Consider the following 168222-nt stretch of genomic DNA (forward strand, 5'->3'; position numbering starts at 1 on the left):
CACGAGGGGACTCCTTCCAATCTGCACCTTCCGAAAGCAAAGGCTCACATTTGGACTTTGTTCTGGAATAAACACTGACAGGGTATCCCGCCTTCATTATATTCAATGCCATACTTTTACCCATTACACCAATACCGATAAAACCAATATGTAAATTCATCATAACGCTCCCTCCTATACCTCTATAATAGCAAAAAAAATCAACTGGAAAACCAGTTGATTAAGAAAGGGGGGTCACTAAAAGCATGTTGCTGTTTTGTGTCCACCTTTAATGTACCCCTCCGTTCAAATAAATAAACCTGTATATCTATTTTTATTGAAACTATTTTTGAGCTGTAGCTTTTTTAACCATTTCAACAATCTCTGCTGATGTTTGCATTTGTATAGCTTTTTCAGCCAAGTCTTGCATTTCGGTTCTAGTAAGTGTTTTAATTTGGGAACGTGCACGCAGAACAGATGTTGCGCTCATTGAAAACTCATCCAACCCTAATCCAACAAGCAACGGAATCGCCAGTTCATCCCCAGCCATTTCTCCACACATTCCAGCCCATTTGCCTTCTTTATGTGCAGCTTCAATCACCATTTTTACTAAACGTAAAATAGCTGGATTATATGGTTGGTACAAGTAAGATACACGTTCGTTCATTCTATCTGCAGCCATTGTATATTGAATCAAGTCATTCGTACCAATGCTGAAGAAATCTACTTCCTTAGCAAATTGATCTGCGATTACCGCAGTTGAAGGGATTTCCACCATGATTCCCAATTGAATAGAATCTGATACTTCAATACCTTCTTCAATTAATTTCGCCTTTTCTTCTTCAAGAACCTTTTTGGCGGATCTGAATTCATCTAAAGTGGCAATCATCGGGAACATAATTCTTAAATTCCCATACACACTTGCCCGTAAAAGTGCTCTAAGCTGCGTTCTGAAAATCGGTAGTTCCTCAAGGCATAATCGAATAGCACGGAATCCAAGGAATGGATTCATTTCTTTCGGTAGATCTAGATAAGGAAGCTCCTTATCTCCACCAATATCCAATGTGCGTACCACAACCGGCTTACCTTCCATACCTTCAAGTACAGCTTTATAGGATTCAAACTGTTCTTCTTCTCCAGGAAGATTATCTCTTCCCATATACAAGAACTCTGTTCTATATAAGCCTACAGCCTCAGCACCATTTGCTTTAACACCTTCAAGATCTTTAGGAGTGCCGATGTTCGCTGCTAATTCTATGTGATGGCCATCTGCTGTTACCGTTTTTTCGTTAACAAGCTTAGCCCATTCAAGTTTCTGCTGTGCATAAGCATCAGCAGCTTTTTTGTATTCTTCAATCAATTCAGGTGTCGGATTAATATGTACTTCACCTTTAAGCCCATCAAGTATAATCATATCGCCGTTTTGAATAGTTTCAGTTGCCTGTTTAGTCCCAACAACTGCTGGAATTTCAAGCGAGCGTGCCATAATTGCGGAGTGAGAAGTACGCCCTCCAATATCAGTTGTAAAGCCTTTAACAAATTCTCTGTTTAATTGAGCTGTATCTGAAGGAGTTAAATCCTCGGACACAACAATCACTTCTTCAGCAATCATACTTGGATTTGGTATTTGTACCCCAAGAAGATGACTGATAACCCGTTTTGTTACATCACGAATATCAGCTGCTCTTTCTTTCATATATTCATTATCCATTTGTTCAAACATAGTGATGAACATATCAGCAATTTCGCGCATAGCAAATTCAGAGTTGATTTTTTCAGACTTAACTTTCTCCTGTACAGCACCAAGCAATTCAGGGTCATTCAAAACAAGTATGTGAGCATCAAAAATGGCTGCTTTATCTTCACCTTGTTCTGTTTTGACTTTTTCACGAATTGTTTCCAATTCGGTCTGAGCCTTATTAACCGCCTCTTGAAGACGAGTTAATTCGGTATCCACTTCATTAATCGTGCTTTTTGTTACAGTTAAGTCAGGCTCCATTAAACGATAAGCTTTTGCTATGACAATTCCATTAGATGCCGCTATCCCGTTTAACATCGTTGTCATTACTTAGCCAATCCTTCTTTTGTTAATGTTTCCTCAATGGCATTTAATGCATCTTGTTCGTCATTTCCTTCAGCGATAATTGTAATATCTGAACCACTGCCGATTCCTAAAGACATAACGCCCATAATTGATTTAAGATTAACTTTCTTTTCTTTATATTCGAGGTTGATATCAGAGTTGAATTTACCTGCTGCTTGTACAAGCAATGTTGCTGGACGAGCATGAATTCCTGTTTCTGCAGTTACATGAAAAGTTTTTTGTACCATAAGTAATCGAGCTCCTTTATTAATAATTATTTTGTTTTAGCTATACGAATTCTAGCTGCTTACATCTTATGATTTTACCCAGTTTCAACCGGTCCTATGTATAAAAGGATGAACAGTCGAAATTATGTAGCTTTTCTCACAATATAGAGTAAAACCCTATAAGAGAAATGTACCTGAAAAATTAAAATTGTTCAACTGCTTTTATAAATTAAGAACCATAAATATATCTCACCTGTAAGATTGATTGAAACATAGTCTTTCAATAAATATAAGATTCATTTCTAATATATACCAGAATCCTATATACAATGAATTTATTCAGTAAAGTGTTTGCACACAGATAAGCAATTCTACAACTAAATTTCACATAGCTTGGAGAAATATCTATATATTGTATTTCCTATCGATTTTACAACAAAGGTATTTCTAATGACAAATTTGAAGAACCTTTCTATTCTGTTTTTTATTCATATTTTCAATCTTCATAAATCATTTTCCTTGTCATTCCACCATCAATAACCAGATTCTCTCCATTAATAAAATCGTTCTCTGGATCACTTAGGAATAAACATGCTTTTGCTATATCTATTGGCTTACCTACCCTACCCGAAAAATGCTGGGCGTGATCTATCTCACGTAAACCAGTGTAATCAGTCGTTTGAATCCAGCCAGGGCTAATACTGTTAACTCGAATACCTTTTTTGGCTAATGATGCGCCAAGAGCGTGCGTTAGAGCTAGGATTCCACCTTTGGATGCAGCATAAGCTTCAGAATTCGGTTCAGATTGTATGGCTCGGGTTGATGCTATATTAATGATAGAACCACCCGTTCCAGTCATCAGCTTAGCTCCTTCTCTTGCCAAAATAAATACACTTCGTAAATTGGTATTGATAATGCGATTCCAATTCTCTGTTGTCATTTCAAATAATGGAGTAAATTCACTTATGCCTGCATTATTTACTATAATATTTAACCTACCCCATTCACCTCTAATTATTTCCATTATATGAAGGCAATCATCCTCTTTGCTGAGATCGGCCTCAGCAAATAAAGCAACTTTTCCCATTGCCAATAGTTCAGCTTCAATTTTCTTTCCAGCTTCCACATCTATATCGGTTAAAACAACTTTCGCGCCTTTATTTGCATATTGTATTGCGATTTCTTTACCAATCCCATTTGCAGCACCTGTTACTAACACAACTTGATCCTGAAAATTCATTGTATCCAATCCTCTCTTTTAAATTAAATGGTTAGATTTTGTTATAGGAATCCATATTTTTTAAAATAATGATTATTTTAATAGAATTTATCCTCATTTTTCGCTAAAAACTCAACAAATTTTCAAATTTGCTTTTTTTACAGAAAGAATCTTTAAGCGTACTTTAAAGGTACCCGGGAATATAGAGGTCGCTCCTCATAGGGCAGGATTACGAGTATGGAAGACTTCGAATCATTAGTTAACCAATATAATCCATTAATACATCATATTATGAGAAAGCTTAATATTATTTGTGAAAAGGATGAATTTTACCAAATAGGATTAATTGCACTTTGGGAGGCCAGCCAAAATTTTAACCCTGAAAAAGGACAGTTCCTTTCCTATGCCTATAAGTCCATACAAGGTAAAATGCTTATACAGCTTTGCAAGTCCACTAAAATAAATGGGAGAGAATTAAAAAAATCACCTGAGTATTGGGATTTATTAAAGGTTGAAGAAGATGTTTCCTTCCTTGAATGGTACTTCCCTAAACCTTTTCTAACTTCCTTAACAAACAACCAATATATTTGGTTGGCTGAATACATTCAATTTGGTAAAACCATCACAGATATCGCATACGAATACCATACAACGTATGCAACGGTGAAATCTTGGAAACGGATGGCGCTAAAAAAACTAAAGCATTACCTTGAAATACATCCAGATGTGTTTATCAAATAAGGACAATACTGATTAAAATGTTAACAAACCCAATTACTTTATAATTGGGTTTGTTGATTTCTATTCAGCTTCTAGGCTCCTCTAAATAATGATAGGTCACACCCCCGCCTATATGAGCAGTTCCCCGAAAATGTTTAAAATCTTCCCTTTCTACAAGCACAGATCGAAACGCCATGAAATCCTGCTTTGCAACTTCAAGTTTATCTATTTCTCCATTTTTTAATTGATCAAATATGGATTGGATCTCTTCTTTATTCATTCGTAAAACCTCCTATATATACAAAACATGATACTCTCAAACCCCTACATTAAACAAGTATTCCATAGGAGCGAAAATATAAAGACTATTTATTCTTTTAACATTCCAATTAATCACAATTTATACTATAATTACAATATTATTCTGCATAAGCTAAATAGTAGGGATAATTTCTTTATAAGCGGACTTACGAATCCCGAAATTGCAAGGATATTAGTTTACTAATCAAGATCTGTTGATAACTTTAATAAACTGAAAAGGTGTGAACATGATGAAAAAGGCTGATGTAGGCAATATAATTGAATTCCGCGATGGATTGCGTGGGATTGTAGAAAAAGTAAATGAAAACTCAGTGATTGTTGATTTAACTTTAATGGAGAACTTTCATGATCTTGAATTAGAAGAAAAGACAGTCGTTAACCATAAAAATTATAAAATCATATATGAATAATTCGAGAACGGGGCTACTTGCCTCGTTCTCTTCTTGTCCCATTAATTTCCCTTACTTTAAATTTGTAAAAAACTTAGATATAATAGTGAGAATCGATTCCATCTGGAACCTTTCCACTAAACTTTTTATACTAATGAAGAGCATTACAGAAAGCAGGTTTAGTATCATGATTGTAAAAAACGAAAAAGATTTAGAAGGATTAAAAGCAGTAGGTGCAGTTGTTTCACGTGTCAGGGAAGCAATGAAATTAGCTACCGTTCCCGGTATTACAACACTGGAGCTTGATTTAATCGCAAAGAAAATATTTGAGGAAACCGGAGCTGTTTCTGCACCTAAAAATGAGTATGATTTTCCCGGGTTTACATGTATCAGTGTAAACGAAGAAGTTGCTCATGGAATACCAGGAAAACGTATAATTAACGAAGGCGATATGGTAAATATCGACGTCTCTGCAGTATTAAATGGATATTATGGGGATACAGGAATTTCGTTCCCGGTTGGCACTACAACTAGTGAAAAAGAAAAATTATGCCAATGCGCAGTTGATGCTTTTTATCAGGGAATCAGCAAAGCTAAAGCAGGCTCCAAGAAAAACCAAATTGGTAAAGCTGTCTTCAATACAGCAAAACAAAATGGATTCACTGTCATCAAAAATTTAACCGGCCATGGAATAGGTAGAAGTCTGCATGAAAAACCAGATCATATTTTAAACTATTTTGACCCATGGGATTCAGAGCTTCTTCATGAAGGTACAGTATTGGCCGTTGAACCGTTTATTTCTACAAAAGCAACCATGGTTACAGAAGCCGGTGATGGATGGACATTTATCACGAGTGACAAAAGCTTGGTTGCACAATGTGAACATACTATCATAGTGACAAAGAATGAGCCGATTATATTAACATTATAATGTGCCTACGGCATTGACCTTATAAAGAGAGGGGACTATCCCTTCTCTTTCTTTTTGTCATTTTTATAAATCTTTCTAGAAACAGCATAAATCGTAGCTGACACTTACTTTTTGACAGTTATTAACAGCAAAAAGATTAAACTAATATATCCAAAAATCGGATACAATATAGAGATCAAAGGACCATATTCAATTTGGCCAATTATTAAACTTATGGCAAAAATCCCAACATATAGCGACCAGGAAGGCAGTTCCGTTGCTTTTTTTAGTTGCCTTTCGAGTCCAAAGGCATTTCCAATTAAGGTTGAAAAAATTTCTCCAAAAATAATGAATAAATAGAGCCCATATAAAAAAGGTGCTATTTGTTTCATTACATAGGCAGTAGGAATGTTAATCTGTTCAATTCCTGGTATGGAGGATAAGGAAATATGGCAGCTTACCAAAACAACGGATAAAATAAATCCTCCTAAATTTGCACCTTTTCGAATAATATCTTCATCCTTTATTTCGGCAGCCAATGGAACCAAAACAGCCTGTGTCAAAGCAAGGTTAAATGCCGTATAGGAGAAGGGCGATAAGACCATCTTCCAGCTTACTTCATCAGGAATGGTTAGCAGATTTTGAACAGGATTCATATGGAATAATGAAGCAAACATCAGGATTAAATTAAACATAATCATTGCAGGTACCACAAAGGTGTTAATAGATAATAAACCTTTAGTCCCCCAGCTCATGACAACAATTGATAGAAATGTAGTAAAAAGCATGCCCCCTATTTTAGAAAATCCCAATTGCTCTTCAAATAGACCGCCAACTCCTGACATCATAACACCTGTAACCCCAAACAACATGCCCATAGAGATGATATTAACAAAAAAGGATATACGTTTACCAAATAACCAATCATTAAATTCCATATAATTTTTAATATTTCTATGTAATGCTACAATCATTATTTTTCTGCCAATCCGAATAAAAATAAATCCCGAAAGAAGAATCCCTAATAGGCCATAAAGTCCATATTGGGTAAAAAATTCATATATTTCCTTTCCAGTTGCAAAACCCGCTCCAATAACCGTTCCAACATAAACAGCTGCAACTTGAAAAATATTTACATATTGACGATTCACCCTTGTCCCTCCCCGCTTACTACTCACTGTATGCGGGCTGATTGTCTTTATGACAAATTATTATTCTGGAGAATACCGGTTGCTTCTTACCACCTTGTTTCATTAATGAACGAGTGACATCTTATTTCCTCCTCAGCTTTTAGACAAAAAAATAACTGCCGGTTAACGACAGCCAGTCCATCTTATTCTTCTATTTCATTTTATTCATTAATATATAGGTATTAATGGATTATTTAGTTAACGGTACGGATTTACCAATTCTTTTCAGAAGCTCAATCACCGTTTCCTTCTCTTCGACTGTTAACCCATCCATTAAATGCTCAATTCGTTCCTGATGCTCCGGGAATATCCCTTCCAGGAACTTCTTTCCCTTTTCCGTAATTTGCGCATATGTTACTCTTCGATCATTGGGACATGCAATCCTTTTTAATAATTGCTTTTTTTCCAGCTTATCTACTACATACGTGATACTTCCACTGGCAAGCAGGATTTTATCCCCTATATGCTGCAATGGTTGATCACCTTTATGGTAGAGTAGCTCAAGGACAGCAAATTCGGTTGGATTTACACCTGAGGCTTGGATATATTTGTTGGTATAGTCACTGATAGCTCGAAAAGCCCTCGACAGAACTATAAATACTTTTAAAGATTGATTTTGTTCTTCCATATTTAATCACCCACAATTAACGGATAAAATTCACTATTATCATCCGCGTAATTATACTTCTTTCCTATTAAAAAGTAAAACTTTATAATCATCCTGATAGTAGTAATAACCTAGTATTTAACCTTTATTTATTTTTCACTTTACAATTCTTTTGCAGAACATCCTAATATTTTGAGCACTAATCCTTTATTGATGATGTATAACCTTATGCAAACGAGGAGATTATTTTTCCTAAGGTACAAAATGAATCTTCTAATGTCTTCTAATAGGTATTGCTCTATATAAATAGACATCATATAAGGAATATCCTCTGGATGCAAACAATCATTTCATCTATTCGTAGGATGAGATTCAGTCATCCAAATCGTGCTGTATTGATGGATTTTTTAAGTATGAGCTTTTCAATTCCCAGAAAAAGTACTGCGCACTTAACCTGAAAAAATAGGATTTATAACGAATATGGAGAAGGTCTCGCCTGAGGATAGGTGACGGAAGTGTATGGTATACCTATTCCTTCCACTGTGATCATTTAGAAAAGGGGTTATTCATGCATTCATAAATATGGCCTAAAATCGCGTATACTAAAGGAGTATATAAATCGACCTGGGCTAAAATGTACTTGCCGACCAGGTAGAGATATCTTTTTCAGAACTGATTATACCTATCCTAGTATTAAATTGTTACTTTGCTTTTATCCACAAACCATATGTAAATAGTAAATGGTAAATACGTTTTATGTCATAAAATCCTAGTTTTCACCTTTACGCATTCCTTGTTTATTTAATAATTAGTTATTGAGTATTTCATCCTAATATGTTCAAGAATTAACTGGTCAAGCTGCCGACTCAGATTTAATGTACCTTCATCTAGAAGGCCATTGTTCTTAGCATGGCTAATCATTTGTTCTCTTTTATTTCTTATGGCAGTTTCCAGCCAATCTTTTTGATTCTGCAAGAAAAGCTCCTCCTTCTTATTCACTAAAAAAATAACATTAAGTGGTATTATGTCAGAATTTTAAAATAATGTAAATACAATCGCAAAAAAAGACAAAAAATAATAATTATTTCATCTTCTTATTAAAGAATCTGTCTAACACTTCCAGCAAACAAAAATAAGAAACCCTTATAAATCAGAAGAGTTTCCATTTTACCATCCTATTCTAATTTTTTCTCTCAAGTGAACTCATGATTAATAGGCAGATAGATTTGAAACAGGGTTCCTTTCTCTTCTTCACTGGCAACTTCAATCCAACCGGCGTGCTCTTCAATGATTTTGTAGGTAACCATCAAACCTAGACCCGTCCCCTTTTCTTTTGTTGTATAGAATGGTTCTCCCAATTTATCAAGAACAGTCTCAGGGATTCCGGTTCCATAATCCTGTATCGATATTAATACATGGCTATCAAAAAATAATTCTGTTGTGATATCAATAAACCCTCCTGTAGGCATAGCCTCTATAGCGTTTTTGATTAAATTTATAAAAACTTGTTTAAGTTGGTTACTCTCACAATGGATGGGTGGTATTTTAGAAAAATGTGTGTGGAATTGAATATTATGCATAGATGCCTGCGCACTTAGCAGATCCAACGTATTTTCGATTGTGTTATTTACCTGTTTAATTTGATAGGAAACTGCCTGTGGTTTTGCAAGAATTAAAAAATCTGTAATGATTGTCTCGATTCTTTGTAATTCTGAAGAAATAACCTGGAAATAGGTTGAAAATTCGCCATTCAAGCTGCCTTCCAGTAATTGAATAAAACCTTTCAAAGCTGTCATAGGATTCCTGATTTCATGAGCAATACCAGCTGCCAGCTCACCCACAACATTCAACGTATCTGATTTTTTTAATTGTTCCTCCATTCGAATCTTATCTGTTACATCTCTAAAAATGGTTAGATTCTTACCCGGTATAACATCCAGTCTGGAGGAAAAATCCAGCTGTTTATTTTGCCCATCCCTGCAAGTAAGCTCACACACAAAATGATGATGCTTATTTTTATTGATCAAGGAAATATGCCTTTGTAAATGTTTCATCTGATGTTCAGTCAGTTCGAATATTTCATGGAAGTTTTTGTTTTGGATATGATCAATAGAAGCCCCTATAATTGCAGCACCAGGTTCATTAATATCATATATTTCCCCGTCTGCTCCCCAAATCATAATTCCATCAAAGGTACCGTCAAAAATTTTCTTGAATTTATTTTCCGAGATAAGAAGTTCCTGCTCCATCACCCACTTTTCACTAATATCTTTACAACTTAAAAGAGTATAAGGACTACTGCTAATCTGACTTTTTGTTAATTCTATAATCTTCTTTTTCCCACTCGATGAACTGAAAATAAGCTCATAACTCTCTTGTTCTTCCAAGATAAAAAGCGTATTTATCTTTTCGCCCGTAATTTTCTCTATATTCGTATTAATTAATTCCACCTGCGTTTTCTCAAACAATATGCAGGCTTGCTCATTAGCCTGTACGATGATTCCTTTAGAGTCCAGCATGATTATTCCATCCACGGATTGACAAAAGACATTTTGAATTCCTTCTATTAAATAGTGATTTTGCTCTGATTCTTCAAAACAATCGTAAATAATTGTATAGTACAAACCACTGTAAAAATTAAATTGTGTAGTATATTGATATGTAATCTCTTTTGAATCAAGACAAAGCTGAAATAAATTAAAACGGGAATTTCCGGATGATAGATGCTTGATAACAGTATCAAATTTATCTTTATCGGCGGCAGTAATAAATTGATAAATACTTTTGCCTAGAATTTTCGATCTCTCAATTTTGACCAACCCACAAAAGGCTTTATTACCATCCACGATGATTCCTTCTTTAGTATGGATAACAATATAGCACTTTAAATCATTAATAATATCTACATATAAATTATCCTTTTTTACATGATCCCTTGTACTCTCTGTTTTTAATGGGATTAACACATAGATAATTTTTTTTGAATATGAATCCAAAAGTCCATTAAGTTCAAGCTCAACTGAGCAGGTGTCATCAGAATTCCTTACTGAATATATATAATTTGAAAAACCATGCTGTTTCACGTTTCTGAGTTGATCATCAACCACCTCTTTTGAAACAGAGATATAAAAGTCCCGAAGATTTCCTGGTTTACCCTCTCGCCCTAACTGATGGTATAACTTGATTGCCTGTTCATTCTGAGATATGATTTCCATTTCCAAATCAGTAACAATAATTGCTTTTGTAAATGAGTTTAAAAAATGCTCCCATGTCTCGTAATCAGTTTTCAAGGCCGTATTTTTTTCTATAATCTTTACTTCCTTATCATTCAAATCCATATCAGCCAAGGGGATCCTCCTAATACCTGTGACATAATAAGATACTTATTCTACAAAATTATGGAAAAACCTTTTTAAACAATCAGAATCAGACTAAATACCTCCTTATGGTATAGATTAAAATATAAAAAAACCTGAAGAGATATCTTATAGAATCTCTTCAGGCTTTTAAAATACTATTAAAGGGATGGATTTTCATGCTTAGCCAGCAATCGGTTCCATCTTCTATCCACTTCTTGTTCAAATTCCTCAAGCATACCTGCATTTTCTTCCTGCAGCAGATGCTTTGTTTTCCCCATATATGTTAACCATTCAGATAGTTGAATACGTTTTTTCCTCGTTTCCGGATTATAAGTAATGGTAGTTTCACCATTCTCAACTTCGTATAGAGGGAAGAAACATGAGTTTACTGCCGCTTCCATAATCTTAGCACCATAACGTTCCTCTGCCTTCCAATTCAAAGGACAGGTGATTAATATTTTGCCATAAACGGTACCTACATTCTGCGCATACCATTGTGCCTTCACCGCTTTCTTAATTAAATCCTGCGGGAAAGCTTCCGATCCTGTAAATACATATGGTATTCCAGTGGCAGCCATGATTTGAGCTGTATCCTTATGATGAAAAGCTTTTCCTTTTTGTGCTCTTCCTACACCTGTTGTACTTGTCATATGACCAAGCGGAGTAGAGTAGGACATTTGCGAGCCTGTATTCATATATCCCTCATTATCATACTCAAGCATAATGAGTTTGTGATTGCGCAGTGCAGTTCCAATAGCTGAACCCATCCCTATATCCATGCCACCATCACCGGTGATCATAACGAAGGTCGCATCATCACTGATAGAGATTTCACCACGGCGTTTTTTCTCCAAAAATGCTTCAAGTGTACCTGATAAAGTTGCCGGCCCGTTTTGGAATAAGTTGTGAATCATCGTTTGTTTGTGAGAGCTATATGGATATGCCGTTGTTACCACATAGGCACAGCCTGTTTGGAACAGAACAACAACATCCCCCTCGATTCCTTTAAAGAACAGCTCCAATGCTGGAAAAATTCCGCATCCTGGACATGCTCCATGACCGGAAGCCAAACGTTTTGGTTTGCTCATTAATGAGCGTAAAGGAGGTATACGTACCTTTAATTTTCCACTCTCCTCATCAGGAGTTACCTGAATAAGCCCTGTCTTATATAAATCTTCGTTATTCGGCTTTAAAAGTGGCTGTGGTTGGGCTTCAGGCAATCCCGGATTGACACCGTAATAATCAAATACTTTTTCAATTTGGCCATTATTTAATGTTTGCAATGCCATATCAAAAAATGCCCTTGCATCCTCCGGATAAAAATCCTTTCCTCCTAAACCAAACACACGGCTTAACACAGCAGTATGATTATCCTGATCTTCCTGTAAGGCAGATTTCACTTCATGTGTAAGGTTGGGACCATTGGCACCATAGGAATCTGCTCTCTCGCCAACCAACAGTACTTTAACATTCTTCAGAGCCTTTCTGATTTCTTCTGCCGGGAACGGACGAATTATGTTAGGACTGATCACGCCAGCTTTAATTCCTTGTTTTCTTAAATCATCGACCGTATCTTTAGCTGTCTCGGCAGCTGAATTTAACAGGAATAAGGCAACTTCCGCGTCCTCCATCTTATATAGATCCAATACTCCATATTGGCGACCTGACAGTTCAGCATATTCACAAGCTACCTGAGTAAAAACCTCTCCGGCTTTATACATCGCTTCAGACTGCTGATAGTGATTATTGATCAAATCATCCCCATTCATATGTGCACCAATCGTTACCGGGTTGTGAATATCTACGTGCGGAAAATGAGTTGGCATTTCACCAATAAATTTTTGCACAATCTCTCTATCTTTAAAGTAGTTTACTTTTCTCTTTTGATGGGATGTAAAGAATCCATCATAAGCGACTATAACAGGTAAACGTACATCGGAATGCTCCGAGATTTTCAACGCCATTATATTCATATCGTAAACAGCTTGAGGTGTTCTGGCTGTCAAAATGATCCAACCTGTATTTAAGGCAAAATATAAATCAGAATGGTCGCCCCGAATGTCGAGCGGACCACTGATTGATCTAGTAACAAGATTCATAACCATTGGAAATCTTGTACCTGATTGAACAGGTAGCTGCTCTAGCATATACATAAGTCCATTTGCGCTTGTGGCATTAAAAACCCTGGCTCCTGTCACGGCAGCACCATAACAAATACCTGCCGAACCATGTTCTCCATCAGCCGCAATTAATTGAATATCATGTTCTCCTCTGGATTTCATAATATCTAAATACTGAGCTATTTCAGTTGATGGGGTAATTGGAAAATACCCCATTAAGTGATAATTGATTTGTGCTGCAGCCATTGCGGCCATTTCATTACCTGATTCAAAGGTAGTCACTTGTTCAGCCATTGTATCCTTTACCAATTCAGTTAGTTCTACTTCTGATATCGCCATTATTTCATCCCTCCTGCTACATAAGGATTACGTTGTTTCACTGTATTTTCCTCAGCAAAACCTAAGATTTCCCGCATTTCCCGAAGGGCGCTAGTCGGACACGCTTCAATACATTTCAAGCAGCCTTTACAGTATTGATAATCAATCCCTGTTAAAAACATTTGCTTGCGTCCACGCTTATCTTCTCCCTCTTCCCAGACAAAACAAAAATCCGGACAAGCTGTATCACAGGCAGCACAATGTATACATTTTTCAGCATCCCATTCAGGTAAAAAACCCTGTCTGGAACCGGACAAGTCTTTAAGTATACTGTTACCCTGAGCAATGATCGTGCCGCCAATAACTTGGGTTTCGTATCCCAATAAAGGTAATGCTCTTTTAAAACTTTTGCCCTCTGCATCTTGAGGTACCTCAAAATGTTTAAACGTCACTTCATGATAGCCACGTTCAAACGTACGGATATTTGGCTCAACTAAATGTGGATATTTCTTTTCGAATGTTTTTCTAATTACGTCTTTCATGGACTCGGGATTGAGGAAATCACATATACGGAACAAAGCTCCAAGCATAGCTGTGTTCACTTTTGTTTTTTCTTCTACTGCAATACCAAGTGCATCGACGATTGCAAGCGTTCCATACTGAAGATTTAAGTCATTTTTTATTTCATCGAACTGACGAGTTGAATTAACAAGAACGATACCATCCGGACGTAAACCACTCACCACATCAACCATTTTATAAAGTGCTTCATGAAAAACACCAATAACATGAGGCTCTTCAATTGGACTATGATCACGTATTTCAGTTTCGGCATCGCAGAAACGAACAAAGCTCTTTACAGGAGATCCCTTTTTTTCCGAACCATAGGAGGAAAAATTGGATCCATTTAAACCATGCCCCAGAACACCTGATTCAGCCAGCATTTTTCCGGCTAGATTTGCCCCTAGTCCTCCGATTGACTCTAGGCGAATTTCATAAAAACCTTGCTCATTCTTTTTCGGAAGAATTGTCATTATTTTCCCTCCCTATTTCATAACGAAAAAGTTTGTTTAGTTTATCTTTAAATATTATTTAAATACTGATGTATACAGTTTTAATTGGAATTATTTATATATTGAAACCAATAGCTATTCTGCATTTAAACTATATATAACAGATATCTATATTCTTATAGTACAGATACATAGATTATAGTACGGAAATACACGATTATCACATTGTTAATAATGGTTCAAATGGATGGTTTTACTAATTCATCTCTCAATTGTTTGATTACCATTATAAAGGGGAATAATAGAAAGAATTTTTCCGGGAATAATAGGAGGCAGCTATGAGACAGAGGGAAAGTTATTTTGACAACGCAAAAGTCATATTAATGTTTTTTGTTGTCTTTGGTCATATTTTACGAACATATATTGATCAAAATGAAACGATTTATGCTTTATACACTACAATCTATACCTTCCATATGCCTGCTTTTATACTGTTATCAGGCTTTTTTGCAAAAGGCTTTAACAAAAAAGGCTATATAAAAAAGCTAAGTACTAAACTGATTCTTCCCTATTTACTTTTTCAGGTTATCTATACGATTTATTATTATTACCTATTTGATAAATCAACACTTAAGTTCGAAGCATTGGAACCCAATTGGTCCTTATGGTTTCTGTTAAGTCTATTCTTTTGGAATTTAATGCTTTTCGTCTTTACAAAATTCAAACCTTTAGTAGGGATTGGATTAGCAATAGCGCTTGCTTTACTTGTGGGATATATTGATACAATCTCTACTTATCTGAGTTTATCCCGAACATTTGTCTTCTTTCCATTTTTCCTGATTGGTTATCACAGTCAGAAGGAACATTTTCAAAAAATAACAACAGTGAAAAGTAAATTTTACGCTTTGGCATCCTTTGGTGTAATTTTTATATGGTTTTCATTTTTCCCGGAAATAGACTCCCAGTGGCTGCTCGGTTCAAAGCCTTATTCGGAAATTGAGACAGTATCGTTCCTTTCTATGTTTAAGCGCCTTGGATTTTTCATCGTTAATTCTCTTATGATCGTCAGCTTTATGGCCCTTGTACCTAGGGGTAGCTATTTCTTTACTAGATGGGGCACTCAAACCCTTTATGTATATTTATTGCATGGCTTTTTTGTCCGGACCTTTAGATTTACAAGTTTAAATGAATATTTCACTACTGCAGAACACTATATACTATTAGCAGCAATTTCATTGATTATTACAATCATCCTGTCGAGTACATTAGTCAAGTCAATTACACAGCCAATGATTGAGTTTAACACCCGTCATACTAAAATGATGTTCTATAAATTAAAAGGCTTATTACATTTTTATAAACAAAAATATGATTTATCTAAATCCATGAATCGCAGTCCTTCGGAATAATGAATATTCCGAAGGACTTTTTTGTACCGCTATATTTCCCAAAACCTTTTACCCATACACTCCATTATTCCCTTGGTCATCTCTCATTTTTAACTACTGAAAATTAAACCGTACCATCTTAGAACCCATGTAAAATATCGCCAATACTGTAAACCCATACTCAAATATGATAATATGAATTGTTAGCAAACGGTGAAAGGAAGTATGACAAATACATGAGAATTATTGGAACTACTTTAAATGCCAAATATATTCATACCAATTTAGCCCTTCGTTATTTAAAAGCGTATGCAGCACCCGAGTACAATGTAGAAATTATTGAATACACCATTAAAGATCCGGTTATGAACATCGTTACAGATTTGTATAACCAAAAGCCAGATGTAATCGGCTTTAGCTGTTATATATGGAATATGGAAGAAATTAAAAAAGTCATTACCATACTCAAAAAAATCAATCCGGACATCTATATTGTTCTTGGAGGTCCAGAGGTAACATACGATCCATTTTTCTGGCTCAAAGATATCCCAGGCGCTGATTTCATCGTAATAGGTGAAGGAGAAGCCACATTTAAAAATCTTATAGCTGAAATAGATGGCAATAAAGACTTTCACACTGTTCAGGGAATTGCGTATCTTGAAGGTGAAAAACCTATCCTGACACCTGCCGCTCCAAAGGTAGATTTAAAGTCTATTCCATCACCATTTAGATTTGAAGAAGATATCCCTAACTTGTCGAAGAGAATCACGTATATTGAAACAAGCCGCGGTTGTCCTTTTAACTGTCAATTCTGTCTCTCATCCATCGAAACCGGCGTACGTTTCTTTAATAGAGAAGATATTAAAGAAGATATCCGTTTCTTGATGAAAAATGGAGCAAAAACAATTAAATTTATGGACCGTACTTTTAATATCAGTCGTAGCTATGCTCTCGACATATTTGAATTTTTAATTAAAGAGCATGAACCAGGTTGCGTTTTTCAATTTGAGATTACAGCAGATATTATGAAGCCTGAAGTAATTGAATACTTAAACAAAGAAGCTCCTCCCGGCCTATTTCGCTTCGAGATAGGAGTCCAATCAACCAATGATTATACTAATGAACTAGTCAAAAGAAAACAGAACTTCGATAAATTAAAGCGTACAGTCACCATGATTAAGGATGGCGGGAAAGTGGATCAGCATCTTGATCTTATTGCAGGACTTCCCGAAGAAAATTATAGCTCCTTCCGAAAAACATTTGATGATGTGTTTGAAATGCGGCCAGAGGAACTTCAATTGGGCTTCTTAAAAATGCTTCGCGGCACAGGCTTGAGAACTCAGGCTAAACAATGGGATTATCAATATATGGATCAAGCCCCATACGAAATTGTCAGCAATAATGTAATGCCGTTTTCCGATATTATTAAAATTAAGCAGGTTGAGGATGTACTGGAAAAGTATTGGAATGATCACCGAATGGATCTTGGAATGGAGTATATAGTAGGCACTGTTTATAGCTCCCCTTTTGATTTCTTCCAAGAATTCGGAAGTTATTGGGAAGAAAAAAAATGGTCACGCATTGGACATCAGCCTGAGGATCTATTTAAGCGCCTCGTCGAATTTATCGGTGTAACGAATCCCGATAGCCTTAAAACACTGATTGCCTTACTAAAAGTGGATTATTTATCACAACTTACCTTTAAACCACGTAAACCATGGTGGGAATATTCCATGACAAAAAATGAGAAATCTCCAATCTATCAGGCCGTTTTGGCTAATCCTCATCTGGTTGGTGAGAAATTTAAGGCACTGAATTTAAACGAAAAAGAACTGTACAAGCATGTTCTGATTGATGAACTATCTATTGATATGAATCATTATTTAGAAACTGGCGAAATAATAACGGCTCCGACCTTGTTGATTGCATACTTCCACCCAAAGCATGGTGGGTCCAAGCTGTTTTATGTACCTTCAGCAGTATTTTCATAAGAAATAGAGCTCGACTAACGTCGAGTCTCTATTTTTTTATTCTCCCTGTTTACCACGCTTAGAATTACGGTTAGCGCCCTTCATTGGGTTCTCACCATGTGTAAATTCCGCAGAAAACTCAGTTTCCTGTAGATTTTTTTTAGGGGTTTTACTCAGTTTATTAACCGCATTCATTTCTGCCTTACGTTTCATTTTACACACTCCTTTATGCGGTTAGTATTTGTTCAGGAATCTATTTCATGCAATATTTCATACTTTATCAAAAGGGAAACCATGCCTATTCCTCCATACTTTAAACTGCATTAGATCATGTTTTTCATCCATATTAATGGTGTGGAGGAATCAAAAATCCACAGTATATGTAGTGAGGTGAATGAAATGTCCAGCAGTAATAAATTATTGGTACCAGGTGTACAGCAAATGCTTGATCAATATAAATATGAAATAGCCGCTGAATTCGGCGTTACGTTAGGGTCAGATACGGTCTCACGAGCGAACGGATCAGTAGGAGGAGAAATAACCAAACAGCTCGTTAAACATGCACAAGCGCAAATGAGTGGAAAAACTAAATAACCTTATATGGCAAAGAAAATGTCCGGTATTTTACCGGACATTTTCTGATTAGTTATGTAAATGACTGAATTTATTGATACATTCCTTTTCTTTTCTGATTCTGATTACGTTCATCTTGCTTCCCTCTTTGATGCTGCGGTTTCCGGACATCACGCTTGTCCACCTGATCTTGTTTCCGGACATCTCGCTTGTCCACCTGATCTTGTTTCCGACTTTTATAAGGTTGCTTATTTGGTTTATTTCGCTTATCTACTTGTTGTTTGTTTCGGTCAGTATCTCTTTTATTTTGATTGGTTTTCCTTTCTTTCTGGATGGTATCCTTTCTTACCTCTTTGTTTATAGGCTGGTCTTTAGAGGGTGGCCTCTGCTTTGAATTGTTATCCTTATGTTGTTGTTTTACAGCCTTCTCTTCTGTAGTATGTATAGCTTTAGCATCTTTTGTAACGGTGCCCGCCTTTTTAGGCACTTCAACAGATCCTTGCTTATTTTCCTGAATGACTGCAGACTTATTCGGAATTTGGGTTCGGTCACTACTGTTACTGGTTTGCTGTTTTATTTCAACTTTTTCCACACTTGAGCTTTTATGATTGCTTTTTTCTTCTGTTACTTTAATTTTATCATTTTTCTTTACTCCAGTTGAAGGCTGATTCTTGGTTTTCTTATTGGTTTGCTCTAGGTATGTACCCGTAGAAATCCCTTTATCTGTTGCTTCCTGTCTATCTTTAACAGAGGCCTTTTTCATTTCAATGTTCACGGAATTATCAATTTGCGGGATATCCTGAGTATCAGTTAATTTTTTCTGTAAGGAATATTCAAAATTTCGATTATCCTTTTCAATCATTACGGTGGAGAACAAGATATTGGAATTGGTTTTAAGATGCCCGGCACTGCGATTTAAAGTAACCATTTCACTGATAACATCGTCCATATCTCTGCCCTTCCATTCCTTAAGTCTTGCTATAATTTCTTTCCCTTCTTCGTTAATTCCCTTTACTTCAACCACTTTTAGTTCGTCTGTTATACCAAGTTCGATACTTGATTTAACATCCATACTGACATAAGCTGATACCTTTGAATTAGTTAAAAACGCAGGAAAGAAACAAACTATTAAAAAAACAGCTGCTGCTAATGCTGGAACCAGTATTTTTAATTTCCATCCATTCTTCTTGCTGAATATTGGTTTTGAGTTTGTAACATCAATCCTGACTTCTTCACCGATTTGATAGTCTTTGCGTTCTTTATTCAATTTAATGAAATCGCCTTCAGGGGTCAATACAGTAATTTCCGTTGATGATATTTGCATAATGATTCCACACTTCAATTTGAAAGAACCCCCTTCAAGTAATCCTTTAAGAACAAATAATCTCCCGTTAAAATCAAAACCATAGCTATTATATAAATGCGGTTGCGTTCAATTGTCTTTCTTGAAACCTCAACTTTTTCTTCCATCATTTTGATAGGCAGTTTTTTCTTGTCTATGACATATTGAAGCATCAAAGGCTCATCTGCTATTGTTTTAGCGATTTTTATGGCATTATTCCTTGCATCCACATGCTTTGGTGTATGTTTGACTAATTGGTCAAAGGTTATATGAAAGATTTTTAATAATTCAGTATATCGAATAATCTCATCCTTTAAATTTTCGGAGTTTAATTGTCTCTGATGGTTTTCAATTGATTTTTCTATATCTAATGGACTTTGTATGTATTCATCTTCTGAAACATGTTGGATTTCAAAAGACAGTTCATTCATTTTTTTTGATTGTGACCTTATATAATCTATAACTCTTCTTCGGATTACCGTATCTGCAAATGGCAATAAGCCATTTCCTTTATCAGGTGAAAACTTATCTATTGCATCGTTAAAAGCAATTAGACCAATACTAAATTCATCATCTGTTTCTCGGATATAACGCCGGCATACAGATGAAACAGATTTTTTAATAAAGGGTTTGTATTTTTTAAGCAAATTATTTCTTAATTCCAGATCCCCTTCTTGTATTAAGAGTACGGTTTCTGTTAAATCCTGCTTTTTTCTCAGAATCGGAAAAAGCATACCAAGCATTATGTTCACCTCATCCCTGCACAAATTATACCATATGTTGCAATGTATGGTCTTTGTGGGATGTTTTCACTCTTCATTTGTTATAAATAATGCTTGGTCGGTTTATTTATTATGCTATATCATACGTACACAAATTTCCGTATATAGGGGTTATAACCAAATTTTATCCAAGTGGTTGCAAAAATAAAAAAACCGGAACGCACATAATCATGCATCCCGGGTCTTCACTTAATCTATTAATTTATATCTTTGTAATTTTACATTTCCTGGTCAATTTGATTTTTAGCTTTCAAATCTTTACCTGATACGAGGTATCCAATAACCACAATCGATACTAAGACACCCCAGAATATGATTTTCCAAGTTGTAGACTCTGGGAAATGATGGTCAAGAATTCCAACACCTGGATGTGCTAATGTCATGACAGCCAGCTTAACCCCCACCCAGCCGACAATTAGAAAAGCAGCTGTTTCCAGAGATGGTCGCTTGTTCAATAGTACAACAAATTGTGTTGCAGCAAACCTCATAATAACTAATCCAATAAATCCTCCAAGGAACATAACAATAAATTGCCCACCATTGATACCGCCGATATTAAACGACCCTACCGCCGGTAGAGTTACAGCTAAAGCAACAGCTGCAAGCATGGAATCTACTGCAAATGCCAAGTCTGCTACCTCGACCTTTAGAACAGTCATCCAGAAACCGGATTTCTTTTTTTCCTTGACCGCTTCATCTTCAGATTTCAAGAAATAGTGTTTCACTAAATAATTAATCATAATGTAGAGCAAATATACAGCTCCAATTGCTTGTATTTGCCATAAATCTACAAGTAATGAAATCAGGAACAGGGAACCGATCCTAAAGACGAACGCACCAATTAGTCCATAAAACAAAGCTTTTTTCTGTTGTTCCTTCGGAAGATGTTTAACCATTACAGCCATTACGACTGCGTTATCGGCTGCAAGAATTCCTTCAAGTCCAATTAACACCAATAATACCCAGGCGTACTCTAAAATTATTGCCCAATCCATAAGTAAACCTCCTTTTATTTTCCAAACCAACAAAAAAGACCCATGCCAAAAAAGTAATTCTTTTTTGACAAAGGTCTTGCTAGACATTGTAAAAATGCCAACAAAGCCGATGGTAAAAACCACGTACTGACGACTTTGTTTTAGGTTTCCCTAACGCTACTCCCCTTTGAAAGGTTTGTATGAAGTTTGTATACCTATTATATTGGCTTCTGGATACAAGCGCAAGTATTAACTCATAGATAGTATTTATTTTGATAGTTTTATTAATTTCAGATATTCCTTGATTACCTTCATCATCGATTTCCTTTTGCCAAAGTAGGCTGTTAACAGTGCATGGAAATGTTCATATTTCCCTTCATAAGGATACCACTGAATCTCCGATTTTTTGAGGCCCATATCTTCCATTACTGCTTTTTCATGACAAAATATACGAAGACCCTGATCCCCATGATACCTGCCTATTCCGCTTTCTTTAACTCCGCCAAATGGAAGATTATTATTGGCAACTGTTATTAAAACATCATTAATTAACACAGCACCTGACAAAAGCTTCTTAGCTGTCAGCCGTCCTTTTTCCTTATTTGTTGTCCAAACACTTGCATTTAATCCGTATTTGGAATGATTAGCGGCTCGTATAGCTTCATCTTCTGTTTCAACAGTCAGTATAGGCAGAACCGGACCAAATGTTTCCTCCTGCATCACAAGCATATCCTCTGAAACATTTGTTAAAACAATCGGCTTAATAAACATGGAATTTTCATTCCATTCAGAAGGCGGATCACCAGTCAGGAGAGTGGCGCCTTTTAATAGGGCATCTTCAATATGCTCTCTTACAATAGATATTTGCTGTATTGAGGTCATAGAACCGATATCTGATTCTTTTCCATTTCCTTGCTTTAATTGATTAACAATTGGAAGTAACTCCTGTAAGAATGGCTCAAGCGCCTCTCTTTGGATAATCAATCTCTCTACACTCATACAAACTTGACCGCTATTTGTAAATGCTCCCCAAACAGCCCCCTTTGCTGCACGCTTATAATCAGCATCACTAAACACAATCATTGGATCCTTTCCACCGAGCTCAAGAGTGGTTGGGATAAGATCTCGTGCTGCTATTTCCTGAATAATACGTCCCGTACCTACAGACCCTGTAAAAAAGATATAATCAGGCTTTTGCTTCGTAAGACTGGCACCAAGTTCCTTACCGCCATGGGCTACTTGAAAAACATGATCAGGAAATCCAGCTTCTTTAAACAATGTTTCAATTAACTTACCCACTGCCGGAGTAACTTCTGATGGTTTCAAAATAACCGTATTACCGCCTGCAAGCGCGGATACAACAGGAACCATAGCCAAAAGGAATGGATAATTCCATGGTGAGATAACAAGCACAGAGCCTCTTGGCATATAATGAATACTCGATTTATGACCCATTAACAAAAAAGGTGTACGAACCTTTTGTGCCTTAAATGTTTTTTTCGCATGTTTTTCAATATGACTAATAGCATCGAGGGCAGGCATGATATCAGCCACTAATGCATCTGTTTTGACTTTCCCTGTATCCTTTGAAATGAGCTCAGCAATTTCATCAAGTCTATTCACAATCGTATGCCGCAACTGCTTTAGATAGCGTAAACGTTCGTCTATATCTAATTGTGACCACGAAAGAAAAGCCCCTTTGGATTTATTCATTATTTCACCAGCTTGACTAGCCGGCATCTCCTCATACTGCATAATCAGTTCTCCCGTTGCAGGAGCATATACATTTACCATTTCTTTCAAGGCTTCCAACTTTGTTCCTCCTCTAATTATGTAATCTCTATATGAAACGCCCGATTGTTCTTATTGGCTCTATAATATTCAACCATTGGCACTACACCTTCCTTAAAATCAGGACATACAATGCCTCCTTCAGCTAAATCAGCCTGTGCCTGTACACAATCAAATTCTCCTTTCCAGGTGAAATAATCAAGTGATTCAACTTCCACACCCAGAAACTTTCTTATTGGCTTGATTGATAAAGCCATTTTCGTCAGCCCGAACGGCAAATACCCAATTGGTCGTTTTCCATTATACCCTTTCAAAAACAACTTATAAATATCTGTAACCGTATATGGATTAGGATCCGTTAAATGATATGTTTTTCCAGCACCTTTAGGGCTTAAAGTTAAATAAGCTGTTGCTTTTATTATATAGTCAACAGGAACCAAATTGATCACACAGGTTGACTTAGTTATATTAGGGATAATTGGAAGGTATCTGATTCTGTCGAGGAAATTTAATATAAAATATGGGCCGTCAAATTTAATGGTTTCTCCAGTTAGGGTATTTCCTTTTACGATACCCGGCCGAATGACTGTAACAGGAACATGATCCATAATCTTTCGAACAAGGACTTCTGCTTCATATTTGGTTTCTTCATAATAATTTTTAAATTTATCTGGTTTAATTAATTCATGCTCATACAGCTTTCCTTCACGTCTTCCAGCTACATAAGCTGTACTAAAATAGGTATACCTCAATAGGTTAGGAAGGGTCAATACATAATCATTTACATTGTGTGTTCCATCGACATTCACCAAATAGGCTATATTTTTTGGAACAGCTAAATCATAAATCGCAGCTAAGTGAAAAAAATGGGTAATTTCTCCCTTTTTGAAACCGCTTTCTTTTTTACTGATGTTTAAACCGGGTTTGGTGATGTCTCCTTCAATAAGGATAAACTGATTTTCATCTAAATTGAACTCGTTTATAATTTTTAATCTTTCACTGACAGCCTTATGCCACACAGACGGCAGTACAATAGCAATCACTTTATTAAATAACTGATCCTGTTTTTTTAGCTCTCTTATTAGTTGATTTGAAATAAAACCTGGAAACCCGGTAAAAAAATAGACATGTTTCATTGTTTCACTCTCCTAATCTTCTTTCCACTATTGTAAGAATATTTAGAAAAATATGTCAACGGTTAATTGTTATATAACAGAAAAAAGCAGGATTTAACCCTATATAGGCTAAATCCTGCTTAAATTTAGTTAACGTTCGTGCTGATCCATTGGATTATATAGTTCTATAGAAGGATTTTTTTCCTGGAACCAACGCAGTGCAAAGTCATTTTCGAATAAGAAAGCATATTGATCATAGCGATCGCGTACCAAAAGACTTCTTGAACTTGAAAGCTTTTCATCGATTTTTTCATTCGTTGTCCAACGGGCAATCTTGTCACCCATTCTTTCCATGATAACTTCTGTATTATACTCATTTTTCATACGGTGCTCAAATACCTCAAACTGTAACTGTCCGACTGCTCCAAGAATATAGGATTCAATCCCAACTGTTTTAAATAATTGAATGGCACCTTCCTGTACAAGCTGATTAATTCCCTTGTGAAAATGCTTTTGTTTTAATACATTTTTAGCGCTGACACGTACAAACATTTCAGGTGTAAATTGTGGCAGACGTTCGAAAGAAAATGCTTCTTTTCCTGAAGTTAGCGTATCACCAATCTGATAGGTTCCTGTATCATATAATCCGATAATATCTCCTGCTACTGCTTCAGCAATATTGTTTCTTTCCTCTGCAAGAAATTGTGTTGAATTATTAAGTTTCATAGGCTTGCCTGTTCGGCTTAATTGAACAGTCATCCCACGTTCAAACTTACCTGAGCAAATGCGCAAAAAGGCAATTCGGTCACGGTGCATCGGATTCATATTTGCTTGGATTTTAAATATAAATCCTGAAAAAGTATCCTGAACGGGTTCAACCGGCCCCACGGATGATGGTCTTGGCTGAGGCTTTGGCGCAAACTCTAAATACGTATCCAAAAATGTCTGAACGCCAAAATTAGTAAGGGCACTTCCAAAGAATACAGGAATTAATTCACCATTTCTGACTTTTTCACGCGAAAATTCATTTCCTGCTTCATTTAACAATAACACTTCTTCCAATGTTTGCTCATATAAAGGAGACTCAACAATAGAGTGATTTTCATCTTCTACTTCGCCTTCTTCATTCAATTTTAAGTATCTCTCTTCATCTTCAGCCTTAAACATTTCAATTCGGTTATAATAACGGTCATAAATACCGAAGAAGTCTTTACCCATCCCGATTGGCCAGTTCATTGGATAGGATTCTATTCCAAGCACTTCCTCCAACTCAGCCAATAGCTCAAGCGGCAATTTACCTTGGCGATCCATTTTATTAATAAATGTGAAAATAGGAATTCCTCTCATGCGACAAACCTTAAATAATTTCAATGTTTGTGCTTCAATCCCTTTGGCAGCATCAATAATCATAACTGCGCTATCAACAGCCATTAATGTACGGTACGTATCTTCACTGAAATCTTGGTGTCCAGGTGTGTCGAGGATATTAACACGGGTCCCATTATAGTCAAACTGCATAACACTAGAGGTTACGGAAATTCCACGCTGCTTCTCAATTTCCATCCAGTCGCTTGTCGCATATTTACCGGTTTTACGTCCTTTTACAGTTCCAGCGTCACGGATTGCGCCACCAAATAAGAGCAACTTTTCTGTTAACGTCGTTTTACCTGCGTCAGGGTGAGAAATAATTGCAAAGGTTCTTCTTGATTCTATCTGTTCTTTTAAATTTGTCATGTAAGCCATCCTTTTATATATAGTAAAACTTCATAAATCTATTCATCTTGGATCTACATCTCCAATGATACTTTGATGTTGTAAAAAGAAAATAACCACTTTAACAATTCTTATTAAAATCAAAATCCATCTTATCAAATATACCATGTAAAAAAATAATATGTGAATAGGCGAATCATAAGTTTTAATCAAACAGTCATATTTTCTCATATGTAGTGAATTACAGTCAATTAGTGTCCGTTTAAGTATTTCGCAATTCTTTGGGGCAAGGTAAGATAACATAAAAAAAACGAGCATTATTGCCCGTCCTTTAAGCTACTTTTTTCTTATTGGTTAATTTTTTTGTAATATAGCTGATCACGAAAGGTGCAGCTGCTGCAATAACTCTTTTTAAGATTTTACTTTTCAAGATAATCACCATCCTTATACTTACCTTACCCGTATTCGGTGGAAGATAATCACAAGATTTACGCAAGTTTACCTTATTTGAATAAAAGAGGCTATCAGAAAAGTGAATAATTTCACAAGCTTATTGATTAATTATAGAAGTCATAGTAGTTTATTTAGTAGACGTTTTTTCAGCATAGGAGGAATTTAACATCATGGAAGAACAAGGATTACAGTATTTAGTTGCCCTTGCAAAGAAAAAGAAAAGGCTGTTAGACCATTTTCCTCTTCATTATTTCTTAAGAGCGATGATGGCAGGAATATTTGTAGGGTTTGTAATCATTACCTGCTTTAGAACAGGAGAATATTTCAGGGTAGCCGACTCACCTTTTGCATACCTATTCCCGGCACTTTTCTTTGGTATCGCATTAATACTCATTATTTACGGTGGGGCAGAGCTATTTACCGGTAATACCGCTTATTTCACTGTCGCTTATATGCGTAATGAGGTAACTCTCAGAGATTTAGGCCGAAACTGGGGCGCTTGTTATCTTGGCAATGCTGTTGGGGCAATCTTCTTTGCCATTTTATTTTACCTTACAGGCATATTCAGCCACATTCCAAACGAGCATTTAATGCACGAAATTGTTTCTTATAAAATGCATGGATCTGTTTCAGCTTTATTCTTTAAAGGAATCCTTTGTAACTGGCTTGTTTGTTTAGCTTGTTACTTGCCTAGCCAAGTAAAAGGTGACGGAGCTAAAATGGCAATGATGATTGCAGTTGTATTTTTATTCTTCTCATCAGGCTTTGAACATAGCATTGCAAACTTATCATTATTCTCAATTGCATTAGTATCACCACATCCTGATACCATTACAATCGGAAATGCCATCTACAATTTGATTCCTGTTACTTTGGGTAATATTGTCGGTGGAGCAATATTTGTAGGAATGTTATATCAGTTCTTAAGTAAATCAAGCACAAAGCTTCAATTACAGGACAACATGAATAAAATCTCTGAAATCACTGAGAAAGAAAATACAAAATAATAAAGTGAACCAAGAAAAAGAAGACCAATTCATAAAGTTTGAATTGGTCTTCTTTTAATTTCAGCTCATGACGGCCTCTTTATGAATGTGAATCAATTGATACTCCTCATGCGACAATGTTTCCTCCAACAAATCCAATAAATGATAATGATGAGTGAAAAAGATAACTTGAGTTTTTTTCGATAATTCTTTTAAGATAGATAACGTAATTTTTGAACGTTCATTATCAAAGTGAACAAGAATATCATCGACAATAAATGGAATAGGTTCATTTTCCTCACAATATTTTTCTATGCTTGCAACTCTTAAGGATAAATACAATTGATCTTTTGTTCCATCACTCATCGCGTCTATTCCAATTTTCTCGTTATTTCTTAAACCCAGTAGTACTTCTTCATCCTTTTCATTATAATCAACAGTCAATCCTTCAAAGGAGTTCAGTGTTAATTTTGCAAACAGTTTTGATGCTTTTGTTAAAATCGGATTTTGATTTTCGGAACGGAAATATTCTATTCCCTTCTGTAATACAAATGTAGCTAATTTTTTTTGGACATATTGATCGGTCAATTCTGCGAGCTCAGCCAGGATACTTTCTCTTTCTTCTGCGGCCTGAACAGCTGCATATGAATTTCCCTTAATCTTTTCTTCATATTCTTTTCTGCATACACCAAAGATTTGGTTCTGTTCCGTTCTTTTCTCTTCCAAATCTGCAAGCTCTGCCTTTAATTCTGCCATTTCACTTTCCATAAAATCTAAATCAAGCTTGTCTATTTCATCCTTCATTTCTTGAATCGATAAGCCATTGCCAATCTCAAGTAACACCTTCTCCAGATTGATCAGTTCTGCAGACAGCTTTTGCTTTTGTCGATATTTATCTTCAATAATTTGCATTTCCTCGATGGTCTTTACACTTGCTGTCTGTAACAATTCATCAAGACGATTAAGCGCCATCTCTTTCTTATCCTTCGCTAACCGATATTCTTTTTTCCGTTTATCCAATTGTCCTTGCCATTCGAGTTGATTTTGCTTACACTTTTTCTGCTCCTGCAACTGATTCGTTAAATCATAGATAAAGGATTGGATATTTATTGGTTCAGGTAACTGTAACGTGTTAGCTACAATTCTGATATGATCTACATAATCCTGTACAAATAACATGCCAGCTTTTGCTTTGCTATTGATATCTGCCCATTCATCATACGTAGTAGTCAATTCATTGTACTTATCAAGCCTTTCCATTGTGTAATCAATCGGAGCCTGACTTTCAACTTGCAAGGGTTTAGTAGCATCCTCCCATGCTTCTCTCCAATTGACTAATTCACTTTGCTTGCTCGCCAGCTCCTGCTCGATTTGTTTAAGATCAGCAGCCTTGCTCTTCCACTCTTTTTCCAATGAATTCTTCTCATTGAAACGCTCTGTTGCTAAATGGACTACTCTATTTGCTTCTCTTATTAAGTCTGTGAGTGTCCATTCTGACACTTGAGTATCTAGATCATCGATTACTTCTGACAGGGCAAGGTATAAACGGCTTTTGATAGCCAATCGTTTTTCTGTCAGCTCATCCCAAAGTTTCTGTTTCTTTTTATATTCGCCTTGATTCTGCTTAATAACCGTGTATTTTCTTACCCATTCTTTCATTTCAGTTGGCGATAATGGCTCAATACCGAACGGCTGCCATAGCTCATTCCACTGTTGAAAAAACAGATTCATCTCATCTTTAAGGAACTGCAGCTGTGTCTCTGCAGCTGCAATTTTGGTTTCAGATCTCTTTATATCCTGCAACGACTTATTCTTCATGCCCACCTTTGCAGATTCTTTCCACATAGTATCTGAAAGTTCATCCGTTGTTTTTAAATCATGCTCAAATTTTTCTTCTACCTCTTGCTGACTGCAGTATTCCTTAATTGCTTCACGATCAATGTCTTCACCTTTAAGTTTATTCTTAATTAAGCTCCAACCATGGTCGCGAATCTGACGGGTTCTCTCTAAATCATCTTCTGTAGGAATAACAGACAAAGCTTCTAATTCAGCAATCGATTTCTCCGCTTCCAAAATAATCGTTTTTTCAACCTTAATACTGCGCTCTAAATTTGTTTTATCTTCATTAAATCTTTCAAGTTGCCCGATGTACTGATTAATAGTTTCTTCTAAAATGGAAATGTAAAAGGAATCAAACTCCTCTACCGAACCATCCCATAGTGGTAAATAGTTTAGCTCTTCCATTGATTTGTCTTTAAGATCCTTCATTTCCTCTGATAAAACATCTATGGTTTTTTCAATATTTCCTTCTATCTGGGCATGGTCAAGCACAAGTTTAAGCTTGGCAATATTCTTTACTTCTCCAAAACCTTCCCATTCCGCACGCTTTAAAGCAACAGTTTCCTTTAGACTTTCATGTCGTTTATTTATTTCTTTTATCGTTTCATGTAAAATCCCATATTGCTTATAAAGCATACGGATTTTTTCTTTGCGAGAAATGGCAATTCTAAAATCCTCAATATTGACACTATCTACCCTACTATAGCCCAGCTTAAGGAGAATATCGTTCATCCGATTGAGTGCCTGCTCAGCCTTTGCCTCATTTACATGTAAGTCTTTATTCTCTTTCTCGTATGCACCAACTTGGCTGAAAAGAGATTGAATCCTAGACTCACATGTTAAAAGTTTTTCATCGATATCCAGTTTGGCTAACTTCTCTTCAAGCGCCATTATTTCTGTATTGGATATTTTGGCATTTTCATCAGCATGTTTTAATTCATTTAATACATTTTCTCTTTGTAAATTAAAATCGTTGGGTAAATCCGGAATTTCAGTGAAGCTCTTTTGTTGCTCTATTAATCTGTCTCTTTCAATAAGAATAGGAGCAGCTTGGTTTAACTTCGATAATTTTTTTAGAGTTGCGTCTACCTGGAGGTAATGCTCTCTTAATTCATCCAGCTGTTTCTTACCATGAAGATAATCATCCTCCAGCTGCATCCATTGTCTGGCGAGCATTTGCGAATCATTAAGTCGGCGAGTTAACTCTTTTTCTTTCTTTAATAATTCGTTTATTTTTGGTTTTGAACCACCTGATTTATATAATTCTTTACTTGCCGAATCAAATTCCTGCATAATTTTCTTTACTGTATTTATCCCTGAAGCTGCAGCAAATAAGCTCTCTCCGACGCTTCCATTTGACTCAAGCAAAGCTTCTCCGCCTTCTCGCAAAGTTTCATGATTGAGTGCAAACATATTTCGGAATGTTTCCTCTGACAGCACATTTATATACGGTAATAAAACATTATCTGGTAATGCTTCTCCCGCCTCATTAAGAATGGTCTTTGACTTTCCTTTCCTTCGTATGAAGGACAGAGTATTACCCGATGAATTGGATAGGCTGGCCTTTATACGTAAATTGGAATTGGGATGTAAAAATGAATCCTTAGAATTATGCGGAATGCCATACAAGAGTTGAGTAATAGAACGCAGCATAGTACTCTTTCCAGCTTCATTATTTCCATACACTACGTGTAAAGATTGATTTGGCTGAAAGTTAACCGGGTAATCAGTAAAATGACCAAACGCAGTCAGATTTAACTCTTCAAAACGCATGCCTTATTTACCTCCTTCCATTTGTAACTCAAGGCTCACCAGTTGTTTAACTTCCTCCAGTTTTTCTTCCAGCATGGCAACTGAATCAGGAATAACCATATTCTCTCCTCTTTTTAAATCGGTCGGTAATACGTTAGTAATCGCAGAAAACTCTTTTCTTACATCTTCGAGCAATTCATCCATATCACTTTTCTCAAGCCAGTTAAAAATGGAGGTCACTGGGTTATTTTCATCAGAGAAATGATTGGACTCTAACGGTGGAGCCGTTTTATTCTTTATTTTCTCTATCCATATTTGCCCATGTCCAACGGCAAAAGCTGCAGATCTAATGTCATTTAATACTTTTTCTTTATTTTTCATAAGCTCCTGATATAAAGAAGTATTGCCACTGACGACTACTCTGGCTGCGAGCATTCTACCATCTGCAGTATCTAGGTAATTTTCCAGCTGCACTTCGATTTTCTGGAGAAATTGATCGTAATCACCAAGGGGGGTCGCATCTATCTCAATGATCTCCCAGCGTAATACATCCAGTGATATATGATTTAATTCCTGTATCTGACCATCGCTAACTTTAACCAAGGAACATCCTTTTGGACCTGTCTCTTTGCTGTGCCGGCTTTGAATATTGCCTGGAAAGAGAATGACTGGGTTTTTCTCACATAAAAACTCCCGTTTATGAATATGCCCAAGAGCCCAATAGTCATATTCTTTCCCCTTCATGTCCTCTATGGAACAGGGGGCATAATTCTCATGTCCTTCCCGGCCTACTGCCGATGTATGCAAAATCCCAATATTGAAATATCCATCTTCCTTTTGCGGATAGCTTTTAGCAAGATTATCTGTTACAGCACGTGTTGAAAATCCTTGACCATGTAGGGCCACTCCAAGTTCATCTATAAACATACTTTTGCATTTTTTATCATCAAAAATATAAACATTATCAGGAAGTTTTATTTCTTTAGTAATGATACTTGCTGCATCATGATTCCCTTTAATCATATAAACAGGGATTTGATGCATTTTTAGCCTTGCCATTTCGTTTGCAAAAAAGAGACCTGTATTGTAATCCTTCCAATCCCCATCATATAAATCACCTGCAATAATGATGAAATGCACTTTTTCTTTAATAGCAAAATCAATCATATTTTTAAATGCATCTCTGGTAGCACTGCGCAACTTTTCGACTGGTGCTCCTTCATATCTTGATAAACCTTTTAATGGACTATCTAAATGGATATCAGCAGCATGGATAAATGTAAAGTTCACAAAGTCTCCCCCTTTCCTCATCCTCATAATCATAGAATAGCATAAAATGGTATACACTTGAGCCCTGAACCTAACACTCCCAAATATTCACAGCTATATACAACACCTACCAAAAAAAGAACAAATGTTCTTATTTTTATTATATAAAATCCATTTGTATTTGTCTCTACTATTTCTATGTAAAAATCAGGATATTCCTTGAAACCTTTGATATAGTTAATCGTAGATACATATATGATAAATAAAAGGAGAGGTAAATAAATGAATTCATATACGGAAACCAATAAATATCACATTCCAGCCGTTATCAGAACTTTCGCTTTATCATTAGCTATTTCTTTAATTGGCTTTATTGTAGGTAATTTTGTTCCTCCATCCTTGTTCTTGCCACTGATGATTATAGAATTCGGTATGCTTATTGCGGCGTTTTTTGTGAGAAGAAGGAAAATTCTCTCATATAGTTTCTTATATGCGTTTACTTTTATATCAGGCATCACCTTATATCCTGTAATCGCAAACTATTTAGTAACAATAGGACCGCAGCCCATTATCATGAGCTTGGCTGCTACAGTAGTTGTATTTGGCGGACTCTCTCTCTACGCCGCGACAACAAAGCGGGATTTAACATTTTTAAGCGGATTTCTGTTAGCCGCATTGCTCGCCATCCTGGTTATTGGGATTTTCAATATTTTTTCACCTTTATCTTCTACTGCCATGCTTGTCTATTCATTTATAGGTATACTCGTATTCAGCGGATACGTATTATATGATGTGAACCGTATGAAACAGTACGGAGTACCTGAAGATGAAATCCCATTGGCTGCACTCAATTTATATCTTGATTTTGTTAACCTGTTCCTTTTTATCCTTAGATTTATTGGTATTTTATCTTCGGATGATTAGGCAAAAAAGAACTGTGAATAACCTTCACAGTTCTTTTGTATATATATTCCAATCCATTTATGATAAGCATTTAAAAACACTTAATGTACATAATTTCTCATCCTGTGTGGCAAAGTAATTGCATAGAACTGCTTAGAGAGATGAGGGAATTAAATGAGTTCACAAACGGATACCGATAAAATTAGTTTTTGGTGTTTGGCCAGTATAGCAGCAGTGCCACTAATAATGACATTAGGTAATTCAATGCTTATCCCTGTTCTACCTATTTTAGAAAAGAGAGTTGGAATCTCCTCTTTCCAATCCAGTTTGATTATTACAAGCTATTCAATCGCCTCCATCCTTTTAATACCGATTGCAGGATATTTATCCGACCGTTTTGGGAGGAAAATGATCTTACTGCCTAGTTTAGTTTTAGCTTTTATCGGCGGGCTAGTATCAGGCTTTGCCTCTTGGAAAATGGAAAATCCATTTATGGTCATTATAATAGGACGGATCATTCAAGGAATAGGATCATCTGGTGCTTTTCCAATCATATTACCCTTAGTTGGCGATCTTTTTAAAGACGATGATAAAGCAAGCTCTGTTCTGGGAATTGTGGAAACATCCAATACCTTTGGAAAAGTTTTAAGTCCCGTACTTGGAGCTGCATTAGCCATTTCTCTATGGTTTCTTCCTTTCTTTGCTATCTCTTTTTTAAGTTTAGTCACATTTTTTATGATTCTTTTTTGTATAAAGTTGCCAAAGAAAACAGAAGAACCTCCTACACTAAAAGAATTTTTAAAGGATACCAAAAAAATATTTAAGAAGGATGGGTCATGGTTATACAGTGTATTCCTGACAGGGGCATTCGTCATGTTAATATTGTTTGCCATCCAGTTTTATTTATCTTCCATACTTGAATCCAAGTATGATATTCATCAAATTAAAAAGGGACTTGTGCTTGCTGTTCCCCTATTTTTCTTGTGTGTTGCTTCATTTATCACCGGAAAAAAAATAAAAGATAATATTAAATTAATGAAAATCCTAATTCTGGCTTCTATCATTGTTAGCGCGATTGCCATCACCTTTACAACTTATTTCGATAATATCTATATATTAATCGGAGTATTATCGATTTTTGGTGCCGGCCTTGGGACGATTTTACCGTCACTGGATGCAATTATTACTGAAAACATCGATAAAAAACAAAGAGGAACAATCACATCTTTTTACAGCTCGGCACGATTTTTTGGTGTAGCAGCAGGTCCTCCACTCATGTCTTATTTTATGAAGCATAATCAATCTTATCTTTTTTATAGCTTTGGTGCTATTTCATTGATTTTATTCTTTATTGTTCTCAAATTTATAAAGAGTGATGAAAAAGCAGCTACCTAAAAAACATGTCCCACGCCTATATAGGCAACTGGGACATGTTTTTTAATGTTATAATTATATCGGAAATTATCTTCATAAAAGGAGTGATTTGCTTTGTCACAATCAGGATGTTTAAATGTGGAAGCCTTGATGCCAGCCAAAAAGAAGTTTCTATGACAGGAACCGGTCTGTCAAAAATGTTTGATATTCAAAATAATCAATTTCTCGTAGTTTAATGCAATCATTGTGGCTATTCGGAGTTTTATAATAAAAAGTCCTCTGCTAGCAGCAATGTTTTAGACATTTTCTTTAGAGGATGATCATCCCTCCCTTCTCCTCCGTCTTACTTATGGCAGTAATCCATACCTTCCTCAAAATTAGATAACTCAATCCTCCATTTATAAGATAAAAACTCAATTAATCCTCTTAGGATAAATTTCCTGTTTTTTATTCATTACACGTTAAAAACGGTTACCTTCTTTTGTACAGGGAATGAACATAATAAGGATTTCCAAAGCCTTAATTACCAGTCAAGGAGGAATTATATGCAAAATACCAAGATGAAAGCAATAGTAATAGAAGAGTATGGCGGACAGAATGCTTTAAAAGAAAAAGTAGTTGAAAAGCCGCCTCTATTAGATAATCAGGTCTTAATCGAAGTAAAAGCTGCATCCGTCAATCCAATTGATTGGAAATTAAGAGAAGGCCATCTTGCTGATCAATATGCATTCGAATTCCCTATTATATTAGGCTTGGACGTTGCAGGAATTGTTAAAGAGGTTGGTAAACACGTCGTTGATTTTACAAATGGAGACAGGGTATTTGCACGTCCCGATACAACTCGTTATGGAGCCTATGCTGAATACACAGCTGTTGATGAATTACTAATTGCGAAAATCCCTGATAATTTATCTTTTAAGGAGGCTGCATCCGTCCCATTGGCTGGAATGACGGCATATCAGTGTTTATTTGATGCATTGGAAATTATGGAAGGACAGAAAATTCTTATTCATGGTGGTGCAGGAGGTGTTGGTTCGTACGCAATCCAATTAGCTAAACTTAAAGGAGCCTATGTAGCCACCACAGCCAGCAAAAAAAACCATGGATTTTTAAGGGAATTAGGAGCCGATCTATGCATTGACTACCATACCGAAAATATAGAAGATAAATTGACAGAATACGATGCTGTTTTAGATACAATTGGGACATCCGTTCAAACTGCCAGCATGAAAATCCTACGTCGAGGCGGCAGATTGGTATCCATTGTAGATCCGCCAAACGAAGAATTAGCCAATCGCTACGGCATTACAGAAGAATTTGTATGGTTAAATCCAAATGGTAACCAGCTAAAAGAATTGGCTAAGCTTCTTGATGAGGGAAGATTGAAACCAGTAGTTGGTGAAACCTTCCCTTTAAATGAAAAAGGTGTTAAAAATGCACACGAATTAAGTGAATCCTCTCATGCGAGAGGAAAAATAATCTTAGTAGTTGATTAATATTTAGTTATTTCTTGGGAAATGATAAATAAAGCAGGCAGAGGAGTCACGTGTACGTACCTTTGCCTGTCTTTTTCATTGGCTCAATTGCATGTAAAAAGAGGCCGCTGTAAGTCATTAAATAACCTACGAACAGCCCCTTCCCTAATTTATGCTTGACCTAAAAGAGGTCATACCACTATTTTATAGTATCTAAACCCGTATTAGATTTAACCAAAATTTCATCGAACTTCGCTTCATCTTCCTTCTTACGAGATAATAATGTCCCTACAAATCCAGCCAGAAACCCTAGCGGAATGGATACCAGACCAGGTGTTGACAAAGGAAATAAAGGGTCACCAACCAGTATCGCCGCTCCAGCTTCCGGATTAAACACGTTAGGGCTGACTAAAACAAGTCCAACTGAAGTGATTAAACCTACTACCATTGCACTGATAGCACCAGTAGTGTTAAATTTCTTCCAGTAGATTGTATAAATAATTACAGGTAAATTTGCACTGGCAGCCACGGCAAAGGCTAATGATACAAGAAAGGCGACATTTAAATTTTGTGCTACTAAAGCCAAAAGAATCGATAAGACGGAAACACCAACAGATGCATATCTTGCCATCTTAACCTGCTCTTTTTCAGTTGCCTTTCCTTTTCTCAATATCTCATTATAAAAATCATGGGCAAACGCAGATGCCCCAGTTAATACAAGACCAGCAACAACGGCCAATATTGTCGCAAATGCAACTGCCGAGATAAAAGCAAACAATATATCCCCACCAATAGCCTTGGCTAGTAATGGTGCTGCCATATTCCCTGCTGCATTCGCGTTTACTATATCAGCATTACCCACAAAAGCTGCTGCTCCAAATCCAAGGAAAATGGTCATGACATAAAAAATCCCAATGATCCAGGTAGCATATACAACTGAGCTTCGCGCTGTTTTAGCATCCTTTACCGTAAAGAATCGTACAAGGATATGTGGCAAACCAGCGGTTCCAAGAACAAGTCCCATTGTTAGCGATAATGTATCTAGGCCATCAGTGTATTTTACCCCCGGATTCAGGAACGCCTCCTTTAATGGAGTAGCTGTACTCATCTGTTCAAACATACTTGCAATATTAAAATTAAATTTGGCAAAAACGATGAATGAAATGATAAAGGTCCCTGCCATCAGTAATACAGCTTTGACAATTTGAACCCAGCTAGTAGCATGCATGCCACCAAAAATAACGTATATGGTCATGAGAGCTCCAACAATTAAAACGGAGGTGGCATATTCTAAGCCCAGCAATAATTTAATCAGTGCTCCTGCCCCTACCAACTGAGCAATCATATAAAATATAGAAATAGACATCGTATTAAAAGCAGCTACACCACGTATTTTTTTTGCATCAAACCTTGCTGCCAGCATGTCTGCCAATGTATATTTGCCCAGATTTCTAAGTGGCTCAGCCACCAAATAAAGTACAACCAAGTAAGCGACCAAAAAACCTATACTATAAAAGAAGCCATCAAAACCTGTTAAAGCGACTGCACCGGCTATTCCCAAAAACGAAGCTGCAGACATATAATCACCCGCTATTGCTAAGCCATTTTGCCAACCGGTCAGACCACCTCCTGCTGTGTAAAACTCACTCGCATTGTTTGTTCTTTTAGAAGCCCAATAAGTAATGAGCAAAGTAACAAATACAATAGCGAGAAACATAAAAAAAGCCGTATAATTCATCTACTGTTTACCCCCTATTTTCAACACCTTATCACTTAAGCGGTCAAATCTGGTTGCTCTTTTAGAATAGATCATACATAACGTCCACGTCATAATAAACTGTGCAAATGCAAATACCCACGCCCAAGTGATATGTCCATAGAAAGAATTATTCAGCACCGATGAATAGGATGTCATTATGGGAAGTGCAAAATAAAAGATTAGGAAAAACAAGGTTAAGGGTATTATAAATTTTTTCTTTTCATTTAAAAGTTGTTGAAACTCTGGACTTTTTACAATAGCCGAATAATCCCTTTTCCCCTTTTGTTCCTCCTTGGATAACATTTTTTCTTCCATCTTAATCCCCTTTCTAATATTTAATTGAAACGCTTACAAAATATTCTAAATATTCTAAACACTATTAGTATACTTCATTCAGAGCCTTTGGTAAATCAATATTTAGGCTTATTTTTATACAAGTTAAAATGAGGTTTGAATATGGGAGACCGTTTATTGAAAAAGGATTTACATACAGCAATTCCAGTCAACTAAACACTACAAAAAAGAGTTATTTAAGTAAGGATGTTGCTAATAGCATATAAAAAAGAGATAGCTTTTTGCTATCTCAGTGGTTGAAAGAAGTATTTACCTTTTATCCAGATGATTCTTTAGAATTTTATAAATGAGAATACCAGCTAAAATCCCCACCAATGAAAAAATAATCCCTTTAAGGATGTCTTGTGGTTCATTTAAGTCTTGTTTAAATTCATATTCTTCTCTTCTATCTGCTTTCACATATTGACCATCGGATTCTTGTACGGCTAACGCTTCCTCTGTACTAACCTCTTTAATAGTAAAGTATTTAGTACCTTTCGGATAAGCATTAGAAAAATTACCCGATTGCGGTTCCATATCCGAATACTTTGTTACTTGTCCAATTTCATCCCCAATTTCGGTCACAGATTCTTCACTTACCTCATAGACATACCCGCCCCAAACCACAAACGGATATAACCATTTAGTTGCCATTGCTTTTGCTGGTAAAAATGAAGTAAGTAAAACAAATAAGACTGTAATCAAAAGCAGATATTGTTTTTTCAACTACATTCCCCCTTTTTCGGGATTATTACTCATTATTCAAGTTTCATTGATAGTCTTGTTGAAATAGCCTACCTCAATCTTTAGTAAAATATCATTATTTTTATAATACCACAAAATGGATATTCGTTTTTTATTTAAGAGCACAAAAAAAGAGACCTAAAATGGCCTCCTTTAAAATCAATTTATATAATCCGTAGGATTTATAGCATTGGCTTTACTTTGTGTCCAAGGTCCTTTATGAAGCTCAAAGTGTAAATGCTGACCCGTTGAACGTCCAGTATTCCCCATCAAACCGATTTGTTGACCCTTGCTGACAGTTTGTCCAGTACTTACTCTCATACTATTGTCTCTCATATGCGCATACACAGTTGTGTATTGTTGTCCATTAATATAGTGAGTGATAAATACTACATTACCATAACTGGAAGATTTGTAAGCTCTAGATACAACACCGCTTGCAGCTGCCACGATTGGAACAGTACCAGATGTTGCAATATCAACTCCGCCATGTGATTTTCCCCATCTTGGACCATATCCAGAAGTATAATACCCTGCAGATGGTTTCATGAACATGCCAGATGAGCTGCTTGAAGCTGGTGCACTGTATGTTGGTTCACTGACTTTTGGTGCACTAGATTTTTTAACAGATGAACTTCCTGTAGATGCACTAGAAGAGGATTCACTCTTTTTAGCTTCCTCTGCTCTTTGTGCTGCAAGTTCAGCCTGACGTTTTTTTTCTGCAGCCGCCTCAGCCGCTTTTTGTCTGGCAACTATAGCCTGACGTTCTTTTTCCTGCGCAATCGCTTTGCTTAAAGCTGTTTCTTGGGCAGCTAAGATAGAAGATTCTTCTTCCATACTTAATTTATGCTCTTCCAAGTGTTTCTCTTCAAGTTTAAGCTTTTTCATTAGTTTATTTTTTTCTTGCTTCTGATTTTCTTGTTTTGCCTTCAAATCTGTTAATTCTTTTTTCATAGATTCTAAACTTTGAAGCTTAGTTTCTACTTCTTGCTTTTTCTTCTCTAAATCCTTTTTATCTTTTTCTTGTTCAGCGATTAGATCATTATCAGCTTCCATTATTGTAGATACGGCATTCACCCGTTCAACAAAGTCGCCAAAGCTGCTCGCTCCCACTACAACTTCCAGATAATTCATCTTACCGCCTGTAACCTGATAGGATCTAGCACGTTCTTTTAATAATTCTGTTCTTGCTTCAATCTTCTCTTCAAGTACTACGATATCTTTTCTTAATTGTTCAATATCCTTTTTTGTGTTATCAATTTTTGTATTTATCTTGTCAATTTTTGAATTCGTTTCAGTAATCTCTGATTCCAGCTTTTTAAGTTGTGCTGTTAAATCAGTTTGCTGATCTACTACATGACCGATAGATTCGTTTGTTTGATTAATATCTTGATTTACTTTCTCTTTTTCGCCTCTAATTTGATTCTCTTTTTTCTCTAATTCTGATAAGGATGCAGCCGTAGCATATCCTCCTGATAATAATGACCCTGCACCAACTGCTAAAGCAATGTTAAACGCAATAAATGACTTCTTCAAGCAATGATCCCCTTTCAATGTCTCACATGTTAGTTTGTATCTTGCTTCTCTCTATATAAGTGACTATTAAAAATTCATATATATAATTGCCAATCAAACCAATGATTGGTACTGCCTTATTATATCAATCTGACAATTTTTTTCTACCATTCAAACATTACATTTATATTTCGCGGAATTTCGATCTTGTAATATATTTAATAAAGTCCATTTTTCTAGTAATTTCGACATACTTTTTGCTAATAAAACTACAATTCGCTATTAAAAATGAATCTTTTCACCCATAGAAATAAACCTGGTCTTTCAAAAGGAAAACAAAAGTTTATATTTTCTGAATTATTGGATAATAATAAAAAGCCTGTTTCTTTACAGAAACGGCTTCTAAAACAAGCTTATCTATTCAAAATAAATCAGGAAGTCTCTTTTTTCCTGCGTGGGGCTCTTTTTCTGGCTGGCTTTGTTGCTGGTTTTGTTTGGTCAATAGATGCCTGGAGTGCTGCCATAAGATCAACAACATTTGATGCTGTTTTCTTTCCAGCTGTAGGTGTGACCGTATCGGATTGTTTTTTCTGCTCAATCAATTCAAGTAAAGCTGTCCGGTATTCATCATGATATTTAGATGGATCAAATGTGGTAGTCAACTGATCGATTAATAAAATAGCTGTATCCAATTCCTTCTGTACAATTTCTTCAACAGCGGGGATATTGGGTACATCTGCAGCTTTTCTTACCTCATCAGGAAAATGAATGGTCTCCATTAGTAAAGTATTTTCTAAGATTCTGACCACAGCAAGCGACTCCTTTGCACGGATCGTAATTTTCGCCAGCCCAACTTTTCCTGATTCCTCCAACGCCTTCCTCAACAGGGAATAAGCTTTTGTACCGCCCTCATTTGGTGACATATAATAACTCTTATCAAAATAAATAGGATCGATTTCATCTATTTTGATAAAATCGATAATTTCAACTGCCTTGTCCTCTTGCTCTTTCTTCAATTTTTCCAGTTCTTCATCATCGAGCACAACATATTTTCCTTTCACGTACTCATAGGCTTTAACAATATCCTCTTGGCTCACCTCTTCTCCGCAAACTGAACATACTTTCGAATATTTGATAGGCGCATGGCATTTATTATGTAAGGTGCGCAGGGATATATCTTTATTCTCCGTTGCCGCATGAAGCTTTATTGGTATACTGACAAGACCAAAACTAATGGTTCCCTTCCAAATTGTATGCATAAATACACCTTCCTTTTTTTGTATATTATATCCAAACTAATTAATTTTAAAATGATTATTCAAGGTGATGTTATGGTTTATGTTCTTTTTTAATGAAGTCTATGATTTTTTTCATTTGGTTCGATTGATCAACTGTAAAGTAATTTTCAAACGGATTCATTCCCTTTACTAATCTATCCTTAACAGTTTTCATTGAGTAATGCTCTGTCTGCAACCCGCTCTTTACTTCATCCCAAAACAATGGCGCTGCAATAGAGGGGAAGGCTGTTTCCCTCGGTGAATACGGACAGATAATCGTCTTGTCTTTGTCATGTTGAATATAGTCTATATAGAGACGATTTGCTCTATTTTTTTTCATCCGTTCTATTGTAAAATTGTCCGGAAAACGATTAATTAGATAGAGAGCAATGAATTCGGTAAATATACGTGTTTCCGCATAACTGATTGTAGCTCCCTTCAATGGAAGATGAATTTGAATCCCCTTTCTGCCTGATAACTTCACGAAAGCCGTTAACTGAAATTGATCGAGTATTTGTTTCATTTCCAGTGCAGCTTTTACAGCCAAGCGTAAATCGCCTAGTTCAGGTGGATCAAGATCAAACACGATTTCTGCCGGATTTTGTTTTTTAATATCATTAAAGGGAATATGAAATTCAATGGCTGCCTGATTCCCGAGCCATAAAAGAGTTTCGATATTATTACATACGGTATAGTTAATATCATGGTTCATATCCGTTTTTACAAAATCAGGTGCATAGTCAGGTGTTGCTTTTTGATAGAATCCCTGAGAATCGACACCTTCTGGATATCTTTTAACTGTTAAGTGCCTGTCCTTTAAAAAGGGCAGCATAAAGTCTGCGACAGTAAGAAGGTATTCCAAATACATTTCTTTGGTCACTGATTGCTCTGTCCAGATGATTTTCCATGGATTCGTAATGGCTACCTGTTCATATTGGGACAGTACTAATTTCGTCCATGTACAGGCTGTCCAATTCTCAGTCACCGCCAGGCTTATATAGACCGGAGAATTTAATTTATAATTTGTTACTGCCTTGTATGCCACTTGAATGCAAATACCAGGAGGGACCTTATAAATTTGGTTTTGCTGTGCTTTCCCAGTTTGATGTAAAATACCTAAAATTGCCTCGCGCTCTTCATCAGTAAAAGCTTCTTTTACTTCAGCAACCTCAATGATTTTTTCTTCATGAAGAACTGCCACTGTACAGACTTTATTTTCACTATCATATTTAGTTAAAAAACATAGACCTGTATATCTCATATCTCAAGCTCCAATAAACATTCCTTTGGATTACGGTCGACAAATGATTCTAATAAAGGCTGCCTTAATGTCATAGATTCTGTCCATTCCAGATAAGAGACCTTCACTGTATAAATGGGTTGTATCCAGTGATACTGCTTTGTATTTCCCACTTTTGAGGTGAAAGGATTTTCAGTTTGTAAGGCTTTTTCCATAAATTCTTTAATCACCTTCCACTCATCCAGCTTATAGCGTCCTTTTCCTGCACGACCAATATACTTGAGTCCTCCCGAGGAGTCATACAATCCCAGTACTAAGGATTGCAGTTCACTCCCCTTTGTCACATATCCCCCAACTATAGCAATGAGGTCTTTATAAAATTTCACCTTCTGCCACCGACCGTCTTTCCCATTCAAGCTATAGGGTTTACGCAAATCCTTTGCAACGATACCCTCTAATCCCTGCTCCTTGATGGCCTCGTATAATGCCTCTCCATTCGAAAAGCTTTCTACAACCTGTACATTCTCTGTTGGCGTAATTATAGATGACAATAATCTTTGACGTTCTGCAAGTTCGTCATCAATAACCCATTTTCCATCCAGGTAAAGAATATCAAAAATCATATAGATGACAGGTCGTTCCTTTATGGAAAGATGAATCAATTCTGATCGGTTCATCCGGTCCCGCTTCATTACCTCATGAAAAGATGGCTTTCCATCTTGCATAGCGATAATTTCGCCATCCAAAATTACAGAGGATGCAGAACAATAGCTGCCTAAATCCGTAAACTCCGGATATTGCTTTGTTCTATTATTTAAATTACGATTAACCAGCTCTACTTCATCATCTATTTTGTAAACTAACATCCGCACACCATCCCATTTAACCTGGAAGATCCATTCCTCCCCTATTGGTATAACTTCAGCGGAAATCGGCTCAAAGGGTTTTATAGGGTCCATATTTTCACCTTCCATCTAATAGTGCAACAGCATTCGACATTTCATATTTATAGTATGGGAATAAAAACAAAGAATATGTCAGAGAGTGAATGAATTCCGCCGGAATCGTTGTCATTATTTTATGAGGCAGTAGTATCATTAGAGGATTATAAAACCTCCAACGAACTAAGTAACTTGGCTTCAAAAATTTTGGAGGCATCTGAAGAGACAAAACATATGATCCATTACGGTGTTTAAAAGAAATCCTTGCTAAAGATACAAAAAAGATAGCCATTGCCTTGGCTACCTTTTGAGTGCTATCTATTAAATGATGATTACTATAATTACAGAATCTTTTATCAAATAACCGTATCTTATTTACTGGATGTAAATTAATCTACAATAAACTCACTTACAGTAATGATTCAGTTCCATCGACATATATTTCGGTACCGGAAACATGACTTGATTCGTCAGATGCAAGGAAGTATACCAAATTCGCTACCTGTTCAGCTGACCCCGGACCATCTGCCAATGGCTGCATTCCCTCAGGATATTCGATTGGTATTTCGATTTCCTTTAAACTTTCAGACTTAGTTGTGCTGCTATCTATATTTGTTTCAATTGCACCAGGACAAATAGCATTAACCCGAATTTTATATCTGGCCAACTCTAAGGCTGCCATCTTCATAAATCCAATTTGTCCGGCTTTTGAAGTACTATAGGCTGCCATACCAAAACCAGCGAACCGTCTATTTCCATTGATTGAGCTTGTGATTATCATGCTGCCACCTTGCTCTTTCATATAAGGAATGCAGTATTTAACAAACAAGAATGTGCTTCTAAGGTTCGTTTCAATTACTTCATTCCAATCCGAAATTTCAAATTCTTCAATAGAAGATAAGGTCCCGTTTATACCAGCGTTACTGAAAAGAATATCAAGCCTTTCCCACTTATTCATGACCTGTGAAATTCCTTCACGAATTTGGGCTTCATCACGGATATCAACCTGATAAACACAGGCTTCTCCTCCTGCATTTGTGATTTCTTCCTTTACTTTCTCTGCATTATCAAGATCTATGTCCATAATACAGACACGAATGCCATTGTCCGCAAACTTCTTAGCTGTGGCTGCGCCAATCCCAGAACCTCCACCAGTAACGATTGCAACTTTACCCTTTGATTTTTCAGATAACGCCATACGTTTCATCTCCCATGCACATTTCTATTTATCTACTTATTTATCCATTAAGCACAATATTGAAACGTATGCCCGAACAGTTTATACATATATTCATAGAACATTCCCTATATTCCACCAATTTTTTAAAAATTATTTTCAAACCCTCTTATAAACCGTACTACTAACAGATATAATTAACATATCAAGCATACGGTGCTGCCGAAAGGAGAAACAACAGGTTTATGTTTTCACTCAACCAATTTATAAAAAGCAGAGGGTTCGTCCGTTTTCTCACCATCTTATTTTTGATAGGGATTTTCTATGCCCTTAGAGGTATGATGAATTTAGTTCTATTCACTTTTATTTTTATTTTCTTAATGGGCGGTTTGGAGAGAATCATTTCATCGTCCCTATCAAAATTCAGCCCAATACGAGTTAAACCACAAATAATAATTTTCCTGCTCTACACAGTCATAATTTCCTCTTTGGTTATGATCGTATATAAATACATACCTATTATTACAATGCAAATAACCGACCTTGTAAAAGTAATTATTGATTTTTATAAACACCCGCCTGATAACACAGCAATCGATGTTGTGATCAGTGCAATGCAGAAATTTGTATCACCTTCTGAAATTGAGGAAAATGCAGTGGCACTGTACAGTTATGCTGCGAATATCGGTAAATTAAGCCTGCAGTTATTTTTAGCTCTGCTGCTAAGTTTATTCTTTCTTTTGGAAAAGGAAAAAATCAAACGATTTACCGGTTCATTCAAGAAAAGCAAACTGGGCGTTTTATTCACTGAATTAGAGTATTTAGGTAATATCTTTGTAAATTCATTTGGTAAAGTTATTGAAGTTCAATTTTTAATTGCATTTGTTAATGCTATATTATCGACTATTATTCTATATTTCTTAGGATTTCCACAGCTATTAGGGCTCGCATTTATGATTTTCCTATTGGGACTTATTCCTGTTGCGGGTGTTATTATTTCCTTAATTCCTCTTTGTACAATTGCCTATAATATTGGCGGAGGAGTGCATGTTTTATATATAGTTATCCTAATAGCAGCCATACATGCTTTGGAAAGTTATGTACTAAATCCTAAATTCATGTCGGCCAAAACTCATTTACCTACGTTTTTCACATTCCTGGTATTGGTGTTCGGTGAACATTTCCTTGGAATATGGGGCTTGATTTTAGGTATTCCTATTTTTATCTTCTTATTAAATATGCTTGATGTTCCAGATGCTGAAGTGACTGAACCTAAGAATATATAATGGATCGTAAAATAGGCATGAGTTTCGGAATCTTTCGAACTCATGCCTATTGTTATTCTTAAATATAATTCAACCGTACGTCTTACAGAGCACGGCTGCAGTCCACCCTTTTATATTCGTTGTCTGTACAAGGTTGATAGCTCTTTCGTAAAACCATCAATATCAGAAAAATCATTTTCAAGTGATTGAGCCAGCTGCCCCTTTTCAATGAATAACACCCGGTCGGCAAGTTCTGCGGCAACATCCATCATATGAGTAGAGAAAATCGTAATCGTGCCTGCTTCTTTAAGCTTTTTAATCATTTCTATAAATTCATTAATCCAGTAAGGATCGAGCCCATTGGTCGGCTCGTCCATAATTAAAAGTCTTGGTTCAGCTAAAATCGATTGGCCGAATAACAACCTTTGTCTCATTCCTTTAGAAAGATTTTTTACGAGCTCTTTCCGCTTGTCGGTTAATCCCAAACGATTAATCACCTCTCTCACTCGTTCATTGGAAATCTCTCGGATAGCTGCATAAAAAGACATAAACTCTCCCACATTCATGTCGCCCTGAGCATAAAATTCATCAGGCATATAACCGATCAATGATACATATTCTTTATTTTGTGCAGTCATATTGACCCCATCCAACAGAACGGTTCCGGCTGAGGGGGAAGAGATACTGGCCAAAATATTCAGGATAGTACTTTTTCCAGCACCATTCCCTCCGCATAAAGAAACACATTGCCCTTCCTTCACTGCCAACGAAAATGGCTGCAACGCTGTATTGGTTTTATAGTGTTTTGAGATATCAGTCACTTCTAACCCTGTCATTGTGCTCTTCTCCTTTTTAAATACCAAATTGCAATAAAGCCTAACGCAGCAATAAATACAAACGCATATAAGAATAGTACACCCCATACAATTCCTTCATTAAATAGCGGAACCAATCCATCATAGGCTTGGCCGAAGATAGAACCGCCGTCCAATCTAATCACCAAGAAAAAGCGTAAGAATTCTGCTGGATTTATGATCATCGCAATTTTCATAAGCACTCCTATCATTGAATAAGGTAAAGCACCTAAAATAGCAATTAACGCAGTCGGCCATATCATAATAAGAAGAAACCAGACTGCAACAGATAGAGTAAGTGCCTGCCATTTCGTGCTTACAAATGATCCTATAAAAAGGCCAAGTGTCAGGAAAAACAAGATTAACAGCATACTAAATAGAAAAAGCACAAGCATCCAAGTTAACGAAATATCAATCCCAGTCAGCAACCCAATTACCATACTCAACCAATACGCCAGTGAAAAACACACTGCCTGGGCAGTAAACTGGCCTCCAAGTTTACCAAAGAAGTAGGAGACGATATCTAATGGATACGTACATAATAATCTCCATTGGCCATTTTCCATTTCATTAGCTATTGAAAAAGAGCCAAAAATCAACATAAATAATGGCAATATATATAACATAATATTAACGACTGTTCCCGTAATATTTGTATATCCTGAGATTGCTCCATTTGTCCGCTCCAATGCCAATAAAAGAGAAATGACAACAATCCATAGAATGGCGATTGAATAATACGAACGGCCCCGTGATGTCATTCTCCATTCAGAGCTCCATATGTTCCACATTCTTCTTACCTCCCGTGACGACATCTAAATAAAAGGCAACCATGCCGGCTGCCTTGTTTTTTTCACCTGTTAACTATGGCTATGACTGTCCGTTTCCTTATGATTCATCTCTTTATGCTGTTTCCAATCATGTTTTTGTAAATCTTCATAGGATAATAAACTTCCCCCTGATTCTTCAGCAAATTCTTCAGCACTTGATTGGTCTTCAAAAGAAATTACATTGTATGACATTGGCGTCTTGATTTCTTCTCCATATACGAAATAGGATTTTTCAAATTCTATCCATTCTTTAGAATGATAATCACGTACAAAGGTCTTCTCAATTTCCTTATTCTCGTTTTCATCTGTCCAATTAAACATGCAACCGATATCATCAAAAACAAATGTTTTACCATCAGTTAAGATAATTTCTGTTGCATGCTGATTATCCGCAACCGACATATTACAGTTTGCGCATGTGTCAGTCTTCGAATCAATTTCCACTGGCTCAGTCGATTCATTACCGCAAGCAGACATAAGCATAACTGCAATTCCGATTAACGCAATTTTCCATAATGATTGTTTCATCGTTGTTTCCTCCCTTTTATGAATAGAAATAAACTGCCTATATACAATAATCCGCTGACTATCCATACTGGCAGATCAGCTTGATTGTTTTGATTGTTTGATTGGATAGGGTCCATTAAGGGACCTGAGTCCGTTAATAGCTCTTCATCGGTACTTTTCAGCATTTTTTGCAGAATTGTCATGCCCGGTGCCTGAAAAAAGAGTTGATACTCAGGAACTTCCTCTGTCAAAGCCAGAAAATAAGGATCGGCTCGGTAGATTAAATTACTTATACCATCTCCGTCTGAATCTATTTTCGCTGATGCGTCCCAGTAGTTCCCATCCAATTGATTCCCTTCACTTTCAATAGCCTGAGCGTCATTTACATTACCCAGAAAATCATTTTGATAGATTCGATTATTCTCTGATTCTTTAAACTGAATACCTACAAAATTTGATTGCAGCCTGTTATCCTTAACGGTATTCACATTGGCCTTTTCAATAAATATGCCAATCCGGTTATTGTGAATCTCATTTGTTTCAACAGTAACATTCCTAGAGTCATATAGTAACAAACCCTGAGAATTCACATTTTCATTATTTTCGGTGAATGTATTCTTACGTACCATTGCATCTTCAGCCCCCATAATCATGGCGCCGGTAAAGTTATTGAATGATTCATTTTCTTCAATCAAACAGGAATTGGAATACATTAAATGCACCCCATAATGGGCATCCCAAATTTTATTATTTTTAAATGTATTATGGTGGCTGTATTCTACATAAAATCCATCCTGAACATTCCGTATTGAATTTTTACCGAACGTGTTGTAATTTGACTCCCACAGATTAATAGCATGGCCTTCAGATGTCCCTGTAAATGAACTTTCTAGCACACTTACATGATTCGCCTTATCCAGTTTAATACCAGTCCCAGCTGACTTGATTGTGAGATTGTTAAGTTTATGATAATTTCCAGCCAGCACAATTGCAGATTCCTCAATTGGTAGGCGTGTTGCCTCTATTTCAATATTTGATATTTGTACACCCTCACCAGAAATGTTTATAAAGGATCCCTCTCCTGTATAACTCAGCACTGTATTTTCTGTTCCTTTAATGGTCATTGGCTTATTAATGGAAACCGGATCTTCATAGGTACCGCTTTTAACAATCAATGTTCCTCCAATGGGCGTTTGGTCAATTTGCTGCTGCAGAGTTGATTCTGCGAAACTACTCGGTTCATATATAATCAATAACGCTACAAACACTAAAAAGATGCGTAACCTTTTCATCATTAACCCACCTTTTTCTATCAATCGTTTGCTCCACTTTAAGCAGTTGATGGTATGATCATATTCATTATAATTTATATAATTATTTTACTTGAAAAATAATTATATTTTCCAGCATAAAGGTATCAAGCCCATCATCATATTGTATTAGGAGCTATTTTATGGAGAATTTTATATGTTTCAGCATAGAAGTTTAATAGGTTAAATTTACAGGCAACTATTATTGCAGAAGATTATTCTTGTGCAGGGGAAGTAACCAGGGAGATATTAGAGGGATAGGAAGAGTTCTTGCGAAGCAATGACCGAATAGGGTAAGTAAACTAACCGAAAATCTTAATAGACATTTGAATGCCAGATATGAATGGATTGGAACATAAAATAAAAGCCCACTACCATCTGTCAACATTATTATCACCACTGTGTCCTAACGACATTGTATATTTAGGTGAAGCGTTTACAAACGTTAACCTAAATCTTTGAAACAAATGGAAAAAGGAACTGAATGAACAGCCACACATAATTTCAATGTACAGTTCCATTATCATTTAGCAATGTTTCTTTAACCTCAACAGCCCTTTTATAATAAATAGATTTCGGCATATTCTTTATTAAATCACATGTTTTGTTAATTTGCTCCAGGGCTTCATCCTTGTGGCCCTGTTGATTTAAACAAAGAGCAATATAGATTCCTGCAGACTGTACCATTCCTACATCGATTGGATGCACCAACGCACCGGATAGATGACATTTAAGCAGATTTTCCAAAGCTCGATCAATTTCTCCCAGACCATATAGTGCTTTCCCATATTCCAGATAATAAAGTTCGTCTATCTTTTCCGGATTTATCGCAAATTCTTCTAGGTAGTGAATAGCTTTTTTGTAGTCTTTTGTTATTTCATTATGATAAACCGCATATAAAAGTGGAAACATCATCAATGCAATCTTATTTTCCGAAAAAATCGCATATTGACGAGATTTACTGATTAATCTAAGAAACTCCTTATCATCCTTCATCACAAGCGGATAATTGGAAGCAATCCTGTATATATCATCCATACGATAATAGACATTCGTCTCTTTGGACAATGCGATGGCTTCCTGCATTCTTGTATGGGATTCTTTATATTCTTCCAACGCTAATAAGACGATTCCTTCATCCAATAAAAGCTTTAATTGAAATACCGTATTTTCTTCAAGTCCATTACCAGAGTAGAATTTTCTAATTTCATTCAAAATGGATAAAGATTCATCCCAATTTCCATGAGACAAACGATACTGATGATAAATCCATAATGTTTCAGCACTGTCTAAGAATAAAGAATTCATCTTAAAATAGGAGGCTGCCAATTCGATATATTTCTTCATGTTTGGTTTATCTAAATAAAGGCCTGCTTCCGCATAAAGGCTGTATAACTTCGCCTCCATTACTCCCTGAGGCATATTTTCAGAAACCACATGGGATAATTTATCGTAAATAGCTGAATAATTCTCTTGTTTTTTATCATTCTTTATCTCATTTAATAAAGGTAGATAATCCTCTTTCTCATTCAGAAGATCACTAGGTTCACAACCAAGCTGTTGAGCAAGATATTCAAGTGTGCTCATCGATGGGGTTGCTTTACTGTTTTCAATTTGGCTCAGCATTCCTTTTGTCAATCGATTTCCAGCCAACTCGGATTGGGTCATCCCTAAAGCTTTCCGTAACGTTTTAATTTTATTGCCCAGCATGGTTATCCCCTCCTTATGGAAAGTATACGGTAAATAATTCTGATCCACAAATTAAAGTTTAATTATTTTAAACTTTTTGTTGACTTCCAAAAATTAGTATTTATATAATAAGTTTAATGACATTAAACTTTTAAACTAAAGGAGAAAAGCCCATGAGTGTACGTTATACCGAAGCAGAACAAGAGAGATTAAGCGCAAGGAATATTTTATTGTTTTTTATTGGAAAATTTATTTCATTATTTGGTGCAAGCATCTATTCATTCGCCATCGGATTATACATTTTAAAAATTACCGGTTCGGGTACAAGTTTTGCACTTGCTCTTGTGTTTGCCTCTGTTCCCAGAATTATTTTTGGACCAATTGCCGGAACCCTTGCAGATCGCTTTAACCGCAAAACAATCATTATATTGACGGAAATTCTTAGCGGAATACTCATGTTTTTTATGATTGCCTATTCTCACTTTTCGGGGCTCTCACTTGCATTGTTATATACATCAGAAGTACTGCTAGGGATTTTTTCTACTTTCTTTTCTGTGACTGCATCTTCAACCATTCCCTCAATGGCTGGGGATAAATCTATACAAAAGGCTGGCTCTTTAAATCAATCCGCATCATCGCTTGCCGGTATACTCGGTCCAATCATAGCTGGTATTTTATACGGGTTCTTAGCAATTGAGGAAATCATTCTGCTAACTGGAATCACCTTTATACTTGCCGGTATAATTGAATTATTTATTATTTTCAACCTGTACACTGAGAAAGCGGCACAACAGGAAAAGACGCAATTCATGAAAAGTTTGGCTGAAGGCTTCTCCTATTTAAAAGAAAACGATTTTTTATTCTCCCTGCTCAAAGTATCACTTTGGATTAACTTCTTCTTTGCGGGTATAAATGTTGCAATCCCCTACATCCTGAACACATCACTGAATTTTTCTTCTCAATCATACGGAATTGCTGCTTCGATGGTATCTGTTGGAGCACTTATCACATCATTGATCATTTCACAACGTCCTGAAATGAAAGATAAATTAAAGAAAATTAGATTGGGCTTAATTGGTTTAGCAATACTTGTCATTATGATTGGCTTGCCTCCTATGCTCCAAATGACTTCTGTGATTGCCAATGTCAGTTACTACATCATCGTCCTTGGAATGATAGGTTCCATCGTCATGGTTGTAAATATTCCTATTCATGTATTAATACAGCGTACAACCCCGAGCCACTATCTTGGTCGTATTTTCGGATTAGTTGAAACGATTGCATCTGCAATCTCACCGCTTGGGATGATTCTTTTCGGTGTCTTGCTTGACTACATACCAGCTTTTTATATACCTCTCATCACTGGATTTTCACTGCTCTTAATTAGCTTTCTTGCCATGTCAAAAGTAAAAGAACCAAAGGAATCTGAATTGGCAAGTTAATGATAAAGAAGTATCGCCCGGCTTGGGTTATATCCAGCCGGGCATTTTTATACTCCCCTAATTGTTTTTACTCGATTATAGGCGTATCTTGCAGATTCCTCTATAATGAATTGATTCTGATTGAATTTCTAGCTGGTTACTGTCTGTATCGACTTCGATTCGAGCCGAATCGGGCTAGATTCCGGCCGATTCACTGCTTTAATACAGCCGATTCCTCTTCGAATCCAGCCAATCTGAGCTTGAATCCGGCCGATCGCCCCTTGAATCCAGCCAAGCTCTAAATCAAGCATGACACAAACCGTCTCAGCAATTCAAAAAAGCCCCTTTATGCGATAATCTAAACTATCGCATAAAGGGAGCTCCAACTCTCATTTACTATTATTTTTCTTTAGGAAATGCCTTAGAATACAAATTATATCCGCCATCAAGGTTCTTAACTTTAATGCCGTTTCCTTCAAGTATTCTGGTAGCTAAGTAACCCCTCATACCTACCTGGCATGTAAGATATAAATCTTTATCAGTCGGTATCTCTGATAATCGCTCTCTCAGTTCATCAACAGGAATATTGACCGAGCCGGCAATTGCTCCTTTAGCAACCTCAGCAGGTGAGCGGACATCAATTAAATAACCTCCGTTTTCCACAATCTCATCAATTTCATGCCATTGCACTGTGCTGACCATTCCCTCAATAATATTGGTTGCTGCGTAACCAGCCATATTTACAGGATCTTTAGCTGAGGAATATGGAGGAGCATAGGCAATCTCGATATCCGGAAGATCCAATACAGTTAAGCCACCTTTGATAGCTGTCGCGATAACATCAATACGTTTATCTACCCCATCCTTTCCAACTGCCTGCGCTCCGTATATTTTCCCCGTTTCCTTATCGAAGATCAGTTTCAAATGCAATTGGGAAGCACCTGGATAATAGCCAGCATGGCTGCTTGGTGCAACATGAACAACCTCATATGGTATACCTAAACGCTTCAGCATCTTTTCATTGCTTCCTGTTGAAGCAACGGTCAATTCAAACACCTTGGCTATGGAAGTGCCCAATGTACCGTTATAAACACTTTCTTTCCCGTGAATATGATCCGCTACTAAACGCCCTTGACGATTGGCAGGCCAAGCGAGCGGCACATAAGTATCCGTTCCGTTAATATAATCCTTTACTTCAATGACATCACCGACCGCATAAATAGATGGGTCTGATGTTTGCAGATGCTCATTGACTTTTATCGCATTCCGAACCCCAAGCTCGAGGCCGGCATCTTTCGCAATGGTACTTTCAGGTTGAACACCAATCGCTAAAAGTATCATATCCGTTTCTACTTCTTTGCCGCTTTTCAAGCGAATGATACGACCATTCTTCTCAAAAGATGATACACCATCCTCAAGTATTAAATGAACTCCATTGTCCCGCAAATGTGTGTGGACCATTTGAGCCATCTCCAAATCAATTGGCGCCATCACCTGATTTCCCATCTCAATAACTGTTACATCTATGCCGCGCTCCCGTAAATTTTCAGCCATTTCAATCCCAATAAACCCGCCGCCAATGATAACAGCCTTCTCAGGTTTATCCTGATCTACCTTTTCTTTGATACGGTCCGTATCAGGAACATTCCGAAGCGTATAAACAGATTTAGCCTCATCGATTCCCGGAATGGCTGGCCTAACCGGTTTTGAACCCGGAGATAGGATTAGCACATCGTAGGATTCCTCATATTCCTCGCCTGTCATTGCTTTTCTGGCTATGACAGTCTTCTGCTCCCGATTGATTTTGATAATTTCTGTCCAATTACGTATATCTAAATTATAGCGTTGCCCCATTCCTTCAACTGTTTGAACAAGCAGTTTAGTACGGTTTTGGATAACTTCTCCTATATAATATGGAAGACCACAATTCGCAAATGAAATATATTCACCTTTTTCAAACATGATGATTTCATCTTTTTCGCTTAGACGGCGCAGTCTTGCCGCAGCAGATGCTCCGCCTGCCACACCGCCAACAATTAAAATCTTCATTTTAATAGACCTCCATTAGTTCATCGATTAGTCTAATCGTAATATACCCTATTGGGTATGTCAATTTATCAAACTCACATGATTACACTCTATCATTGCTCCCGATAACAGTTTTCATAACACCGTTTTACTTTTAAATAATACCAAAAAAAGCAAACCCACTTTTAACAATGGGTTTGCTTCTTATTACAGTTAAAAAGATTTTTTCAAATAATAGTTCTCGTGTTGTTTAACTTCCTCCATATTTTTAGGCAGTAAACGATAGAATAGGATTCCGCTTGCCAGAAGGATAACACCGAAAATAAATGTTTTTAAATCAGCCGTTCCTTTGATGATCACCCAAATGGAATATGCCGTCGCCAATATGGCTATGGTACCATCAATAATTCGTGAACGCATTTCATCAGATTTATATGTCTCGCCAGTCCAAACTAATTTCAGTTGGAATGAGGAGGAAATTAAATATGGCACTAAATAAGAAAGTGTCGCGATATAAATAATAAAGTCAAATGCATGAGCAATTGAATTTGAAATAGTTGAGAAAATAAATAATTGACCTAAACCATTTGAAACAATCATAGAGAAATTAGGAATCCCACGCTTATTGACCTGTAAAAACTTAGGGATAAATAAACCTTGTTTTGCTGCCTGATACGGGATTTCAGCGCTTAACAAGATCCAGCCAATTGTTGAACCAAATAAACTGATCAATCCAATGACCGCCAATGCTTTCCCACCAACAGGTCCCAGCACCGTTTCAATTGCATCGATTAATGGTTTTTCTGAATGGATAAGTGCATCCTGTGTTAATAATCCCATAACAAGTGTACTGATTCCCATATAGATAGCCAGGGCAATCAATAGCCCTAAAATGGTCGCTCTCTTTACATCTGCCTTTCTCTTCGCCCTTGATGCGAATACAACAGCAGATTCAACCCCTACAAAAGCCCATAAGGTTGAGACGGCAGCAAAATTTACCTGGCTGAGTAATCCCCGACTCTCACCATCAATTATACGAGTTTCCGCAAACGGTACAATATTAGATTGTTCAAAGGCAAATAGCCCAATTACAATGAATAATCCAAATCCAAGTACTTTTGCCGCAGTCGCCACAAAGTTTAATTTACCAGCATTCTCTATGCCTCGCATAATAAAGAAATGAACGCCCCAGAGCATGATTGTGCAGACAAGGAATGTTAAAGCATTGCCAACTTTTAGACTAAAATTCCCTATACTGAACAATTCAGCCGTACTAGTCAAACTTGGGAAGAAGGTAGATAAATACCCTGCAAACGTAGTGATGATGGCAATATTACCTGCAAAATTACCAATCCAGTATCCCCATGTAGACATAAACCCGGATAATCTTGAGGCTAAAGAATTTTCCTTGAACAATTCCTTAGCATAAATCTGAGGGCCACCTGTTAAATGTGGCTTACGAACAGCCAGATTCCCAAAAACCAGCGCAATAGTTAGTACACCCAATCCTGTTAATCCCCATGCCATAATTACTCCGGCAGGACTAGCTACTTCTGCCAGCGTACGCGGCAACATAAAAATACCAGACCCAACCATATTGCCGACTACAAATGCCGTTAAAATCCAAAAACCCAGTTGCTTCTTATTGTGCACGATAATTCCCCTTCCAAAGCTGTCATGTTACTCTCTATTTTTGAATTATCCATTTCTGTGTAAATAAACTAAATAAAAAACACACCTTATTGTTAAGGTGTGCAACATTTTATGATTAGCCACACCAGACAATAAATGGATAGTTCTCCATGGAATATATACATATCGCGATGTATATATTCCATGACAGTCCTGCACCTATTCGGATACAGTCCCAGCTGCTCTCTTCGGAAAAAAAGAGCGCTTCGGCAGATTTTCCTTTCAACTAAAGTCAGCAAGCTTTCCGGCTCTCTTTTTAGTTTACTAATAAAATCCGCGACCTCTACCTCATCTTTTAGTCCGATGAGGATTTGTATTAAATTAAATTATTCCTGTATAAAGGATACAGTGAAAACGCGAATGCTGTCAATATTATTCGACAATGTTATTTTCAAATCAACTTATTTATGATTAATCCATTTGTTTTGGAAAGCTGCTATACTGCTATATTCAGTCTCCAATTTTCTGTATATATTGATGTAAATTGGCAGTAATTCCTCGTATCTTTCTACATTTGCTTTAACCGGCGTATGGACATGTGTAGTTCCCACATAATTTGATACAACGGATAGGTCTTCAATTTCACCGAGTGCATATCTGCCGAGTACAACTGCTCCTAAACAAGAGCTTTCAAAGCTTTCTGGCACATCTACTTCCTGATTAAAAATATCCGCAAGCATTTGCCTCCATAACTCCGAGCGCGCAAATCCCCCCGTTGCCCTGATTTTACTTGGCACACCTATCAATTCCTGCAAAGCTAATAAGACTGTATAGAGATTAAAAATGACTCCTTCAAGCACCGCTCTGACCATATGTTCCTTTTTATGATGAAGTCCCAAGCCAAAGAACGATCCTCTGGCATCAGGGTTCCAAATGGGCGCTCTCTCTCCAGCTAAATATGGGTGGAATAGTAGTCCATCTGCCCCCGGCGCTACTTTTGATGCTATCTTGGTGAGTACTTCATATGAGTCAATTCCGAGGCGTTTAGCTGTTTCTACTTCCGCTGAAGCCAGCTCATCTCTTAGCCATCTAAAAGTCATACCTCCATTATTAACTGGTCCGCCAATCACCCAATGCTTATCCGTCAATGCATAACAAAAAATTCGGCCCTTTTCATCCGTAATCGGCCTATCTGTTACCGTACGAATGGCTCCGCTCGTTCCAATCGTGACTGCTACAATCCCTGGATCAATCGCATTGACACCCAGATTGGAGAGAACGCCATCACTGGCTCCTATTACAAATGGAGTATCCGGCAACAGCCCCATATCCGCAGCATAGGCGGAGTCCATGCCAGATAAATAATATGTAGTTGGTACTGGTTTAGACAAATGGGTCTCTGTAATACCCGCGATTGCCAATGCCTCAGAATCCCATTCTAAATTTTTAAGATGAAACATTCCTGTTGCTGAAGCAACCGAATAATCAATCACATATTGCCCAAATAATTTATAGAAAACATATTCTTTAATGGAAATGAATTTATATGTCCTACTCACTAATTCGGGATAATCATTCACCAACCAAGTGATTTTTGTTAGAGGAGACATCGGATGGATTGGCGTTCCAGTTCTCCGATAAATGTTTTGTCCATTCCTCTCATTTTTAATATAGTCGGACCACTTCTTTGAACGGCTGTCAGCCCATGTAATGCATTGAGTTAATGGATTCCCATTTTCCTCAACCGCAATTACGCTGTGCATAGCCGAGCTAAAGGATACTAACGACAGTTCATCAGGATTTATTTGGCTTTGGACCATTACTCCTCTTATTGCATTAAGTACAGCATGAAAGATCTCATCCGGATTCTGCTCTGCTGTAAGTGGAGTCGGGCTATATAATGGGTACTCTACATGATAGCTGCTGAGCACAGATGCGTCTCCCGAAAATAATACAGCCTTTGTACTCGTGGTTCCTATATCAACTCCTATATAAAACATCTATCTTCCCTCACTTCCCTAAAAGCTCAATACTAGATTCTTACCTTTATTCATATTTTTATAAACAACTTAACACAATTTGACGCCTATTGATTATTTTTTTCACGACTGGCAAATACTTTCTATTAAATAAAAACGGACATCAGGAGGCCTCATCCATATTGAAGAATAAAACAATTGCCATTCTTGCTCCATTCTTTTTATTTATATTTTTATTTATTTACACGCAGACACAAAAAGAGCCTATTACAGAGGAATCTATACCTGTTTTGACTCAAACAGGAATTAAGGAAGGTCAATCTGCACCTGATTTCGAATTAAAAACTCCGGACGGAAAAACCATAAAATTATCTGATTATCGCGGTCAAAAAGTTTTATTAAACTTTTGGGCAAGCTGGTGCCCTCCCTGCAAATTAGAGATACCAGATCTCAATGAATTTTATAGTGAACATAAAATGGGGAAGATCACTGTATTAAGCGTGAATATGACCTATTCAGAAAAAAACAAGCAAGCCGTTCAAACCTTCCAAGATATGTATAAGATCAAGTATCCTGTATTACTGGACCAAACGGGTACTATTGCTAAATTATATAAAATTATAACGATCCCAACCAGTTATTTCATTGACTCTAACGGCATCATTCAAAAGCGAATGATCGGACCCTTGCAAAAAGAAACGATAGAAAATCTGATAGAAACAATTGATTGAGGAGCGACCCAAAGTATACCCAATAAAAAATAACAAAAAAAGACAAAATTATACTTTTTTTATTTTATACCTAAACCATAGTAAAATAAAATCTATGAAAAAGATCAATTACAAATCAAGGGGTGTTGATTCACGAATGAAAGCATACAATATTTTAATTACATTAATGCTTGTGTTAATCAGCGTGTTGTCTATTAAAAATTTATATGCAGGCCATTGGGATTTGCAATACTCCCTATTAAACGGCGGAATGGCTATTATTGTATTAGGTATCTTTACGGCTTATACACAGTCTTTAAAAGAACAATCCAATTAAATAACAGCTGGTTTGGGAGAATCCAAACCAGCTATTTTTGTATCATTCATGATTTCTTGCAATCGCTTGAACACAAACGGGTTTCGAAAGAGAAATCGTATTCCCTGTAAAGGTTGGAATACCTTCTTTATTAATTTCAAATAAAACTAATGAATCACTTTGCTCATTTGCTGCAATGAGTACTTTTTCTTCGTCTATTAACTCGAAATTTCTCGGTCCCTGTCCTTCCGTATGTGTAAATGCGATAATTTCCGGTATACCTGATTCTGCCACTTTGTACGTTGCAATACTGTCATGCCCTCTATTTGAGGCATATAAGAATTGGCCATCCTCTGAAATATGCAAATCGGCTGCTGTATTTTCCTCTTTGTAATCATCCGGCAATGTAGTAACCACCCCTAGAAGAGAATCCGGTATATGTTGGTCATTTAATTCAAATACTGCGATTGTATTGCTTAATTCCTGGATGACATACATGATTGGCAATGTAGGGTGAAAGGCAAAATGTCTTGGACCCGATCCAGGAATAGTAGACATTTTAGCCAAATTGGCAAAATCCTTATCATCGTATACATAAATTTTATCAGTACCTAAATCTGCTGCAACTACAACGGAGGAATTCGGTACCGGTACGATTGAGTGAGCATGCGGTGCATCCTGTCTGTCTGCCCAAACCCCTGATCCAACATGTTCATTTGTTGTCGTATGTTCTCCAAGTGTTCCGTCCTCTTGTAGTTCTATCCTAGTTACCGTGCCACCATAATTACTAATGTATAAACAAGATTCATTTTCACTAAGACTGACATAGCAAGGTGCCATCCCATTCGTAGATTTGCGATTTAACTCTCTAATCTGTTCGGATTGCCGATTGATTGCATAAGAGACAACCATCCCATACTCAACTTCACTTACCGCGTATAAATGGGTCTGAGCTTTATTTATAACAAGAAAGGAAGGATTTTCAATACCCGTATATTTCTCAACTAAGTCAAGTTTTTTTTCTTTCACGTTCAATTTGAATAGATGAATACCCGTACTTGTTGCTTCTGCATAAGATCCGGTATAAATCATCCATTCATTTTTCTTATTTCCTTGAATTTCATTCATCTTGACTGCCCCCATCCCGTGTTAAATAAACTAATAGTTTCTGTTTCATTTCTATTCCCCTTTTTAAAGATATTGAATCTTAAAAAAAAACCCACAACCTATATTTCAAGGAAGTGGGGTCATTTATCCGTATTTATATTAATTCGTAACCAGCTCGGATTGTGGATACGCAGCATCATGCAATTCAGTTTCAAGCTCTTTAGTATACATTTCTGTTTGCTGTTCAGTCCAATGCAGTACTTTTTTCATATACGAAATCACTTGATCTTTGTATTCATGAACATGCTTAATATCAAATAGGACCATGCCAGTTCTGCGATTAAAGAAATCAAGCGGCGTATAAGCCAATTCATATTCAATTGCATAGCCCAATTTAGCCAATACTGGTAATGGCAGCCCTATTTCGCTCGCTTTTTCTTTGTTTTTTCGGGCTATTTCAAACAGAAGCGGAGCATTGGATCCATATGTTGAAATAATCTCTCTTGCTTCTGTATCTGATAACCCGGTTCCGATTGCTTTTTCTTTAGTTTTGCTTATATATGAACTAAATTTCGTTGAGCCTCCAACACGGCCGCCGGATATCGGCATTTTTTCAGTATAGCAGCTACCGAAATGTTTATATCCTTCATCTCTGAATTGTTTAGCTACTAAATCCAAAACGGTTTCAGCCATTTTACGATATCCTGTCAATTTTCCGCCTGCAATCGTAATTAACCCAGAATCAGATACCCATGTTTCATCTTTCCTGGATATCTCAGAAGCACCTTTCCCCTCCTGGCTGATTAATGGGCGCACTCCAGCCCAACTGGATTCCACATCCTCTTTAGTAACGTTTACTGAAGGGAACATATAGTTAATAGCATCCAATATATAATCTCTGTCTTGATCAGTCATTTTTGGATTGATTGGATCTTGACCATAGAATGTATCTGTTGTCCCAACATAGGCTTTCCCTTCACGCGGAATCGCGAATACCATTCTTCCATCAGGGGTATCAAAATAAACCGCTTGTTTCAAAGGGAAACGGGATTGGTCAATCACTATGTGTGCACCTTTAGTAAGCTGAAGCACTTTACCTTTTTTAGAATTGTCTTTTTCACGTATAAAGTCTACCCATGGACCCGTTGCATTTATAATCTTCCTAGCTTTAATTTGGAAGGAATCCTCATCCAATATATCCTTAACATTTACACCTACTATTTTTCCATTTTCATAGATTAAATCCTCGACCTTGGCATAATTCAGTAAGCTTGCTCCTTGTTCAAACGCTTCTTTCATGACTTCCATCGTCAGGCGGGCATCATCGGTTCTGTATTCAACATAGTAGCCCCCACCCTTTAAGCCATCTTTTCTAACCAATGGAGCTTTTTCAATTGTTTCATCTACTGTAAGCATAGTGCGGCGTTCTTCCTTTTTCACTCCAGCAAGAAAATCATACATCTGTAAGCCAATGGAAGTAGTAAATTTACCAAATGTACCGCCTTCATGGAAGGGTAATAACATCCATTCAGGTGTTGTAACATGAGGACCATTTTCGTAAACAATAGCCCTTTCTTTCCCAACCTCTGCAACTACTCCTACTTGCAATTGCTTTAGATAGCGCAATCCACCGTGAACCAGCTTGGTTGAACGGCTTGATGTACCGGCTGCAAAATCCTGCATTTCAACTAGGCCCACCTTCATCCCTCTTGTAGCTGCATCTAAAGCAATCCCTGCTCCGGTAATTCCTCCACCAATGACAAGCACATCGAAATGTGTGTTTTGTAATTTATTTTTATATTCATGTCTATTTAAACTATTTAAACCCATCCTCTTGTTCCTCCTCTGTTGATAAGTGCTATTGAGATAATAAAAAGAGACCACAAAATACATTACCCTTATTTAAAGGAATGTACTCGCGGTCTCTTAAAATCTCTAACCTTATATTAACTTATTTTCATTATATCATTTTTTGAGAAAAACTCATACAAAATTGAATTATCATTTAAAGGTTCTGGTACTTGCAACCGCTCTTTCCCAACCATCAACCAATTCATTACGTTTCTCTTGTTCCATAGTCGGTTCATATGATTTATCAATGATCCATTGCGCAGCAATTTCATCCTGGCTTTCCCAGAATCCAACAGCCAGCCCAGCTAAATAAGCAGCTCCAAGGGCAGTCGTTTCATTAATTTTTGGTATTTCAACCGGCACGTTTAAGATATCACTCTGGAATTCCATCAAGAATGAATTCTTAACAGCACCGCCATCGGCACGCAATGTTTTCAATTCAATTCCGGATTCCTCTTCCATTGCATCAATAACAGCTTTTGTTTGGTAGGCTAAAGATTCAACGGTTGCTCTGATAAAGTGATCCTTTGTAGTCCCTCTTGTCAGACCGAAGACCGCTCCTCTTGCATCACTATCCCAATATGGAGTACCGAGACCTACGAAGGCTGGAACGACATACACGCCATCCGTAGAGTCCACTGCCCGGCAATATGTTTCACTATCAGCAGCATCCTTAAGCATCCTTAATCCGTCTCGGAGCCATTGAACAGCAGAACCCGCTACAAAGATACTACCTTCCAATGCATATTCAACTTTACCGTTTAATCCCCAGGCTAAAGTGGTCAATAATCCTTTTTCAGATTTAACCGGTTTTTCACCTGTATTCATGAGCATAAAGCAGCCTGTTCCATATGTGTTTTTAGCCATTCCTTTTTCAAAACATGCCTGGCCAAACAATGCTGCCTGTTGGTCACCAGCAATACCTGCAATAGGTATACTCTTACCAAAGAAGTGATAATCAATCGTTTGTGCATATACCTCAGAGGACGGACGCACTTCTGGAAGCATGGATTTCGGAACATCCAATATCTCCAATAATTCATCATCCCACTCAAGGTCATAAATATTGTACATCATTGTTCTTGAAGCATTGGAATAATCAGTTACGTGAGCTTTACCGCCGGATAGCTTCCAGATTAGCCATGTATCAATTGTCCCGAATAACAATTTTCCTTCATTGGCTAAATCACGTGCACCTTCTACATTATCAAGGATCCACTTAACTTTTGTGCCAGAAAAATAGGCATCTATTAACAAACCGGTTTTAGAATGAAAAAGATCATTATGGCCAGCGCTTTTCAATTCCTCACATATATCTCTTGTCTGGCGGGATTGCCAAACTATCGCATTATAAATAGGTTGACCTGTTTCTTTATTCCAAACCACCGCTGTTTCACGCTGATTTGTAATTCCGATTCCTTCAATATCCGTTGCCTCTATACCTGATTCTGAAAGACAGCCCGCAATAACAGCAAGCACTGAACCCCAAATTTCGTTGGCATTATGCTCCACCCAGCCCGGCTTTGGAAAGTACTGTGTAAATTCCTTTTGAGCACTATGTACAATTTCCCCTTTTTTATTGAATAAAATAGCTCTGGAACTAGTAGTCCCCTGATCAATTGATAAAATATATTTCTCCATTTTTTTCATCTCCCATCTACTAATTTTTATATTATAATCGATTTCTTTAAAGTTAGTAACTTATAACCTTGCTTTTACTGGATCATTAGCTTGTCGTAGTGCTTGTTCTGAATCTTTATTAGTCATAAAATAAGCGATTACCAAGATAACTACAGTACCAGCTAATACTGCCCAGAAAGCGCCTGTCAGCGTATTATTGAAGACCGCTTTATGGAACAATGCCCCCAAGGATCCGCCAAGAATGGGTCCTACAACCGGAATCCAAGCATATCCCCAATTAGATGGGCCTTTCCCTGCTATCGGAAGAATCGCATGTGCAATACGCGGACCTAAATCACGTGCCGGATTAATGGCATAACCAGTTGTTCCCCCAAGAGCCATACCGATTCCTACAATTAAAAGACCGACTGCGAATGGATTTAAGCCTTCCGTAAAATCATTTGCTCCAATGAATTGCAGACCTAGCAATAAAATAAATGTTCCTATAATTTCACTAAGTAAATTTGAAAATGTATGAGGAATAGCTGGACCAGTTGCGAAAACTCCTAATTTTGTCCCTGAATCTTCAGTCGCTTTCCAATGCGGTAAGTATTGTAAATAAATAAGAGTAGCCCCAATCATTACTCCAATCATTTGCGCCAAAATATATCCTGGTACATCTGCCCAAGCAAAATCTCCGCTAAACGCAAGACCAAATGTAACAGCAGGATTTAAATGAGCACCGCTAATACCGCCGACTGCAAAAACGCCTAATGTAACACCAAGCCCCCAGGCAATGGTAATAACAATCCATCCAGCATCCTTTGCATAAGATTTAGTTAAGTTGGCTCCGGCACACGCTCCAGCTCCGAAAACTATCAAAATCATCGTACCTACTAATTCACCCCAAAATGGTGTCATTCCTTCCATCTCCCTATCATATAAAATCAAAAAAAATGGAGAAACAAGCACTAAAGCATTCCTACTTATTAAGGAATACTGCCACCTGTGTCTCCATGTCTTTTCACATACTTATTAACTTAAACACAGTGTAAAACTATTTGTAAACGCTGTCCAATAAAAAGAAATAAATAGGGAATTCGACTCATTCCCCTGCAAAATACTGCCAAAGTTCTCGTTTAGAAGAGGTTATCGAGACAGCGCCAGCTTCAATTGCTTCTTTCGCTTCTTCAACTGTTCGAATTAAACCACCCGCAAAGATCGGCAGCTGAATTTCCCCTGCAACTTCCTTAATCATATTAGGAAGTGCGCCCGGTAGTACTTCAATATAATCAGGCTGTGATTTTTTGACCATCTTATAGCTGCGTTCGAGCGCATGGCTATCAATCATAAAGATTCGCTGCACAGCTATTGCCTGATGTTTTTTTGCTTCTTGGATAACCGCTGATTTTGTGGATATGACACCAAACGGTTTAAACTCCTGACAAAGATATTGAGTACCATATTCATCATTCTTTAGACCATTGATTAAATCCACATGAAAGAACAACTGTTTATCTGCCATTTTGGCCATTTGAGTAATATGTTTGATTTGTCCCAGATGAGTTTCTAAAATAACACCTGTTTTAAATCCTGAATGTAAAAACCTTTCAAAGTCCTTCATATTTGAAGCTGCCGGTAATATTTTCTGTTCCAATCTAATCTCTCCCATTCAGACCCCTTATTCATAAGGAAAAATCCCTTTCAATATAGAATACATATAATCTATGTATTCTTCTACTAAAAGGGATTTATATGATTATGATTAACGTACTATTTCTGCATCCCCTGCTGATTCATTCTTCTTGAAAAAGGATAATCCAACAGATAGTCCAGCAAACAGAACCAGGAAGACAACTAGTATCATTGCATTTGCAAACATCATACCGAAGTCATCCAGAGATACCAATGCACGGAATCCCGCAATCGAATAAGTCATCGGTAGGACAGTGCTTAGATCACGTAAATATTCAGGCAGCATATCGATTGGCAATGCAGATCCGGTAGTAGAAAGCTGCATAATCAAAAGTGCCACACCTATAAACAAACCAATGTTGCCGGCAAGCATAGTCAAGAAGAACACAATTGACATAAATGAAATACTCGCCAATACAGCAAACAAGATGAGCAAAAGACTATTCGCAAATCCTGAATTAACAAAGAATATGGTAAATCCAGAAAGAAGAATCGCCTGACCAGCTACCAATAAAGCGAGTAAACCAAATCTTTTGGAATACCATGCGAAGTTTGAGATAGCTGCATCCATTGGTTTTCTAACCCCAACAACCAACATCATTAATAAAACACCCACAAATAATGCTAACGATAATACATATGGAGCATTTGCATAACGATAATACGAATAACTATTAATTTTCGAATCGATCAGCTCAACCGGCGAGGAGAACATGCTAATCGTTTCATCAGTAGCATTTATACCTGCCGTTTTTTCTGCTCCGTCACCTAAGCCGTTGGATAATTCAAGTGTACCGTCTTTGATTTGACCGACACCTTTATCAATTTCAGTCACGCCTTCCTTCATCGTACCCCAGCCAGTATTAACTGTTGCGTTACCATCAGCTACTTGCTTTGAACCGTCAAATAGTTGCTTAGATCCATCAACAGCTGTTTTCCAGCCTGCATTCACTGTGGCATTACCACCAGCCACTTCAGCAGCACCATTTTTCAACGTATTCAAAGATGTTGACAATGTACCCCATGCACTATTTACTGTTGCTGTTCCGTCTGCCACTTGCTTGGAACCATCATAAAGCTGTTTAGAACCTGCTACTGCGGTTTTCCAGCCATCGTTAACCGTAGCATTACCGTCTGCCACTTGCACAGCACCTTTATTTAGCGTATTTAACGATGTTGTTAACGTACCCCATGCAGTGTTAACTGACCCTGTGCCTGCTGCTACTTGTTTAGACCCGTCATAAAGACGTTTGGATCCGTCTACTGCGGTTTTCCAGCCTTCGTTAACTGATTGATTTCCGGCAGCTACTGTGGTAAGGCCACCATTAATTTCACCTACACCATTAGTGATTACTCCCCAATTTGTACTTACGGAATCCGTACCAGATTTTATTTGTTCTGCACCTACTGTTAATTCTGATGCTCCTTGAACAATACCCTTTTGACCCGGTATGATTTGATTTTCAAATGCAGCATTTAACTCTTCTACACCTGGTTTAAGCTTTTTAGAAATACCTGAAGCCAATGAAGCTGCACCAGCATTGAGACCGTTTTCCGCTATTATCCCCTGATTTACTTCACTCATCCCTGCGGCTACTTCTTTAGCCCCTGCTAATAACAATTGATAATCAGGGGAAAGTTCTATACCAGGGATTTTTTTAGCCAATTCTTCAATACCGGCGGCTACCCTTGCCGATCCATCTGCTAATTTAGGTGTATTTTCAGCTAATTTATTTAAACCTCCAGAAATTTTAGCACTTCCATTTTCCAATTCAGGCATACTACCATTTAATTGTTTGACTCCTGATTGAGCTGATTGTAAACCAACCAACATATCAGAAGTACCTTTTTTCAACTTTTCAGTCCCATCATATATGGCTGCTCCACCAGCAGCCAACTTTGCAATACTATCTTTATTGCCATTAAGCTGGGAATAAAGATAATCTGATCCATCTTTAAGATCTTTGGATCCTTTTGCAAGTGCTTCAATATCCTTCGCCTTCCCACTAAATGTTCCTGACAATGTCCCTAAACCATCTTCAATTGTCTTTGATCCGTCTGCTAGTTGTTGAATTTCAGCGGCCTTACCGCCCACTGTTGAATAAATTAAACCTGAGCCGTCTCTGAGATCAGCTGCTCCATCAGCAAGCATTGCAATACTAGCTGAACTTCCTGCCATAGTGCCATTCAACTGGCCCAACCCATCCTCAACCTGCTTCGACCCACTTGCAAGTGTATTGATATCGCCGGTCTTACCACTTACGGATGAATAAATAAGGCCTGAACCATCACTAACCTGGGCTGCTCCATTTGCCAATCTTGTGATATCAGCTGATTTTCCAGCCATCGTTCCATTCAATTGACCGAGTCCCTGTTCAAGTTCCTTTGAACCGTCTGCCAGCTTCTGAATATCTCCTGTTTTTGTTGTTAATGAATCCAGTAGGGTTCCAGTACCCTCCTTTAGTTTAACAGAGCCTTCATGAAGCTTTGTTGAACCTTCTTCACCGGATTTAAATCCTTCTGCTACATCACCAAGCTGAGCAAAAACTGTGCTCGTATAGGTAGCGGTGATTGTATCAGCAAGCTGCTCTTTAATTGTTCCTATAGCTGTTTTCGTTGCTGTTGCAGCTATAAAATGCAGACCTTCATTCTGCGTATACTTTAGTTCCGGTTTTTCCGGATTTTCATCCATTACGGTTGCTACCTTTTGGGAAAAGTCTTCAGGAATCTCAATTACCATATAATATTCATTATCATTAAGTCCGCGATTCGCTTGTTCCTTACTGACAAATCTCCATCCCAGGTCATTCCCGTCTTTAAGTTTCGCTACCAAGTCTCTGCCAACATTGACTTCCTTGCCATCTGTTACAGTACCTGAATCATTATTCACAACTGCGACCGGTAAGTTTGAAAGATTATCATATGGTCCCCAACTTGGCGTTAGCATAATTAATCCATAAACTAACGGTACCAGTAAAACAGCAATTAATGAGATCCAAAAACCTCTCCTGCGACCGAGTTCTGACATCCGATTCCCATTACCTAAAGCGTTCATTCATTACCCCCACTAGTCTGATTTATCTATATTAAGGTGGTTATGAAAGCGCAACCACTCGTATACTGATTATATATTCTGAATATTTAGTGAAAGTCCTTCTAGTAATTTAACAAATTTGTAAATTAATTAGATATTTTGTACCTTTTTTTAATTTTTAATAAGAAAATCTTATGACTTAGTTAAAGAAAAACTTATCTTTTGTAGTCTTTTAGACCTTTTATATTACCAAAAGACCCCATAAAAAAACCTCCCTACTCGAAGTGGGAAGTTCTGTACTCTATTATTTTGGTCTTTCCAGTTTAAATTGTTCACCAATCTTCATAAAATTTTGGCCAGCAAGCCGGGAAACAGGCTTGAGTAATTCTGTACGGATTGTACCATCCTTGTAGATGGCTTCATCTATATGATAAAAAACAATATTACCGATTAATAGATCACAACCTGCATCTTCTGCGGTATGGCCTCCAAGCGGTATTACTTTATGTACGGTACATTCCATCCGAATTTTCGCAGGGCTAAGCCCTGGGACTCGTACATGAACACTATCTACTGTTTGAAAGGGAGATCCTTCTAATTCACTTTGGTCCGGAGGCAATTCAGCTGCTGTCCAATTCGCTCCCTCCACGTTTTCTTCATCTGTAATATGTAGGACAAATTCTCCCGAATCGATTGCATTTCTTGCTGTATCCTTTCTTTCGCCATTCCTTCGCTGGATTGATACAGCAATCAGTGGGGGATTTGAACTAACGATCGTAAAATAACTAAAAGGTGCAATGTTCATAATTCCTTCGTTAGAAATGGTTGAGATAATGGCAATCGGTCTAGGAACGATTGCCCCTGTTAAAAAGGTATAATTCTCTCGCTCACTCATTTCGGTTGGATTTAGGGATATCATCTAATCATCTCCAATTTATTTAAATTGCTGAGAAAACCATAATCCTGCAGCCTCTACCTCTGATTGTGTCAGCTGGTGTCCATTTTGTTCCCAATAAACTTCTACTTTGGCTCCGGCAGCCTTCAGCATTTCACTCAGTTCTTTTGTTTCTTCTGGTGAACAAATTGGATCGTTTTTGCCAGCTCCTATAAAGATTGGCAGACGTTCCATTTCTGGCAGCTTTATTCCTCTTAAAGGAACCATAGGATGATGCAAAATAGCTCCTTTTAATACATGTTGGTAGTGAAAAAGCATACTGGCAGCTATATTTGCTCCATTTGAATAACCGATTGCCAACACATTGTTTCGGTCAAACCCATACTTAAATGAGGCTTCGTTTAAATAATCGTTTAGTTCCATTGTACGAAACTTTAAATCTTCAACATCAAAAACACCTTCAGCCAATCTTTTAAAGAACCTTGGCATTCCATTTTCCGAAACGTTGCCTCGGACACTTAAAATGGAGGACTCAGGTGAAATTAATTTAGCAATTGGCAATAAATCATGCTCTGTTCCACCTGTACCATGCAGCATAAAAAGTGTTGGAAGTTTCATATTTGTTCCTTTTATAAAATAGTCTCTCATGCATATTCCCCCAATTTATCGCTTAAAACGTTCCAATTTATCCCTCTAGTTCTTGGGATTCTTATCCCATAAAATTTCAATCCTATTAAGTTTACTTTAAATTTATCTTGAAACTAGTATATTATAGAACTTTATTTATTACAAAATTGAGTAGTAAGCGTATTACTTCTATTAAAATGATCGATTAGGATCATTTTAGTGAATGACCATTAAAAAGTATCGGGATAACCAGCACAAAAAGGTCCTGATCAGTATGGAAAAGCTCTGATCAGGACTATTCATTGGTACCGATAGTATGGTTTATGGTTCCACATTGTAACTTCTAACCTTTCTTTTAATCTTGGTTTTGTCTCTTTTGGTACGAATCACATCTTATTAAGCAGTTAAATATATGCTTGGAGTCTTTCAATAAACTAGAGAATTGAATTCTATTTTTCCCAATATCTCCTTACCATGCATAACTCTTTTTCATATATTGTGCCATCAATCGGGATAATTTCAATTGATTTACCCGTATGCGGTGAATGAAGAAGTTTACCTTGTCCATAATAAATCCCGACATGATGAATGGCTCCTTTTCCATTATCATATGCAAAGAAAAGCAAGTCCCCCCTTTGCACCTCATTCAGGGCAACCGGCGTACCATATTGCGCCTGCTCACTTGCATCACGTGGAATACTATAGCCATTTGCCTTATAAATGGTATAGGTAAATCCTGAGCAATCATACCCATAACTGCTCAGTCCACCCCACAAATAGGGTAAGCCGATAAATTGTTCTCCAGAAATGATGATGTCTGCATCACTTCCTCGCGACCTCTTTTCTTTTTTGTTAAATAAAGCAACATCATCTGTGTGTAAATATCCGATTCCTAAGGGGGTGTCTACAAGTATCCATCCATTTTTTTCACCAAGGTATGATAACTTCGTTTGATAGCTTAGCACTAGGGTTTCTTGTGTTTTCTCCAGTGTAAGCAAAGCCTTCCGACTTTCAATCAAAGCAAAAGTGTCATTGGATGCAAATTCATAATCCTCCAGCTGGCATAGAGGTACCCAGCCTGGATATCCTCTGGAATCTTTCTTTGAAGACTGCTCGATGGCAATGATATGGGCCCATCCATTTTTACATTCAAGCAGCAGAACTCGTTCACCAAATAATAATTGGGTCTGGATTCTATTGGATTCGCATATATCAAGCCGCTCAGCCTCATCCATAAATAGAAGCCATTCCTCCAATCGGACCGGTTGGCTAATGGCTGGACGATCAAGCTCTCTATAAGACTGATTTGTAGTCCAAACGGTCGCTACAGCTACATTTACGGTCATGATTTTGTGAGTAAATCCCACTTTTTGATCCTCCTCTCACTTGAGCTGAATATTCCTTATACCTAAGCCTTCTATTTCGGGTAAAGTAAATTTACTTCCCTTATATTGTATGCCGCCTTCAATCAAGGAGCGGGATAACATGAGAGGGGCATCAAAATCATAGCGGGTAATATTACGTTTACTTGCAGCAAAGTGAGCAGCAGCTGTTAAACCTAAATGTGTTTCAATCATACTGCCCATCATGCATTCCATCCCTGCCGCCTCCGCTAGTTGGTTAATGTACTGGGCATAAAAAATCCCCCCAGTTTTCATCAATTTAATATTAATCATGTCTGCACTTCGTGTACGAATGACCTCTAAGGCTTGCCTTGGGGTAAATACACTTTCATCTGCCATAATAAATGTATTCACCTGATTTGTTACTTGTCTGAGGCCTTCCAAATCATCTGCCTTCACCGGTTGTTCCACCAATTCAATTTGTAAACCCATATCTTCCATACGGCGGATTGCCTGAATCGCTTCCTTCGCTGTCCACCCCTGGTTAGCATCCAGACGAATCGTAATTTCATTCCCCACACACTTTCTAATTTCTTTTACTCTCGCAATATCCTCATTTATATTACCGAGACCTACTTTAACCTTTAAGGTCGTAAAACCGCTCTTTACATATTCCAGCGCCTCCTCCCCCATTATGTGAGGGATATCTACACTTACCGTAAAGTCTGTTTCAAGCTGAGAGCTTCTGCCACCTAAATACTGATAGAGAGGCAGCTTACTATTTTGGGCCAAACAATCATAAATAGCCATATCAATTGCCGCTCTTCCGCTTGAATTCCTTGTCATAATAGCGGATAGGTCATGAAAGATCTCTTCGAAACTCAAAATATCTTTTCCTATTAAATGAGGTTTAAAGAAGTCGTGAATCGCTGTTTCTATTGATTGTAATGTATCACCAGTGATAACAGCAGTTGCGGTTGCTTCTCCCCATCCAACCAGACCATTGTCACATTGAATTTTCACATAAACAGAGTCAGCTGTATTTACGATTCGTAACGCTGTTTTAAATGGTTTAAGTAAAGGAACTTGTATACGATAGGTATCGATATTAATAATCTTCATCTGCAATTCCGCTTTCAATAGTAAGTGTCTTCTCTGCAGTGCTGATTTTGGCTTTCACGCCAAGTGGTATTCCAATATGTGGATTGCAATGGCCAATTTTAAATCCACTCATAGCTGGCTTATTAATCAATTTTGTATAGTGAGTCAATACCTCATCGAGGGTGAGTGTCCGTCTGCTTTTTGGCTGGCAATCAGCAAAATCACCAATGACTAGACCGGCAATATCATTTAACTTTCCAGCCAACCATAAGTGATTTAAGAAGATATCAATATTCCTTGGCTCTTCATAAATATCTTCTATTAGAAGTATCTTTCCCTTCGTATCTATTTCAAATGGAGTACCCAAGGTCGTTGTTATCAAGCTTAGATTGCCTCCTACTAATTCTCCCTCCGCTTCTCCCTCGATAATAGGGTGTAATGGAGAGATATCCTCTGTATAGATCACTTCTTCAGATTGAAACAGCTGTGTAAATGATTCCTTAGAGCGAGGATGTGCATCATCATTACCTAAATCAGATGCAAGCATAGGCCCATGAAAGGTGACCAAGCCCGTCTTTTGTCGAATCGCCGTATGTATAAACGTAATATCTGAGTATCCCCAGAAAATCTTTGGGTTATCTCGGATTACTTCATAATTGATGGCATCCGCAATTCGCGCTGTTCCATATCCTCCACAAGCACAGATAATGGCTTTTACATCCTCGTCTTTAAACATCGCTTCAAGATCTTCCACCCGATCTGCGTCTTCGCCTGCAAGATAACCATATTCCTTATAGATGTGACTGCCCATTTTTACAGTAAGACCTAAATCCTGTTCCAGAAAAGACAGTGCTTTTTGAAGGGCCTCCTTCTTCGGAGGACTGGCAGGAGCAATAACGCCCACTGTATCTCCCTTTTTGATCCGTTTTGGTTTAAGTTGTTCTAACATCTTCTCACTCCCCAATTATGAAATAAAGGATGCTCTATTGAACATCCATAAACTAGCTGAGAACTATAGGTTCATTTCTTTATAGGAATCTTTAATATTAATAACTTCTTTGCGATTCCTACTTAATAAAGAGCCAACTAAAATAAATGTATGTAAAATAAATCAGTCCTATTCAGTTCTATAACTAAAAACATATCCACATGCCCTTACCTATTTTCTAAATTATCAATCAATTAATGCTATAAGAAATCTTAGAAAACCCATTTCTTCAAAAGAATACAAAAAGTACTTTTACTATCCCTTATTCATAATAACAATAACCCCCTTAATTTACATAAGTAAACAACGATTTAGAGGAACGATTTTTTAATATCAACAGGCAAAAAAATATCATAGGTAAGCCACTTGGAGATTGGATTTATGATTGGAGTTGCCGTGAACTGACATTCATTGGATCACCATAACAAGATCCTGAGGCTTATTTATTATTGACTGTTTAACGTAAAGTTTCTCGTTAGTTGATTTTGTATCGAAAAATATCGTATTGCTCCATTTAGCTTTACAGCATCTATGGTTACAATAGTTATAGGAGGTAGTTGTATGTACTCATTAAATTTTTCACATAACCTTGCTAACCTGCGCCGTAAAAAGAAACTCACCCAAAAGGAATTAGCGGATTTTATCGGTGTTACGAAGGCATCCGTATCTAAATGGGAAAATAAACAGAGCTTGCCGGACATCTTACTATTACCCCAGCTCGCATCTTTTCTAGATGTAAGTATAGATGAATTGCTGGGCTATGAAGCACAGTTGAGTCGGGAACAAATCCAAAAGCTATATGTGGAGCTTGCTTCTGACTATACAAGACTGCCCTTTAATGAAGTGATGAATAAATCACGAGAACTGGTTCGCCGCTATTATTCCTGTTATTCCTTTTTACTCCAGATCTGCATCCTTTGGCTGAACCATTTTCCTCTTGCAAAGGACCATGATGAGCAACAAAGAATTTTGCACGAAGCTGTAACACTTTGTGAGCATATAGATGAAAATTGTAAAGTAATAGATATTTGTAATGATGCTATCACTGTGAAAGCTGTATTCAACCTCCAACTCGGTAAAGCTGAAGAAGTCATTGAAGCATTGGAGATGATAGCAGATCCAACTCGCATCTATCACCAAAGTGATTCAATTTTGGCACAGGCCTATCTGACCGTCGGGGATTTAGACAAAGCCAAAAGCTATACACAAATCAATATGTATCTACATGTGATATCGCTGATTACAACTGCGGTCCAATACCTAGCCATTCATATGGATGACCCTGCAGTATGTGAAAAAACGATTAAAAAAACAGAGGGATTGATTCGGCTATATGATTTAAACAACCTGCATCCCAATAGCGCAGCACAATTTTTCTATCAGGCAGCACTTGTCTATATCACACATGGAGAAAAAGAAAAGGCGCTGGGAATGCTAAATCAATATGTTCAGGTAGTTCGAGTGCTTTTTACCCATGAGCACGCGTTGCTCCACGGCGATGCTTATTTTGACAGGCTGGATGAATGGATTAGCAAACTTGACCTAGGAGCATCACCGCCACGAAATATGCGCCTTGTGGCAAAAAGTGTACTGGAGTCTTTTAAGCATCCATTATTGACAGCACTTCAGGACAATCTAGAATTTAAGAGAATACAAAGAGAACTTACGGAAGGAGTGAAATATTATGAATGAAGTTAAAGAATTCTTACCCTTTATTATTCCTTTGGTTATTGCAGAATTTACATTGCTGGGTTATACCATCCATCATATTTTGACACATAATACCTATAAGCGCGGCAGTCGTACCATGTGGCTAGTTATCGTGATAATCGGCATGCAATTCATAGGACCTATTCTGTATTTCCTGCTTGGAAAAGAGGATGAATGATGAATATGTTAACTTTATCTCATGTAAAAAAGCGGTTTGGAGATAAAAAAGTATTAGAGGATGTCACTTTTTCTGTACCGGAGCATACTGTTTTTGGTTTTGTGGGTCAGAATGGCGCTGGGAAAACTACGACTATGAAAATTATTCTTGGCTTGCTGGAGGCAAACAGCGGGGAGATTACTGTTGGCGGAGAAAAGGTTCGCTACGGCGATACTCCCACAAATCGGCTTATTGGATATTTACCTGATGTACCTGAGTTTTATTCTTTTATGGCTCCTAAAGAATATTTGCATTTTTGCGGTGAGCTCACAGGGATGTCATCTTCGAGTATCAAGGCTCGTACAACGGAGCTTCTGGAGCTTGTGGGACTCTCCAATGAGAAACGGCGAATCAAAGGTTTTTCACGCGGCATGAAGCAACGGCTCGGAATTGCACAAGCGCTTTTCAACCGACCTAGACTGTTGATTTGCGATGAACCGACCTCCTCTCTCGATCCTGTTGGAAGAAGGGAAATTCTAGATATTCTTACCGCAGCAAAGGAACATACAACTATTCTCTTTTCCACGCATATTCTTTCCGATGTTGAGCGTATATGTGATGAGGTCGCATTCCTTCACGAAGGCCAAATCGTGTTGCAGGAATCAATGGAAAAGTTAAAAAGAGACTATGCAAGCATCGGGTATGAAATTGAGTTGGAGTATCCAGAAGATACGGCAAAACTACTTGCTGCTTTTCCAAGCATCAAAAAAAGCAATGAGAAACACCTATTGCTGGAGCGAGCTGATCAGGTACAGACAGAAGCCGTATTACGTTTTATATTGGAACATCATATTCCTTTCCGCCGTTTCGAAAAGCAGGAGCTATCGCTGGAATCTCTGTTTATGGAGGTCGTCAGTAAATGAAATCTTTTCTAGCTTTTTTCAAAAAAGAGTGGATGGAATGGAGTCGAACAGGACGATTGCTCATTCTACTGCTAGTATTTGTACTTTTCGGGATTATGAATCCAGCTATAGCAAAGATAACTCCATGGATGATGGAAATGATGGCAGACTCTCTGCAGGGATCAGGCCTTGTCGTTACAGAGGTTACAGTAGATGCCTTGACCTCCTGGACACAATTTTATAAAAACATTCCAATAGCACTGATTATTTTTATACTGATGTGCAGTGGATCCTTTACTTCAGAATATCAAAAAGGAACACTCATCCCTGTTCTGACAAAGGGTCTCTCGCGCTGGAAATTCGTTATCGCAAAGAGCATGATGATATTTATATCGTGGACAGCTTGCTATTGGATTTGCTTTGGTATTACTTATGCTTATAATGCTTTTTATTGGGATAATAGCATCGCCATGTACACTAGCTTTGCAGCAATGTGTTACTGGCTTTTCGGGCTTTGGGTGTTATCATTTATGGTGCTGTTTTCTACACTATCCTCTAGTAATACCACTGTTTTACTCGGAACTGGGGGTACTGTACTGGCAGTTTATCTCATCGGACTTTTCCCAAAGCTAGAATCTCTCACACCGATGAAGCTAACCGAAGCCATGAGTCTCCTGACAGGGCTCAAAGCACCGGGAGAGTATGTCACGCCGATTGCAATATCTGTCGGCATGGTCGGAATATGCCTAGCTGTTGCGGTTACGATTTTCAAAACAAAAAAGATATAAGATATGTTAAAACAGAAGCCGCTGTCAGTTCATCCTAACAGCGGCTTCTGTTTCTCTACATTATAATGAACAATATGTTAAATATTAAGAGCTAACTTTACTTCTCGCAGGAGAGAACCAATTTTTCCATGCAAGTACTACGATGAAAATCAAGAAAAAAATGACCGCAATGAAGCTTAAATACTTGAGACCAATCATATTTCCGAAATAAAATCCAATCGTCATATAAAGGGTTGTCCATAGTAAGCTTGCTAAAAACGCAAGCGAGAAAAATTTTGCATATGGTAATTCACGTGTTCCTGACATATAGGGAGTTAGCTGTCTAAGTCCCGGTAAAAAATATCCTATAACAACCATTTTATTTTCAAATTGATCAAACCTTTTATGCATACTCTGCCAGCGTTTCGGTGTGATTTTCACTAGATTTCCATACTTCTGGATGATGGATGTCCCATGCTTCCTTCCAATCATATAGGTAAAAAGCATACCCACATTAGTTCCCAATAGTGCAGCGCAGATGGCCCAAAGAAAATTGAGGTTTTGTTCAGCAATGACAGCACCGATAAAAATAACAAATGTTTCTTCAGGTGCAGGAATTCCCACAATCCCGCAAAATAAAACTAAGATAATCACCCAGTATCCATACAGCTGTATATAATTTGTAATAGCATCAAGCGTCATGTAGTTTCCTTCCTGTTTTCAAACCAAGATACATATATAACCCTGTTAGCGAGATTTATATTGATTTTCCTGGTTCGCCTGGTCTTTTTGATCTTCAGTATAGTTGTCCACATCAATGGCATAAATCGGCCTTTGTTTAACCTCTTTAAAAATCTTGCCAATGTATTCACCCACTATTCCAATACCAATCAACTGCAGGCCACCAATAATCCACAGAGAAATCATGATGGATGTCCAACCAGATTGTGTATTCCCCAGTGTTTTTTGAATCAGAGCATAGCTGCCTGCGACCACACTGATAAACAGCGTCAAAAAGCCAATGTAAGTAACACAGCGTATCGGCGCAACACTAAAGGAGGTAATCCCATCAAGCGCAAAAGAAATCATTTTCTTCAACGGATATTTAGACTCTCCCGCTTCTCTTTCCTTCCGATCATAAAAGACTTCAGCGGAGGAAAATCCAATCATTGGAATCATACCTCTTAAGAATAAATTCCGTTCCTTATATTTTAAAAGTTCTCCCAATGCACGCTTGCTCATTAATCTAAAATCTGCATGATTAGGAATTAGTTTGATTCCCAATTTGCCCATCATACGATAAAAGCTAAGCGCTGTAGTCCGCTTGAATATAGTATCCTTCTTTCGCTGATCTCGGACTCCATAGACAATATCATATCCCTGATTGTATTTTTCAACCATCTCTTTAATGACCTGTATGTCATCCTGTAAATCAGCATCGATGGAGATGACACAATCGGAATGCTTTTGGGCTGTTGCCAGACCAGCGAGCAATGCATTTTGATGACCTACATTGCCAGCTAATTTTAGCCCCTTGACTAAACTATTCTGTACACTCTCCATTTGTATTAAATCCCAGGTATCATCAACACTGCCATCATCCACAAATAAAATAGCACTCCTTTCTGAGATTACACGGGAGTCCAATAGCTCTTTTAGAATGGATGAAAGCTCTTCAGATGTTTTAGACAATACCTCCTGTTCATTGTAACAAGGCACAACGATTGTTAATACAGGCAGATTCATTATGAGTAACTCCTTTACATGACATGATATAGATAGATCTTCCAAGCTGAATCTTCATGATCAAAAACATCCATCAATTCAAGGTTATTCTCATCTGCATTCACAATAGGTACAGCTGAGATTATATATTGACCGCCCATTTCTTTCAGTACCTTCGTATTCAACTCTAAATTTTTTATTGTTTTGGATGAATTTTTTTCGTAATCATATTTCTTACCAAGCTCATCCACGAAAATATAACAACGCCCGCCCCATTTATCAAAATATTTTTTAAGCTGAGCGTTCTTATCCAGCTCCTTCTCAATAATTTCTCGGAACTGATGCTTGTACGCCAATGGATAGTAATTGTTATACGTATCCAAGGTATAAAAGCCATTATATTGAGCAATAGCAGGATGTAATCCTATACTTACCACTCTGTACGTATCCTGAGGTTTTCCAATATAATCTTTTATCTCAGTAAATTGGTCAACAGCATAAAACTCCCTAAAAGTCGGTGAATCCAGTCTTCCATAATACACTTCCGGATTGTACATAAATAAGACAATCAGCTGAGCGACAATGACTCCTTTTGAAAACTGCCTCCATCCCCCTCCATTTTTCCAAAGAATACGGCAGGACAGGGCAAACAATAAGTACAAAACTAACGGTCTCAGGAAATGAAAACGGGCAAAATTAAAATTATTTAAAAGTGAAATTTGTTCTTTCAAGGATGCCCATCCCTCATAAAACCAAAACGCATACCATGCAGATAAAATAAAATTCAAGATAAACAGCTGAACATAGCGTTTCTCACTTTTCCAAAGCTTATTCCGATAAATAAACCATAAAGCTATAAATGACACAGGCAAAATAATATATTGATGAAGCGTTAATACATGATTATGTCCAATTATGTAATTTTTAAATATCAGACGGACAGATCGCGCAAATCCTAATGCAGAGCTGAAATATTCATCCCGGCTGTTGGGCTCTTCAGGAAATATCAAAGAATAAACCAAGCGATATTCAATCAACAGGTAAATAAAAGTCATTAAAGCAATACTGCCGAAGAATTTCCAATTAGGGTCTTTTTTCTTGATCCAATCATAAAGCCAAAGCAATCCCATAGCCACCAGGAAGAAAAAGAACCCCAGTACAAAGCTCGAATAAAAAGGCAAAAGGATTAGAATGAGCCAATCCGTCCATTTACTATCTCTGCCTCTAATATTTAAAAAGGCATACAAGGCTAATGGCTGCCCCAATGTGGCTAGCATTCCGGATGGCCAAAAAGGTGTCAAAGCAAAGGCCAACGCAACGAATACACGTATAAATCCATGTTCCTCTTTTCTAACAACATGCTTTTTAAGTAAGAGATACATTCCAATAAACGCAAAAATTCTAGTAATCGCCTGACTGATTGAATATGCCGTCATGGATGGTAATAAATAATGGAGCCATTCAATTCCGCTGAATTCAGTTCCAATTGAATTCCTCGGCAAACCATTAATGATTTGTGGAATAGTCTCATTTATCGGTCCAAACAGCATTTGATTATCCTTCAGAACCTTGTACCAAGCGATATTGGAATCTAAGTTATCATGCACCCGTATATGAGAATCTTCACCAAGTATAAACATCGGAGCCAAATAAATGATCAACAACACCATCGCAGCTATCAATAACTTAGTTTCCTCAGTCCATTTGTTTCTTAATTCCCCCACTGCTATACACCGACTTTTCAAGATATATTTAAATCAATCCACCAATAATTGTAAAATTATAATGTACTCATGGTAGCTATTTATATACCCCATGTCAAGGAGCTATTGGGTCAATATGGATATTACAAATCTTCACCCTCAACCTTTTTTAATGTAAACTAGGTAATTTTCAAATATAGGCTTATTGTTGTATGTAAAGGCAAATCATCATTATGAAAACAGTCAAAAATAAAAAACCAATTCAACCTGGGGTACTTAACCCCTTAAGGATGAATTGGTCTCCGCGACACTTCTTGAAATTTCTCTCACAAGATATTCATAATTATATTTCCTTCAGCAATGGTAGTAAATCTGCCAGTTTCTTAATCTCATAGGTAGGCTTCACTTGATCCGTTACTTTATGATGGCGGTTTACCCAAACAGATTTTATTCCTGCACGATTGGCACCGAGAATATCCGTCATCAGATTATCTCCAACCATCAGGACTTCTTTTTTTTCAACCTCTAATAACCCTACAGCATGTTCAAAGAGTTCGGGAGCCGGCTTACCTTGTCCAAAATCCCCTGAAATGACAATATGATCGAAATAGGGAGCTATTTCAGGTGTTATTTCCAGCTTTGTTGTTTGCAATTGTGGGGAGCCATTTGTCAGTAAAAGAAGTTTAACACAACCCTTTAATTGATCCAGCACTTCAAAGGTATCCTCATAAATGAAGGGATGTTTTCTTCTTTCTTCAGGAAACTTTTCTGCTAATTCCTGTCCTAACTCTGCATCCTCTATTCCCAATGCTTTCAACCCATTCGTCCACGCATCCCTGCGATAGAGCGGCATGATTTGAGCCATCTTTTGAAATTGCTCATGTTTGTCCTGAAAATCCCCCCATAATCCCTCAAATGGATTTATCCCAATCATTTGTGTAAAAGTGAATGTTTCATAGGAGCTGTACAGTTTTGTGGCTTCCTTTCTAACTGATTCTTCTAGCTGCACTGGGTCAATCTGATATTTGTCCATAGCCAGCCTGCAGGTTACCCTGAAAGCTTCCTGAACACTTTTTTGATCCCATAACAATGTATCATCGAGGTCAAACATGATTGCCTTTAACATATCGGTTCCTCCGTCCCAGCATCAACCGCTCCGGTTTGATCCTATTAATATAGAAAAGTTTTGTTCTTTGGATGATGGCATTATGAAACATTTCTATAATTGGATTTACCACTTTTCCTTACACGCTTACACTGGTAAAAAATTCATTGTAAAGAGCAGCCACTGCTCGGTTTTCCTGAAGTTCTTTCACACCAAACATCATACTGACTTCAGAAGACCCCTGATTGATCATTTCGATATTAATGCCGGCATTTGCCAAAGCCTTGGATGCCCTCGCAACTGTACCAACATTTGAACGCATTCCCTCTCCCACAATCATAATCAAGGATAAATTGTGTTCAATTTTCACCTCGTCAGCCTCTAATTCATCTATAATCCGGTTCCTAATAATCTCTTCAAGCTCAGAGTCCATTTGATTCTGTCTTAAAATGACAGTCAAATCATCAATTCCCGAAGGAACATGTTCATAGGACAACTTTAAATCTTCAAGGATTTGAAGAAGTTTACGTCCAAAACCTATTTCTCTGTTCATTAAATATTTGCTGACATAAATGCTGCAAAAATCATTGTCACTTGCAATACCGACAACCGGACCATTGGTTAGCTCTTTTTTATTCACAATCATGGTACCAGGTGATAACGGATTATTCGTATTTTTAATATTTACTGGAATCCCTGCTTTAAAGGCGGGAATTAATGCTTCATCATGTAAAACACTAAAGCCTGCATAGGAAAGTTCACGCATTTCCCGATACGTCAATACACTGATTTCCTTAGGTTTATTAATAATCGTTGGATTAACCGAAAATACGGCATCAACATCTGTATAATTTTCGTATAAATCAGCTTTAACTGCATTAGCCAGAATTGCACCTGTAATATCCGAGCCGCTCCGCGGGAACGTCATCACCTTTCCATCCGTTGTATAACCAAAGAATCCTGGAAATATGACAATTCCTTTTTTATTTCTTAAATGATACAGATTGGCATACGATTCTGCTAAAACCTGAGCATTCCCCGGCTCATCACTGACGATTAGTCCTGCCTCACGAGGATTCATGTATTCAGCCTCTACACCTCTGGCTTGGAAAAAAGCAGCTACCAATTTGGCATTATTGTCTTCTCCACTGGCTTTAACGGCATCCATAAACTGACCCTTATCGCTCAGGTCTCCATTAAGAATTTCCATTAAATCAGCTCTAATTCTTTCGACGACAGAGCCTGAAACGGATAAATCCTCTGCTATTAATCGGTATCGATCAATAACCATATCAAATAAATATTGATCACAAGCCCCATTTAACCAGCTTTCTCCACAGGCAATGAGCAAATCTGTCACTTTAGTATCGGATGAAAATCGTTTACCTGGTGCCGATACTACCACTATTTTACGTTGTGGATCTGATACGACAATATCAAAAACTTTATTCAACTGCTCACCGGATGCAAGAGAAGTTCCCCCAAATTTAACTACTTTCATTCTGCATATCCCCTATGTTTAATTTTCAGATAATATTAACTATTATCACTTCTCAGCGCTAAAGTTTCAAGAGAAAATATGAAAAATTTCAAATAATATCCATCGGGACTTCCATTCTTCGGAAGTAAGTCTCATTCACCAAAGAATTAGAATGACAGGATGACTCATGAAGGCGTAAATATTCTAGTTATCGATTAATTTTTGATACCACGGAAATGAATAAATGGTACATTTTAAACTTGTCATTTTTAGACACTAGTCGAAAGTATATTTAAAAAAACAAAAGATCATGAGGAAAAATACGGTAAAATAATTATAAAATATAGTTTGGAGGGTTTACTTATGATGGCAGCATCCTTATTTGGATTAATTTCTATATTGGTATACTTAGGTATTATCGTTTTTATTATTTATGTAGCACTTACTATCTTAAAGTTAATGAAACAAAAAAATGAATATCTAAAGGACATTCATGACGAAATCAAGAAAAGTAATAGTATCAATCAGCTAAATCCATAATTTTGATACAATCTTTGATTCTTTATAACTTGTACCAATAATAATAATAGAAGGGCCGTCACTATGACTGACCCTTCTTTAAATTCTTGATTATGAACTATTATTTTACTTCTTCTTTATTTAATTTACTCCAATTGTACCAACCGAAAATCGCATTGATTGTCCACGAAACATACATGGCAACCATAGACCACTGTCCAAGCATAATGAACATAACCAAGCAAACAAGGTCAATTACAATCCATACGAGCCATTGTTCTCTATATCGTAATACCATGAGGATTTGAGCTACTATTGCCATTACATTAGTAAATGCATCATAGTAAGGCAGAGTATTACCGAGATAATTTTGTCCGATATAACCCAGTGCGATAGTACATATAACAATTAACAAAGCTGTAATGATCATCTGCACTGACTTAAGACTTTTTGCTTTTACTTGCATTGTTTCCTCGGTCATATTCTTCTTCCAAATAAATACACCGAGAATACAAGTTACGAAGTAGAAAATATTTTCGAAGAACTCAAGATACAGCCCCAACCCCCATACGATATACATATAGGTGACAATCTGTATAAAGTTGAAGATATAAGACGACAGTTTGCCTTTCGCTGTCAAAACAACACAGATTACACCTGATACTCCGCAAATCATACCGATAGGAGAATCAGGAACAAAGTAATATACGATGATTTGAAGCAGTACCATACTTATCATAAATATTTTTTCAAAGAGATTATAACCGTTCCAAAATTCGTTTTTAAGATAATTTTTAATTCCTTCCATTTTCAATGATTCTTTTCACATCACTTACAATAGTTTTGAAGTTGTTCCAATAGCCCCCATTTAGAACCGTTACCTTGTCCCAATTTCCTGAACTTTTAATATTGTTGCAAAGTATGTTGAATAACTCATTGCGTTCCTCCATTCCAGAATGAGCCATAAATCGCTCATGGTCATCCACAAACTCGCCACAAGGACATAGTAAATAAATTTTATCCCACCGACATTTTTTTGTGATTTCATCGGCCACTATAGCAACTTTTTCAAATTCTTCCTCTGTTAAGTCACATTGGCTGTCTCTGGAATACCCCTCTGCGTACATTCTTGTTACCATCGAGTCGGAGTCCGCAAAAAAGATTCCTTGATTGGAGGGTGAGTTAATTAATTTTTTATTGAGATTATACTGCCCTTCAAGAAAAGCCATATAGTCCGTCCCGTTTAATTCCCATTCGGCTATATTTCTTTCTTGCATGTAGCCTCTTGCGAACTCATAACTGTATGGCGCATTGAAATATTTGCCCAGGTCGGCGGTTAATACTGATTTTCCTTCCGAAGCAGTACCGCATATAAGAATGTTTGTACTAAAAACTCTACGGAATGGATACGTTATTTTATCCCAATGCTTTATGGGGTTTTCCCTTATCATCGTTGCTGATATTGGAGTTAATGCAAGTCGGTCAACCAAGATTGCGGTTTCATTAAACTTTCCGTTTAAGTCCTCATGGTAATTCCTATCCCCGACATACCAAATTCTATCGGTATCTGTAGGTGTTTCTACCGCCTTGCGATAAATAGTTTCAAACTCTTTAAGCCAACCATTCCAACCATTGGGATAGTTTTCAATACCAATTTCATTTTCATTGATTGCATATACAGCAACCAAATCATCATCCGAAAAAAACTCTCTCACGTAACGATATCGCATTTTATGAGGCATAAGTGGTTCACCTTTATCCCCGTCATATCCACATACAATGACAATGCAACCGCCGTCGTTTTCTTTTTTTGCTTGCATAATTAAATCCAAATGCCCTCGATGAAGCGGAGCGAATGATCCAAATACAATACCAACTTTTTTCCCTTTAAGGGGTTTTTGGTAGGAGTTTAACACTTTTCTTCTCCCTTCTTTTTATCCTTTAAATATAAAATGAAAAGAAACTACGCTCTCGACTGAACCTCTATTTCTCTCATAGTACTACATGTAAATTAGATGGCTCTTTATTTTATTATACTAAAATAACATTATGAAAGAGGTAAGATTTACTGAAGGCGTACAGTTATATCAGAGAAAAAGAAACACCAAAAAAGGAAGATACACATTTTGAGTGAATCCTCCTTTTTTCATTGCTTTCATATAGAATGTTTCTTCTAAGTAAAAAGGTTATATACAGTTAGCTTATTCAACCTATAGAATGAGGTAATTACGATTTAAGGATTGTCTAAATCTAAAGTTTCATCAAGGTGCTGGGCATAATAAGAAATACCACGCTTAAAGTACTGAAGTATTTCATCATTTGTAGTTTCCATTAAATTCATTAAGACAATTTCCATAGCCCTTTTATATTCCCCTGTATTATATAAAGCCATAGAATAAAAGACTTGTAGGGCTCGATGTTCAGGAAATTCAGTCACACCGCGGCGAAGGACGTCAACAGACTCTTTATAATGCCCCAAAATGCGGTAACTGCTTCCTAAACCAAGGAAACATCTTTGTAGATCAGAACCGGATAGACCTTGTTCAATTGCTTTAACATAGTAAGGAATTGCTTTGTTACATAACCCAGAATTATCATAGGCAATCCCAATCTGATAATTTATTTCTGCATTTTCCGGATCATTTTCTGATAGATTTAACAGAAGATTAAGTGCATGATTTAAAATAACCGGATCCTGTTTCTCACGACCATCTTCACGCAGCGCAATAGCATTATCCAGAAGTTCACGTGGATTTTTATTCATTTATTCCCACCTCATTGTTTCTTGTAATTTACAATCAGTCGCATTCCTTGTTCCCTACATTCTACAATATCAAATAAAACCCCTTTCTAGAAAAGTACTATTGGACCCAGATTTCGAGTCACGCAGAACGAAAAGGCAAGAAATATTTTGATGAGATTTTGTTAAGAGTTCTAGCTAACATGTTTACTAAATTACATCCCTCTTTTATTTTTACGGTTGCGCTTCCAAAAACTTAACGGGTACTGTTTTTGTTAACCAAACATGATTTTTCGAACGGTAAAACACATATCCTTGTTTCATCATTTCACCACTTCGTACACGATACACAACCGGTTTCCCATGCCGTTTTCCTACATTGATTGCTGTTTCTTCATCAGATGATAGATGAACATATAAACGACTCTTTGGAATTAGTCCAATACGTTCAATGGATTCAGTATACTTTTCTCCCGTACCATGCCATAAAAACTCTGGTGGATCCACGATTTCCAGCTCTACATCAACCGAAATGGAATGTCCTTGATTGGCTCGAATAAGTGACTTGTCCTCATTAAAAGAGTATCTCTGCTTATCATCGGTTCGCACAATTTCCTCTAGGATGTTCATATCAAAAGGATATTTTTTAGAAATACCCTTAATCAATTCCTCGACATTCGCCCATCCATGCTCATCCAGGGTAATTCCAATAGATTCCGGTTTGTGACGAAGAATCAAACTCATAAACCTGCTCGCTTTAATTAAACTTATTTTTTGGGATCCTCCTTTATAACATAAAAATGAAAAGAGAATAGAAGCTCCATGTTCGAAGCTGATTCTCGATTATTCGAATAGTTTCTTCTATTTTCTCATATAATACATCGATTTTCGCGAAACCAATGATTTAGAATAGCCGATTGGCTCATGGTATAATTATGAATAATTATGTACAGAGGATCTAAAACAGGGGGAAAATATTTTGTCCAAACTACTAACTATGTTAAAAGAATCCCAATATACAGTTGTTTACAGGTGCTGGAATGTCGACTGAAATAGTCCTGTTACACCCGATTTGTAAAAAATAGTCTATTAATGATATAAATATACACTACACAAAGAAATAAAAAGCGGCAGGCTCTACAATGAGTTCTGCCGTCTATTTGTTATTCGGTTTCCTTATAAAATTCCGCACTTCTTTCAAGTAAATTAATCCACTCAAGTGCTAATTTACTTCCATCTCTTTCCTCAACTAACTTAATTTTTTCGTCGATTTCTTCTACAGTTACAGTTCCTTTTTCTTTTAGTAATTCTTCCAATGCTCTCGCTTTTATTTCAAGATCATTAATCTTAATTACGATTGCGTCATAAACGCTATACATGCTTTTTTCCATAACATATCCACCTCCTCCTTATTACCTACATTCGACAATATACCAGAAAATCCCTTTCGATTTGTGTACAATAAATATACAACTTAGAAAGTGGATGTTTCCATGGGAGCTACAGATAAACCAGAGAAAGAAGTAATGAGAAGTAGAATTGAGGAAGTTTTATCTAGACTTATGTCGAAGAAACATGATGCTAACGTTAAGATCAAATTTGTACCGGAAGATGAGAAGAATAAGAAGAAGTAAAAAAAAAAGAAGAGGCCCTGTCGTAGTGACGGAGCCTATTTTAATGTATTTAGGAAGTGATGAACGGACCATCCTCATCCTCGTCTCGAATCAAATAGCACTTATCGCATTTCTTACATATAACAACGTGCTTGCCAACGTCATCAAGATCTTCCCAAATCTCCGTCCAACCAATTTCGCCTATACGCGGCTCGTGTTGACAATGAGGACATTTAATTTTAAACTTCTTTCCGTCATATTTGTTCGCCTCCTATTATGGTCTAGTTGTGAAAAAGATGATTTAAAACAATAATCACTTGTTTGTTAACGTCGTCAACAATGTAGAGGTTTTTATTGTCCCTATAATCCACCAAATTAAAGATGCCCTCAGTGATTTCAAAGGCCGTAAAACCATGAAGCCTCAATCCGTTTTAAATCCAGGTTTTTCCAGTAGGTCCGGTATTGCCAAGAATGGTATACGTATACTCCTTTGCGTTGCCGAATCGGTCGTCCATTATGTGTCTAAGGATTCTGCTAGGCGTCAGTGATGACAAGTTCATTTCTCTCATGTTCTTTTCTCCTTTCAAATTTGAACAAAAATTAAAGAGAGCACCACTTGGGTACTCCCTCATAATATTGCGTGTAATTTTCGCGAAACCAATGATTTAGAATAGCTAATTGGCTCATGGTATAATGATGAAACAAACATGTACAGAGGATCTAAAACAGGGGGAAAATATTTTGTCCAAACTAGCTACTTTATTAAAAAATTCCCAATATACGGTTGTATTTACAGGAGCTGGGATGTCAACTGAAAGCGGGTTACCTGATTTCCGCTCAACTAATAACGGATTGTGGAAGAAGCAAGATCCAGGCACTATTGCCAGTACAGATGCACTTAATCAAAATGTCAAAGAGTTTTTTGAATTTTATCGCCAGCGTGTGGTAGGAGTGAAGGAACACGGCCCACATAAAGGCCATTCTATTCTCGCTAAATGGGAACGTGAAGGTATTATTCAAAGTATTATCACGCAAAATGTGGATGGATTCCACCAGGAAGCCGGCAGCAACCGGGTAGCAGAGTTGCACGGAACCTTACAAAAAGTGCATTGCCAAACATGCGGTAAGGAATATGGCAGTGAAATGTATTTAAATGAATCCTATCAATGTGAGTGTGGCGGCAAGCTTCGTCCATCCGTCATTTTATTTGGTGAAATGTTGCCTGAAAAACCATTCATGATCGCTGAGGCTGAAAGTGAAAAAGCAGACCTGTTTATTGTTCTCGGATCATCGTTATCAGTGACACCTGCTAATCAGTTCCCTTTAATTGCTAAGCAAAATGGTGCGAAACTGGTTATTATTAATTTAGAGCCTACTAATTTTGATTTTTATGCAGACCTCGTGATTAATGACCGTAAAGCCGGCGAGCTTTTAGCTGAAATAGATGCCGAGTTAATTGAAAATTATTAATAGATTCAGGCCAATCTTTGAGAAGGAGATTGGCTTTTTTATATGCAGTTATCTTCCATCTCAGTACCTGAAAGCTGTACAAATTGCAACTAAACAAAAGGCTCTGTTCGTATATATTGCTGATAATGTCTATTAATTAACAAATGCCTGAGTTACTTCATACAATATTTGAAAAAATGGAGTTGTTATTCATGGCGAGATGGATTGACATATCAACATCGAAACATCAATTAAAACTTTTTGATGGAAATAGGCTGATAAAAGCTTACCCAATTGCAGTTGGGAAAATATTATCACCAACACCTACTGGGACATACAAGATAATCAATAAACAACGTAATCCTGGAAGACAATTCGGAGTTCTTTGGATGGGTTTGTCAAAGCCTCATTACGGTATACATGGAACAAATACCCCAGCTTCAATCGGTAAGAATGTCTCACATGGTTGTATTAGGATGTTTAATCATGATGTTCTAGAATTATCATCTAGAGTACCAATTGGTACTAGGGTTGTTATTCATAAATGACTCTGTTAATCTAGCTCCTCTTACTGCATAATTTTGGTCAAATACGACATAAAAGCATCGCTTCTCTTATTCAACTAATCTTCGCCTTAGTTGAATAAGAACGGGAATTCAAAAACGAACATTATCTACAAACAGAGTCAAACAAAAAAACGACCCACTCATGAGCCGTAACGATATCATTCAACTATTATTCATTTAATTTAAGATTTTAGAATATCATGGTCAACATAACGTTCCCCATTCAGAGAACTGATTACATTTATCGCGACTCTTGCTCCGTCCCCTGCTGTTATAATTGTATGCATGCTTACACCAGCAACTGTGCCGGCTGCCCAGACATGATCAAGATAGGTTTTACCGGAATCATCGACATCAATCACTTTTTTAATACGCGGTTCAGTACCGTCCTTTGTTTTGATGCCTGAAGCTTCAGCGAGGTCAACTAACATACCGGAAGCCAAGATCACTTCACTTGCCATATAGTTGGATTCTTCTGTTTGAATCATCACTCCATCATTTTCCACTTCGATTTTTTCAGCGGTTGCAACCTTGAATTCAGCGCCGAATTTCTCTGCCTGTTTTTTACCGATTGCAATAAGGTCAGGTCCAGTGATTTCTTCTACACCATAATGATTTTCAATCCAGGCACGTTTAGTGACACTTTTATCATTATCCAAAACCAACGTTTTTTTACCTGCTTTTGCAGTGAATAATGCAGCACTAGCACCACTTGGACCTGCTCCAATAACTATAACATCATACATTTCCTCAAACCTCCCCAGCCTATTATGAATTCCACCCTTATTATAACGGAAATAATTACCAATTTCTATTGAAGTGATTTTGGATACCTGACCAATCGTTCTAGCGTATTAGCCAATGGCGGGTTAATAATCTGCTTGGATACCTCAACCGTCTTGATTTAAAAGACCATACCTTATATTCCGTTCAGCGTTATATTGAAATCCACATCTGTACTTTATTTATACGTAAGATGTTCGCTTGCAGAAAGTCTAAATCCTCTTTAATAACTCAATTCTTTCACCATTATTCCCCTCAACAAAAACAATTGTCCAGCCATTTTCCAGCCTTATTGGTCCCTCCAAAATAGATACATCGTTTTCATTTAAAATTTGAAAACAATCCGTTTCAAAACAAATATGTGTCTCGTATGAACCTTTTTCATCAATCATTCCATTTTCAATCAATTCAATCCTGAATTGGTCATGCACTAAGAATACGATCTTTTCTCCTTCCAATTCCAAGTATTGTTCAGTGCGAAATCCTAGATATTTTTCAAAAAAGAACCTTGTAAGTTCCAGGCTTCTCACCTCAAAACCGACGTGATGGATATTCAACATTTTCATATAATTAAGTTCACATCTCCAAACTCATGCCACAAATACCCCTTAAGTACGGCTTCCTCATACGTTTTAAAAAGGAAATCCGAATCAATAAAGGCAGTGAGCATATCCAAATGACTCGCCTCAGGTTCATGGAAACCGGTGAGGATACCATCAACTGCTTCCATAGGGTAATCAGATCCGATATACAAATGAGTGCTACCCTTGAGCTCTTCAGTTAGCAGAGCCGTCTCCAAAGCACGAACGACCGTGCTTCCGACAGCAATCACTCTTCTCCCCTCTTTTTTCGCATGCCGAATCATATCCATTGTCTCACTGGGGATTTCATAGATTTCAGGATTGGTTTCCGGTTTTACAGGCCAGTAGTCATCTAGTAAATAGCTCAAGCCTGTGTGAAGCTGAATAAACTGAAGCTTCACTCCCTTTTTTTGAAGATTGAAAAGCATTTCCCAGGTAAAGGCTCGGCCAGCAGATGGCATTTCAACGGAGCCAGGGACTGAGGCATAGACCGTTTGATAGAAGTTTAAATCAAGTGCATGTTTCGTATATTCATACCGAATCGGTTCTCCTTTTTGATATAAATAATGTAAAATACGATCCTCTGATTGAGAAAAACAAACCCTCCACAAAGGGGTAGCTTCTACCCTGCTACTTATCTCTCCTTTCAATTGCCCTTCCGAAAAATTGAGCACATCTCCACTTTCTATATCTTCATGCAGGGCCAGCACTTCCCAGGCATTATTCACAATCTTTTTTGCAAACCTTATTTCTACAGCTTCTGCTATAACGATTCCTTTTCTAGTAATAGTTGCCCTTGCTGAGGCGGGAATTGTTCTGCTATTATTCAAAACCAGAATATCACCTTTCTTTAGATACTGATCGAAATGGAAAAATTGAGTGTGTTCTATTGTTCCAGTCCTTTTGTCTGTTACCATTAGCTTGATTTGGTCCCTTCTCATCCCTCTGAACTCTGGAGGTTCAGACGCATTCAATTCTTGAGGCAGAAAAAAAATTTTCCTGAGAGGCAATGCCATTAAAATCCCTCCTGTTCAAGCTCGAAGTTCTGTGCTTCAAACCGTTTACCGCTAATATGCTGTGATTGATCGGAGGCTAAATAAACAAAGGCCCCCAGTACCTCCTCCGGTTTAGTCAGTTCTTCATTATGATTAGGGTCTGCCAACGCATACATATCCGTATCCATACTGCCGGGGTCAATCATATTGATTCGTATATTCGTTTCCAAAAGCTCATCTGCCCATGTTTCGGTCAGCCCTTCCAGCGCAAACTTCGAAATTCCATAGGCACCCCATCCTGCATATCCTATTTGCCCGGCTTCTGATGTTACATTGATAATCGAGCCTTCATTACGCTGAAGCATTCCAGGAAGAACACGTTTTGTGACCATAAATGGACTTAAGGTGTTTGACTTTATAACATTCATGAAATCAACCTCTGAATAATCCAGTAAGAGTGGCATCGGGCTAGGCCCAAGTACTGCAGCATTATTGATTAAAACATCAATTTGGCCAAATCTGCTTTCTGTCATGGATATAAAAGCTTCAATATCACGCTGATTTGTTACATCCGCTTTTACTGCCAAAACTGTACTGCCCAATTCCTCAGCCAATAATTTCACTTCTTGTAACCGCTCTTCTCCCCGTGCACAAATTGCGAGATTGTATCCTTGTTTTGCAAAGGCTAGGGCTAATGCTCTCCCTAATCCTTTTGATGCTCCTGTAATCACAACTGTTTTCATGATTTATACCTCCTAAAGAATCTTATACTTATAGGGTATTGCAAAAAGACAGCCATGCCCTCGGAGGATGGATGGAGTTTCAGCTACATCTTTAGTAGTACTCCGCTATAAAAAATGTATAATAATAACAAAACATCTTTTAAGGAGACTAAGGTGATCCGTAAAATTTTTCTCTCAGAGATTCATATATTGAAGGAAATCGCTGAAACATTAAATGAAGGCACTGATTTAAACGAGGTTTTGACTAAAGTATTAAAGAAGCTTTTAAAAATAACCTCCTTGGAAACCGGGTGGATCTTTCTTATTGACGAACAAGGAAATTACAAATTAGCTGCTTCTGAGGGACTGCCGCCCGCTTTAAAAATCTCAGACTATGAGCCGATGTGTACGGGTGACTGTTGGTGTGTGAATAAATTTTTAAAGGATAATCTACATAAAGCTTCGAATATTATGGAATGCAAACGGTTGGAAAATGCAAGATTGAATCAATGGGGTGACACCTATGGCCTTGTTTACCATGCGACTGTTCCCTTATCAGCTGGGGATGAAAAATTCGGTGTACTAAACGTAGCCGTAACGAATAAAGAAAGATTTGAAGCAGAAGAGTTGGGTCTCTTAGAATCCGTTGCCTATCAAATCGGAAATGCCTTGAAACGAATCCATTTAACAAAACGGGAGCAGGAACTGAAAGTTACAGAGGAACGAAATCGCTTGGCACGGGACCTGCATGATTCTGTAAATCAATTACTTTACTCTATTAATGTGACATCAAAAGCCGGAATCAATCTATCAAAAGAGGATTCAATAAGACAAATTTTTGCTGATATCGGAAGTATGTCACAGCATGCACAGGCTGAAATGAAGGCATTGATCTGGCAATTACGGCCAGATGGACTAAAGAACGGACTCGTTTGCGCCCTCAAATCATACGCTGGAATACTCGGTTTACAAGTTATAGTTCAGGTGAAAGGGACAGGATCTCTCCCTTCAAAAATCGAAGAAAACTTATGGAGGATTGGGCAGGAAGCCTTCAATAATGCCATTAAATATTCCGGTCAAAAAGAAATCTTACTTTCTCTTGAATACAAACAAAATCATATTATCATGTCGGTTGAAGATGGTGGAGTAGGATTCGATATTTCATCAGCAAAGGGAATGCCGAGTCTTGGGCTAAAGAGTATAGAAGAACGCGTAACAGCCCTGCAAGGGAAATTTAGCATAATTAGCAAAAAGAACTCCGGCACCAGTTTAACGGTTGAATTGCCATACTAAAGGAGAATTTTAATGACGATAAATATTGTTTTAGTGGATGATCACCATGTCGTTAGGAAAGGGCTGGCACTATTATTAAACAGCCATCCAGATATGAGTGTAATTGGAGAAGGAACAAACGGTAAGGAAGCAATTGAACTGGCCAAAAACCTGACTCCCGAGATTATGATAATGGACTTACTAATGCCTGTAATGGACGGAATCGAGGCAACAAAACACATTGTAGAAACCATACCGGATGTGAAAGTTTTAATCCTCACCAGCATGTCAGATCAAGACCATGCCATTCCTGCCTTGGATGCAGGTGCCAGTGGCTATCTATTAAAGGAAAGCGACCCTGAGGAACTAATCTTGGCTATTAAAAAGGCAGTAAACGGAGAAACCTATATTCATTCCAAAATTACGGCAGATTTAATGACAGCTATGCAAACGAATAAATCCAAGCAGACTTCATTAAATTCATTGACTCAAAGAGAAAAGGAAGTTCTCAAGGAAATCACTAACGGCAAAAGCAATAAAGAGATTGCTTCAGCACTTTACATAACCGAAAAAACGGTAAAAACTCATGTATCCAATATCCTGTCTAAGCTAGAGCTGCAGGACCGTACTCAGGCTGCTCTTTTTGCGATACGAAATGGTTTTTAATTGATTTGGATTCGTTGCTATTTTATTGGGGTTTATATCCTCTTCCAATCACATTCATCCGGTAAAAAAAGAGAATAGAAAATCTATATAAAAATCCAGGTGATCAATGACTCACCTGGATTTTTATACGTAATTAAGCAATTAGCGAACTGCTTTCTCACGGGTTATAAGTACGTAAATAACCATCGACATAAATACGGACACAGCCGCTGTCATATAAATGCTGCTGTAGCCAAATGAATGTCCAATCTGTCCGAAAATCATAGCTCCAATCCCTATACCTAAGTCAAAGAACGAGTAAAATGTGGCATTAGCCATTCCTTTACGATTTTGGGGTGCCTGATCAATTGCCCATGCCTGTAGGGCTGGCTGAACGCTTCCAAATCCAAATCCATAAAGGAACGCCGCAAATAACATCATGCTCGTGCTAGGCAGCCAGGATAGTAATAGCATCGCAATAAACACCAACAATGTTCCCGGTATAAATACAGCCTTGTGCCCTTTACGGTCATATAATTGTCCGGCAAACGTTCTTGTCAACATGACCGATAATGCATAGATAACAAAATACCATTGGATTCCATCGATTCCCTTTTGTGCTGTATATAAAGGAAGAAAAGTAGCAATTCCTCCAAAAGTAAATGTGATGAAAAATGCCAGTATAGATGGCTTTAACGAGCTTTTTTCATATAGATCCAATATCTTCTTACCAGTTGGCTGCACAGTCATTTTCTCAGCTTTCTTGAATTTGATCTGCGTTGCTACCAGAAAAGCAATGATACCTAAAACGGCACATATTAAGAAAAACTGATTAAATGGCATCATAACTACCAAAGCAAGACCTAGAGATGGCCCAATAGCCATCGCAATATTTCCGGACAGCCCAAAGTAACCCATTCCTTCACCCCGTCTTGATGCCGGTACCAAGTCTGAGGCAACCGTACCCGTAGCTGTAGTTAATGCTCCCCAGCCTAATCCTTGAATAATCCGCATCATGAACAATAAAGCAATACTTGCCATAAAGCCAAACGACGCGAGGGTAAGGATAAAAACAATTAATCCTCCGAAATAGACAATTCGCCTTCCCTTCGTTTCCAATGCCTTACCGGCAAAGGGCCTAATCAGCAAAGCTGAAAATGTAAATATCCCGACAACTGCCCCTATTAGCTGGTCACTTCCACCGAGATGTTTAACGTACAACGAAATTGTCGGCAAGGTCATTTGAAAACCTAAAAAGATCAGGAAGTTTGCCATACAAATGAAGACAAAATCTCTTGTCCATATCTTTTCCTTCTTTATTTTCTGTTTTACACCTTGTTGTACTTGATCAATCATACTATACCTTCTTTCTGCTCCTTTACATTAATTATCTTACCCGAATACGAAACTATCTTTCTATGGAAATTTAAAAAATACACAAAAAATCCCCTCTTCTGTCGGCAAGGGAGTAATATATTGTTATTCCCATTTGATAGTCTCCTACACCTTTCTGCATTAAAGACTACTGTTAAAATGGATTTATAAATTAACTTCCTTTTATGCTGATAGGTTCCACATCTGATTCTACTAGCATACTATCAAATAATATCATTTTTATTTGAAATGACAGATACTTATGATAGCTCATGCTTGTAAATGTCCAGTGTGTAGTCTTTATTCTATTAATTTATTAATAAATTTTTATTAGGAGGTTGTAAATGAGAAAAATAGGGGCGATTGTATTAATTTTGTTAACTTTTATCGGAATTGGATTAGGCTATATTCAATATAAAAAGTCAACTGTTGAACAACGTGTAATTGAGTATCTGACAACTGAAGAGAACATTTCAAAGAATGACATTATTTCCAGTGAACCATTTATTGCAAATTTACAAGGAAATAAGAATTGGATGGTTAGTATTCGACTAAAAGATGATAATAAAACCTACTTTTATTACAAAAATAAGAATGAAGTAATTTTAGAATCGTATGTAGAAAACGGAGTAGAACACGTTCAATAAAAGGTAGTAAGAGGAAAATCCTTCATAAATAGGATTACCTTTAATTAATTAATTAAGGATAATTAACATTTAAGTTTAACATATCCATAAATAAAAGAGCTCAAATCCATTTGAATTAGAACAGTCGGAGTTGAGCTTCACTATTTATTATTAAAATTATAATGATACTTATCTTAACAAAAGTGATTACCATACTCATTCAATCGGTAATCTATTTTGTTAATTTATGATGGAAAGCATAAATTACTGCTTGGGTACGATCCTGAACTTGAAGTTTACCTAAAATATTGCTTACATGCGTTTTAACCGTTTTAAGTGCAATAAATAATTGATCTGCTATTTCTTGGTTCGTCTTTCCTTCCGCCATTAATAATAAAATTTCCATTTCTCGTGATGTTAAATCTTCGTGCAAATCTCTTTTATTTGCGTTTCTAAATTTAGACATGAGTTTATCCGTCACTTCCGGTACCAGAACGGATTGCCCCTTAGAGGTTTCGCGTATCGAATCTGCTATTTCACTTGCTTTCGAGGTTTTTAACATATAGCTGATCGCTCCTGCTTCAAGAGCCGGGTACACTTTTTCATCATCAACAAAACTCGTTACAATAATTATTTTTGCCTCCGGCCACTCCGCTAGAATCCGCTTGGTTGCCTCAATCCCATCCATTTCAGGCATGACCAAATCCATCAATATTACATCAGGCTTTAAGCTCAATGCCATTTCGACACCCTTTAGTCCATTTTCCGCTTCCCCTATCACTTCAATGTCCGGTAAAGAAGATAAATAGGCAGAAATACCTATACGGACCATTTCATGATCATCTACAAACAATACTCTTATCATGCTTTCTCACCCACATTCACTAATGGTACTCTTACTTCGATTCGCGTGCCTTGCTTTGGTACCGAAACTACCTTTAGAATGCCGCCAATTTCTATCGCCCGCTCTTTCATATTTTGCAACCCGTAAGAGCCAGCCTTCGCTTCATCTGCAGTAAATCCAACACCATCATCAATCACTCTCATAATTAAAGAACGTTCATGCTGAATAATATACACTTCCAATAATTGTGCTTTAGCATGACGTAATGTATTCGAAACGGATTCCTGGAGGATTCTAAATAAATGATCCTCAATCCCTTTCTCCAATTCCAAATCTTCTACCTTCCATTTTACTGTAAAAGGGATTTTTTGTTTGAGTTCACTTAAAAGATTATCTACGCCTTCCTTCAAGCTTTTATCCTTTAAATGTACAGGACGGAGATGTAAAAGTAGGGCTCGCATTTCTAATTGGGACTGTTGAATCATACTTTCAACCATCCTAAGCTGTTTTTTCTCAGTTGTCTCTTCATTCCCACCTGATTCATTGATGGCTGACATAAGCATGGAAGCAGCAAAAAGCTGTTGACTGACAGAATCATGGAGTTCTCGGGCCAATCTATTTCTCTCCTCCTTAACCATCTCCTGAACTCGTTTTTCCTGTTCCACAGAATTTTCAGTAGCCAGAGCCTGAGAACGTTTTGCCTGATCAAGAAGGACTGTCTGGATTTGTTTTACTTTCTCGAGAGATTCAGATAACTCCTTTGTCTTAATCTCTTTTTCCGAAAGGTTTTCCCCAAGGTTTACACTTCGTAATGTATCATTTAACTGATTTATTTCAGATTTATAGAATAGCCCACTTGCAATTCCGAACAAGACACCAAACAACAAGGCAATACTTAGCGCAAATAACAGAAATGGCACATTAAAGATTTTCTTCTCATACAAAGGAGTCCAATCAGAGGAGAAAAAGATTACATAATAACATAAGAATATAGTTAAAAATAGCAGTAAAGAGATTGATATACAGATCAATAGTTGGCGTTTTAGTATACTCATATCCACTTCACCACCAAATTGCCGGCACCGATCGAAGTAACGATCTTTATTTTATAGCTAGCCTCGTTATATCCTTCTGATCTATACATAATTTGCTGATTCCTAAGCTCTTTTTCCTTTTCTTCAAATAAACGTACTTTTCCATATAAACAGGTATGGGATATTTGTACACCCACATCGTACGGAACAAATATTTCAATGTCCCCAATACCATTCCGAATCGAAATGACTGATATTTCCTTCGGTAAGACTGTATTGCTCAAATTGATATGAGTATCTCCGTATACGCTTATCACATTCAGATCATTCCATTCGTATACGTACTCAGGAGTTTGCTGACTTCCAAAAATTCTATTCGTAATTACAGGCTTGGATATTTCACCATTCTGTTTTTCCTGCTGTTCAAACGATTCTTTAGGTTTGATTTGAATAGGTTCACGTCTCTTTTGAAGATGTTGTGAAATATAATAGAGAAGAATAATAAAGAGTAGGAGCCTGACAATGAATAGATTAATTAAGCCTATAAGACCTGATATTATACCAATCCAAAATATCATTTTCCCAAATAGTTTAGAATAACGGGAATAGCCGTAATAAATACAAATTCCCGAAAACAATACGGTATAAAGAATTTCATGAAAGCGAAAAAAGATAATTTCAATTAAAGCAACAATTAAAATAGCAATTAATATTTTTTCTGCCCAATGCCCTTCTTTATATCTCTGCATATTCCTACCCCCCTATCCGTAATTCATCATAGATGAACACCTGCTGATTACTAATCTAAAACAGACGCAGCAAAATACTGCGTCCTACATACTAGAATACCATTTTTTAATTCACTGTTTCCTTCCTTTTTAAATCTTTTTCAATTTCTGCAATACGGGTATCAATCGTTGCTTCATAATAATTAGCTTTCACTCGATTTTCTATTTGCATCATATAATCATCAATTTCTAAGGATTGTTGCCCCTCGCCCTCTACTGCATCTTTACCGGACTCCATTAACTTATCCATTTTATGATGGACCTTTGCAATATTTTCCCGCCCCATCAGCTCAAGTCTCTTTATATGCATATCTTTCAGCTTTTGCTTCATTAAAGTAAACTTCTCTTCAAGCTGTTTTAAATCAAGACCAATTTGCACAAGCAGATGTTCAATTTTGGCTGAACGGTCCTCATAAACCGCCTGTTCCTTAATGGCAAATTCGTATAATTCACTCACATCGCCTGCTTCCTTAGCAATATAAGCCTGATGTTTACGTTTATCGGCCATTTCCTTAGCAACCGCTAATTCACGCTTTATTTCCTCTTTCAATCGATATTGACGTTGTATTAATTGTTGAACCTGTTCAACTTCTCTTTCGGATTGTCTCAAATATTGATTCAATTTTGAAATTGGATTCCTCTCCTCCTGCTTATCGATTAAATCATGAAGATCTGCTTCTACCGAATTTTTCATACGAGTAAATAAATTTGCCATGTTTCCTGCACACTCCTCATTTAAAATTTTTATTTAATTGTTCCCATTCTTTTTCAAAGTTTGTAAATGGATCATCATGACTCACATAGTCCTTTTCCTTCTTATGCTCCTTATATAGATAATAAAGAACATACATAGCCACCAAGCCAATTAACGCAGGTATATTACCAACTGAAGCCAATAATGTAATAACCGCAATTGCTCCCCAAACCACTTTCGACAAATTTATATCCGACTTCATGAATCCTTTCACGGCAAAATACAAAATAGCTAATGTAATGGCCAATGTAATAATGGAACCAATATTACCGATAACGATTAGACCAGCCACCAGCACAATCAAGATCAATCCGAAATTTTTCATTGATATTCCCTCCTTATGTCTTTAGTTTAACTTGGAAGAATATTCTTTATAACGACCCTGAGCTTGATTTCCACCTAGGTCTTGAGGCGTAGCTAAACTAAGACTATTAAAAAGCTCTGCAGTACTGCTTCCAAAAAAATAGCGCAAAAAACATTGAGAGAATCGAGTATTGCACTGGGAGAAGAAAATCCTATACAGCTAGTGCTGAGACGACTGTACAGGCCCGATAAGCATAAGAAGAGGCGCGCCAGGGGCGATTTCTCCTACCGTAGTGGCTATCCTTATGACCTCGAGGGACTAGGAGTCGAAGCCGAATCACACCATATATTAAGTAAAGTAATAATGGAAAATCTAACAGACTATCTAAATAACCATCTGCCCCGGGGAGCATACGTAAGTTTAATAGTTGATTCCCCAGCTGATAAGCTTTATGAGAAATTCGATTTTGAATATAACGCTCCCCAATCTGTCGGGATGTATCGAAATTAATATAGTTTTAAAGAATACATACTCAGAGCCAAAGAACGCTGAGTTTTTGGTTGTCATTCAAGTTTTCTAATAATGTCAATATCTCTTCTTTTTTGCTACTTACCAGTTAAAATGGCCTTGTATACTTAAAAAACACACTTTTCTACTCATCTTCCTTCTGTGTGTTTCTACCCACTCTTCTCTGTTTTTCGAGCATAAACCCCATAATTAGCTAAGCCGTATTTACTATTTTTTGAAAAATCAAAAAATTAAAAAGACTATTTATAATCGTGGTGGTAAATTAATAGTGTGGTAGATAGTAAATTATTTACCTAAACTTTCATTTTCAATTAAGGGGTGATTTTGTAGATTTCAGATATTGACAAATAAAAAGGAGGTTGGAGCTTTGCATTTCAAAAATACTAAGAATGTCGTTTTTGTTTTACTATCACTGGTATTACTATTATCTAACTTATTAATCGGTATAGGTACAGCGAGCGCTAATACATATGAAAACTCTAAACTAAAGCCCTTTAGCAACACAGTAAAAAAGAAACTGGATGTAAGTAAATATGACCCAGATGAAAAGGTGCGCGTTATTGTAGAACTCGAAGGTACTCCTGCAATTGATTACGCCACTAAACAAGGTGTTATGTTTAAAGAACTCTCCAAATCAAAACAATCGGAATTACAAGCAAACGTTAAAGACCAACAATCCGATTTCCTATCATCTATTAATAAAAAACGTGTAAAATTCGACGTTGAAAACTCCTTTACAGTAGTCGCAAATGGGGTCAGTGGTGAAGTAAAGGCTTCAGACATATCAAAAATTGAAAGTATCTCCACTGTTTCATCTGTATATATCGCTAATGAATATAAGCGACCGGAAGTAAAACCTGAAATGGTATCCAGTGGTGATATCGTTGAAGCAGAAGAAACATGGGTCAAAGGATACAATGGTACAGGTACAGTTGTTGGTATTATTGATACTGGAATTGATCCCAGCCATAAAGATATGGTTCTAACTGATGAAAGCAAAGCAAAGTTAACAAAATCGGATGTAGATGCAAGCATTTCTAAAAATAAATTACCAGGAAAATACCATACAGCGAAGGTTCCATACGGATACAACTATTATGATAAGAATCAAGAAATTCTTGATCTTGGCTCTGATGCATCCATGCATGGTATGCATGTTGGTGGAACGGTTGGAGCAAATGGATCCAAAGATGCTGGAGGCATTAAAGGAATTGCTCCTGAAACACAATTATTAGCTTTAAAAGTATTTGGTAATGATTCAGAAATGCCTTCTACATGGGGCGATATTTACGTTAAAGCAATTGATGATGCCATTTTGCTTGGTGCAGATGTGTTGAATATGAGTCTTGGATCAACTGCAGGATTCCAATCTCCTGAAGATCCTGAGCAAAAGGCGATTGAAAGAGCTGTTAATAACGGTGTATTAATGGCCATTTCAGCGGGTAACTCTGCTCAGATCTCTGATGGATACGCAGATCCTTTTGCAACGAACCCTGATATCGGGCTTGTAGGATCACCAAGTGTTTCCAAAGATTCCATCTCAGTTGCTTCTCTTGAAAACACACATGTATTTGTAGATAAATTTGAATTTACGATTGGTGGAACGACATACTCAGCTGGATATAAAACACAATCCTCTCCTCTACCATTAGATGTTTTCAGTACAACTGAAAAAGATGTTGTTTATGTTGGTAATGGTCATCCAGATCAATATCAAGGAAAGGATGTAGCTGGTAAAATAGTTTTTGCTGTCAGAACAGCTGCTACTCCAAACTACGGTGAAATCCAAAAGCAAGCCGAAGCTGCCGGAGCCATCGGTGTTATTATCAGGGGAACTCCTGCACATGGAGATTTTGTCAGCATGGCTCTAAACAGCCCTACTATCCCACTGGTTTCACTGCGAGTAAGCGATGGTACTATGTTTGAAGAAAAAATTAAAGCAGCTGGTGATGTAGGTAAAGTTAAATTCACCGGGGAAATGATACAACTAGAAAACGGTACAGCCGGACAGTTGTCTACCTTCACTTCATGGGGAGTAACACCAAACTTAGATTTTAAACCTGAAATCACAGCACCAGGTGGAAAAATCTATTCAACATTAAATGATGATAAGTATGGAGTTATGAGCGGTACATCCATGGCTGCACCGCATGTAGCAGGCGGATCTGCCCTTGTGTTGGAATATGTAGAGAAAAATTTTCCAAATCTTGAAGGCAAGGATAAAGTCCAACGTGCGAAAACTTTATTAATGAATACATCTGAAACTATTAAAGATCCTCTCGGTACAACCTATTATTCACCACGTCGTCAGGGTGCCGGGGTTATGAAATTAAACTCAGCAATTACTTCCCCAGTTTACGTGGTAAATAAAGGAACGGATGATGGAAAAGTTACATTAAAAGAAATTTCCAACGATAAGTTCTCTTTTACACTGACTGCTACTAACTTCAGTGAGAAAGATGCAACATACACAGTTGATACAACTGTACTATCCGATGCTCTGTACGAAGCAGGTGGATATACGTTCAATGATCTGACACCACAGGAAATCAAAAAAGCAATTGTTACATCCGATAGTGAAATTACTGTTGCAGCTGGTAAATCTAAAGATTTTACAATCACAATTGATTTAAAAAATGCAAAAGCTGATTTAGAAAAAGCGATGAAAAACGGATACTTTGTTGAAGGCTTCGTATTCTTAAAAGCTAAGAATCTCGAAGACTCTCTACCTACTTTATCCATACCATTTGTTGGATTTAAAGGTGACTGGAATAAACCAAACATTATCGATCCAATGAATAATTCCGTCGATTCATTCTATGGATATACAGGTCTTGCCGATTCTAATACCGGTGAATTTTTAGGAGTTAGTCCATTCGATAAGAATCAAATTGTTGATCCATCTAAAATAGCTTTTTCACCAAATGCTGACGGTCATTATGATGCAGTGGCCCCTGCCCTATCATTTTTACGAAACAGCAAAACGGTGGAATACAGTATTACCGATACAGATGGTAAAACATTGCGTAAAATAACTACTGATAAGTACCAAAGAAAGAACTATGCAGCAGACTCTATCGTAACATTCGAGCCATACTTCACTGAATGGGATGGTAAAGTAAATAACAAATCTGTTGAAGAAGGACTGTACTATTACCAAGTCAAGGCAATAATCGATTACGAGGGCAAGGAACCTCAAGTATTTAAAATGCCAATCCTAGTAGATAATACAGAACCAACTGTGTCTGATCTTAAATATGATGATGCAACAAAGACAGTTACATTTAAAGCTGAAGATACAAATTCAGGCGCAGGACTTCAATATATCGAGCTTTCCGTTAACGGTAAAGCACTGAAAGATTATGTAGCACCAAACAGCACCAACACATACAGTGTCAAATTATCCGACCTGAAGTATAGCGATGATACACCAGTAGAAGTGAAAAACGGTGACAATATCAACGTAGTTGCCCATGACTATGCTGGGAACCGCGGTGCTAAATCATTATTGGATAAGACAATTCCTTATATCAGTGTCATAGAACCTGCACCACTTGGAATCTACAATGAACTTGAAGTATTTGTCTTCGGATATATAACTGACGATTCTGAGATAGATTATGTATGGGCTGAATATGAAGGGAAACGCCAGAACCTTATAATTGAGTTGGATGAAGAAACTAAGGAGCCTTATTTCTTTGATATTTTTGAGTTCTCCAAAGAAGGTAAACATGATATTCGATTCTATGGAGCAGATGTAGCCGGTAACAAGATTGATTTCAACAGAGAAATCTTTATTGATACTAAAAAGCCAACAATTGAAGTTGACTACAAGGCATTCTCCACAGGTGATAGCCAAAAAGTTAAGGTCAAAGTTGGTGATAACTACAATGCTCTTCGACTAGTCGTTAATGGAAATGAAGAAATAAACACATTTAATGATTTGGGTGACTTACCTGTTTACGCACCTTACTCTGTAACTCAGGAAATTGAACTTCCATTAGCGGAAGGTGTGAACGAGTATGAATTCGTGCTTGAGGATATAGCAGGGTACCAAGTTAAGAAGAAAATTGAAATTAATAAGGTGCCAATTCCTGTTAAGCCATCCGTAAATGCTGTAACGGATGCCAGCACAAAAATTACGGGAACTGCACCAACCGATTCAAAAGTAACCATTACAGATAAAAAGAACTTAACACTAACAACTACAGCGAATGATGGTAAATTCTCGATAGATTTAAAAACGAAGCTGAAAGCCGGTACTAAATTATACGCTACTGTTACAGATCCGAAAACTGGATTAGTGAGCGAAGTAACAACGATCACAGTAACGGATAAAACAGCTCCTTCCGCTCCTTCTGTCAATGCTGTTTCAGACAAGTCTACAACTGTAACAGGTAAAACGGAAGCTGGTGCAAAAGTAACAGTTAAGGCTGGTTCTAAAACTCTCGGTACAGCTACTGCCAATAGCAATGGAAACTACACTGTAAAAATCAAGAAACAAAAAGCCGGAACTTCCCTTTCTGTAACAGCATCAGACAAAGCAGGTAATATAAGCAAAGCGAAAACAGTTAAAGTGGCAGATAAAACAGCTCCTTCCGCTCCTTCTGTCAATGCTGTTTCAGACAAGTCTACAACTGTAACAGGTAAAACGGAAGCTGGTGCAAAAGTAACAGTTAAGGCTGGTTCTAAAACTCTCGGTACAGCTACTGCTAATAGCAAAGGAAACTATACAGTCAAAATCAAAAAACAAAAAGCTGGCACTTCCCTTTCTGTAACTGCGAAAGATAAAGCTGGCAATACGAGCAAAGCAAAAACAGTAAAGGTAGTAGATAAAACTGCTCCATCTACTCCTTCTGTTAATCCAGTAAAATCAAGTTCTACAAAAGTGACAGGAAAAACAGAAGCCGGGGCTAAAGTAACGGTCAAAGCCGGTTCTAAAACTCTTAGCACTGCTACGGCCAACAGCAAAGGGAACTATACCGTTAAAATCAAAAAGCAAAAAGCCGGTACGACTCTTTCTGTAACTGCCAAAGATAAAGCTGGCAATACGAGCAAAGCAAAAACGGTTAAAGTGAAAAAATAAGTAAAGCAAAAAGGTGCCCTGGCTTGTCGCCCAGGGCACCTTTTATTTTTACCTAATAATCTGTCTTTTAAAGCTTCGATTCATTCTGATAGAAGATGAAACTACTGTTATACCAAGAGGGATTTGTTCATGTTAGATATGTTCTTATATAATTGGCAGGTTAGAGATGAGTGGTTAAATTGGTGTAACAGTACCCAAAGAAGAACTGACAAAAAAACGCATGGGTGGAATGGGTAGTATTCCACATAATTTATATCATGTCATCGATTGCGAACAAATTTGGATTAATATCTCACCAATACATGCCAAAGGAGCTTTAACTCCTGTAGCACCTCTTTGACAGTTCCATAATCAGACCAATTCTCAGGATAACAGCACAGGTCTTTTGCTGCTGAACCAATTACGCTTGCATCAATATAATCACAATTAGTTATTCGTTTTGCCAGATGAGGCATTTTCGCTCCTCTGAAATCTGAAGGGACGTCCTTGCTATTAAGTTTAAAGCCCTTTCTCCAATATAGGCTGATTGAATACTGTCCGCAAAGCTGCTCTAGCATATTTCCGATTTCAGTAGCTTGAAAAGAATCATCAGCCACAAGTGCATCAACATCCTTTTCAAGCGATACTTCCCCGTGTACTTGTGCTTCAATGTAATAATCCAGATTGCGATTAGGTTTTCGTTTCACAAGGTCTGATTGTATATTATATAGGTTGGCCAAATAACTTATTAGCTTAGGTGGTCGTAATTCTGATTCGCCAAGTACAATTTCTCTGGAAAATGACTCTTCTAAAAGCGCTGCCAAAATTAAATCGAATTCTTGATATATCCCTTTTTCCTTTAATTCGAGGTGTGAGTCCATATATGTGTAGGTAGAACGATAGGAGACTTTCGGAGAAAGCAGAAAACAACAGGAACCAAAACGTGGTGCAGGTCCATCAGAATGTAACATAACATTCAATGCCCCATATTTAGGATGTTCTTTATGGCTTGTGCCTTTAAACTGATAAGCTCCTCCAAACATTCTTGTCTCCCAAAGATCACGCTCACCCCCTTGATAGGCAGAGACACTTCCATTTGAAATGAATGTTTCAAATTGACTCTTGTATACACCCTCATTGAATAAAGATTCAGCCACGCTTATCCGGTTGTGAGTGAGCCGATCCGGATGAAAATGCAAGCCAATTCTTGCGTTATTCTTCATATTATTAACCGCTTGCTCAAATACTTCTGTTGATATATTTGACATCGTCAGTACATGATTAAGAGTTCGTTTTGCATTTTGAGTATGCTTCAATATACTGAATCGCCTATCGTTGAAATGCTGTTAACATCTATTCCCCTACTTACCAAAACATAATTAGGAGTGCATTTTGACAAATATTTTGGCTATTTTAACTCCATACTATAAAAACAATGGATAAAATATACTTCACTTGCAAATTATGCATCCAATTGATATATTAAGTTTTTGTGTAAAAGTAACTTTTTTACTATTCTCAGACAGAAAAATACTAACCAGAGGTGACATAATGAATTACTTATGGGGAATGCTCGGGATTATCTGTATTTTAGGAATCGCCTTCCTTCTATCAACCAACAAACGAAATATTAATATTCGAACTGTAGTTGTAGCATTGGCTATTCAAATTTCTTTTGCTTTTATTGTTTTAAAATGGCCACTTGGACGTGCAGCATTTCAGAAAATAACCGATGTTGTGAATAACATAATCGGTTACGCAAATGAAGGAATAAACTTCCTGGTTGGCGGTCTTTATACACCACAATCAGGCATTACAACCGTTTTCTTATTTAATGTTTTAGGAATCATCATTTTCTTCTCTGCTTTAATCTCTGTTTTGTATTATTTGGGGATTATGCAATTTGTCATTAAATATGTAGGTGGCGCTCTTGCAAGACTATTAGGCACAAAAAAAGCCGAGACATTTAATGCAACAGCTAATATATTTGTTGGGTGTACAGAAGCACCTTTGGTTATAAGGCCGTTTATAGATAGATTGACCAATTCCGAATTATTTTCTGTTATGGTCTGTGGGTTGGCTTCAGTATCAGGTAGCGTACTTGTAGGATATTCTTTATTAGGTGTTCCCTTAGAATATTTGCTAGCAGCAAGTATTATGTCTGCACCGGCAGGACTATTACTTTCTAAGATCATGATACCTGAGATGGAACACAGTCAGGAAGATGCGACAGGTTTTGAAATGGAAAAGGATGAAGAGGCAGCCAATGTAATAGATGCAGCTGCTAACGGAGCATCAACTGGGCTTCAATTAGCACTGAATGTTGGAGCCATGCTGCTTGCCTTTATCGCTTTAATTGCTCTGCTGAACGGTCTGTTAAGTTTCGTTGGTGGATGGTTTGGATTTGATCAGTTATCAATTGAATTACTATTAAGCTACATATTTGCTCCATTAGCTTTTGTCATTGGTGTACCTTGGAATGAAGCCTTGACAGCTGGGAACTTCATTGGTCAAAAGCTTGTTATAAATGAATTTGTGGCATATAGTAATTTTGCTCCAATGATTGACTCCTTATCAAATAAAGCCGTTGTCATTATTAGCTTTGCACTCTGTGGATTTGCAAATCTTTCTTCTCTTGGTATCTTACTTGGAGGACTTGGAAAGTTATCTCCAAAGAGGAGACCTGATATCGCACGATTAGGCATTAAAGCGATCATAGCAGGTGCACTGGCATCCTGTTTAAGTGCTGCAATTGCAGGAATGATTATTGGGTAGGAAATAATCCGGATTTTTAAAGCTTAGGATATTAAATACTATGGCCTCAAGTGATTTTAAGACTTGAGGCTTTAATTTTTATGAAGCACTAGCAAACATCATATACCTGTTCTCAAATCTCTTTTTAATTCTATATCCCCGATATTTTCCATATCGCAAGTGAAATACATTATTTTAACAAATTCCCCACATCCAGTATAGATGAAATAGTTACGGAGAATGACAAATATACCAATGATTTTTCATATTGTTTTACCACCTTCTTCCATGTATATTTCTAGTTAATAGTTAAAATCTTTGTTGATACAGCATGTTATACAACCATGATTAATAACCAATAAAAAGGAGGCATTCTAGATTTGAAAAAAAGATGGTTCTCTCTATCTGTACTATGTGGAATTATGTTACTAACTGGAACCTATGTAGGTGCAAAAGGATGGTATGAAACAAAGCCTGTACCAAAAGGAGAAAGACATCAACTTTCTGAAATTATTCCCCCAAAAGCAAAATGGGAAAAAATCGCAAAAGGCGATGAAGGGTTTATTGAAGGAATAAATTTCGACCGCAAAGGAAATATCTGGCTGGTCAGTCCAACAACCGGTGAACTTCTCACTATAAAAAAAAATAAAATAGAAGTAGTAAAACAATTTCCCAGTCCTGTTGGTGCAAAGTTCCATAAGGACGGAAGGTTATTTATAACAGATTTAACCGGGGTTATACATGCCTATAATCCTAATACGAATGAAAGTACAGTCGCAGTAGATTCTTTTAATGGGGAACCTTTAAAAGGGCTGAATGATTTAGTATTTGATGAAGATGGGGGCCTGTATTTCACTGAACCAATGGGTTCTAGTGCAACTCACCCCGTCGGTCGCGTTTTTTATCTTCCTCCAAATAGCAATGAAGCGCAACTGTTTGCCGAAAACATAGCTTATCCGAACGGGATCGCTATCTCCGCAAATCGCCAACGTGTTTATATCTCTGAGTTTAATAAAAACAGAGTACTCTCTGTCCCTTCCAAAAATGCCCTTTCTTCACCTGAAACTGCTTTTATCTTTGGGCAATTTGAGGGCGGAATCGGTCCTGATGGCTTAGCAGTCGATACTGAGGGAAATTTATATATAGCTCATTTTCAAGCCGGTGAAATTGTAGTCCAGGACTCAGATGGATTTAAATACGGGGTTATTCGTCTGCCTGTCGGTGCTGGAACATTTATAACTAATCTAGCCTTTCATGACGGGTACTTGTATATTACTGAATCCTCAAAAAATGAAGTGTGGCGAATTCCTGTAAAAAAAGAGGGATCACAACCATATGGATTACAATAGAAAGTAAGTAGCCCATAGCTGAGCTTTTTAACACACAATTTCAAACCTAGTTCAAATACAAAAAGGAACGCCTTAGATGGGCGTTCCTTAAAAATTTTCTATTGATTATTAATGAACGCGCACAACACGTCCGTTAAATTTTTGTTTCCAGTATCCTGTTTTAAGGCTGGCAATTGCTACACCAGTAGAGCTTTGGGAACCGATGAATTTTCCACCGCCAACATAAATGCCGACGTGACCGTCTTTTTTATACGTATCGAAGAAAACCATATCTCCCGGTTGCATTTGGCTTGTTGGAATCTGTCTTCCAGCATGTTTCAGAGCATCTGTGCTCGCTGGTACAGAATATCCACCTTGTTTAAATGCCCAGCTAACAAAACCGGAGCAATCAAAGCGTCCTGCTGCAATATCAGCTTGAGTTCTTCCACCGCCGAATACATAAACAGAGTTCCCAATATATTTATTGCCTGCAGTAATAACGGTTTGAATATTTTTATTTTGGGTAGAACTATTAGTAGAACTTGGCTTCTTATTAGAAGAGTTTGAATTAGCTGGTTTAGAGCTAGTTTGTTCGTTCTTCGAAGTGCTTACAGCTTCTTCTTTAGAGCTGGAATTCACTTTATTTGTTGTTTCATTCTTAGTTGAAGAGTTTGTTTCTTCTTTTTGAGTATCAGCAATCTTCTCAATTTTCTCTTTTACATTGGAAGATTCTTTTACAACAACTGGCTCCACCACAATGTCGATATTTCTTGCTTTAGCATCTGCTAATTGACGTTGACTTTCTTTTTCCTTAGCTTTAAGCTCTTCCTTTAAGGAATTTGTTTGATCTTGTTGTTGCTTAATATCCTGCTGCATACCAACAAGCTCAGTTTTCATATCCTTTAAACCAGTAAGCTTTTCTTCTACTGTTGCTTGTTTATCCTCAAGTTGGGTCTGATCCTCTTGAATTTCATCAATTAATTGACGGTCCGCTTTAACAATTGTTGATACGGCTCCGATTCGTTCAATAAAATCTCCAAAACTAGTAGATCCAAAAATTACCTCTAAATAGCTGACGTTACCATTTGTTTGTTGGTACGTAATAGCACGCTTCTTTAAAATTTCTTGGCGTTTTTCATTTTTTTCTTCCAGTTCGGTAATTTCATTATCTAAAGTCTCTACTTGTTTTTCCGTTTTGATAATATCATCTTCTGTTTTATTAATCATGTTCTGATTATCTTTAACAGCCTGGTTGATTTGATCAATACGAGTATTCAGAGTAGAAATTTCAACTTGTACCTCATTTAGAGCAGCTTGAGCTTTATCAACCTCAGCTTGCCTAGCCGGGTCTTTTGCAGCACTTGCTGATGGAGTGCCTATGTAACTGCTGAACCCAAGCAATAAAGCCGTACTTAGCGCAATAATTCTTTTATTCATCATTAAAGTATTACCTGCTTCCTAGTTTTTTAATTTATCGGGTCTTTCATACCATTTCTATTTATCTATTTATCTAACATGGATAAGTATATCATGCTAATTTAACAAATAAGTTATAGTAATATTACAATTATATTTCAAAAACATGTTACTAGTTTTTAATTTGTAATAATAGGGCATAAATAACTTCGATTCTATAAAAAAACTTACAAAAAGTAAGTTTTTTAGTAAAATAATTGTAAATTACTTTTAACAGAAGGAGAAAATTAAGCTAAAATCCACTTAAAAATCCCGTGATTATTGGCGAATAAAACATCTAAACTATCTAAGTATTTTCTTTAATCCTCTTATTTCCATATTTCTAATCTATAATTCCCATTCTAATAGCCTTTACAGCTACTTCTGTTCGATTTTTGGCATCCAGCCTTCTCATAATGGTTGAAATATATTCTCTGACCGTATACTCACTTAAATAAAGCTGAACAGCTACCTCTGTTGTAGAAGCTCCTGCAGCCAATAACTTAATAATATCAACTTCATGAGAAGAAAATGATAGTTTACGATTTAAATCATTCTGTGTTACAGAATTTTCAGGGTTCGTAAACCTAAGCAACAGCTCTCCTGCACTTTGCCCAAATTTCATTAATGCGGGATACAAGCTCCTATCTCGCTCAAATTTCCGCCCTGGCCCTTTATCTAGTAAAATGCCGCCAATCATCTTACCTTCTTCCGGAACATAAATAGGGACAATTAACATGGATACGAGATTAAATTGCTTAATAAATTTTTCAGGAAAACCGTATGTGGCATCCTCTATAAAAATAGGCTGAAAATTACGCAGCTCATTTCCTGCTGGTTTTAATTTATTCAAATAATGTGTCAGTGCAGGAATGTTTATGATTTGTTCCTGATTATCTATATGGTGGGCGTATACTCCTATTGCTCAGGTGTAGGTGGTCAGATGGAAGATAGCAGTGAAGAGGAATTAAAGGATATTATTAAGAGTTTACAAGAGGGGACTAAGAAGAAACAAACAAGTCAGAGGAGCAAGATAAAGAAGAAACCAATAAAGAGGAAGAATCGGACAAACCTTCGGGCGATCAGCCTGCAGCTGAACCTGAAACACCGGAAGCTGAGACACCGGCTATCGAACCTGCCCCAGATCCTATGTACCAACTGAACCAGAAGAGGAAGAAGACAGTGAAAATCCGGATGATGGTGTAGAAGAACCTGATCCTCCTGTGGACGATGGCACAGACGAAACTGAAATACCAACTCCGCCACCTGCTTCATAAACTACTTATCTATCTAAAAAGGAGCTGTCGAAATGAATCGACAGCTCCTTTGTCATGACGGTTTAAACGAACTTACATTTGGAAAGAGATAGGGTTGAACGGTCGTATCACTTCTTACAAACAACGGATGCAGAGGATGCCCCTCTCTTGTTGTACCCAGGCAGTTAGGAACATATCCCTTAAACCAATCCGATAATTCCTGATAATCTTTGTGATGGATGGTACAGTTTTCTCCCCAGCCAACGATAATTTCAGAACCGCTGTGTAAGGCATTCTCTAAATAGAAACGGTTCTCAGGACCTGTAGCCTCCTCCAAGGACAGATTCCTGAGATCTCTCCAGTCCCTGCTCCGATAGGCAAATACATTCACCAATTCCACAGAACCGCAATCTAATTTCTTAGCAAACGACACACAACGCATGGTCGTCCGGTCATCCACTCTGTCATCAGCCTCGCTTGGGTGTAAAAGAACAAAGACAGCTTTTCTTAAATTGTAATCATCCCATTCCCTCTTTAGGGAATATCGATAATTTCCTTTTATGATGGCACTCCTCTTCAATCGATTTCCCCCTTTCCGTTCCTATTATTATGTATAAGCTCCTCAGGTGACTTTTATGATAAAACCGGCCAACAATCATTGAGGACAATTTTGTTCCATTATTTTATTTGGAGCTTGACTTGCTGTTTGTGGGTAAGTGGGTAGGTGTCTAATTCAATATTAAGAGGACCCTTAATGATTTCTTCTGGTTTATAGTAGAAGCTTATAGCGTCTAAACCGTCTATTTCCCAGTACTCCGCTTCCCCTGTTGAAATTTCTTTACCTGTTCCATCAGTTATCATTCCACCACTAGAAACAGTATCTTTACTCTTGGGGATTTTCATGAAAATAGACACCTTATTCTCTTCTATCTTTGAAGATTTCACAAATCCATCCGATGGATATTTCAATAGCCTGCCTGTTTTTTCATCAACTTCAATGATTAACTCATCCTTATTTAGAGCATGAATACCATCGAATAGTAGGTACAGCTTCTCGGGTTTCCGAAAATAATTACTTTCTATATAGATTTTACTTTCTTCCTCATTAAAATGACTGCCAGTAGATCCCCATATCTCACCTTTATCATCCATTAGCCTAACATGATTCAAATGAAATATTTTTTTTGTATTATTCGGATCATATTTTACGTCAACCCTGACACTTAGTGGATCAATTTCTACTTTTCCAAACGTAATCCGCTGATTGTCTATGGTCACTGTTTCATCAATGGCCATCTGTTTATGCTGACCTTTATACAAGGAATGATCTATTTTCAAAGGGAACTTAAATGGACCTATTAAGCTAGTGTCAATTTTCAGATGGACTTGAAGTTCTATTTTTTCTCTTTCTTCAAGCTGCTGCACTAGATTAAAATCTAAGGAGCCGAACCCATTTTCATGAGCTGAATAGGATATGGATTGCTCGACACCTTCTCCATCAATCAATAGATCGGGTAATTCTATCTTTACATTATCCCCCGCTCCCTCTATATGATAAAAAACAACCATCCTATGCCTATCAACAATTAAGGATTCCATCGTTACCTTATACCCATCCTTTTCTTGCGTCTGTCCAACTGGCTGTAAAAAATCATTCTCCACAGCAGACATATAGCCTTTATCGTTACGGATTAGATTGATAATTTTTTCTGCGCCCGGTATAGAAGAAAGGGCATTTGCAAAGGACGGTGACACCCGTACCAGACTAATACAAGACAGGAGTACAATAGCAGCCGCTGCTAATCCTGTATATTTTATAAGTCTTTTTCTCTTCTTGTGTTTGGCTTTACTAAAGCCTGACTGAATGGCTGCGGAAACTTTTTCGTTTGGTACAGGCACATATTCCATTTGTTTTTTTAAATCCAATAATTCTTGTCTCTCTTTTTCATACATGGCGGGTACCTCCCGATTCCTTCATTAGTTCCTTGAGCTTCCGAAGGCCTTTGTAAAGTCTTGTTTTAACCGTACTTTGTGGGCATTCACATATATCCGCAATCTCACTTATGGATAGGTCCCGTAAATACTTTAATACGATGATTTCACGTGATGGTTCATCCAGGAACATGAGCGCCTCTTCTATTTCAAGCTGACCATAATCATCCGTATGGACCATTTCCTGTCCAATGAAATGATGGTGTATTTTTTTGGCCTTCAATTCATTTGAACAAACGTTTAATAAAATTCTTACAAGCCATGTAGAGAAATAGGATGGCTCTCGCAGCTTTTTAATTGAACGGTATGCTCGAAAAGTCGTTTCCTGGATAGCTTCCAGAGCTTCTCCTTCATTTTTTAAATAGACAATGGACATTCGATACAGCTGTTCCTTATGAAGATCTAATAAAGTTAAAAATGCTGTATCATCCCCTTTTATAGCCCTTTGTACTAAAGAAGCATCTTCATGCATGCGGCTCCCCCCTGTTTTCTCTCTACTTATTAGACTGTTTATCCTAGAAAAAAGTTTCAATATATTATAAAAAATACCATAATTTTATAGTTTTAAGATTTATAGCATAAATAAAAGACCTCAAAATCAAGAGGTCAATAATTAAGAATCTAATTAGAGGACATAAAGTATAGAAGTGTTATCAATGGAAATATCATAAATACTATATTTAATATCTGAGTGAACCATAGAAACAAAGTCTTTTTTTGGGCGGTTTTATTAATATATAGAAAAGAAGCTGCACCTATAACACAGGGGATCAAGCCTAATAATGGATATCTTTGAGGAGTTGAGTTGATCGATTGGATAAGGGCCATTATACATACCACCAAGCTTACCCCCATTAAAAGCGCTGGAATCCATACTTTGTTTCTTTTCATTCCCAATACCATCCTTTCTGCGGAACAACTAATATTTCATATAAATTGATTCGTTTAATCCCATTTTATGTACTTCACTTTCTAATAAATCCTTCTCACTATAAAACAAAATAAAAAATGATTGGTAAAGTGATTAAGCTAAGTACTGTACTGATGAATGTACAAACCGATACAAATTCCGGCTTTGCATTAAACTGAATGGCATACATCGTCGTATTTGCAGCAGCAGGCATTCCGGCCATAATAATCATTAATTGTTTAAGCAAGGTATCGATTGGCAAAAGGGCTGAAATTCCCCACGCTACAAGCGGTGCCATTGCCAATTTAATGACTAGTGCATACGTAACCTTTTTATATTCAATATTCTTCAGACTGATTTTAGCCAATTGCATACCTAAAACAAGCATGATTGTCGGAATAGCCGCGCTTCCAACTAAATCAATGGTAGTCATTAAGGAGTCGCTTATGGATATACCGGTGTACTGAAATAACAGCCCGAAAATCGCTCCATATGCAACAGGCATACGTAATACAATTGCAAGTGTATCTCTAATCCCTCCGCCTATATCACTTCCTCGCGCGGCTACATACACCCCAATTGTCGCCATCACAATACTTTGGGTGACCATTAAGATGATGGCATAATCAAATCCGGTAGCGCCAAACAATAATAACGCAACAGGTGTTCCATAATTACCATTGTTCATAAAAACCGAACCAAGAATGAGCCCGCAGGTTTCCTTTATGTTGTATTTATTTATAAAAGCGATAAAACATACAAAGACCATAAGTGCTAAGCAAAGCCCAAACGCGTAAATAACAATATAAAGATAATCTAACGTCAGTTCATTAGTATAAAACGTTTGAAACACCAGTAAGGGTGTCATTAAATAAAGGGACATCGTTGAAATCGTTTTTGGATCAAATCCTATCTTCTTCTCGCCTATATAGCCTAAAGCGAATATAACAAATACCGGAATCAAAACATTAAAAAACTCCATCTGCTTACCTTCTCTCTGGTTGAAGCTATCATCTTTCACACACCATTATACCAATTCCTTCCTTTAATACTTCAAAATATTTTAAATTTTATAAATAAATATTCTCTTTTACCTATTCATCTATTAAAATAGAAATTATTGGATTTCACTTAAAGGAATCAGGAGGCATTATGCAGTCTTTTAAAAATTTGTTTAGTCCATATCGAGGCTTACCCAAAGAAATTTATATTATATTTTTTGCTCGAATTATTAATAGTCTGGGAGGGTTTGTACATCCGCTGCTTGTTTTAATCCTCACTCAGAAGATTGGCATGGATAGTGCCCAAGCAGGGCTATATGTAACTTTAGTCAGTGTCATTTCTGCACCAAGTATGATTTTAGGCGGAAAGCTGGCTGATACCTTGGGAAGAAAATTTATTATTGTTGTTTCGCAAGGTCTAGGAGGCATAACCGTTATATCCATAGGTTTAATAGAGCCTTCGATGACCATGGCCTATTTCCTCATGCTATCATCACTCTTCTTTGCTTTGTGCTCACCTGCCTACGATGCATTGTTGGCGGATTTAACTACCCCCGAGAATCGGAAGGGTGCTTATTCATTAACCTATATGGGTTTTAATTTAGGTTTTGCGGTTGGTCCAATCATGGCCGGTCTACTATATAAAAATCATTTAGATCTTGTTTTCATCATTGATGGGATCGCTACGCTCTTAGCTACAACATTAATTTTTATTTTTATAAAAGAGACAAAAACCAAACATATTTCGATAACAGAGAAAACGGAAAGAAACCTTGAGCAACATGTAGAAGGATCTGTTTTTAAAGTGCTGAGGGCAAGACCAATATTAATTATGTTCGCTTTTATTCTATTATGTATCGAATTTGAATACGCGCAATGGGCATTTACCATCCCGCTGCATTTAGAGGAGTTATTTAATGATTCTGGCGCAGCCTATTACGGAACACTTGCCGCATTTAACGGTATATTGGTTATCTCGTTTACGCCGATTATTACGAAACTGACAAATAAAATAAGACCTATAAAAGTGATAGCTACCGGAGCCTTGTGCTATGCTTTTGCCTTTGGTATGCTCGCCTTCACCACGATTCTTCCCTTCTTCTATGTATCTATTTTCATCATGACCATTGGAGAAATCATGATTGCGATCAATGCTTCAACCTTTATCGCTAATCAAACACCAGCTTCGCACAGAGGCAGAGTAAGCAGCATTCTCCCACTGGTAATTGGCGCCGGATATGCAACAAGCCCAATGATTATGGGAAGCTTTATTGCAGCATACTCGATTACATCTGCCTGGATGGTAATTGGATCCCTCGGATTCATTTCAGCAAGTCTCATGTGGCTGCTGCAAAAGAAAGATTTAACCAATCACCCCGACACCGACCATGTGAAGGTTGGTGCTTAATCTAATAGCACAGAGAGGGGCAATCACATTTTCTTTTCATAATGTGATTGCCCCTTTCATGTTCACTTTTTGGTATAGGAATATTAATGGTGTCTTTTACATACCAATATAAATCACATGAAGTCATAATATGTATAAAGATCTTAGTTAAGATTTAGCCAATTGATACATCCTCTTTCGAAACGATTTCCCATCCATTGGCTGTAAGCTTATTTATATAATCATCGAAACTAATTTCCTCTAAATCAATTACCATTGGACTAAGAGATACATAGCATTCATTCTTCGCATAATTAACCGTCACCTTCACAACCTCATATCCGTTGTGAAATCCCTGATCAAATCCAGGATCTTCAATAATATCTCCTATTACCGGACGGAAAGATGACTCAACTGTTTTCATCATCATTTCGCTTCTACTATTTTCTTTATCCTTGGTAGATGTTAAAAAGACGTATAATTTAATTTTCATTTCTTCTCTCCTTCCAAAATTGGTTTAAAAAACTTTATCAATGGTGATTTCATTGCACGTTTGTTTTATTTACAATCACTCCCTACGATTTGTAAATTTAATGATAAACTTGAGTACTGGATGAATCGATTTGTTGCTTACTTACTCTTGCGCGAACTTTTGAGGTCTCAATAATTTTATAATTACCATGTCTGACAACTGTTCTCGTTGTGTTGAGTTTCAACGCGTCTGCATATTCTTTAGAAATTTCCACAATACACGAAGCTTCCCTCAGTATTATAATTTCTCCAAAGATAAATAAATTTCCTCTTTTAAAGACAATCACATCACCAATTTCTCCTTGTACATATTGATCCCTATACTCGAAATCCATTTCACTACTCACCGTCCATGTTTTTATAATCAATCAATTAAAGATATATGTCATTGTTACTATCGACATTTTATTATGTATTTTTACACTTTTTTTATTTCTATAATATGGCTAAAAATATACAATCGTACATATCTTTAATTTATAATAAACATATCGAGTTTTAACAGTTAACGAGGTAGGTGCAAGTATGGATCAGCAACAATTATATTTTTCAAGTACAATTGGCAGTCAAAAGCCTGAAACTATCCGTAATAAAACAGCAGCCTGCCCCTTTTGCCAAAGAGATGAGCTTACCGATATTCTTGAGACAAAGGGAGATATTATTTGGTTGATGAATAAATATCCCACTCTTCTGGATACCTATCAAACGGTCATTATTGAAACCAATCAATGTCACGAAGATATAAGGGGATATGAACAGAAGCATATGCGTGAATTAATTCGCTTCAGTATTGCTAAATGGCTTGAAGTGGAGAAGACTGGTGAGTATGAGTCCGTTATCTTATTTAAGAATCATGGTCCCTTTTCAGGCGGCAGCATTCAGCATGCCCATATGCAAGTGATTGGAATGAAACATGTAGATTACCATAAGAATATGGCAATGATTGATTTTGAAGGCACAGAGGTATACAAGAAATCCGGTATTGAGTTAAATGTATCAAAGTATCCAGTTATCGGTTTTACTGAATTCAATTTAATATTGAACACATTAGATGAGATTGATGATTTTGCTGATAAACTTCAAATCCTGGTCCGTTATATTTTGGATGGTTTCCATAGGGGGTGCACCAGCTATAACCTTTTCTTTTACCATTTTCACGACTTGATTATTTGCAAGGCCATCCCACGCTTTGTTGTTTCACCCCTGTTTGTCGGCTATAAGATTCCACAGGTACTTATGGAGGATCGGCTCGATATCATTAGGAACGATTTATCCAAGTTACTCAGCCAGACATAGGCTTTTCGCAAGTCTCCCTCCCGTCTTATACCGGGAGGTTTTTTGAATTTCAGTATTCAAATAAACCATATTAATAAAATAGTATCTCATCAGGAACAACCAAAATACGACTTAGAAATATGGCTTTTTCATCTCTGAACCTCCCACAGAATTAGTGTTAGATCACGACAAACGCAAAAGCACTCTTCCAGAGCCAACTTCCGTATTTATAACGCATATAATCCAATTTCCACAGCAAATAAGGACGAGTCTCGAGTCTATGACCATCAACAGCGACCAGCCATTGATCATCACCCGTTTTTACCTTATCTATACTATGCATTCCATCCTGCGTATAACCATAAATTCTGATCCATCATTGGCTAGGATAATTTCGATATTTTGGTAGGGTTGGGCAATTATTTTACTTTGCTTTTCCACATAATATACTCAATTAATGCCCGATACTCATCCATTTGTTCTTTATCAATTACGGTTGTCTTTAATTCCTCGATTAGGTTGATTAATTCCTGATTCATATTTTGATTGGTTTCAACACCTTCTTGTACGCGCAATAAATTTTTTAAATCTGCATTTAAAACAAACGCTAGCCTTTTCAATACTTCAATTGAAGGATTTTGATTCACTCCCCTTTCAATATTGCTTAAATAGGATTTAGATATTCCGGCATTTGCAGCTAGCTGGGTCAGTGTCATTCCTTTACGTTTACGTATTTCCTGTATATTTCTTCCTATCATTTTCTCTACCTCTTTAGCTCAGATTATTTACTTCATTAAGACCATCTGCAAACAGTCAATTACTTTTTCCATATCCTCTTCTGCCATGTTGGTACCTTGCTCAAGGCGAACATTAGGTTCAGCTCTTTGGAAAAACCGGTCACGTGCAAAGGTTGTCTATCCATCATTTTTTCTCCTTCTGATCCCCCATTCTTTTAGCAAAGGTTCCCACCACTGTGTATCCTTCCTTCCCATTGGCTCCAGTTACAAAATATAATCCACTCCGCAGCCAAGCATAAGCCTTCATCTTTCCTTCTTTATCTCTTGCTGTTGCCATATAAAGAGTACTTTCAATGCCACGCCGCTCGAGCATTCTCATTCCTGCAATCGCCATAACAAGACATTTACTTTCCCAAAACGTATATCTACTCATCGTCTCCAAACTTTTGGACACTAACTCCAGGATTTCAGTATGGGCTGGCACATAAGTTAATGAGGTCTCTTCCATCTTTCTGCCCAATTTAGGCGCAATTTTAGAAAAGGGCAGACTCTTTTGTATCCGGGCCACTCCCAAGGAACAATAAGCTTCTGCATACATCATGAAGGTTTTACTATCTATGGACAGCAAGGTTCGAGCTTTCTGAATGAGGTTCATAAACATAACTCCTTAGGAAGTAATGGTTTAGTCAATTAATTCTTCTTTTTTCAACATATCCAGGAAATGAACGAACCTGACTTTCACATTCTTCAGGGCTTCCGTCATACTCTTCTGTTAATCGATCCACAAGCTCATTGATACTTAGGTTCATTCATTAGTTCCCAGGTTAAGCCTCCGACTTCACCGAGATTATAATATTTAACATTATGGACGCTTAACATCACTTTCTCCCCATCCATATCACTGACTACATTCCTTTTGGACATAATAAAAGTTGATATATTAAGATTTCTATCCTTCAAGCTAAATTAACTCTGGCAACTTCACTTGTGATTGCAAATCCAAACGCCTGGTACACCATCTGCTTCAATACCTGAATCAACTTCATCACTCCAATTTTAAAAAAAGCCCTATACGATAAATTTGTATAAGGGCTTTTTCCTTCTCTACACAATCAACTTCCTCTGTGACACACCGTTAACTTGCCCACCATCAAAAGTCATTTTCACATGAAGAACCTCAACTCAAGATTCGTTTTTGACATACTTTTTTCTCCTTCACCCCCGATGTATTGTTCTTTATTTAGAACACACGGAGCAAAGCAGGCCCTTTTCATCCTATTATTGTATTGAGTTTATCTATCTTTTATAGATATAATCCTAAACTACAATCAGTTCTCTCAAACTTATAGATATAATTCATAGATCAATAGTCACTAGTTCTCTATAAAGAACTAATGTATACTAAAAATATCATTTTTAGTAAATTATGTCAAACAAATTTATTGAAGATTTTATAATTTTTAGTATGCGCAAAAAGATCCACTGAATGATAAATTTGCTTTCAAAATCGCCAATTATTAGACAGATCTTGGTGATGATTATTACAGACTTTACTCTGAAGAATGTCAGACAGATTCATGAGGACTAAAAAGGCTATGTTCCTTCTCTAATTTAAAGGATCGCTTTGTGTATTTATATAGAAGAAAGATCCTACAACAAAAATTCATCTTGACTTTAACTGACTTACCCTTTATATTAAATATTGTTAATTACATAGTATTCTGATTCCGTAGCTCAGCTGGGAGAGCACCACCTTGACAGGGTGGGGGTCGCTGGTTCGAACCCAGTCGGGATCATATTTTTAGAGAAGGCTTAAGCCCATGTGTATCAAGGGTTTGGGCCTTTTTTCTATTTTCAGTATAAAAGATCTGAAGCAACATACAACCCTACCCGAGCCCACTGTTTCCAAGGGGTTCACCTGTCTCCATTATTTCTATCCGTTTCTGCATTTCCTCATTTGTATGGGAATAGATAGCGAGCGTAATCCCGACTCTAGCATGTCCAAGCCGCTCACTAACCACTATAGGATTCTCTTCCATCCGCATTGATAGCGTTAGTTGCATGAGTTTCCTGAGATTGTGAAAAGGCATATAAGGAACCCCCGCTAGCTTGATTAACCGTCGATATTTTCTCAACAGATTACGCAGTTCTATATATGTCCCGACTGTAGAGACAATGAAGTCTCTTTCAATAATACTCCAATATTTCCCATAGTCGTTCACTTCTGCTATAAAAATAGTAGTACAAACCTTGGTCAGTGCTATTATTGATGGTATGTTAAATACAAACCTATTTTTATAAAAGTATACTATTATATGTCTTTTTATGAGCTCTGGTATAAAGAATTACTTCGGAATCACTTAGCCATTCTAATTTTTTCATATAATAACCTAATTCATCCAAATCAGGCTTGGTTACGGCAATCTCTTTAGTCGCTATTATTTGCTTTCTTCTATCTTCTACAATAAGTGATACTTTAAATTCATTTAAATCTAAGTGAACTAATGGATAAGCTAATTTCCTTTTATCAGGTGACAGCATTCCTTTCCACGCTTGAAAAGTATGTGTTAATTTTTTTTCAAACATTCTTTCTATTGATTGATCAACCTTCTTTATATCCCAATCCTTAGATTCAGCTAAATAAGTCATCCCCCTCTGCAAAGCTAACGTTAATATCTTCTTTTTACCAAAGTCAGTTGCTTTATTATACTTTGATAAGTCTAAAGGTAATTGAACATCATAACTATTTTTAGGGACCAGAACATCGTAGCCTTCTTGTTCTTCTTTAATGACCCGGACATTTTCATAATCACCACAGTGAAAGAAAATGGCTTTACAATCTTCTGTTTTAAATTTCTTACCTAGATACCATAAAAACATTTCAGTTATACATATTGCATCTGTATATATATTTGTTTTATCACTCTCATCTAATAACTGAATATCATTTAAAAACAAGTACATCCACCTCTTTATACAAAAAATAATTTAATTTACATTTTCCCATGGTCTGGAATGCTTAGACATACGCTTGTTTTTACTAGCTTTCTTAACAGCCCTTACTTTTCCTCTTTCCCATTCATAAGTTAAACCTTTAATTGCATTAATTTTGGCTATTTCATTTTTATCTGATGTCATTATATAGCACTCTGATTCATGAGAATTAGTTGCCAGCCAGTCCTCACCTTCTTTAAAAAATGATAAATCTTCAGGTAAGTCAGGGAAAACCCAACCAAATAAAGAATTGGATAGTTCCAAGACTGTTTTTTTTGCATATTCATCTGTGGAAAAATAATATACTTTTGCAGTTTGATTATCTCCTAAAATGTTACTTGCCCATTCAGATTGCTCTTTCATAAGCTTAAATGATGGATCAAACTTTCGTAGAATGGGGGCAAACTTAGTTAAGTCTCCCATATCCTTTCTAAGAACTAAATGCCAATTCAATAAGCTCACGGTATGTATTTCCAGACGGATTCTTTGTAATTTTGAACATAGATATTACCCCTCACTATTTTTTGAAAAGAAGAATATACCTAACCCCTTCTTCCATTTATTTAAACACATATTTACATTAAATTTCACTACTTCTCTATGATACTTAACTAGTTGTTATACACTGGTGATTCTCTCAAAGAATCAGTTTATTAGTAATATTTTGTCTCTATACAAAACGATTAAGCAGAAGGTAAAGTAAATATATAACCTTTCTTTTTTGATACATACTTATAAAACAAATTTACAATATAGCTGCTATCCTATCCAAAACCTACATGAAAGAAGGAATGCAAGATGGAGAAGCTTGAAGTGATAGTGGAAATGAAAGAGGGAAACCTGATTCGTCTCTATGCCAATAAAGTATATGATACTTTAGGAGAGACCTATCACGGGGATATCTTCACGACAAAAAGTGAATTGTTAAAGCATTACCCAGATTGCGAAGTGATGAATGGATATGGGTTAGCAGACCCGCAAACCAGCCTTTTAATCTCCGGAATAAATGATTGGTTTGATACGATTGAAGAAGCGGTGACAACACTCCAAGCATTACATCACAAACAAGAGCTGGACGCTTTATACGAGGCAACAGCAAGCTATTATAACCTGCTCAAATCAAACACTAATTTAGCAAGGATAATAGAAGAACTGGACAATCGTGATACAACATCATTCCCCGAAAAAGTAATTTCATTATATATGATTACAGGGTTCGCAAATGATTGGTTCCCAGATGAAATCGCAGAAGATAAACGGCAAGAGGTCAAGAATGTACTAGATCAAGCTTATATGAAATGCTCAAACATTGTAATGGCACATCAACAAGCAAAGAAAGCTCAAATGATGATCACGGCAACAGAATACCTGGGTCTACGCAGAAAATTTTATTCAAAACATTAAAGAAAGCAACTACAAATTATGATGTAGTTGCTTTTTTTGCGTTAAAACTCATTTAAAACTAAAATATTTATCACTTCTTCTGTTGTTCGATGCTTTTCTAGCATCTACATAAATAGTTTCATTAAATATCCTAAGAAAATACCCACGATCGCGAAATCGGTATCGCCAAATGTTGTACCTTCAAAACCTAAGTCTCCTAAGACCGGTAGTAATAATGCTGGCAAGAAGCTGATCAGAATACCGTTAACAAATGCACCTAACATAGCTCCTCTTCTGCCGCCGGTAGCGTTTCCGAATACACCAGCTGTTGCTCCGCAAAAGAAGTGTGGTACTAGACCAGGAACAATTACTTTCAAGCCAAATAACGGAAGTAAAAACATACTTATAATACCTCCGAGAAAGCTAAAAATAAAACCAATAATGACTGCATTTGGGGCGAAAGGGAACACCACTGGTACATCCAATGCCGGTTTAGCATGAGGAACAACTTTGTCCGCTACCCCTTTGAAGGCAGGAATGATTTCTGCTAATAATAATCGAACACCCGCTAAAACGATATAAACACCTGCAGCGAACGTGATTGCTTGGATAAGGCAAAATACAATAAAGTTTTGACCGCCGCTCAACTCATTTTCAATGTAAGCTGGACCAGCAGCAATCGAAACGATAAAGAACATAACTAACATAGTTAAGGAGATTGCTACGGATGTATCTCTAAGGAATCCTAAACTTCTTGGCACTCGAATATCTTCTGTTGACTTAGCTCTATTCCCTGCTCCTTTACCTACTAATCCAGCAACCCAATATCCGAATGAACCAAAGTGACCGATCGCAATGTCATCATTACCTGTAATCCTTCTAACAAAGGGCTGTAGCAGGGCTGGACTTAAAACCATTAATAATCCTAGAATAATAGACCCAATTATAATTAAAGCTGCTCCATCTAGTCCGCCTGTCGATAATACGACTGCTAACAAACAAGCCATAAACATAATATGGTGTCCTGTTAAGAATATATATTTAAATGGAGTGAAGCGAGCTAAGAGGATATTAATAATCATACCTAACAACATGATTAAAGCTGTTTCAGTACCAAAAGCATTTTGAGCCATCGCAACGATCGCTTCGTTGTTCGGGATAACACCATCTATATCGAAGCCCTTCTCTAACATTTTTCCAAAGAAATAGAGTGAACCCGTAATGACAGTTGCACCAGCACCAATAATCAGGAAGCCCATAATTGTCTTTAATGTTCCAGATACAACCTCAGTAGCTGCTCTTTTCTGCAGCAATAAACCAATCAGAGCGAATAAACCAACCAAAATCGCCGGAGTACTTAATATGTCTACTATCAAATCCATGTTATATATCCTCCAGATGTTTTTCTAAAACAGTTTTGATTTCTTCGACATTGAATAAATTAATGAGCGGAATGACTTTCCTTCCATCTCCCTCTAACTGCTCCATGATTTCAGGTGAACCAATATAGTAATCTACTGTCTCCGCTTTGGCGGATGTTAAATCGGTATGCCCTACTTCTGCCTCCCGATTCATTTCACGCAAAGCTTTCTTTACATTCATTTCTGCAATAAAACTACTTCCTAAACCGTTCCCACATACAACTAATATTTTCATCTTGCTGCCTCCTATTGTATAAATGAAAATAATTGCTCTAAAAAATCATCTTTGGATTTGGAATGGATTAGTTGTTTCACATTCAATTCTTCACCTAAGACAGCTGCCAATTCAGATAGTGCTTCTAGATGTGATTGATTATCCACCGCTGCCAGTACAATAATCAGCTGAACCTTATGGTGGTCCTTATCCGAAAACCATACAGGTTCTTTCATAACTAGAAAGCTTAATCCCATCTGTTTTACACCAAATTCCGGTCTTGCATGAGGCAAAGCAATGTTTGGGCCAAGTACATAATAAGGACCTAGTTCCTTCGTATTACTGATTATTTTATCTACATAAGTCTGTTCAATAGAATCATTTTCTATCAAGGGAGCAGCCGCTAATTGAATAGCTTCTTCCCATGTATTCAATTGATCCTTGAACTGGATTAGCTGTGTATTTAAAATCTGATCTAACAAGACCCACCCTCTCTCTAAACTTTCCTTCATTTATAATTCATTCATATAAATCTACTTGTAGATTTATTCCCTCTATCTTTTTGAAATTTATTTTTAGGACATCATGTTAATACTCCATATAATCATCTACTACCTGAAAATTAACGATAATGCAGACATAAGTTTCATCTTTTTCTTTCAAATGTCTTGGAAAAATAGAGAATGATATTTTTGCTTCATAAATAAAAAAAGCCAGTCTTAGACCGGCTTTTAATTTAATGATATTCATATTATTAATAGTTTACTACTTAGCAAAAATGCTTATTCTACTTCTCCTTCAAAACGAATCAATGGGCAAGTAGTCCAATCATAGTTCTGCACTTCTTCCCACGTTTTAAAATAAGCTTGCAATGATTCTGTGATCATTAAGTTGCAATATTCTTCTTTCTCGTGGAAGACAAAGATGGGTTTACCAATTGAATAAGCTAACCCAATCTCAAACATTGTCCCAGAATCTGTTTCATCATATATCGCGAAAATGAGATCTGCATCTTTTACATGGTCTACATCATTCTTAAAAACTACATCTCGCCAAGGCTGTGTATTATACACATATTCCTTAAATTGATGCTCTCTTGGACTAAATACGTCAAAGCCCATATTTCGCAGAACTTCTTCTGCTTTGGAAAGTCGCTGTGCCTGATTATCGTTAAACCAACCACTTGCTAAATAAATCTTCTTGCCTTTTAAATTCATGTTGTCCTCCGCAAAACTTATTTTTTAACAGAGGAATTATAGTTGAATATGAATCAAATGACAAGCATTGATCAACTACTAATTCATATATATATATTGGAAAAATCACTCTACTATTCATAGATTGTCCTGAAAAAACTTCTAATCGGCACTGGCTTGGTCGAAGATATGATCAGCTAATTGAGTAATAATTACCGTTGTTCAATGAGTTTTTATTTATTAATAGTAAATAAAACTCGCTATAATATAGTAAATATAAAATAAAAAACTAATTGTAATTAAGAATATAGAACAAATATTTATAAAAGTTGAATGTCCTCTCCTTTTAACTGAACGAGAGATAAGATAGAAAAGAACTTGAATCATCAGCTGTGCACAAAATGTTATAGAGATATAAGTTTTTAATAATCCTTCTCCTGGCAATCCAACATCACTCTATCCGGTTGAAACAGTAAAATTTAAGAGTCCTACCACCATTAAGCATATCAAAATATGTAATAATGTGATAAAAAAGCTACCCCTCTCCTTCAATTTAAAACTCCCCTATTCACCATTTAAACAACTTAGTTCATGTTTATACCACTTACCCTTGTAATATTCTCTCTACCACATAGTCCAAAAGACATATTCCGATGGTTCTATTGTTCTTATCCCACTATTGATAAGGTTGGAGTTTTGCATTCTAGAAACATAATAAATTATTTTTTTCACAAATTAGACAAATAACTTGAAATAATTAGAATTATCGGTGATAATCAATTTATTGATAGTGTCACTATCAAAAATGGCAAAGGGGATGATTTTTTGTCTAGTAAAATACCTACTAATTGGGACAAAGAAGTAGATGTAATCGTTTTAGGGACTGGTGGCGCCGCTTTGACAGCTGCTGTGGCCGCTTCTGAAAGCGGTTCCAAGGTTCTTGTGTTAGAAAAGACCCATCAAATCGGTGGAACAACTGCTTTTTCAGGTGGAGTTCCTTGGATTCCACTTAATCATTATATGAAAGAAAAAGGGTATGAAGATAATCGTGAAGATGCTATTAATTTCATAAAACGCTTAGCACTTGGCCGAGCAGAAGATTCTATGATTGAAACTTTTGTAGATAAAGGACATGAAATCATTAAGTTTTTAGATGATCATACTCCTGTCAAATTTGTTTCTCCAAAATCTTATCCAGAATATTATGCACGTATGGATGAGGCATTAAAACATGGGACACGTTCATTAGACCCTGCTCCATTTGATTTAAATGAAATTGGAGAATGGGGTTCATTAGTCCGTCAAAACCCAATTTTCCCTCCTCTGACATTAGAAGAAGGCGGAGCCGTTGGAGGAATTGACTTCCAGTTAGTGGCTGAGCGTATGCAAAATAATATTGTTACTATGGGTCGCTCATTAGTCGCTTCTTTATTTAAAGCATGCTTGGATCGCGGCGTCGAAACCTTAATCGAAACAGCTGGTAAAGAGCTAATTATGGACGAGGATGGACAAGTAGTCGGAATTGTCGCTGAAACAAAAGATGGAGAAATTTTACGTTTCGCTGCACGCAAAGGAGTAATTCTAGCATCAGGCGGATTTGAATGGAATAAACAATTAGTCAAAGCCTTCTTAAAAGCTGAGTTCACTCATCCAGTTACCCCTCCTGGTAATGAAGGAGACGCACTCTTAATGGCTATGAAGGCTGGCGCTGCACTTGAAAATATGAGTGAAGCATGGTGGTATCCAGCAATGGTGGATCCAACATTTGAATATGAAGATAATGTAATGGCGCAGCTAGGTGGTGGCCGTAATGGTCCAAACTCTATCATCGTGAATAAATACGGACGCCGATTCGTCCATGAAGGAACAACCTATAACGATATGCCAAGAGCCTTCTTTAATTATGATCCAGTAAAAGTAGAGTTTCCAAACAAAGGACCAAACTGGATGATTTTTGACCAACAGCTAAAAGATAGCGAACTCATTATTACTATGGCACCTGGTGATCCTGCACCTGAATGGGTAGATCAAGCTGATACTATTCGCGAGCTAGCTGAAAAAATTGGTGTTGATCCAGACGGTTTGGAAATGGAGATTCAAAAATGGAACGAATATTGTGAGCAAGGTGAAGACCCTGATTTCCACCGCGGTACGATACAGTTTGAAGCCTTAACAAATGGCGGCGGAAGTCCTGAGAAAAACCTAGGCAAAATTGAAAAAGGTCCATTTTACGCATTACCTATCTATTTAGGTGCACTCGGTACGAATGGCGGACCAAAAATCAATGAAAATGGACAAGTTGTTAACTTTAATGGTGAACCAATTAAAGGTTTATACGCTGCCGGAAATGCTTCAGGAAATCCACTTGGCCCAATTTATCCAAGTGCCGGCGGAACAATCGGGCCTGCTATGGTATTTGGCTTCTTAGCTGGACAGCACGCAGCCAATTCATAATAAAAAAACAAAGACTTTCTTAGATAATGACTCATTTGCGTCAATAACCATATAAAACAACCATACAGAAACGGGAAGGTGCAGATCATGCCACAAGGAACACATACAGTTGAAGTACCATTAGATATTCAAACAATTTGGGAATTTGTTCATGACATGAACAAATGGGCTCCACTTGTTCCAGGATATATCGACCATGAAATTTTAAGTGAACGCCAATCTACTTGGGCATTCAAGGGTGACTTAGGGTTTATGAAAAAGACAGTTAAGCTCCAAATCGATATTAAAGAATGGAATGAACCATCCGAAGTAATTTTTGATCTAAAAGGTTTGTCTGATAACTTTAATGGCGGAGGCTATTTCCGTGCCGAAGTCATTGACGAAAAGACAACTAAAATGTCAGGACATCTTGATATCACTGCTGGCGGTATGATGGGTGCAATGGTCAATCAAATACTAACCAAATTTGTTCCACAGACAGCACAGGAACTAACAGATGCAATTGTAGATAAATTACTTGAAATTAATACAGTAAAAAAATAATAGAAGCGATCTACCCATATATAAAGTTCTATTTAGGATTGTTTATCATAAAAAGATAGAAAAAAAGACGTGTAAATTACGCGTCTTTTTTTCTTCTTTCATAGTTTGAAACCATGATGACAATATTTATTGTGCAGTATTTTATAAGAAAAACTAATAAATCATACATCTCAAATAACGGAACCCTTATTACTTCCCTTTTTGTAAGTATGATAGAATTATATCCTTTACTATAATTAAATTTTCCTTTTTAGGAGCAGAGATAAAAACATCCTCTGGTATTAAAGAATATAATGAATATTTCTTTACAGCAGTTCCGAACATATTCATGATCGTACTTATAATCACTTCATTGGTTTGTGAAAGCTGTATGCTTCCATCCTTCTTACCTTCATTAATAATTTTTAAAATGATGCCGCTAATTTTCCCGTAGGCCTTATGTATTTCTTCTAGCAATCCAACTTCAATTTGGATAAATGCAATATAAACTTCGAAAGCTTCCAAAAGTTTTGATGATATGCTATTTTCTTCGTTTATATACATAATATAAGCAGTTAGCACGTCATCCATTTTTTCTATACCCGTTTTGTTAGATTCTATAATTTTCTCAAAAATTGGTACCTGTTGTTCTATGACTTCTTTTATAACTTCAATAATTAAATGCTCTTTTTTCGGAAAATAACGAAATAGAGTTGCCACACCTACACCAGATTCATCTGCAATTTTCTGCATGGTTGTTTTTTCAAAACCATGCTCTGCAAATAATTCTTTAGCAGCTTTAACCATCCTCTTGCGTCTCTCCAATTTTTTATCCATTTCATCACCCACCAAACAATATTATACTACTTTTATTAAAAGAAGGCCGTTAGTAGGTTATATACACTCCATAACACTATGCCATAAAGTGTAATAACAACTAGCTTGAAATGTTTAATTAAATGTTGAAACAAGCAGTTCAGAAATAGTCGAAAGTGATGAGCAAAACATCCCCTAACTGAATAACGTATTTTCAGAAGGAGGAATATAGCTTGAAAAAACTGATTCTTTTTGCTGGTCTTGTTGGTCTGTTGGTTGCTTGTGGTGAAGAAGAGGTAGTTAAGCCGAAGGGAGAACCTAAAGAAGAAGTTCCTGCAGCAGTGGAACCTAAAGAGGAAGCTCCCTCAGTAGAAGAGCCTAAAGAAGAGGCACCTGCAATTGAGGAACCTAAAGAAGAAGCTCCCCCAGCCGTGGAGCCTAAAGAGGAAGCCCCTCCCCCAGTACAAAAGGGGTCCATTGACCCTCAAGTCGCTCTGTCAATCCTTCAAGACGCATACCAAGGAATTGCCAAGGTGGAGTACAACGCAGAATTAAAAGCCTTCCTGATTCTGCCGACCGATCCGAACTTTATTGTGGAAATGGAAATGATTTTAACCGGTAAAATGTCGAAGGACGACTGGAACTATCTGGCTGACTCAATAGCTAAACTTAGTGGTGAACTGGGACCAGAATACCTTGTGTTCCTGCTCAACCCTGCAAATCCAGATAATTATATTCTAATGGCAGAGAACGGAGTCATCAAATACGATGCACTTAATGAGGATGTAAAGAGTCAGGATAAAGCCCTTTAACTCTTTAGGACATAGCAACAGATTACTGCATAGTAATTGGTATACAGTGCTTGAAGATATACCGAATATACACACCAGTTAAGAACCTGTTTTTCTGATATTCCACGTTTTATACTGAATTACCGTGAGTAACCGCAACATATAACTTCTGGTTTAAGTTACTTCACAGATCTTACATGATGATACAAGATAGTAGAAGAAGACCTCTCCAAAAAAATGACCCCCAAAAGTTAGAATCCAACTTTAACTTTTGGGGAGATCCATCAAATAGCAATATAATTTCATTTTTATAAATTCTTTATTGTTCTACATTTTAGTTGTTTGATTATACCGTTTATCTCTTCAAGTTTATTCCCCAAAATAATGACGTGCTTTATTTCTACTCCCCCTGCATAATTCGCTGCAGGACCTTATCCTCCAATAACGTTAACTTATTGTCTGTAAATTGTCGCGGTCTAGGTGCATCGACTTTTACATTCATTGATACATAACCATCCTGTATAAGGATTATCCGGTCTGCCAGACGAATTGCTTCTCTTACGTCATGAGTGACGAGTAAAGCATTAAATCCAGTTCGTTGCCAGAGGGTTTCGATTAAATTTTGCATTTCCATCCTTGTAAATGCATCAAGAGCGCTTAATGGTTCATCCAGCATGAGCAAAGATGGTTCATGAATGAGCGCACGCGCTAAAGCGACACGTTGTTTTTGTCCTCCTGATAATGTAGACGGCCATTGATCCTTGAACGATAATAAGCCAACTGCGTCCAACACTTCCTCTGCTTTTGCTTGCCAATTCCCATCAAGACCGAGCCCTACATTATCAACAACGTTTTTCCATGGCAACAATCTTGAATCCTGGTACATCATCGTCACATTGGCAGTTGATTGATTGGATGCTACTCCATTAAATAGCAGTTCTCCGCTTGTTAAAGTCTCTAGTCCTGCGACAAGTCTTAAAAGCGTACTTTTCCCACTTCCACTTTTCCCAATGATGGCTACAAACTCTCCTTTTTCAATGGTTAGCTGTATATTTTTTAATACCTCTTTGTCACCGAATTGCTTGCTAACATCATTGATTTCAATCTGAATCGCCTGATCATTAACTATTTCTTTCTGACTCTCCCACTTTACAGCTGCCAGCTTACTCACTCTTACCACCTCCTCCTTCATTTGTTGTAGCTTACGTTCCACTTCAGCGCTTTTTTCTCACCTAATTGGGCAATGATATCTGCCAGTTTACCCAGTAACGCATAGATTACAATACTTAATATAATGATATCCGTTTGCATAAATTCCCTTGCATTCGTTGCTAAATAGCCAATTCCTACTTGTGTTGGAATTGTTTCAGCAACGATTAAGGTTAACCACATTACACCGAGAGCATATCGTAAACCAACGAAGATGGAAGGAAGTGCACCAGGCAGAAGAATTTCCTTAAATAATCTCCATCCCTTTAATTTATACATTTTCCCCATTTCAACTAGTCCTGGATCCACATTACGAATGCCGTGGAATGTATTAACATAGACAGGGAACAACACACCTAATACAACCAGAAATATTTTTGCACCTTCGTCAATTCCCAACCAAACAATGACGAGCGGCAATAATGCTAAGTGCGGTATATTGCGTAGCATTTGAATGCTCGTATCTGTTAAACGATAGGAGCGATCTGAAAGGCCATTAAATATACCAAGTGCAAAACCGATTAGTCCGCCAATCACCATCCCAACAACAGCGCGCCCTAAGCTTGCCCCAATATGAGTGACCAATTCACCGCTCGCGAGTAACTCCCAACCACTAATTAATACACTGATAGGGGCAGGAAAAAGGGAAGCATTAACAATTTCTAATCTGGCGACGACTTCCCAGACAATCAGGATGATAACTGGAATAATCCAGGGCTCAATATTCCTAACTATTTTATGATTCATTGTCTTCATTCCTTTTTAGTTGATTGGCATATCTTTAGAAACATCGAGTTCTTTCGGTATCAAACCAATTTCAAAATATTTATCAGCTTGTTTTTGCTGTGTATCCACAATCTCCTGAGTTAATTTCGTTGCTCCGAATGTTCGACGATCCAACTGCTTTTTCACGATCTTTTCGTCAATCCCCAATGCCTTGGACATAATCTTGACTACTTCATCTTTATTTTCATTTGCCCATTGGTCTGATTTATCCGTAGTTTCTAAAATAAGATCAACTAAATCTGAATGCTCTTTCGCAAAGTCTGGCGTTGCATAGTAGAACGTACGATTGGGATATTGATAATCCACGTTTTCTGTAAATGTGATCGTATCTAATTCAACTTCAGCAGCAGCAAAGAATGGGTCATAGGATGCCAAAGCATCCACTTTTTTCGTTTCAAAAATGGATCTTCCCTGCGCAGCATCCTCCGGATATACCCACTCCACATCATCAACCGACAGACCGGCCTTTTCAATTGCCAGTACCGCTAAATAATGATGATTACCACCTTTTAAAACCCCTATCTTTTTTCCTTTTAACTGTTCAATCGAAGTAATCCCTGATTCCTTTAAAACCATCAATCCAACACCTTCAGGATTTGGTGTATCTGCCCCTACATATACAAGTGGTTTACCGGAGGCTTGAGCAAAGATTCCGGATCCGTCAGCAGCGTGTCCATAGTCAATGGCACCGGCATATAATCCTTCTAACAATGTTCCGCCATGTGTAAACATTTCCCATTTCACTTTGTACCCTTTTTCTTTCAAGGTATCTTCCAGATAGCCAGATTCTTTTAAAATATGTAGTGTATTCCCTTTTTGATAGCCAATCGTAATCTCTTTATCTCCATTTTTTGAAGCGTTACTTGAACTTTCTTTTCCGCATCCAGTGATGAATAATACACCAACCAGTAATAGAATTCCGATTAAGTAGTTTGATGTACGCTTTTTCATAGGTCCCCACCCTTATCTTCATTTATTTTGAAAATCTATAGATTGCTTTTGAAATTTGGACCTCTTCATCCTGTCCGGCACCGCTAAATTGGACTAAAAATGGCTTTTCTCCTCTTTTATTTAAAATGTCGGATACACGGCCTTCTCCATTCGGGCTAAATAAAACAATATCTCCACCCATTACATGCAGCCTTTTTCCAGTAGCATTCAATGAAGAATCGATAAAGGTTTCTCCTTCCTGCAAATCTAAATATTCAGCCCATTTTTTCGCTGTTTCATCATGCTTTTGAACAGCAAATCCTACGTATGATAAATGAATGTCACCTTTTTCATGCTTTGCGATGACAGATCGATCTTTTAAATCCTGTTTGCGTTCTTCGTCTTTTTGATCCCATTCAATAAAGAATGGTAAATCTAGTTTTGCTCCCTGTTTCCCTGCGTATAATAGCTTCCAGCTGACCACACTTCCATCGGGTCTTTTTCGACTCATCGGGTGCGGCCCATATACATCCAATCCATGTTGACGAAACCTCTCCGCAACACTTTCTAAATCATTGGAACGCAGCGCGATCCTTGATAATCCTTCTACGAATTGATCGTTCTTCAATGTTTCCCTTAAGCTATATTTCATACCAGAGGAGGACACTACTGCCTCTTTGTCATAAACACCGATCAATTCTATGTAACTTAAATCAAAATAACTAAGAGAATTATATGTACCTAAACTCTCATGCTTACCGCCTTCAACAGCGTGTAAGCCAACATCGCGAAACTGCTCTATTGCCTCTACTGGGCTATTAACAAAGTGAACAAGATGGTCAAATTGAAACATAAATCTTCCCCCTAGTCTGTTACTAAATAATGATTAGCTAATTGTAGAAAAATACGGCTTAACTGCAGCAATGCCTTTTCATCAAAATCAAATCGCGGATGATGGTGAGGGAACTGTGTTTCTGCCTGTTCATTATGTGCTCCAACATGGAAGTATGCCCCTGGTCTCTCTTCCAGATAATAAGCAAAATCCTCAGCTCCAAGGACGATGTCTTTTTCAACAAAGGCATCCAAAGAAATCGTTTCTTTTACTAATTTTTCAATTAATAAGGCTTCCTCTTTATGATTGACCAGGACTGGATATCCGTGGATATACTCTAATGAATACTCAATTCTATCAGCAACCTTCATCCCATCCAGAATAGCACGAATTTCGGACTCGATTTGTTGGCGAACATTCGAGTTCATAGCGCGAACAGTTCCTTCCAAAATGGCCGAATCTGCAATAATATTAAAGGCGTTTCCGGCATGGAAGCTTCCAACCGTTACAACAGCCGGTTCAACTGGATCAACACGGCGGCTGACTATCTCCTGCAGATGAGTAACCAACCTGCTCCCAATTGCTACAGTATCAATGGTTTGATGCGGTCTTGCACCATGTCCTCCTATCCCCTGCAAGGTGATTTTAAATGCGTCAACAGATGCCATGACAGGACCCGGTCTTGTTGCAATCTTCCCCACAGGCAAATCAGTCGCAAGATGCCCACCAAAGATGAAATCCACACCGTCCAAAGCACCCTCTTCTATCATAAATTTTGCACCGCCTGGTGGCTTCTCCTCCGCATGTTGAAATAATAAAACTACTTTCCCCTTTAATTGATTGCGATGATTGTTTAATACTTTCGCTACCGCAAGTAAAGCCGATGTATGTCCATCGTGACCGCAAGCGTGCATGACTCCGTCAACACTTGATTTATACTTAACGTTCTTTTCATCATGGATTGGTAAAGCATCAAAATCAGCTCGGAAAGCAATGGTTTTTCCCGGATGATTGCCCTCAATAACACCGATCACTCCATTTCCTCCAACCTGCTCCTTCACGTTGATTCCAAAGCTTCGCAGCTTATCTGCAATGAATTTAGCAGTGTTTGACTCTTGAAATGACAATTCCGGATTTTGATGTAAATATCTCCTCCAGGAAACCATTTCCTCAAAATCTTTACTTAATTGGTCATAAAATCGTTCTGTCATTTGAACACCTCAAATACTGCTTAATTTTTTTAAATCCGAGCTATCAAATTAATGATTAAGAATAATCTTACAATTTATCCAAACATTACGTCAATAGTTAATTCCAACTAATTAGCTATGTTTTGTATGGATTATTGTTATTACTAATAATCGAAGAATTAATAATTTATAACCTAAAGCTCACTCTTCTGTATAATTAAGGTAATATGCGTTCTGATTATAAAGGGGTAGGTGCAAAATATGAATATAAAAATAAACGAATTAATTGATTCTACCAGAGCTAAATTTGGTTTGGATAATTATTATTTGAAACGACATTCATTATCTCGCAAGTTAAATATCTTAAATGAGACGGTATATTTTCTTGAAATGGAGTGGTTTCCTAATCATGTGGAGGAACAAGAGGAAGAAGAACTTAACCCTGAGGGCACAGCAGTTATTGAATTAGATATTAATAGCCTAAGATATGAGAGAGTAATTTTTGTAGGCGACATTTCTTATGCAAACGGCTTTAGATTTACTGAAGTTAATAGAGACACCGTTGTAAACTGGATTGAACAAGAAACTGGTTTGTCATATGGGAAGCACTTTAAATTGCATAAAGAAGAAAATGGGGAATTTAACTTTGAAGCATGCTTTGAAGATATATATTTTTCTCCCTCGGGTCATATTAAAGTGATTGTAGATCATAATGGTAACCTCACCCTCTACTCTAAACATGGTCTATTTCCACCCAATGAAATGATAAAGAAAGAAGTATACACACTATCTCTTGAATCAATAGAACACCTTGCATGGAAACAATTAAAGTTACTCAATTTTCCATCCTTTGAATCGGAACAACTCATCCCCGTTTATGGCGTGGAGGAAATTTATGTTACAAATGAACAGAAATCTGTAATCCCATTAGATTTCAACAAAGATATGAGACCCTTAGAAATAAATAAACCTATATATTGGGATGAACCCAACCTTAAACCATTTGAAAGACAGGAACTTAAATTGAGTTGGGATGTAACAATCGAGCAAGCAATATCCAATGAGCAGAGCCCGGATTCATTCCCAATTAGTAAAGCTGAGGAAGAAAAATGTATAGTAGGGGTCACTGAATTTTTGCGCCAGGTATACTCAAATGAAACAGGAAATTGGACACTGAAAACTCTACACCGTGATCAAGGATACATCCACGCAATATTACGATTAAATCAAGAAGACACTAAATGTGTTTTTCATAGAAAGCTTATGATTATTTTTGATGCGAAGAGTTTGCAAGCTATTAATTACATGGATAATCAGCCTTTTATTGATCAATTTGGTCATTTTTCTTGCTCAGAAGAAGTTTTGGTCAATAAAAACGAAGCTTATCAAAAAATTAAAGATCATTTTGAGCTGACACCTCGTTATGTCTTTGATTCTCAGCAAAATAAATATATATTATGCGGACTATTAGATTGTCATTATGGAGTACGCGCCTCGAGCGGGGATATTATCTCGTTAAATGATTTGTAAGCACAGTAACCAAATAGATAAATCATTGATATAAAAAATCCGCCCATCGTTTAAATTGGCAGATTTTACTTTTGCTTATGGGGTGGAATCTTTGCAGATTTTTTTTGAATTTTTGTTGTAATTCCCAATTTATTTCCTTTAGTTCACTCTCTACTTTTATATTTGTATAGATAAAAAAATCAGCGGATAGTTAATCTCAAACATATTTCTGAATAGACACCTATATTAATTGCATTGTAGTAATGCAGGTATTGTCGTCCTTAAAGGTAGAAATCGTCGTTTCAGATGTTTTTTCTCCATAGTTAATTCTTACCTGATATGTTTTCTCCCGTGGTAACCATATATCTATAAACCCATTTTCCAAGGAAGTCATGGTTTCATCAACAATGACCTTGCCATCTTCATCTTGAATATATACATTGAAATCCTTATTAACCAGTTCCCCCTGGCAGCCTGTTAAACTGTGGATTTCACATGGATGAGTCTCTTTAACATAGGGTGCAATGGAAACAAAAAACTCTTCCGCAGGAAGATCATAAGACTTCTCCTTATCATCCTTCACAATTAACTTATGTGATGTAATGGACGCAGAGACATTATCAAAACTCCCCGTACTATAATCTTGAACCATTTCCCTTATATCCTGTCCTTCTTCTTTACTTTCCTCTTCCGAATTACATCCCATCAACAAAAAAATGGACCATAAACTGATCATGATAAATAAAGCTTTTTTCATCTTTTCAACTCCTGTACACTAATTCTATACAGGAATATTTTAACATACTAATAGATTTATATTTCTGTAATTGTTAACATTTATAGTCATTTAAAAAATGAAAGAGCCCTCACAAGGTTTTGCAAGCCAGCGTATACCAACAATTCTTTTACAATTTTATAATGCTATCTATTTTAGTTAAATATTTTCCAAAATATTGATTGATTTTCGTAGATTCTCTTTATCTTTGATTTCTCAGATGTCAAAATATTACATATATTAACAAATAAGAATACAAATCTTAGCAATCTTGCTCTGCTAGACTGTACTCCTTGAGGATCTTACATAAGTTTGCCAATCAATTTAAAATACATACTACATCACTAAAAAAGTCATTCCTTCCTATCCCATGAAATGACGTTTATTTAGGTTAGTTTTTAGCTTTTTAAAGATGAGCTAGAGATAAACACCTCAGTAGTTTTAATTTGTTGCCAAACACATGTTCAATATTTTCTATGATTAGCACGCTGGAAAAAGGGATAAACGAACAAATTACAAAGGAGTGGAAGGCTAATGAAAAGAGCGATGATTAAAACTGGGCAAGGAAATTCTGTTAGTGGAAAACTGGCTGAAGAGATCAGTTATGAAGATCTAGTAAGCTATGGGAAAAGAGCTAAGCAAACATATTTTCATTTTGAGGAAGTACCCGATTTTCCCTTTCCAGGATTATCACCTACCCTGTATCCAATCTGGGAAGAAGGTGAAGGAGACGGTTGTTTAGTACTCTATGCTGATTATAATTTCCTTCCGCAAGCTGCCCTCTATTTAAGCGTCAATATTGATTATTTAATGGAGGAAATGGAAAAAGTGGCAGAACAAGCTAATAATGATGCTGGTCACCAAATGTTTGAAATCGCTTATGCTGCAGAAGAAGATTATGATTATATGATTTCAACAGGGGTGGCTATAGATCCCGAAGAGGCCAGTAATCTCAATGATTATCTAGAATTTATCAGCCTCACTTATATTTATCCTCTATTTGTATCTTCTTTGCGTTTTGCTGCATTGAGACATCAGGAAGACTTGAAGCAATTGATTGAAGATATGAACGAAATCATGTATGAAGATTCTGAAAACCAAAGTTCCTAATTATCATATTGGGAAGGCGATTTAATAAAGGGAATCCTCTCTTTCTATCATTTATCTCTAACTACTTCTATTGCTTCAATAACAAATCGTCATTAAAAAACTGCCAGTCAAATTGACTGGCAGTTTCTTTTAGTCCATCTATTAATATGGATCAGCCTCATGGCTTTTCTTCACAGCATCTTTTGTTGCTTCCATTGCTGCTGCCGTACCTTGACCGAATCTGGATTTACCTGCTTCACGGCCTGGTACTGCAGATTCTTCCTTCATTTCTGCTAATTCTTTCATTTTCATTTCGATGCCTTCTCTTACACGGCGTCCATATTCTTCATCTGCTTGAGTGAAGTATTCCACCATGGCATCTTGAATACGTTTATCACAAATTGCAAGAGCATTGGATAGGTTGTTAATTAACTCATCACGTTCCCAATCCTCAAAGCTGCGATATGTTTCACCTGCTTGACCAAAGTTGTTAGGACGGTCAATTGGTTCACTCATGACTGCAGCATTGTATGTTGGACGGTGTTGCGGACGTTCTTCTTTACTTGCTTCCTGGAATCCGCCAACCATAGATGGCTCATAGTTAATATGCGGATTATCTCCGGATTCTTTTGGATCGCGAACATCCATTTGGCCGCGATGCTGATTAGTGCGAACTGGCACTTTTGGTGCATTCACTGGCAATTTAAGATAGTTCGGTCCTACACGATAACGTTGTGTATCAGAGTAGGAGAATGTACGTCCTTGCAGCATTTTATCGTCTGAGAAATCCATACCATCAACAAGAACTCCAGTACCGAAGGCAGCTTGTTCAATTTCAGCATGATAATCGACCGGATTACGATCTAATACCATTTTACCAACTGGCAACCATGGGAATTTGTCCTCTGGCCATAGTTTAGTATCATCAAGAGGATCAAAATCAAGTTCAGGATGATAATCATCCTCCATAATTTGTACATATAACTCCCATTCAGGGTATTCTCCACGTTCAATCGCTTCATATAAATCCTGTGTTGCATGGGCAGTTGTTTTAGCCTGGATAGAATCTGCATCTTCTTGTGTCAAGTTACGAATTCCTTGTTTTGGCTCCCAGTGATATTTAACCAACACTGCTTCGCCTTTATCATTTACCCATTTATACGTATTTACACCAGATCCCTGCATGTGGCGGTATGTTGCTGGAATACCCCATGGAGAGAATAGGAATGTAATCATATGTGTTGCTTCAGGTGTGCGGGAAACAAAATCAAACATCCTTCTAGGATCTGCCACGTTTGAAGCTGGATCCACTTTAAATGCATGAATCATATCAGGGAATTTCATTGCATCACGGATAAAGAAAATTTTAAGGTTGTTCCCAACCAAATCCCAGTTACCGTCTTCTGTATACATTTTAACAGCAAATCCACGTGGATCACGTGCTGTTTCAGATGAATCTTTTGCACCTGCCACTGTAGAGAAACGAACCATTAATGGGGTACGTTTTCCAGCACCGGAAAATACTTTTGCACGAGTATATTTTTCTACTGGCTCATCGCCAACTTTTCCATATGTTTCGAAATATCCAAATGCTCCTGCACCACGAGCATGAACGACACGCTCAGGTACTTCCTCACGGTCAAAGTGGGAAATCTTTTCAATAAAGTGATAGTTCTCAAGTGTTGCAGGTCCACGATTTCCGACTGTGCGGATATTTTGGTTATCCGTTACTGGATGGCCCTGACGAGTTGTCAAAGTCTCGCGTTTCATTTCTTCTTTCTTTGAACCATTATGATCTTTGTTCTCTGCCATACTGAAAACCTCCTCTTTTAATAGCTCTCCTTATAACCCCTGTATGATGAATATACAGTATTAAGGAGTACCATCTTTGGAATTAATTTCAATCTATAATAATTATAAACAACTTCTATTATTACTATAAATTACAGGTTAAAAAGATTGCAAATGATATGGTATTTCTAAGTTTTAAACCTCTTTTTTCAAAAAAAATACATGAAATTTATCCTATATTTCTACCAGAATTTTTAATAACAGCAGTTATCTAATGTTGTATGGTGAATGATAATTCTGTGAAGTAGATAAAAGAACCATAAATATATGTACCTTTATAAATGAGAAAATCTTTGTGTCCAATTCTAGTAGAAATAAAATATAGGAGTTTATTGGTGAGAAGCTGACCAATCTATATTTCATTTTTATAGAACACCTCTCCTTCTAGATAGGTATCGCCAACACTTTATTAGGCAGCATATAAAAGGCACCACAATTGTTAGTAGACTCTAACATTTGTGGTGCCTTAAAATCTCCAAATCTTTTGTAATTTTTCAAAAAAATATAGTTCCTGTTAATTTATATTTTCCTCTGTTTGATCTGTTTGATTAACTCTTCCAACCAGTAAATAGTATGATCTACTCTAGCAGTCACATACTCCCCTATAAACTCTACAAGGTTCTTGTTTTCCTCGTCTACTTCAACCTTTTTTTCAAAATCTTTAATATGCATCCATTGAGCACGGATATGCTCTGATTTCTTGTTAAGAATAGTTAGAACCCGATCACGATCGACATACCTGATATTAGCAATACCTACTACCATATCACTGATATCCTCGGCATTTTCCAACAGTTTGTATATTTTCTTAGGAAGCTCTTCACGTCCCTTATCCGTAATCGCAAAAACTTGTTTATCTGGACGATGTTCCTCTTTTATAACTTCAACTTGTTCAACCAATCCCTGTTTAGCCAACGATTCAAAGTGATAGTACAGTTTGCTTTCTGTTAATCCACCTAATTGATCCAATGGAATTGGCTCTGAAAGCTGCTTTTTTAATTTATAAGGATAATTATTATCCTCCATTAGTTTGCTTAATATAAAGATTTGGATAGCCATTTCTAAGCTCCTTCAGCATAATTATCTTTATTTTAGCAAAATTAAGCAGGCATTTCAGCAGTCTTCTCATTTTCGGTTTCATTTATTGCTTCATCATTCTCAACTGGAACTGATTTGTGGAAGGTACTCAAATAAATAGATTCAGGGAACTTCAGCCAGTCTGTTGTTCCCTTTTTTATTGCTAAAAATTTTAATGCATTTTCTTTAAACAATCGCCGCTCCGCTATTCTCACTAATTTATCTCTCTTTACTAGTCCAAATGACCACTTCAAACCATCCTGTTCATCATAGTCTAATGTATATTGTGAAAAAGGAGACCGACAACATGAGTCCAAAACTGGAAAAGTTCGTGGATCCACTCCAAATTATGAAAACCCTGAATCCCAAGGAGAATGGTCGAGGCGGAACATATTATGAAGTAAGAATGCAGGAGTTTCAACAAAAGCTACACCGAGATTTACCGCCAACTCGCTTATGGGGTTATAACAGCCAATATCCCGGGCCTACTATAGAAGCCAAGCAGGGGGAGGTTGTAAAGGTTAAATGGAAGAATAATCTTCCTGACAAGCATTTTCTCCCTGTCGATAAAACATTCCATCATCTAGAACATATGCCGGAGGTTCGAACAGTTACACATTTACATGGCAGCGAAACCCGTCCCGATAGTGATGGATACCCGGATGCCTGGTTTACAAATAATTTCAAGGAAGTTGGCGAAGCTTTCACAAGAAAAGTATATGAATATCCAAACAATCAGCGTGGAGCTACCCTCTGGTATCATGATCACGCCATGGGCATTACCAGACTGAATGTATATGCTGGTCTTGCCGGAATGTATATTATTCGGGATGAACAGGAAAAATCGCTGAAACTGCCAAGCGGTTCTTTTGAAATTCCCCTATTGATACAGGACCGGACATTCAACGATGACGGCTCTTTATTTTATCCAAGCCAGCCGGATAATCCCGCAGAAGGTTTACCAAACCCTTCCATCAGACCGTTCTTTCTTGGAGATACTATTCTTGTAAATGGGAAGGTATGGCCGTTTTTAGAAGTGGAGCCACGCAAATATCGTTTTCGTATTTTGAATGGTTCGAATACACGCGGTTACCAAATGGAACTTGATTCCGGACAATCTTTTTATCAAATTGGATCTGATGGCGGTTTATTGCCAAAAACAGTAATGATGGACAGCATTCTAATTGAACCTGCAGAAAGAATGGATGTCATCGTCGATTTTAGCCAATATGAAGGCAAAACCATCACGCTAAAAAATAATCTTGGACCTAATACAGACCCAGCTGATCAAACAGGTGATATCCTTCAATTCAGGGTAAATCAGCCACTTTCCAGCCAGGACAATAGCCATATTCCCAACAGATTATCCTATGTACCCTCTTTAAAACACAACAATATATCGGCCATTCGCAACCTCAAATTAGTAAGTACAACCGACCAATACAGCCGTACTCTGCTTTTACTCGATAATAAAATGTGGATGGATCCAGTGACAGAAAAACCACGATTAGATACGACTGAGATTTGGAGCTTAATGAATCTTACAAACGTTACTCATCCAATTCATATCCATTTAATCCAATTCCAAATACTCGATCGCCGGCCATTTGATTTGGATCGTTATAACGAGGATCGAACCATTATCTTTACTGGACCTGCACAGCCTCCAAAGCCAAATGAATACGGTTGGAAAGACACAGTTGCTGTCCCTCCTGGAGAGATTACCCGCTTGATCATGCGCTTCTCTCCATATAGCGGCTCGTATGTTTGGCATTGTCACGTTCTGGAACATGAAGATTATGACATGATGAGGCCTTACATGATTATAGATCCACATAAAGAAGATTAATGGATTCCTTCCCATTTAATTTCAGGACCACACTCACAACCATTTAAAAAGCGCCTGCCTGCATCTTAACTTGATGCGGACAGACGCTTCTTATTATTTTGCCAACAAGTAATCTACTAATTTAGCTTTTGGTTTTCCGAAGATTTCTTCTTCCAATCTGCGGCCTGTTGGAGTGGCTGCAAGTCCGCCTTCTGCTGTTTCCCGTAATGCAGATGGCATGGACTTTCCGATTTCATACATCGCACTAATTACTTCATCACATGGGATACGGCTTGTTACCCCTGCCAACGCCATGTCAGCTGCTGTTATTGCATTTGAAGCTCCCATCGCATTTCGTTTAACACACGGAACTTCCACAAGCCCGGCGACTGGGTCACATACAAGCCCAAGCATATTTTTCATAGTAATTGCAAAAGCTTCTGCGGATTGCTGCGGTGTTCCACCAGCCATCTCCACTATGGCAGCTGCCGCCATGGCACTAGCTGATCCAACTTCTGCCTGGCAACCCCCAGCTGCACCAGAGATGGATGCATTATTTGCTACTACAAAACCGAACGCTGCTGTCGTAAATAAGAATTCAATCATTTCCATTCTAGTCGGATTCAACTGTTCTTTAACGGCAAATAATGTACCAGGAACAACGCCGGCTGAACCTGCTGTTGGTGTGGCACAAATAACTCCCATTGCTGCATTTACTTCATTGGTTGCCACTGCTTTGCTGACAGCATCTAATAAAAGTTTACCAGATAGAGATTTACCTGAATTAATATAGTTTTGTAATAACACCGCATCTCCTCCGGTTAATCCCGAATGAGATTTAACACCATTAAGACCTCTCTCTACCGCCCGTTCCATAACTGCGAGGTTCTCATCCATTTGAGCAATAATATCTTCTCTTGATCGCTCGGACACTTCCATTTCCTGCCTAATCATAATTTCGGAAATTTTAACATTATTGGATTGTGCCAGCTCTACAAGCTCGGCCACATTTCGAAACATATTCTTTCCTCCTCTTGCTGTCAGTATTTAATTTTACATACGGATTACATGGTTTACGTTTGGCAATGAACTAAGCTCTTCTATGATTTCTTCTCCGAGCTTTTGATCCATTTCAATTACCATAATTGCGATGTCTCCCCGTTCTTTACGCGAAACCTCCATATGGCTGATATTAATCTCATTTTTAGCTAATACACTTGTAACGGATGATATCAGCCCAAATTGATCCCTGTGAATAACCAATATAGCTGGCTGCCCACCTGACAGCTTTAATTTAAACGAATTTATTTCAGTTATCTCAATCGTTCCACCACCAATGGAAATGCCGACTAATTCTAACTTTTTATCTCCATCATCAAACAAATTTATTTTAACCGTATTAGGATGTTCAACTACAGCCTCTTCAACCAGAAATTGAACTTCCATTCCTGCCTGTTCAGCGAATTTATATGCATCTGGAATACGCTCATCAAAGGTATCAAAATCCAGTAAACCAGCAATTAAGGCTAAGTCTGTTCCATGACCTTTATAGGTTTTTGCAAAAGAACCGTATAACGAAATGATTGCTCGCTTTGGTTGTTTGCTAAATATAGTTCTGGCTGCTCTTCCTATTTTGGCAGCTCCTGCTGTATGTGAACTGGATGGGCCAATCATAACCGGACCAATTATATCAAATGCTGATCGATACTTCATTATGTTTTTCTCCTTTTTTCAATCTGCTTTTTAGATAGCTTACTTTTCTTCAGATACTTCCAGCCAAAGCCCCATCGCTTTCATTCTATTAGAAGCTTAGCTAAATAGTGCAAAAATCCTTAATCGACAAGTAATAGATTCCTTTATTTCACCTGATATTCTAATTGGTAATCTATTTGTGTGCGTATTTTTTGCAAATAATTATAGATTGTAAACTTCGATACTCCTAAAACGGATGCTAAATAGTCTGTTGAACCTTTAATTAGGAAAGCACCTTTTTCCTGTAATAATCTTACACATTCTATTTTCTCTTCTAGACTCAACATGGATGGCGGTTTCTTAAAACCGGATAAAACTTGATCAACCATATCTTGAATGACTTCCTGTACGGTCGAATAAAAGTTTTCAGACTTCTCTTCTGTTTCAGTAAAAGAAATGAAATCCTGAATTTCTGCCTCGTATTGAATCATCATTGAAATATCATAATTAATGCAAATAGCCCCAATAACATGATTTTCCACATCCCGCAGAAAAATGGTCGATGATTTCATTGTGATTCCATTTATCAATCTGGTTTTATAGTTTGGAATATCCTCTATGTCAGATACAGGTTTAGTCAATTCGTTTAATACTAAATCCGTACATGGACTACCTATTTCTCTTCCTGTAACATTGCCGGCTAAATAGACAAGAGATTTTTTTAAATCTGCAAAATCATGTACCGCCACTTCACAGCGCGGCCCAAACATTTTAACAATCATATCTGCTGTGCGTATCGCCATATTAAAAATCGGTGCATTCGGATCTATCGCCATACTCTCACTCCCTAAACGCAAACGGTTTCAAATCATTCTAAAATAAATAAAATTTAATCAAAAATGGCTTTATTTGTTAACTCAGATATCATAACATGAATTTGGTATAATTTAAATAAAATTGTAATAGTTACAAAAATATTGTAACAATTTTCAAATAATCTATCTTCCTTATATAGAAAACTAGATTCACTATTAAAGATAAAAGGGCTAATCGAAATTTACGATTAGCCCTGAAATAGTATCTTAGTTTTCAATCTCATCTTAGTTGCTTATAATGAATTGCCGATTATGTTGTTCTTACTCTTTACAAGTATTCTTTTTCAAACGTTAAGGTACTGCGAACCGTATTAATGGATCGAACTATACTTTCAATTTGTTCTCGTTTTTCTTCTAAAAATGGCGGCAAGGATAATTTTTCTCCAAGAGTTTCGTATGGTTCATCCTCCATAAATCCAGGACCGTCCGTTGCAAATTCAAATAAAATATGCGGTGCCAATCTTGCATAGAGTGAACCAAAATAATAACGTTCTACATAACCTGAATTGGGTATATTAAATGCCTGCAAACGTTTTTGCCAATCCTTCAGCTCTGAGCGGTCATTCACGCGAAATGCCACATGGTGAACTGTACCAAAGCCTTGCTGTGCCTGTGGAAGAGTTGTATTGTGTTCTACAATAACCTGTGCTCCATTGCCTCCTTCGCCCATTTCAAACAAATGATAAGATTCATGGCTGTCTAACACTCTAAACAACAAAACCTCTTCCATAAGTTTTTTTAAATAATCGAAATTAGAGGTACGAATAAATATTGGACCCAATCCTGTAATAGCATATTCCAATGGGACAGGCCCCTTTTGCCAAGGCGTTCCGGAAGCTACTCCCTCATTACTCTGATCAGAAATTAGTTGATATGACTGATCATCAAAATCAGTAAAGGACACTGTTTTTTTGCCGAACCATTCTTGAATTCCTGTATGTTTAACTTCGTATTTATCAAACCGTTTAATCCAATAGTCTAGAGCTGCGTCACTTGGAACTCGGAAAGATGTTTTCGAAATTTCATTGTTCCCGTGAATTCCCTTTGAAATACTAGGGAAATCAAAGAAAGTCATATCTGTACCCGGGGAGCCGACATCATCTGAAAAAAATAAATGATACGTTTTAATATCATCCTGGTTGACGGTTTTCTTCACTAAGCGTATACCAAGAACCCCTGTAAAGAATTCATAAATTTTTTCTGCACTGCTCGTAATCGCAGTCACATGGTGCAATCCTTTTAATTCATTCAATATCTATACCCCCGTTAACTATTTATCTCGAATTCGAGATATTGGATAAAAAAAGAGCGGAATCACTCATAAATTACCCTCTTTAGAAGACATTATCCTTCTTTATTTCCCCTTAGAAGAACGATTAAACTTATGCTGCCGGGTTAATCTCTAATTCTATTTCTATTTTAATATCTTTACCAATTAAAACGCCGCCCGTTTCAAGTGCTGCATTATAAGTAAGACCAAAATCTTCTCGGTTAATCTTCGCGTCCCCTTCAAAACCGTATACTTCAACTCCCCAAGGATTTTTGCCTTTTCCGCCAAATTCGACATCGAATGTAACTGACTTTGTTACATCCTTAATAGTCAGATCACCAGTTACTTTATAGTCATCCCCAGATCTTGTAATGCTTGTAGATTTAAATTCGATTGTAGGATATGCTTCCACATCAAAAAATTCAGCAGATTTCAAGTGTGTATCACGATCTTCTGAAAAAGTGTTAATACTTGCTGGATCAAATTGAAATGCAATTTGAGCTGTTGTCAAATCTGTTAAATCCGCGGCTTCAATATCTGCTGTATACGTATCAAATTTTCCTTTTACCTTTGATACCATCATATGTTTCACTGCAAAGCCAATTGTTGAATGAGACTGGTCAACTATCCATTTTGCCATTGTTATTCCTCCAATACTTTTATTTCGAATTCGAGACTTTATGTAAAATGCAATATACCTCGAATTCAAAATTCTTTAATTAAGGATAAATTTAACACGAGTACATTTTCTTGTCAATTTATTCAAGATTTTTTACCAATGTGGATATGGATCAGTTTATGCCAGATCTCTAAACAATATGATTACTCACAATGTAATCTGAAATGTAAGATGTGATCACATATTGATCATAAATCTGAAAGCGCCAAAAAGATCCTACTGCAGATTGTTAATTCAGTATAAAACCTTCAATTGCTACATACATGGCAAACAAAAATCCACCTAGACTCACCCAACTAATCAGTTTTCGTCCTTTTTGATATTCTTCTAATCCAATGATTAACATCATTAACCCTAAGAAAAAAATCATAAATGGTTGGTACGCAAAGCTTCTAGTAATAAATCCGTATAATACAAATATTAAAACTACCGTTGAAAAAACATAGCGTAAAATTTTCAGCATGATTCCATACTCCTTATATCCTAGTAACAACCTATTACTATAGCTTTTCGACTCCTAATGCCGTTAATCCTTTTTTATTCTATACAGTTCTTAAAGATGTAAAACTTTATTTAATCAGAAAGCAGAACCTTTTCATTTTCAAATATTTCACATCTTAAATAATTATGTATCACAGGATGATTTTATTTACTATTTTCTTGGTGGCCAGTAGTGAAATAGGTATTCAGAGGATAATAAATCGGGAACTACCTATCAATGAATATTTATCAATAGTTGAATTTAGATAGAATAAACTACCCCGCTGTATGAAACCATCACTAATAACCAGTTAATCTAACCACCGCTTTATATTATTTTGAAATAATAAAATTCGGTATATGAATTACTTAAAAAATACAATCCACTTCCCAATTTAGTGCATGTTTACCCTGCTACAAATGTAAGGGGATACATTTTTAATAGATTTATATACTGATTCATCCTTGATATAGCAAGGTTTCATTTTTACCCCCATGCATAAAACTCCTAATACATAAAAAGATCAATTATAAAAATATTGTCACAAAAAAAACAAATTACTTACACAAGAAGAAATATTTTGTTATAGTGAAAAACAGACTGACTGGTTAGTATGGTGGAGGTGTACTAACAGGAGGGATACAAAATTGCTGATTATTTACGAATGCAATGGACTATCCCGCCAAAAGGATATACAGGTGTTGGATCCTACGAAACAAGCATAAAAATAGCAAAGTTTCGTTCTCTCACCATTTGAAAGAAGTATGATTCTACTTGCGAATACTGGATTTATCTCAAATTATCAATAATTAATGCCCAAGTGGAATGATTAAAAACGAATCAATGACTAAAAAAACATAGAGACAATGACTTGCTTTACAGTTAGCAAATATAGGTGAGTGAAAATTCGCCCTAATGTAGTTTTAGTATGTATGTTTACAAGAGTCTGATTTTAATTGAGAAAATTTTATAATCAAAGGTTTTATCGAATCTTTTTTTCAGAAGATTCTGTATTCTTCTATTTCTTTAGTGATTAGACTTCCAATGAAGATGGATTTTTGCTCTACAAATGCGTTTCTCCCTGAGAGCAATCTCGAATTTACAAATAATTTATTTTTAGAGGAGTTATAACAAGTGAATAAACAAATACAAATCAAAACGGGACCGATAATGGCTGCCCTCTTGGTAGCAGGATTTGTCGGGCTTTTTAGTGAAACAGCTTTAAATATAGCATTAGGACAATTAAGCCAAATTTTTAGTGTGGATGCAACAACCATTCAGTGGTTGGCAACAGGCTACTTTTTAACACTTGGTATTTTAGTACCAGTTACAGGTATTTTAATGCAAAAATTCACGACACGCCAAATGTTCATGGCAGCTTTATTTTTCTCTCTTATAGGGACAGTTTTAGCTGCTTTAGCACCCACATTTAGCGTACTTTTAACAGCACGTATTATTCAAGCAGCTGGGTTGGCTATCATTTTACCTTTAACACAAAGTGTTATTTTCACGATTTTCCCGCCAAATAAACGTGGAGCTGCAATGGGAACAATGGGATTAGTTATTTTAGCTGGACCAGCTTTTGGACCAACCTTAGCAGGCATGATTTTAGACACCTTATCTTGGCATTGGATTTTCTGGTTCACCATTCCATTCTTATTAATTTCACTAATCATTGGCTATATCTATATACCGAATGTTAATGAAATCCGTAATGTCTCAATTGATATTTTATCTGTAGTATTATCTACAATTGGTTTTGGTGGTGTTGTATACGGTGTAAGTGTCGGTGGAGAGCTTGGCTGGACAAATGCAACCGTATTAGGAACAATTATTATCGGCTTAATCGCATTACTATTCTTCTGTATCCGTCAAAATAAGATGGAACACCCAATGTTAAACTTAAAAGCATTTAGATACCCAATGTTCGTTTTAGGTCTTGCTATGAATATTATTACCTTCCTCAACATGCTTTCCATGCTTGTTGTTTTACCAATGTATATGCAAATGGCCCTTATCGTTTCAGCATTTGTAACAGGATTAATGATGCTTCCGGGGAGTTTAATCAACTGTGTACTTGCGCCGATAATTGGTAAATTATTTGACAAATATGGACCACGTGCCGTGATTACTCCAGGTACAATTCTTGTTGTCATTGGATATGGACTTTATGCATCATACGGAACAGATACCGCTCTTTGGATTATGGTATTGACACATATCGTGATGATGTTAGGTGTTGGTATGGTCTTAGCATCCGTACAAACAAATACACTGAATGCATTACCTAGACAATATTATCCAGATGGTATTGCAATTACACAAACGTCTCAGCAAGTAGCCGGAGCTATAGGTATTGCGGTAATGGTATCTCTATTCTCTATGAAACAAGCTGATTACTTATCCGGTGCAGCCAATGATTTAACTGCAGCTGCAGCTACTGGTTCAGCATTTGTATTTAAGATCAGTTTAATTTTAGCTATCATAAATGTCGTTCTTTCATTCTTCTTGAAAAAAACACAGTAAACTGGGAAGATTGAGAGAAAACGAAACCAAATAGAGTGAAATAAATAAAGCTAACACCCTAAATCCTCTGCGATTCTAGTTGGTGTTAGCTTTGTTTTTATTTATCTATGCCCCTCTTTACGGGCTTGTATATATCCATAATAGACGCACGTTCCATTTTGGGACAAGTCTTTGACTTCAAATCCGCACTTTTCATAGAAACTGAAATTATCAGCGGACGTATGCGCGAACCAATCTCCATGAGGAAGCTTTTGTACACATAGTTCAACTAATTTTTTACCGATCCCCTTTCCTCGATATTCGGTTAAAACGACTAAATCCATTATAGTAGCGGCCATTATTTTGTCTGAAATAACCCGAACCATTCCAATCATTCGGCTAGAATCCCATACAGTATAAGCCCAGGTGGAGTTTTCAAATATTAATGAAAACTTTTCTTTCTGCCAATCTGGTGTGTTTCTCGCCCATCCTGCATCTGTAAAAAGAGTTTCTACACTTTCAGCTGGAACTCCTTCTGTCCCTTCCCGGATGACTAAGCCGTTAAAATATTGGTACATATCGTCTCCTCCTTGTATCCAGATATCTTTTATATCACAATACCAGAATTTAACTTATCCATATCCATAAAAAAGAGACTCCCAAAAAGAGATAAATCTTTTGGCGGAGTCTCCTGATTATTAAATCCATTTAATTCAATTAGACATGTTCTTCCTCTTATGTTGGTTGTACTTAAGAAATTTTCATGAATTTAATTTTTACCATCAAATTCGGAACGGGAAATATGATCATCGTCAAAATCATCATCTATTTCTATAGTGCCTGTTCTACCTTTTACAGTGATTGTTTTCAAAAGATTTTCTGAAGTTTTAATTTCAACATCGTATTCGTATTCAGAACGGGAAATACGGTCATCTTCCAAATTGAATTCTTTTTGAACACTGATAACTTCTCCATCAATTTGCTTCAAAGCTATTTCTTTAATTTGTGCTTCTGTATAGTTGTCATTCTTATTTGCATAGTAATAACCCATTCCAACATAACCGCCTACAATGGCGATTCCAAGAACAATTATGGCAATAAAGCCACCGATTATTTTCTTTTTATTTTCTACTACCATGTTTTTGTATTTTGTTAACATAGCTATCTCTCCTTTTTATCGTTTATATACAATTTCCTTTTCTAGTTAATCTTCAAACTGGTCTAATTGGTCAATAAAATTGATTAGAATTTTTAATTTACGAAGAACATAAGACCATTTGACCAGAACAGGAACCAATTATCATTCCATTAATTTTGACGCCTCTCCTCCTGTCTTTTATTCTTTTCCTTGATCTTGACTTCATCATAATGGGTAAACATTAAAGGAACATTAATGAATAAAAATGATTTTCTCATCTTTTTTTAATAAACGTGAATTATAGTAAAATATATTAAATAAGAAGAAAAGGAGACTAAACATGCGGATTCTCATAGTCGAAGATGAAAAAGATTTACAAAACGTTCTTGCAAACCGTTTAAAAGTGGAAAATTACAGTGTGGACGCATGTGGAAATGGGTCTGATGCACTCGATTATATTTCCATGGCTTCTTATGATTTGATTGTGTTAGATATAATGATTCCAGAAGTAAATGGACTGGAAGTTTTGCAGCATATAAGAGAAGAAGGGAATCGTACTCCTGTTTTATTGTTAACCGCAAAAGATACGATTGAAGATCGGGTCAAAGGACTGGATTTAGGCGCAGATGATTATTTAATCAAACCATTTGCCTTCGATGAACTACTGGCCAGGATACGGGTGTTAATGCGCCGGCAATCAGGTAACACATCCAACGTTTATGAAATAGGCGATTTAGTAGTGGACTGTAATACCCATAAGGTAACGCGACAGGGTAAAAATATTGACCTTTCCAGCAAGGAGTTTGCAATTTTGGAATATATGATTCGCAATAAAGATATTGTATTGTCTCGAGATAATATTGAACAGCATGTTTGGAATTATGATTATGAAGGCGGCTCAAATATCGTTGATGTTTATATTCGTTATCTAAGAAAGAAGATAGACAATGATTTTGAAATCAAGCTTATCCATACCATAAGAGGATCTGGCTACGTATTGAGGATAGAGTCATGAAAAAATTATCTATTAAAATGAAGATCACTCTCTGGTATACGGGCCTGATTGTGATTATTATGGCTATGGTATTAAGTATTATTTTGGCCTCTTCCGATAAAATTCTTCTGTTAAATATCCAGGACCAACTCGAGGAATCAGTAAAAGAAGGTTTTAGAGATATAGATTATGAAAACGGACATTTAGAGGTAGATAATGATTTTGAGTATTATGATGATGGGGTCACTCTTTTAATTTACGATAAAAATGGTGCTTTACTGGAAGGCAATGTTCCATCTGGATTTAACGGGGACACACCAATGAATAAGGATGGACTTCAAACCATTGAACAGAATGGACAGGAATGGCTATTATATGATCACCCATATAAAAAATTTAATGATGAGATATGGATTCGAGGCGTTTATCAATTAAATCAATTATCGTCAGCCATGAACACCATTTTACTTGTGACGCTAATTGCTTTTCCATTCCTTATTATTGTAGCAGCTACCGGCGGATATTCTATTACAAAAAGAGCGTTTCGTCCCGTACAAAAAATGATTGATACAGTCAGCGAAATTAACGACGGACAAGATTTATCAAAACGTATCAACCTTAAAGGATCAAATGATGAAATTCATGCTTTGGCACAGACCTTTGATCGAATGTTCGATAGATTACAATCTTCATTTGAGAATGAAAAACAATTTACTTCTGATGCCTCTCATGAATTAAGGACACCTACTTCTGTCATCATCTCTCAATCTGAATACGCCTTATCTCAAATTGATGATTCAAAAGAAGTAAAGGAATCCCTTGAGGTCATTCTAAAACAATCCCAAAAAATGTCCTCTCTCATTTCGCAACTACTTTTACTGGCCAGAGTTGATCAGCAGAATATGGACCATTTTCTATTTGAAAGGCTTAATATTAGTGAGTTAACAGAAATGATAGCAGAAGAATTAACCTATATGGCTGATAAAGCTGATATTGAGATAATTACAGACCTAGAGGGTAATCTTTTTATAAAAGCAGATCAAACGTTAATCATGAGATTACTTATGAACCTGATTACGAATGCGGTTGCCTATGGAAGGCCTGGCGGATATGTAAAGATTAAATCATATCAGCAGGGTAATCATGTGATAGGTGAGATTTCGGATAATGGAATTGGCATTAGTGCAGAACATATAAATAAAATATGGGATCGTTTTTATCGCGTCGATCCTTCTCGCACCTCAACTGCTAACGGCAATACAGGTCTTGGCTTGTCGATCGTAAAATGGATTGTCAGTCTGCACGGCGGCACCATTGATGTATCAAGTGAATTAGATAAAGGAAGTACCTTTAAGTTTCGTTTACCTATAGGCTATTAAAGAGCTTAATTAGAGGATATTATTCTAGGCACCTCCCAGTATGATAGGTGCCTTTTAAGGTTTAACAAACAAAACGAATGGCACGGCAATGCGAGTAATTATTCAACAAGCATCAATTCGTCATCTGTCACCCATTTGTGATTAGTTACTTCTTCCCCACCTGTTGTTGGTTTGTAATCAATCATATAAACAGTCGTTTCTTGTGCTGATTCAATTTTTACAGTGGTACCCTTCATTCCATCCATATGAGAGGCAGTCGTAATGGCTTCTGCACCAGGCTGCAAAGATTCCTCTCCACTATCTTTTATCTCTTCATGAATAATCCACTTATGATTTTTCACCCTTTCCCCACCTGTAGCTGGATTGTAAGAAATGCGGTATGCGGTTGTGTCATAAGCTCCAATGATGGTGGCTTCAGCACTTTTCATACCTTCCATATGTCCATCTTTAAGGATTGCATGGCTTCCAACTTTAAAAGTAGGATTTTCAGCCACTTTTAAATCTTCCGGAACCTCACCAGAACCTGAATGATTCATTCCCTTCATATCATGAGATTGTGTATCATGTTGCAATTCTTTATTATTAGTATCCTCAGTTTGGTCTTCCTCAGTTGTTTGAGAGCAAGCACCCAGCACAAGAATACATACCGTTAGCAGAGATAAGAGAGAAAGTCTTTTTAACATATCTTGTCCTCCTTTTATGATAAACAGCAATTGTGTTCTTTATTGCATTACCCTTTTGTTGTATGGTCTACCATATTTTTATATTTACCTTTACCTCTTCTATCATATTATCTGCTAATTTTTATGGTTTAAATAACTAATAGATTCATAAATCTGCTCATACATTTAGAAGACTGTTTAAAAATAAACAAATTAACCCTCTATTTTTTCTCGTATCTTAATTGAATTTTTATATAAAACGTTAACCAACTATAATGGTTGTCACATCCCCTATATCATTCACAATTTTTTCATTTTTAAAGGAAATTATTACGGGAATTTAAATAATGAAGCACCTTAGACTAATACGGAGGAGTTGAGCTAGCATGAATACCATACAACATTACTTCCTGATCTTTCGACTTATTCTTTTTTCCCCGTTTTATTGGATTGCTGCAGGAATTACACGTATCCTTTCATGAATCAGTCAATTCATTGCCTATTTCCCCATGATATATATTGTATTAATATGGCTCATTACTATTATTGGTGCAATTTATGAACGTTCATTTTCTATTGAAATGTTAATGGAAGGTATTTTATTATCAGCAATCGTCTACTTCATTCTTAGTATATTCAGTGGCTTGATTAATATAGTGCTGAATGCATTCTTTACCGTTTTCTTATCTATTAGTAACATTTTTGCGAAGTTAAGCGGTCGGACAATAGAGACTATATAACTTATTCAACCTTGCTCAAACTCCTGACTGGGTTTGAGCTTTTCATTCTTTTAGATTGTCTATACTCAACATGCTCCTTTGCTCATTCCGTTTCAGTATTTCAGCCATTACAAAAGCTCCTATTCCAAGGATGCTAAACAAAATTGCTAATGTAAAATACGCTGTAGCCATTCCGGCATTCACCGATAAATTCTGCACATCATATAAATTATATGCATTAACAGCCTTCTCCTCATTGAATATTTCTTCATATCCTTGGTCTATCATTTCCTCTTTACTATAGGGACTTTCATACACATATAATTTATACAACCCTGCACCTAAAGTAATAACGGTAAATAATAGTGCAATAATCCCAACAATCTTTAATATAAATGGAAAATTCATTTTACTATTACTTCGTTCCTCAATCATGATAACCTCATTTTTTTCCATTTCGTCTCACCCCTTACTAGTTTTCAGTTGTTCTTCATTCAAAGTAATTCTACAAAAGTATTAAAAACACCTTTAACAATCAGAGATATCCGTCTTTAATCAAATCGTAGAAAACTTAATATACGAGTTTCTTCTATATATAATACCTATCTATAGAAGAAAGCCAGATTCACATTGGAATCTGGCTTTTTCATTAAGATAGTCTATTTTTAAAATCCATATAATTAAATTTATGCAAAATGCGGCATTCACCATTCTTGTCCTGTACAGCAATTGTCGGCAGGGCCATTCCGTTAAATGTATTGTTTTTAACCATCGAATAAATCGCCATATCCCCAAAAACCAATCGGTCATTACTTTTTAACGGCTGATCGAATGAATAATCTCCAATAATATCCCCTGTTAAGCAGGTTGGACCGCCTAATCTGTACGTATGGGCCTTTTCACCGGGTTCACCACTACCAAGAAGCGGAGGGCGATATGGCATTTCCAACACATCCGGCATATGACAGGAAGCCGAAGTATCGAGGATAGCAATTTCCAAATCATTCTTTAATGTATCAAGAACCGTTGTCACAAGAAATCCGGCATTAAGAGCAATTGCTTCACCCGGCTCAAGATAAACCTCCAAATCATATGTCTTCTGAATACGGGTAATACAGTCCTCCAGCAGGCCTATATTATACCCATCTCTTGTAATATGGTGGCCACCGCCAAAATTAATCCATTTCATTTGCGGCAGCCATTTTCCAAATTTCTCTTCGACAGCATTGAGGGTTTGTGCCAAGGCATCCGAATCCTGTTCACAAAGCGTATGGAAATGTAATCCCGATACACCTTCCAGCAAATCTGGACGAAATTCATCAGCCGTTATACCAAATCTGGATCCTCTAGTGCATGGATCATAGATTTCATGGCCCTCTTGAGTCGAACATTCTGGATTAATACGGAGGCCTATGCTTTTACCTGCCTGGAGTACTTTATCCCCAAATCTCTCAAGCTGTGAAAAAGAATTGAAGATAATATGATCACAAATAGAGATAATTTCATCTATCTCATCTTCGCGGTAGGCTGGGGAAAACACATGATTTTCCTTTCCCATCTCCTCATAGCCAAGCTTAGCTTCATACAATCCGCTCGCAGCAGTCCCACTCAAATACTGACCGATTAACGGATACATTGCATGCATAGAAAATGCTTTTTGTGCCAGGATAATTTTACATCCGGTTCGACCCATTACACCCTTTAAAATTTTTAGGTTTTTCTCGAGTAGACCTTCATCTACCACATAAGATGGTGTTGGTAATTGATCAAAGCGCATCTTAGTCTACTAACTCCGGATCAAAGCTTTCTTTCCAAGGAAGTCCCCATTTATTCAATGCTTCCATGAACGGATCTGGATCAAATTCCTCAATATTGTAAACACCAGGCTTGTTCCAATTTCCGTTCATAACCATCATCGCACCAATCATTGCAGGAACCCCTGTTGTATAAGCAACCGCCTGTGATCCCACTTCTTTGTAACACGCTTCATGATCACAAACATTGTATACATAATAAGTTTTATCTTTTCCATCTTTTTTACCGCGGAAAATACAGCCAATATTCGTTTTTCCTTTTGTACGCGGACCAAGTGAGGAAGGGTCTGGAAGTACTGCTTTTAAAAATTGAAGAGGTATGATTTCTTTCCCTTCAAATTCGATTGGCTCAATAGATGTCATCCCAACATTTTCTAGACATTTTAAATGAGTGAGATAACTTTGCCCAAATGTCATAAAGAAACGAATCCGCTTAATGCCAGGAATATTCAAAGCAAGTGATTCAATTTCTTCATGATGTAATAGATACATATCTTTGTCACCGATCTCAGGGAAATTGTACGTACGTTTAATTTCCATTGGCTCTGTTTCTACCCATTGGCCATTTTCCCAATAGGAGCCATTTGCTGTTACTTCACGGATATTTATTTCAGGATTAAAGTTTGTTGCAAAAGGATAACCATGGTCACCTGCATTACAGTCTAAAATATCAATGTATTCAATTTCATCAAAATGATGTTTTAAGGCATGGGCTGAGAATACTCCTGTAACGCCAGGATCAAATCCGCTTCCTAATAATGCAGTAATACCCACTTCTTCAAAGCGCTCACGGTAATCCCATTGCCATTTATATTCAAACTTCGCTGTATCTTCAGGCTCATAATTAGCTGTATCCATATAATGAGTTTTAGTTGCAAGACAGGCATCCATAATCGTTAAATCCTGATATGGTAAGGCAAGGTTCATTACTATATCCGGATTCACTTCTTCTATTAAAGCAATTAGCTCATCCACATTGTTTGCATCCACCTGAGCCGTTGTAATTTTTGTCTTACCGCCGTCAAGCTTAGCTTTTAAATCATCACATTTGGACTTAGTACGACTTGCAATACAAATCTCTTCAAATACCTCACTGTTTTGTACACATTTGTTTATTGCCACAGAGGCTACTCCGCCACAACCAATAATCAGTGCTTTTCCCATTTTTCATATCTCCAATCCATTATTTATTTATCTAACAAACTTCTTTCTGCTTGTTTTAAACACTAGAAGATTTTCATGGAATATCTTCCACGTCCCTCAGCAGCTCCTCCACATACGTTGGCAAAGCAAAGGAACCACGGTGTAAATTAGGATTGTAATAGCGTGTTTTAATACCTAACTGTTTCCAAGCCTCTTGATTTAAATCTGCAAGAGGTTGATATTTTTTGGATGCAAATCCAAACAACCAGTGGCCGGACGGGTAGGATGGAATATGTGCCTGATATACCCTGCTAATTGGGAAACAGTCGATAATCCGTTGGTGCGCCCTCTGCATCGCTGCCCTGTCTTCTGCATAAAACGGACTCTCATGCTGATTTACCATAATTCCATCTTCATGTAAGGCCTTGTAGCAATTACCGTAAAATTCTTTCGTAAACAAGCCTTCACCCGGTCCGAATGGGTCGGTTGAATCCACGATGATTAAATCATATTGATTTTCACAGGATCGAACAAATTTCAGCCCATCCTCATAATGAATATGAACCCGTTCGTCATCAAGCTTAGAAGCTGTTAAAGGCAAATAATTTTTACAGGCTTCAACTACCTTTTCGTCAATTTCCACCATGTCAATATGTTCAATCTGTTGATAACGGGTTAGCTCACGTACAACACCGCCATCCCCTGCACCAATAACCAAAACCTTCCGTGGATTTGGATGAACAGCCATAGGTACATGGGTAATCATCTCATGATAAATAAACTCATCTTTTTCAGTCATCATCATATAGCCATCCAGGGTCAAAAATCTCCCAAATTCGTTCGAATCAAAGATATCAATCCTCTGAAATTCACTCTGTTCACTGTATAAATGCTTGTCCACCTTGATGGAAAGCTTTACTTCTGCCGTGCTACGTTCATGAAACCACAACTCCATGCTGTCACACTCCCTTTAGTACATTCAGACGTTCAATAGCAAGGTCTTCCGGTCCTGTCATGGAACAGCCTTTTGCTTTTGCATAGTCAATATACTCAATGATTTCTTTCGTAATTCTTTCACCTGGTGCGAGGATTGGAATTCCAGGAGGATAGCACATCACAAACTCACTGCACACCCGACCCTCTGTATCTCGCAGACTCAATGATTCTTTATCTGCATAGAATGCCTCCTGCGGTGTAATCACAACCTCCGGGTCAATATATTCTTGTGTAATCAGACCTGATTTATCAGTCGAATAACGGCGACGTATTTCTGATAGGGCACTGATCAGACGTTCGACATCTCTTTTCCGATCACCAACAGATACATAGGCCAAAATATTGCCTAAATCTCCAAATTCAATTTGGATATCATACTCATCTCGCAATAAGTCATATACCTCAATTCCCGCTAGTCCAATATCTAATGTATGTACCGAGAGCTTAGTTACATCAAAATCAAATATGCTGTCTCCATTCACCAATTCTCTTGAAAAGGCATAATAGTTACCAATTTGATTGATTTCGTTCCGAACATATTCTGCAAGATTAATAACATCATCGAAAATCCGTTCTCCATTTAACGCTAGATTTCTTCGTGAAAGATCCAAGCTTGAAAGCAGCAAATATGATCCGCTTGTTGTTTGTGTTAGATTAACAATTTGCCTTGCATAACCAACATTCACAGAGGGTCCCATTAACATAAATGAGCTTTGCGTCAAACTTCCCCCGGATTTATGCATGCTGACTGAAGCCATATCTGCACCAGCAGCCATGGCAGTCACGGGAAGGTTTTTTCCAAAGTATAAATGTGCTCCATGTGCTTCATCTGCAAGAACAAGCATGTTATGCTGATGAGCAAGCCTCACAATCCCTCGTAAATCCGAGCAGATTCCATAATAGGTTGGATTATTGACCAGGATGGCTTTAGCCTCTGGGTTTTCTTTAATCGCTTTTTCCACCTGGTTGAGAGACATACCAAGCGCAATTCCTAGATTTTTATCCATTTCCGGATTTACATATACCGGCACGGCACCACATAGAACAAGTGCGTTAATGACACTGCGATGAACATTTCGGGGAAGAATAATCTTATCTCCCGCTTTACAAGCTGTTAGGACCATCCCCTGTACGGCAGATGTCGTTCCATTCACCATAAAAAATGCATGTGCAGCACCAAATGCCTCAGCTGCTAATTCTTCTGCTTCTTTAATGACGGATACCGGGTGACAGAGATTATCAAGCGGCTTCATCGAGTTAACATCCACGCTAACCGCTTGCTCCCCCAAAAAAGCTGTCAATTCGGGATTACCTCTCCCGCGTTTATGACCGGGTACATCAAAAGGAACAATTCGCTTTTTCTTGAACTCTTCCAAAGCTTCATAAATAGGTGCCCGCCCCTGCGAAAGACAAAATAATCTTTCTCGTTCATTCATCACAAAACTTCCTCTCGCTGAAAATTCTCCCACTTCCCTTTCCATCTGGCTTAAATCATAAGAATTTATGGGGTGATTTTTATTAATTGATAAAGTTAAAAGACAACAAAAAAGCAAGTGTACGCGCATTTCATTGCACAACACTTGCTTGTAGATATTATTATCCTATTAAAAAGCATATATAAATACAGACATATTGCCACACATAAAATCCAATGAATTTTATGTCTGAAAAGCTTTTTAATATTCAACATACCTAAAAAGGAGATCAGAGTCTATATAGCAAATAAATACTTTTACCACTCTTATTGACCGTTTCACAAGTTTTGCACGATTTATGTCGTACTGGTTATAAAGTAACCAACTTATAAAATTTGAGCTTCTAACTCAATCAATAGGGCAACTAATGTTGCCTGTCGGCATTTGACCCGGCTGTCCGTATGGCCTTAACTTCCCGTGGGCAAGTGGTCAATTTTTATCTGCTTGGAAAGACTCTAACTATTTGAATATTTGCTTTCCAAAATAACAACGTCCTAATATTATCAGTTTATGGAAAAATTAGCAATAGATACATTTACTTTTTATACCTTTAAAACCTAAATAAACCATTCTATCTATGTATAATTATTTATTTTTATCAAAAATATTCATGATTCTCTATGGGTCATTGGAATGATTTTACACAAAAAACGACCATTTATCATTTAATAAGAGGAGATGGAGAGGGATGGAAGATCATGATTAGATCAAACTATTGAGGATCTAGATGATGAAGTAAACTAAATGGATGAGAAAAAAAGTAACAGCCCCTATTAAAAACGGTTTTCCCAATATATCAAATTCTTTATTACCGAGTGTCCAGTATAATTCTTGTCTAACCCAGTAATTATTAGTGGTTGGTTCAGTATATTCCTTTGGACCCACTCCTAACATTAAGAAAAAACACAAAACAAAGATACTGAATATAAAACTAAATTCGTTAATCTCTACTTCAAAATAACCAGACAGATAATAAACTAAGATATACTCAATTAAAATAGTAATGATAGCTAAAACTGCGCCATAAGCCATTCTCTTTATAAGAGAAATTTTCATATCTTTAGAGGTAATCGCATTTCCTTTTAGGTTTTCAGCATACTCGGCTTGCTTTGTAAAAAGGACCGCAAAACAAAAAATCCCGACAATAATGAAGATATTAACCATAATCTTGCTTAACTGAAACTCCAGAATTCCTAGCATATTTCTTCTCCTTTCATACACACAATCACTCATTATTTAAAGTCAGTAAACAGAAGAATAAATAGAGAATGATTTTTATATCTCCAATCAATTGTATCATCATAGAAATATATTGAATTTAAGAAAAACATTTTCTCTGCTCCCCTATAGCTTTTTCATTTATATTATTTAACCAATATGGATATCCCAAATTTAAGAGATTTAACTCCAATCACCAATCAAAAAACATTATTTTATTCTTTTTAAGCATAAAGGTTACTTTTTAATTCATTTTTCTGTATAATCCACATATAGAATACAACTGTATTTATAAGGAGGACACCATGAAACGATTCGGTATATTACCCAAGATTATATTAGCTATTTTTCTCGGTATTGGTATAGGAATGATTGCTCCAGCCTGGATGCTTCGTATTTTCACTACTTTCAACGGGCTTTTTAGCAGCTTTTTAGAATTTATTATTCCCTTTATTATCATTGGTTTTATTGCTTCAGGAATTGGAATGATGGGGAAAGGTGCCGGCAAAATGCTCGGTATCACAACTGGATTAGCCTATGCTTCTACAATAATAGCTGGCTTGATTGCTTTTTTCGTGGCCAAAGCATTGTATCCTGTTATATTAAAAAACCAGACTGCTCAAAGCTTTGCAAATCCTGAGGAAGCTTTACTCTCTCCATATTTTACAATTGAGATGCCTGCTGTAATGGGTGTTATGACGGCTTTGCTTGTAGCCTTCACAATTGGTGTAGGGATGGCGTCTATCAAAGGAGAAGCACTTCTTAATGTAATGGAAGAATTCAAAGAGATTGTCGTGAAGGTAATTAATACGATTATTATCCCTCTTTTACCATTTCATATCTTTGGTATATTCGCAAACATGACTCAGGGCGGTCAAATTGCGTCTATCTTAAGTGTATTTGCTAAAGTATTTGTGATGATCATTGCTTTACATTTGTTTATGTTAGTCATACAGTATACAGTTGCGGGTGCAGCTTCTAAGAAAAATCCATTTAAAATGCTTAAGACTATGTTACCAGCGTATTTTACAGCTTTAGGCACTCAGTCTTCCGCATCAACGATTCCTGTTACTGTGGATCGGACTAAAAAAATGGGTGTGAAAGAAAAGATAGCAAACTTCACTGTTCCACTATTAGCAACTATCCATTTATCTGGAAGTACAATTACCCTCGTCAGCTGTGCGATGGCAGTTATGCTGTTACAGGGTACGGATGCTAGCATCACACAAATGCTACCATTTATTTTAATGCTTGGTGTCACAATGATCGCCGCACCAGGAGTTCCAGGAGGAGCTGTTATGGCTGCACTTGGTTTATTAGAATCCATGCTCGGTTTCTCTGATAACATGCTTTCCCTCATGATCGCATTATACCTAGCTCAGGATAGCTTCGGAACAGCATGCAATGTAACAGGCGATGGCGCTATCTCAGCACTTACGGAGCGATTTGTTCCTAAAACCAGCAAAGAAATAATTCAAAATAAACAAATAGAAAATTTAATTTAAATACAAAAATAAGATAGATATACAAAAATGGTGTCCGTATAGAGATTTCAGTCAAAAAACAATAAATCAAAAAGGGAGACATGTTGTTAACTCAACATATCTCCCTTTTTTGATTAAATATAACCAGTTCAACAAGGACCTATGTGTCAGTCCATATCTTGTTATTTTCACAGAAAAATATCTGCAAACCTCATACTTTTTTCACTTTAGTTCAATGATTTTAATAAACAACTCACCTTATCTAAAAAAACACAAATACATCCTCATTTATAATTTACTTCTGTCCTTATTAAGAATCCTTTATTTATTCCTTATTAATTATATAAAAATAATAAAATAGCTAATTTTTTGTTTATTTCTATAAGTAAATATATTAATATTTTTATATTATTATAACTATCACAACAAATTATTTATCACAAATATTAGGAGAAAGTCTTGCATGAGAAACTCATTGACACAAAAAATCGTATTAATTTTTATTACATTTGGTTTGGTTTTATTTGGAACAACTGATTTATACACAAAAGTAGACGCAGCAACCGTTTCTTCTTCCACACTCTATCAAACGACAGCTAATGTCAATTTAAGAGCCGGTTCGTCCAATAAGCATAAAGTAATCCTAACCATTCCGAAAGGGAAAAATGTGACCTATCTCTCCAAATCCGGAAGTTGGTTTAAGGTTAAATACGCTAATAAGACAGGCTTTGTGAGCTCTTCTTATTTAAAGAAGCTAACAGCTAATTCTCAGACTAGTACCCAAGCTACCGTTACATATCAAACAACGGCTAATATCAATTTAAGGACTGGTGCTTCTAATAAGCATAAAGTAATCCTAACCATTCCGAAAGGGAAAAATGTGACCTATCTCTCCAAATCCGGAAGTTGGTTTAAGGTTAAATATGCTAATAAGACAGGCTTTGTGAGCTCTTCTTATTTAAAGAAACCAACTGCTAATTCACAGGCTAGTACCCAGGCTACCGTTACATATCAAACAACGGCTAATGTCAATTTAAGGACTGGTGCTTCTAATAAGCATAAAGTAATCCTAACCATTCCGAAAGGAAAAAATGTGACTTATCTCTCCAAATCTGGAAGTTGGTTTAAGGTTAAATATGCTAATAAGACAGGCTTTGTGAGCTCTTCTTATTTAAAGAAACCAACAGCTAATTCCCAGACTAATTCACAGGCTACCGTTACATATCAAACAACGGCTAATGTCAATTTAAGGACTGGTGCTTCTAATAAACATAAAGTAATCCTAACCATTCCGAAAGGGAAAAATGTGACCTATCTCTCCAAATCCGGAAGTTGGTTTAAAGTTAAATATGCTAATAAGACAGGCTTTGTGAGCTCTTCTTATTTAAAGAAACCAACTGCTAATTCACAGGCTAGTACCCAGGCTACCGTTACATATCAAACAACGGCTAATGTCAATTTAAGGACTGGTGCTTCTAATAAGCATAAAGTAATCCTAACCATTCCGAAAGG

The 168222-nt window shown here is 37.0% G+C and carries 152 protein-coding genes, 1 tRNA gene, 2 pseudogenes and 2 riboswitches (1 of these 157 cut by a window edge); of the genes and pseudogenes, 43 read left to right on the forward strand and 112 right to left on the reverse strand.

Annotation, left to right across the window (positions count from 1 at the left end; genetic code table 11):
* The 4 genes from AC4G3N_RS08660 to AC4G3N_RS08675 all read right to left on the reverse strand — a co-directional run.
* Positions 1-160, reverse strand: partial view of an NAD(P)-dependent oxidoreductase gene (locus tag AC4G3N_RS08660; RefSeq protein WP_373925465.1) — the start only. It extends 719 nt beyond the left edge of the window; only the first 160 of its 879 coding nucleotides appear in the window; it begins with the start codon at positions 158-160; its stop codon lies beyond the left edge, outside the window.
* Positions 161-322: 162 nt separating this feature from the next.
* On the reverse strand, positions 323-2044 hold the full coding sequence (gene ptsP, locus AC4G3N_RS08665; RefSeq protein WP_066100929.1) for a phosphoenolpyruvate--protein phosphotransferase: 1722 nt from the start codon (positions 2042-2044) through the stop codon (positions 323-325).
* A complete protein-coding gene (locus AC4G3N_RS08670) occupies positions 2044-2310 on the reverse strand; it encodes a phosphocarrier protein HPr (protein ID WP_066100932.1) in 267 nt (88 codons plus the stop codon). Before AC4G3N_RS08670 ends, ptsP begins: the two co-directional genes overlap by 1 nt.
* Before the next feature lie 475 nt (positions 2311-2785).
* On the reverse strand, positions 2786-3529 hold the full coding sequence (locus tag AC4G3N_RS08675) for an SDR family oxidoreductase (RefSeq protein ID WP_066100935.1): 744 nt from the start codon (positions 3527-3529) through the stop codon (positions 2786-2788).
* A 216-nt stretch (positions 3530-3745) separates the two neighbouring features.
* Here AC4G3N_RS08675 and AC4G3N_RS08680 point away from each other — a divergent pair, with 216 nt between their 5' ends.
* Entirely contained in the window at positions 3746-4249 is a 504-nt protein-coding gene (locus AC4G3N_RS08680; protein WP_066100938.1) for a sigma-70 family RNA polymerase sigma factor, read from the forward strand.
* A 64-nt stretch (positions 4250-4313) separates the two neighbouring features.
* Here AC4G3N_RS08680 and ykzS read toward each other — a convergent pair whose 3' ends face one another.
* A complete protein-coding gene (gene ykzS / locus AC4G3N_RS08685; protein ID WP_066100941.1) occupies positions 4314-4508 on the reverse strand; it encodes a protein YkzS in 195 nt (64 codons plus the stop codon).
* A gap of 271 nt (positions 4509-4779) precedes the next feature.
* On the opposite strand from ykzS, the gene AC4G3N_RS08690 reads away from it, so the two are divergent.
* Together AC4G3N_RS08690 and map are read left to right on the forward strand one after the other, a co-directional pair.
* Positions 4780-4959: a YkvS family protein gene (locus AC4G3N_RS08690; protein WP_066100944.1), complete on the forward strand. Its 180-nt coding sequence runs from the start codon at positions 4780-4782 to the stop codon at positions 4957-4959.
* Positions 4960-5125: 166 nt separating this feature from the next.
* Positions 5126-5869: a type I methionyl aminopeptidase gene (gene map / locus AC4G3N_RS08695; RefSeq protein ID WP_066100948.1), complete on the forward strand. Its 744-nt coding sequence runs from the start codon at positions 5126-5128 to the stop codon at positions 5867-5869.
* A 104-nt stretch (positions 5870-5973) separates the two neighbouring features.
* On the opposite strand, the gene AC4G3N_RS08700 is transcribed toward map, so the two are convergent.
* From AC4G3N_RS08700 to AC4G3N_RS08725, 6 genes are all read right to left on the reverse strand, one after another.
* Entirely contained in the window at positions 5974-6999 is a 1026-nt protein-coding gene (locus AC4G3N_RS08700; protein ID WP_066100949.1) for a YkvI family membrane protein, read from the reverse strand.
* A gap of 229 nt (positions 7000-7228) precedes the next feature.
* On the reverse strand, positions 7229-7666 hold the full coding sequence (locus tag AC4G3N_RS08705; protein ID WP_066100952.1) for a MarR family winged helix-turn-helix transcriptional regulator: 438 nt from the start codon (positions 7664-7666) through the stop codon (positions 7229-7231).
* Between the two features lie 780 nt (positions 7667-8446).
* Positions 8447-8620 carry an aspartyl-phosphate phosphatase Spo0E family protein gene (locus tag AC4G3N_RS08710; RefSeq protein ID WP_077247946.1) on the reverse strand — a complete coding sequence of 58 codons (174 nt, stop codon included), beginning with the start codon at positions 8618-8620 and terminating at the stop codon, positions 8447-8449.
* A gap of 218 nt (positions 8621-8838) precedes the next feature.
* Positions 8839-10983, reverse strand: coding sequence for a PAS domain S-box protein (locus tag AC4G3N_RS08715; protein ID WP_491090090.1), 2145 nt, complete (start codon positions 10981-10983; stop codon positions 8839-8841).
* 179 nt (positions 10984-11162) lie between these two features.
* Positions 11163-13463, reverse strand: coding sequence for a thiamine pyrophosphate-dependent enzyme (locus AC4G3N_RS08720; RefSeq protein ID WP_066100958.1), 2301 nt, complete (start codon positions 13461-13463; stop codon positions 11163-11165).
* The gene (locus tag AC4G3N_RS08725; protein ID WP_066100961.1) at positions 13463-14476 is read right to left on the reverse strand and encodes a 2-oxoacid:acceptor oxidoreductase family protein; all 1014 of its coding nucleotides are present in this window, start codon (positions 14474-14476) and stop codon (positions 13463-13465) included. Before AC4G3N_RS08725 ends, AC4G3N_RS08720 begins: the two co-directional genes overlap by 1 nt.
* A 317-nt stretch (positions 14477-14793) precedes the next feature.
* On the opposite strand from AC4G3N_RS08725, the gene AC4G3N_RS08730 reads away from it, so the two are divergent.
* Together AC4G3N_RS08730 and AC4G3N_RS08735 are read left to right on the forward strand one after the other, a co-directional pair.
* Positions 14794-15864 carry an acyltransferase family protein gene (locus tag AC4G3N_RS08730; protein ID WP_139891322.1) on the forward strand — a complete coding sequence of 357 codons (1071 nt, stop codon included), beginning with the start codon at positions 14794-14796 and terminating at the stop codon, positions 15862-15864.
* A 215-nt stretch (positions 15865-16079) separates the two neighbouring features.
* A complete protein-coding gene (locus AC4G3N_RS08735; RefSeq protein ID WP_066100969.1) occupies positions 16080-17834 on the forward strand; it encodes a B12-binding domain-containing radical SAM protein in 1755 nt (584 codons plus the stop codon).
* A gap of 36 nt (positions 17835-17870) precedes the next feature.
* Here the strand turns inward: AC4G3N_RS08735 and ykzP are convergent, their stop codons facing one another.
* Complete coding sequence (ykzP, locus tag AC4G3N_RS08740; protein WP_175354219.1) at positions 17871-18026, reverse strand: protein YkzP; 156 nt, start codon at positions 18024-18026, stop codon at positions 17871-17873.
* A gap of 186 nt (positions 18027-18212) precedes the next feature.
* Here ykzP and AC4G3N_RS08745 point away from each other — a divergent pair, with 186 nt between their 5' ends.
* Entirely contained in the window at positions 18213-18407 is a 195-nt protein-coding gene (locus AC4G3N_RS08745) for an alpha/beta-type small acid-soluble spore protein (protein WP_066100972.1), read from the forward strand.
* Positions 18408-18477: 70 nt separating this feature from the next.
* On the opposite strand, the gene AC4G3N_RS08750 is transcribed toward AC4G3N_RS08745, so the two are convergent.
* From AC4G3N_RS08750 to AC4G3N_RS08775, 6 genes are all read right to left on the reverse strand, one after another.
* Positions 18478-19728, reverse strand: coding sequence for an anti-sigma factor domain-containing protein (locus tag AC4G3N_RS08750; RefSeq protein ID WP_490558223.1), 1251 nt, complete (start codon positions 19726-19728; stop codon positions 18478-18480).
* A complete protein-coding gene (gene sigI / locus AC4G3N_RS08755; protein ID WP_225983669.1) occupies positions 19725-20480 on the reverse strand; it encodes an RNA polymerase sigma factor SigI in 756 nt (251 codons plus the stop codon). Before sigI ends, AC4G3N_RS08750 begins: the two co-directional genes overlap by 4 nt.
* Before the next feature lie 248 nt (positions 20481-20728).
* Positions 20729-21505, reverse strand: a complete 777-nt coding sequence (locus tag AC4G3N_RS08760) for a TerC family protein (protein WP_066100981.1) — start codon at positions 21503-21505, stop codon at positions 20729-20731.
* Positions 21506-21586: 81 nt separating this feature from the next.
* Positions 21587-21682, reverse strand: a riboswitch (yybP-ykoY riboswitch).
* A 69-nt stretch (positions 21683-21751) separates the two neighbouring features.
* A complete protein-coding gene (locus AC4G3N_RS08765) occupies positions 21752-23296 on the reverse strand; it encodes an aldehyde dehydrogenase family protein (protein WP_490551863.1) in 1545 nt (514 codons plus the stop codon).
* A 17-nt stretch (positions 23297-23313) separates the two neighbouring features.
* Positions 23314-24411, reverse strand: a complete 1098-nt coding sequence (locus AC4G3N_RS08770; RefSeq protein WP_490551864.1) for an SDR family oxidoreductase — start codon at positions 24409-24411, stop codon at positions 23314-23316.
* Between the two features lie 129 nt (positions 24412-24540).
* A complete protein-coding gene (locus AC4G3N_RS08775; RefSeq protein ID WP_066100986.1) occupies positions 24541-26124 on the reverse strand; it encodes a peptide chain release factor 3 in 1584 nt (527 codons plus the stop codon).
* Positions 26125-26726: 602 nt separating this feature from the next.
* Between AC4G3N_RS08775 and AC4G3N_RS08780 the strand changes: the two genes are divergently transcribed.
* The gene (locus AC4G3N_RS08780) at positions 26727-27563 is read left to right on the forward strand and encodes a formate/nitrite transporter family protein (RefSeq protein WP_066100989.1); all 837 of its coding nucleotides are present in this window, start codon (positions 26727-26729) and stop codon (positions 27561-27563) included.
* Between the two features lie 60 nt (positions 27564-27623).
* Here AC4G3N_RS08780 and AC4G3N_RS08785 read toward each other — a convergent pair whose 3' ends face one another.
* Both AC4G3N_RS08785 and AC4G3N_RS08790 read right to left on the reverse strand, forming a co-directional pair.
* Positions 27624-31154, reverse strand: a complete 3531-nt coding sequence (locus AC4G3N_RS08785; RefSeq protein WP_490551865.1) for an AAA family ATPase — start codon at positions 31152-31154, stop codon at positions 27624-27626.
* A 3-nt stretch (positions 31155-31157) separates the two neighbouring features.
* Positions 31158-32423: a metallophosphoesterase family protein gene (locus AC4G3N_RS08790; RefSeq protein WP_491090019.1), complete on the reverse strand. Its 1266-nt coding sequence runs from the start codon at positions 32421-32423 to the stop codon at positions 31158-31160.
* A gap of 261 nt (positions 32424-32684) precedes the next feature.
* Between AC4G3N_RS08790 and AC4G3N_RS08795 the strand changes: the two genes are divergently transcribed.
* The 4 genes and pseudogenes from AC4G3N_RS08795 (at position 32685) to AC4G3N_RS08810 (ending at position 36175) form a co-directional block, all read left to right on the forward strand.
* Positions 32685-33326 (forward strand): Bax inhibitor-1/YccA family protein, encoded by a 642-nt coding sequence (locus tag AC4G3N_RS08795; protein WP_066100995.1) that lies wholly within the window; start codon positions 32685-32687, stop codon positions 33324-33326.
* 153 nt (positions 33327-33479) lie between these two features.
* A complete protein-coding gene (locus tag AC4G3N_RS08800; protein ID WP_066100997.1) occupies positions 33480-34700 on the forward strand; it encodes an MFS transporter in 1221 nt (406 codons plus the stop codon).
* Positions 34701-34793: 93 nt separating this feature from the next.
* Positions 34794-34999 (forward strand): annotated as a pseudogene (locus tag AC4G3N_RS08805) (zinc ribbon domain-containing protein).
* Positions 35000-35224: 225 nt separating this feature from the next.
* Positions 35225-36175: an NADP-dependent oxidoreductase gene (locus AC4G3N_RS08810; protein WP_066101002.1), complete on the forward strand. Its 951-nt coding sequence runs from the start codon at positions 35225-35227 to the stop codon at positions 36173-36175.
* Between the two features lie 178 nt (positions 36176-36353).
* Here AC4G3N_RS08810 and AC4G3N_RS08815 read toward each other — a convergent pair whose 3' ends face one another.
* The 8 genes from AC4G3N_RS08815 to AC4G3N_RS08850 form a co-directional block, all read right to left on the reverse strand.
* Entirely contained in the window at positions 36354-37892 is a 1539-nt protein-coding gene (locus AC4G3N_RS08815; RefSeq protein ID WP_139891326.1) for a solute symporter family protein, read from the reverse strand.
* Complete coding sequence (locus AC4G3N_RS08820; RefSeq protein ID WP_066101009.1) at positions 37893-38228, reverse strand: DUF485 domain-containing protein; 336 nt, start codon at positions 38226-38228, stop codon at positions 37893-37895. It lies immediately after the preceding gene.
* Between the two features lie 288 nt (positions 38229-38516).
* Complete coding sequence (locus AC4G3N_RS08825; protein ID WP_066101010.1) at positions 38517-38972, reverse strand: hypothetical protein; 456 nt, start codon at positions 38970-38972, stop codon at positions 38517-38519.
* A gap of 177 nt (positions 38973-39149) precedes the next feature.
* Entirely contained in the window at positions 39150-40526 is a 1377-nt protein-coding gene (locus tag AC4G3N_RS08830; RefSeq protein ID WP_491090020.1) for a murein hydrolase activator EnvC family protein, read from the reverse strand.
* A gap of 410 nt (positions 40527-40936) precedes the next feature.
* Positions 40937-41764 (reverse strand): non-homologous end joining protein Ku, encoded by an 828-nt coding sequence (gene ku / locus AC4G3N_RS08835; protein WP_490558221.1) that lies wholly within the window; start codon positions 41762-41764, stop codon positions 40937-40939.
* Positions 41765-41834: 70 nt separating this feature from the next.
* The gene (gene ligD, locus AC4G3N_RS08840; RefSeq protein ID WP_491090021.1) at positions 41835-43043 is read right to left on the reverse strand and encodes a non-homologous end-joining DNA ligase; all 1209 of its coding nucleotides are present in this window, start codon (positions 43041-43043) and stop codon (positions 41835-41837) included.
* Positions 43040-43981 carry an ATP-dependent DNA ligase gene (locus AC4G3N_RS08845; RefSeq protein ID WP_066101018.1) on the reverse strand — a complete coding sequence of 314 codons (942 nt, stop codon included), beginning with the start codon at positions 43979-43981 and terminating at the stop codon, positions 43040-43042. Before AC4G3N_RS08845 ends, ligD begins: the two co-directional genes overlap by 4 nt.
* Positions 43982-44372: 391 nt before the next feature.
* Positions 44373-45161, reverse strand: coding sequence for an SDR family oxidoreductase (locus tag AC4G3N_RS08850; RefSeq protein WP_490558219.1), 789 nt, complete (start codon positions 45159-45161; stop codon positions 44373-44375).
* A 224-nt stretch (positions 45162-45385) separates the two neighbouring features.
* Here AC4G3N_RS08850 and AC4G3N_RS08855 point away from each other — a divergent pair, with 224 nt between their 5' ends.
* Complete coding sequence (locus AC4G3N_RS08855; RefSeq protein WP_066101033.1) at positions 45386-46426, forward strand: AI-2E family transporter; 1041 nt, start codon at positions 45386-45388, stop codon at positions 46424-46426.
* Between the two features lie 110 nt (positions 46427-46536).
* On the opposite strand, the gene AC4G3N_RS08860 is transcribed toward AC4G3N_RS08855, so the two are convergent.
* The 5 genes from AC4G3N_RS08860 to AC4G3N_RS08880 all read right to left on the reverse strand — a co-directional run bounded on the left by AC4G3N_RS08860 (position 46537) and on the right by AC4G3N_RS08880 (position 51616).
* Positions 46537-47241, reverse strand: a complete 705-nt coding sequence (locus tag AC4G3N_RS08860) for an ABC transporter ATP-binding protein (RefSeq protein WP_490558218.1) — start codon at positions 47239-47241, stop codon at positions 46537-46539.
* Positions 47238-48050: an ABC transporter permease gene (locus AC4G3N_RS08865; RefSeq protein ID WP_066101040.1), complete on the reverse strand. Its 813-nt coding sequence runs from the start codon at positions 48048-48050 to the stop codon at positions 47238-47240. Before AC4G3N_RS08865 ends, AC4G3N_RS08860 begins: the two co-directional genes overlap by 4 nt.
* Before the next feature lie 69 nt (positions 48051-48119).
* Entirely contained in the window at positions 48120-48617 is a 498-nt protein-coding gene (locus tag AC4G3N_RS08870; protein WP_140461220.1) for a nitrous oxide reductase accessory protein NosL, read from the reverse strand.
* Complete coding sequence (locus tag AC4G3N_RS08875) at positions 48614-49888, reverse strand: right-handed parallel beta-helix repeat-containing protein (RefSeq protein WP_180349915.1); 1275 nt, start codon at positions 49886-49888, stop codon at positions 48614-48616. Before AC4G3N_RS08875 ends, AC4G3N_RS08870 begins: the two co-directional genes overlap by 4 nt.
* Positions 49889-50410: 522 nt before the next feature.
* Entirely contained in the window at positions 50411-51616 is a 1206-nt protein-coding gene (locus AC4G3N_RS08880; protein ID WP_066101050.1) for a helix-turn-helix domain-containing protein, read from the reverse strand.
* Positions 51617-51768: 152 nt separating this feature from the next.
* Between AC4G3N_RS08880 and AC4G3N_RS08885 the strand changes: the two genes are divergently transcribed.
* Positions 51769-53037: an MFS transporter gene (locus AC4G3N_RS08885; RefSeq protein ID WP_066101053.1), complete on the forward strand. Its 1269-nt coding sequence runs from the start codon at positions 51769-51771 to the stop codon at positions 53035-53037.
* 378 nt (positions 53038-53415) lie between these two features.
* Here the strand turns inward: AC4G3N_RS08885 and cdr are convergent, their stop codons facing one another.
* The 3 genes from cdr to gntK all read right to left on the reverse strand — a co-directional run bounded on the left by cdr (position 53416) and on the right by gntK (position 58676).
* Entirely contained in the window at positions 53416-55065 is a 1650-nt protein-coding gene (gene cdr, locus AC4G3N_RS08890) for a CoA-disulfide reductase (protein WP_491090022.1), read from the reverse strand.
* Between the two features lie 192 nt (positions 55066-55257).
* Complete coding sequence (locus AC4G3N_RS08895; protein ID WP_140461218.1) at positions 55258-56697, reverse strand: amino acid permease; 1440 nt, start codon at positions 56695-56697, stop codon at positions 55258-55260.
* A gap of 132 nt (positions 56698-56829) precedes the next feature.
* Positions 56830-57030: riboswitch (Lysine riboswitch) on the reverse strand.
* A gap of 107 nt (positions 57031-57137) precedes the next feature.
* Positions 57138-58676: a gluconokinase gene (gntK, locus tag AC4G3N_RS08900; protein WP_491090023.1), complete on the reverse strand. Its 1539-nt coding sequence runs from the start codon at positions 58674-58676 to the stop codon at positions 57138-57140.
* 161 nt (positions 58677-58837) lie between these two features.
* Between gntK and AC4G3N_RS08905 the strand changes: the two genes are divergently transcribed.
* Together AC4G3N_RS08905 and AC4G3N_RS08910 are read left to right on the forward strand one after the other, a co-directional pair.
* Entirely contained in the window at positions 58838-59386 is a 549-nt protein-coding gene (locus tag AC4G3N_RS08905; protein ID WP_491090024.1) for a TlpA family protein disulfide reductase, read from the forward strand.
* Between the two features lie 136 nt (positions 59387-59522).
* Positions 59523-59702, forward strand: coding sequence for a hypothetical protein (locus AC4G3N_RS08910; protein ID WP_139891338.1), 180 nt, complete (start codon positions 59523-59525; stop codon positions 59700-59702).
* Positions 59703-59744: 42 nt separating this feature from the next.
* Here the strand turns inward: AC4G3N_RS08910 and AC4G3N_RS08915 are convergent, their stop codons facing one another.
* From AC4G3N_RS08915 to AC4G3N_RS08965, 11 genes are all read right to left on the reverse strand, one after another.
* The gene (locus AC4G3N_RS08915) at positions 59745-60809 is read right to left on the reverse strand and encodes a lactonase family protein (protein ID WP_491090025.1); all 1065 of its coding nucleotides are present in this window, start codon (positions 60807-60809) and stop codon (positions 59745-59747) included.
* Between the two features lie 138 nt (positions 60810-60947).
* The gene (locus AC4G3N_RS08920; RefSeq protein ID WP_066101068.1) at positions 60948-62618 is read right to left on the reverse strand and encodes a glycerol-3-phosphate dehydrogenase/oxidase; all 1671 of its coding nucleotides are present in this window, start codon (positions 62616-62618) and stop codon (positions 60948-60950) included.
* A gap of 171 nt (positions 62619-62789) precedes the next feature.
* Positions 62790-64280: a glycerol kinase GlpK gene (gene glpK / locus AC4G3N_RS08925; protein ID WP_491090026.1), complete on the reverse strand. Its 1491-nt coding sequence runs from the start codon at positions 64278-64280 to the stop codon at positions 62790-62792.
* A 60-nt stretch (positions 64281-64340) separates the two neighbouring features.
* Positions 64341-65180, reverse strand: coding sequence for an MIP/aquaporin family protein (locus AC4G3N_RS08930; RefSeq protein WP_491090027.1), 840 nt, complete (start codon positions 65178-65180; stop codon positions 64341-64343).
* A 184-nt stretch (positions 65181-65364) separates the two neighbouring features.
* Positions 65365-65916, reverse strand: coding sequence for a glycerol-3-phosphate responsive antiterminator (locus tag AC4G3N_RS08935; RefSeq protein WP_491090028.1), 552 nt, complete (start codon positions 65914-65916; stop codon positions 65365-65367).
* 108 nt (positions 65917-66024) lie between these two features.
* Positions 66025-69009: a YhgE/Pip family protein gene (locus AC4G3N_RS08940; RefSeq protein WP_491090029.1), complete on the reverse strand. Its 2985-nt coding sequence runs from the start codon at positions 69007-69009 to the stop codon at positions 66025-66027.
* Positions 69010-69292: 283 nt separating this feature from the next.
* Positions 69293-69907 carry a flavin reductase family protein gene (locus AC4G3N_RS08945; protein ID WP_491090030.1) on the reverse strand — a complete coding sequence of 205 codons (615 nt, stop codon included), beginning with the start codon at positions 69905-69907 and terminating at the stop codon, positions 69293-69295.
* A 15-nt stretch (positions 69908-69922) separates the two neighbouring features.
* Positions 69923-70531 (reverse strand): alpha/beta hydrolase, encoded by a 609-nt coding sequence (locus tag AC4G3N_RS08950; RefSeq protein WP_491090031.1) that lies wholly within the window; start codon positions 70529-70531, stop codon positions 69923-69925.
* A 428-nt stretch (positions 70532-70959) separates the two neighbouring features.
* Positions 70960-71877 carry a C40 family peptidase gene (locus AC4G3N_RS08955; protein WP_491090032.1) on the reverse strand — a complete coding sequence of 306 codons (918 nt, stop codon included), beginning with the start codon at positions 71875-71877 and terminating at the stop codon, positions 70960-70962.
* A gap of 15 nt (positions 71878-71892) precedes the next feature.
* On the reverse strand, positions 71893-72975 hold the full coding sequence (locus tag AC4G3N_RS08960) for a dipeptide epimerase (RefSeq protein WP_491090033.1): 1083 nt from the start codon (positions 72973-72975) through the stop codon (positions 71893-71895).
* Positions 72962-73903 carry a S66 peptidase family protein gene (locus AC4G3N_RS08965; RefSeq protein WP_491090034.1) on the reverse strand — a complete coding sequence of 314 codons (942 nt, stop codon included), beginning with the start codon at positions 73901-73903 and terminating at the stop codon, positions 72962-72964. Before AC4G3N_RS08965 ends, AC4G3N_RS08960 begins: the two co-directional genes overlap by 14 nt.
* A gap of 600 nt (positions 73904-74503) precedes the next feature.
* Here AC4G3N_RS08965 and AC4G3N_RS08970 point away from each other — a divergent pair.
* The 4 genes from AC4G3N_RS08970 to AC4G3N_RS08985 are packed head-to-tail and all read left to right on the forward strand — an operon-like array spanning position 74504 to position 77499.
* Positions 74504-75634 carry a helix-turn-helix domain-containing protein gene (locus AC4G3N_RS08970; protein ID WP_491090035.1) on the forward strand — a complete coding sequence of 377 codons (1131 nt, stop codon included), beginning with the start codon at positions 74504-74506 and terminating at the stop codon, positions 75632-75634.
* Positions 75627-75830: a PLDc N-terminal domain-containing protein gene (locus AC4G3N_RS08975; protein ID WP_066101089.1), complete on the forward strand. Its 204-nt coding sequence runs from the start codon at positions 75627-75629 to the stop codon at positions 75828-75830. Before AC4G3N_RS08970 ends, AC4G3N_RS08975 begins: the two co-directional genes overlap by 8 nt.
* Positions 75830-76732 carry an ABC transporter ATP-binding protein gene (locus AC4G3N_RS08980; RefSeq protein WP_066101092.1) on the forward strand — a complete coding sequence of 301 codons (903 nt, stop codon included), beginning with the start codon at positions 75830-75832 and terminating at the stop codon, positions 76730-76732. Before AC4G3N_RS08975 ends, AC4G3N_RS08980 begins: the two co-directional genes overlap by 1 nt.
* Positions 76729-77499: an ABC transporter permease gene (locus tag AC4G3N_RS08985; RefSeq protein WP_491090036.1), complete on the forward strand. Its 771-nt coding sequence runs from the start codon at positions 76729-76731 to the stop codon at positions 77497-77499. Before AC4G3N_RS08980 ends, AC4G3N_RS08985 begins: the two co-directional genes overlap by 4 nt.
* Before the next feature lie 84 nt (positions 77500-77583).
* On the opposite strand, the gene AC4G3N_RS08990 is transcribed toward AC4G3N_RS08985, so the two are convergent.
* The 5 genes from AC4G3N_RS08990 to AC4G3N_RS09010 all read right to left on the reverse strand — a co-directional run bounded on the left by AC4G3N_RS08990 (position 77584) and on the right by AC4G3N_RS09010 (position 83512).
* Complete coding sequence (locus tag AC4G3N_RS08990; protein WP_491090038.1) at positions 77584-78180, reverse strand: DedA family protein; 597 nt, start codon at positions 78178-78180, stop codon at positions 77584-77586.
* A gap of 45 nt (positions 78181-78225) precedes the next feature.
* Entirely contained in the window at positions 78226-79224 is a 999-nt protein-coding gene (locus tag AC4G3N_RS08995) for a glycosyltransferase family 2 protein (protein ID WP_139891345.1), read from the reverse strand.
* A 14-nt stretch (positions 79225-79238) separates the two neighbouring features.
* Positions 79239-80927, reverse strand: coding sequence for a DUF6044 family protein (locus tag AC4G3N_RS09000; RefSeq protein WP_491090039.1), 1689 nt, complete (start codon positions 80925-80927; stop codon positions 79239-79241).
* Positions 80928-81249: 322 nt separating this feature from the next.
* Complete coding sequence (locus AC4G3N_RS09005; RefSeq protein ID WP_491090040.1) at positions 81250-82032, reverse strand: HAD family hydrolase; 783 nt, start codon at positions 82030-82032, stop codon at positions 81250-81252.
* 118 nt (positions 82033-82150) lie between these two features.
* Positions 82151-83512 (reverse strand): aspartate kinase, encoded by a 1362-nt coding sequence (locus AC4G3N_RS09010; RefSeq protein WP_491090041.1) that lies wholly within the window; start codon positions 83510-83512, stop codon positions 82151-82153.
* 342 nt (positions 83513-83854) lie between these two features.
* On the opposite strand from AC4G3N_RS09010, the gene AC4G3N_RS09015 reads away from it, so the two are divergent.
* Complete coding sequence (locus AC4G3N_RS09015; protein ID WP_491090042.1) at positions 83855-84031, forward strand: hypothetical protein; 177 nt, start codon at positions 83855-83857, stop codon at positions 84029-84031.
* A 100-nt stretch (positions 84032-84131) separates the two neighbouring features.
* Here AC4G3N_RS09015 and pnuC read toward each other — a convergent pair whose 3' ends face one another.
* From pnuC to AC4G3N_RS09045, 6 genes are all read right to left on the reverse strand, one after another.
* Entirely contained in the window at positions 84132-84818 is a 687-nt protein-coding gene (gene pnuC, locus AC4G3N_RS09020) for a nicotinamide riboside transporter PnuC (RefSeq protein WP_491090043.1), read from the reverse strand.
* On the reverse strand, positions 84805-85926 hold the full coding sequence (locus AC4G3N_RS09025) for an AAA family ATPase (RefSeq protein ID WP_491090044.1): 1122 nt from the start codon (positions 85924-85926) through the stop codon (positions 84805-84807). Before AC4G3N_RS09025 ends, pnuC begins: the two co-directional genes overlap by 14 nt.
* 317 nt (positions 85927-86243) lie before the next feature.
* On the reverse strand, positions 86244-86774 hold the full coding sequence (locus AC4G3N_RS09030; RefSeq protein ID WP_140461205.1) for a tetratricopeptide repeat protein: 531 nt from the start codon (positions 86772-86774) through the stop codon (positions 86244-86246).
* A 210-nt stretch (positions 86775-86984) separates the two neighbouring features.
* Entirely contained in the window at positions 86985-87587 is a 603-nt protein-coding gene (locus AC4G3N_RS09035) for an RNA 2'-phosphotransferase (RefSeq protein ID WP_491090091.1), read from the reverse strand.
* A 326-nt stretch (positions 87588-87913) separates the two neighbouring features.
* Positions 87914-88141 (reverse strand): hypothetical protein, encoded by a 228-nt coding sequence (locus tag AC4G3N_RS09040; protein WP_491090045.1) that lies wholly within the window; start codon positions 88139-88141, stop codon positions 87914-87916.
* A gap of 653 nt (positions 88142-88794) precedes the next feature.
* Positions 88795-88932, reverse strand: coding sequence for a hypothetical protein (locus AC4G3N_RS09045; RefSeq protein WP_491090046.1), 138 nt, complete (start codon positions 88930-88932; stop codon positions 88795-88797).
* Positions 88933-89104: 172 nt separating this feature from the next.
* Between AC4G3N_RS09045 and AC4G3N_RS09050 the strand changes: the two genes are divergently transcribed.
* Both AC4G3N_RS09050 and AC4G3N_RS09055 read left to right on the forward strand, forming a co-directional pair.
* Positions 89105-89833 (forward strand): NAD-dependent deacylase, encoded by a 729-nt coding sequence (locus tag AC4G3N_RS09050; protein WP_491090047.1) that lies wholly within the window; start codon positions 89105-89107, stop codon positions 89831-89833.
* A 191-nt stretch (positions 89834-90024) separates the two neighbouring features.
* Entirely contained in the window at positions 90025-90360 is a 336-nt protein-coding gene (locus AC4G3N_RS09055) for a L,D-transpeptidase (protein ID WP_140461203.1), read from the forward strand.
* A 200-nt stretch (positions 90361-90560) separates the two neighbouring features.
* On the opposite strand, the gene AC4G3N_RS09060 is transcribed toward AC4G3N_RS09055, so the two are convergent.
* The 4 genes from AC4G3N_RS09060 to AC4G3N_RS09075 form a co-directional block, all read right to left on the reverse strand.
* Positions 90561-91124, reverse strand: coding sequence for an NAD(P)/FAD-dependent oxidoreductase (locus AC4G3N_RS09060; protein ID WP_491090048.1), 564 nt, complete (start codon positions 91122-91124; stop codon positions 90561-90563).
* 249 nt (positions 91125-91373) lie between these two features.
* Entirely contained in the window at positions 91374-91727 is a 354-nt protein-coding gene (locus AC4G3N_RS09065) for a VOC family protein (RefSeq protein WP_491090049.1), read from the reverse strand.
* Entirely contained in the window at positions 91724-92758 is a 1035-nt protein-coding gene (locus tag AC4G3N_RS09070) for an S-adenosylmethionine:tRNA ribosyltransferase-isomerase (RefSeq protein WP_491090050.1), read from the reverse strand. The genes AC4G3N_RS09065 and AC4G3N_RS09070 overlap by 4 nt, the downstream gene beginning before the upstream one ends.
* A complete protein-coding gene (locus AC4G3N_RS09075; protein ID WP_491090051.1) occupies positions 92758-93480 on the reverse strand; it encodes an SDR family oxidoreductase in 723 nt (240 codons plus the stop codon). Before AC4G3N_RS09075 ends, AC4G3N_RS09070 begins: the two co-directional genes overlap by 1 nt.
* Before the next feature lie 153 nt (positions 93481-93633).
* On the opposite strand from AC4G3N_RS09075, the gene AC4G3N_RS09080 reads away from it, so the two are divergent.
* Positions 93634-94752 (forward strand): GAF domain-containing sensor histidine kinase, encoded by a 1119-nt coding sequence (locus tag AC4G3N_RS09080; protein WP_491090052.1) that lies wholly within the window; start codon positions 93634-93636, stop codon positions 94750-94752.
* 12 nt (positions 94753-94764) lie between these two features.
* A complete protein-coding gene (locus AC4G3N_RS09085) occupies positions 94765-95397 on the forward strand; it encodes a response regulator (protein WP_491090053.1) in 633 nt (210 codons plus the stop codon).
* Positions 95398-95538: 141 nt separating this feature from the next.
* On the opposite strand, the gene AC4G3N_RS09090 is transcribed toward AC4G3N_RS09085, so the two are convergent.
* Positions 95539-96732 (reverse strand): MFS transporter, encoded by a 1194-nt coding sequence (locus AC4G3N_RS09090; protein WP_491090054.1) that lies wholly within the window; start codon positions 96730-96732, stop codon positions 95539-95541.
* Positions 96733-97094: 362 nt separating this feature from the next.
* Between AC4G3N_RS09090 and AC4G3N_RS09095 the strand changes: the two genes are divergently transcribed.
* Positions 97095-97397 carry a hypothetical protein gene (locus tag AC4G3N_RS09095; protein ID WP_491090055.1) on the forward strand — a complete coding sequence of 101 codons (303 nt, stop codon included), beginning with the start codon at positions 97095-97097 and terminating at the stop codon, positions 97395-97397.
* Between the two features lie 211 nt (positions 97398-97608).
* Here the strand turns inward: AC4G3N_RS09095 and AC4G3N_RS09100 are convergent, their stop codons facing one another.
* The 5 genes from AC4G3N_RS09100 to AC4G3N_RS09120 all read right to left on the reverse strand — a co-directional run bounded on the left by AC4G3N_RS09100 (position 97609) and on the right by AC4G3N_RS09120 (position 101121).
* Positions 97609-98241, reverse strand: coding sequence for a response regulator (locus AC4G3N_RS09100; protein WP_491090056.1), 633 nt, complete (start codon positions 98239-98241; stop codon positions 97609-97611).
* Positions 98238-99275 carry a sensor histidine kinase gene (locus tag AC4G3N_RS09105; protein ID WP_491090057.1) on the reverse strand — a complete coding sequence of 346 codons (1038 nt, stop codon included), beginning with the start codon at positions 99273-99275 and terminating at the stop codon, positions 98238-98240. The genes AC4G3N_RS09100 and AC4G3N_RS09105 overlap by 4 nt, the downstream gene beginning before the upstream one ends.
* A complete protein-coding gene (liaF, locus tag AC4G3N_RS09110; RefSeq protein WP_491090058.1) occupies positions 99272-100003 on the reverse strand; it encodes a cell wall-active antibiotics response protein LiaF in 732 nt (243 codons plus the stop codon). The genes AC4G3N_RS09105 and liaF overlap by 4 nt, the downstream gene beginning before the upstream one ends.
* A 106-nt stretch (positions 100004-100109) precedes the next feature.
* Entirely contained in the window at positions 100110-100757 is a 648-nt protein-coding gene (locus AC4G3N_RS09115; protein ID WP_066101162.1) for a PspA/IM30 family protein, read from the reverse strand.
* Between the two features lie 16 nt (positions 100758-100773).
* Complete coding sequence (locus AC4G3N_RS09120) at positions 100774-101121, reverse strand: lmo0954 family membrane protein (RefSeq protein WP_491090059.1); 348 nt, start codon at positions 101119-101121, stop codon at positions 100774-100776.
* An 874-nt stretch (positions 101122-101995) separates the two neighbouring features.
* Between AC4G3N_RS09120 and AC4G3N_RS09125 the strand changes: the two genes are divergently transcribed.
* The gene (locus AC4G3N_RS09125; RefSeq protein WP_491090060.1) at positions 101996-106714 is read left to right on the forward strand and encodes an Ig-like domain-containing protein; all 4719 of its coding nucleotides are present in this window, start codon (positions 101996-101998) and stop codon (positions 106712-106714) included.
* Between the two features lie 284 nt (positions 106715-106998).
* Here the strand turns inward: AC4G3N_RS09125 and AC4G3N_RS09130 are convergent, their stop codons facing one another.
* Complete coding sequence (locus AC4G3N_RS09130) at positions 106999-108012, reverse strand: DUF3626 domain-containing protein (RefSeq protein WP_491090092.1); 1014 nt, start codon at positions 108010-108012, stop codon at positions 106999-107001.
* A gap of 232 nt (positions 108013-108244) precedes the next feature.
* On the opposite strand from AC4G3N_RS09130, the gene AC4G3N_RS09135 reads away from it, so the two are divergent.
* Entirely contained in the window at positions 108245-109468 is a 1224-nt protein-coding gene (locus AC4G3N_RS09135) for a NupC/NupG family nucleoside CNT transporter (RefSeq protein WP_139891366.1), read from the forward strand.
* Between the two features lie 359 nt (positions 109469-109827).
* Positions 109828-110796 (forward strand): SMP-30/gluconolactonase/LRE family protein, encoded by a 969-nt coding sequence (locus tag AC4G3N_RS09140; RefSeq protein ID WP_257468962.1) that lies wholly within the window; start codon positions 109828-109830, stop codon positions 110794-110796.
* A 108-nt stretch (positions 110797-110904) separates the two neighbouring features.
* Here the strand turns inward: AC4G3N_RS09140 and AC4G3N_RS09145 are convergent, their stop codons facing one another.
* The 6 genes from AC4G3N_RS09145 to AC4G3N_RS09170 all read right to left on the reverse strand — a co-directional run bounded on the left by AC4G3N_RS09145 (position 110905) and on the right by AC4G3N_RS09170 (position 117370).
* The gene (locus AC4G3N_RS09145; protein WP_257468963.1) at positions 110905-112215 is read right to left on the reverse strand and encodes a C40 family peptidase; all 1311 of its coding nucleotides are present in this window, start codon (positions 112213-112215) and stop codon (positions 110905-110907) included.
* A 358-nt stretch (positions 112216-112573) separates the two neighbouring features.
* Positions 112574-113083, reverse strand: coding sequence for a response regulator transcription factor (locus tag AC4G3N_RS09150; RefSeq protein WP_490558203.1), 510 nt, complete (start codon positions 113081-113083; stop codon positions 112574-112576).
* Positions 113084-113559: 476 nt separating this feature from the next.
* A complete protein-coding gene (locus AC4G3N_RS09155; RefSeq protein WP_490558202.1) occupies positions 113560-114066 on the reverse strand; it encodes a DUF1643 domain-containing protein in 507 nt (168 codons plus the stop codon).
* Positions 114067-114164: 98 nt separating this feature from the next.
* Positions 114165-115439: a DUF4179 domain-containing protein gene (locus AC4G3N_RS09160; protein WP_491090062.1), complete on the reverse strand. Its 1275-nt coding sequence runs from the start codon at positions 115437-115439 to the stop codon at positions 114165-114167.
* On the reverse strand, positions 115432-115950 hold the full coding sequence (locus tag AC4G3N_RS09165) for a sigma-70 family RNA polymerase sigma factor (RefSeq protein ID WP_491090063.1): 519 nt from the start codon (positions 115948-115950) through the stop codon (positions 115432-115434). The genes AC4G3N_RS09160 and AC4G3N_RS09165 overlap by 8 nt, the downstream gene beginning before the upstream one ends.
* Positions 115951-116467: 517 nt before the next feature.
* Positions 116468-117370 (reverse strand): AEC family transporter, encoded by a 903-nt coding sequence (locus AC4G3N_RS09170; RefSeq protein WP_491090064.1) that lies wholly within the window; start codon positions 117368-117370, stop codon positions 116468-116470.
* Positions 117371-117540: 170 nt separating this feature from the next.
* Between AC4G3N_RS09170 and AC4G3N_RS09175 the strand changes: the two genes are divergently transcribed.
* Positions 117541-118797: an MDR family MFS transporter gene (locus AC4G3N_RS09175; RefSeq protein ID WP_491090065.1), complete on the forward strand. Its 1257-nt coding sequence runs from the start codon at positions 117541-117543 to the stop codon at positions 118795-118797.
* A 154-nt stretch (positions 118798-118951) separates the two neighbouring features.
* On the opposite strand, the gene AC4G3N_RS09180 is transcribed toward AC4G3N_RS09175, so the two are convergent.
* Complete coding sequence (locus tag AC4G3N_RS09180; protein WP_491090066.1) at positions 118952-119269, reverse strand: hypothetical protein; 318 nt, start codon at positions 119267-119269, stop codon at positions 118952-118954.
* A 97-nt stretch (positions 119270-119366) separates the two neighbouring features.
* Entirely contained in the window at positions 119367-119642 is a 276-nt protein-coding gene (locus AC4G3N_RS09185; protein WP_491090067.1) for a DUF2187 family protein, read from the reverse strand.
* Positions 119643-119832: 190 nt separating this feature from the next.
* Here AC4G3N_RS09185 and AC4G3N_RS09190 point away from each other — a divergent pair, with 190 nt between their 5' ends.
* Positions 119833-120603, forward strand: a complete 771-nt coding sequence (locus AC4G3N_RS09190) for a DUF4931 domain-containing protein (RefSeq protein WP_491090068.1) — start codon at positions 119833-119835, stop codon at positions 120601-120603.
* 398 nt (positions 120604-121001) lie between these two features.
* On the opposite strand, the gene AC4G3N_RS09195 is transcribed toward AC4G3N_RS09190, so the two are convergent.
* The 3 genes and pseudogenes from AC4G3N_RS09195 to AC4G3N_RS09205 all read right to left on the reverse strand — a co-directional run bounded on the left by AC4G3N_RS09195 (position 121002) and on the right by AC4G3N_RS09205 (position 122243).
* A complete protein-coding gene (locus AC4G3N_RS09195) occupies positions 121002-121340 on the reverse strand; it encodes a helix-turn-helix domain-containing protein (protein ID WP_491090069.1) in 339 nt (112 codons plus the stop codon).
* Between the two features lie 163 nt (positions 121341-121503).
* Positions 121504-121974, reverse strand: a complete 471-nt coding sequence (locus tag AC4G3N_RS09200) for a lasso peptide biosynthesis B2 protein (RefSeq protein ID WP_491090070.1) — start codon at positions 121972-121974, stop codon at positions 121504-121506.
* Between the two features lie 31 nt (positions 121975-122005).
* Positions 122006-122243, reverse strand: a pseudogene (locus AC4G3N_RS09205) (lasso peptide biosynthesis PqqD family chaperone).
* A 799-nt stretch (positions 122244-123042) separates the two neighbouring features.
* Between AC4G3N_RS09205 and AC4G3N_RS09210 the strand changes: the two are divergent.
* Positions 123043-123115: transfer RNA gene (locus tag AC4G3N_RS09210), tRNA-Val, on the forward strand.
* A 90-nt stretch (positions 123116-123205) separates the two neighbouring features.
* On the opposite strand, the gene AC4G3N_RS09215 is transcribed toward AC4G3N_RS09210, so the two are convergent.
* The 3 genes from AC4G3N_RS09215 to AC4G3N_RS09225 form a co-directional block, all read right to left on the reverse strand.
* Positions 123206-123409, reverse strand: coding sequence for a hypothetical protein (locus tag AC4G3N_RS09215; protein WP_491090071.1), 204 nt, complete (start codon positions 123407-123409; stop codon positions 123206-123208).
* Positions 123410-123614: 205 nt separating this feature from the next.
* Positions 123615-124277 carry a hypothetical protein gene (locus tag AC4G3N_RS09220; RefSeq protein WP_491090072.1) on the reverse strand — a complete coding sequence of 221 codons (663 nt, stop codon included), beginning with the start codon at positions 124275-124277 and terminating at the stop codon, positions 123615-123617.
* A 30-nt stretch (positions 124278-124307) separates the two neighbouring features.
* On the reverse strand, positions 124308-124775 hold the full coding sequence (locus AC4G3N_RS09225; RefSeq protein ID WP_491090073.1) for a stage III sporulation protein AH: 468 nt from the start codon (positions 124773-124775) through the stop codon (positions 124308-124310).
* A gap of 336 nt (positions 124776-125111) precedes the next feature.
* Between AC4G3N_RS09225 and AC4G3N_RS09230 the strand changes: the two genes are divergently transcribed.
* Positions 125112-125717: a hypothetical protein gene (locus AC4G3N_RS09230; RefSeq protein WP_066101221.1), complete on the forward strand. Its 606-nt coding sequence runs from the start codon at positions 125112-125114 to the stop codon at positions 125715-125717.
* 104 nt (positions 125718-125821) lie between these two features.
* Here AC4G3N_RS09230 and ulaA read toward each other — a convergent pair whose 3' ends face one another.
* The 4 genes from ulaA to AC4G3N_RS09250 all read right to left on the reverse strand — a co-directional run bounded on the left by ulaA (position 125822) and on the right by AC4G3N_RS09250 (position 128548).
* A complete protein-coding gene (gene ulaA / locus AC4G3N_RS09235; RefSeq protein ID WP_066101224.1) occupies positions 125822-127078 on the reverse strand; it encodes a PTS ascorbate transporter subunit IIC in 1257 nt (418 codons plus the stop codon).
* A 1-nt stretch (position 127079) separates the two neighbouring features.
* Positions 127080-127352 (reverse strand): PTS sugar transporter subunit IIB, encoded by a 273-nt coding sequence (locus AC4G3N_RS09240; RefSeq protein WP_066101225.1) that lies wholly within the window; start codon positions 127350-127352, stop codon positions 127080-127082.
* Positions 127353-127363: 11 nt separating this feature from the next.
* Entirely contained in the window at positions 127364-127813 is a 450-nt protein-coding gene (locus AC4G3N_RS09245; protein WP_181161978.1) for a PTS sugar transporter subunit IIA, read from the reverse strand.
* A 300-nt stretch (positions 127814-128113) separates the two neighbouring features.
* On the reverse strand, positions 128114-128548 hold the full coding sequence (locus AC4G3N_RS09250) for a nucleoside 2-deoxyribosyltransferase (protein WP_066101231.1): 435 nt from the start codon (positions 128546-128548) through the stop codon (positions 128114-128116).
* Between the two features lie 804 nt (positions 128549-129352).
* Here AC4G3N_RS09250 and AC4G3N_RS09255 point away from each other — a divergent pair.
* Both AC4G3N_RS09255 and AC4G3N_RS09260 read left to right on the forward strand, forming a co-directional pair.
* Positions 129353-130981 carry an FAD-binding protein gene (locus AC4G3N_RS09255; protein ID WP_175354222.1) on the forward strand — a complete coding sequence of 543 codons (1629 nt, stop codon included), beginning with the start codon at positions 129353-129355 and terminating at the stop codon, positions 130979-130981.
* 87 nt (positions 130982-131068) lie between these two features.
* Positions 131069-131524 (forward strand): SRPBCC family protein, encoded by a 456-nt coding sequence (locus AC4G3N_RS09260; RefSeq protein ID WP_066101234.1) that lies wholly within the window; start codon positions 131069-131071, stop codon positions 131522-131524.
* Positions 131525-131713: 189 nt separating this feature from the next.
* Here the strand turns inward: AC4G3N_RS09260 and AC4G3N_RS09265 are convergent, their stop codons facing one another.
* Positions 131714-132340, reverse strand: coding sequence for a TetR/AcrR family transcriptional regulator (locus tag AC4G3N_RS09265; RefSeq protein ID WP_066101237.1), 627 nt, complete (start codon positions 132338-132340; stop codon positions 131714-131716).
* Positions 132341-132552: 212 nt separating this feature from the next.
* Here AC4G3N_RS09265 and AC4G3N_RS09270 point away from each other — a divergent pair, with 212 nt between their 5' ends.
* Positions 132553-133131 carry a hypothetical protein gene (locus tag AC4G3N_RS09270; RefSeq protein ID WP_139891394.1) on the forward strand — a complete coding sequence of 193 codons (579 nt, stop codon included), beginning with the start codon at positions 132553-132555 and terminating at the stop codon, positions 133129-133131.
* Positions 133132-133510: 379 nt separating this feature from the next.
* Here AC4G3N_RS09270 and AC4G3N_RS09275 read toward each other — a convergent pair whose 3' ends face one another.
* The 5 genes from AC4G3N_RS09275 to AC4G3N_RS09295 are packed head-to-tail and all read right to left on the reverse strand — an operon-like array spanning position 133511 to position 138078.
* Entirely contained in the window at positions 133511-134281 is a 771-nt protein-coding gene (locus AC4G3N_RS09275; RefSeq protein WP_225983666.1) for an ATP-binding cassette domain-containing protein, read from the reverse strand.
* A gap of 17 nt (positions 134282-134298) precedes the next feature.
* On the reverse strand, positions 134299-135066 hold the full coding sequence (locus AC4G3N_RS09280; RefSeq protein ID WP_066101245.1) for an ABC transporter permease subunit: 768 nt from the start codon (positions 135064-135066) through the stop codon (positions 134299-134301).
* A gap of 15 nt (positions 135067-135081) precedes the next feature.
* The gene (locus AC4G3N_RS09285; protein WP_148629481.1) at positions 135082-136056 is read right to left on the reverse strand and encodes an aliphatic sulfonate ABC transporter substrate-binding protein; all 975 of its coding nucleotides are present in this window, start codon (positions 136054-136056) and stop codon (positions 135082-135084) included.
* 22 nt (positions 136057-136078) lie between these two features.
* Entirely contained in the window at positions 136079-136888 is an 810-nt protein-coding gene (locus AC4G3N_RS09290; RefSeq protein WP_066101251.1) for a VOC family protein, read from the reverse strand.
* A gap of 11 nt (positions 136889-136899) precedes the next feature.
* Positions 136900-138078, reverse strand: a complete 1179-nt coding sequence (locus AC4G3N_RS09295; RefSeq protein ID WP_140461176.1) for a M20 metallopeptidase family protein — start codon at positions 138076-138078, stop codon at positions 136900-136902.
* A 240-nt stretch (positions 138079-138318) separates the two neighbouring features.
* Here AC4G3N_RS09295 and AC4G3N_RS09300 point away from each other — a divergent pair, with 240 nt between their 5' ends.
* Positions 138319-139587, forward strand: coding sequence for a hypothetical protein (locus AC4G3N_RS09300; protein WP_066101257.1), 1269 nt, complete (start codon positions 138319-138321; stop codon positions 139585-139587).
* Between the two features lie 220 nt (positions 139588-139807).
* Here the strand turns inward: AC4G3N_RS09300 and AC4G3N_RS09305 are convergent, their stop codons facing one another.
* Positions 139808-140323: a CueP family metal-binding protein gene (locus AC4G3N_RS09305; RefSeq protein WP_148629480.1), complete on the reverse strand. Its 516-nt coding sequence runs from the start codon at positions 140321-140323 to the stop codon at positions 139808-139810.
* A gap of 552 nt (positions 140324-140875) precedes the next feature.
* Between AC4G3N_RS09305 and AC4G3N_RS09310 the strand changes: the two genes are divergently transcribed.
* On the forward strand, positions 140876-141451 hold the full coding sequence (locus AC4G3N_RS09310; RefSeq protein WP_139891399.1) for a hypothetical protein: 576 nt from the start codon (positions 140876-140878) through the stop codon (positions 141449-141451).
* Between the two features lie 141 nt (positions 141452-141592).
* Here the strand turns inward: AC4G3N_RS09310 and AC4G3N_RS09315 are convergent, their stop codons facing one another.
* From AC4G3N_RS09315 to AC4G3N_RS09325, 3 genes are all read right to left on the reverse strand, one after another.
* A complete protein-coding gene (locus tag AC4G3N_RS09315; RefSeq protein WP_066101268.1) occupies positions 141593-143242 on the reverse strand; it encodes a catalase in 1650 nt (549 codons plus the stop codon).
* A gap of 558 nt (positions 143243-143800) precedes the next feature.
* Positions 143801-144340, reverse strand: coding sequence for a PadR family transcriptional regulator (locus AC4G3N_RS09320; protein WP_066101271.1), 540 nt, complete (start codon positions 144338-144340; stop codon positions 143801-143803).
* Positions 144341-144381: 41 nt separating this feature from the next.
* On the reverse strand, positions 144382-144573 hold the full coding sequence (locus tag AC4G3N_RS09325) for a hypothetical protein (RefSeq protein WP_066101273.1): 192 nt from the start codon (positions 144571-144573) through the stop codon (positions 144382-144384).
* A 92-nt stretch (positions 144574-144665) separates the two neighbouring features.
* Between AC4G3N_RS09325 and AC4G3N_RS09330 the strand changes: the two genes are divergently transcribed.
* Positions 144666-146207 (forward strand): multicopper oxidase family protein, encoded by a 1542-nt coding sequence (locus AC4G3N_RS09330; protein WP_139891400.1) that lies wholly within the window; start codon positions 144666-144668, stop codon positions 146205-146207.
* 93 nt (positions 146208-146300) lie between these two features.
* Here AC4G3N_RS09330 and sdaAA read toward each other — a convergent pair whose 3' ends face one another.
* From sdaAA to AC4G3N_RS09360, 6 genes are all read right to left on the reverse strand, one after another.
* Positions 146301-147206, reverse strand: coding sequence for an L-serine ammonia-lyase, iron-sulfur-dependent, subunit alpha (sdaAA, locus tag AC4G3N_RS09335; protein ID WP_066101277.1), 906 nt, complete (start codon positions 147204-147206; stop codon positions 146301-146303).
* Between the two features lie 33 nt (positions 147207-147239).
* Positions 147240-147899: an L-serine ammonia-lyase, iron-sulfur-dependent subunit beta gene (sdaAB, locus tag AC4G3N_RS09340; RefSeq protein ID WP_066101280.1), complete on the reverse strand. Its 660-nt coding sequence runs from the start codon at positions 147897-147899 to the stop codon at positions 147240-147242.
* Positions 147900-148042: 143 nt separating this feature from the next.
* Positions 148043-148714 (reverse strand): helix-turn-helix transcriptional regulator, encoded by a 672-nt coding sequence (locus AC4G3N_RS09345; RefSeq protein WP_066101283.1) that lies wholly within the window; start codon positions 148712-148714, stop codon positions 148043-148045.
* Between the two features lie 307 nt (positions 148715-149021).
* The gene (locus AC4G3N_RS09350; RefSeq protein WP_140461655.1) at positions 149022-150005 is read right to left on the reverse strand and encodes a ring-cleaving dioxygenase; all 984 of its coding nucleotides are present in this window, start codon (positions 150003-150005) and stop codon (positions 149022-149024) included.
* Between the two features lie 130 nt (positions 150006-150135).
* Positions 150136-150663 (reverse strand): YceI family protein, encoded by a 528-nt coding sequence (locus AC4G3N_RS09355; RefSeq protein ID WP_066101287.1) that lies wholly within the window; start codon positions 150661-150663, stop codon positions 150136-150138.
* Between the two features lie 268 nt (positions 150664-150931).
* Positions 150932-151165 (reverse strand): DUF3953 domain-containing protein, encoded by a 234-nt coding sequence (locus AC4G3N_RS09360; RefSeq protein WP_139891402.1) that lies wholly within the window; start codon positions 151163-151165, stop codon positions 150932-150934.
* 1152 nt (positions 151166-152317) lie between these two features.
* Between AC4G3N_RS09360 and AC4G3N_RS09365 the strand changes: the two genes are divergently transcribed.
* A complete protein-coding gene (locus AC4G3N_RS09365; RefSeq protein ID WP_139891403.1) occupies positions 152318-153709 on the forward strand; it encodes a DHA2 family efflux MFS transporter permease subunit in 1392 nt (463 codons plus the stop codon).
* Between the two features lie 101 nt (positions 153710-153810).
* Here the strand turns inward: AC4G3N_RS09365 and AC4G3N_RS09370 are convergent, their stop codons facing one another.
* Entirely contained in the window at positions 153811-154266 is a 456-nt protein-coding gene (locus tag AC4G3N_RS09370; RefSeq protein WP_140461172.1) for a GNAT family N-acetyltransferase, read from the reverse strand.
* A gap of 191 nt (positions 154267-154457) precedes the next feature.
* On the reverse strand, positions 154458-154847 hold the full coding sequence (locus AC4G3N_RS09375; protein WP_257468965.1) for a PepSY domain-containing protein: 390 nt from the start codon (positions 154845-154847) through the stop codon (positions 154458-154460).
* Positions 154848-155166: 319 nt separating this feature from the next.
* Between AC4G3N_RS09375 and AC4G3N_RS09380 the strand changes: the two genes are divergently transcribed.
* Together AC4G3N_RS09380 and AC4G3N_RS09385 are read left to right on the forward strand one after the other, a co-directional pair.
* On the forward strand, positions 155167-155841 hold the full coding sequence (locus AC4G3N_RS09380; RefSeq protein WP_139891405.1) for a response regulator transcription factor: 675 nt from the start codon (positions 155167-155169) through the stop codon (positions 155839-155841).
* Positions 155838-157199: a sensor histidine kinase gene (locus AC4G3N_RS09385; protein ID WP_491090074.1), complete on the forward strand. Its 1362-nt coding sequence runs from the start codon at positions 155838-155840 to the stop codon at positions 157197-157199. Before AC4G3N_RS09380 ends, AC4G3N_RS09385 begins: the two co-directional genes overlap by 4 nt.
* A 98-nt stretch (positions 157200-157297) precedes the next feature.
* Here AC4G3N_RS09385 and AC4G3N_RS09390 read toward each other — a convergent pair whose 3' ends face one another.
* From AC4G3N_RS09390 to AC4G3N_RS09420, 7 genes are all read right to left on the reverse strand, one after another.
* Positions 157298-157882, reverse strand: a complete 585-nt coding sequence (locus AC4G3N_RS09390; protein WP_140461170.1) for a YdhK family protein — start codon at positions 157880-157882, stop codon at positions 157298-157300.
* Between the two features lie 761 nt (positions 157883-158643).
* Positions 158644-159036 (reverse strand): hypothetical protein, encoded by a 393-nt coding sequence (locus AC4G3N_RS09395; RefSeq protein ID WP_491090075.1) that lies wholly within the window; start codon positions 159034-159036, stop codon positions 158644-158646.
* A 193-nt stretch (positions 159037-159229) separates the two neighbouring features.
* Complete coding sequence (nspC, locus tag AC4G3N_RS09400) at positions 159230-160357, reverse strand: carboxynorspermidine decarboxylase (RefSeq protein WP_140461168.1); 1128 nt, start codon at positions 160355-160357, stop codon at positions 159230-159232.
* Between the two features lies 1 nt (position 160358).
* Positions 160359-161558, reverse strand: coding sequence for a saccharopine dehydrogenase family protein (locus tag AC4G3N_RS09405; protein WP_139891408.1), 1200 nt, complete (start codon positions 161556-161558; stop codon positions 160359-160361).
* Between the two features lie 73 nt (positions 161559-161631).
* A complete protein-coding gene (speE, locus tag AC4G3N_RS09410) occupies positions 161632-162492 on the reverse strand; it encodes a polyamine aminopropyltransferase (RefSeq protein WP_139891409.1) in 861 nt (286 codons plus the stop codon).
* Positions 162493-162496: 4 nt separating this feature from the next.
* Positions 162497-163969: an aminotransferase class I/II-fold pyridoxal phosphate-dependent enzyme gene (locus AC4G3N_RS09415; protein ID WP_491090076.1), complete on the reverse strand. Its 1473-nt coding sequence runs from the start codon at positions 163967-163969 to the stop codon at positions 162497-162499.
* Between the two features lie 762 nt (positions 163970-164731).
* Positions 164732-165208, reverse strand: coding sequence for a hypothetical protein (locus AC4G3N_RS09420; RefSeq protein ID WP_490551909.1), 477 nt, complete (start codon positions 165206-165208; stop codon positions 164732-164734).
* A 323-nt stretch (positions 165209-165531) separates the two neighbouring features.
* Here AC4G3N_RS09420 and AC4G3N_RS09425 point away from each other — a divergent pair, with 323 nt between their 5' ends.
* On the forward strand, positions 165532-166731 hold the full coding sequence (locus tag AC4G3N_RS09425; protein ID WP_491090077.1) for a dicarboxylate/amino acid:cation symporter: 1200 nt from the start codon (positions 165532-165534) through the stop codon (positions 166729-166731).
* Between the two features lie 442 nt (positions 166732-167173).
* On the forward strand, positions 167174-168222 hold a 1049-nt coding region (locus AC4G3N_RS09430), incomplete at its 3' end, for an SH3 domain-containing protein (RefSeq protein ID WP_491090078.1).

Source organism: Bacillus sp. z50 (assembly GCF_058313585.1).

Bases quoted from the DNA above. Each gene is read 5' to 3' on its own strand.
- AC4G3N_RS08820 (WP_066101009.1), bottom strand. From the start codon at position 38,228: ATGGAAGAAAAAATGTTATCCAAGGAGGAACAAAAGGGGAAAAGGGAT.
- AC4G3N_RS09315 (WP_066101268.1), bottom strand. From the start codon at position 143,242: ATGGCAGAGAACAAAGATCATAATGGTTCAAAGAAAGAAGAAATGAAA.
- AC4G3N_RS09040 (WP_491090045.1), bottom strand. From the start codon at position 88,141: ATGGAAAAAAGCATGTATAGCGTTTATGACGCAATCGTAATTAAGATT.
- AC4G3N_RS08980 (WP_066101092.1), top strand. From the start codon at position 75,830: ATGAATATGTTAACTTTATCTCATGTAAAAAAGCGGTTTGGAGATAAA.
- AC4G3N_RS08680 (WP_066100938.1), top strand. From the start codon at position 3,746: ATGGAAGACTTCGAATCATTAGTTAACCAATATAATCCATTAATACAT.
- AC4G3N_RS09075 (WP_491090051.1), bottom strand. From the start codon at position 93,480: ATGAAAACAGTTGTGATTACAGGAGCATCAAAAGGATTAGGGAGAGCA.
- nspC (WP_140461168.1), bottom strand. From the start codon at position 160,357: ATGCGCTTTGATCAATTACCAACACCATCTTATGTGGTAGATGAAGGT.
- AC4G3N_RS09010 (WP_491090041.1), bottom strand. From the start codon at position 83,512: ATGAAAGTAGTTAAATTTGGGGGAACTTCTCTTGCATCCGGTGAGCAG.
- AC4G3N_RS09015 (WP_491090042.1), top strand. From the start codon at position 83,855: ATGATGGCAGCATCCTTATTTGGATTAATTTCTATATTGGTATACTTA.
- AC4G3N_RS09390 (WP_140461170.1), bottom strand. From the start codon at position 157,882: ATGTTAAAAAGACTTTCTCTCTTATCTCTGCTAACGGTATGTATTCTT.
- AC4G3N_RS08705 (WP_066100952.1), bottom strand. From the start codon at position 7,666: ATGGAAGAACAAAATCAATCTTTAAAAGTATTTATAGTTCTGTCGAGG.
- AC4G3N_RS08730 (WP_139891322.1), top strand. From the start codon at position 14,794: ATGAGACAGAGGGAAAGTTATTTTGACAACGCAAAAGTCATATTAATG.
- AC4G3N_RS08965 (WP_491090034.1), bottom strand. From the start codon at position 73,903: ATGTTAGAACAACTTAAACCAAAACGGATCAAAAAGGGAGATACAGTG.
- AC4G3N_RS08725 (WP_066100961.1), bottom strand. From the start codon at position 14,476: ATGACAATTCTTCCGAAAAAGAATGAGCAAGGTTTTTATGAAATTCGC.
- AC4G3N_RS08770 (WP_490551864.1), bottom strand. From the start codon at position 24,411: ATGAAACATGTCTATTTTTTTACCGGGTTTCCAGGTTTTATTTCAAAT.
- AC4G3N_RS09180 (WP_491090066.1), bottom strand. From the start codon at position 119,269: ATGAAAATTAAATTATACGTCTTTTTAACATCTACCAAGGATAAAGAA.
- AC4G3N_RS08690 (WP_066100944.1), top strand. From the start codon at position 4,780: ATGAAAAAGGCTGATGTAGGCAATATAATTGAATTCCGCGATGGATTG.
- ykzP (WP_175354219.1), bottom strand. From the start codon at position 18,026: ATGAAACGTAAGGCAGAAATGAATGCGGTTAATAAACTGAGTAAAACC.
- AC4G3N_RS09320 (WP_066101271.1), bottom strand. From the start codon at position 144,340: ATGGCTATCCAAATCTTTATATTAAGCAAACTAATGGAGGATAATAAT.
- AC4G3N_RS09100 (WP_491090056.1), bottom strand. From the start codon at position 98,241: ATGATAAGAGTATTGTTTGTAGATGATCATGAAATGGTCCGTATAGGT.
- AC4G3N_RS09215 (WP_491090071.1), bottom strand. From the start codon at position 123,409: ATGCCTTTTCACAATCTCAGGAAACTCATGCAACTAACGCTATCAATG.
- AC4G3N_RS08945 (WP_491090030.1), bottom strand. From the start codon at position 69,907: ATGATATCCCTAAATCCAACCGAAATGAGTGAGCGAGAGAATTATACC.
- AC4G3N_RS09195 (WP_491090069.1), bottom strand. From the start codon at position 121,340: ATGATAGGAAGAAATATACAGGAAATACGTAAACGTAAAGGAATGACA.
- AC4G3N_RS08970 (WP_491090035.1), top strand. From the start codon at position 74,504: ATGTACTCATTAAATTTTTCACATAACCTTGCTAACCTGCGCCGTAAA.
- AC4G3N_RS09250 (WP_066101231.1), bottom strand. From the start codon at position 128,548: ATGAATTTAAAAGGCAAGAAGATTTATTTAGCAAGTGGTTGGTTTAAC.
- AC4G3N_RS08960 (WP_491090033.1), bottom strand. From the start codon at position 72,975: ATGAAGATTATTAATATCGATACCTATCGTATACAAGTTCCTTTACTT.
- AC4G3N_RS08985 (WP_491090036.1), top strand. From the start codon at position 76,729: ATGAAATCTTTTCTAGCTTTTTTCAAAAAAGAGTGGATGGAATGGAGT.
- AC4G3N_RS09230 (WP_066101221.1), top strand. From the start codon at position 125,112: ATGGAGAAGCTTGAAGTGATAGTGGAAATGAAAGAGGGAAACCTGATT.
- AC4G3N_RS09175 (WP_491090065.1), top strand. From the start codon at position 117,541: ATGCAGTCTTTTAAAAATTTGTTTAGTCCATATCGAGGCTTACCCAAA.
- AC4G3N_RS08860 (WP_490558218.1), bottom strand. From the start codon at position 47,241: ATGACAGGGTTAGAAGTGACTGATATCTCAAAACACTATAAAACCAAT.
- AC4G3N_RS09045 (WP_491090046.1), bottom strand. From the start codon at position 88,932: ATGAGAGAAATGAACTTGTCATCACTGACGCCTAGCAGAATCCTTAGA.
- gntK (WP_491090023.1), bottom strand. From the start codon at position 58,676: ATGTTTTATATAGGAGTTGATATAGGAACCACGAGTACAAAGGCTGTA.
- AC4G3N_RS09415 (WP_491090076.1), bottom strand. From the start codon at position 163,969: ATGAATGAACGAGAAAGATTATTTTGTCTTTCGCAGGGGCGGGCACCT.
- AC4G3N_RS08975 (WP_066101089.1), top strand. From the start codon at position 75,627: ATGAATGAAGTTAAAGAATTCTTACCCTTTATTATTCCTTTGGTTATT.
- AC4G3N_RS09265 (WP_066101237.1), bottom strand. From the start codon at position 132,340: ATGGATAAAAAATTGGAGAGACGCAAGAGGATGGTTAAAGCTGCTAAA.
- AC4G3N_RS09310 (WP_139891399.1), top strand. From the start codon at position 140,876: ATGAAAAGAGCGATGATTAAAACTGGGCAAGGAAATTCTGTTAGTGGA.
- sdaAA (WP_066101277.1), bottom strand. From the start codon at position 147,206: ATGTTTCGAAATGTGGCCGAGCTTGTAGAGCTGGCACAATCCAATAAT.
- AC4G3N_RS08760 (WP_066100981.1), bottom strand. From the start codon at position 21,505: ATGGATTGGGCAATAATTTTAGAGTACGCCTGGGTATTATTGGTGTTA.
- AC4G3N_RS09355 (WP_066101287.1), bottom strand. From the start codon at position 150,663: ATGGCAAAATGGATAGTTGACCAGTCTCATTCAACAATTGGCTTTGCA.
- sdaAB (WP_066101280.1), bottom strand. From the start codon at position 147,899: ATGAAGTATCGATCAGCATTTGATATAATTGGTCCGGTTATGATTGGC.
- AC4G3N_RS08995 (WP_139891345.1), bottom strand. From the start codon at position 79,224: ATGAATCTGCCTGTATTAACAATCGTTGTGCCTTGTTACAATGAACAG.
- ykzS (WP_066100941.1), bottom strand. From the start codon at position 4,508: ATGAATAAAGAAGAGATCCAATCCATATTTGATCAATTAAAAAATGGA.
- ligD (WP_491090021.1), bottom strand. From the start codon at position 43,043: ATGAGATATACAGGTCTATGTTTTTTAACTAAATATGATAGTGAAAAT.
- AC4G3N_RS09240 (WP_066101225.1), bottom strand. From the start codon at position 127,352: ATGAAAATATTAGTTGTATGTGGGAACGGTTTAGGAAGTAGTTTTATT.
- AC4G3N_RS08940 (WP_491090029.1), bottom strand. From the start codon at position 69,009: ATGAACGCTTTAGGTAATGGGAATCGGATGTCAGAACTCGGTCGCAGG.
- AC4G3N_RS08930 (WP_491090027.1), bottom strand. From the start codon at position 65,180: ATGACACCATTTTGGGGTGAATTAGTAGGTACGATGATTTTGATAGTT.
- AC4G3N_RS08675 (WP_066100935.1), bottom strand. From the start codon at position 3,529: ATGAATTTTCAGGATCAAGTTGTGTTAGTAACAGGTGCTGCAAATGGG.
- ku (WP_490558221.1), bottom strand. From the start codon at position 41,764: ATGCATACAATTTGGAAGGGAACCATTAGTTTTGGTCTTGTCAGTATA.
- AC4G3N_RS09200 (WP_491090070.1), bottom strand. From the start codon at position 121,974: ATGAACCTCATTCAGAAAGCTCGAACCTTGCTGTCCATAGATAGTAAA.
- speE (WP_139891409.1), bottom strand. From the start codon at position 162,492: ATGGAGTTGTGGTTTCATGAACGTAGCACGGCAGAAGTAAAGCTTTCC.
- AC4G3N_RS09145 (WP_257468963.1), bottom strand. From the start codon at position 112,215: ATGATGAATAAAAGAATTATTGCGCTAAGTACGGCTTTATTGCTTGGG.
- AC4G3N_RS09305 (WP_148629480.1), bottom strand. From the start codon at position 140,323: ATGAAAAAAGCTTTATTTATCATGATCAGTTTATGGTCCATTTTTTTG.
- AC4G3N_RS09085 (WP_491090053.1), top strand. From the start codon at position 94,765: ATGACGATAAATATTGTTTTAGTGGATGATCACCATGTCGTTAGGAAA.
- ptsP (WP_066100929.1), bottom strand. From the start codon at position 2,044: ATGACAACGATGTTAAACGGGATAGCGGCATCTAATGGAATTGTCATA.
- AC4G3N_RS09360 (WP_139891402.1), bottom strand. From the start codon at position 151,165: ATGCTGAAAATTTTACGCTATGTTTTTTCAACGGTAGTTTTAATATTT.
- AC4G3N_RS08815 (WP_139891326.1), bottom strand. From the start codon at position 37,892: ATGAATTATACGGCTTTTTTTATGTTTCTCGCTATTGTATTTGTTACT.
- glpK (WP_491090026.1), bottom strand. From the start codon at position 64,280: ATGGAGAAATATATTTTATCAATTGATCAGGGGACTACTAGTTCCAGA.
- AC4G3N_RS09405 (WP_139891408.1), bottom strand. From the start codon at position 161,558: ATGGGAAAAGCACTGATTATTGGTTGTGGCGGAGTAGCCTCTGTGGCA.
- AC4G3N_RS09190 (WP_491090068.1), top strand. From the start codon at position 119,833: ATGGATCAGCAACAATTATATTTTTCAAGTACAATTGGCAGTCAAAAG.
- AC4G3N_RS08880 (WP_066101050.1), bottom strand. From the start codon at position 51,616: ATGCTGGGCAATAAAATTAAAACGTTACGGAAAGCTTTAGGGATGACC.
- AC4G3N_RS09090 (WP_491090054.1), bottom strand. From the start codon at position 96,732: ATGATTGATCAAGTACAACAAGGTGTAAAACAGAAAATAAAGAAGGAA.
- AC4G3N_RS09300 (WP_066101257.1), top strand. From the start codon at position 138,319: ATGAATATAAAAATAAACGAATTAATTGATTCTACCAGAGCTAAATTT.
- AC4G3N_RS08720 (WP_066100958.1), bottom strand. From the start codon at position 13,463: ATGGCGATATCAGAAGTAGAACTAACTGAATTGGTAAAGGATACAATG.
- AC4G3N_RS08950 (WP_491090031.1), bottom strand. From the start codon at position 70,531: ATGAGAGACTATTTTATAAAAGGAACAAATATGAAACTTCCAACACTT.
- AC4G3N_RS09060 (WP_491090048.1), bottom strand. From the start codon at position 91,124: ATGTATGATGTTATAGTTATTGGAGCAGGTCCAAGTGGTGCTAGTGCT.
- AC4G3N_RS08915 (WP_491090025.1), bottom strand. From the start codon at position 60,809: ATGAATGAAATTCAAGGAAATAAGAAAAATGAATGGATGATTTATACC.
- liaF (WP_491090058.1), bottom strand. From the start codon at position 100,003: ATGCAGAGATATAAAGAAGGGCATTGGGCAGAAAAAATATTAATTGCT.
- AC4G3N_RS08800 (WP_066100997.1), top strand. From the start codon at position 33,480: ATGAGTTCACAAACGGATACCGATAAAATTAGTTTTTGGTGTTTGGCC.
- AC4G3N_RS09095 (WP_491090055.1), top strand. From the start codon at position 97,095: ATGAGAAAAATAGGGGCGATTGTATTAATTTTGTTAACTTTTATCGGA.
- map (WP_066100948.1), top strand. From the start codon at position 5,126: ATGATTGTAAAAAACGAAAAAGATTTAGAAGGATTAAAAGCAGTAGGT.
- AC4G3N_RS08715 (WP_491090090.1), bottom strand. From the start codon at position 10,983: ATGGATTTGAATGATAAGGAAGTAAAGATTATAGAAAAAAATACGGCC.
- AC4G3N_RS08910 (WP_139891338.1), top strand. From the start codon at position 59,523: ATGAAAGCATACAATATTTTAATTACATTAATGCTTGTGTTAATCAGC.
- AC4G3N_RS09285 (WP_148629481.1), bottom strand. From the start codon at position 136,056: ATGAAAAAGCGTACATCAAACTACTTAATCGGAATTCTATTACTGGTT.
- AC4G3N_RS09115 (WP_066101162.1), bottom strand. From the start codon at position 100,757: ATGGCAAATTTATTTACTCGTATGAAAAATTCGGTAGAAGCAGATCTT.
- AC4G3N_RS08865 (WP_066101040.1), bottom strand. From the start codon at position 48,050: ATGTGGAACATATGGAGCTCTGAATGGAGAATGACATCACGGGGCCGT.
- AC4G3N_RS09005 (WP_491090040.1), bottom strand. From the start codon at position 82,032: ATGTTAAAGGCAATCATGTTTGACCTCGATGATACATTGTTATGGGAT.
- AC4G3N_RS08775 (WP_066100986.1), bottom strand. From the start codon at position 26,124: ATGACAAATTTAAAAGAACAGATAGAATCAAGAAGAACCTTTGCAATT.
- AC4G3N_RS08785 (WP_490551865.1), bottom strand. From the start codon at position 31,154: ATGCGTTTTGAAGAGTTAAATCTGACTGCGTTTGGTCATTTTACTGAT.
- AC4G3N_RS08780 (WP_066100989.1), top strand. From the start codon at position 26,727: ATGGAAGAACAAGGATTACAGTATTTAGTTGCCCTTGCAAAGAAAAAG.
- AC4G3N_RS09165 (WP_491090063.1), bottom strand. From the start codon at position 115,950: ATGCATGAAGATGCTTCTTTAGTACAAAGGGCTATAAAAGGGGATGAT.
- AC4G3N_RS09185 (WP_491090067.1), bottom strand. From the start codon at position 119,642: ATGGATTTCGAGTATAGGGATCAATATGTACAAGGAGAAATTGGTGAT.
- pnuC (WP_491090043.1), bottom strand. From the start codon at position 84,818: ATGGAAGGAATTAAAAATTATCTTAAAAACGAATTTTGGAACGGTTAT.
- AC4G3N_RS09135 (WP_139891366.1), top strand. From the start codon at position 108,245: ATGAATTACTTATGGGGAATGCTCGGGATTATCTGTATTTTAGGAATC.
- cdr (WP_491090022.1), bottom strand. From the start codon at position 55,065: ATGAAGATTTTAATTGTTGGCGGTGTGGCAGGCGGAGCATCTGCTGCG.
- AC4G3N_RS09330 (WP_139891400.1), top strand. From the start codon at position 144,666: ATGAGTCCAAAACTGGAAAAGTTCGTGGATCCACTCCAAATTATGAAA.
- AC4G3N_RS09160 (WP_491090062.1), bottom strand. From the start codon at position 115,439: ATGTATGAAAAAGAGAGACAAGAATTATTGGATTTAAAAAAACAAATG.
- AC4G3N_RS09345 (WP_066101283.1), bottom strand. From the start codon at position 148,714: ATGGCGATAGATCCGAATGCACCGATTTTTAATATGGCGATACGCACA.
- AC4G3N_RS09030 (WP_140461205.1), bottom strand. From the start codon at position 86,774: ATGAATAAAAATCCACGTGAACTTCTGGATAATGCTATTGCGCTGCGT.
- AC4G3N_RS09280 (WP_066101245.1), bottom strand. From the start codon at position 135,066: ATGAATCATAAAATAGTTAGGAATATTGAGCCCTGGATTATTCCAGTT.
- AC4G3N_RS09375 (WP_257468965.1), bottom strand. From the start codon at position 154,847: ATGTTAACAAAATACAAAAACATGGTAGTAGAAAATAAAAAGAAAATA.
- AC4G3N_RS09055 (WP_140461203.1), top strand. From the start codon at position 90,025: ATGGCGAGATGGATTGACATATCAACATCGAAACATCAATTAAAACTT.
- AC4G3N_RS09395 (WP_491090075.1), bottom strand. From the start codon at position 159,036: ATGGAAAAAAATGAGGTTATCATGATTGAGGAACGAAGTAATAGTAAA.
- AC4G3N_RS09385 (WP_491090074.1), top strand. From the start codon at position 155,838: ATGAAAAAATTATCTATTAAAATGAAGATCACTCTCTGGTATACGGGC.
- AC4G3N_RS09260 (WP_066101234.1), top strand. From the start codon at position 131,069: ATGCCACAAGGAACACATACAGTTGAAGTACCATTAGATATTCAAACA.
- AC4G3N_RS08845 (WP_066101018.1), bottom strand. From the start codon at position 43,981: ATGGACCCTATAAAACCCTTTGAGCCGATTTCCGCTGAAGTTATACCA.
- AC4G3N_RS08795 (WP_066100995.1), top strand. From the start codon at position 32,685: ATGAATTCATATACGGAAACCAATAAATATCACATTCCAGCCGTTATC.
- AC4G3N_RS08670 (WP_066100932.1), bottom strand. From the start codon at position 2,310: ATGGTACAAAAAACTTTTCATGTAACTGCAGAAACAGGAATTCATGCT.
- AC4G3N_RS08855 (WP_066101033.1), top strand. From the start codon at position 45,386: ATGTTTTCACTCAACCAATTTATAAAAAGCAGAGGGTTCGTCCGTTTT.
- AC4G3N_RS09170 (WP_491090064.1), bottom strand. From the start codon at position 117,370: ATGGAGTTTTTTAATGTTTTGATTCCGGTATTTGTTATATTCGCTTTA.
- AC4G3N_RS08745 (WP_066100972.1), top strand. From the start codon at position 18,213: ATGTCCAGCAGTAATAAATTATTGGTACCAGGTGTACAGCAAATGCTT.
- AC4G3N_RS09070 (WP_491090050.1), bottom strand. From the start codon at position 92,758: ATGGCATTGCCTCTCAGGAAAATTTTTTTTCTGCCTCAAGAATTGAAT.
- AC4G3N_RS09420 (WP_490551909.1), bottom strand. From the start codon at position 165,208: ATGCTAGGAATTCTGGAGTTTCAGTTAAGCAAGATTATGGTTAATATC.
- AC4G3N_RS09370 (WP_140461172.1), bottom strand. From the start codon at position 154,266: ATGTACCAATATTTTAACGGCTTAGTCATCCGGGAAGGGACAGAAGGA.
- AC4G3N_RS09295 (WP_140461176.1), bottom strand. From the start codon at position 138,078: ATGACAGAACGATTTTATGACCAATTAAGTAAAGATTTTGAGGAAATG.
- AC4G3N_RS08870 (WP_140461220.1), bottom strand. From the start codon at position 48,617: ATGAAACAATCATTATGGAAAATTGCGTTAATCGGAATTGCAGTTATG.
- AC4G3N_RS08850 (WP_490558219.1), bottom strand. From the start codon at position 45,161: ATGGCGTTATCTGAAAAATCAAAGGGTAAAGTTGCAATCGTTACTGGT.
- AC4G3N_RS08735 (WP_066100969.1), top strand. From the start codon at position 16,080: ATGAGAATTATTGGAACTACTTTAAATGCCAAATATATTCATACCAAT.
- AC4G3N_RS09290 (WP_066101251.1), bottom strand. From the start codon at position 136,888: ATGTTTCAATTTGACCATCTTGTTCACTTTGTTAATAGCCCAGTAGAG.
- AC4G3N_RS09380 (WP_139891405.1), top strand. From the start codon at position 155,167: ATGCGGATTCTCATAGTCGAAGATGAAAAAGATTTACAAAACGTTCTT.
- AC4G3N_RS08810 (WP_066101002.1), top strand. From the start codon at position 35,225: ATGCAAAATACCAAGATGAAAGCAATAGTAATAGAAGAGTATGGCGGA.
- AC4G3N_RS09065 (WP_491090049.1), bottom strand. From the start codon at position 91,727: ATGAAAATGTTGAATATCCATCACGTCGGTTTTGAGGTGAGAAGCCTG.
- AC4G3N_RS09425 (WP_491090077.1), top strand. From the start codon at position 165,532: ATGAAACGATTCGGTATATTACCCAAGATTATATTAGCTATTTTTCTC.
- AC4G3N_RS08875 (WP_180349915.1), bottom strand. From the start codon at position 49,888: ATGAAAAGGTTACGCATCTTTTTAGTGTTTGTAGCGTTATTGATTATA.
- AC4G3N_RS08990 (WP_491090038.1), bottom strand. From the start codon at position 78,180: ATGACGCTTGATGCTATTACAAATTATATACAGCTGTATGGATACTGG.
- AC4G3N_RS08885 (WP_066101053.1), top strand. From the start codon at position 51,769: ATGAGTGTACGTTATACCGAAGCAGAACAAGAGAGATTAAGCGCAAGG.
- AC4G3N_RS09120 (WP_491090059.1), bottom strand. From the start codon at position 101,121: ATGAAAAATTTCGGATTGATCTTGATTGTGCTGGTGGCTGGTCTAATC.
- AC4G3N_RS09105 (WP_491090057.1), bottom strand. From the start codon at position 99,275: ATGAGTATACTAAAACGCCAACTATTGATCTGTATATCAATCTCTTTA.
- AC4G3N_RS08920 (WP_066101068.1), bottom strand. From the start codon at position 62,618: ATGGGTTTAAATAGTTTAAATAGACATGAATATAAAAATAAATTACAA.
- ulaA (WP_066101224.1), bottom strand. From the start codon at position 127,078: ATGGATTTGATAGTAGACATATTAAGTACTCCGGCGATTTTGGTTGGT.